This window comes from Streptomyces sp. NPDC029041, assembly GCF_040637515.1.
GTDB lineage: Bacteria > Actinomycetota > Actinomycetes > Streptomycetales > Streptomycetaceae > Streptomyces.
Map to the genome: position 1 here is coordinate 1 of NZ_JBEZWO010000002.1, position 227782 is coordinate 227782.

Here is a 227782-nt window from a genome sequence, read left to right on the forward strand (position 1 = left end):
AACACTCCGTGACCGTGTGCGGGTTGGCGGTCGGATGCCCGCTGTCGTACCCCTCCGTGTAGACGATGGTGGGGTCACTGGAGAAGCGGTAGACGTCGAACGAGCCTTGCAGTCCCGCGTGCGCACCAGCTGAGAAAGGCAGCACCTGAATGTTGATCCGAGGGTTGCTCTCGAAGGACAACAAGTGCGCGAGTTGCCCCCGCATCACCTCCCGGCCACCGATCTCCAAATGCAACGCGGCCTCGCTGAGGACCGCCCAGAAGACCGGCGGGTCCCCCTTCTTGAAGACGCGCTGCCGAGCGAGGCGAACCGCCGTACGGTCCTCGAGGTCCCTCTTGTGGAGCGCACCGAGCACAGCCCGCGCGTACCCCGGGGTCTGAAGCAGCCCGAGGACCATGTGCGTCTGGAAGGAGCAGACCTCCATGGCCTGCATCTCCAACTCCGCCACCTGCTGGAACCAGGCCGGAAGCCGACTTCGCAGCACCAGTTCCACGAGCCGGGAGAACATGCCGTCCGTCCCCAGCGCCGCATCCGCCCGTTCACTGAACTCCGGCGTCGGAACCTTGCGAGCCGTCTCGATCTGGCCCACCAGGGAGCCGGTGTAGTTGAGGATGTCTCCCAGCTGCCGCTGCGTCAGCCCGGCGGCCTCCCTGTGCCGCCGTAGCTCATAGCCGTAGTAGTCCAGCGGGGACGCACCCGGGTCGAGGGCGTTGATGTTGGTCACGCAGAGCCCCTCTCACGCAACCCCGCCCACCACGGGACGGGTTGTATCCGTTCCGTTGCCGAGAGTAGTCACCACACGTCAGCCTCGTCCCGTGAACGAATACTTTCCCGCCCAGTACTCGATGCGCCTCACCGTCGGTGAACACGCCCCCCGGCACATCCGCCGTATCGTCCGCTCCTTCCTGGACGAGTGGCGCATGCCCGAGCTGTCCGACGCCGTGGAGCTGGGGGTGACCGAGCTGCTCGCCAACGTCGTACGGCACGTCCCGGACCGCCGCTGCGCGCTGCTGTTGCTGCGGCAGCGCACGGGCGTACGGGTGGAGGTCACGGACGGCAGCGATGAACTGCCCCGCAGCCCGGACACGTTGGACGAGGAGTCCGAGAACGGCCGGGGGCTGCTCCTGCTGGACGCGATGGCCGACAAGTGGGGCGTGTCGCTGTGGTCGGGGGGCGGGAAGACCGTGTGGTTCGAATGCGGGCCCCGCTAACAGAAGGGTGCACCCGGCGCGTTGGCCCAGAAGGAGAGGAACGACCAGGTCTGCGCCCCGATGCGACCGTCCACGACGATGCCGGCACACTGCTGGAAGGCCCTGGTCGCGGCTTGCGTGACGCGGCCGAAGTCTCCGTCCTCGTCCAGGCCCGCGCCGATCGCCTGGTTCAGATAGCACTGGGCTTGCTGGACCGCAGCCCCCGACGATCCCAGCCGAAGGCCCGGCCGGCTGTCGGTGAAGTCGCAGATGTCGCGCGGCCCTTGGGTCACGAGGACTGTTGGACGATTCAACTTGTCCGCGTTCTGGGCCTGTTTGACCACGGCCGTCGAGGTTCCCTGTGATGACGCCACAGCCGGTGCTGCCGCGAGGGAAAGGGGAAGGGCCAGCGCCGCCACGGCGGTGAGAACACGTCGCATCCCGATCACCTCCAGAAAGGGTGCTCTTCCCTCTCATCGTGCGCGGCCCTCATCAGGGTTGCATCTTGGGCAGGTTGCACCGTCAACTTGTCATTGCGGTACGGCTGTTCGGGCCGATGTGCGTTCCCGCTCGGCCGCCGCGGCGGTGGCGGCCCGGGGGCCGGACAGCAGATACGTGAGCGCGAACCCCACCGCGACCACCACCGCTCCCCCCGCCGCGTCCAGCACCCAGTGGTTGCCGGTCGCCACGATCGACACCCCGGTGAGCAGCGGATGCAGCGCGCCCAGTGCCTTCACCCACCACCGTGACGACAGGACGGCGATCACGAGGCCGCACCACAGCGACCAGCCGAAGTGCAGGGACGGCATGGCCGCGTACTGGTTGGTCAGGTGGGTGAGCGTGCCGTAGTCGGGCTTCGAGAAGTCCTGGGTGCCGTGCACCGTGTCGATGAAGCCGAGCGTCGGCATCAGACGGGGCGGGGCCAGGGGGTAGAGCCAGAAGCCGACCAGGGCGAGCAGGGTGGCGAAGCCGAGGGCGGAGCGGGCCCAGCGGTAGTCGCCGGGGCGGCGCAGGTAGAGGACCGCGAGGACCGCGAGCGGCACCACGAAGTGGAACGACGTGTAGTACTGGTCGAGGAACTCCCGCAGCCAGCCGATCCCGACGACGGTGTGGTTGACCCAGCGCTCGATGTCCAGCCGCAGCATGCGCTCCAGGTCGTAGATCTGCATGCCGTGCTCCTCGGCCTCGGCGCGCCCCGCCGAGTTGCTGCCGCCGGTGGCGGCGAGGCGGACCTTGGAATAGGCGGCGTAGGTGACGCGCAGGAGGAGCAGTTCGAGCAGGAGGTTGGGCCGGCTGAGGACACGGCGCAGGAACGGCAGCAGCGGCACGTGCCGGAAGCGGGCCGGGGTGGCGGGCGCGTACGCGACCGGCAGCGGTGCCCGGTAGTACGGCGAGGAGCGGGACAGGAACGGCACAGCGGTGGCGGCGGCGAGGGCGGCCAGCAGGACGACGTTGTCCCGCAGCGGCCGCAGGAACGCCATGTCCGGCAGCAGCATCCGGGCCGGCAGGGTCATGACCAGGACGACGGCGACCGGCCACACGTACCGGTCCGACGCGCGCGTGCCGACCCGGCCGACGACCGTGAGCAGCACCCACAGCAGCTGGTGCTGCCAGGCCGTGGGCGAGACGACGATCGCGGCACAGCCGGTGATCGCGACGGCGAGCAGCGCACGGCCGTCGCTGAAGCAGCGCACGGCGCGGCGCAGGGCCAGCACGGTGACGGCCGCGCCGAGCGACAGGAAGAGCGCGATCTCCGCGGGGCCGTCCAGTCCGAGCCGGAGCAGGGCGCCGTGCAGGGACTGGTTGGCGAGGTCGTCGGCCCGGCCGCCGAGGCCGGCGCCCGCGAGGTGGTGGACCCAGTACTGGGAGGAGTCGTGCGGCATCGCCGCCCAGGCGAGGCCGGTGCAGGCGGCGAAGGTGACGCCGGTGGCGAGCGCGGCGCGTCTGCGGCCGGTGCACCACAGCAGGGGTGTGAACAGCAGCAGGGTGGGCTGGAGCGCCGCGGCGACGCCGATGAGCAGGCCGCTGACGGGCTGGCCGCGGACGGTGAAGCAGCCGAGCAGGACGAGCAGGACCGGGATGATGCTGGTCTGGCCGAGCGACAGGGTGTCGCGGACGGGCAGGGACACCATGAGCAGGCTGACGGCGACCGGCGCGGCCAGCAGTGCCGTGCGGCGTCCGACCGGCTGGGGCAGGGCGCGGGCGGCGGTCAGGCCGAGGGCGACGACGAGCAGGAGCGTGCCGAAGGTCCAGCCCCAGCCGAGGGTCTGTTCGGCCGAACGGGTGAGGGGCTTGAGGGCGAGGCCCGAGAAGGGCGTGCCCGTGAAGCGGGTGGAGTCGTACAGCGAGCCGTTCACATGGAGCACACCGTCGGGCCCGACCCAGGTCTCCAGGTCCGTCAGCCGCTCCCCGCGCGGGGTGGCCAGGACGGCGGCCACCTGCCGGGCGGCGAGGACGGCGGCGATCAGCCACAGCACGAGGCGGGTGGCGCGCAGGCGTGTGCGGACCCCGTCGACGGCCGTCGCTCCGAACCCTTCCGCCGGTCGTCCGCCGTGATCCGCCTTCGCCACGTCTCATCGGCCTTCCGCAGCAGTTCGTCCCACATATCCAGAATGCGTGGATTCTTCTGCGAACCCTAGGGGGATCACGCGACCCCGGAAAGGAAGGCGCGGGCCATCACGGACCATTGGCGACTGCACACGCGGAAGCGAGAAGGATCACATGAAGATCGGGTGGGAACCGCCGGGGAGAGGGCAGAAGAACCTGCACAGCGCCGGTTTACGTGCAGTGTGCAACGACTTCCGTACCGCCCGTGAGCGGAGCAAATCCGCCTATCGTCGCTCATTCGGCCCGTACGACAGCGCCGCCGCGCGGGACCGCGTCCTTGTCCCCGTCGAAAGGTAGGCGAGCGAGCCTTGTCGACTGCCTCAGTCGTCACCCCCGCTTCCCTCGTGAAGACCAGCAAAGCGAAGACCCCCGACCCCACCGTCACCGACCCCGCGCTCGTCAAGCGCGCCGTGAAGGCGGCCGCGCTGGGCAACGCGATGGAGTGGTTCGACTTCGGCGTCTACAGCTACATCGCCGTCACGCTGGGCAAGGTCTTCTTCCCCTCGGGCAATCCCACCGCCCAGTTGCTCTCCACGTTCGGCGCCTTCGCCGCGGCCTTCCTGGTCCGCCCCCTCGGCGGCATGGTCTTCGGCCCGCTCGGCGACCGCGTGGGCCGCCAGAAGGTCCTCGCCCTCACCATGATCATGATGGCGGCGGGCACCTTCGCGATCGGTCTGATCCCGTCGTACGCGACGATCGGTGTCGGCGCACCGATCCTGCTCCTGGTCGCCCGGCTCGTGCAGGGCTTCTCCACCGGCGGCGAGTACGCGGGTGCCTCCACGTTCATCGCCGAGTACGCCCCCGACAAGCGGCGCGGCTTCCTCGGCAGCTGGCTGGAGTTCGGCACGCTCGCCGGCTACATCGCCGGCGCCGGCCTGGTCACGATCATGACCGCCCTGCTCTCCGCCGACGACCTGACCTCCTGGGGCTGGCGCATCCCGTTCCTGGTCGCGGGCCCGATGGGCATCATCGGCCTCTACCTCCGGCTGCGCCTGGAGGAGACCCCGGCGTTCGCGGCCGAGGCGGAGAAGGCCGAGAACAACCGGCCGAAGACCCCGCTGCGCGAGATGGTCACCGGCCAGTGGCGCGCGCTGCTGCTCTGCGTCGGCCTGGTGCTGGTCTTCAACGTCACCGACTACATGCTGCTGTCGTACATGCCCAGCTACCTGACCGGTCAGCTCCACTACGACGAGACGCACGGCCTGCTGGTCGTCCTCGGCGTGATGGCCGTGATGATGATCGCCCAGCCGTTCGTCGGCGCGCTGACCGACCGGGTCGGCCGCCGCCCGGTGATCGCCACCGGCTGTGCCGGCTTCCTGCTGCTGTCCGTCCCGGCCCTGCTGCTGATCCGCCAGGGCAGCCTGCTCGCCGTCTCGCTCGGCATGGGCGCCCTCGGCATGCTGCTGGTCTGCTTCACGGCGGCGATGCCCTCCGCGCTGCCGGCGCTGTTCCCGACGAAGGTCCGCTACGGCTCGCTGTCGATCGGCTTCAACGTCTCGGTGTCCCTGTTCGGCGGGACCACCCCGCTCGTGGTCACGGCCCTGATCGGTGCGACCGGGAACATGATGATGCCCGCGTACTACATGATGGCCGCTGCCGTGATCGGTGGTTTCGCGGTGTGGCGCATGGCGGAGTCGGCGGGGCGTCCCCTGCCGGGTTCGGCGCCCTCGGTGGCGGGCCGACACGCCGAGTGAGATCCCGCTGACAGCGACCCGCGCACCAACTATCTTCGTCAGCGCCAGTAGTTAGGGATGCTAACTATGCTGACGAAAGGTTGAGGCGCATGAGCGAGTCGCACGTCTGGGACGAGGTCGACGCCTACTTCACCGCCCACCTCGCCCCGGACGACGAAGCCCTGGCGGCCGCCCTGCGCGACAGCGACGCCGCCGGGCTTCCGCACATCAACGTCGCCGGGAACCAGGGCAAGCTCCTCCAGCTCCTCGCCCAGATCCAGGGCGCCCGCCACATCCTGGAGATCGGCACGCTCGGCGGCTACAGCACCATCTGGCTGGGCCGCGCCCTGCCCTCCGACGGACGGCTGGTCTCGCTGGAGTACGACCCCCGGCACGCCGAGGTCGCCGTCCGCAACATCGCCCGCGCCGGTCTGGACAAGCTGGTCGAGGTGCGGGTGGGCCCGGCCCTGGAGTCGCTGCCCAAGCTGGCCGACGAGAACCCGCCCCCGTTCGACCTGGTCTTCATCGACGCCGACAAGGTCAACACCCCGCACTACGTGGAGTGGGCCATCAGGCTCACCAGTACGGGCAGCCTGATCGTCCTCGACAACGTCGTACGGGGCGGCCGGGTCGTCGACGCGGACAGCACCGCCCCGGACGTGACGGGCACCCGCAGCGCGATCGAGCTGATCGCCGCCCACCCGAGGCTGAGCGGCACGGCGATCCAGACGGTGGGGATGAAGGGCTACGACGGGTTCGCGCTGGCCCGTGTACTGGCGTGAGGCGCCGCCGTCACACCTCGTGGTAGAAGCCCACGTTGACGCTGCGCGGGGCGGTGCGGTCCTGGACGATGATCTCGCCGCTGCCGCCTCTGGGCAGCGGGACGGTCCCGCCGTACGTCAGGGGCTGGGCGTACGCCCCCGTCACCAGCCGCACTTCGGAGGACGGGTCGGGCTGGGAGCCGCGCAGCCAGCTGACCTGCCAGGTGCCCTCCGGCCCGCACAGGAACTCCAGGTGGACGCGGGAGACGAACAGCCAGTCGTCCGGCGTGCTCAGCCGGCACACGGACTTGTCGCGGCCCACCCGCAGCACCGCGCCCGGCTCGCTGGGCGCTTCGGCCATGAGCATGCCGGCCGTGGCACCGGCCTCCGCCTCCGCGACGGTGGCCATGGTGAGTTCGAGCACGTGCGCTCCTCCTGAGACGTCCTGGTGGGTCTGCCAGGTTCTTGGCCCGCCGCATGATAAAACGCCCGGCTGCGCGGTGTCCGGCACAATGGCCTCATGACCGAGCGAAAGCCACCGGGCGTCGGCTTCGAGTCCTGGGTCGACCAGCAGATCCGTGACGCGGAGGCACGCGGGGAGTTCGACCGGCTGCCGGGCGCGGGCGCACCGCTCCCCTCAGACGTCGAGAGCACCTACGACGAACTGTGGTGGGTCAAACGGAAGATGGCCCGCGAGGGCTTCTCCGTCCTCCCGCCGGCGCTGGCCCTGCGCAAGGAGGCGGAGGACGCGCTCCAGGCCGCGCTCGCGGCCCCCTCGGAGCGGATCGTCCGGAAGATCATCGACGAGGTCAACGTCAAGATCCGCGAGATGATGTTCAAGCCGCCGCCCGGCCCCCCGCTGGGAAAGAAGCCGTACGACGTCGAGGACGTCGTACGGCAGTGGCGGGAGCGCCGGGCGGATCGCTGACCGGGGGATCTCCCCCGGCTCACACGTGCAGCAGCCGTTCGGCCAGCTCGCGGTAGTCCTTCAGGGCCAGACGGAGCTGCTCGGTGTCGGCCGACGACACGGACCTGCTCTCGCCGCCCTCCACGGACTGCCAGGAGTGGCGCAGGGTGCGGCGGCGCTGCGTCACGGCCTCGGTGAAGCGGGCCGCGATCTCCTCCAGCACGTGGTCGGCCTCCTCGACGGCGGCCCGGGGCCCGTCGACGAACCCGGCGACGGCGTGCTGCAGCTGCGCGCCGAGCTTGTCGCACTCCTCGTGGGCGAGGAGGTGGGCCCGGTTCTTGGCGGAGCCGGCCTTGTCGTGGCCGGTGCCGTGGCCGGTGCCGTGGTCGCCGCGGAGCGCTCCGGACCCCAGCCGGTCCGCGTCACCCCGGTCCTCGTCACGCCGGCCCACGCCGGGCCGGTCCGCGCGCCGGTCCGTGCCGGGCACATCGGTGCCGTGCGTCGCGGCGCGGTCCGCGTCGGTGCCGTGCGTCGCGGCGCGGTCCGCGTCGGTGCCGTGCGAAACGCCGCGGTCGGTGTCGGGCCCGGGGGTGGCGCCGCGGTCGGTTCCGAGGCCGTGGCCGGTGCCGCGGGGCTGTTCCGGGCTCAGGGCACTCTCGTGACGGCCGCCCGTGTCCGGTGCGGTCGTGCGGCGGCCGGTGCCCAGCGCGCTCTCGCCGCGGGCGTCCGGGGCATCCGGCGTCTGGTCGCCGGGCGGTCGGGTCATGTCGGCCATTGCGCTCAACTCTCCTTCGCCTGACGTCGGTTCATCGCCCACGGCAGATGTCCGCCGCGGGCCGGGGCCTTGCGGCCGCCGTTCACAGCGGCGCGCTCACGGCCGCTGTCGTGCCGTCCGCCGGTGTGGCCGCCGCCGTCGTGGCGGGCCGGCTTCACCAGCTCCTCGAACAGGGCGCGGGCCGCGACAAAGGCCTCACGCATGTCTTCCGTGCCCTGGCCGCCGTCACGGGCGTCCTCCGCGCGCAGGTGCGCCGCGCGGTGCACGCGCCGGTAACCGTCGACGTGGTGGGCGTGGTGCACCGACAGCGCGGCCAGCTGTTCCTCGTACTGCCCGCCGCCCGGGAAGCCCCGGGCACCGGCGAGCTCGGCGAGCAGCCGGTCCGCCTCGGCGACGGCCTCGCGCGGCGAGTCGACGAACCGCTCCTGGGCGGCCGTCCAGCGCGCCTCGAACTGCTCGCGCTGCGCCGGCTCCAGCGACCGCTCACGCAGACCGCCGTGGCGCTCCACGCGCTCGGTCAGTTCACGCTCGGCCGCTTTGGCGTCGCCGTCGTGCCGGGCGACGGCCCGGTCGTACTCGGGTCCGAAGCGCCGCTTCAGGCTCGGGCCCCGCCGAGGCCCTCGGGCGCGCAGAGTCATGACGGCCGCGATGATGACGACCGCCGCGATCACGATCAGAGCAATGATCAGGCCAGTGGACATGAATGCCTTCCGGGTTCTCGGCCCAACCGGCTCTCCTCGCGAGCCGGTTCGCCCGTCGGGTGTCCCGAAAGCCCGTGTCCAAACGGCCCCCGGGCGCACGCGGGGCCCAACACGTGGCCGAAATTATTCGGTTGCGTGTCCGATGGGGTGGCTGCGGAGAATGCGGTCCGTGATGTGGACCGTGACGCCGGAACCGTACGACTCCCCGGTCGCCGCCGCCCTGTGGCGGGCGTACTACACCGAGGTCAGTGACCGCTGGTATCTGCTGCACGAGGGGCGGCGGACCGATCCGGCCGAGCTGGAACGGGAGATCGCCGCCCAGCCGGGTGCCGATCTCGCGCCGCCCGACGGCCGGTTGCTCGTCGCCCGGTACGGCGGTGAGCCGGCCGGCAGCGCGGGCGTACGGCTGTTGGACGGCGCGACCGCCGAACTCACGCGGGTGTTCCTGTACGAGGCGATGCGCGGCCGGGGCGGCGCCGCGCTCCTGGTCCGGGCCGCCGAGGACGCCGCACGCGCGCTCGGCGCCACCCGGATGATCCTCGACACCCGCGGCGACCTCGTCGAGGCCCGCGGCCTCTACGCCCGCCTCGGCTACACGGAGACCGGCCCGCACAACGACGACCGGTACGCGGAGCACTGGTTCAGAAAGGAACTGACCCGGACTCAGACCGGCTCCTGCGAGGGGCCCACCCGGTAGGGGCGCTCGCGACGCGATCCGCACAGTTCGCTGTTGAGCTCCCGCACGAGCTGTTCCAGGTCGGCCGGCCGGTCCGGCCCCCACCAGTCGCCGAGCAGCTCGGCGAGGGACTCCTCGCGGGCCTCGGCCAGCCGGCCGGCGACCTCGCGTCCCTTGGCGGTCAGAGTCATGTCGACGCCCCGGCGCACGGCGAGGCGGCGTTCCTCGGCCTGCCGGGCCGCCTCCATGATCACGGTCAGGGGCACGGGCATGGTGTCGGCCAGCACGCCCGGCTCCACGGAGCCGTACCGCCGCATCCGCAGCAGCAGCCAGCTCGTCGCGGGCAGCAGGTCGTAGCCCGCCCGGGCGGTGATCCGCCGGTAGATCTCGCGCCGCCCCGCGCGGGTGCCGAGCACCGACAGCGCCCGGCACACCTCGTCGTACGAGGACCGCTCGACGGGGTTGCTGGCCAGGGTCTCGCTGGCGTCGGGTGCGGTCACCGAGCCGCGCAGCCGGTCCTCCTTCAGGAACCAGGCCAGCACGAAGCCGAGGAGCGCGACGGGGGCGGCGTACAGGAAGACGTCCGTGATGGAGACGGCGTAGGCGTGCAGGGCCGGCGGGCGCAGGCCGGACGGCAGGGCCGCGATGCCGCGCGGGTCGGCCTCCAGCGTGTCGACGGAGGTGCCGGGCGGCAGCCGGGCGCCCCGGAAGGCGTCGGTGAGCTGCTCGCCGAGCCGGCCCGCGAAGACGGTGCCGAAGACGGCGACGCCGAAGGAGGCGCCGATGGAGCGGAAGAAGGTCGCGCCGGAGGTGGCCACGCCCAGGTCCGCGTAGGGGACGGCGTTCTGCACGATGAGCACGAGGACCTGCATCACCAGGCCGAGTCCGAGCCCGAAGACGAAGAAGTAACCGCTCAGCTCGGCGGTGGAGCTGTGCTCGTCGAGCTGGTGGAGCAGGAGCAGCCCGAGCGTGGTGATGCCGGTGCCGGCGATCGGGAACACCTTCCAGCGGCCGGTCCGGCTGACGATCTGCCCGGAGGCGGTCGAGGCCAGCAGCAGGCCCAGCACCATCGGCAGCATGTGCACGCCCGACATGGTCGGGCTGATGCCCTGCACGACCTGGAGGAAGGTCGGCAGATAGGTCATGGCGCCGAACATGGCGAACCCGACGACGAAGCTGATCACGGCGGCGAGCGTGAAGGTGCGCACGCGGAACAGCTTGAGCGGCAGGACGGGTTCGGCGGCCCGCCGCTCGACCGCCACGAAGGCGACGGCGAGGACGGCGCCCAGCACGGCGAGGCCGACGATCTGCCAGGAGCCCCATGCCCAGGTCGTCCCGCCGAGTGAGGCGACCAGCACCAGGCAGGTGGCGACGGCGGCGATGAGGAAGGTGCCGAGGTAGTCGATGACGTGCCGCTGCGCCCGGCGCGGGATGTGCAGGACGGCCGCGATCACGGCGAGCGCCACGACGCCGACGGGCAGATTGACGTAGAACACCCAGCGCCAGCTCAGATGCTGGGTGAACAGGCCGCCGAGCAGCGGTCCGAGCACGCTGGTCGCGCCGAAGACGGCACCGAACAGCCCCTGGTAGCGGCCGCGTTCCCGAGGGGGCACCAGGTCGCCGACGATCGCCATCGACAGCACGATCAGCCCGCCGCCGCCCAGCCCCTGCAGGGCGCGGAACGCGATCAGCTGGCCCATGTCCTGCGCGGCCCCGCACAGCGCGGATCCGACGAGGAAGATCACGATCGCCGTCTGGAAGAGCCTCTTGCGCCCGTACTGGTCGCCGAGCTTGCCCCACAGGGGGGTGGCGGCGGTCGCGGCCAGCAGATACGCGGTGACCACCCAGGACAGGTGGTCCAGCCCGCCGAGATCGCTGACGATCGTGGGCAGCGCGGTCGCCACGATGGTCTGGTCGAGGGCGGCGAGCAGCAGGCCGAGGAGCAGGGCGCCGATGGAGACCAGGACGTTCCCGGGCACCTGCTCCCGCAGGGCCGTGCCCGGGGGCGTCAGCGTGGTGGCGTTCCCGTCCTCGGCCATCCGTCCTCCCGCGTCTCCCGTGATGTTCTCCATCGTGACCGCTGTGGCCCGTTATGGCCTGCCGGGCCCTTTCGGAAGCCGTGCTTCCGGGGGCTGCTGGGCCGCGCTGTGGAGAAGTTCTGGATAATCTCTGGAGTTCGCGAGGGGAGGGAGGAACGCGTGGAACCGCCGAACGGCCACCCGTGCCCGGAGTGCGGCGCACCCAGACAGCGGGACAACACCCCCGCCTGCGCCTGCACCCACCGAGCCGCCGAGGCCCTGCGCGACGCCCGCACGGCCGAGGCTGCGGCAGCGGAGGACTTCGACCCGCTGCGGATCCGCCCGTACGTGGAGATCGACTCCACGACCCCGACGCCGCCCGCGGTCTCCCCGGGCGACGCGGGCGCGGACACCCCGGACTCCACCGACGCGCACGGCACCGCGACGCCCGCCGGTGGTGCCGCTCCGCCGCCCTCCCCCACCGACGCCACGATGCCCATGCGTCCGGAAACCCCGGACTCCACCGACGCGCACGGCACCGCGACGCCCGCCGGTGGTGCCGCTCCGCCGCCCTCCCCCACCGACGCCACGATGCCCATGCGCCCGGTCGCCCCGGACGCGACCGCCGTGCTTCCGGCCGCCACCGTCTCGATGGGCCCGACGCCCCCGGCTCCCGCCGCGGCCGAGCCGAGCGTCACCGACCTGCGCCTGTTCGAGGGAACCGCGCGGGCGGACAGCGGTGCGCGGAGGCCGGGGCGGCGGCGCACCCTGCTGCTCGCCGCCGCCGGTGCCTGTGTCGCCGTCGTCGCGGCGGCCGGGTACGCCAGTGGGCTGTTCTCGTACGAGAGCCCGTCCCGGGACACCGCATTGCCGGACGGCATCCGCGCGAGCGTGCCGGACGCCCCGTCGAGCAGTGCGGCGTCCGCACCCCCGGCGGGCGACGCCCCGGCGGCTCCCCCGGCCCCGGCGGCGCCGCGGCCGTCGCCGGCCCGGAGCGGGAGCCCGTCCGCCTCGCCGTCGCCGTCCGCGCCGAGCGCCTCGGCGAGCCCGTCGCAGTCGCCCTCCCCGTCGGCCTCACAGCCGTCCGCGGCGGCGACCGGCGCCGAGCAGGCATCCCCGGACAACGCCCGCCAGCAGGCCGGCCCCACCGTCCTGCGCCTCGGCGACCGCGGCCCGGAGGTCACCGAACTACAGCTCCGCCTGCGCCAGTTGTACCTCTACGACGACGACTCCGACGGCACCTTCGACGACCGCCTCCAGGAAGCGGTCCGCACCTACCAGTGGTCACGCGGCATCCAGAGCGACGACCTCGGCGTCTACGACCGGGAGACCCGGGCCAAGCTGGAGTCGGAAACTCGCGAGCCGTGACCGGCCCGGGCGTCCTACCGTGACGCCGTGACTACTCAGGTGATCGTTCTCAACGGCGGTTCGAGCTCGGGCAAGTCCGGAATCGTCCGGTGCCTGCAACAGGTCCTGCCCGATCCGTGGCTGGCCTTCGGTGTCGACTCGTTCGTCGACGCGCTGCCCGCGAGGCTGCGGGGCTCGGACGGCGGGATCACGTTCACGGCGGACGGCGGCGTCAGCGTGGGCGCGGAGTTCCGGGCTCTGGACGCGGCCTGGACCGAGGGCATCGCCGCCATGGCCCGCGCCGGCGCCGGGATCATCGTCGACGACGTCTTCCTCGGTGGCCCGGCGTCCCGGCAGCGCTGGGAGAGGGCCCTGACCGGTCTGACCGTGCTGTGGGTGGGTGTCCGGTGCGACAGCACGGTCGCCGCGGGGCGCGAGATCGCCCGGGGTGACCGGGTGCGGGGCATGGCCGCGTCACAGGCCCGTGTGGTGCACGAGGGCATGAGCTACGACCTGGAGGTGGACACGACACACACCGAGTCCCTGGAGTGTGCCCGCGTGATCGCGGCCCATGTGACGCGCTCGCCCTCTCCCTCCGGGTGAGCCGGGCGGTGACACGGGCAGCCGGGGCTCAGCCGATATGCAGGCGGATCGTCCCGTCGCCCACGGCCTCCACCCGCACCCGCGTGAGGTCCTCGGTCACGACGTCCGGCTCGTGGGCCGCGGCCCGGGGACCGATGCCCACCACCGTCATCCCGGCGGCGCGACCGGCCGCTATCCCGGCTCCGGAGTCCTCGAACACCACACAGTCGGCGGGGGCGATCCCCAGCTCGGCGGCGCCCTTCAGGAAGCCTTCCGGGTCGGGCTTGCTCGCCCCTACGGACTCCGCCGTCACCCGGACATCGGGCAGGTCCAGACCGGCCGCGGCCATCCGCGCCGTCGAGAGCGGCACGTCGGCGGAGGTCACCAGGGCGTGCGGCAGCCCCCGCAGCGAGGCCAGGAACTCCGGCGCCCCGGGGATCGCGACGACACCGTCGGTGTCGGCCGTCTCCTCGGCGAGCATGCGTGCGTTGTCGGCGTGGTTCTGCTCCATCGGCCGCTCGGGCAGCAGCAGCGCCATGGAGGCGTAGCCCTGCCGGCCGTGCACGACCTTCATGACCTCGTCCCCGTCCAGCCCGTGGCGTCCGGCCCAGCGCCGCCAGACGCGCTCGACCGAGGCGTCGGAGTTGACGAGGGTGCCGTCCATGTCCAGCAGGAGGGCGCGGGCGGTGAGCACGGCGGTGGCCGTCATCGGCAGCTCCAGGGCTCGGGGCGCGTTCCAGCGCGGGAGAGGGGCTGACGGCGGATCGCGACCGGCACCGCCCCGGGGGACAAGGCGGCCCCGCCCGCCGGTCAGGGAAAACGGGCGGAGGCCACTTTGTTCCTCCACGGTACAAAACAAGCCCGGCTTGCGCCAGGGGCCCCCACCGGACGTTCACGCCCTGTTCGGCCCGCCCGGGTCATCCGGTCACGGCCTCCCACAGGCTCCACAGCCCGAGCGCCAGCATCACCAGCGCCGCGATCTGCGTGATCAGCCGCAGCGGCACCTTCTTCATCAGGGCCTTTCCGCCGACGATGCCGATCCCGGCCACCGCCCACAGCGCCAGCACCGCGCCCAGGCCGACGGAGAGCGGGTCGTCGTAGCGGGCGGCCAGGTTCGCCGTCATGATCTGCGTGAGATCACCGAACTCGGCGACCAGGATGAGCATGAACCCGGCACCCGAGACCTTCCAGAAGGACTGGTTCTCCGGCTTGCGGACCTCTTCCTCCTCCTCGCCCTTCTTCAGCAGCAGCACCGCGGCCCCGCCCAGGAAGAGCACGCCCGTGAGGGCCTGCACGATCTGCTGCGGCAGCAGGGTCAGCACACTGCCGGCCGCGACGGCGAGCGCGACGTGCAGCGCGAAGGCGGCGGCCACACCGGCGAAGACGTAGGAGGCGCGGTAGCGGGTGCCGAGGACGAGGCCGGCGAGGGCGGTCTTGTCCGGCAGTTCTGCGAGGAAGACGACGCCGAAGACGACGGCCGTCACGGTCAGGCTGATCAAGGGTTCCTCAATCGGTCGGGGCCGCCCCACCGAGAGTGCTGGATCTTCGCACGCGGCACCTCGGCACGGCAGCACATCGGTACCCGCGCCGGGGGACGGCACGGGCGTGCACTGCTTTGCCGAAGGTCTCGCTGGCAGGTCCGGGAAAGGACCGGCCTCCGGGCGCCGGCTCAGGCGGGCTGAGCAGTATGTCGACGGTCCGGCGAAGAGCTACTCCCCTTCTGCGCCGCCCATGGTACGGGACGCGTTCGGAGTGGAAAGTTCCGCCTTGAATCTTGTCATGTCATGGCCGCGTCACTAACTTCTCACCGGACGCACATCTGCGCGTCACACGGCAGCGCGAGCATTCCCTCGCTCGCAAGCCAGCACCCCCTTCTCCCCAGGGAGTTCGCATGCCCAGGTTCTACGCGCGTCGACGGCTGAGCGTCGCCGCGGCGGCCACCGCGCTCATATCCTCCGTGGCCCTCTTCAACGCCCCCACGGCCTCCGCCGCCCTCCCCACCCCGGTCAGCGGCGCCACGGCCCGCTCCTACCTCGCCACCCTCACCGTGGCCGCCGAGAACCGCACCGGCTACAACCGCGATCTCTTCCCGCACTGGATCACCCAGTCCGGCACCTGCAACACCCGCGAGGTCGTCCTCCAGCGTGACGGCACCAACGTCCAGCAGGACTCCTCCTGCGCCGCCACCAGCGGCAGCTGGTACTCCCCCTACGACGGCGCCACCTGGACCGCCGCCTCCGACGTCGACATCGACCACCTGGTCCCGCTGGCCGAGGCCTGGGACTCGGGCGCCGGCTCCTGGACGACGTCCCGCCGCCAGGCGTTCGCCAACGACCTCACCCGCCCGCAGCTCATCGCGGTCACCGACAACGTCAACCAGGCCAAGGGCGACCAGGACCCGGCCACCTGGATGCCCTCCCGGACGGACTACCGCTGCACCTACGTGCGCGCCTGGGTGCAGGTGAAGTACTACTACGGCCTCTCCGTCGACTCGGCCGAGAAGTCCGCGCTGCAGAACCACCTCGCGAGCTGCTGACACGCTGACGTAGTGCCGGGACCTCCCCTCCGGCCTCCGTCGCTGCGTACCGTACGGGTCGACGGAAAGGGGAACGACATGAGCGCACTGCGCCTCGGACCGCTGCTGAGGTACACCGACGGCTCGTCCGCCACCGTGTGGGTCGAGACGAGCCGTCCGTGCACCGCCGAGGTGCGCTGCGCCGACGGCGCCGGCGGCACGGCCCGCAGCTTCCAGATCGCGGGCCACCACTACGCGCTGGTCCCGGTCACGGGCCTCACGGCCGGTACGACCACGACCTACGAGGTACTCCTCGACGGCACCCGGGTGTGGCCGCTGCCCGGCTCACCCTTCCCGCCCTCGGCGATCCACGCGCCCGGCCCGGAGGGCGGCCTCGACGTGGCCTTCGGCTCGTGCCGCTGGGCCTCCCCGCCGGCGGGCGGCGACGACCCCGTCGGCCCGGACGCCCTGGACGCCCTCGCCACCCGCCTGGCGGCCGACCCCGACGGCGAGCGGCCGCACGTCCTGCTGCTGCTCGGCGACCAGGTGTACGCCGACGAGACCTCCGACTCCACGCAGCGCTGGCTGGCGGGCCGCCGCGACGTGAAGGAGGGGCCGGGCAGCGGGGTCGCGGACTACGAGGAGTACACCCACCTCTATTACGAGTCGTGGCTCGATCCGCGCATCCGCTGGCTGCTGTCCACCGTGCCCAGTTTCATGATCTTCGACGACCACGACGTGATCGACGACTGGAACACCTCCGCCGCCTGGCTCGCCGACATGCGCTCCACCGGCTGGTGGCAGGAGCGGCTGCTGAGCGGCCTGATGTCGTACTGGGTCCACCAGCACCTCGGCAACCTCTCCCTGGAGGAGCTGGCGGCCGACCCGGTGTACGAGGCGGTGTGCAAGGCCCCCGACGGCACCGACGTGCTGCGCGCCTTCGCCTCCCGGGCCGACGCCGACGCGGCCACGGTCCGCTGGAGCTACCGGCGCGACTTCGGGCGGGTACGCCTGGTGATGGTGGACAGCCGGGCCGCCCGGGTCCTGGCCGAGGACGAGCGCGCGATGCTCGACCCGGGCGAGGAGGCCTGGCTGCGCGAGCAGGTACGGGACACCGAGGCCTACGACCACCTCCTGATCGGCACCTCGCTGCCCTGGCTGCTGCCGCACCTGGTGCACGACGCCGAGGGGTGGAACGCGGCGCTGTGCGGCGGCGAACGCGGCGAGCGCTGGGCGCGGTTCGGCGAGAAGGTGCGACGCGCCGCGGACCTGGAGCACTGGTCGGCGTTCCCCGAGTCCTTCGCGGGACTGGCGGAGCTGATCGCCGAGACGGGCTCGGGGCCGGACGCGCCGGCGACGGTGTGCGTGCTGTCCGGGGACGTGCACCACGCCTACATCGCCGAGCCCTCGTGGCCCGGCCGGGATCCGGACGCCCGGATCGTGCAGCTCGTCTGCTCCCCCGTCCACAACTCGGTGCCGCTGTCGATGCGGCTGGCCTTCCGCATCGGCTGGAGCGCGATGGCGCGGGGCCTCGGCCGCGTCCTGGCCCGGCACGGCCGGCTCCCGAGCCCGCCGGTCGGCTGGCGCAAGACGGGCGGCCCCTGGTTCGGGAACCAGCTCATGACCCTCACCCTGCGCGGCCGCTCGGCCCGGCTGCGACTGGAACATGCCAAGGCCCGCGAGGGGGCGGGGCCCCGCCTGACGACGCTGCTGGATTCGGAGCTCGCCCCGTAACCGCACCGTTCCACCTGTTTGTCGCGCTGCGCTGGGGATGTCCCTGATGTTCGTGAGGCATCCCACAACAACCGTCAATCCTTTCCCACGAAGCCCGGTGCCCCTCCCCGGCGACGGCATGATGAGGCGGACCGTCCGCTTCCTGCCCGGCGGACCGCCGAACGCGCCCCCCACGCCCGGGAGTCCCACCGTTGTCTGCGTCGCACGAGGAAACCCGAGAAACCGCGGAAGCCCAGGCACCCGAGGAGCCCGTACGGGCCGGGCGCCCCGGCCCGGCCACGAGACCCGAGGATGTCTCCGTCGCCCTGGTCGGCGCCGGGCCACGCGGCACCAGCGTCCTGGAACGCCTGTGCGCCTCCGCTCCGGAACTCCTGCCGCCCGATGTCCGGCTGACGGTCCATGTGATCGACCCGGACCCGCCGGGCCCCGGCCGTGTCTGGCGCACCGCCCAGTCGCCCGAGCTGCTGATGAACACCGTGGCCTGTCAGGTGACCCTGTTCACCGACGACAGCGTGGACTGCTCGGGTCCGATCCGCCCGGGCCCGAGCCTGCACGAGTGGGCGGGCGGCCGGCTGGGCCCGGACGAGTACCCGGCCCGGGCCGACTACGGCCGCTACCTGGAGTGGGTGTTCTCCGAGGTGGTACGGCAAGCGCCGCCTTCCGTACGGGTGGAGACCCACCGGGCCCGGGCGCTGCGGCTCGACGACACCCCCGGTGACCGCCAGGCCCTCGCCCTCGACGACGGCCGCACCCTGACCGGCCTGTCCGCGGTGGTGCTGGCCCAGGGGCATCTGCCGAGCACCCCCGGCCCGGATCTGCTGCGGCACACGGCCCACGCCGCGCGGCACGGCCTGCGTCACGTCCCGCCGGGCAACCCGGCCGATGTCGACCTGTCCTGCGTCCCCCCGGGCGAGCCCGTGCTGCTGCGCGGCCTCGGCCTCAACTTCTTCGACCACACGGCCCTGCTGACGACCGGCCGGGGCGGCCGTTTCGTACGGGTAGCCGAGGGCCTGCGGTATCTGCCCTCCGGCCGTGAGCCGCGGCTCTTCGCCGGTTCCCGGCGCGGCGTCCCGTACCAGGCACGCGGCGACAACGCGAAGGGGCCGTACGGCCGGCACGTCCCGCTCGCCCTGACGCCGGAGGTGATCGCCGGGTTCCGCAAGCGCGCGGACTCCGGGGAGGCGCCCGATTTCCTGGCGGAGATATGGCCGTTGGTGGCCAAGGAGGTGGAGACGGTCTACTACGGCGCGCTGCTTCGGCGGGCCGCGGCGGGTGCGGGGCTCGAGCGGGAGTTCGCCGACCGCTTCCTCGCCGTCCCGCACGGCGACCCCCGGGAGGCGCCGCTGCTGGCGGAGTTCGGGGTGCCGGACGCCGAGCGGTGGTGCTGGGAGCGGATCGCCCGCCCGTACGCCGGGCGGGACTTCGGGCATCCCGGCGCGTGGGACGACTGGCTGCTGTCGTATCTGCGTGAGGACGCCGCGCAGGCCGCCCTGGGCAATGTGCACGGCCCGCTGAAGGCGGCGCTGGACGTGCTGCGCGACCTGCGCAACGAACTGCGGCTGGTCGTCGACCACGCCGGTCTGGCCGGCGCCTCCCGCCGCGACCATCTGGACCGCTGGTACACACCGCTCAACGCGTTCCTGTCCATCGGCCCGCCGCGCCGCCGCATCGAGGAACTCGCGGCGCTGGTGGAGGCGGGGGTGGTGCGGGTGCTCGGGCCGCGGATGCGGGTGACGGAGGAGGACGGGGGCTGGGTGGCGCACTCCCCCGACGTACCGGGGTCGGCCGTCTCTGTGAGAACCCTCATAGAGGCCCGCCTGCCGGAACCGGACCTGCGGCACACCGCCGACGTCCTTCTGGCCGGCCTGTTGCGCAGCGGGCAGTGCCGACCGCACTCCATCGACGGTTATGAGACAGGGGGGTTGGACGTCACTCCGCGCCCCTATCGCCTGATGGATCGTCAAGGTATTGCACACACAAGGCGGTTCGCGTTGGGTGTGCCGACAGAAGGCGTGCACTGGGTGACCGCCGCGGGAGCCCGGCCAGGAGTGGATTCGGTCACTCTTTCGGACGCGGATGCGGTGGCGAGAGCCGTTCTACGTGCGGCTGGGGCCGGGATCAGGCCTCAATCGGAGGTAAAGCAGTGGCCAAATGTTGAACTTGCAAGCATCAATTAGGCGCACCTAACGTGGGCTACTCCGCGGTATCCGTCCCCGACCGGCCTCCCCAGGGCCGGCCAACCGAAGGAGTGACCCCCCACATGACCGCTCGCCTCAACGGCGCCCAGCCGTATGCGCTCGGACTGTTCCGGATCGTCATCGGCCTGCTGTTCGCCTGCCACGGCGCCGTCGCGCTCTTCGGCGTCCTCGGCGGCGTGGACGGCAAGGGCGGCACCGCCGCGACCGGCGCCTGGCCCAACTGGTACGCGGCCGTGATCGAACTCGTCGGCGGCATCCTGGTCCTGCTGGGCCTCGGCACCCGCATCGCGGCGTTCATCTCGTCCGGCGCGATGGCGTACGCGTACTTCAAGGTCCACCAGCCCCAGGGCCTGTGGCCGATCGAGAACAGCGGCGAGGGCGCGGCCATGTACTGCTGGGCCATGTTCCTGCTGATCTTCACCGGCTCCGGCGCGTTCGGCGTGGACCGGCTGCTGGCCAAGCGCACCTCGACGCAGCAGCAGCGCTCCGCGGACCAGACCCCGGTGGTCGCCTGAGCCGCCCGGCCCGTCGGACACGACAGCGGCGCCTTCCCCGAGGGGGAGGCGCCGTTCCGTCTGCGGCGACCCGCTGCCCGGGCAAGGCGGGCCGCATGCACACATGTGCTGACAACTCTGGACAAGCCACGGCGAGGTGAACAGTCCGCACCGAACGTATGAGCCCCCCGTGAACCGCCCGTCACCCCCCGGCGTACGCTCTATGGCTGTCATGGCCACTCCTGCCGCTCCCCCCGCGCCATCGCGGCACGGTCTGGCCCACGGGGGAGTCACGGGGAGTCGCGGTGCTGGAGCAAGTGGGGTTGCCGATCGGCAGCCCGTGGATCTACGCGGTGGTGGCCTTGTCCGTCCTGCTCGACGTGTTCCTGCCGGTGCTGCCCAGCGGTGTCCTGGTGATCACGGCGGCCACGGCGGCGGCAGCGGGCACCGCGAACGACGTGCCCGACATCCTCGCCCTGACCCTCTGCGCGGCCACCGCCTCCGTGCTGGGTGACCTGGCCGCCTACCGCCTCGCCTGGCGGGGCGGGGCCCGCCTGGACCGGGCGATCTCCCGCTCCCGGCGGCTGAGCACCGCCCAGGAACGTCTCGGCGCGGCCCTCGCCCGGGGCGGCGGCGCCCTCGTCGTCGTCGCCCGTTTCGCTCCCGCGGGCCGCTCGGTGGTCTCCCTCGGCGCGGGCGCCGCCCACCGCCGCGCCCGCGACTTCCTGCCCTGGTCGGCCCTGGCCGGCTTCACCTGGGCCGTGTACAGCGTCGCCCTCGGCTACTTCGGCGCCCACTGGCTGGGGGCGACCTGGCTGGCGACGGCGGTGTCGGTGGGGGCGCTGTTCGGCGCCGGGGCAGGAGCGGCCTATCTGATGCGGCGGGAGCCCCGGACGTCGTAGTCCGGACTCCGGCTCACCCCACCCCGACCACCACGACCTGGAAGCGGCTGAGACATTGACGACGACGGCGTCGCGGGAAGCCTCCCGAACGGAACGGATCACTTCCGCCGCCAGGCGGCATCCACGCGCGATGCTGTGGGCCGCGGCCGGCGTGATCACTCTCGGGTTCCTCGTCGCCCTCCAGATCACCGCGTACCGCCTCGGCATACCGGGGCCGATCACCACGCAGGCGCGCGAGGTGGTCCACGCCCCCAAGTCCGGGTTCCTGCTGTACGCCAGCCTCGCACTGACGATGGTGGTGCTCACCTGGCGGCAACGGCTCGTCGCCCTCGGCACCGCGATCGGCATCGACCTCGTGTTCCTGCTGGTCCGCTGGGCGACCGGCACCTATCCCGACGAGGGCCACCCGTTCGGCAACGGCGCGCTGTGGGTGATCCTGGGCGTCGGGGTCATCGCCCTCGCCCGCCGCACCGGAGCGGAGCGCGTCCTGCTGCTGAAGGGCGTGGGGCTCGGCCTGCTGCTGGTGACCGGCCGCAAGACCGGCGACACCTGGCTGCTGATCACGTCCAAGACGCGCCCGCTCGTACTCGACCCGTACATCGCCATGGCCGACCACGCGCTGGGCAACCCCTCGTGGCTGGCGGGCCGGCTCCTCAGGGCGAGCGGCCCGGTCGGCGAGCACGCCCTCGACTACGTCTACGCCCAGCTCGCGGTGGCCGCGGTGTGCGTGGCGCTGTACCAGCTGCGCAACGTGGTGGCCGAGCAGCGCTTCCCACGCCACCACCTGGTGCGCACGTTCCTGCTGATCGGCGTGCTCGGACCGGCCGTCTACATGATCTACCCCGTCGTCGGGCCGATGTTCGCCTACGGGCCCGAGGGCGGGCACTGGGCGGTGGCCGACCTGTGGCCCGACACGCTGCCGCCGGTCACCACCCCGTACGCCGTGCCGTTCGACGGGATCACCCCGCGCAACTGCATGCCCAGCCTGCACACGGCGTGGGCCACCACGATCTTCATCCACTCCCGCCGGGGGCCGCGCGCCCTGCGGCTCGCCGGCACGTTCTGGCTGATCGCCACCCTCGCCGCGACGCTGGGATTCGGCTGGCACTACGGCGTGGACCTCATCGCCGGCGTGGTGTTCGCGTACACGGTGGAGACGGCGCTGCGCACGTACGATCGCGGCTGGGACCGGGCGGGTCTCCGGCTGGTCGGTTACGGGACGGTCGTCTTCGCGGCGCTGCTCGCGTCCTACCGCTTCCTGCCGCTGGAGATGGCCGCGTACCCGTGGCTCTTCGCGCCCCTGCTCCTGCTGGCGATGGCCTCGGTGGTCCACGGCTACCGCCGGACCACCAGGCTGTGGGAGGCACCGTCCATCCCGGCACCGCGCCCGGAACCACAGCCCGAACCAGCGGTCTGAGCCGCCGGGCACGGGCCCGGCCACGTCCCGCCCCGCGCCCCGGGCCCGGCCGACCCGCCTGCCGCGCCCGGCCTCCGGCCTGCTCGCCCCAGCACGCCGAATCCGGCCGACTCGCCGCGCCCGGCCTCCGACCGGCTCACCCTCCCCCGCCCCGACTCCGGCCAGCTCGCCCCAGCACGCCGAATCCAGCCGACCCGCCGCGCCCGGCCGCCGACCGGCTCACCCTCCCGCGCCCCGACTCCGGCCTGCTCGCCCCAGCACGCCGAATCCGGCCGACCCGCCCGCGCCCGACCTCCGACCGGCTCACCTCCCGCGCCCCCGCTACGGCCAACTCGCCCCAGCACGCCGAATCCAGCCGACCCGCCCGCGCCCGACCTCCGACCCGCTCACCCTCCCCCGCCCCGACTCCGACCGGCTCACCTCCCGCGCCCCCGCTACGGCCAACTCGCCCCAGCACGCCGAATCCAGCCCACTCGCCGCACCCGGCCTCCGACCCGCTCACCCTCCCCCGCCCCGACTCCGGCCGGCTCACCCCAGCACGCCGGGTCCAGCCCACTCGCCGCACCCGCACCCGCTCCGGCTCCGGCTCCGGCTCCGGCTCCGGCTCCGGCTCCGGCTCCGGCTCCGGCTCCGGCTAGGCAGTTTCTCTCGGATCATCGCGCTGACCAGATGAGGATGGCTGCGACGTGGAGCCCGGCCAGGTAGACGATGGCGGTCTTCTCGTAGCGGGTGGCAATCCCTCGCCACTGTTTGAGGCGGTTGATGCACCGCTCGACGGTGTTGCGCTGCTTGTATGCCTCGCGGTCGAAGGCGGGCGGCCGGCCGCCGTGGCTGCCCCGACGGAGTCGGTGGCCCTGCTGGTCGGCTGGGACCGGGATGACCGTCCGAATCCCTCGCCGTCGCAGGTGTTCGCGGATGGCCCGGGAGGAGTACGCCTTGTCGGCCAGAACCATGTCAGGCCGAGTCCGGGCACGCCCGACACGGCGGGGGACGCGCAGTCGTGCCATCACTTCGGTGAAGGCGGGCGCGTCGCCGGCCTGTCCGGCCGTAACCACGAAAGCCAGCGGCCGGCAGTTGCCGTCGGCGGCGAGGTGGATCTTCGTGGTCAACCCGCCTCGGGAGCGGCCGATGGCGTGGTCCGCTGGCTCGTCGGCTGGAGCCCCCTTTTGCGGGCTCCAGCCGCATGCTGATGTGCCCGAACGACCGTGGAGTCGACGGATACCACCCAGCTCAGGTCCTCATCGGCGTCCGCCTGGGCCAGCAGGGTGGTGAACACTCGCTCCCAGGTCCCGTCGATCGCCCAGTTCCGCAGACGGCTGTAGGCGCCTTTCCACGAGCCGAACTCCGCAGGCAGATCCATCCACGGCGATCCCGTCCGGTACTTCCAGGCGACTCGCGTCGATCACCTGCCGGTGATCACGCCATCTTCCCCCTCGGCGGGGAGTCCGGTCCGGCAACAGGGGCTCGATCCTGGTCCACTGGGCGTCGGTCAACACGCTCAATACAACGAGGGGCCGACTGTGCCGCAACGCCTCAGAACCCAGCCATGGACTTGTCGAACATTCCGCCCAGCGCACCGTAGACGCTACAGCGAACCGAGTGCTTCGCCCTGCGACGCAGCGCGAACCCCACGATGAACGACGACGCGAAGAGACCGCCGAGGACCGTCGCTACGAGCGGGTTGTAGACCAAGTACACGAAGCACGCGACTCCGGCCCAGACCAGGATCGGCAGGAGTGAGCCGCGCAGCACCGTCCCGAACCTGATCCGGTCCGGCCCCGACGGCAGCACGCGTTCTTCCCACACCTCGATGTGGTTCCTGGTCACACAGTGCTCAGGTCGCATGAAGCCATCACACCACCAACAGCTCGGGTCTCGTTCAGTGATCCGTAAGAAACTGCCTAGCTCGCCTTCCGTGTCCCGGCCCCGCGGACCTCGAGGCCGTCCAGCAGCTCGGCCGTGGCCTGGGCGATCGCCTCCACGGCGCGGTCGAACACCTCCTGGTTGTGAGCGGCGGGGGCGCGGAATCCCGAAACCTTCCGCACGTACTGCAGGGCGGCAGCGCGCACATCCGCCTCGGTGGCCTCTTCGGGCATCGCGGGCGGGCGCAGCGTCTTGATACTCCGGCACATGCCCCCAGTCTCACCCTTCCGGCCCCCGTACGACAGCGACGCCTGCCATGATCGCTCCGAGGCGGCCACCGTCCCGGGGCCGACCGACGAGAGGAACCGTTCATGGCGAACGAACTCACCGTGGCCGTCCTGGGCCCCGGCGGCGTGGGCGGTCTGCTCGCCGCCCTGCTCTCCCGCACCGGCCACCGTGTGATCTGCCTGTCCGGCGAGAAGACCGCCGAGATCCTGCGCACGGACGGCATCCGGGTGCGCAGCGACCGCTTCGGCGACTTCACGGCCCGCGTCGAGGCCGACACCGAGCTGCGCGAGCCGGTCGACGCGTGCCTGGTCACCGTCAAGCACACGGCCCTCGACGCCGCCCTGGACCGGGTCCCCGCGCCGGTGCTGTCCGACGGACTCCTCGTGCCGTTCCTGAACGGCGTCGAACACCCGGCGGCCCTGCGCGCCCGCCACCGGCCCGACCGGGTGGCCCCCGCCGTGATCCGCGTCGAGTCGACCCGCGTCGCTCCGGGCGTCGTCGAACACGGCAGCCCCTTCGCGGAGATCGACCTGACCGGCACGGGCGTACCCCGGCCCCGCCTCGACGCCCTGGCCGAAGTCTTCACCGCGGCCGGTCCGGCCACCCGCGTCCTGGAGGACGAGACGGCGGCCCTGTGGGCGAAGATGTCGTTCCTGGCGCCGTTCGCCCTGCTCACCACGCGCTACGGCCTCCCCCTCGGCGAGGTCCGCACCCGCCACCGCGACGAGCTGACCGCCCTGGTGGAGGAGACGGCCGCGATCAGCCGCGCGTGCGGCGGCCCGGCGGACCCGGCCCAGGCGCTCGCCCGGTACGACGGCTTCCCGCCGTCCATGAAGTCCTCGATGCAGCGCGACGCCGAGGCCGGCCGGCCCCTCGAACTGGACGCCATCGGCGGCGCGTTGCTGCGCGCGGCCGAGCGGCACGGGATTCCGGCTCCGGTGGCGGCCCGGGTGGTGGGCGAGCTGCACACGTTCGCATGAACCACAGGAAGGAACTCGCCTGCTAAATTCGAACAGACGTATCATTGGGTCGTGGCTACGACCTATGACTTTCCGAGTGACCTCCTGGCCGGCCAGGAGGAACTCCATCAGGTCAGGGCCGAGCTGTCGGCCCTGCTGAAGCGGCTCCCGTGGTCGGTGGAGCCACTGGACGGCTTCAGCGACGACAACGGCTGGCGCAAGGTGGAACGGCCCGCCTCCCCCGGCTGGAGCGCGGACGAGCAGGCCGAGGTGGAGAAGCTCCGGCAGCGGGAGCACGAACTCGCGGTGTTCGTCAGCACCCACCGCTACTGGTCCGAACTCACGGGCTCCGAGCGGGTGGCGGCCCGCTCGGAGCTGAAGCACGCGCGCGAGGCTCCGCCGGAGGAGACCGGCGGAGCCTCGTGACGGGCCCCGGCCGTCGGATCAGCCCTGGCTCTGACTCCTGCCCGCGTTCTTGCCGAGGAGCTTGTTCATCTCGACGATCTCGGCGTTCTGGGCGGTGACGATGTCCTCGGCCATGCTCTTGGCCCGGCCGTAGCGGCCCTTGCTCTGCTCGGTCCGGGCCATCTCCACGGCCCCTTCGTGGTGCTCGACCATCAGGGTCAGGAACTGCACGTCGAAGGCCTTGCCCGTCAGCTTCTCCAGCCCGGCCATGTCCTCGGCGCCCATCATGCCGGGCATGCCGGAGTGGCCCGACCCGGAGTGGTCCATGCCGCCGCCGGAGGCCCCGGGGACGTCCTCGCCCCAGGTCTTCAGCCAGCCGGTCATGGTCCGGATCTCCGGATCCTGCGCCTTCTCGATCCGCCCCGCGAGGTCCTTGACCGCGTCCGAGGAGGCCCGGTCACCGGCCAGCCGCGCCATCTCCAGCGCCTGCCGGTGATGCGGGATCATGCCCTGCGCGAAGGCGACGTCCTGGGCGTTGTGGGACCCGTCGGACGACGGGGCCCCGGTGGGGCTGTGGCTTCCGGCATCGCCGTGACCGGCACCGCCGGCGGAACGGTCGGCACCGTCACCGCCACAGGCGGCGAGGACGACCGTCGCGGCACCCGTCGCCACCACGAGGGCGGCGCGGCGCGCCAGGGTACGAATGCTGTTGCTCATGCGTGAACTCCTGCTTCTGCGAGGAACTGGGGATCGCGGACGCCACGGGGGCATCACGCCGTCACCGGCCGGTGCCGGCGGGCGTGACGCGTGGTGTCTAGATCCGCAGAAGCTGGAGTTCGGCCAGGGAAGGCGGGCCGCGGGCACCATCCGTATCCGCGACCGCGTGCGCTCGTACGGCGCCCTCCCCCACGACCGCGGGAACCGGGTCGGGGACGAGCGGAGGCAGCACGGGGCCACCGCCCACGGCACCCGAGGCGCAGGTCGCGTCGGCGTGCTGGAGGTGCCCGCCGGCGCAGTGCGCGTAGGGCTTGGACTCCGCTCGGGGCATGGGGGCGCCGGGCGGGTGGGTCTGCGGCATGTGGGACCGGAGCGCAGCCGCCTGCGGCGCATGCGCCGGGCCGGGCAGACCGCCCCCGGGTGCCAGCCCGTGCATCCCCAGCAACCCCGTCAACAGCCCCAGCACGCACAGCAGCTGCCACCGCCTCAGCGGGGGGCGCGGCGTAGACCGGCGGGGGCTGTTCACGTGCTCATCGTAGAGAACGGTCCGGAGCCGTCATCGACCCGGGGTGGACGCGCGTGCGGGCCACCTGCGGTTGTGCGACCGCCCCTCCCTCCATCAGGTGAACCCGTTCAGCCTTCTACAACCGCGCGGCGCTCCCGGTGGGTCGTACCCACGACACGAATGATCCCGAGGGGGACCCATGAGCCAGCAGTACCCGCAGCAGCCCACCCAGCCCCACCCGCAGCAGCCCTTCTACGGCGCCCCGGCGCCCCAGCCGCCGAAGAAGCGCGGCGTGGGCAAGATCGCGGGCCTCGGCTGCGCGGGCATCCTCGCCCTCTTCCTCATCGCCGCCGTCGCCACGGGTGGCGGGGGCGAAGAAAGCGGCGACACCTCGACCAAGGACAAGGCCGTCACCGCGGACGGCAAGCCGGGGAAGGACAGGCCCGGGAAGGCCGGGCCGGCCGATGAGAAGTCCCAGGCCGAGCAGTTCCGCGACTGCGTCGCCGAGAACGGCACGGACACGGAGAAGGCCGCGGTCGAGCACGTCACGAAGGTGACCGGCGCGGACAAGCGCAACGACATCCTGGACGCGGCGGAGGTGTTCACCGACTTCAGCGGCGGCCTGATGGGCCCCCACCAGGGCGAGGGCAAACTCATCGCCTCCGCGTTCACCTCCTGCTACGAGTCCGAGAACGGCCTCGTCACCGTGTACGACAAGGACGGCGAACTCCTCGCCAACGCGAACTACTGACCCCCGCCGGGGACGGCAACGGGAAAGGCCCCCAGGGACATCCCTGGAGGGCCTCCGCCGCGGAAATCGGCGCTGTGGGCGCGGACGGTTTCGAACCGCCGACATCCTGCTTGTAAGGCAGGCGCTCTACCCCTGAGCTACGCACCCGGATCCCGGGCCACGCCCAGGACGAGTCGACAGCCTACATTGCCCGGGGCGCGGTCCCGCAAACCCGTATCGCGGGGCCGGGGCGGGTCCCGCGCCGGGGGTTAACCCCACCCCCGATCCGGGAGTGGCCCGGATCCCTCCGCGGGCCCCCGGTCCATACGGTCGTGGAGCGCCCCGAGGCGCCCGTCGTCCGTCCAGGGGGAGACCGTCATGACCACACGCACCGCCGCCGCCCGCGCCACCGCCCTCGCCGGTGCCGTCGTCGTGCTCGTCGCCGGGCTCAGCGCCTGCGGGGCGTCCGCCGGGGACGACCCGGACCCCGACCACCGCTCCTTCGGCCTCCAGGGCCGCACCCTCACCGTCGACTCCGACGACTCGGCCCTGGAGATCGTCGCCGCCGACGAGCGCCCGGCGGGCAAGATCGAGGTCACCCGCTGGTTCGAGGGCTCGGTCGCCATCGGCAAGGCCCCCAGGGCCACCTGGTCCCTGCGGGACGACCGGCTGGTCCTGCGGCTGAAGTGCTCCGGCATCGTCGTCGACTGCTCGGCCAGGCACCGCATCGAGGTGCCCCGCAGGATCACCGTCAAGGTCGAGGTCGGCGACGGCAGCGTGCGAGCCCGCGGCTTCCGCGATCCGCTGCACATCCGTACCGGTGACGGCTCCGTGCGGGTCCAGGACACCACCGGCCCCGTCCGGCTGCGCACCGACGACGGGTCGATCCGGGTCAGCGAGAGCACCGGCCCCCTGCGGATGCGCACCGGCGACGGTTCCATCCGGGCGGACGTCTCCTCCCGTGACGTGCGCACCCACACCGGTGACGGCTCCGTCCGCCTCGAACTCGGCGTCGTATCGGACCGTGTGGAGTCCCGCAGCGGCGACGGCTCCGTGACCATCGCGGTGCCCCGGGCCGGCTACCGCGTGACCACCGAGACCGGCGACGGCGGCGTGGAGGTGTCGGTGCCCCGCGACGAGAGGAGCGCCCATGTGCTGTCCGCCCGGACCGGCGACGGCAAAGTGACGGTGCGAACGGCGAACTGACCGGCCCGTGTGTTCGTCCTTCACCGGTGGGAGAATGACACCGGGCAGGGTGGACCACAGCACGGGAGAGGGATGTGACGGCGACACCAGGACAGCCGGACTCGCCGTCGGTGCCGCGCGCACACCGCCCGCGTCGCCCCGACCCCCGCAGGCCGGGCCGCCCGCTCCGGGACGCGCTCACCCTGATGGCGTTGCCGCTCGTGGCCGCGCTGGCGCTGCCCGCCGCCTACGCGGGCGGGGGCACCCGGCGCTGGTTCGGCGGCCGGGCCGAGAACCAGCGGGCCGAGGCACAGGCGGCGAAGGACGCCGCCGCCGCCGCGTTCTACGAGCTCGACACCGCCCAGCGCGACCTGCGCATCTCGATCGAGACGATCACCGCCGTCGACGACTCGCCCGCCGCCCGCCGCGCCGTGGCCGACTTCGACGCCCTCGGCCGCCGCATCGACGAGGTCAGCCACCGCTACATCGACGCGGTCGACGCCCACGACCTCGACCGCGACGACCTGGAGGCCTCCGCCGCCTCCCGCGCCCGGGCCGAGCTGACCGCCGCCAAGGAGGAACTCGGCCGGGTGAAACAGGAGCTGGACCGCTTCACCGACGGCCTCGGGCCCCTCCTCGGCAAGGCCGAGACCCAGCTGGCCCGTCTCGCCCCGGCGGTCGAACGTGCCCGCCAGGCCCTGCTCGGCGCCTCCGACGCCCTCGACTCCGTACGCGCCGCCGGGCTCAGGGCGGACGATCTCGCCGCCCGGCTCGCCGCCCTCTCGCCCGAGCTGACCAAGCTGAACCAGGGCGCCGGACAGCACGGCGTCCCGCAGACCCTGGAGCGGGCCGCCCGGGTCACACGCGAGGCCGAGGCGGTCCGTGTGGAGGCCGAACGGCTGCCGGACCGGGCTGCCGAGATCGACCACCGCCTCGTCTCCCTGCGCACCCGCGCCCAGGCCCTCACCACCCGCTCCGAGCAGGTCGAGCCGACCCTGAGCGAACTGCGCCGCCGCTTCACCGCGGCCTGCTGGCAGGATCTGCAGCACGTCCCCGGCACCGCCGCCGAGAACGTCCGCCGGGCCGAGACCAAACTGGCCGAGGCACGCACCGCCCGGGACGAGCAGCGCTGGGCCGACGCGACGGCCCTGCTGTCGACCGTGCGGGCGCTGCTGAACAGCACCGACGAGGCCGTCTCCGCCGCCGGCGACCGGCTGCACCGCCTGAATGCCGTGCAGAAGGACCCCGAGCAGGAGATCGACCGCACCCGCTTCGCCATCCGCGACGCCCAGCGCCTCGCCATGGCCGGCCGCAACACCCCCGACCCGCGCCACGCCCGCCCGCTGGACGACGCCGTGTCCCGCCTGGACCGTGCCGTCGCCGGTCTCGAGGGCCGCCACCCCGACTACTGGCACTTCCTGACCGAGACGGAAGCGGTACGGCAGACGGTGGCCCGGGTGGTGTCCCAGATCCGCGAGGAGCGAGGGGCCGGGCACTGAGAGGCTCAGCCCGTCCGCGCAGCGGAACGGGGTGAACGCACGAACGCAACCGGCCTCCTTTCGCCTCCGACGGTTTCCCACCGTCCCCTCACATCCTGGGCGTACGGCGGGGTGTTGTCCGCCGCGGCGTACCGACTCGGCGTTCCGGCACGGAAATTGGTGGTTACCGGTTCCGCTTTGCGGGCGTGAGCGTGTCACTCACCCGGAGGTCTGGAGTGGGTGCGAGGCGCTCTTCGCCGCCGCAACCTTCGGAATACTCCATTCCACTCATGGTGGCCTTGCGAACGTGATCTGGGCCGCTCTACCGTGTGCATCGATCAAGCGGACCCGTCCATACGGGAGCCTGTCCCCTCAGTGCTCCCGGTCGCCGCTGCGGTCGGCTCATCGCTGTTGCTGCGCGCACAGTCCTCGCCGCCGCTTTCCCCTACGGCCTTCTGACGGATCACGCCCTCTGCCGGAGTGCTCCACTCACATCCCCGCATGCTCAGTCATGCCTGCCGACTTCGAGAGCGACATGAAGAGACGGATATGGACGACGGTCGTCACCACGATGATGACCGTGACCCTCGGTGCGATACCCGCCCACGCTGTGGCTTCGCAGACCACCACCGCGACCACCACGACGAACGACACGGCGACCACGACGGAGGACGACCCGATCGCCTCCCCGCTCTATGACGCGACCGCCGGCGGCGAGACCGTCCGCGTCATCGTCGTCACGGAGAACCGCGACGACCTCTCCAGCGCCGCCGCCGTGGGTGAGACGCTCCAGTCCTACGAGACCCTGCCGATGGTCACCCTCCGGGTGGACCGGGCCGGACTCGATGAACTCGCCGCCCAGGACGGCGTGGTCAGCGTCACCGAGGACACCCTCTCGGAGCCCACGCTCGACGAGAGCCTCCCGGTCATCGGTGCCGACACCGCCCACAAGGCCGGCAAGACCGGCAAAGGCAGTGCCGTCGCCGTCATCGACACCGGCGTCGCCACCAACCACCCCTTCTTCAAGGGACGGGTCGTAGCCGAGGCCTGCTTCTCCCCCATCGACACCAACTACGGCGCCACCAGCCTCTGCGGCAACGGGACCGCCGCCCAGGAAGGCACCGGCGCCGCCAACGCCGCGGCCGGCCCCTGCGCCACCCTCGAAGGCTGCGACCACGGCACCCACGTGGCGGGCATCGCCGCCGGTGACGGCACGGGCATCAGCGGCGCGCCCGCCGCCGGTGTCGCCCCGGGCGCCGACATCGTCGCCATGCAGGTCTTCAGCAAGTTCGACTCCGCCAAGTACTGCGGGGCCGCCGCCACCACCCCCTGCGTTCGCAGCTTCACCAGCGCCCAGGTCGCCGCCCTCGAGAAGGTCTGGCAGCTCCGGCAGGCCGGCACCCCGATCGTGGCCGCCAACCTCAGCCTGGGCTCGGCCAGTTACACCAGCGCCTGCACCAAGGACGCCCGCAGGACGGTCATCGACAAGCTCTACGAGGCGGGCGTCGCCACCGTCGTCGCCGCCGGCAACAACGGCCTCTCGACCGCCGTCAACGCCCCTGCCTGCGTTCCCAACGCCGTCTCCGTCGGCGCCACCACCGACGAGGACGAAGTCGCCTCGTTCAGCAATCACGGCCCCCTGCTCGACGTCTTCGCCCCCGGCAACGGCATCATCTCCTCCATGCCGGGCGGCGGGTACGACTCCAAGAGCGGCACCTCCATGGCCGCCCCCCATGTCGCCGGAGCCCTCGCCGTCCTGCGGCAGACGTACCCCACCGAGGGCCTCGCCAGCCTGGTCTCGCTGCTCGCCACGACCGGCAAACCGGTCACCGACGACGCGGGGGTGACCGTCCCCCGGATCGACGTCGCCAAGGCCGTCGCCGCGGTCGAGCCGAAGCCGGAGGCGGACAAGAAGCCCCGCGCCTTCCAGGTCGACAACGACAAGGACATCGCCATCCCCGATGCCCCGGCAGGCTCCGTCACCTCGCCGATCACCGTCGCCGAATACCCGGGCAACGCGCCGAAGAACCTCAAGGCGTACGTCAACATCACCCACCCCTTCCGGGGTGACGTCAAGCTGGAGCTGCTCTCGCCCAGCGGCTCCGTCCACCCGCTGAAGAGCGCGAGCGTCTCCGACGGCGCGGACAACATCGTCGAGACGTACACCGTCGACGCCTCCGCCTCACCCGCCAACGGCGAGTGGAAGCTGCGGATGACCGACACCGACGACGGCGACGCCGGCACGCTCACCACCTGGTCACTGATCTTCCCGACCCCGTTCGAGCAGACCACCGGCCAGGCCGTCCCGGACACCGGCACCGTCTCCTCCACCCTCGCCGTCTCCAGCATCGACGGCAGGGCCGCCGGCCCGCTCCAGGTGTACACGAACATCACCCACACCCGGATCGGTGACCTGCGGCTCGTCCTCACGAGCCCGGACGGCAAGTCCTACACGCTCAAGCCGTACGGCTCCGAGGCCGGCGGCACCCTCCAGACCACCTACGGCGTGGACGCCACCGACGCGGTCGCCAACGGCACCTGGACGCTGAAGGTCACCGACTCCGCGAGCGGGTCCACCGGTACCCTCAAGGGCTGGTCGCTCGGCTTCCCGTCGTACGAGAACCAGACGGTCAAGGCCATCCCGGACAAGAACTACACGGAGATCTGGACCAAGACCGACGGCCTGTCCGGCGTGGGCTCCGCCAAGCTGCAGGTGTACGTGCACGTCGAGCACGAGTACCTCGGCGACCTCAAGATCGACCTGATCGCCCCGGACGGCTCCATGCACGCCCTCAAGGACAACGGCGAGGAGCCGGGCGGCGTCCTCAAGAAGGTCTACACGGTCGACGCCACCGACCTGCCGGTCAACGGCTGGTGGAAGCTGCGCGTCGACGACGTGGGCACCGGCGACACCGGCACGGTCAACAACTTCGTCGTCAGGTTCTGACCCGGCGACAGCCGAACGGCCCACGCGCCCCCGCACCCCTCCTGGTGCGGGGGCGCTGCACGTGCAGGGGGTTGCTCCTTATCGTTTTTCGATAGTATCGTTTATCGATAACATCGAAAAACGATAAGCGAGGCGGCCCGGCATGTCCGAAGACCGGAAGATGCTCGAACCCATGGCCACAGTGGTGTCCGTAGTCCTGCGCATCCTGCTGGCCCTCGCGGCGGCAGGGCTCGTCTTCAGGACCGTCCACGGCGGCTGGGCGGGCACCGTCGTCTGCGTCACCGACTCCTCGACCATCAGCTCGCACGACGCCGCCGGCGCCCTGCCTCCCGAGAAGGGAGCCCAGGTCGACTGGATCCCCCGCTACTGCGCCGACGCACCCGACGCGCACCTGCGCCTGCTGAGTACGCTCGGCGAACTGCCGTCGGCACTGCTGCTGATCATCGGCCTCTTCCTGCTGCACCGACTCCTCAAGGGGGCCGCGCGGAAAGGCATCCACACGCCGCGTACGGCATCCGGGCTCCGCCTGCTCGGCTGGTGGCTGCTCCTCGGAAGCCCGGTCGCCGCCATCATCGAGGCCAACGCCGAAGCAGCCCTGCTCGCCCGGCTTTCCACGACCCAGGACTTCACGGCCGGAGCCTGGCTCACCCTGTGGTCGCCCCCCTACCTGGCCGTGCTGACCGGCCTGGGCCTGCTCACCTTCGCCCGGATCACCCGCGCGGGCGCGGCCATGCGTGAGGACCTCGAAGGAGTCGTCTGATGACCGCCGACGATCACGAGGGCCACGACATCGAGGTGCACCTCGACAGACTCCTCAGCGAGCGCGGCATGACCGTCACCGAACTCGCCCATCGCGTCGGCGTGACCAACGTCAACCTCTCCGTGCTCAAGAACGGACGCGCCAAGGCGATCCGGTTCACCACCCTCACCCGGATCTGCGAAGTACTGCAGTGCCAGCCGGGAGACCTGCTCAGCCACCGTCCCGGGACGACGCCGGGAAGCCCTCGGAAGTCCTGATCCACGGCACCCACCGGCACGTTCCCCTCGGACCTCTCAAGAAGGAGACCCCCATGTTCGGCGTCATGGACACAGGCATGAAGATCGCGCTCGTGATCACAGCGGCGGCCCTGATCACGTCGGCGATCCTGCTGGGACGGTGGCTCACACGCCGCTGAGGCTCGTGCGCGCCACCGCCCTCGGCGGGATCTCCGCCGCGAATTCAGTCCGCCCTCCAACGCCCCTTTCGGACATCTCGGCGAGCGAAGCTCAACCGAAGCTCAAATAAGACGAGAAAACATTCCACGCCGTCAGATCCTGTGGAAGGATCATGCTTGCGCGGGAACGCCGAAGGGGAAAGGCAAAACCGCGCGTAGGGGGGCGCAGGCATCGCTGAAAGCAATGCCTTCACTTGTACACCACGCGCTTTCCCTGCTGCTTTATTCGCTTCGTGTTTCTCATCCACGTGACGGAGGCAGTAGATATGCGTAAGACCGTGAAGATGACCCGTAAGAGACTCGTCGGAATGGCCGCTGTCACGGCGGCGGCGATCACTATGGCCGCAATGCCGACCGCGGCGTCCGCAGACGACACCGGCACCACTCCCGAGGCCTACGAGTCGTACCTCGTCGAGCAGGTGGAGCTGGGCGACTCGGGCGCCCAGGAGACGCTGGACCAGTACCAGGCCCTGTCCGACGGCGACAAGGAGGAATTCGTCACCCTCCTGAACGATCCTCAGCGCGGGCAGGAGATAGCCGACCTCATCTCGGACGTCTCCGACATCGACAACATCGACGAGGAGAACTACGAAACCGACCTGCGGAAGGAGACCGAGGGCGGCAAGGTCGTTCTGGAGGCGACGCTCGGCGTGGAGGAGACCGAGACGCCCCCGTCCACCGAGGAGGAGCTCTCCGACCCGAGCGCCCGGTACTACGACCGGAGCGCCTGGTACAGCGTCTCCGACACCATTTTCGGTGTGAAGGTCACGACCGTGAAGATCGGCATCAACTACCGTACGACCAAGACCCGGGTCGTCAAGGTGTACAGCGGCTGGGCCTCGCACCGGAACTACGTGCCGTTCGCCGACTTCTCCCACGGCCCGGTCAAGGAGTGGATCTCCGCCGACCCGGCGAACAACGCGACCGCCGAGACGGTCTGGCAGGGCGAGTGGGCCGGCGTCGACTGGGACGCCCGCGAGCGCATCTGGGCCGACCAGAGCGGCTTCAAGGGCGGCTACCTGAAGTAAGCACGGACTCCGGCCGGCCGCACCGAGTGGAAACACACAGTGCGGCCGGCACGGTCGGTTCCCAGGAATTCCTGCCACTCGTCGGCAAGCCATTCTTTTCATTATCCGTTTCCCACACCAATAGATCCGCGATCCGCCCGTCTTTTTCTCGTCGCCACATCCTCGGCCGGGAATCGCGACTCGGCGACCGCTCTTTTGTCACCGCTTCGCCGGGGCCGGGGGGATGCCGTTCCCGCCCACTCATGGAATGGTGGCCGCCTGCGAGGTCACGCCGGTTAACCTGGTGGCATGCCTCGCTACGAGTACCGCTGCCGGACCTGCGGCGACACGTTCGAACTCAGCCGTCCCATGGCCGAGTCCTCCGACCCCGCGGCCTGCCCTTCCGGTCATGACGACACGGTGAAGCTCCTCTCCACGGTCGCGGTCGGCGGCTCCGCCTCCTCCCCGGCACCGGCGCCCCGCTCGGGCGGTGGCGGTGGGGGCGGCTGCTGCGGAGGCGGCTGCTGCGGCTGACGCGCGCAGCCCGGGTTTCCTCAGCAGTCCTTCAGCTTCGGTTTCCTAGCGTGGTGGCATGACAGCCATCGCAGCGGACGCCGGGCCGCAGTGGGTCAACGACCTGATGGACGCGCTGGGCGCGCCGGGTGCCGGTCTCGCCATCGCCCTGGAGAACCTGTTCCCGCCGCTGCCCAGCGAAGTGATCCTGCCGCTGGCCGGGTTCGCCGCGAGCAGCGGCCGGATGAGTCTGCTCGCCGTCCTGCTGTGGACGACGGCCGGCTCGGTGCTCGGTGCGCTCGCGCTGTACGGGGTCGGCGCGCTGCTCGGCCGTGACCGGACGGTGGCGATCGCGGCCCGGCTGCCGCTCGTGAAGGTCGCGGACATCGAGAAGACCGAGGCGTGGTTCCTCAAGCACGGCACCAAGGCCGTGTTCTTCGGCCGGATGATCCCGATCTTCCGGAGCCTGATCTCCGTGCCGGCGGGTGTCGAGCGCATGCGCCTGCCGGTGTTCCTGGGCCTGACCACCCTGGGCAGCGCCCTCTGGAACACGGCGTTCGTGCTCGCGGGCTACTTCCTCGGCGCGAACTGGCACCAGGTCTCGGACATCGTCTCCGCCTACTCGAAGGTGGTGCTCGCGGTGGCGGTGGTAGCGGTCCTGGTGTTCATCGCCCTCAGGCTGCTGCGACGCCCCGGGGAGACGCGCCCTCAAGGGGCGCGGGGAACCGCGCGAACGGCCACGACGGCGCCGCACCCGCACGACGATCAGGACACCCGAGTCCTCAGGCGCCCCGTACTGCCCCCAGAAGCTCCCGCAGGATCCGCTCCCCGGCGAGGACACCCCGGTCGGGAAGCACCCTGATCGAGGGAGCCGTGAAGCCGGTGTCGGCCAGCTCCCCGTGACCGGGCCGCCAGCCCTGGTCCGCCGCGAGGAGCAGGTCGGTATCGAGCAGGGAGTCACCCGCGGCGAGCGTGAGATCGGCCCCGGTCCGCCGGGCGACCTCGCGCATCGCCGCGCTCTTGGTGAGCGGCTTGGGAACGGCGTAGATCTTGCGGCCCTGGAGGGACACGGTCCAGCCGCGGTTCTCCGCCCACACCGCGAGTTCCTTCACCCAGTCCTCGTCGAGCAGCTCGCGCTCGACGACCAGGTAGGCGAAGAGGTCGTCGGCGACGCGGTGCTTGCGCACCCAGACCGGGTCGGCCGCCCTCAGCAGGTGCTCCTGCACCTCGGCGAGGGGAGCGCACTGGTCGGCCAGCCGTGCGGTCACCCGCGCGTGCCAGTCGGGGTCGGACACACCGTCCACCAGCAGGTGGCCGCCGTTCGCGCAGATCGCGTACGTGGGCGTGGGACCCGGCAGGTTGATGCGCAGGTACTGCTTGCGCGTCCGCGTGGTCGTGGGCACGAACACCGCCGCGTCGCCCAGGTCGGTGAGCAGCCGGGCAGCCGTCTCCGTCATGTACGACAGCGGCTTGCTCTCGTGCACCTCCACGCACAGCAGCCGGGGCGCCCGGGCGTCCGGCATGGTCAGGGCCAGGGCCGCGGCGGAGTAGATCAGGGTGCGGTCGAGGTCGCTGGCGACGAGTGCGGGCATCAGAGGGCCACCGCCTTGCCGTCGGCGCCGGTGGCGCCCCGGGTGTACTTGGGGTGGATCAGGCCGACGCAGGTGTAGGGCAGTCCGTCGACCTCCTCGACGGGCACGCCGCGCTGCTCGGCGAGCAGACGCACGTGGTCGAGGTCGCTGCCCGCCCCGGCGCGTGCCAGGACCTTCCAGGGCACGCGGCGCAGCAGCACCCGGGTGGTCTCGCCGACGCCGGGCTTGACGAGGTTCACGTCGTGGATGCCGTACTCCTCGCTGATGCGCTCGACGGCGGCCCAGCCCTCCCACGTGGGCGAGCGGTCGGCCGCGAGCAGTTCCTTGACCTGGGCTCCGGCCGCGTCGGCGACCTCGGGGAAGCGTGCGGAAACAGCGTCGAGGAAGGCCACCGAGACGTCGGTGGCGGCGAGTTCGCGGTAGAACTTCGCGCCGTGGAAGTCGTGCGGGCCGACCAGGTCGGCGCGGAGCACGGTCCGTGAGATCAGGCCGGAGACGGTGGAGTTGAGGCAGGCCGAGGGGATGAGGAAGTCCTCGCGGGTGCCGTAGGTCCGCACGCAGGACCCCGGGTCGGCCAGGACCGCGATCTCGGGGCTGAAGCCGGTGACGCCGTCGGACTTCTCGAACTCCTCCAGGGCCTGGGCGAGTTCGCGGGTGATGGCGCCCTTGCCGGTCCAGCCGTCGACGAAGACGACGTCCCGGGGGTCGTGGTGCTCGGCGAGCCAGCGCAGGGCGTTGGCGTCGATGCCCCGGCCGCGGACGATCGACACGGCGTAGTGCGGCAGGTCGAGGCCGTGCCGGTGCTGGGCCCAGCGGCGCATGAGGATGCCGACGGGGGTGCCGGCGCGGGCCAGGGAGACCAGCACGGGGCGCGGGGACCGCTCGGCGAGGACCGTCTCGGTGACGACGCCGACCGCCTGGGCGATCCGGGCCGCCGAGTCCTTCAGCGCGGCGTGGAACAGTTCCTGGTACTGCTCGCTCGGCTGGTACTCCACGGGCAGCGACTCGGCGTAGTGGGCGCCGCCGCTCTGGATCGCCTCCTCGCGTTCCTCGGTCGGCGCCTCCAGCGTCACGTCCGAGAGGTCCTGGAGCAGCCAGCCGACCTCCTCGGGCGCGTACGAGGAGAAGTCGGGGCCGCGGAGGGGCTCGGGCAGCATGCGGGGCCTTTCAGGGGCGTACGACGGTACGACGGCGAGGAGGACCTCGGGGGTGTGCGCGGCGAGCCGGGCCAGCAGGCCGCCGGGCGCGTGCAGCGCGGGGGTGTCCGCGGCCGAGTCGACCACCACGACCACGGCGTCGAATCCGGCGCCCGCGACGTTGTAGGCGTACCGCTCGCCGGGGCCGTCGGCGGGGTCGTCGTGGGCGGGGAAGGCGAGGCGGGTGCGTATCGCGTAGCCGGGGTCGTCGACGGCGAGGACGGGTGAGCGGGTGGTGGTCGAGTAACGGACCTCGAGGTCGGTGTCGCGCTCCAGCTCGCGGGCGAGCCGGAGGGGGGCGTACATCAGCTCCTCGAAGCCGAGGATGTGCACGCGGCGGGCCTGGTCGGGCAGGGCGTGCGCCAGACGGCGGGCCATCGCCGGGAGCGCGGCCTCCAGGCCTTCCCGATGGGCGGGGGTGAAACCGTGTCGTCCGCCGTCCGGCAGGCCGGCGGGCCAGCGCAGGTCTATGCGCTTGTATTCCGGCCGCGCTCCGGTGGGGGCTGTGCGCGCAGTTCCCCGCGCCCCTGAAAGGGACGCCTCGGCCACGCCCTCAAGGGGCGCGGGGAACTGCGCGAACGGCCCCGACGCAGCCGCAGACGACGAATCACCGGTCGCGGCACTCTCTGCCTCGTACCGCGCCACCAGCTCCCGCCCCTTCTCCAGGACCCCCTCGGGCAGCCGCACAGTCCCAGAAGCCGCCGTGACCAGGTCGACCCGGGCCCCGATCTCCTCGGCGAATTCCGCGAGGCGCCCCGCATCCGCAGCGGACCGCATGTCCACCAGCGCCACGACGACATACCGCCGCCGCGGATACCGCGCGTGAAGATCACGGACAGTGTTCAGCACCGTGTTGCCCGTGGAGAACTCGTCGTCGACCAGGACCAGCGGCCCGTCGCCCGCGAGCAGCGCGGGATCCTCCGGCAGCAGCAGGTGCGAGGTCGCATGCGAGTGGGACTCCTCGAAGCCGCCGGCCGGGTCGAGACCGGCGACCGGGCGGCGGGTGGAGTGCAGGTAGGGGGCGAGACCCAGCCCGTCGGCGACACAGTGGCCGAGGCCGGTCGCGGTCTCCGCGTAGCCGAGGACGACGGCCCTGCGGGCCTCCTCGTCGCCCAGCAGCTCACGCACCCGGCGGCCGAGCTCCCAGCCGTAGCCGTACACGACGGACGGCGACTGCGGCACGTGCTTGCCCAGCACGTTCGACACGAGCAGATGGGCCCGCTTGGGGTTGCGGCGCAGCGCCAGCCCCAGCAGGCCGGTCAGCCCCTCGTCGCCGACGAGCTCGACGCCGAGCCGCTCGGCGACCCAGTCGCCGGACCAGACGCCGACGTCCGCGTCGCGCACCTCAGGGTGCTCCCCCTGGTTCACTGCCTTCCCCGCCTTCTCCGCCTTCTCCATGAACCCTTCGACATCCTCGGAAGCCTACGGTCGGCCGGGCAGGCCCGCGGCGAGCAGTTCCACGAAGCCGATGTCCTGGTTCGCCACGCCGAACACCTCGGCACGCAGCAGGGTCCGCTCGGCCCAGGCCCGGTGCGGCTTCACCTCGTTCATCTTGTTCGTGTACGCCGATCTCAGCACACCCCCGCCGCCGCGCTCGGGGCGCAGGATGTCCTGGGCGTCCGAGAACTCCTCGTGGCTGACGACCGACAGGGCGTGCACCGGCAGCACGTGCGAGGGGTGGATGCAGGTCTTGCCCAGCAGCCCGTTGGCGTGGTCCAGGGAGATCTCCCTCAGCAGGCCGTCCATGGCGTGCTCGATCAGCTTCTCGCGCAGTTCGGCGGCCTGCACCTCCAGGAAGGGGCTCTGCCGCAGCAGCGGCTTGAACATGCGCTCCTGGACCCGGAAGTACTCCCACACCGGCCCGGTGACGGTGAAGCCGGTGCCGTCGGCGCGGCCCAGCATGTTCACCACGTCGGAGATGACGGAGGCGACGATCTGCACGTCGTAGGCCGTCATGTCGGGGCCCCTGCGCAGCCCGTAGGAGGAGCAGAAATCGGTCACGCCGAGGCGCAGGGCCAGGACGCGGTCGCGGTACTTGTCGACCGCGCGGGAGATGCCCTCGAGGGTCTCCATACGCGACTCCCGGTAGAGCAGCTCCGGGGACTCCAGCACGGGCATGGCGAAAAGGCGACGGCCGCTTTCGGCCTCGGCGGTGGCGAGGGCCTCCAGGAAGGGGATGCCGCGTTCCTCGGTGAACTTGGGCAGGACGAAACCGGACAGCCGGCGGACGGCGGGTCCGAGGCGTCGCACCAGGTCGGGTATCTGCTCGGGGACGCGGACGCGGATGAACAGCAGGGGCAGATCGGCGTCCGCGCGGTCGTCGAGGGCCGTGAACTGGCGGACCAGGTTCTCCTCGCCGGGGCCGACGTCCGCGTCGTCGATCGAGTCCTCCAGGCACAGCACCATCGAAACCACACCGCGCGCGGCCTGCTTGAGGACGTCGTCGGCCAGGCGCGGCCGGGTGGCGGGGCTGTACAGCGTGGCGCCCAGGGCGACCGAGAGCAGCCGGGCCGGGGAGTCCGGGGTGAAGGCGCTCGGCTGGCGGAAGAAGAGACGCTTCCGGACCTCAGGGGCGACGTGCCCGAAATGACGCATAAAACTCCCCCGTGGTGATGATGCGGCCTGCGAATCGACGAAAGGTGGCCGGTAATAGTACGTAGATGTCCATGTCACAGGTTCCCATGAGGCATGAATTTCAGGTAACACGGGCAATCACAGCCAGTACCCGGCCATGACGACGGTAGTCCGCCACGGTCGTCGGCGCCGCTCGTGACCGCGGCCCCCCGCGTTGTCGTGAGCAGGACCGAGAAGGCAGGATGACCGCATGACGCACGCGATGCTGAAGGGGTCGAACGTCCCTCTGGAAGCCACCACGGTGCGGGCCGTGCTGCGCTGGACACCCGGGCAGGGGGTTCCGGACGTCGATGCCTCCGCGCTGCTCCTCGGCCCCGACGGTCGTGTGCGCTCCGACGAGGACTTCGTCTTCTACAACCAGCCCCGGCACCCGGCCGGGAAGGTGTGGCGGCTCGGCAAGAAGCGGGTCGCCGAGGGCCTCACCGACACGATCCAGACAGACCTCACCGGTGTCGAGTCGGAGGTCAGCCGGATTCTGCTGGTCGCATCGGCGGACGGCGTGACGTTCGACCGCGTACAGGCGCTGCGCATTCTGCTGTACGACGCGGCGGGCACCGGCGCCGAGGCACTGGCGTACTTCGACGTCAAGCCGGAGACGGGCGAGGAGACCGCGCTGATCTGCGGCGAGCTGTACCGGCGCGGGGAGGGCTGGAAGTTCCGGGCGCTGGGCGAGGGCTACTCGAACGGGCTGAAGGGGCTCGCGACCGACTTCGGCATCTCGGTGGACGAGTCGGAGGCCCTGGAGGAGCCGACCACGACGGTCCCCGCGCCTCCCACCACGAACACGCCCGCGCAGCCGACGACCGGCGGCCCCGCGCAGACGCCCGAGGTCTCCGTGCCGCTGCCCCCGGAGCAGCCGAACGCGGTCCCCACGCAGCCCGGCTACGGGTATCCGCAGCAGCCGCCGGCCACGCAGCCCGCCTACGGCTACCCGCAGCCCACGAGCCGTCCCGCCTACGGCTACCCGCAGGCGCCGGCCACAACGGGCGCGGCGGCGGCACAGACCGGCTACGGCTACCCGCCGGCGGCCACCACGGCCCCCGACCCGGACTTCCGCCTGCCCCCGCAGGGCCCGCAGTTCATCGGCCGCTAGGTCGTGGCCGCCCCGGCGTTCTCCGGGGCTCACCGGTCAGCGGTCGACCTTCGTCTTGTAGCCCCGCCCCCACTGCAGTCCCCACCCGTACAGCCGGTCCAGCTCGGCCTGGAAGCCGTAGACGAACTTCGCCTCGCGGCGCACCACGATCTCGTCCTTCACCTTCTCGATCATGACGACGGCGCAGGAGCGGGCCTGCGGCTGGCGTTCGTCGAGGTGGATCTCGATCCGCGGGCCGCTGCTCGGATAGAGCGTGACGCTCGCGTGCGTACGGTCGAAGGCGGGTGTCTGGTCGTAGATGTAGACGAAGACCAGCAGCCGCTTGATGCTGTCGCGGTGGTCGAGGTTGATGTACATCGTCTCGCCCGATCCGGAGCCGAACCGGTCGTCGCCGCTGAGCTTGACGTACGGCGGGGCGTTGACGTCGCCGTAGTAGCCGCCGAGGGGCTGCACGACGCCCTTGCTGCCGTCCTGGAGTTCGTAGAGGCAGCCGAGGTCGAGGTCGACGTTGACCATGCTCTGGCTGTGGCCGACGACCTCGGGGGGCTTGAGGGCCCGGAAGGGATGGCGCAGCAGGCTCTCGCGCTGGTTGCCGCCGATGTCGGACGTGCGCATCCGCCAGCTGAGATTGACGCGCAGATGGCCGTTCGCGGCGTCCTGCTTGGTGAGCGATATCTGCGCGCGCCGCTTGGTCAGCTCGATCGCGTTGGTCGCCGCGTGGCCGGTGTCGAACTGCACATCGCCACGCCGGAGTCCGTCGAACAGGCCCATTCCGCCCCCACGTTCACTCGGGAGACCGCAGGTCACCGCCGTACCCACGGTCCATGAAGACCGGCGGGGCGGTCACCGAGGAGTCCTCGGTGACCGCCCCGCACAGAGCGTTCCTCGCGCGCAGGGGTGTCACACCCCGGACGAGACCTCAGTCTTCTCGCCCGAGCCGGCATTTCCCTCGGCCGCCGCGAGCGCCTTGTTGCGGCGGACGGAGGACCAGAAGGAGGCGGCGATCAGGACGACGCCGATGAGGCCGGTGATGATCTCGTTGATCTCGTACCGGATGGTGACGAGCAGGATCGCGGCGAGCGCGCCGATGGCGTAGTGCGCGCCGTGCTCCAGGTAGACGTAGTCGTCGAGGGTGCCCTGACGGACCAGGTAGACGGTCAGCGACCGGACGTACATGGCGCCGATGCCGAGGCCGAGGGCCATCAGGACGATGTCGTTGGTGATGGCGAAGGCGCCGATCACGCCGTCGAAGGAGAAGGACGCGTCCAGGACCTCGAGGTAGAGGAACATGAAGAACGCGGCCTTGCCGGCCACGACCACCGCGGACTTGGGCTTGCCCTCGCGAGCGGCCTTCTCCTCGGCCTCGTGCTCGCGCTCCTCCTCCTCTTCGAGCTTGTCCTCGAAGTAGCCGGAGAGGCCGCCGACGATCATGTAGGTGATCAGACCGCCGATGCCGGAGAGCAGAACGGTCTCCGCCTTGTCGACGTGGGTGCCGCCGTGCTGGTGGGCGTGGGTCGCGAAGGTCATCGCCGAGATCAGCAGGACGATCAGCGCGATGCAGACCGACAGCATGTCGACCTTGCCGAGCTTGGCCAGCGGGCGCTCCAGCCAGCCGAGCCACTTGATGTCCCGGTCCTCGAAGATGAAGTCGAGGAAGATCATCAGCAGGAACATGCCACCGAACGCGGCGATCGCCGGGTGCGCGTCGGTGACCAGCTGCTGGTACTGGTCCTTGTCGGTGAGCGCGAGATCGACGGCCTCGATCGGCCCGAGCTGTGCGCTGATCGCGACGATCACGACCGGGAAGATCAGCCGCATGCCGAAGACGGCGATCAGAATGCCGATCGTGAGGAAGATCTTCTGCCAGAAGGCACTCATCTTCTTCAGGATTCCGGCGTTGACCACCGCATTGTCGAAGGACAGCGAGATCTCGAGGACGGACAGGATCGCAACGACGCCGAACGCGGTCCACCCTCCGTAGAAGACCGCTGCGACCAGGCCGAGCGCGGTGACCGCGAACGACCACCCGAAGGTTTTCAGAACCACTGGCTACCCAATCGTGTGTGTACGGGGCTCCCCCGCGCCGTACCCGGCTTTACGAAACTTTGAAGCCGAAGTCTAGTCGTCCCCCCTCAGCACCCCAGTGGGCCCCGGTTTTTGCTCATAACGCGTTATGAGACGTTGACCCCGAAGTCCAGCGCGATGCCGCGCAGGCCCGACGCGTACCCCTGCCCGACGGCCCTGAACTTCCATTCGCCCTGATAGCGATAGAGCTCCCCGAAGATCATCGCGGTCTCCGTGGAGGCGTCCTCGCTCAGGTCGTAGCGGGCGAGCTCCTGGCCGTCGGCCTGGTTGGCCACCCGGATGAAGGCGTTGCTGACCTGGCCGAAGGTCTGGCCACGCTCGTCGGCCATGTGGATCGAGACGGGGAACACGATCTTGTCGCACTGCGGCGGCACCTTGGAGAGGTCGATCAGGAGCGACTCGTCGTCGCCGTCGCCCTCGCCGGTGAGGTTGTCACCGGTGTGCTCGACCGAGCCGTCCGGGCTCTTGAGCTGGTTGTAGAAGACGAACCACTCGTCCCCGAGCACGCGCCCGTTGCTGCACATCAGGGCGCTGGCGTCGAGGTCGAAGGGCGCTCCGGTGGTGGAGCGCGCGTCCCAGCCGAGCCCGACCAGCACCTGAGTGAGGTTGGGTGCGGCCTTGGACAGGGAGACATTGCCCCCCTTGGCGAGCGTGACGCCCATGTTGCTGTCCCTCCCCTTGGGGCCACAGGCCCGGTGGTGTCACTGAGGTGGTCCTGCACGTCCGGCGCCGCACGTAAACCGTGCGGCGCCGGACAAGAAGACCTCAGGGCCCTGTCGTCAGGGCCCTTCGGTGGTGGTTCAGACGTTCACGCCGAAGTCCTGCGCGATGCCGCGCAGGCCCGAGGCGTAGCCCTGGCCGATGGCGCGGAACTTCCACTCCGCGCCGTGCCGGTAGAGCTCTCCGAAGACCATGGCGGTCTCGGTGGAGGCGTCCTCACTCAGGTCGTACCGGGCGATCTCGGCGCCGCCCGCCTGGTTCACGACGCGGATGAACGCGTTGCGCACCTGGCCGAAGGACTGCTGACGGGTCTCGGCGTCGTAGATCGAGACCGGGAAGACGATCTTTTCCACGTCGGCCGGGACGGTGGCGAGGTCCACCTTGATCTGTTCGTCGTCGCCCTCGCCCTCACCGGTGAGGTTGTCACCGGTGTGCTCCACGGAGCCGTCCGGGGTCTTGAGGTTGTTGAAGAAGATGAAGTGCTGGTCGTTGCCGACCTTGCCGGAGTTGTTCAGCAGCAGCGCGCTGGCGTCCAGGTCGAAGTCCGTGCCGGTCGTGGTGCGGACGTCCCACCCCAGACCGATGATGACCGCGGTCAGGCCCGGCGCCTCCTTGGTCAGCGATACGTTGCCGCCCTTGCTGAGGCTGACTCCCACGAGTCCTCCATTGGTGTCCAGGGGCGGGATGCCCCATTGTGCTCGGATGTCGGATCAACGAGTCGATCCTAGTGACGGGTTCCCGCCGCTCGCAGGCCCTGAAGCCGAGAAATCGGCGGGTGTCGGGCGTGTGCCGCCCGACCGGCGTCACAGGGAGTCGAGCGCCTTCACGTAGTCGTTGAGGTCGCGCGCGTCGGGCAGGCCGTTGACGACGGTCCACCGCACGACGCCCTCCTTGTCGATGACGAAGGTGCCGCGCACCGCGCAGCCCTTGTCCTCGTCGAAGACGCCGTAGGCGCGCGAGACGTTGCCGTGCGGCCAGAAGTCCGACAGCAGCGGATACTCCAGGTTCTCCTGCTCGGCGAAGACGCGCAGGGTGTGGATGGAGTCGTTGGAGACGGCGAGCACCTGGGTGTCGCGGTCGGAGAACTGCGGCAGGTGGTCGCGCAGCTCGCACAGCTCGCCGGTGCACACGCCGGTGAAGGCGAACGGGTAGAAGAGCAGCACCACGTTCTTGCGGCCCCGGAAGTCCGACAGCCGCACGGCCGCGCCGTGGTTGTCCTTGAGCTCGAAGTCGGGGGCCTTCTCGCCGGCCTGGATCGCCATCGCTGTGGGTGTCCCTTCGTGGGGCTTTTCGGGTGACACCACCCTACGCAGACACCGGCACAGGCCGAGGGGCGGGCCGACCGACGCCGACCCGCCCCGCCGTACGACTAACGCTTGGACTTCGCGGCCTTGGGCGTCGCCAGCCGGCTGCCGCTCCAGTCCTTGCCGACACTGACGCTCTTGGACGCCGTCAGACCCGCCGTGGTGGCGGCTTCCGAGATGTCGCTCGGCTCCACGTACCCCGAACGGCCGGTCTTCGGCGTCAGGAGCAGGATCGCGCCGCCCTCTTCGATGTACGTGGTGGCATCCACCAGCGCATCCGTCAGGTCGCCGTCGTCGTCACGGAACCACAGCACAACGGCATCGGCCACGTCGTCGTAGTCCTCGTCCACCAGGTCGGCCTCGATGATGCCCTCGATGGCCTTGCGGAGCTCCTGGTCCACGTCGTCGTCGTAGCCGATCTCCTGGACCACCTGCCCGGGCTGGAACCCCAGCCTGGCGGCAGGGTTCGTCCGCTCCTCCGCGTGGTCCGCGGTCGCGCTCACGGGTTGCCTCCTGATCATGTCTTGGGAATAACTCAGCCACGCGCGTGCGCGAAGCATTGGCCGTAGTCCACACGGGCGGGGCGGATCGCGCAAGTACCCGGCCGTTCAGACCGCCGAAACGGTGACGATCCTGGCGGTGTCACCGCAACTCCAGGCACACCATCATGGTCCCAGGTGACACACACCACACCTTTCTGCCCCGTTTGGGCGTTTGGGAATCGTCTGTGGGTACGAGACTCGAAGGTATTCGCCCCATACGTCACGGAGTCGATCTCACGTCTGGGTTACCGCTCGGTAGAGATGACGTTTCCCGGCCCTGAGGTGGACCATGGACAGCGGCGCGCCCCCCAGCGACGACGCCCCGGCGACGACAGCGAAACAGCGGCCCTCGCAGGCCCTCTGACAGGTAAGGAACAGCGTGGCTTCCGCATCCGATCGCAACCCGATCATCATTGGCGGCCTTCCGAGTCAGGTTCCTGACTTCGATCCCGAAGAGACCCAGGAATGGCTCGACTCCCTCGACGCCGCCGTCGACGAACGCGGCCGGGAGCGGGCCCGCTACCTGATGCTGCGGCTGATCGAGCGGGCCCGCGAGAAGCGCGTGGCCGTGCCCGAGATGCGCAGCACGGACTACGTGAACACCATCCCGACCAAGAGCGAGCCGTTCTTCCCGGGCAACGAGGACATCGAGCGCAAGGTCCTCAACGCCACCCGGTGGAACGCCGCGGTGATGGTCTCCCGGGCCCAGCGCCCGGGCATCGGCGTCGGCGGCCACATCGCCACGTTCGCGTCCTCCGCGTCCCTCTACGACGTCGGCTTCAACCACTTCTTCCGCGGCAAGGACGACGGCCTCGGCGGCGACCAGGTCTTCTTCCAGGGGCACGCCTCGCCGGGCATCTACGCCCGCGCGTTCCTGCTGGACCGGCTCAGCGAGCAGCACCTGGACGGCTTCCGCCAGGAGAAGTCCAAGGCCCCGCACGCGCTGTCGTCGTACCCGCACCCGCGGTCGATGCCGGACTTCTGGGAGTTCCCGACGGTGTCGATGGGCCTCGGCCCGATCGGCGCGATCTACCAGGCGCGGATGAACCGCTACATGGAGGCGCGCGGGATCGCCGACACCTCCAAGTCACACGTGTGGGCGTTCCTCGGCGACGGCGAGATGGACGAACCGGAGTCGCTGGGCCAGCTGTCCATCGCCGCCCGCGAGGGCCTGGACAACCTCACGTTCGTCGTCAACTGCAACCTGCAGCGCCTCGACGGCCCGGTGCGCGGCAACGGCAAGATCATCCAGGAGCTGGAGTCGATCTTCCGCGGCGCCGGCTGGAACGTGATCAAGCTGGTCTGGGACCGCAGCTGGGACCCGCTGCTCGCCCAGGACCGCGACGGCGTGCTGGTCAACCGGATGAACACCACGCCGGACGGACAGTTCCAGACGTACGCCACGGAGACCGGTGCGTACATCCGCGACCACTTCTTCGGTGACGACCACCGGCTGCGGGCGATGGTCGAGGGCATGACCGACGACCAGATCCTGCACCTGGGCCGTGGCGGCCACGACCACCGGAAGATCTTCGCGGCGTACAAGGCGGCCGTGGAGCACAAGGGCCAGCCGACGGTGATCCTCGCCAAGACGATCAAGGGCTGGACGCTGGGCCCGAACTTCGAGGGCCGCAACGCCACGCACCAGATGAAGAAGCTGACGGTCGACGACCTCAAGCGCTTCCGCGACCGTCTGCACCTGCCGATCCCGGACAAGGAGCTGGAGTCCGGCGTGCCGCCGTACTACCACCCGGGCCGGGACTCGGAGGAGATCCAGTACATGCACGACCGCCGCAAGAGTCTCGGCGGGTACGTCCCCACGCGCGTGGTGCGCTCCAAGCCGCTGGCGCTGCCCGAGGACAAGACGTACGCGACCGTGAAGAAGGGCTCGGGCCAGCAGTCCATCGCGACGACCATGGCCTTCGTCCGACTCCTGAAGGACCTCATGCGGGACAAGGAGATCGGCAAGCGGTTCGTACTGATCGCGCCGGACGAGTACCGCACGTTCGGCATGGACTCGTTCTTCCCGAGTGCGAAGATCTACAACCCGCTCGGCCAGCAGTACGAGTCGGTCGACCGCGACCTCCTGCTCGCCTACAAGGAGTCGCCGAACGGCCAGATGCTCCACGACGGCATCTCGGAGGCGGGCTGCACGGCGTCGCTGATCGCCGCCGGCTCGGCCTACGCCACGCACGGCGAGCCGCTCATCCCGGTCTACGTCTTCTACTCGATGTTCGGTTTCCAGCGCACCGGCGACCAGTTCTGGCAGATGTCCGACCAGCTGTCGCGCGGTTTCGTCCTGGGAGCGACCGCCGGCCGGACGACCCTGACCGGTGAGGGCCTCCAGCACGCGGACGGCCACTCCCAGCTGCTGGCGTCCACGAACCCGGGGTGTGTGGCGTACGACCCGGCGTTCGGCTTCGAGATCGCCCACATCGTCAAGGACGGCCTGCGCCGGATGTACGGCGGCTCCGAGGAGCACCCGCACGGCGAGGACGTCTTCTACTACCTGACCGTCTACAACGAGCCGATCCAGCACCCCGCCGAGCCCGAGAACGTGGACGTCGACGGCATCCTCAAGGGCCTCTACCGGTTCAGTGAGGGCACGGCCGGATCGATCCCGGCGCAGATCCTGGCGTCCGGTGTCGCGCTCCCCTGGGCGATCGAGGCGCAGAAGGTCCTGGCCGAGGACTGGAACGTCAAGGCGGACGTCTGGTCGGCGACCTCCTGGAACGAGCTGCGGCGCGAGGCCGTGGCCTGTGAGGAGCACAACCTGCTGCACCCCGAGGAGGAGCAGCGGGTGCCGTACGTGACGCGCAAGCTCGCGGACGCCCAGGGGCCGGTCGTGGCCGTGTCCGACTGGATGCGGGCGGTCCCGGACCAGATCGCGCGCTGGGTGCCGCAGACGTACCAGTCGCTCGGCGCCGACGGCTTCGGCTTCGCCGACACGCGGGGCGCCGCCCGGCGGTTCTTCCACATCGACGCGCAGTCGATCGTGGTGGGAGTGCTGACCGAGCTGGCCCGTGAGGGCAAGGTCGACCGCTCCGTGCTGAAGCAGGCCATCGACCGCTACCAGCTGCTCGACGTGACGGCCGCCGACCCGGGGGCCGCGGGCGGCGACGCGTAACGGGACGCGGGCGGTTTCCGTGGGGCGGCACTCTCATGGGTGCCGCCCCACGCATTCCCTACCATGCCTCCATGACGCTCCCGGTGACCGCCCCGACCACTCTGGCCCGATGGGAACGGCGCACCCAGGGCCCGCTGCTGGCGCTGGCCGTGCTCTTCGCGATCGCCTACGCCATACCGATCGTGGCCCCCAGGGCTCCGCAGGAGCTGCTCACCGCATGCCATGTCACCAACTGGGTGGTGTGGGCCGCTTTCGCCGCGGACTACCTGGTCCGCCTGTGGCTGGCCGAGGACCGGCTGCGGTTCGTGCGCGGCAATCCGCTGGCGCTGCTGGCCGTGGTGCTGCCCCTGGCGCAGCCGCTGCGGCTGCTGAAGCTGGTGTCGATGCTGTTCCTCGCCGGGCAGCGGGCGCGGATGGCGTCGCAGGTGAGGGTCACCACGTACGTCGCGGGGTCGTGCCTGGGGCTGCTCGTCTTCGGCGCGCTGGCCGTGCTCGAGGTGGAACGGGACGAGCCCGGTGCCTCCATCCACACCCTGGGGGACGCGGTCTGGTGGGCGTTCACCACGATGACCACCGTGGGGTACGGGGACATGGCGCCGACCACCGGCCTGGGCCGGATGCTGGCGGTCGGGCTGATGCTGTCCGGGATCGCGCTGCTCGGTGTGGTGACGGCGAACATCGCCGCCTGGTTCATCGCCCGGTTCGAGAAGGACGACGTCGAGGAGCGGCGGCAGACCGAGGCGATTCGGGAGCTGACGGAGGAGGTGCGGGCGCTGCGGGGGGAGTTGGCAAAGCTCAAGGGGGCCGGGGCGGAGCGATGAGAGGGCCCCCGGCCGGGTGGCCGGGGGCTCTTCCCACACTCTTCACCCGGGTCAGAACATGCCGATGCCCGGCGTGGCCGCTCCCGACAGCCAGATGATGGCCAGGAGCGTGTCGATGGCGCCCAGAACCAGGGCGATCACGGCCGCGGTGGGGCGGGACCCCGACCAGGTGCGGCCCATGGCGAGCCAGCCGCAGACCATCGCGGCGGGACCGAGGACGATCCCCAGCACGAAGAAGCCCGCGACGGCACAGATGACTCCGATGAGTCCGAGCGTCGCGCGATCCGTCCCGGCCCGTGACCACGTCCGGCCACGTGAGCGGGGGTGCCTGCGCGTACCGTGTCCGAAGCTCGCCATCATCGACTCCCGTGAACCCTCGATCGGTTGGGGTTTTCTTCGGGTATGACATGGCGGGTACCCCGTCGGTGCGCGTTAATCCCGCTGCCTGCGCGCCACCCCCCTCCGGCAGCGCGCCGCAGCGTCCATCCTCCATGCCCTGCGGAGGACTTGACCCACTGTGACCTGTGGCACGTGCCGGAGGGGAGGGTTCGGCGGCCCTGTTCACTCTGATGAGGGAACGGACCGCCGGGGACCGTCAGATGTGCGCCGCGCCCGCGCCGGCTTCCGCGTTCTCACCGCGCTTGGTGAGGAAGGCGACCAGCACCGCCACCACGGCGACCCCGGCCGCGACGAGCGAGGCCGCGCTCATGCCCGAGATGAACGTGTCGTGGGCGACGCCCGTGATCTTCGCGGCGATCGCGTCCGGCGTGCCCGGCGCCACCGGCGGGACACCCACCTGGACCGCCTCGGAGGCCTGGTGCTCCTGCTCCGGCGTGAGCGGCGGGAGGCCCGCCTTCTGCCAGTTGCCGGCCAGGTCGCTGTTGACCTTGGACGCCATGACGGCGCCCAGCACGGCCGTACCGAGGCTGCCGCCGATCTGCATGGCGGCCTGCTGCAGGCCGCCCGCGACGCCCGAGAGCTCCATCGGAGCGTTGCCGACGATGACTTCGGTGGCGCCGACCATGACCGGCGCGAGGCCGAGGCCCAGCAGGGCGAACCAGAGCGACATGATGGCGCTGCCGGTGTCCGTCTCCAGGGTCGACATCCCGTACATGGCGATCGCGGTGAGCGCCATGCCGCCCGCGAGCGGGACCCGGGGGCCGAGCTTGGTGATCATCGCGCCGGCCAGCGGCGAGCCGACGATCATCATGCCGGTGAGCGGCAGCAGGTGCAGGCCGGCGTCGATCGGGCTCATGCCGTGCACGTTCTGGAGGTAGAACGTCACGAAGAACAGACCGCCCATGAACGCGATGGCCATCAGCACCATCAGCACCACACCGGCGGACAGCGCCACGGAGCGGAACAGCGCGAGCGGGATCAGCGGCTCCTTCACCTTCGTCTCCCAGAAGGCGAAGACCGCGAAGCACAGCACCGAAGCCCCGAGGAACGACAGCGTCTTGACGTCGCCCCAGCCCCACTCGGACGGCGGGGCCTTGATGAGCGCCCACACCAGGCAGAACACGGCGGTCGACAGCAGGGCGATGCCCAGGAGGTCGAAGGAGCGCGGGGCGTTCTCGGCGCGGTGGTCGAGCAGGATCAGCACGCCGAGGACGACGGCGAGGACACCGACCGGCACGTTGATGAAGAACACCGACTGCCAGTTGACGTGCTCGACGAGCACACCGCCGAGGATCGGGCCGCCCGCGGTGGACGCGCCGATGACCATGCCCCAGATGCCGATGGCCATGTTGAGCTTCTCGGCCGGGAACGTCGCCCGCAGCAGGCCGAGCGCGGCCGGCATCAGCAGCGCGCCGAACAGGCCCTGCAGGACGCGGAAGACGACGACGAACGCGATGCTGTCGGACAGGCCGATCGCGCCCGAGGCGGCGGCGAAGCCGACGACGCCGATGAGGAAGGTCTGCCGGTGACCGAAGCGGTCGCCGAGCTTGCCCGCCGTGATCAGGGAGACCGCGAGGGCGAGGAAGTATCCGTTGGTGATCCACTGGACCTCGGCGAAGGTCGCCCCGAGGTCCTTCTGGATGGCCGGGTTGGCTATGGCCACGATGGTGCCGTCGAGGGCCACCATCATGACCCCCACAGCGACGGTGATGAGGGTGAGCCAGGGGTGTCCGCGAAGCCCCTTGCCCGGCGTCGCGTCGGACGGCCCCGCCGGCGCCTTGCCCCCCGACCCCGTCGTGTCGATGGTGGTCTGACTAGTCATACCGGGAGGCTAGTGTCAGCGACTGACAGTTGACAAACAGATTCACCGGCCGGCCTCCGACACGGCATCCCCCGTATAGCCTGAACTGCGCAAACACTTCGGACGGGAGGCCTGACTTGAACCTGCGCGAACGCAAGAAACGGCGCACCCGGGACGCACTGCTGCGGGCCGCGCTGGAACTGTTCGCCACGCGCGGGTACGAGGAGACGACCGTCGACGACATCGCCGCCGCCGTGGACGTCTCGCAGCGCACCTTCTTCCGCTACTTCGCCGGCAAGGAGGAGACGGCCTTCTTCGTGCCGCGCCTCGCGGAGACGCTCGTCGTCGAGGCCCTGCGCACCCGCCCGCCGGACGAGGTGCCGCTGGAGGCGCTGCGCCGGTCCGTGCTGGAGAGCTGGGACGCCATCAACGAGGCCGTCGTGGAACTCGTGCCGCTCGAGCTCCACGTGCGCGTCTACCGGGTGATCGAGTCGACGCCCGCGCTGCTCGCCGCCCACCTGCGGCGGTCGGCGGAGCTGGAGGAGCAGCTCGCGTGCATCATCGCCGAGCGCGAGGGGCTCGACATGAACCTGGACCCCCGGCCGAGGATCGTCGTCGCGCTCTTCAGCGGGGTGATTCGTGTCACCGAACGCTTGTGGTCCGCGGGGGACGACGTCACCCTCGACGGAATGCGCGAACTCACCACGACATACCTGGATCAGGTGGGTCCCGCGCTGGCCGGGAACTGGCGTGCGGAGCGGTCCCCTTAACAGATCCACCGAAACGTGATCCCGGTCACTTGGTTAACGCGAGACCCTCTCGTTCTCCTAGTGTGTCCTTTCAGTGACTTCCTTCGACACCTCCCCGCAGCAACTGAACGTCTGGCGCGCACTGCTCGCGCTGGCCGTCGTGTTCGTGATGCTGGCGACCACCGGCTGGACCGCCCTGCGCAACCAGCGGGGCGCCACGCCGCTCCAAGCCTCGCTCTCCGCCTGGGAGCAGGGCCGGATCGGCGGGCACCGGCTGCCGGACCCGCAGTCCGAGCCGACGAAGCTGGCCCGCTTCTTCTCCACGCTCACCGAGCGGGACCGTTCGACCCTGGTCCGCACGTACCCGCTCGCGGTGGGCAACATGAACGGCGCGCCGGTCGAGCTGCGCTATCGCGCCAACCACCTCGCGCTCGCCAAGGCACGCAAGGTCGAGCGGGAACGCATGCACGACAAGCGCCTCACCGCGGCCGGGCAGCACGAGGCGGGCCGCAGGATGCACCGCTTCGAGGACCTCATGGAGCCGGGCCGGCACATCCTGGCCTTCGACCCGGAGGGTTCGGGCCGGGTGGCGGAGGTCTTCGGTGATCTGCGCACGGCGGAGCGGGTCTCGGTCGTCGTCCCCGGCGTCGACACCAACCTGCTGACCTTCCAGCGCACCCAGCGCAAGTACTCCGCCCCCGTCGGCATGGCCACGTCCCTGTACGCGGCCGAGCGGCAGGTGAGCCCGTCGACCCGGACGGCCGTGATCGCCTGGGCCGACTACACGGCGCCGAGCGGACTCGGTATCGACTCGGCGACGGCGATGCGCGCCGAGGAGGGCGCGGTACGGCTCAACGCGCTGGTGCGGGCGCTGCCGGGCGGTTCGCCGGTCTCCCTGTTCTGCCACAGCTACGGCTCCGTGGTGTGCGGCGTCGCCGCGCACTCCCTGCCGGGCCGGGTGTCCGACATCGCGGTGGCCGGCAGCCCCGGCATGCGCGTGGAGAAGGCAGCCCAGCTGCACACCACGGCCCGGGTGTGGGCGATGCGGGACTCCGACGACTGGATCCAGGACGTGCCCTACCTGGAGGTCGGCGGGCTGGGCCACGGAGCCGATCCGGTGTCCGCGGGGTTCGGCGCGCGGGTGCTGTCGGCGGCGGGCGCGAAGGGTCACGCGGGCTACTTCGAGCCCGGAACGGCAAGTCTGTTCAATTTCGCAGAGATCGGCGTCGGCGCATACCGCTCGGTGCACTGCGCGCACGAAGACGGCGTCTGCCGTACCGGTATGTCCGGCACGGCGGCGGCCTGACGCGCGTAGAGGCGAAGAAGTTGCGGTTTGCTCGGGAGGGGGACGGAGGAGCGCGTGCCGCATACGATGAGCCGCATGGGTGACGTACTGGCCGGATTGCATGCCGCCTGGGAGTTCGAGTCCGACTCCGTGCTCATCCGCTACGAACGGGGGATTCGAACACCGAAGCTCTTCCAGGCCCTCGGGGAACGGCGTGTGCCCCTGGAGGCGATCGCAGGGGTGACCCTGACCCGCGGGAAGCGCGGCACGGTCGTGCTGCGCGTCGAGCCGCGCCCGGGGGCGGACCCGTTGCTGGAGGCGGCCGCCGGGCAGCTGAAGGAGAACGTCGACCCCTACCGGCTGGTGCTGCCCGCCGAGCGCGAGGTCCTCGCGGAGTACTACGCCGACGAACTGCGGGGCCTGCTGACGGAGTCCGGGCCCGCCGACCGGTTCCTCGTGAAGCCGCCCGAGGGGCCGCTGTCGTTCAAGGCGTACGACGGGAAGGCGACCTTCGACGGACGGACCGTGAACTTCCGGTGGTTCTGGACGGGGGCGTCGTCGGCGAAGTGGAAGGCCGGCGACCAGACTTTCCCCGTAGGAGAGCTGAACGGGGTGGAGTGGCGGTCGCCGGAGGTGTTCGAGGGGCATTTGCGGCTTTTGCGCCGGGATGCGGCGGTGCCGGCGCCGACCCAGGCCGATCTGGATCCTGCCGCGGTGGTGTTCGGGCTGGGGTACGGCCCCGTGCACGAGTCGCTGCCGTTCGCTGCCGCGGTGCTGGCCGCTGTGCGGACGTCCAGTCCGGTGCCGGCCGTGCCGGCGGGCGGGCCGCGTCGTGATCCCGCGGACATCGCCGAGCGGATTCGCCACCTGGGTGAGTTGCATCAGGCCGGGTTGGTGACGGATGAGGAGTTTTCGGTCAAAAAGGCCGAGTTGTTGGCGGAGCTTTAGCGTCTGCCAGAACCTCGCCGTGAGCGGGCGCGGGTGCGTGCGTGGTTGATCGCGCAGTTCCCCGCGCCCCCGAGGACGCGCCCCTGAGGGCGCTGCGCTACTCGCGGCCCGCCGAAGTGAACGTCATGTCCGCGTACCGGGTGCCCGCCACCTGGGCCGCTATGCCGTCCAGCAGGTCCAGTTGCTCGTCGGTGAGGACGATCCTGGTCGCCGCCGTGTTCTCCTCCAGCCTGCCGGGCTTGCGGGTGCCCGGGATCGGGACGACCGGGAGGTCGTGGATCGTCGCCTGCTGCTGGACCCAGGCCAGGGCGATCTGACCCAGGGTCGCGTCATGGGCCTTCGCCACCGACCGGATCAGCTCCAGCAGCGTCGCGTTCGCCGTGGCGTTGTCGCCCGTGAAGCGGGGCTGCTGACGGCGGAAGTCACCGGCGGTCAGGTCCTGGTCGGCATCGGTGAAGGAGCCGGTGAGAAAGCCCCGGCCGAGCGGTGAGTACGCGACGAGGGCCACGCCCAGTTCACGGGCCGCGGGGACGACGTGCGTCTCGATGTCACGGCTGAACAGCGACCACTCCGACTGCACGGCGGCGATGGGGTGGACGGCGTGGGCGGCCCGCAGTTCACCGGCCGTGACCTCGCTCAGGCCCAGATGCTTGACCTTGCCCTCGCGGACCAGGTCGGCCATGGTGCCGACGCTCTCCTCGATCGGCACGTTCACATCGCGCCGGTGCATGTAGTAGAGGTCGATGGCCTCGACGTCCAGGCGCTTCAGACTCGCCTCGACGGCCTGGCGGATGTAGGGCGGGTCGTTGCGGATGACGCGGCGCGTGGGGTCGTCCGGAGGGATCGACAGGGCGAACTTCGTGGCGATCACGACCTCGTCGCGGTGGGCCTTGAAGAACGGCGCGAGGAACCGCTCGTTCTCACCGGCGCCGTAGGCGTCGGCCGTGTCGTAGAGGGTGACGCCCAGTTCGAGCGCGCGCTCGAGCGTGGCCCGGGACGCGTCCGCGTCCGCGGGGCCGTAACCGAAGCTCATGCCCATGCAGCCCAGGCCCTGGACGCTCACCTCGGGACCGTGGTCGCCGAGCTTCGCCGTCGTGATCCTGCCGTCCGTCATCGGGACCTCTCCGACGCCAGGGCACGCCCGGCGTCCGCGTAGAAACTGATCTTCCGGTCGAGCACGGCGAGTGTGCCCCGGAGTTCGTCGATCCTGGCCAGGACGTCCTCACGGGTCGTCTTCAGCAGCTCGAAGCGCTCGGCGTAGGTGTGGTCGCCCTCGCGCACCAGTTCCGCGTACCGCACCATGTCCGCGACCGGCATGCCCGTCAGGCGGAGCTTGCCGACCAGGTCGAGCCAGTCGAGGTCACGGTTGGTGTAGCGGCGCTGGCCGGTGTGGGACCGGTCGATGTGCGGCATCAGGCCGATGCGCTCGTACCAGCGCAAGGTGTGTGCCGTCAGGCCGGTGAAGGCGACGACCTCGCTGATCGTGTAGTGGTCGTCGCCGTCCGGGCGCCGGTTCTGCTGCGGCGGGCCGGCGCAGGTGTCGGTCCTGGTCCCCGTGGTCTCCATCACCGTCATGGCCCCCACGCTAAAACCCTGGAGTGCACTCCAAGCAAGCGCCGAGGGTAAGAAATCGGCAGGACCTTTCCGGATCCGGCTGGTTAGCGTACGGACTCATGAGTGCTGTACGTCGCGCCGTTCCCGAAGACGCCGAAGAAGTCCTGCGGCTGCGCCAAGTCATGATCGACTCGGTGTTCGCCTCCGATCCCTCCATCGCCTGGCACGGGGAGTCCCTCCCCACGCTGAGGGCCCAACTGGGGGATTCGGACGGAGACTTCACGGCGTTCGTCGTGGACCACCCGGAGCGGCCGGGGTCGCTGGCCTGCCTGGTGGCCGGGACGATCGACTACCGCATCGGCAAGGCGGGCGACCCGCAGGGCATGGTGGGCTTCGTGTTCAGCGTCGCCACCGACCCGGGCGCCCGGCGCCGCGGCTACGCGCGGGCGTGCACGTCGGCGCTGCTGGAGTGGTTCCGCGAACGCGGTGTCCGGCGCGTGCAGCTCACCGCCTCCCCGGAGGCCGAGCCGCTGTACATCTCCCTCGGGTTCCGGCCCAGGCCCAACCCCTTGCTGGAACTCACGCTCTGAGCGCATAGGCTCGCACGCATGTCGCTGAAGAGCCTCGCCTTGATCGAGAACTGGCCGGTTCCCACCGCCGCGGCGGGTGCCGTACGAGCGGACGGCACCGTCCTCGGCACCCACGGACCGGCCGGGCAGCGGTTCCCGCTCGCGTCGGTGACCAAGCCGCTGGCCGCCTACGCGGTGCTCGTCGCGTACGAGGAGGGCGCCATCGAGTTCGACGAGCCCGCCGGCCCCGCCGGGTCGACGGTCCGGCACCTGCTCGCGCACACCTCGGGCCTCGCCTTCGACGAGCACAGGGTCACGGCCGCGCCCGGAGAGCGGCGCCTGTACTCCAACGCCGGCTTCGAGCAGTTGGGCGACCACATTACGAAGGCCACCGACATCCCGTTCGGGGAGTACCTCCGGCAGGCCGTGCTGGAGCCGCTGGGCATGACCTCGACGACCCTGGAGGGCTCTCCGGCCAAGGACGGCGTGTCGACGGTGGAGGACCTGCTGCGGTTCGCGGCCGAGGTGCAGGCGCCGCGGCTGCTGGACCCGCGTACGGTCGCCGAGGCGATGAGCGTGCAGTACCCGGGCTCCAAGGGCGTCCTGCCGGGGTACGGCCACCAGAACCCCAACGACTGGGGGCTCGGCTTCGAGATCCGCGACTCCAAGTCGCCGCACTGGACGGGCTCCTCGTCCTCGCCGCGCACCTTCGGGCATTTCGGGCAGTCGGGTACGTTCCTGTGGGTCGACCCGGACGCGGGAGCGGCCTGCGTGGCGCTGACGGACCGGGCGTTCGGACCGTGGGCGACCGAGGCGTGGCCGGCGTTCACCGACGCGGTGCTGGCCGAGCTCTAGAACGGGCCCGGCCCCTAAGCCATCTCCCAGATCAGCAGCTCCGCATCGCTCACGCCCTCGGCCTCCAGCCCCTTGGCGTCCGTGATCCGGGCCGCGTCACCGGCGCCCAGTTCCTCGCCGTCCAGGCGGACGTCGCCGCGCACGACGTGGACGTACGCGTACGCCCCGTCCGGCACCGCCGTCCGCTCGCCGGGCCCCAGGCGCCGCACGTGGAGCATCGCGCCGGCGCCGGGGACGGCGTAGGGCGTGGAGTCGGCGATGCCGTGGACGACCTCGTAGGACGGGTCGCCGCCGGGGCTGAGGGGGGCCAGCCACATCTGGATGAAGGTCAGGGGCTCGGGCCCGTCGTTGCGCTCCACGTGCCGCACGCCGCCGGCCGAGCTGAGCCGCTGCACGTCGCCGTGGCGGACGAGCGACTCGTGCCCGGTGGAGTCCCGGTGGGTCAGCTCGCCCTCCACCACCCAGGTCACGATCTCGGTGTGGCTGTGCGGATGCTCGTCGAAGCCCGCTCCGGGCGCCAGCCGCTCCTCGTTGCACGCGAGCACCGCGCCGAAACGGAGGTTGTCCGGGTCGTAGTGGGGCCCGAAGGAGAAGGCGTGCCACGTCTCGATCCCTGCGGTCGCGTCCCCTCCGGGGTAGCGCTCGTGCGCGCGCCTGACGTCCATCACGCAGTCCACGGTAGGCCCTGCGGCCCACCTTCCCGTCCGGATAAGGCAGTCTTGTCCCCGTGCCCGAACCCGAAACCAGCAAGAACGAAGCCGCAGCCCGCGACGTCCATCCGCATGCCGCGACGCTGAAGCGGCTGGAGAAGTCGTCCGGTTCGCTCGCCGCGCAGGCCATCGCGCGGATGGACGAGACGCTGCCGTGGTACCGGGCCATGCCCCCGGAGAACCGTTCCTGGATCGGTCTGGTCGCGCAGGCGGGCATCGCCGCGTTCACCGAGTGGTTCCGGCATCCGGACGCCCCGCAGGCCATCTCCACCGACGTGTTCGGCACCGCGCCGCGCGAGCTGACCCGGGCGATCACCCTGCGCCAGACCGTGGAGATGGTGCGCACCACCATCGAGGTCATGGAGAGTGCGATCGACGAGGTCGCCGCCCCCGGCGACGAGCGGGTGCTGCGCGAGGCGCTGCTGGTCTACGCCCGGGAGATCGCCTTCGCCACGGCCCAGGTGTACGCCCAGGCCGCCGAGGCACGCGGTGCCTGGGATGCCCGGCTGGAGTCCCTGGTCGTGAACGCCGTGCTCAGCGGCGAGGCCGACGAGGGAGCCGTGTCCCGGGCCGCCGCGCTCGGGTGGAACTCACCCGAACACGTGTGTGTGGTGCTCGGCACGGCTCCCGACGGCGACTCCGAACTGACGGTCGAGGCGATCCGGCGGGCCGCCCGGCACGCCAAGCTCCAGGTGCTCACCGGGGTGCTCGGCGACCGGCTGGTCGTCATCGCCGGCGGCAGCGACAACCCGCTGGCCGTCGCCAAGTCGCTCATCGGCCCGTTCGCGGCCGGGCCGGTCGTGGCGGGCCCCGTGGTGCCGGACCTGCTGGCCGCGACCCGGTCCGCGCAGGCCGCCGCGGCCGGTCTGAAGGCGTGTTCCGCCTGGCAGGACGCGCCGCGGCCGGTCCTTGCGGACGATCTGCTCCCGGAGCGGGCGATGGCCGGTGACCCCTCGGCCCGCGAGCAGTTGGTGGAGGAGATCTACAGACCGTTGGAGGAGGCCGGCGCCGCCCTCCTGGAGACCCTCAGCGTCTATCTCGAACAGGCGAGCAGTCTGGAGGGCGCCGCCCGGATGCTGTTCGTCCATCCCAACACCGTCCGCTACCGGCTCCGACGTGTGACAGACGTCACCGGCTGGTCACCCTCCGATGTACGCTCAGCCTTCACCCTGCGGATCGCGCTGATCCTGGGGCGTCTGGTCGATGGAGATCCTCAGCCCTAAGGTTTTGTGGGGGCTCGACAAAACCCCCTCGTGTTCTTCGTCCCTGTCCCCACGGGCGGTTGTGCCCGTCCTCAAGAGAGAGTGTGAGAGTGCTCGTACTCGTCGCTCCCGGCCAGGGCGCTCAGACGCCCGGCTTCCTGACCGAATGGCTCGACCTCCCCGGTGTCCGCGGTGCCCTGGAGGCATGGTCCGACGCCGCGGGGATCGACCTGATCCGTTACGGCACCGAGGCCGACGCGGAGGAGATCCGCGACACCGCGGTGGCGCAGCCGCTGCTGGTCGCGGCCGGACTCGCCTCGGCGAACGTGCTGTTCGACGACCCGGCGGAACTGGCGCAGAAGGTCGGCGCGATCGCCGGTCACAGCGTCGGCGAGATCACCGCGGCGTCGCTCGCCGGTGTGCTCCCGCACGAGGAGGCGCTGCGCCTGGTCCGCACCCGCGGGCTCGGCATGGCCGAGGCGGCGGCCGTCACGGAGACGGGCATGGCGGCACTGCTGGGCGGTGACCCTGCCCTGACGGTTCCGCACCTGGAGAAGCTGGGCCTGACCCCGGCGAACATCAACGGCGCGGGCCAGATCGTCGCGGCCGGCACCAAGGAGCAGCTCGCCGCGCTGGAGGCGGACAAGCCCGAGGGCGTGCGCAAGGTCGTCGCGCTGAAGGTCGCCGGCGCGTTCCACACGCACCACATGGCCCCGGCGGTCGACACGCTGGCCAAGGCCGCCGAGGCCCTGGCGCCCGGCGACCCGAAGGTCACCTACGTCTCCAACAAGGACGGCCGGACCGTCGCCGGCGGCGCCGAGGTGCTGGAGCGCCTGGTCGGCCAGGTCGCCAACCCGGTCCGCTGGGACCTGTGCATGGAGACCTTCAAGGAGCTCGGCGTCACGGCTCTGGTCGAGCTGTGCCCCGGCGGCACCCTCACCGGACTCGCCAAGCGGGCCCTGCCCGGGGTGAAGACGCTGGCCCTGAAGTCCCCCGCCGACCTCGACGCGGCTCGCGAGCTCATCGCCGAGCACGCCTGACCGCCGCCCCCAAGGAGCCGACCGCATGGCGAAGATCAAGCCCAGCAAGGGCGCCCCGTACGCGCGCATCCTCGGCGTCGGCGGCTACCGCCCGACCCGGGTCGTGCCGAACGAGGTGATCCTCGAGACGATCGACTCGTCCGACGAGTGGATCCGCTCGCGCTCCGGCATCGAGACCCGGCACTGGGCGAACGACGAGGAGACGGTCGCCGCGATGTCGATCGAGGCGTCCGGCAAGGCGATCGCCGACGCCGGGATCTCCGCCGAGCAGATCGGCGGCGTGATCGTCTCGACCGTCTCGCACTTCAAGCAGACCCCGGCCGTCGCCACCGAGATCGCCGACAAGCTCGGAACCGCGAAGGCCGCCGCCTTCGACATCTCGGCCGGCTGCGCGGGCTTCGGCTACGGCCTCACCCTCGCCAAGGGCATGATCGTCGAGGGCTCGGCCGAGTACGTCCTGGTGATCGGCGTGGAGCGGCTCAGCGACCTGACCGACCTGGAGGACCGGGCGACGGCCTTCCTGTTCGGCGACGGCGCGGGCGCGGTCGTCGTGGGCCCGGCCAAGGAGCCCGCCATCGGCCCGACCGTCTGGGGCTCCGAGGGCGACAAGTCCGAGACGATCAAGCAGACCGTGCCGTGGACGGACTACCGTTCCGGCGAGGTCGCCAAGTTCCCCGCCATCACGCAGGAGGGCCAGGCGGTGTTCCGCTGGGCCGTGTTCGAGATGGCGAAGGTCGCCAAGGAGGCGCTGGACGTCGCCGGCGTCTCCCCGGAGGACCTGGACGTCTTCATTCCCCACCAGGCCAACGAGCGGATCATCGACTCGATGGTGAAGACTCTCAAGCTGCCGGAGACGGTCACGGTCGCCCGTGACGTACGCACCACCGGCAACACCTCGGCCGCCTCGATCCCGCTCGCGATGGAGCGGCTCCTGGCGACCGGCGAGGCGAAGAGCGGCGACACCGCGCTCGTCATCGGCTTCGGGGCGGGTCTCGTCTACGCCGCGACTGTCGTTACCCTCCCCTAGGCACTCCGTGCCGGATCATGCGATCCGGCACGGGAGGAAACACCTGCCACACCCTCTGGATATCTACGAAGGAGCGCCAACATGGCCGCCACTCAGGAAGAGATCGTCGCCGGTCTCGCCGAGATCGTGAACGAGATCGCCGGCATCCCGGTTGAGGACGTCCAGCTGGACAAGTCCTTCACCGACGACCTGGACGTCGACTCGCTGTCCATGGTCGAGGTCGTCGTCGCCGCCGAAGAGCGCTTCGACGTCAAGATCCCCGACGAGGACGTCAAGAACCTCAAGACCGTCGGCGACGCGACCGACTACATCCTCAAGCACCAGGGCTGATCCTCCGATCCACCCTGGGGCTGCCTGCCCCGCCACCCGGCGGTGGCGCCGCTGAATCCTCGTATCCGTTGGAGAAAGAATTCCCGTGAGCTCGACCAATCGCACCGTGGTCGTCACCGGTATCGGCGCAACCACACCGCTGGGTGGCGACGCAGCCTCTACCTGGGAGGGCCTGATCGCCGGCAAGTCCGGTGTCAAGCCCCTGGAGCAGGACTGGGCGGCCGACCAGGCCGTCAGGATCGCGGCCCCGGTGGCCGTGGAGCCGACCGAGGTCATCCCGCGGCCGCAGGCCCGCCGACTGGACCGCTCGGCGCAGTTCGCGCTGGTCGCGGCCAAGGAGGCCTGGGCCGACGCCGGTTTCGAGGCGAAGGCCGGCGAGGACCCCGACATCGACCCCGACCGGCTCGGCGCGGTCATCGCCTCCGGCATCGGCGGCGTGACCACCCTGCTCGACCAGTACGACGTGCTGAAGGAGAAGGGCGTCCGCCGCGTCTCCCCGCACACCGTGCCCATGCTGATGCCCAACAGCCCGTCGGCCAACGTGGGTCTGGCCGTGGGCGCCCGGGCGGGCGTGCACACCCCGGTCTCCGCCTGCGCCTCCGGCGCCGAGGCCATCGGCTACGCCATCGAGATGATCCGCACCGGCCGCGCCGACGTCGTCGTCGCGGGTGGCACGGAGGCGGCGATCCACCCGCTGCCCATCGCCGCGTTCGGCAACATGATGGCGATGTCCAAGAACAACGACGACCCGCAGGGCGCGTCGCGTCCCTACGACACGGCCCGCGACGGCTTCGTGCTCGGTGAGGGCGCCGGTGTCGTCGTCCTGGAGTCCGCCGAGCACGCCGCGAAGCGCGGTGCCCGGGTGTACGCCGAGGCGGTCGGGCAGGGCATCTCCGCCGACGCGCACGACATCGTGCAGCCGGAGCCGGAGGGGCGGGGCATCTCGCACGCCCTGCAGAACCTGCTGGACCGCAACGACCTGGACCCGGCGGAGATCGTGCACGTCAACGCGCACGCGACGTCCACGCCGGCCGGTGACATCGCCGAGCTGAAGGCGCTGCGGAAGGTGTTCGGGGACGACGCCGACCACTTCGCGGTGTCCGCGACGAAGTCGATGACCGGGCACCTGCTGGGTGGTGCGGGTGGCGTGGAGACGGTGGCGACCGTGCTCGCGCTGTACCACCGGCTGGCGCCGCCGACGATCAACGTGGAGAACCTGGACCCCGAGGCCGAGGCGAACGCCGACGTCGTGCGGGGTGAGGCCCGGAAGCTGCCCGTGGAGGGCCGTATCGCCGCGCTGAACGACTCGTTCGGCTTCGGTGGGCACAACGTGGTGCTGGCGTTCCGGACCGTTTGATCCCGAGCGTTGTTCGGCCCGAACTCCCTGAGGGGGTTCGGGCCATCGCCGTTTCTGTGAGGTGGTGTGCCGGGTGCGGGTCCGTGGGGGTTGTCGGCGCAGTTCCCCGCGCCCCTGAACGAAGGGCGTTGCCGCCCTGGTTTCTCTAGACCACCTGGTGGAGCCAGCGGACCGGGGCGCCTTCTCCGGCGTATCTGAACGGTTCGAGTTCGTCGTCCCAGGGCTTGCCCAGGAGTTTGCCGATCTCGGCTTCCAGGTCGGTCTCGCCCAGCCGGCTGCGGTGCAGTGCCGCGCGCAGGCGGTCCTCGGGGATGAGGATGTCGCCGTGGATGCCGGTGACGGCGTGGTAGATGCCCAGGTCGGGGGTGCAGCTGTAGCGCTCGCCCTCGGCGGTGGGGCAGGGCTCCGCGGTGACCTCGAAGCGCAGCAGGTGCCAGCCGCGCAGCGCCGAGGCCAGCTTGGACGCCGTACCCGCCTGGCCCTGCCAGGAGAACTCCGAGCGCCAGGTGCCGGGGGCGGCCGGCTGGCGGATCCAGTCCAGGCTGACGCGTGTGCCGAGCACCCCGGCGATGGCCCACTCGACGTGCGGGCACAGCGCGCGCGGCGCGGAGTGCACGTACAGAACTCCACGTGTCGTCACCGGAACCTCCGGGCAGAGCGGGACATGGTGCAAACGGGCGGAACGGCTGTGACCGGGCGGGTCACGTTGATGGCGAGGCTACCGTGCGGGGGCGCAAGGAGTGTGACGTACCGTCGGTCCAGGTGCCGGGAAACGCCTGCCATTCACCCATGGGGACGCTTGTACGGGTGTGAGCCGTTGCACCTGATCGGTCGGGAACCGTCTTGCGTTGGTATGGGTGGGAGAGACAGGCACGGCGTGGCGAGGGGATGGAGCAGGCATGCGGAAGCGGGGCCGTCGCACACGGGGCGTTCTGGCCGTGGTCGCAGCGGCCGTGCTGGGGGTCGCCGGGTGTGATGCCGTGGGGGGTGATTCCGCCGCCCCGTCCGCGTCCGCCGAGCCGTCGCCCAAGCCCACGCCCCTGTGGGACCGCAGCCCGGGTTCCGTCGCCGCCGTCGGGGACTCCATCACGCGCGGGTTCGACGCGTGTGACGTGCTGTCGGACTGTCCGGAGGCATCCTGGGCGACCGGCGCCAGCCCCGAGGTCGACTCGCTCGCGGTGCGGCTGCTGGGCAGGGCCGGGGCCGCCCGGCGGAGCTGGAACTACGCCGTGACCGGGGCGCGGATGGCCGATCTGCCCGGGCAGATCGCACAGGCGGTGCGGCGCGAACCGCAGCTCGTGACGGTGATGGTGGGGGCGAACGACGCCTGCCGGTCCACGCCCTCGGCGATGACTCCGGTCTCCGCCTTCCGTGCCGACTTCGAGGACTCGCTGCGCTCCCTGCGCAAGGCGCTGCCCAAGGCGCAGGTGTTCGTGGCGAGTGTGCCGAACCTGAAGCGGCTGTGGTCCGAGGGCCGTACCAGCCCGATGGGCAAGGAGGTGTGGAAGCTGGGCATCTGCCCGTCGATGCTGGGCGACGCGGACGCCCTGGACCCGGCGGCGACCCTGCGGCGGGACACGGTGCAGAAGCGGGTGGAGGACTACAACAAGGTCCTGGAGGAGGTCTGTGCCGAGGACAAGCGGTGCCGCTACGACGGGGGCGCGGTGTACGACTACCGCTTCGGCACGGCCCAGTTGAGCCGCTGGGACTACTTCCACCCCAGTGTGAACGGACAGGCCCGGTTGGCGGAGATCGCGTACCGCACCGTCACCGCGAAGAAGCCCTGACCCGAACCCTGACTTAGAGTTCCGCACATGAACGAACTCTTCGGAACACTTTCCGACGGGACCCCGGTGCACCGCTGGACCCTGGAGCGGGCGGGCGTACGGGTGCGGGTCCTGTCGTACGGCGGGATCGTGCAGTCCGTGGAGGTGCCGGACCGGGAGGGCCGGGCCGGGGACGTGGTCCTGGGGTTCCCGGATCTCGACGGGTATCTCGCCCATCCGGAGCCGTACCTCGGCGCCCTGGTCGGCAGGTACGCCAACCGGATCGCCGGCGGCCGGTTCACCCTGGACGGCCGGACGTACGCACTGGAACCGAACAACGGGCCGAACTCGCTGCACGGTGGAGCGCGCGGCTTCGACAAGCGGGTGTGGGAGGCGGAGCCGGTCGCGCACGGGGTGCGGCTGACGCGGATCAGCCCGCACGGCGAGGAGGGCTTCCCGGGGCGGCTGGAGGTCTGGGCGACGTACACGCTCGACGAGAGCGGCGCGCTGCGGATCGCGTACGAGGCCGTGACGGACGCGCCGACCGTGGTGAACCTGACGAACCACAGCTACTTCAACCTGGCCGGTTCCGGCGAGGCGGGCGGCCACGAGCTGCGGCTGGCCGCCTCCCGGTACACGCCGGTCGACGCGGATCTGATCCCCACGGGCGGCCCCGAGGACGTGACCGGGACGCGGTTCGACTTCCGCGAGTCCCGCAAGACCGGCTCCGGCTACGACCACAACTTCGTGCTCGACAAGGGCGTGACGGACGACCCGGTGGAGGTGGCCGAGCTGCACGACCCGGCGTCCGGGCGAGTGCTGACGGTGGCGACCACCGAGCCGGGCCTCCAGCTGTACACGGCCGACCATCTGGGCGAGCCCTTCGCGCCCGGCGACGGCATCGCGCTGGAGACCCAGCACTTCCCCGACTCGCCGAACCGGCCGCGGTTCCCGACGACCGTGCTGCGGCCGGGCGAGGTGTTCCGCTCGGAGACGGTGTACGGGTTCGGCACCCGCTGAGGGGGCCCATGACAGGCCAAGAGCCCCGGTCCGGAGGTCAGGTCCCGGACCGGGGCCGCTCGGCGGGGAACGTGTCCCGTACCCGACGTTAATCGCGGCAGTGATCCCGCGGTCCGTGATCGAGCGTCCGGCCCGGATCTCGTACGAACCCTTCACAAGCGGGGTACGGCCGCAAGATTCTGAGACAGCCGCCTTGTCAGGACGGCTGTCGGTTTCCCATTCCTGCCGCTCGGGCAGGCCGCCTGCGGTCGTCCGCATCCGTGAGGACGCCTCGGTGCGCTGCCACCACACTGCGCCGCGTGTGCGGCGTGTGGGTGACGCCCTGTCAACGGGTTCGAGTCGCGCTGTCTGTCCGTTCGATCACTCCCAGACAGCCCCTCACCTCGTGAAACGACCGGTTCGCCATGCTGAGGAACAACAGCCGGTTGGTTACGCTGAGTTTCAGGGGCGCCCTCTCCTGCAGGACTTCGAGGCTGAGGAGCACTGACATGACCGACCTTGTACTGCTCGCCGGCGGATCGGTGACGATGACCCACCACGTCACCGGCACCTACTTCATGTGCAACGACTGGCACGACGGTGTCGGCAACCACACCCAGACCTGGGCACAGGACCCGTTCGCCAAGGACAACAACTCGCACCGGTGGTTCCTGCGGCAGAACAGCGACGGCACCGTGCGCATCGAGTCGTACGCCAACCACCGTTGCCTCACGGCAGGGGCCAACCCGCCCGACGTGGTGACCCTGCGGGAGCGCACGGACAGCCTCAACCAGCACTGGCGGCTGGTCTCTCACGCGGAACGAGGCAACGACTACTACATGGTCTCGGTCGTGCACCCGCGTTACGCCCTGGCCATCGCCGACCACCTTCAGGGCAACGACCGGCTGGTGGGACTCACCCGCATGTGGGGCGGACCGAACCTCTCCCAGCTGTGGCGGATCTACCCCTCGTCGGAGGACCAGGGCTGACCCCGTCACGGGGCGCGCCACACGACAGCGACAGGGATGTGGCCTGACAAGGGATTAGGCCTGACAGTTGGTACCGGTCGGTCGAGAGGCGACGGCGAGGGTCCCCGCCTGAGCCCCACCCATGGCGTGGACCCCGCGCGTCACGCGATACTGCGGCCGTCCGGCACCGACCCCCCACCGCGACGGAAGGCCTGAACACCCTTGATATCCCCAAGCGTTCGCCTCGGCCTGCTCGGTCTCGCCCTGCTGACCGGCTTCGCCACCCCGACGGCCGCGAGCGCCGCCCCGGCGGCCCCCTCTCCCACCGTCGAGGAGCGGCGGCTGGACCGGGCCGCCCCTCAGGAGATCCTGCGCCGCTCCGGCTTCGACGCCCTGGCCCCCCGGCTGGCCAGGGCCCTCGACTCGGCCCGCTCCTACGGGCAGGCCCGGCGGGCGGTGACGCGCGAGGGCTCGCGGCTGTGGCAGCATGCCGTCGACCGGGCGCAGGGGCGCGGTCCGGCCGTCGGGACCCTCAGCCGGGACGACGACCGGCCGCTGTACTGGGCGCGGCTCGGCATGACGCGTGAAGTACGCACCTGGCAGCCCGCGTTCGGCCTGGCGGACGGCCAGCGGGCCGGGCTGCTGGACGAGCTGGAGCGCACCTCGCGGGGCCAGAGCGCCATCCGGTATCCGCACGGCGAGGGTCTGAAGCGGATCCTGCTCACCGGTTTCGACCCGTTCACGCTCGACCGGGACATCCGGATCTCCAACCCGTCCGGCGCCACCGCACTGGCCCTCGACGGCACGGTGATCGAGACGGCGCACGGTCCGGCCCGGATCGAGACGGCCGTGTTCCCGGTGCGCTGGCAGGACTTCACCGAGGGCACGGTGGAGCGGGCCCTGCGGCCGTACCTGCCGAAGGCCGACCTGTTCACGACGGTCAGCCAGGGCCGCATCGGGCGGTTCGACATCGAGCGGACCAACGGGGCCTGGCGGGGCGGCTTCGCGGACAACGACACCATCGGCCGCACCGGGACCGTGCCGGTCGCCGACCCGGCCTCGCAGCCGCAGTGGACGACGACCACGCTGCCCCACGCGGCGATCGTCGCCGCGAGCACCGGCCGCTTCCCGGTGTACGACAACACGAGCGTCACCGAGATCCCGGCCGGCGCCTCCCAGCCCGTCGTACGCCCCGACGGGCCCACGCCCGGCTCCACCGCTCGCGCGGGCGGCGGCGGGGACTACCTCTCCAACGAGATCGCCTACCGGGCCACCCTGCTGCGCGACCGGCTCGGGCTGCACGACACGCTGCCGGGCGGGCATGTGCACACGCCGGTGCTGCAGTTCGGCGCCGGGAACACCACCGAGATCACCGATCCGGAGTTCGTGCGCAACCGGCTGGACATCATCGCCCAGGTGAGGGCCATCCTGAAGGTGGCTGCGGAAGCGTCTTAGCTGCCCCGTCGCCCTCGTCGTCTTCTTCGCCGCCCTCGCGGATGTCCTCGCCCAGCAGGTCGCGTGCCATGAGGGTGGCGCCGGCCACCGCGCCCGGCATCAGGAACACCGCGACGAACGGCACCAGGAACGCCACGGCGAGCGGCGTGCCGAAGCCCCAGACCAGGGTCTTGCGGGAGCGCAGCATCGTGAGGCGGGTGCGCAGTTCGACGCTGCGGCGCTGGAGGGCGACGGCGGTCAGTTCCTCGGTGAGGAAGAACCCGGTGACGAAGAAGCCGATCACGGGGACGACCGTCTGCCCGGCCACGGGGATGAAGCCGCACGCGAACAGCAGCACACCCCACAGGGCGGCCCGCACCACGATCCGGAGGCTGTCCCGGGCGGAGATCCACAGTTCCCGCCACAACGGCAGCCCCGACTCGGGGGCGTGCCCGTCCGGGGACACGTCCCGGTCGACCTTCTCGGAGAGGTTCTCGTAGAAGGGCTGCCCGATCAGCAGGGTCACCGCGGTGAAGGTCACGACGGACAGAAGCAGGCCGAGGGCGAACAGCACGACGGTCAGAAAGCCGCGGAAGAGTCCGAGCCACGGGCTGGACCAGTCGTCCGCGAACGGCGTCGCCCAGCCCACGAGGTCCTCGCCCCACAGGGCCAGCGAGACGAGCGCCGCCGCGTAGAGGACGAGCGTGATCAGCCCCGGGAGCAGCCCGAAGCCGTACTGCCTGCCGTGCCGGGCCACCCATCGCTGGCCCTTCAGGAGGTACCGGAAACCCGTCCCTAGATCGCGCATGGGAAGACCCTATCCGGGCCCGTGTCGCGCTCTTGACGCGCTCCGGTCACACCGCTGTCACGGGTCGCCCAGGTCAGGCCGGACACGCCGGTGAGAGCCATCCGGGTCACGGGTGAGACCAACGCGCTCTTGTTGCCGTTGAGTCGAACCGGTACACCTCGCCGTACCGATCTCAGGAAACCCCAGGAGGAGGTACGCGTGCGCACCGAGAGAAGCGTTCCTGCGAGACCTGCACTGATCGCCGCCCTGGCCCTCGCCGCGGCGGGTTCGCTCCTGCTCGCCCCCGGCCCCGCCGGCGCCGATCCGTTACCCGTCACCCGCGAGGGCTCCGCCGTGGACGACCGGGCGGCACGGGCTCCCGCGAGCGCGGCGCGACGCGCGTTGACCGCGGACGCCCCCACCACCGCCGCCACCCGCTCCTACCCCCGCCGCCTGGCCCTCTCCCCCGACCCGGAGAACCCCGGCGACAAGTCCCTGAAGCTGGGGCTCACGCCGTACCACGCGATCGCGCCGAAGCTGAACGCCCTGCAGCGGCTCGGCGACCGGGTGAGCGTGGAGGTGACGGGCCGCTCGGCCGGCGGCCACCGCCTCTACCTCGTCACCGTCACCGCCCCGGAGACCGCCCGGCAGGCCCGCGCCCAGGAGCGGATGCGCGAGCTGATCGAGAACGCTCCCGCCACCGCGGCGAAGTCCCGTGAGATCACCCGCGATTACAAGACGCCGGTCTTCGTCAACAGCAACATCCACGGCAACGAGTGGGAGGGCACGGACGCGTCCCTGAAGGTCATCGAGCAGCTCGCCACGGCGAAGGACGCCAGGACCAGGGACCTCCTCGCGCACAGCCGCCTGTACTTCAACGTCACGGCCAACCCGGACGGCCGTATCGCCGGCACCCGCGCGAACGCGAACGGCTTCGACCTCAACCGGGACTTCGTCACCGCCTCCCAGCCCGAGACCCGGGCGATGCGGCAGATCGAACTCGGCACGCAGCCCGCCGTCTTGCTCGACCTGCACGGTTACGTCAACGGCACCCTCATCGAGCCCACCACTCCCCCGCACGGCGAGAACTACGAGTACGACCTCTTCCTGAAGAACAGCTACGCCAACGCCCTCGGCATGGAGTCCGCGGTCAACGCCCTCGGCTACACGCCCGCCAAGGACGGCGTGGAGGCGGCCCAGATCCCCTTCCGCGACCAGGAGGAGGGCTGGGACGACTGGCCGCCGATCTTCACCCCGCAGTACGCGGCCTTCCACGGCACGGTGGCCGCCCACACGGTGGAGATCCCGCTGGCGGTCAACAACGAGGAGTACGAGGAGCTGCCCGTCCCCGAGCTGCGCCGCCGCTCGGCGGTCAACACGGCCGTGGCGGGCGCGGCGATCCGCGCGACGCTGAACCATGTGCGCGAGCACCGCGGCACCCTGATCACCGACCAGATCGAGATGTTCCGGCGCGGCGCGGCGGGTGCCGCGCAGGTGCCGGTGTCCCCGGAGACGGTGCCGGGCGTTCCCGGCATCGGCCCGGAGGACGTCTACACGACGACGTTCCCGCGCGCCTATGTGATCCCGCCGGGTGACGCCCGCAGCCGTCGTCCGGGACCTGCCGCCGCCCGCCTGGTCGATCACCTCCTGGCCAACGACGTCCGCGTCACCCGCGCCACCCGCGCCTTCCGGCTGGCCGGCCGGACGTACCCCCGGGGCTCGCACGTCGTCGACCTGCACCAGCCCAAGCGCGGCATGGCGAACGCGCTGCTGGCCGACGGCCGGGACATCAGCGGCAAGGTCTCGGTGATGTACGACATCTCCGGCTGGAGCCTGGGCAGTCTGTGGGGCGCCACGGTCGAGCGGGTGCCGTCGGGCAGCCTGCGGGGCGCGCCCCTGCGCCCGGTCGGCGAGGCGGCACCGGTCGCGCACGTGCCCGCGCACGGCGGCCTGCGGCTGCGGCTGACCGATCCGCGCGAGATCGCCGCCCTCAACTCCCTTCTCCGGCAGGGCGTCGCGGTCCGGCGGGCGGCGGACGGCAGCGCGATCGTCCCGGCGTCGGCCCGCCGCGAGGCGCGCACGGCCGCCCGCACGCACGACGTCTCCTTCACGGCCACGCGGCAGTCCGGCACGGCACCGCTGCACCGCCTGCGCGTCGCCGCGGCCGTCACCCCGGGTGAGCTGTTCGCCCTGCGGGAGATGGGCTTCGACGTCACGCCGGTCTCGACGGCCGTCCTGAACGCGGGCTTCGACTGGTCGGGCGCGGACGTGCTGTTCGTGTCCGCCGGCCTGGACCGCGCGGATCTCACCGAACCCGCCCGGGAGGCCCTGGACGCCTTCCTGGACGGGCACGGCCTGGTCGGTCGGGGCGTCGCGGGAGCGGCCCTGAACGCGGCGGCGGGGCGGCTGGCGGTCAAGCCGGTGGAGGGCAACGCGGACGCGAACGGCGTGGTGCGGGTGCGCAATTCCGGCGGCATCACGCGGGACGCACCGGACCGCGGCTTCGTCTACGCCCCGCTCTGGTTCACCGAACCGGGCCCCGGGGTCCGCGTGGAGCAGTCGTACGCGACCGGCAACCCACTGGTCTCGGGGCACTGGCGGCCGCTGCGGGACGGCTCCGGCGGTCCCGCCGCGGCCGCCGGGCAGGCCTCGGTCGTCAGCGGGGACCACACGGTCCTGTTCGGCACCGAACCACTTTTCCGGGACCACCCCAAGGGGGAATTCTCGCAGGTGGCAAGGGCTTTGATCACAGTGGCACACAGCGCTTCAGTCAAGGAGAGCGGATGACGCGGGAGATCCACGGCAGCGTGGCGGACGGCTTCGAGGCGGTGCGCGAGGAGTTCACCGCGTTCGTCGCCGGGGAGCGGACCGACTACGAGGGGCAGCTGTGCGCCTACGTCCGCGGCCGGAAGGTCGTCGACCTGTGGGCGGGGACCGACGCCGACGCCCTCTACGGTGTGTTCTCGTCCACCAAGGGCGCCGCGTACCTGGTCGTGGCCCTGCTCGTGCAGGACGGCACGCTCGAACTGGACCGCAAGGTGACGTACTACTGGCCGGAGTTCGCGGCCGAGGGCAAGGGCGCCCTGACGCTGCGGGACCTGCTGGCGCACCGGGCGGGCGTGGTCGGTACGGACACCGGCTTCACGCTCGCGGAGCTGGCCGACGACCGCCAGCTCGCCGAACGCCTCGCCGACCAGAGGCCGTTCTGGCGCCCCGGCACGGCGTTCGGCTATCACGCGCTGGTCGCCGGCGCCCTGGCCGGGGAAGTCGTGCGCCGGGCGACCGGCCGCGCCCTCCAGGAGGTCTACCGCGAACGGATCAGGGTCCCGTACGGGCTGGATCTCCACCTGGGCCTGCCCGCCCCCGGGGAACCGCGCTTCCGCACCACCCAGCCGATGGACCCGACCCCCGAGCAGCAGGCCGTGCTCGACGCCACGCCGACGGGCCCGCATGCGCTGGCCTCGATCGCGTTCAACGGCAACGCGGCCGAGCCGACCGACCTCGTCTCCCTTCCGAACATGCCGCTGATCCGGGCGAAGGGCCCGGCGTCGGTGGGCGGGGTCGCGTCCGCGCGGGGCCTGGCGGGGATGTACGCGGCGGCGATCAGCGGGGTGGGCGAACAGCCGGCGCTGCTGAAGCCGGACACGGTGGCGGAGTTCGGTCAGGTCCACTCGACCGGCTACGACCTGGTGGCCCGGACCCACAAGTCGTTCGGGCTGGGCTTCCAGATGACCGCTGACACGTGGCACCCGTTCCTGGGTGCCGGGACGATCGGGCACAGCGGCGCGGGCGGCTCCCAGGCCTTCGCCGACCCGTGGAGCGGCCTCGCCTACGGCTACACGCGCCGCCGGTTCGCCTTCCCCGGCGGGGCGGCCCCGGAGAACGGCCGGCTGGCGCGGGCGGTCCACACGGCGGCGCTCGCCCTCTGAGGCGCCCTGGGCCCGGGCACGGACGGAGGCCGCACCCCACGTCCAAGGGTGCGGCCTCCGCGTACGCAACGAGCGTGGTCAGACCAGCGTCACGGTGATGTCGCCGCGGGTCGCCTTCGAGTACGGGCAGACCTGGTGGGCCTTCTCGATCAGTGACCGGGCGGTCCCCCGGTCCACCTTCGGGATGTCGGCCGAGATCTCGACGATGATCCCGAAGCCGTCCCCGTTCTTGCCGAGGCCGACCTTCGCGGTCACCGTCGAACCGGAGAGGTCGGCCCCCTCCTGACGGGCGACGACACCGAGTGCGCCCTGGAAGCAGGCGCTGTACCCGGCGGCGAACAGCTGCTCCGGGTTGGTGCCGGCGCCGCTCCCGCCCATCTCCTTCGGCGGGTTGACGACGACGTCGAGCCTGCCGTCGTCGGTGGCGACCCGGCCGTCGCGCCCGTTCTCGGCGGTGGCGACGGCGGTGTACAGGACGTCGGACTGCTGGATCGGCATGCGGTTGTGTTCCTCAGGTCGTCCGCCGCGGCTCGCGCCCGGGCCGGAACGGATTCGGAAAGAAACTACCGCATGCCGGAATCCTGAGGGAAGGCGTCAGAGCTTGACGATCATCTTCCCGGTGTTGTCGCCGCGCAGAACACCCAGGAAGGCCTCCAGGTTGTTCTCGATGCCCTCGACGACGGTCTCGCGGTACTTGAGCTCACCGGAGGCGACCCAGGGTGCGACCTCCTGCACGAACTGCGGCTGCAGGTCGTAGTGGTCCCCGACCAGGAAGCCCTCGATACGGCCGCGCGTGGCGATCAGGCGGGCGAGGTTCTTCGGGCCCGGGGCGGGCTCGGTGTTGTTGTAGACGGAGATCATGCCGCAGACGGCGATCCGGCCGCCCTGGTTGAGGGAGCCGATGGCCGCCTCCAGGTGGTCACCGCCGACGTTGTCGAAGTAGACGTCGATCCCGTCCGGGGCGGCGGCGCGCAGCTGCTCGGCCACGGGCCCGTCCTTGTAGTTGAAGGCGGCGTCGAAGCCGTACTCCTCCGTGAGGAGCTTGACCTTCTCGTCGGACCCGGCGGAGCCGATGACCCGCGAGGCGCCCTTCAGCCGGGCGATCTGGCCGACCTGGCCGCCCACGGCACCGGCGGCACCGGACACGAAGACGGCGTCACCCTCCTTGAACGCGGCGGTGCGCAGCAGGCCCGCGTAGGCGGTGAGACCGGTCATGCCCAGCACACCGAGGTACGTCGACAGCGGCGCGGCCTGCGGGTCCACCTTCACGGCGTTCTTCGCGTCGACGACCGCGTACTCGCGCCAGCCGAAGAAGTGCAGCACGTGGTCCCCGGCGGACAGGCCCTCGGCGTTCGACGCCACGACCTCGCCGACGGCACCGCCCTGCATGACCTTGCCCAGCTCGAAGGGGGCGACGTAGGACTTCGCGTCGCTCATGCGGCCACGCATGTACGGGTCCACGGAGAGGTACTTGTTCCGGACGAGGACCTGGCCCTCACCGGGCTGCGGTACGTCCACCTCGACGAAGGCGAAGTCCTCGGGCTTCGGCCAGCCGACGGGACGGCTCGCCAGGTGCCACTCGCGGCTGACGGCGGGGAGGGCGGGGGTGTCGGTCATGATGCGCCTTACCTCACTGACTCGATGTTTCAGTACCTGAAACAACCATGCTCCTGAAAATTTCATGTTGTCAAATAACCGGGTACCCTCGACGGCATGGCATCCACCACACCGACGCCCGGCATGACGGGCACCCGCCCGGATCAGCTGACTCTCGACGTCGTCGAGCTGATCGGGGAGGTCGTGGCGCGGTTCCACGAGGACTACGAGTCCGCGGCGGCGGAACACGCCCTCACGGGCGCGCAGGCACGGCTGCTCAGCCTGCTGTGTCTCGAGCCGCTGCCGATGCGGAGGCTGGCCCAGCAGCTGAAGTGCGAGCCGTCGAACGTCACGGGGATCGTGGACCGGCTGGAGGCGCGGGGCCTGGTCGAGAGGCAGCCGAACCCGGCCGACCGCCGGGTGAAGGTGGCGGCGGCGACGGCGGAGGGGCGGCAGGTGGCCCGGAGCCTACGGGAGTCACTGCGGTTCGCCCGGGAACCCCTGGCCGGGCTCTCCGAGGAGGAGCGCGTGGCGCTGCGGGACACGCTGCGGCGCATGCTGGACTGAGGCCGGGCCCGGCTGTCAGAGGGTCTCGCGGCCCGGGACCGGGTGCGGCGGGGGCCTGTTCGAGACGCGACGGAACGCGGCCGGCGCCGTCAGGGGACCTGGTGCCCCGCGACCGGGCACGACGACCCTGCCGCACTCGCCACCGATGCACTCGTTTCGTGCCGCCTGGGCGAAACCGGCCGAGCGGACGCCATGTGCACCACCAGACGCTACCGGAATTCATTCGCAGTGCTCCGGCTTTCAGGCCGGGGGTGAAGCGAATCTGTGGTGGCGACGCGGAGCGTCGCGGTGTCGTCCCGGCGGAGCTGGGCAGTGCACGCCACGGTGACATCTCGCGCAAACGTTCTCGACGACAGTGAGTGTTCGGGCTTCTAAGGTGATCGTCATGCAACTTCGGTACGCCTTCAGGTTGTACCCCGACACCGTCCAGCAAGCCGCGTTGGCGAAGGCGTTCGGGTGTGCCCGTGTCGTGTTCAACGACGCTGTGCGTGCCCGCGAGGACGCCCGCAAGGCCGGGGAGCCGGTCCCGGCGGCCGGTGAGCTGTCGAGGAAGCTGATCACCGAGGCGAAGCGGACAGCCGGGCGGTCCTGGCTGGGGGAGGTCTCCGCGGTGGTGCTCCAGCAGTCCCTGCGGGACGCCGAGGCCGCCTACCGCAACTTCTTCGCCTCGCTCAAGGGCGCCCGCAAGGGGCCGAGACGGGGAGCGCCCCGCTTCAAGTCCCGCAAGGACAGCCGGCAGTCGATCCGGTTCACCGCCAACGCCCGCTGGAACATCACGGGCAGCATCGGCCAGGAGCGTCTGAACCTGCCGAAGATCGGGGCGGTGAAGGTGAAGTGGTCCCGCCCGCTGCCCGCCACGCCGTCATCGGTCACCGTCATCAAGGACGCGGCGGGCAGATTCTTCGCCTCCTTCGTCATCGACACCGACCCCGCCGCCGATAAGGCCCGCATGCCGCAGACCGACCGCACCATCGGCATCGATCTCGGCCTCACACACTTCGCCGTCCTGTCCGACGGCACGAAGATCGACTCCCCGCGCTTTTTGCGGCGCGCGGAGAAGAAGCTGAAGAAGGCACAGAGGGAGCTGTCGCGCAAGCAGAAGGGATCGAAGAACCGGGCCAGGGCCCGTCGGAAGGTCGCCCGCGCCCACGCCAAGGTTGCCGACGCTCGCTGTGAGTTCCACCACCAGCTCTCCACCAGGCTGATCTCCGAGAACCAAGGGATCGCCGTGGAGGACCTGTCGGTGGCGGGACTGGGGCGTACCAGGCTGGCCAAGTCCGTGCACGACGCCGGATGGTCCTCGTTCATCGGCATGCTGACGTACAAGGCGGAACGGTACGGGCGCACTCTGGTGAAGATCGGCCGGTTCGAACCGACCTCCCGGACCTGCCACGCCTGCGGCGTCGTGGACGGGCCCAAACCCCTGAACGTGCGGGAATGGACCTGCAGCGCCTGCGGCACGGTCCACGACCGGGACCACAACGCCGCGATCAATGTGAAGACGGCCGCCGGACTGGCGGTATCGGCCTGCGGAGCGCCGGTAAGACCGGGAGCGATTCCGGCACAGCGTGAAGAAACAGGAAGCCACGGATTCCCGACCGGGAACCATGCCGCGTAGCGGCCACGGCAACCGGTAGAGAAGGCCAGAATCCTCGTCCCTTCAGGGCGAGGAGCATGTCAAGTGCACCACCAGAGGAACCGTTTGCACGGCTCGGAGGCGGACGGCTCCGGCTCCGGGGGTTGGGTGGTCGGGTCCGCGGTCGGGCCGGGGCCCTGGCCCGAGGTGGGCGGGGCGGCCGTGGGGGCGGGCGCCGGGCCGCTGGGGGCGTCTCCCGCCGCCGACTCGGGGTCCTTCGACGGTTCGCCGCCCTTCGGGGACTCCGAGCTCTCGTCCTTCGGGGATGCGGAAGCGGACGGGGTGTCAGATGCCGTCGGTGAAGCGGAGCCTGACGAGCCGTCGGCCCCGCCCCTTTTACCGCCCGAACCGTTGCCCGGCTTCCCCGCTTCGGGCGAGGCGTCCCCGTCGGCCGACTCGCCCCCGGCCGCGGCCGGTTTCGGTTTCGAGCCGGGGGCGTCCATGCCGAGTTCCGCGAGGCTCAGGCCGCCGGCCGCCAGTACGAACCCGGCGGCCACGAACAGGGTGCGGCGGCGCCGGCGGCGGTGTGCCGCTGCCTTGCGGTCCCGTCGACTCGACCCTCCCGGGCCGTCGGGGGCGGGGCCACGCCCATGCCCGCGCCGTCGGGCCGCGCGCCCCACGTGCTCGCCGTCGTCATCGCCGTACGCGTCGTCGTAGGCGTCGTCGCGTCCGTCGCCGTAGGCGTCGTCACGCCCGTCGCCGTACGCGTCGTCACGCCCCTCGCCGTACGTGGCGTCGTACCCGTCGCCGTACGGGTCGTCGCGCCCGTCGCCGTACGCGTCGTCGTGTCGGTCGCCGGGGGCGTGCGACTCGTGCGCTCCGGACGGACTCCCGGGCCCGTCGCCGGCGCGCCCTGACGCGGTGACGTCGTACCCGCCGTACACCGGGTCGCTCCGGCGCAGCCTGTCGGCCGAGGTGCCGCACCCCGGGCAGGCGAGGGCGCCGTTGAGGTGCCGTCGGCACGGGTCGCAGTAGTCCATGACGCGGGAAGATTAAGTTCCGCGCCGGTCACGTTCCTAGATCCACCTGTGAAGGTTCTGCAGAGACACGGTCGGCGCCGGGTTTCGAAACTGTCGAAACCGTTATGTGCGCGACCCATTGACACTCCTGCCGCCCCCTCCTTACTGTCACGCCAGCATTTCGAACGTGTGCCGAAATCTCGAACAAGTCGAGGCGCCGGAACGCGAACGGGACGCAGACGGAACAAACTGACAGAACGAGCCGACGAACCTGCGAGGGACAACCGCCGTGCGCATCACCGGAATCAGCACACACGTGGTCGGGACGCCGTGGCGCAACCTGACCTACGTCCAGGTGCACACCGACGAGGGGATCACCGGAGTCGGCGAGACCCGGATGCTGGGACACACCGACGCCCTTATCGGTTACCTGCGGGAAGCCGAGACCAACCACATCCTCGGCTCCGACCCCTTCGCCGTCGAGGACCTCGTCAAGCGCATGAAGTACGGCGACTACGGCCGCGCCGGCGAGATCGTCATGTCCGGCATCGCCGTGATCGAGATGGCCTGCTGGGACATCAAGGGCAAGGCCCTCGGCGTCCCCGTCTGGCAGCTGCTGGGCGGCAAGGTCACCGACAAGGTCAAGGCCTACGCCAACGGCTGGTACACCACCGAGCGCACCCCGGAGGCCTACCACAAGGCCGCCCAGGGCGTGATGGAGCGCGGCTACCGGGCGCTGAAGATCGACCCCTTCGGCACCGGACACTACGAGCTGGACCACCAGGAGACCCTGTACGCGGTCTCGCTGATCGAGGCCGTCCGCGACGCGATCGGCCCCGAGGCCGAGCTGATGCTGGAGATGCACGGCCGCTTCTCCCCCGCCACGGCCGTGCGCCTGGCCAAGGAGCTGGCGCCGTTCAAGCCGGCGTGGCTGGAGGAGCCGGTCCCGCCGGAGAACCTCAAGGCGCTGGAGAAGGTCGCCGCCAAGGTCGACATGCCGGTCGCCACCGGTGAGCGCATCCACGACCGGATCGAGTTCCGGGAGCTGTTCGAGTCCCAGGCCGTCGACATCATCCAGCCGGACGTCGGCCACATCGGCGGCATCTGGGAGACCCGGAAGCTCGCGGCGACCGCCGAGACGCACTACATGCTGGTCGCCCCGCACAACGTGGGCGGCTCCGTGCTGACCGCCGCGTCCCTCCAGGTCGGCTTCACCTCCCCGAACTTCAAGATTCTCGAGCACTTCAACGACTTCGCCGACGCGGAGATCAAGAAGGTGGTCAAGGGCGCCCCGCAGGTGAACCCGGAGGACGGCTGCTTCCACGTCTCCGACGCCCCGGGCCTCGGTGTGGAGCTGGACGTCGACGCCGCCGCCGAATTCCCGCAGCAGCAGGCCCGCTTCGACCTCTGGGCGGAGGGCTGGGAACAGCGCAAGCCGAAGGGCTCGCAGTGAGCACCGCGGTCGTCGTCGACGCCCCGGGCGAGCACCGTCTCGTCCCGCACGAGCCGCGGCGGCCCGAGGCCGGCGAGGCCCTGGTGCGGGTGCACGCCGCCGGGATCTGCGGCAGCGACCGCGAGGTCTACCAGGGCAATCGCCCCGAGGGCTATGTGCGCTATCCGCTGACCCCGGGCCACGAGTGGTCCGGGACGGTGGAGGCCGTGGGCGCCGGTGTCCCGGCCTCCCTCGTGGGCCGCAAGGTCGTCGGTGAGGGCTTTCGAAACTGTCAGGTCTGCGACCGCTGCCACGCGGGCGACACGACCCTGTGCACCGCCGGGTACGAGGAGACCGGGTTCACCCAGCCGGGCGCGATGGCGGCCACGCTGACCCTCCCGGCCCGTCTCCTGCACGCCCTCCCGGACGACTGCGACCTCACGGCCGCGGCCCTCCTGGAACCCGCCGCCTGCATCGCGGCCGCCGCGCTGAAGGGCAACGCCCAGCCCGGTGAGCGCGTCGCCGTGGTCGGCACCGGCACCCTCGGCATGTTCGCCGTGCAGTTCCTGAAGGCCAACTCGCCGGCGGAGCTGCTGGTCGTCGGCACCCGCCGGGACCGTGAGGCACTGTCGCGCCAGTACGGCGCGACGGACTTCCGCACCAAGGACCAGGCACTCCCCGACGACATCGACGTGGTGATCGAGACGGCCGGGTCCGCGGACGCCGCCCGGATCTCCGCCGGCCTGCTCCGGCGCGGCGGGCGGCTGGTCCTGACCGGCATCCCGGCGCCGGGCGCCGAGGGCCTCGACCCGACCGACCTCGTCGTGAAGCAGCTGGAGGTGCACAGCGTCTTCGGTGCTCCGCCGGACGCCTGGGCGCACACCGTGCGGGTGTTCGCCGCCGGTCTGCTCGATCCGCTGCCGCTGGTGACGCACGAGCTGCCGCTCACCGAGTTCTCGCAGGCCATCGAGCTGGTCGGGGCCGGCGACCCGAAGGTGGGCAAGGTCCTGCTCCGCCCCTAGACGTACGCCGGCACGGGAACAACCTGACGGCTCCCGTACCGGCGTACACCCAGCCCCGCCGCATCCCGAGCCGCGCCGTCCCCAGAGCCGCGAACCTCGTCCGACATATCGAACCGAAGGACATTCCTGTGACCGACGCTTCCGCCACGGCCGCCCGCAGGCCCGGTGAGCCGGCCCTCACCGCGCTGGGTCTGAGCGCGCCCGCTCCCGACCCCGCCGACACGTCCGCACACTCCTTCCCCGGCGGCGGCCGCTGGCGCACCGAGATCCCCTCCTGCGAGGGCCCCGAGGCGCTGGCGGTGGTCCTGAAGGAGGCCTCGCGGCTCGACGTGCCGATCCACCGGATCAGCCAGGGCAGCGGCGTGTGGATGCTGACCGACGCCGAGATCACCGAGATGGTCGAGTCGACCGGTGAACGCGACATCGAGCTCTGCCTGTTCACCGGCCCGCGCGGCACCTGGGACATCGGCGGGTCCACGCGCACCGACTCACGCGGGGCCGGACTGCGTGCCCGCGGCCACGACGCCGTCGCCGGTTGCGTCGAAGACGCCGTCAGGGCCACCGAGTTGGGCGTCAAGTGCCTGCTCGTCGCCGACGAGGGCGTGCTGTGGACGCTGCACCGGGCCCGGGCTGCGGGGATCATCCCGGCCGACACGACCCTCAAGGTCTCCGCGCTCATCGGACCGGTCAACCCGGCGGCTTACGCGGTGTACGAGCGCCTGGGCGCCGACTCGGTCAACGTGCCCAGCGACCTGACGCTCGATCACCTCACCGAGATCCGCCGGGTGTCGGGCGCGCCGATGGACATGTACATCGAGGCCCCCGACGACCTCGGCGGCTACGTCCGCATGTACGAGGTGGCCGAACTCATCAGACGCGGGGCCCCGTTGTACCTGAAGTTCGGCCTCTCCAAGGCCCCCGGGATCTATCCGTACGGACACCACATGCGGGAGCTGACCCTGGCCACGGCCAAGGAGCGGGTGCGTCGCGGACGGCTCGCCCTGGACCTCCTGGCGCGCCACGGAGCGGACGGCGACATGGCGCCGCTGGGATCCCGGCTGCCGGGCGATCTGCAACGTTTCGAAACCTCGTCATAACGTTCCGGCTACTCGACTTACAAAAGAAGACACAGCCGACCACAATCCACCACATCTCTTCTCGGTCTTTCCGGCACGACCACCCGGATCGACTTCGCGCCTGAGACCGAGCCCTGCCACAGATCAAGGATGATGATCATGCGTAACCGCAGAGCCGCTCTCACCGCCATAGCCGGAGCCGCGTCCCTCGCCCTGACCCTGTCCGCCTGCGGCCAGAGCGGCGAGGGCGGCAGCAAGGAGAGCGGGGGCGACACCAAGGGCGCCACCATCGGCATCGCGATGCCGACCAAGTCCTCCGAGCGCTGGATCGCCGACGGCAAGAACGTCGTCGCCGACCTCGAGTCCAAGGGCTACAAGACCAAGCTGGTCTACGGCGAGGACGACCCCGACCAGCAGGTCTCGCAGGTCGAGAACCTGATCACGCAGGGCGTCAAGGCGCTGATCATCGCCGCGATCGACAACAAGTCGATGAACAACGTGCTCCAGCAGGCCAAGGACGCGAACATCCCGGTCATCTCCTACGACCGTCTGATCCTCGGCACGCAGAACGTCGACTACTACGCCTCCTTCGACAACGAGAAGGTCGGCGAACTGCAGGGCACCTACATCGTCGAGAAGCTCGGCCTGAAGGACGGCTCCAAGAAGGGCCCCTTCAACATCGAGCTGTTCGCCGGCTCCAACGACGACAACAACACCCGCTACTTCTTCCAGGGCGCGATGAACGTCCTGCAGCCCTACATCGACAAGAAGCAGCTCGTCGTCCGCTCCGGCCAGACCAAGCTCAACCAGGTCACCACCCTGCGCTGGGACGGCGGCACCGCCCAGAAGCGCATGGACGACATCCTGACCTCGGCCTACAAGAGCCAGCGGGTCGACGCCGTCCTCTCCCCCTACGACGGCATCTCCATCGGCATCCTCTCGGCGCTGAAGTCCGACGACTACGGCTCCAAGAACAAGCCTCTGCCGGTCGTCACGGGCCAGGACGCCGAGGTCGCCTCGGTGAAGTCGATCATCGCCGGCCAGCAGTCGATGACCGTCTACAAGGACACCCGTCAGCTTGCCAAGGTGTCCTCGAACATGGTCGACGCGCTGCTCAACAAGAAGAAGCCCGAGGTCAACGACACCAAGACCTACGACAACGGCTCGAAGGTCGTCCCCGCCTACCTGCTGGAGCCGGTCGCGGTCGACAAGTCGAACTACCAGAAGGAGGTCGTCGACTCCGGCTACATCAAGGAGAGCGACCTCAAGTAGTCCCCGCCACCGACCGACGTTCCACCACTGATTGGAAGGCACGACCATGGCGGGACCCGTCCTGGAAATGCGCTCGATCGTCAAGACCTTTCCCGGCGTCAAGGCGCTGTCGGACGTCACACTGACCGTCCGCCAGGGCGAGGTCCACGCCATCTGCGGGGAGAACGGCGCCGGCAAGTCGACCTTGATGAAGGTCCTCTCCGGCGTCCACCCGCACGGCACGTACGAGGGCGACATCCTCTTCGAGGGAGAGGTCTGCCAGTTCAAGGACATCCGGGCCAGCGAAGAACGCGGCATCGTGATCATCCACCAGGAACTGGCCCTGGTGCCCTATCTCTCCCTCGCGGAGAACATCTTCCTCGGCAACGAGCACGCCACCCGGGGGATCATCAGCTGGACCGAGACCCTGCGGCACGCCACCGAGCTGCTCCGCCGGGTCGGTCTGGCCGACCACCCGGACACCCGCGTCGCCGACATCGGCGTGGGCAAGCAGCAGCTCGTGGAGATCGCGAAGGCCCTGTCGAAGAAGGTCAAGCTGCTCATCCTGGATGAGCCGACCGCCGCGCTGAACGACGAGGACAGCGGCAAACTCCTGGACCTCATCCTGGAGTTGAAGAAGCAGGGCATCACCTCGATCATCATCTCCCACAAGCTCAACGAGATCCGCAAGGTCGCCGACTCGGTGACGATCCTCCGCGACGGCCAGACCATCGAGACCCTCGATGTGAAGGCCGAGGAGACCACCGAGGACCGGATCATCAGCGGCATGGTCGGCCGCGACCTGGAGCACCGCTTCCCGGAGCGGTCGCCGCACGAGCCGGAGGAGGGCGCCGCCCCGGCCCTGGAGATCCGGGGCTGGACCGTGCACCACCCCATCGACCAGCAGCGCAAGGTCGTCGACGACGTGTCGCTCCACGTGCGGCGCGGGGAGATCGTCGGCATCGCGGGCCTGATGGGCGCCGGCCGCACCGAACTCGCGATGAGCGTCTTCGGGCGGACCTACGGCCGGTACGCGGACGGCACGGTCCTCAAGGACGGCAAGGAGATCCGCACCAAGACCGTCCCGGAGGCGGTCAGGCACGGCATCGCCTACGTGACCGAGGACCGCAAGCACTACGGCCTCAACCTCATCGACACCATCAACCGGAACATCTCGCTGAGCGCCCTGGGCAAGGTCGCCAAGCGCGGTGTGGTCGACGAGCACGAGGAGCGGCAGGTCGCCGAGGGCTTCCGCAAGTCCATGAACATCAAGGCGCCGACGGTGTTCGAGCCGGTCGGCAAGCTGTCCGGCGGCAACCAGCAGAAGGTCGTCCTCAGCAAGTGGATCTTCTCGGGTCCGGACGTGCTGATCCTGGACGAGCCGACGCGCGGTATCGACGTCGGTGCCAAGTACGAGATCTACACGGTCATCGACCAGCTGGCCGCCCAGGGCAAGGCGGTCGTCTTCATCTCCTCCGAGCTGCCCGAGCTGCTCGGCATGTGCGACCGCATCTACACGATGGCCGCGGGACGGCTGACGGGTGAGTTCTCGCGGGCCGAGGCCTCCCAGGAATCGCTGATGCGTCAGATGACGAAGGACAAAGAGGTAACCCGATGAGCACGGACGTGACCGCCAAGAGCCCGGCCCCCGCGCCGCCGGGCAGGAGCGGCGGGGCCGGGGGCGACGGCCTGCTGCAGCTGGTGATGGACGGCATGCGCCGCAACATGCGGCAGTACGGCATGCTGATCGCCCTGGGCCTGATCGTGGTCCTGTTCGCCGTCTGGACCGACGGCGACCTGCTGCTCCCGCGCAACGTCTCCAACCTGGTGCTGCAGAACAGCTACATCCTGATCCTCGCGATCGGCATGATGCTGGTCATCATCGCCGGCCACATCGACCTGTCGGTCGGATCGCTGACGGCGTTCGTCGGGTCCATGGCCGCGGTGTTCATGGTCAAACAGGATCTGCCCTGGCCCCTCGCCGTCGTGCTGTGCCTGGCCGTGGGCGCGGTCGCGGGTGCCGTACAAGGGTTCTTCATCGCGTACGGCGGCATACCGTCGTTCATCGTGACCCTGGCGGGCATGCTGATCTTCCGCGGTCTGACGGAGATCTTCCTGGAGGGCCAGACCCTCGGCCCGTTCCCCGACGGGCTGCAGAAGGTCGCCAACGGGTTCCTGCCCGAGGTCGGCCCGAACACGAACTACCACAACCTCACCCTGCTGCTGGGCTTCGCGATGATCGCCTTCGTGATCTTCCAGGAAGTCCGTGACCGCAAGCGGCAGCAGGAGTTCAACCTGGACGTCCCGCCCACGAAGCTGTTCCTGCTGAAGCTGGTCGCGATCGGCGCCGCGGTGCTGACGCTCACCATGCTGCTGGCCAGCTACAAGGGCGCCCCGATCGTGCTGCTCATCCTGGGCGTGCTGCTCGTCGGCTTCGGCTACGTCATGCGCAACGCGATCATCGGCCGCCACATCTACGCCATCGGCGGCAACCTCCCGGCGGCCAAGCTGTCGGGTGTGAAGGACAAGAAGGTCACCTTCCTGGTCTTCCTGAACATGGGCATGCTCGCGGCCCTGGCGGGTCTGGTCTTCGCCGCCCGCTTCAACGCGGCCTCTCCCAAGGCCGGCCTCAACTTCGAGCTGGAGGCGATCGCGGCCTCGTTCATCGGCGGGGCGTCGATGAGCGGCGGTGTCGGCACCGTCCTCGGCGCGATCATCGGTGGCCTGGTCCTGGGCGTGCTGAACAACGGTATGAACCTCGTCGGCATCGGCACCGACTGGCAGCAGGTCATCAAGGGCATGGTGCTGCTGGCGGCGGTCGGGTTCGACGTGTGGAACAAGCGCAAGGTCGGTTCGTAAGTCAGCTCTGGGCCCCGCCGGGAGGCGGGGCCCTTCCTCATTCGGGAGCCGCACGCATGGAACTGAACAGACGCACGGTCATCGCCGGAGCAGCCGCGGCGGGCGTCGCCGCCACCACGCTCGGCGGCACGGCGCACGCCACGGGAGGCAGGAAGCCGGTGAAGACGCTCTTCGGCAAGCTCGCCGACGGCACGAAGGTCTACAGCTGGTCGCTGGAGAACGGCGGCACCCGCCTGAAGGTCCTGTCCTGGGGCGGTGTCGTGCAGTCCCTGGAGATACCCGACCGCCGCGGCCGGTACGCCAACGTCTCCGCCGGCTTCGACAACCTCGAGGACTACGTCGCGAAGACCCCGTACTTCGGCGCGTTGATCGGCCGTTACGGCAACCGTATCGGCAAGGGCAAGTTCACCCTGGACGGCAAGGACTACCAGCTGTCCGTCAACGACGGTGAGCAGAGCCTGCACGGCGGCACCCAGGGCTTCGACAAGCGCGTGTGGGACGTCGAGCCGTTCGTGAAGGGCTCCGACGTCGGCCTGCACCTGTACTACACCAGCGTCGACGGCGAGATGGGCTACCCGGGCACGCTCAAGACGAAGGTGACGTACACGCTCACCCGGCGCGGCGAGTGGCGCATCGACTACGAGGCCACCACCAGCAAGGCCACCGTCGTCAACCTCACCAGCCACGTCTACTTCAACCTGGCCGGCGAGGGCAGCGGCACGATCGAGGACCACGAGCTCCAGATCGCGGCCTCCCGCTACACGCCCACCGACGCGGGCCTGATCCCCACGGGCGAGCTGGCCAAGGTCGCGGGCACCCCCTTCGACTTCCGCAAGGCCAAGCCGATCGGCCGGGACATCCGCGTCTCCCACCCGCAGCTGGTGACCGCCAAGGGCTTCGACCACAACTGGGTCCTCGACAAGGGCATCACCGCCCGCCCCGAGCACGTCGCCACCCTGCGTGACCCGGCCTCCGGCCGCACGATGAAGATCGCCACGAACGAGCCGGGCCTGCAGTTCTACTCCGGCAACTTCCTCGACGGCACGCTGACCGGCCCGTCCGGCCGCACCTACCGGCAGGGCGACGCGCTGTGCCTGGAGACGCAGCACTTCCCGGACTCGCCGAACAAGCCCAAGTTCCCGTCGACGGTCCTGCGACCGGGGCAGACGTACCGGACGACGACCATCCACACGTTCGGCTGCTGAGGCCCCTGACAGGTCTTCACGACAAGGCCACACGTTCCGACCGTTCTACCGACGGTTGAACGGTGTCACCGTGGCCTCCGTATCAAAGGGCGGCCCGCGCTCCCCCGCGCGGGCCGCCCTTAAACGTCGGGTCCGTCCGTCCCCAGCGGGCCCGCCTCATACGGAGGTTCCATGGCCGACAACGTCACGTCGCTGTTCCGCAGTACCGCGGCACACAGCCCGTCGATGGCGGCTCTGACACGGGAGGGCGGCGAAGGAGCCGGCCCCGTGGACTTCTGTATCCCCTGCAACCCCTACTTCCCGACCCCGGCCATGTTCGAGGACATGGCGAGCCGGCTGCGCGACATCATCACGTACTACCCGAGCAGCGCCGACACCATCACGGCCGAGCTGTGCAGCCTGCTCCAGTTGCCTCCGCAGTGCGTGGCCATGGGCAACGGCTCGACCGAGCTCATCACCTGGATCGACCACCTGCTGGTCCGCGAGTCCCTCGCCGTGCCCGTCCCCACCTTCGGCCGCTGGACCGACCAGCCCATGGAGACCGGCAAGCGGGTCGACATGTTCCCGCTCCAGGAGTCCAGCGGCTTCGCCCTCGACCTCGCGCAGTACGCCGAGTTCATCCGGGCCCGCGGCACCCGCGTCGCCGTGATCTGCAACCCCAACAACCCCGACGGCGGCTTCCTCCACAAGCACGCCATCGTGCAGTTCATGGACGCCATGGCCGACCTCGACCTGGTCGTCATCGACGAGTCGTTCCTGGAGTTCGCGGACGCCGAGGCCGAACCGTCCGTCGTCCAGGAGGCGATGCTGCGGCCCAACGTGGTCGTCCTGCGCAGCCTCGGCAAGAACTTCGGCCTGCACGGCATCCGCTTCGGCTACCTCGTCGCCAACCCCGCGCTCGCGGGCCGGATCCGCTCGATGCTGCCGAAGTGGAACCTCAACTCCTTCGCCGAGCACGTCGTCTTCATGCTGAAGGAGCACGGCGCCGAGTACGCGCAGAGCCTCCAGCAGGTGCGCCGCGACCGACTCGACATGGCCGGCCAGCTGTCCTCCCTGCCCGGGCTGACGGTCTACCCGTCGCAGGGCAACTTCCTCTTCGTGCGCCTCCCCGTGGGCGCCGAGGGCACGGTGGTCCGGGACCGGATGCTCACCGAGCACCGGATCCTGGTCCGCGAGTGCGGCAACAAGATCGGTTCGTCCAGCCGCTTCCTGCGTCTCGTGGTGCGCCCCCAGGTGGACGTGCGTCGCCTGGTGTCCGGCCTGGAACAGGTGCTCTACGGGACGTCCAGGAGGGGAGCCGCCGTACCCGAGCTGAGCAATGGGACCAGCTACAGCTCGGGTACGGCGGCCGTGGACCGGCTGGTGAGCGAGACGAACGGGTCGGGTATGCGGGGGCTGGCCGCGCAGGCCATGGGAGCGGCCCCGGCAGCGGTACCGGCCCCGGTGCCGGCCGCCGCGGCGGGGGCCGGGGGGCCGGGGCTCGTCGCGGCCCCGGCTGCCGCGAGCACGGGGACGGCGGGCCAGGGGTTCTCCGCCGCTCCGGCGCCCGCGCCCATGCCCGCCGTCGCCGCCGCGAGTACCGGAGCCGTCGGTGGACCGGGTCTGATTCCCGCACCGGCCCCCACTCCAGCCACCGGCATCGGCATGCCGCTCCCCGCCGCCGCGTCCGTCGCACCGGCGGGCACGGGCGGCGGGATGCCGATGCCGGCTGCGGCGCAGATGCCGCAGCCGCAGATCCCCCAGCCGATGGCGCAGCCCGCTCCCCAGCCGATGGCCGCCCCGGCACCACCCCTGGCCCCCGCGGCCCAAGCCCCGGCGCCGGTCCCTGCTCCGGCTCCGGCCCCCGTCCCCACACCGTCACCCATGGCCGCCCCGTTCACCGGCCCCACCCCGCCCGGCGTCCCGGCCCGCGGCGGCCTGACGGCAGCGCAGGTACGGGGCACGAACGGACTGACCCCGGCCCCGGCCACAGGCTGGCCCGCGGCCCAGAACTGGCCCAATGCGGCGGGGATGGGGCAGGCGGGGTAACACCCTCCGTCGCGCCGTCCGAGCACCCGTGCCGGGGCACTCGGACGGCGACGGCGCCCGTTCATGCGCTCAGCGCGCCGCAGCCCTATCCCTCGATGTCGAGCACGGTCCCGTACAGCCGGTCCACCTTCAGCCTGATGACGAGGCGCTGTTCGTCGACCAGTTGCCGGAAGAAGGTGCCCTCGTCCTCCGGTTCGGCGCCCGCCGGGATCATCGCGAGCAGCTCCCGGCCGACCGAGTCGCCGGGGACCGCCGTGACCTCGGAGACCTCGGCCTCGCCCTCGGCGACGGCGAACGACCAGACGTCCGCGCCCTGCACATGCAGTGCCGCACGCGGTTCGCGGCGCAGGTGCTTGACCTTGACGCGGTCGGCCGTCGTCGAGAACCGCACCGTGCGGGAAGCGGCGTCCCAGCTGTACACCATGGTGGTCAGGTGGGGGTGACCGCTGCGCTTGACGGTGGCGAGCGTGCCGAACTGCTGCGCACCGAGCAGGTCGGAGAGGGCTGCGTCGGACAGGAGGCGGGGCACCGGTCTCTGGGTCATGCCATCGCCAACTCCGTTGCGGGCACGATTATTTCGAAGCCACGGGGAAACCCGGCCTCGGCGCGTACCGTCTTGCCGGGCGCCGGCTTCCGCTCCAGAACCTCCCACCGGTCGGCGAGTGCGGCGACCCGGACCAGCCCCCGGCCGTGTTCCTCCAGCGAGCCCGGCGGCTCGACCTCGTCCTGCCCCGGCAGGCCAGGCGGCCCACCGTGTGTGTCGGTCCGCTCGCCCCGGACGCTGCCACGATCAGGGCGACGGCGTCGGAGGCGTCCGTGCCGTGGGGAACACCAGTGCCGCCACGGCCTGCCTCAAGCGCCTTCGCGTCGCCTCCGGCGATCGGCCTGCGGCCGACCCTCGACCCCACGCCGCGCGTCCCGTCCGCACGCCGGGTGGACTCATCGCCCGCGTCCGCGCTCACACCGAGCCCGCGCCCCTACGAGCGATAATTCGAAGCGCTTCGACGATCAGGTCCGAAAGTGAAAGAAATGTGTCTTCCTGCGCAGAGTATTGCTGATCAATTGCCCTGTAATTACTGTCCACACAGGCGCAAGCGCTTCGACACCTCCCATCTCCGAGCGCGCCACCTCGACGACACGAGCCACCACCATCGCGAGCAGCACCGCCTGCGGACCGAGCGAAGGTGTCACCACGTCAGCCGATCGATCCCCTCGGCCGCCTCGCTTTCGCGCCGTCCCGAGCCCGGACTCGCCGGCGAGCCACACATCACCGCGCCGAAGTCCGCCACCAGACCGGGGGTTTGTAACGACCCGTCACCGTCCTTGGAGGGACACATGAGAGGGCAAGCCCGTAAATCCAGCAGCAAGTCGGCCCGGTTCGGCCGCCTGGCCCTGATCATCGCCGTGATCGCCGGGTTCCTGAGCCTCGCGTCTCCGGCGCAGGCCGCGGTGTACTCCACCTGCGACCGATGGGGTCAGTACACCCAGGGCACCTGGACGATCTACAACAACATCTGGGGCGACAACGCCGGCAGGCAGTGCCTGACCGTCAACAGCATCAAGTCCTGGTACGTCGACGCCAGCCACTCCGGCGGCGGGATCAAGTCCTACCCGAACACCTCGGTCCGGCCCCAGACGCCGCTGTCGCAGTTGAACTCGGCGGGCTTCTGGTACAACACGTCGTCGGCTCCCGTCGCCGGCAGCGACCACTGGAACTGGACGAGCGACCTCTGGTCGACCGGCAACCAGGACGAGATCATGGTCTTCACCAGCTGGGCCGGAGGGACGGCAGGCGGCTGGGGAAGGCAGATCGCGTCCAACGTGACCATCGGCGGCGTCCTGTACGCGTCGGTCTGGCAGGCCGATCCCGGCTGGAACGTCCTGCAGCTCATCCCCGCCCAGAAGACCGACACCGGCACCGTCGACGCCTCGGCGGTGTGGCGATGGGCCGCGTCGCGGAACCTCCTGCGCAACACCACCTTCGACACGATGCAGTTCGGCCTTGAGATCACCTCGACCAGCGGTGTGCAGAAGCGGTACTCGCTGAACTCCTACAGCGCCTGGTGGAACAACACCTCCGGCGGCGGATCGAGCATTTAGCCGCACTACGCGCGACGGGGCGGTGCGCTCCGTCCGGAACAGCGCTGACGCCGGTCACACCCGGCACGTTGCGCGGGGGCCTCTCGCACGGGCGAGCGGCCCCATCCCTTCACCCCCGGCCCGCTCCACGCCTCACCGGCGTCCGCCGAACTCCCAGTCGTGCACCTCGACGTCGGCGTACCTCTCAAGGGTCAGCACGGCACGCGCCGCCTCCGCGTCCGGCGCCCGCACCAGCGCCGCCGTGCCCAGCCACACGGCACCGTCGTCGGACAGCAGCGGCCCGTACGCGATCAGTTCGTCGCGGCCGTGCGGTACGCCGAGGTCGGCGGCCGGACCGTCGCCGAGGCCGAGCACGAGGAAGCGGTGGCCGCCCGTCCGGCCGCCGGGGTACTCCCACATGGTGCGGCCCAGCAGGTTGCGCCACCGCCGCAGCAGCACGTCCCGGTACACGCCGGCCTGGTAGTTGGGCTCGTCGAAGGCGAACGCGCGGGCGGCTGCGGGGTCCTGCAGGCCGACGATGTGAACGCTGCCGCTCGGCGTCTCCCCGTCGGCTGCGAAGGTCGGTCCGCGGGCGATCAACTCCGTCTCGTACCGGTCCATGTAGGCCCAGTGCGCCTCCCCCAGTTCCTCGCGCAGCGGCAGGGAGCCGGGCCGGTCGCGGTGATAGCAGAAGAACTCCACGCCGCAGACTACTGTTGACCGTCCACCGACACCGATGTCACACGCGGGGGATACCGGCCGTGCGCAGCGCCACCGTAACGCCCGAGGGCGATCGCATCCGCTGGGTCGAACTGCCGGGGCGAGAACCCGCGCGCGTCTACGTGCACGGGCTGGGCGCCACCTCGCCCGCCTACTTCACCGAAGTCGCGGTCGATCCGCGCCTGGCCGGACGCCGTTCGCTGCTGGTCGACCTGCTGGGCCACGGCATCAGCGACCGCCCGGCACACTTCGACTACAGGCTGGAATCCCATGCCGACGCGCTCGCCGGCGCCCTGACGGCAGCGGGCGTCTCGGCCGCCGAAGTGATCGCCCACAGCATGGGCGGCTCGGTGGCGATCGTCCTGGCGGCCCGCCATCCCCACCTGGTCTCCCGTCTGGTCCTCATCGACGCGAACCTCGACCCGGTCCCGCGAGCGCCCGGCTCCCAGGGCAGCAGCGGCATCGCCGCGTACTGCGAGGAGGAGTTCGTGACGGGCGGCGGCTGGGAGGAGGTCCGCGACCGGGTCGGCCCGCACTGGTGGTCCACGATGCGCCTGGCCGGCCGCGAGGCCCTGCACCGCAGCGCATTCCATCTCACCCGCGGCACCACCCCGACGATGCGCGAACTCCTCCTGGGCCTGAAGATCCCCAGCACCTTCCTGCTCCCGGAGTCCGACGGCCCGCTCCCGGGCGTCGAAGCCCTCACGGAGGCCGGGGTGTCCGTCGTCGCGGTCCCCGGCTGCGGCCACAACATCATGCTGGACAACCCGGAGGCCTTCGTGAAGGCCACAGCGGCGGCCCTCGCACCCGGGGAATGACCGGCCCTCACGGAAGGACGAGGATGCCCGCCATGCGGTACGCGCGGTTCGCCAAAGGCGCTGTCACGGTCGCCCTGGCCACCGCGGCCTGCCACTCCCTCATGTACGCCGGTTTCGCGGGGGCACGCGAGAGTGCGGCCGCGAACGAGGACGACATGTGGGCCGGAGCGTTCGAGTTCCTGCTCACGACGGCCGCTTCGTGGATTCTCATGCCCTTCCTGCTGTGGGCCGGCATGGGGATACTGCGGGAGAGCGGCAACACGGTGCTCGTCCTCGTCGGCGGAACGGTGTGGGCGGTGCTCTCCGGTTACTTCACCGACGACATCGACCGGGCGGGCGGGCACATGCCGGTCCTCGCCCTCGTCGCATACCTTCTGCTCGGTACGGCGCTGGCCGGGGCCGGTCCCGGCAACCGGCCGGATCACGCCCGGGACCCCGAAGGGCGGCCCCCCGGACCGCCGGCCCGGTGAACCGCCCCCCGTTTCACAGCGTCACGACTTCTTCGGGCACTGCTTCCACGCCAGGTGGTACACCGTGCTGATGTCCCCGTCCGTGGAGTCCATGGTCATGAAGCTGACCTTGTCGGCCGACTGGGTGCCGGCGTTGACGCGGATCTCGGTGTTGATGTTGAAGTTGCGCTGCACTCCGCAGGGCGCGTAGACCAGCTGGGCCCAGTCGGTCTCGTCCGTGGCCTGCCAGTTGTCGTTGAGCGGGCCGCTGAAGGGGTGGTTCTTGTACACCGTGCTGGGCGAGCCCTGGAAGTAGTACGAGGCCCGCTGGCTGGCGCTCGCGCCCCGCTGGAGGGAGGCGAATCCCCGGTAGTCCGCGCTCGCGATGGCGTAGGTGAAGCCGCCGGGCACGTGGACCTTCAGGTTCAGCTGGCAGTTCCTGCGGAACGCGGTCGGGTCGGAGTTCCCGCCGGCCTGGGCGAGGTAGTCGCTGTAGGTCACCGTGAAGGCGGTGTTGTCCTCGGAGACGGCGACCGCTGCCGTGCCCTGGGGGCAGCCGGAGCCGTTCACGGTGGCGACCTGGATGATGATCTTGTCCGGGGGCGGGTCGTCGAACCCGGAGGACGGGGTTTGTGCGGGGAGTGCGCTGGTGAGGAGCGCGGCTACCGCACCGCTCAGGAGCAGGCCACCGGCCATGGTTCTCCCATCCGTTCGTGGGGGGTGGATCGTGACAGTGATTGAACATGCACATGTCAAGCAGACAGGTGCATGCACCCCCGGCCTGTGACCATTCCATGAAGGGGATGTGAAGAGCGGGAGCGGTCGCATCGTACGCAGGGCGGCAGGGGCGGGCCAGGTAGCTCTCCGGCCATTCACAATGGCGGGAATTCACCCGGGATGCCGGTGGGCGCATAGGGTGCGTTGCACCAGAGCGTCAGAGCGTCAGAGCGAGGACATCCCGAGGACGGAATGAGGATCACGCACAGAGCCGCGCCCGGCCGCCGCCCCTCAGGGGTTCTCCCAGGCCGCCGGTTCCGCCGCCAGCCGCTCCACCGGCTCGGGCAGCGCCCCGGCCGCGAGGTCGGCGACCGTCACGCCCTCCAGGATCCTGCGTACGTTGGCCCGCAGGGCGATCCACAGCGGCAGCAGCGGCTCGGCGGTGCCGGAGTAGGCGAGGCCGGTCGGCCGCTCGCCGCGCACCGAGACGATCGGCCCGTCCACGGCGCGGATCACGTCCGCGACCGTGATCTGCGCGGCCTCCCGGGCCAGCCGGTAGCCACCGCCCCCGCCGCGCCGGCTGTCGACGACACCGCCCCGGCGCAGATCGCCGAGAATCCCCTCCAGGAACTTGTGGGGGATGTCCTGCGCGGTGGCGACGGCCTCCGCCTTGACCGACCCCTCCCCCTGCCGGACGGCCAGTTCCACGACCGCTCGTACCGCGTAGTCCGCACGTGCCGAGATCCTCATAGGACCATTGTCGCCGTGACGCTGTAGACATTGAGCACGCGCACCGTGCACCACGGCGAGCACACCCACCCCGCACGACCGGCACACGCACCTCGCACCACGTATCGCAAGGCACAACAGGAGGCGCTCCCTTGGAGCTCAGCAGGCGGACCTTCCACGCTCTGGCCGGCACGGCGGCGCTCGGCTTCGCGCTGACCGGCAGCGGGTCGCCGACCTCCGCCCACCCCGCACGGCCCGCGCCCACCGGCCCGCCGCCCCCGGTGCCCCGTGCGGACGGCCGGCCGCACGAGATCGGCTTCGACCACTACTCGCTGATCGTCGACGGCCGTCGCCTGGTGCTGTGGTCGGGTGAGATGCACCCCTTCCGGCTGCCGAGCCCCTCGCTGTGGCGGGACGTGCTGGAGAAGATGCGTGCGCACGGCTACAACGCCGTCAGCGTGTACGTCGCCTGGAATTACCACTCCCCCGCACCCGGCCGGTACGACTTCACCGGCGTGCGGGACCTGGACCTGTTCCTGCGGACGGCCGCCGAGACCGGGATGTACGTCATCCTGCGGCCCGGGCCGTACATCAACGCGGAGGTCGACGCCGGCGGCTTCCCCGGCTGGCTGACCGCCACCGAGGGCCGGGCCCGGACCTCCGACCCCACCTATCTGCGCTATGTCGACGAGTGGCTGACCGCGGTGAACGCCATCGTGGCCAAGCGCCTGTTCACCCGGGGCACGGGCACGGTCCTGCTCTACCAGATCGAGAACGAGTACGACGCGCACGTCGACGAGCCGGCCGGGCGCGCTTACATGTCGTACCTGTACGAGAAGGTCCGCGCCGACGGCATCGACGTGCCGCTGTTCCACAACGACAAGGGACGCGACGGCGCCTGGACACCGGGTTCGTTCGGCACCGGCGGTGAGAAGGGGCGCTGGCTGTACGGCTTCGACGGCTACCCGGAGCCGGATGGGGTGCCGCCGGACTGGGGGGCGTTCGGGCCCGGCGGCAGGAAGGGCGGGGCGACGGCCAGTCCCCGCACGCCCGGGTTCGTGCCCGAGTTCGGCGGCGGCTGGTTCGACCCGTGGGGCGGGTCCACGTTCGACGGCAAGGGGTACGCCGAGGCGCGCCGGACCCGGGACGCGGCGTACGAGCGGCGTTTCTACCTCACCAACCTCGCCAACGGCATCACGCTGCACAACGTCTACATGACGTACGGCGGCACCTCGTGGGGCTGGCTGCCCGCGCCGGCGGTCTACACCTCGTACGACTACGGCGCCGCGATCGACGAGGCCCGCAACGCCACCCCGAAGCTCGGCCCGATGCACCAGATCGGGCAGTTGCTGCGGTCCGTGCCCGACCTCGCCAAGCTGCGCCGGGCGAAGACGGTGCGGGCGGCCGACGAGCGGATGAAGGTCTACCACCTGACCAACCCCGACACCGGGGCCCACTTCTACGTCCTGCGCAACGACACGGGTGAGGCACTGTCCTCGCCGCTGCCGGACGCCGGGATCGACGAGCCGGTCACGGTCCCGGCCCGGGACGCCAAGCTGATCGCCGCGCATCTGAAGCTCGGGAAGCGGACGCTGGTGCACTCCACCGTGCAGCCCATGATGAGCCTGACCGTCGGGCGGCAGGACATCGCCTTGTTCGTGGGCCGCCGGGGCGAGATGGCCCAGGTCGTGCTGGAGTGCGCGGACGAGCCGACGCCCATGCGGCTGGACCCGGAACCCGCCTGGGCCTACAACCTGGGCAAGCTGTTCATCACGGCCCCGCTCGGCGCCGGCGGACTCAGCCGGGTGCGGGTCGAGGGCGACGGTGTGGACACGCCGATGCTGGTGCTGTTCGCCGACGACGCCACCGCCCTGCGGCTGTGGCAGTACGAGACCCCCTCCGGCTCGCTCCTCGTCTACGGCCCCGCCCTGGTGCGGTCGGCCGAGCTGCGCGACTCGACGGTCCACCTCACCGGCGACACCATCGGAGAGACCGGCCTGGAGGTGTGGGGGCCGCGCGGGATCACCCATGTCACCTGGAACGGCCGCCCGGTCGCCACCCGGATCAGCGCGTCCGGCGGCCTGCTGGCGCTGCGGCTGCTGCCGGGGGTGGTCCGGCCGGCCCTGCCCGCGCTGGAGGGCTGGCGGCGCCGGGCCGGGAACCCGGAGTCCGAGCCGGACTTCGACGACTCGGACTGGGCGACGGCCGACAAGGAGACGACCTTCAGCAGCACGCCCGTGCCCGACGGGCAGCCCGTCCTGTTCGCCGACGACTACGGCTTCCACTACGGCGACGTCTGGTACCGCGGCGAGTGGAGCGGGGACGGCGACATCGCGTCCGTGTCCCTCGCCTACAGCACGGGCACGCAGGGGCTGCTGATGGCCTGGCTGGACGGTGAGCCGCTGGGCACGCACCGGATGCCGGTGCCGGACGAGGACCGGGCCCGGCAGGGGACGTGGACCGCGAAGGCCCGCTTCGACCTGCCGAAGAGGCTGCGGGAGAAGTTCCGTGAGGAGAGCCGGGAGGGAAGCCAGGAGGAGGGCCGTGAGGAGAGAGGGAAGCAGCGGCACGTGCTGTCGGTGCTCGTGCGGCGGATGCAGCACGACATGGACGGCGAGGCGCTCGACACGCACAAGGCCGCGCGCGGTCTGACCGCCGTCACCTTCGAGGGCGACTCCCCCGAGGTGAAGTGGCGCATCCAGGGCGCAGCCGCACCGGATCCCGTGCGCGGTCCGATGAACAACGGCGGGCTGAACGGGGAGCGCGAGGGCTGGCATCTGCCCGAGTACGACGACGGGGACTGGAAGGACGCCGGGCTTCCCCGGTCCGAGCGGCGGCAGGGCGTCACCTGGTACCGGACGGACTTCCGGCTGGACGTCGACCCCGGCGTCGACGCCTCGGTCGGGCTCGTCCTCGAGGACGATCCGGACCGGGCCTACCGCGTCCAGATCTTCCTCAACGGCTGGAACATGGGCCAGTACATCAACGACGTAGGCCCGCAGCACACCTTCGTGCTGCCGAACGGGATCCTGCGCACCCGTGGTGCCAACACACTGGCGCTGGCGGTGTTGTCCGACGGGACCACACCGTCCGGGCCGGGGGACGTACGGCTGACACTGCTGGGCGCGGCGGCCGGAGGGGTGCCCGTCGAACCGGTGTGACCGGATCGAGCCGTTCTCGTGCATTGCCTTCTGCGGCGGGCTGGTTCACCGTGTTGACCCTTCAGCGCTGCCGACAGGGAGGGGACCCTGGTGCGGAGACGGCGGTTCATCACCGGATCAGTCGGGGCGGGTCTGGGACTCGTCGCCGCGACTGGCGGGCCGGCCGCGGCGGCGGCCGTCGGGGAGACCGGGCAGACCCGTGCGTGGCAGGCCCGTGCGTGGCAGGCCGTGCCGGCACCGGACGGCACACCGGCCGCCCAGTTGCGCGACGTCGCCGCGGCCGGTGACGGCCTGGCGTGGGCCGTGGGCGAGGAGGGCCGCAGCGGGAGCACCCTCGGCTCGCCCCTGGCTCTGGTGTGGGACGGCACAGCATGGGCGCGGACCGGCCTCACCCACCTGGGTTTTCGCGGCTACCTGCACTCGGTCGCCGGGACGTGCGCCCGCTCGGCGTGGGCGATCGGCACCGACACGGCCGGCATCACACACCTGCTCGCGTGGGACGGTGGAACCTGGCGGGAGGCCGACTTCCCCGGCCGGGGCCGGTCCGGCACCTCCCTCACCGGCGTCGCGGTCGACCCGGGCGGCGGAGCATGGTTCTCCGGGCGCACGTCCGACGGCCGGCTGCTCCTGCACCACGACAGTGGCGCCTGGACCTGGCTTCCCGCACCGCCCGGCGCGCCCACGGCCACGCCCTCGGGTGTCCAGCTCACCCCGCGCGGCGACGTCTGGCTGTACGGCGTCGGCGTCGTGGCCCGCTGGAACGGCTCCGCCTGGACCGAGCTGCCCGCCTACCAGGGCCTGCGCGCGACCCTCACGGGGCTTCTGCCGGTCGCCGACGACGACCTGTGGCTGGTCGGCTACGACTACGGAGTGGGCGGCCCGGTCGGCAAACCCCCCGGCGTGCTGCTTCTGCACGGCGACGGCAGCACCTGGCAGGGCGTCACCGAACCGTTCCGCGTCGGCATGCTGAACGGGATCGTCGCCGACGCCGAGGGCCGTCCCGACCGGATCGCCGGGTGGGACTTCTGGGACCAGACCCGGGCCCATTACCTGCGCTGGGACGGCACGGCCTGGGTGAGCGAGCGGGGGCCGGTGGCGACGACCCCCGTCGTCATGAACGCCTTGGCGAAGGTGCCGGGTTCGGACGGCTACTGGGCGGTCGGGACGACCTCGGCCTCGGCGTCCTCGGCCGCCCTGCCGCGCATCGAACGCTGACCGGGGCCTGGTCCTCACCCCAGCCGGATCACGTTCCAGGACAGCGGCTCCAGGACGGCGGTGAGCGTGCCGTTTCGGAGGGCCGTGCCGTCGACCGGGTGGGGGGCGACCCGCTCGGGGTCGTCGAGGGTGTTGCGGGCGTCGGGGTCGGCGTCCGCGAGGGCGCTGTGCTCGACGACCCGCGTCAGGTCGAGGCCGCTCAGGGCGACTTCGAGGGGCAGGGCGTCGGTACGGCTGCGGTTGACGGCGAAGACGGTGACGGTGCCGTCCCCGGCGCGCACGGCGGTGGCGTGCAGGAGGTCGGTCTCGCCGTACTTCTTCGTCTCGTACGTCGGGGAGTCCACGCGGACGTCCAGGACCTGGCCGCGGCCGTGGCGCGCGGCCTGCGCGAACGGGAAGAACGTGGTCTGCCGCCAGGCCGGGCCGCCGGGTTCGGTCATGATCGGCGCGATGACGTTGACGAGCTGGGCGAGGCAGGCGACGGTGACGCGGTCGGCGTGCCGCAGCAGGGCGATGAGGAGCGAGCCGAAGACGACCGCGTCCATGACGCTGTAGTTGTCCTCCAGCAGGCGCGGGGCCTCGGCCCAGTCCCGCGCGCCGGAGTTCTCGATCTCGTGCCACTCCGAGATGTACCAGACGTTCCACTCGTCGAAGGAGAGGTTGATCCGCTTCTTCGACTTGAGCCGGGCGCCGACGTGGTCGGCCGTCGCGACGACGTTGTCGATGAAGGACTCCATGTCGACGGCGGAGGCGAGGAAGGAGTCGATGTCGCCGTTCTCGGGCCAGTAGTAGGCGTGCAGCGAGATGTAGTCGACGAGGTCGTACGTCTCCTTGAGGACCGTCGCCTCCCACTCGGCGAAGGTCGGCATGGACTGGCTGGAGGAGCCGCAGGCGACGAGTTCGACGCCGGGGTCCATCTGGCGCATGGCCCGGGCCGTCTCGGCGGCGAGGCGGCCGTACTCCTCGGCCGTCTTGTGGCCGGTCTGCCAGGGGCCGTCCATCTCGTTGCCGAGGCACCAGAGGCTGATGCCGAAGGGGTCCTTGTCGCCGTGCGCGGCACGGAGGTCGGACAGGGCGGTGCCGGCGGGGTGGTTGGCGTACTCCTGGAGTTCGAGGGCCTCGGCGACACCCCGGGTGCCGAGGTTGAGGGCCATCATGGGTTCGGCCTGGGGGCCGATCTTCTTCAGGAAGGCGATGTACTCGGAGAGGCCGAAGCGGTTGGTCTCGGTGGAGCGCCAGGCGAGGTCCAGGCGGCGGGGGCGGTCCTCGACCGGGCCGACCGAGTCCTCCCACTTGTAGCCGGAGACGAAGTTGCCGCCGGGGTAGCGGACGGCGGTGACGCCGAGTTCACGGACGAGGTCCAGGACGTCCTCGCGGAGGCCTGCCGCGTCCGCGGTGGGGTGGCCGGGTTCGAAGATGCCGGTGTAGACGCAACGACCGAGGTGTTCCACGAAGCTGCCGAAGAGGCGAGGGCTGACCTCGCCGACCGTGAATGCGGGGTCCAGGGTGAAGCGGGCGGTGTGCATGGGCGCCTTTCGGGGTGGGTGGTTCGGTCGTGTCGGGCTGCGGGTTGTCAGTGGCTTGTCGCGCCCACGCGGCGGAGCCGCATCTCGAGCACAGCCCCGCGCCCCTTCGGGCGCCGCAGTGCCGTTCGGTATCTCGGATCCAGCTCGTTACCTCGAACGGGACCGTAAATACGAAGCATCGACGCGTCAATGGTCAGGTCCGGCCGCGGTCGGGACATTACGGGCAGGAACGGTCGTTCCCCGGTGTACTTCGGACGCCGGATCGCATGACGCGCGCACTTTCGGGCGCGTAGTCTCGGACGCGCCGGCAGGCCTCGGCCGGCGCCGAGGAGGGGGAGCGATGGACATCGCGGGCGCGCGTGTCAGGGCCGCCCGAGTCACCGCCGCGCTCAGGCGCTCACGCAGTGGCTCAGCCATGCGCGGCCTGGCCGCCGAGCTCGCCACCGCGGTCCGGAAGAGACCCCGGCGTCCCACCGACGTACGGTCGCTGTGCCGGGCGCTGTGCGAGGAGATGAGCGCGCGGCGCGGCGGACGGCCCGTGCAGCTGCGGTTCGAGCGGTTCCCCGACGAGATAGAAGTGACCGGCCTGTGGGTCGAGTTCCAGGACTTCGACCTCGTCATCGTGGAGGAGCGGGCCGAGGCCGTGCAGCAGCTGGTCATCCTCGGGCACGAGCTGTGGCATCTGCACGCGGGGCACGGGCATCACCACGGGGCGGGTGCGGCGGCGGCCCACGCGTTCGCCGACCGGCCGGGATGGGAGGACGTCGCGCTGGGGGTGGCCGCCCGCCACGGCTCCCGGGAGCGGGACGAGGCCGAGGCCGACGCCTTCGGACACCGGCTGGCGGCGGGGTGCCGGGCGCTGCTGTCCGCAGGAGCCGGGCCCGACGTGCCCCTCGAACCCGTGCAGCGGTCGCTGTACTACCGGGGGCCGCGGGGAGGTGCGGCACCGTGACGACCGTGGCGCTGACCCCGGCCGAGTTCGTCAACCAGTTCTATCCGAACTTCTGGTGGGTTCCCGCGGGGGTCCTGGCCGCCGCCCTGGCCATCAAGCTGCCGAGCATCATCCGGTTGTGGAAGGATCCGATGCTGCGCGCGGTCGGCGGGCTGCTGCTGCTCGCCTGCGCGGTGTTCGTCTTCGTGGCGCCGTCGACGATCGCCCGGGTCAACCGGCTCACCGGGGTGGCGAACTTCTCCGGCCCCTGGGTCTACTCGCTGCTCACCGCGTTCTGCGCCTTCTGTCTGCTGCTGATCATCTCCTGGCGCAACGGCCTGTCCGACCGTTCGGAGCGCACCCGGCGCGCGATGCGCGGGGTCGTGGCGGTGTACTCGGGTGTGATCGTCGCGATGTGGGTGCTGTTCGCTCTCGCGGACGTGCCCGTGGAGCGGCTGCGGGACCTCGACACGTACTACGCGAACACGCCGTACATGCGCGAGATGATCGTGCTGTACCTGCTCGCGCACACGGTGGCCGCGCTGGTCACCAACGGGCTGATCTGGAACTGGGTCCGCACGGACGGACTCGACTCGCTGCTGCGCTGGGGACTGAAGTTCCTCGGCGTGGGCTACGCGGCGCAGTTGCTCTTCGACGCGGCCAAGATCAGCGCCGTGGTGGCCCGTTGGACCGGGCGGGACGTGGACTGGCTGAGCACGGCCGTCGCCCCGCCGCTCGCCTGTCTGTCCGCCGTGCTCATCGCGGTCGGCTTCATCCTCCCGCACGCCGGGCAGTACCTGCACGGCCGCTGGCACGTCCGGCTCGCCCTCCACGAACTGCGGCCGCTGTACCTGCTGATGAGGACCGTCAACGGCGGTGAAGGAGTCCCGTTCCTGCTGCGCGCGACGCCCGAGCTGCGACTGGTCCGCAGGGAGACGTTCATCCGCGACGTGCTGCTGCCGCTCGCCCGGCACATCGACGAGGACCGGCGCGAGCGGTTCCACGACGCCGCCCTCGCCCTCGGCCACCCGCCCGACCTGGCGAAGGCCCTGGCAGCCACCGCGGCGATCCTGGACGCGGCCGACACCAGGAGCCGGTCACGGGAGGACGGCACCGGTGCGCGTGACACCACGGACCTGCTGCGGGAGATCGGCGCCGTGTCCCGGGCCCTGCGGCGCACGGAGGACCTCCGGGCGATCCGCGCCCTGGCGCGTGACCACACGGACGGCAGGTCGCTCACCGGCTGACCTCGGTGGGGACGGGACCCCGCACGAAAGGTCACGGGCACGGAACGTGAAGGTACGGTGAGAGCCGTCCGGATCGAGGCCCGCATGGCTCGAAACCGCCGTCGGCGTGCGGGTGTTGTGCGCCGCACGGCTCTGGCCGGACGTCGGGGAATGCCCGCAGGGCAAAGGAGCCTTCATGGCTGAGTGCGAGGAGTCGCATGTCGCGTAGAGCTGTCGTCATCGGTGCGGGTCTGGCCGGCATGCTGGCCGCGGCGGCCCTGTCCGCCGTCGCGGACGAGGTGGTCGTGCTCGACCGCGACGATCTGCCCGAGGGGCCGGAGCACCGCAAGGGCCTGCCGCAGGGACGTCACGCGCATCTCCTCATGGCCGGCGGGCTGGCTTCCATGGAGGACCTGGTGCCGGGTGTGGACATGCGCAAGCACCTGCTCGCCGCCGGTGCGCACGAGATTCCGCTCGGCTCGGGCATGGTCGCCCTCACACCCGAGGGCTGGCTGCGGCGCTGGCGTCATCCCGGACCGCACATGCTGACGTGCACCCGGGCGCTGCTCGACTGGGCGGTGCGGGGCGCCGTGCTGGACAGCACCGGGGTGGTCGTCCGCAAGGCGCGGGTGCTGGAGCTGACGGGGTCACGGCAGTGTGTGACCGGGGTTCGCCTCTCGACCGCCGCCGGGGAGGAGGAACTCGCCGCGGACTTCGTGGTGGACGCGAGCGGGCGCGGCTCGCGGATCGTGACCTGGCTGGCGGGGCTGGGCGTCGACGACGTGCGCGAGAAGACGGTGGACGCCGGCCTGGTGAACGCCACCCGTCTCTACCGCACCCCCGAGGGGGCCGGGCGTTTCCCGCTGACCATGGTGCAGGCCGATCCGTACCGGGGGCGGCCCGGTCGCAGCGGCATGGTGCTGCCGATCGAGGGCGACCGCTGGATGGTCAGCCTCGCCGGCACGCGGGGCGGCGGCGAACCGCCGTCCGGCCCGGACGCGTTCCTGCGGTACACCCTGGACCTGCCCGACCCCATCGTGGGACGGCTGATCTCCGGCGCGGAACCGCTCACCGACGTCCATGTCAGCCGCAGCACCAGCAACCACCGCCGGTACCTGGAGAAAGTCCGCTTCTGGCCCGACCGCCTCGTCGTCCTCGGCGACGCGCTGGCCACGTTCAACCCGGCCTACGGGCAGGGCATGTCGGTGGCCGCACTGGGCGCCCGGGAGCTGGCCCGGGAGCTGCGGCGCTCCGGCTCCGGCCTGGGCGAACCCGGGCTCGCCCGGCGGGTGCAGCGGCGGGCGGCCAGGCCGGTGGAGGCCGCCTGGACGATGGCGGTGAGCCAGGACGTCTGGTACCCCGGGACGCGCGGGGGCTCGCCCGGCCTCGCCGACCGTCTGGTCACCGCCTACACCCGCCGCATGATCCGCACGGCGACCGGTTCGTACACGGCGGCCTCGGCGCTCTGGGACGTGATGAGCATGACGACGGGGCCGACGCGGCTGCTCCGGCCCTCGACGGTCCTGGCGACGCTGAGCGGGCCGCCGTTGCCGGCGGCGGTGGGGGCACCGCTGACGGAGGACGAGCGGGCGGTCCTGCGGAGGCTGGACCGGACGGGAGGCTGAGGCACCGGACCGGGGGCACCGGACCGGACGGGACGCGGGGGCACGGGCGTGCCGGTCCCCTGCCCCTGTCTCCCGTCAGCCGGCGAACGCGGGCTGTGCCAGTCCCTTGCCCGCCCCGGGCACCACGAACAGGGATCCCGCCAGTGCGGGCGGCTCGGTCAGCCCCACCCGGGCCGTCGTCACGTACAGGTCGGTCAGCCCGTCCCCGCCGAACGCACACGCCGTCACCAGCGGCACCGGCAGCTCGATCACCCGGTCCAGCTCACCGTCGGGGGTGTAGCGCCGTACCGCCGACCCCTCCCACAGGGCGACCCACACGCATCCCTCGGCGTCCACGGCCAGCCCGTCGGGGAAGCCCGCGCTCTCCTCGATCTCGGCGAGGGTCCGCCGCCCGGAGATCCGCCCGTCCGCGTAGTCGAAGACGTCGAGGCGCCGGGTCGGGGAGTCGACGTAGTACATGAGCCGCCCGTCGGGGCTCCACCCCGTGCCGTTGCTGACGGCCACGTCGCCGAGCACGACCTCGGCCGTGCCGTCGCCGGTGACGCGGGACAGCGTGCCGCCTCCCGGCGCCTCGTCGTAGCGCATCGTGCCCGCCCACAGGGCGCCGTCGGGCGCGACGGCGGCGTCGTTGGCGCGGCGGCCGGGGACCGGCTCGTGGTGCAGCCAGCGAAAGGTGCCGTCGGGGTCGAGGAGGCCGACCCCGTCACGCAGGTTCAGCACCAGTCCGCCGCCGGTGCGGGGCTTGACGGCGCCGATGTGCTGCTGCGTGCGGCGCAGGGTGCGGCGCCCGGTGGCCGGGTCGTAGGTGTGCAGGCGGGAGCCGAGGATGTCGATCCACAGCAGCCGGCCGGTCGCCGCGTCCCAGGTGGGGCCCTCCCCCAGCTCGGCCTCCGCACGCACCGCGACCTCGTACGGCGTCGTCATGCCACGCCCCGGTGACCGAGGTGCTCGGACAGCTCGGCGGCGCCCTTGACGGCGAGCTGCTCCAGCTCGGCCCGGCGCTCCTCGCTCCAGCGGATCATGGGCACGGAGATCGACAGGGCGGCGACGACCTGCCCCGTGCGGTCGCGGACCGGCGCGGCCACGCAGGACACGTCCGGGTTGGACTCGCGGTTCTCCACGGCCAGGCCCCGCTCACGGATCTCGGCCAGGGCCTCGCGCAGGGCGGCCGGGTCGGTGATGCTGTTGGGGGTCATCGCGACCAGCTCGGCGCTGTCGGGGATGCGCGCGGCGAGCTCCGGCTCCGGAAGGGAGGCCAGCAGCATCTTGCCGACGGAGGTGCAGTGGGCGGGCAGCCTGCGCCCGGCCGCCGACACCATCCGCACGGCGTGCGTGGAGTCGACCTTGGCGATGTAGATGACGTCCGTGTCCTCGAGGATCGCCACGTGCACGGTCTCGTCGCAGGTCTCGGCGACGGACCGGGCGACCTGCTGCCCCTCGGCCGCGAGGTCGAGCTGCTCGGAGTAGCGGGCACCGAGCTGGTACGGGCGCACGCCGAGCCGGTAGCGTCCGGGCTGGCCGGGCACCGGAACGATGTACTTCCGGGCGGCGAGCGTGGTCACCAGTTCGTGCACGGTGGTGCGCGGCAGCTGGAGCCTGCGCACGATGTCGGGGGCGGAGAGCGTCCCGTCCCCGTCGAGAAAGAGCTCGAGAATGTCGAGAGCCCGGGTCACGGCTGGTACGAGGCGTCCCACGACCGGCCCCCTCCCTTATACGTCTCAGGCGCCTGTGTTCCGGATCCCGGTGTTCGAGATATCAACAGGCGATCGGCATGACGAACACAGGCTAGCCATGAAGGTATGCCCGGGCAATGGGCGGAGCCCCGGTGCACGGAAACCCACGAGCACCCCCCATGCACGTGGTGCGCACATTAAAGTTCCGGTGTGCGACACGTCACACGTGTCGCAGAGGTGGGGGGATTTCCGTGCGTGACATGACCATGGGCTCGAACGTGTCCTTAACGGACCTGAGCGAGAACGTCGGCTCCGCGATCGTGAGTCTGGGCTGGACCAGCCCGACCGGGGAGGGCGACGCCGACGTGTCCGTCCTGTGCCTGAACGGCGACGGCAAGGTACGCAGCGACGCCGACTTCTACTTCTACAACAACCCCGTGGCCGCCGACGGCAGCGTGCAGTTGCTCGGCAAAGAGCCGACGGGGGACGGCAGCGAGGACCGCATCAGCTTCGACCTCACCGCGGTCCCGGCCGAGGTGGAGCGGGTCGTCGTCGCCGCGAGCCGCTACGAGGGGGCGCGCTTCGGTGAACTGGACGACCTGAAGGTGACGCTGGCCGACGCGGGCGGAGAGAACCTCCTCCGGTTCGTCATCGAGGACGCCGGCCAGGTGAGCGCGATCATCTTCGGTGAGCTGTACCGGCGGGGCACGGAGTGGAAATTCCGGGCCGTCGGTCAGGGCTACGAGAGCGGGTTGGCGGGGCTGGCGACGGACTTCGGCGTCGACATCGAGGACGACGAGACGGAACCCGCGACGGAGGCGGCCGAGGAGCCCGCCGCCGGCACCGCCGACGCTCCGCCGCCGACGACACTGGAGGCGGTTCCGGCACCGCGTCCACCGGCCGAGGAGGTGGCCGCGCCGAAGAAGCGGACAGCCCGGCCCCGGACGGCCAAGAAGAAGGTCGCACCACCCAGGCCGCCCGCCAGGAGCCTCGCGGAGAACGAGACCTGGAGGCAGGCTCGCCTCTTTCCGGTGTCAGCGCTCAAGAACGACCGGGACCGGGAGACGCGGGCCACGTCGGTGCTGCTGTCGGTGATGGCCCAGGTGCCCCGGTTCGGCAGACGCATCACCGCTCCCTTCGGCGCTCCGTCCGGCCGGATGGAGACGTTCACCGAAGTCTCCCTGCCGCACGGCGACACACCCCGGCGCCCGGACGGGGTGATCCGCGTCGAGCGCGCCGGCAAGCTGTGGACGGCACTCGTCGAGACCAAGACCAACGGCAACCCCCTCAAGTCCGACCAGGTGCAGGCCTACATGGACATCGCGGCCCGGCGTGGCTACGAGGCCGTGATCACCCTGTCGAACGATGTGGCGCTGGAGGGCAGCCCCCTGGTCGACGTGAAAATCGACCGGCGGCGCAAGCACCAGGTGGCGCTCTGGCACCTGTCGTGGGCCGAAGTGGCCCATCAGGCCCAGATGCTCATCCGGCACGAGGGCGTCGGCAACGCGGCGCGCACCTGGCTGCTCCAGGATCTGCTGCACTACCTCCAGCACGACAACTCCGGCTGTCACGGCTTCCAGAACATGGGCGCGGCCTGGGTGCCCGTACGCAGCGGGATCGGTGACGAGACCCTCTGCCAAGGCGACCCGCGCGCCCTGGAGGTCGTGGAGAGCTGGGAACGGCTCATCCGGCAGGTGTGCCTGCGGCTCGGGGGCGAGCTCGGGCAGAAGGTGCTGCCCGCCCAGCGCACCCGGCGTGGTACCGACCCTGGGGCCCGCCGCGCCCGCCTGGCCGACCAACTGTGCGTGGAAGGCCGGCTCCAGGCGGAGTTGCGTGTCGAGGGCGCGCCCGGTCTGCTCACCATCAGCGCCGATCTGCGGACCGCCAAGCTGCGCACGTCGGTGGAGATCCCCGCACCCGAGCAGGGCTATCCCCTGACCTGGGCCAAACGCCTGGTCCGCCGCCTCGCCGAGGCACCGGCGGACTTGCACGTGGAGACGCTGGTGGAGGGCGAGACGGGCGGCCCGCGGGGCACTCTGGAGCGGCTGCGTCCCGAACCCGCGGACCTGCTCCCGAAGGACGGCTCGACCCGCATCACCGGATTCCGGCTGTCTCTCTTCAAGGGCATGGGGAGCGGCCGCGGCAGCGCCGAGTCCGGCTTCATCCGCAGCGTCGACGACGCCGTGCACCGCTTCTACACCTCCGTGGTGGTGCACCTGGACGCCCCGGCTTCCGGGCGCTCCGCGGGGAAGGAGCGGGCCACGGTGTGACCCGCCGGGGCGGCGCTGCTCACCGGGCACGCCGCCCCCGTGTCACCCCCAGCTCCCCCCGCAGCCGCTGTGCCCGCAGCACCAGTTCCAGTTCGAAGCGGCGGTCGGGGTCGTCCATCTCGTCGCCCCACAGTTCGCGGATCTGGCGCAGGCGGTAGCGGACGGTCTGGGGGTGGACGCCGAGGCGGGTGGCGACCTCCGGGGCGCCGCCGCGGGTTTCCAGCCAGGCCAGGAGGGTCTCGGCGAGGCGGCGGCCGTGGGTGGGGCCGCAGTGGGTGAGGGGGGCCAGGCATCGCAGGGCCAGGTCGTCGATGAGTTCCTCGGGCTGGAGGAGGACCAGGGCCTCGGTGTGTTCGGTGCAGTAGAGGACCTCTCCGGAGGGGAGCAGGTCCCGTTCCATCAGGCGGACCGCGGCCTCCGCCCAGCGCAGCGACTTCGCCGCGTCGGTGAGCGGGACCGGTGGGCCGATCGCACCGGACCAGCCGGCCAGAGCCCGGTGCATGAGCTCGGGGCGGCCCGCCGCGTCCGGCTCGGGCACGACCATGCGGGGCTGCTCGTACTCCATGTCGAGCAGGACGCCCTGGCCGACCGCGGGGGCCATCGCCTCGCGGGCCGGGCGGAGCAGCACGCCCACCGCGACCTTGGCCGGTAAGGGCCAGCCGATGCGGGCGGCGCGTTCGGTCAGGGCCTCGGCCGGGTCGCCGCGGTGGTGCTCGGCGAGGAGCAGCTCCATGAGGCGGCGCTGCAGGCGCAGGCGTTCCCCGGCCTGGCGGGCGGCGGCCTCGGCGTAGCCGCGTACGGACTGGTCGACCAGGCCGTCCAGGTACTCGTAGCCCGCGTCGACGAGTTCGTACATCGCCGGAGGCGGGATCTCCACGCGCTGGCCGATGTCGGCGAAGCGGCGCCAGGCCAGGCGTACGCCCATGCGGTAGATGGCCTGGAGGGAGTCGAGGGAGCGGCCGTTGAGGCCCTCGCCGCGGCCGAAGTCCTGGAAGACCCCGGGCGGGACGGTCGGCCGTCCCTCCGAGTGCTCCAGGTGCTGCACGAACACCTCGATGGCGCGGCGGATACCGACCAGGGCCATCGGCTCGCCGGAGTCGTCGAGGACGACGGGCAGGTGCGGGTACTCGCGCTGGATCTCGCGGAGGATCTCCTCGGCGAGTGCGGGCGCCTCGGCCATGGCGATCGCGGCGAACCGGCGCACCTGGTAGCGCGGTACGTCGTGCCAGGCCGAGCGCGTGGGGAGGGCGGCTGCGGTGCGGGCGGCCGTCACGGTCAACTCCCCTGCCCTGTCTGCTCGTACGTGATCAGGGGGGTGTTCGGCTGGTCGGGTGTGGCTTCGAGCAGCGCGACCACGCCCAGCGCGGCGCCCACGGCGAGGGCGGCGGCGAGCGCGACGGTCAGCGCGGCAGCGAGCAGTCTCGACATCGCAGGGTCAGCCTCTCTGTCCGGATTCGCCCGGAGATCGTCCGGAGGTTGCCCCACCCCGGCACCCCGTCCCTGCCTGTCGCGCCCCAGTCTCGACAAGCATTGACACCCCGTCAAGAGCCGCCTACGGTTCCCGGCCCAGCCGCACGTGCGCATCCCGCCGCCGTGCCGGCCCTCTCGTACGTCGAGCCGCCCCAAGCCACTGGAGTGCCCGGATGCGCCGTACAACCTCTCCCTTTTCCCTGGTCCTGCTGGGTCTCGGCACGTTCCTGCTGGTGCTGGCGCCGCTGCTCGCCTGGTACGTGGAACCGCGTGCCGCGGTCAACCCGATCGACATCGACACGACCGCCGTCTACACCGGCCGGGGCAGCGTCTTCGACACCGACCGGATCGAGACGGTGCCCGACCGGAAGATCACCGTGACCCAGCGGGTGCGGGGCAACGTCGAGGACAGCGAACGCAGCGGCAACGCCGTCTGGGACGTGACGACCACGGTCGACACCGACAAGTCCCTGCCGGCCGCCGATCCGCACGACGCACTGGACTTCGTGCCGCACCGCTGGGTGATGGACCGGACGACCACGCGGCCGGTGCACTGCTGCGGGGAGAAGCCCTACATCGAGGGCGAGGCGTATCTGAAGTTCCCCTTCGACGTGCAGAAACGCTCCTACCAGTGGTGGGACAACACCCTCGGCGACACGGTCGTGCTGCGCTACCGGGGCACCGCGAAGATCCAGGGTTACTCCGGTTACAGGTTCACCGGGTCCGTGCCGCCGACGAGGACCGGCACGCGCATGGTGCCCGGCAGCCTCGTCGACCAGCCGAACCGGCCGCAGGTGCTGGCCGAGGAGTGGTACTCCAACCACGGCTTCGAGCTGGTCGTGGACCAGGCGACGGGCCGCGTGATCTACGCGCAGACCGGCCCGCGGCGGACCCTGCGGGCGCCGGGCGCGAAGAAGGACGCGGCGGTGCTGCTGGACAGCCGGAAGGTTTCGTTCACCACCGCGACGCAGAAGGAAGCGGTACGGCAGGCGAAGCGGGACAGCGGGCAGCTGCGGCTGGTGGGCACGACGCTGCCGATCGGGGCCGCGGCGGCCGGCTTCGTGCTCGCCGTGGTGGGTGGCGTTCTCGTGGCGCGTGGGCGGAAGGAGCCGGAGAGCCCCGTTGCGACCGAAAGGCCCGATACACCCCAGCCCACCCTCACGAAGTGATGTGCCGTCAGCTCGAACAAAGCCCGAAATTGTCACGTCGGTGAGTAGCCGTGACGAACGTCCGGGCGAAAACTGTCCAACCCCACCCGAGCACATCCCGTCCACACTCCCCTCCCCGGAAGAGCTCAGGCTCCCCACGGGCCGACCCCTCCGTGACGACCACACCCCCACGTTTTCCCCACCCTGAGTTCCGCACCCCGAGACGAGTTGGAGCACCCATGCCCCAGCACGTACCGTCCCCTCCCCCACTCTCGGCTTCGCTCGAGCGGGGGGACCCCCAGCGCGCCGCGTCCCCCAGCGCGCAGCACCCCCCGGCGCTCCCCCCACATCCGCGCCGGATCGTCTTCCTCGCCCATCGTGATCTGGACAACCCGTCCGCCGGCGGCTCCGAGCTGCTGGTCGACCGGCTCGCCGACGGCCTGACCCGCCTGGGTCACCAGGTGACCCTGCTGTGCGGGGGGCCCGCCGCCCGGCGTGACTACCGGGTCGTGTCCGCGGGCGGCCCGTACGGGCACTACCTGCGCGCGAGATCGGCCTTCACCCGCCGGGTCGGCGACTGCGACCTGCTGGTGGAGGTGTGCAACGGCATGCCGTACCTGGCGCCGCTGTGGCACCGGGGGCCCACCCTGTGTCTGGTCAACCACGTCCACACGGACCTGTGGAAGATGCGCTTCGGCGGGCCGCTGGCACCTGCGGCGCGGATCGGCCGAAGACTCGAACACTGGGCCCTGACGGGGGCGCAGCAGCGGAACCTGCTCGTCGCCGTGTCCTCCTCGACCGCCCACGCGCTGCGGGCGATCGGCGTCGAGCGGGACCGCATCAGGGTCGTGCACAACGGGGTCGAGGAGCCGGGCCCGAGGGCCGAGCGCTCCGCCGAGCCGTTGTTCGTGGCCGTCGGGCGTCTGGTCGAGTACAAGCGGGTCGATCTGCTGCTGCGCCTCTGGGAGCGGGTGCGGCCGGTGACCGGCGGCCGGCTGGTGATCGTCGGTGACGGGCCCGAGCGGGAGCGGCTGGAGCGGCTCGCCGGTCCGGGTGTGGAGTTCACCGGGTACGTGACGGAGGCCGAGAAGCACCGGCTGCTGTGCGCCGCCTGGCTGTTGCTGCACCCCTCGGCGGTGGAGGGGTGGGGTCTCGTCGTCACGGAGGCCGCGGCCCGGCAGACGCCGAGTGTGGCCTTCGACGTGCCGGGGCTCAAGGACTCCGTGGTGGACGGGGAGACCGGCGTCCTCGCACGCGGTGAGTCCTCGTTCGCCGCGGCCTGGTGTGCGCTGACCCTGTCGGGGCGGGAGCGGGAGCTGATGGGCAAGGCGGCGCGCGAGCGGGCGGCACAGTTCCGGTGGGACCGGACGGTGCGGCAGTTCCGGGTGGTGGCCGCGGAGGCGGTGAGGAGCTGGGGGTCGTGAGGCGGCCGCGCCCACGCGGCGGAGCCGCACATGTCGCAGCCCAGCGCCCCCTGACCACGGTGAAGGACCCCTCGTTCCGGCGATCCCTCGCCCTGTTCCGTGCCTTTCTCCACGAGCAGGACGATCCCGAGAGCTGTTACGCGCTGCTCGCCCGCGACGCCGCCGATCAGGTCGAGGCCTACGACGGTCCCGTCGCCGGGCGCACCGTCCTCGATGTCGGCGGCGGCAGCGGGTACTTCACCGAGGAGTTCCGGCGGCGCGGGGCGCACGCGTTCCTCTTCGAGCCCGACTTGACCGAGCTCGGTGAGAAGCCCCCCGACTCGGCCGTCGTCGCCGACGGGTACCTGCTGCCGTTGAGGGACGGCGTCGCGGACGTCACCTTCTCCTCCAACGTGCTGGAGCACGTGGCCGATCCGGAGACGTTCCTCAGCGAGCTGGCCCGGGTGACCCGCCCGGGCGGGTTGATCTACGTGTCGTTCACCAACTGGCTGTCGCCGTGGGGCGGGCACGAGTGGGCCCCGTGGCACTGGTTCGGCGCCGAGCGGGCCCGGGCCCGCTACGTGCGGCGGACCGGCAAGCCGGCCAAGCACACCCTCGGCGAGAACCTTTTCGCGGTGCACATCGGCCCCACCCTGCGGCGGGTGCGCGCCCGCGACGACGTCACCATCGTCTCGGCGCGTTCCCGCTACTGGCCCTTCCTCGCGGAGACCGTCGTCAAGGCGCCCGGCATCCGCGAGTTCGCCACCTGGAACCTCCTTCTCATTCTGCGGCGGTGTCCTACATGACAACCACGGTCCAGGCTCCTCCCCCGGCGGCCGTCCCCACCACCGCGACCACCGCGGGCCCGCCCGACGGCCCGCGGTCGCGGCGCTGGCTGCTGGGTTTCTGGGCCGTGGTGTTCGTGTTGTTCCTCGCGGTGCAGCCGGGACGGCAGACCTTCGACACCAAGCTCGGGGTCACGGTCGATCCGGGGCAGTTCCTCGCCGATCTGGGCCAGTTGTGGCACGACCGGGCCGGGTTCGGCGGGATCCAGGACCAGTACGTCGGCTATCTGTGGCCGATGCTGCCGTTCTACTGGCTGTGCGACCTTCTGCGGCTGCCGGTGTGGCTGGCGGAGCGGCTGTGGCTGTCGCTGATCGTGTCCGTGGCCTTCTGGGGGGCGCTGCGGCTGGCGGAGCGGCTGCGCGTGGGCAGTGGGGCATCCCGGCTGCTGGGCGCGGTGGCCTATGCGCTGTGGCCGGTGTTCACCACCGTCATCGGGTCGACGTCGGCCGCGGCACTGCCCGGCGCCTTCCTGCCGTGGGTGCTGCTGCCGCTGACGAACGAGCGGTACGCCGCCCGGGTCGCGGCCCTGCGGTCGGCGCTGCTCGTGCCGTTCATGGGCGGGGTGAACGCGTCGGCGACGCTGGCCTCCCTGCTGCCGGTCGGGTTGTATCTGCTGTCCCGGCCGCCCGGCCCGCGGCAGCGCAAGCTGATCGCCTGGTGGACTCCGGCCGTGCTCGTGGTGACCGCCTGGTGGTGGGTGCCGCTGCTGCTGCTCGGGGTCTACGGCGAGAACTTCCTCCCCTATATCGAGACCGCGCGGACGACCACGGACACCATGTCGGCGACCGAGGCGCTGCGCGGCGCCGGGAACTGGGTCGCCTATCTGCACCTGGGTGAGGCGTGGCTGCCGGCCGGCTGGGCCGTGGCGTCCGCCGTCGTCGTGATCGTGTGCTCGGCGCTCGCGGCCGGGCTCGGCCTCGCCGGACTGGCCCGGCGGGACATGCCCGAGCGGCGGTGGCTGGTGCTGACGGTGCTGGTGGCTGCGCTGGTGCTGCTCGCCGGGTACGGCGGGGCGTTCGGGGCGCCGTTCCACGGGGTCGTGCAGGGCTGGCTGGACGGGTGGCTGTCGCCGTTCCGGAACATCTACAAGTTCCAGGCCGGTGTGGCGCTGGCGCTCGTGCTGGGCCTGGCGCACCTGGTGGGGGTGGCCGCCGAGCCGCGCGGGGCCCGGCAGGTGCGCGGGCGGCGCTTCGCCCCACTGGTCGCGGCCGTGCTGATCCTGCCCGGGCTGCTGTGGCCGTACCTCAACGGCTCGATCCTCAACCCGGGTTCGTTCCGGAAGCTGCCCACGTACTGGCAGGCCACGGCCGACTGGCTGGAGACGTACTCGCCCGACTCGCGTGCCCTGGTCGTCCCGGCGACCGCGCACGGCCTGTACACCTGGGGCGCCCCCGTGGACCAGCCGCTCGACGTGCTCGCCGAGTCGCGGTGGGCGCAGCGCGACTACGTGCCGTTCGGCACGCCCGGCAACCGGCGCGCGATGGACGCCGTCGAGCAGGCCCTGATGTCCGGGTCCGAAGTGCCGGGCCTGGCCGACTACTTGAGCCGGGCCGGGCTGTACTACGTCGTCGTGCGCAACGACCTCGACCCCGACCAGATCGGCTACGTACCCACCACGACCGTCAAGCGCACCCTGGAGCAGTCGGGGTACGAGCGGGTGACGGGCCTCGGGCCGGTGATGACCGGTGGCCGGATCGCGCAGGACGCGCCGCTCCAGGTCGAGGGACTGTACCCGCGCCGGCGGGCCGTGGAGATCTACCGGCCGGCCGGTGCGGACGTGGTCCGGCCGGGGCAGGCGGGACTCGCCCCGGTCGCCGACACGGCCGTGGTGTCCGGCGGGCCCGAGGCGCTGCTGCCGCTGGCGGAGCGGCTGCGCGGCCGGGCGACCGTCCTCACCGGTGACAACCACCCGGGACTCGGCACCCCCGCCGTGCAGGTGCTGGGCGACGGGCTGCGGCGGGCGGACACCCGGTTCGGGCTGGTCAACGCCGGTACGTCGTACACGTACACGCGCGACGAGCGCAACGCGCCGGACGCCCTCCAGGACCCGGGCGAGAAGCCGCGCCAGATCCTGCCCGCCGAGGGCGCCGATCACCAGACGGTGGCCGAACTGCGCGGCGCCCGCTCGGTGTCGGCGTCCTCGTACGGCAACTGGCTGTTCCACCTGCCGCAGTACGACCCGGTGAACGCCTTCGACGGCAACCCGGACACCGCCTGGGCGGAGGGCGCGCCGGACACGCCGGACGGGCAGTGGCTGCGCATCGGCTTCACCGGCCGCTACGACATGCCGTCCTCCTTCAAGGTGACTCCGCTGCCGCAGCAGAGCGTGCGGGCGGCGGCGACGAAGGTGCGGGTGGAGACCGAGAAGGGCGAGCGGACGAGCTTCCTGCAGCCCAACGGCACGACCCAGCGGATCAAGGCGCCCGAGGGGGCGACGCGGTGGATGAAGCTGACGATCGTCGACTCCGTGGAGCGCAGGTCCGGGCTGACCGGCGCGGGTTTCTCCGAGATCGGCCTGCCGGACGTGCAGGTGACACGGCTGCTGCGGCTCCCGGCGGACGCCGAGGACTCCACCGCGGCCGCGACCGTCGTCTCCCTGCACCGCGCGTCCGACCCCACGGGCCTGTCCGCGACGGGCACCGAGGCCGGACTGCACCGCCGCTTCACGACCCCGGCCGCCGGGACGTACGAGGTGAAGGCGAGCGCGGTGCCCGTGCCGGGCGCGGAACTCGACGAGCTGCTCTACGAGGTGGCGCCCGAGCAGCAGTCCCGGATCGTCGCCACCGCCGACTCCACGGCGAGCCTCGGCGCGGGCCTCGCGGCACGCAACCTCACCGACGGCGACCTGACGACGGCGTGGATCGCGGGCGACCGGCCGACGATCCACCTGCGCTGGGAGGGCAAGCAGCCGGTCGGCGAACTGGTCCTGGCTCCCGCGGGCGGTCTGTCCGCCCGCGCGTCCGAGGTGCACATCAGCTCCCCGGACGGCGCGGCCATCGCCGGCGCCGACAAGAACGGCTGGGTCCGCTTCCCGCCGATCACCACCGACCGGCTCGACATCACCGTCACCGGGACGGCCCCGCTGACCCTGCACAACCCGGTCGCCGACGAGGACCTGCGCCTCCCGGTCGGCCTCACGGAGGCCTACATCCCCTCCCTCGACCAGTACCGCACCCCGCAGCCGGACGGCACCCGGACGTTCTCCCTGCCCTGCGGCAAGGGTCCGGTGGTGGCACTGGACGGCGAGCTGTACCGCACGGGCGCGAAGGGGACCGTACGGGACCTGGTCGAGCGGCGGGGCGTGGAGGTGACGCTCTGCCAGGAGGGCCGCGTCGACACCGAGGTGCGTCTCGACGCGGGTGAACACCGCCTGGAGGGCGGAGACGCGGGCCCGCTCGCGCTGACGGACGTGACGCTGACCCGCGGCACGATCCCCGAGGCCGCGGCGGCCGGGCGTGACCTGCGGATCCGGGACTGGCTGGGCGACCGGCGCGAGGTGACGGTCGGCTCGGGCGCGGCCTCGTACCTGACGACGTACGAGAACTTCAACGACGGCTGGCGGGCCACGCTGAACGGCAAGGAGCTGACCCCGGTGCGACTGGACGGCTGGCAGCAGGGCTGGCGGGTCCCGGCCGGAGCGGGCGGCGCGGTGAAGCTGTCCTACGAGCCGGCCGTGACGTACGACGCCGCCCTGATCGGCAGCGGCGCCGGCATCGCGGTCCTGCTGGGTCTGGCGCTGTGGCGGCGCCGCGCGCCCAACCCCGACGCGCCCCAGCCGGCTCCGCCGCTGCCCGGGCTGTGGCTGGGCACGGTGGCGCTGACGCTGGTCGGGGTGGTGATCGCGGGCTGGTTCGCGCTGCTGGTCCCGGCGCTGGCGCTGCTCGCCGCGCGACGGCACACCCTGCTGGTGCCGATCGCGTTCGCCGCCCTGGCCGGAGCCGGGATCGCCGCGGCCTTCGGCGCCGGGGAGCCGGTGGGCGCGGGCGAGGGCGCGTTCGGGCACCTGGCCCAACTGCTGGCATTGACCGGCCTGTTCGCGGGGCTGGTGAGCCTGCGCGAGGGGCCGCCGCCCGCGGAGGCACCGACGCGGCGGTTGCCGAGGACGGACACCGGGGAGGGCAAGACCGTATGACGGCACCGGTGCGCATCCCGTTCCCGGTGGTGGACGAGGTGTCCCGGCACTGCCTCCAGGAGGCGGAACCGGAGACCGTCCACATCGAGGTCCACCTCCCCGGCCCTCTCGACCAGGGGCGGCTGCGCAAGGCGTTCCTGGAAGCGCTGCACCGGCATCCGCGGATCCTGATGCGGGAGGCGCCAGGGCCCTGGTACCGGCGGCAGTACGAGTGGGAGCTGACGCCGGAACCCGATGTGGAGGTGGTGACCTTCGTCCCGCCGGGCCCGCGAGCCCTGCGGGACGCCAGGGCCCGGGCCCTCACCCACGCCCCTCCCCTGTCGAAGTCCCCGCCGATCCGGCTGGAGGTGGTGGACTCGGTCCTCCTCCTCACCATCAACCACACGGCCCTGGACGGCCCGGCCTGCCTGCGCATCCTGGCCACGGCGGCCGAGCTGTACGGCGGCCGGGACAACGCCCCGGCGGCGCCCCCGACCCGCCCCGCCGAACCCCGGCAGGACCCCCCGGACACCCCGGCCGGCTGGTCGCCCCCGGCGCGGGTGGCGCACGGCACGCCCGACCCCTCCCCGGGCAACGGCATGCTCGTCGCCGAGCTGCCCCTCCCACACCGCCCCAAGGGTTCCCCGTACACCGTCAACGACCAGCTCATGGTGGCCACGGCCCTGACCATCGCCCACTGGAACCGGGAGCACGGCGCCCGCCCCCGCCCCCTGCGCATCACGATGCCGGTGGACGACCGCCCCCGCGACACGACGATGCCCATCGGCAACGGCACCCGCCTGGTGGAAGTCCCTTTCGCGCCGGGGGAACTGGACGTCACCGACATGCCGGCCCTGCTGCGGCGCACCGCGGAGCGGACCCGCGCGCTCAAGTCCCTGCCCCGTCCCCAGCTCGGCCACGGCGCCGCCCTGCTGACCGCCCCCTGGGCGCCCGTCGCGGCCCGCGCGGCCCTCACCCGGACCCTGCGCCGGGCCGCCGCGCCCTGGACGTCGACGACCCTGCTCAGCAACATCGGCCGTATCCCCTACCCGCTGGACTTCGGGGAGGAGGCGGGCCGGGCGCACGCGGTCTGGTTCTCCGCCCCGGCCCGGATGCCGCGGGGCCTGACGGTGACCACCGCCTCCACGGCCGGCCGCCTCCACCTGGCCCTGCGCTGGTCGAAAGCCCTGCTCAGCAGCGGCGACGGCGACCGCCTCCGCGACCTCTTCGAGCACTACCTGCACACCACGGAGGTGACCCCGTGACAGCACCGGCCACAACCGGCGGCCCGCCCCGCGACCTGCGCGACTTCTACGAGAATCCCGCCGTGCCCGTCGCCTCCGGCACCCCGCGCAGCCTCCGCCAGGCCCGCATGCTCGCGCGGGCCCTGAGCGGCCCGGCGACCGCGAGCCCGCAGACGATCCTCGACATCGGCTGCGGGGACGGTACCGCCGCCGCCACCGCCGCCCCGCTCCTGCCCGGCCACCGCGTCATCGGCGTCGACTGGTCCCAGGACGCCCTGCGCCGCGCCCGCACCCGCATCCCGTACGCGGTGCGCGGCGAACTGACCGGCGGGGGGCTGCCGTTCGCGTCCGGTTCGGCGGACGCCGTGCTGTTCAGCGAGGTCATCGAGCACCTCGTCGATCCGGACGCGGCCCTCGACGAGATCCGGCGGATCCTGCGCCCCGGCGGTCATCTGATGCTGTCCACACCCAACCTGGCCGCCTGGTACAACCGCGGCCTGCTGCTGGCCGGGGTGCAGCCGGTGTTCTCGGAGGTCAGCCTGCGCGGCATCCACGGCCGCCCGGGCGAGGAGGTCGTGGGGCACCTGCGGCTCTACACCGCCCGGGCTCTCAGGGAGTTCGTCGCCGCGTCCGGCTTCACCGTCGTACGGCTCGAAGGAGCCCCCTTCCACGGCGTGCCGCGCCCGCTGCGGCCGCTGGACCGGCTGGCCTGTGCCCGGCCGCAGCTCGCCTCGATCCTGCTGCTGCACGCCAGGAGGACGTAGCCCATGTGGTGGGGAGTGGCCGCGGCCCTGCTGGCGAACACCCTGTACAGCCTGGGCTTCGTGCTGGAGAAGCGGGCGCTCACCGCCCTGCCCGAGGTGACGATCCGCCGGCCGGCCCGGCTGCTGCGCCTCGTCCTCGGCAGCCCCCTGTGGATCGGCGGGTCCCTCGCCCTGGCCGCCGGTTTCGCCGCGCAGCTCGTCGTCTACCGCACCCTGCCGATCGCCGCCGCGCAGGGCATCTTCGTCTCCGGGCTGGTGCTGCTCGTGCTGCTGTCCGCGCGGCTGCTCGGCGAGGAGACCTCCGGCCGGGAGCGGTACGCGCTGGGCGCGATCCTGCTGGCCCTGCTGATGGTGGTGCTGTCGCTGCGCGAGGGCGCGGACACCGTCAGCCAGGACGCGCCCTACCAGCTGATCCTGCTGGTGTGCGTGCCGTCGCTGGCGGCCGGGGTGTGGCTGTACGGCTCCGCCGAGCGGCGAGCCCGCAACCGGCACCGGCGCCCGACGACCGGCGTCGAGTACGGCGTCGCGGTGGGCCTGCTGTACGGGGTCAGCTCGCTGGCCATCAAGGGGGTCTCCAGTCGTCTGACGACCGACGGGGTCGGCGGCGCGGTGCTGGGCCTGCTGGCCTCCCCCTATCCGTATCTCCTGCTGTTCACCGGTGCGTTCGGCCTGGTGATGTCGCAGGCGGCGCTGCAGCGCTGCCGGGCCTCGCTGATCGTGCCGGTGTGCACGACCGTGACGAGCCTGTTCACGGCGGTGCTCGGCACGCTGTCGTTCGGCGAGGCCCTGCCGGACGAGCCGCTGCGGCTCGCGCTGCGGGTGGCGGGCACGGCCCTGGCGGTGGCCGTGCTGCTGACCATGCCCAAGCACGACGCTTCTCCCCAACCCTCCCCACCCGCCAAGGAGCTGACCTCACCGTGAAGCCCGACGACCCGCTGCTGAAGATCCTCGCGTGCCCGATCGACAAGGGTCCGCTGCACCTGCTGGCCGAGGAGGCCGGGCGGGAGGAGGCGCTGTACAACCCGCGCCTGCACCGGCGTTACCCGGTCACCGACGGCATTCCGCAGCTGCTGCCGTCGTCGGGCGAACAGGTGCCGGACGACGAGCACGAGGAACTCCTCAAGAGGATGGCACCGTGACCGGCCTGGCGGCCCGCGTCGCGCCCCTGCTGCCCACCCGCCTGGTGGCCGCGACGGCCCGGGCGCTCTACCCCCGGTTCGAACCGGAGCTGGCCCGGCTCGCCGAGCTCTGCCCGCCGGGCTGCCGTACGGCGGTGGACGTGGGCGGCTGGTACGGGCCCTGGACGCACCGCCTGTCCGGCCTCGCCGAGCAGGTCGTGACCATCGAGCCGGTGCCCCATCTGGCCCGGCTGCTGGCAGCCGCCGCCCCGCCGAACGTCCGGGTGGTCCGCGCGGCCGCCTCGGACCGGCCGGGCATCGCCCGGCTGTGGCTGCCGCCGGACGACGCGGGCGACCGGGGCGTGTCCTCGCTGGTGCGGCGCGACATCCACGGCCGCGCGCTGGACGTGCACTGCGTCACGCTGGACGAACTCGGTCTGCGCGACGTCGGCTTCATCAAGATCGACGTGGACGGCAACGAGCCCGCGGTGCTGCGCGGAGCCACGGGTCTGCTGGCCCGTGACCGCCCGGCCCTCTTCGTGGAGCTGGAGTCCCGCATCCAGCCGATCGCGCCGGTGGTGACCTACCTGTCCCTGCTCGGCTACGACGGCTGGGTCCTGCCCGGCGACACGTGGGTGCCGCTGGCGAAGTTCCCGCTGGAGCAGCACCAGGCCCGCGCCTCCTACGTCGTCTCCCACGGCCTGCTCCGCCGCGTCCTGCCCTCCCCGCTCCTGCGGGGCCCGCGCTACGTCAACTCCGTGCTGTTCCTGCCCGACGGCCGCCGCCCCGGCAGGGCCCCGGTGGGCGACGATGGGTCCCATGCCCTCCGGAAAGCCCCCGGCTAGCCCCTTCACCCCGCTCGACTTCCAGCTGGTGCTGCTGCGCCGCATGGCCGACCACAACCCCGGGCTGGTGGAGGACGCCCGCCATGAGCTGGGGGTGTCCATCGCGGACATGCGCGAGGCGAACAAGCGCTGGCAGGCGATGGTCCGCTCCCCGCGCTCCCGGGCACCCCTTTCCCGGTACCGGTCGGTGCTGGGCGAGCCGGAGTCCCGTACGCCGCGCCGGATCGGTGATCTCGACTGCGAGGCGTGGCTGTGGCCCGTGCCCCTCTGGCCGGATCTGCGCTTCGAGGTGCTGGCCGCCCCGAACCGTGCCGTGTGGAACGAGTGGCTGGTCCGCGCCCCGGGCGCGACGGGGCCGGAGCTGCGCACCCTGGACGACCTCACCCCCTGGTCCTGCACGGTCGACGAGGCGGCCCGTGCCTTCGCCCCGGCCCGTCCCCTGGAGGGCACGGCACCGACCCGGTGGGGACTGGCGTTCACCGCGCCGGACGCGCACGGGAGGTTGCGGGAGGCCGTCGCGGAGTTCACCTGGGGGCTGGTGCAGCGGGTGTCCGTCAGCGGGCCTCGGAGCTGAGGGACACCGGCCGCTGCTTCACCGGCACGCACCTCCATGCCAGGGCCGCCGCCGTCACATAGGCGAGCGCCCCGATGCCCATGCTCGTCCGGATCCCCGCCCCGTAACTCGCGGCCGAGGCGAGCAGGCTGCCGCCGAGGGCGACGCCGGTGGCGCTGCCGACCTGGCGGGTGGTGTTGAACAGGGCGGAGGCGGCTCCGGAGTAGGCCGGGGGCGCGGCGCCCATGACGGTGGCGGTCGAGCCGGTGAGGGCGAAGGACGTGCCGAAACCGGCCGCCATCATCGGCAGCACCAGGAGCCCGTAGGCGGGGTCGGTGCCGGCCGCGGCCCAGCCGGCCAGCCCCAGTGCGGCCAGGAGCATGCCCGAGACGACCAGGGGCCGGTCGCCGGTGCGGCGGGACAGCCGCCCGGACAGGACCGAGGCGAACATGGTCATGGCCACCGCGGGGAACAGGGCGAGACCGGTGCCGAGGGCGCTGTATCCGCGCTGGTGCTGGAACTCCAGGCTGGCGGTGAACACCATGCCGTAGAAGCCGAAGTTGAACAGCAGGCCGATGAGGGCCCCGCCGCTCAGGGTGCGGGAGCGCAGCAGGCCCAGCGGCAGGGCCGGGGACCGGGCCAGCCGCTCGCGCAGGGCGAAGGCCGCGGCGGCCAGGACGGCCAGACCGAGCCCGGCGAGGACGGCCGGGTCGGACCAGCCGCGCCGCCCGGCCTCGTTGAGGGCCGCGGTCAGCAGGGCCACCGCGGCGAGGACCGCCACCTGTGCGGGCAGGTCCAGGGCCCGGGCGGCACGCCGGGGTGAGCGGGCCACGTGCCGCAGGGTCAGCGCCAGGCAGGCCGCGCCGACGGGCAGGTTGATGAGGAACACCCAGCGCCACCCGACCGTGGAGACGAGCAGTCCGCCCAGCAGCGGCCCGGCGGAGGCCGCGATGCCCGCCATCGAGCCCCACAGCCCGAAGGCCCGCGAGCGGGCCTCCGGCCGCGGGTAGGACTGCTGGAGCAGGGCCAGCGACCCCGGCACGATCAGCGCCGCACCGAGCCCCTCCACCAGCCTGGCCACCACCAGGAAGGACGCGCCGGGCGCGAGCGCGCAGGCCGCCGAGGACGCGGTGAACACCACCACGCCCCAGCAGAAGACCCGCCGGTTGCCCAGCCGGTCCCCCAGCGCCCCGCCCGTCAGCAGGAACCCGGCGAAGACCAGCGTGTACCCGTCGGTGATCCACTGGATGCCGGTGAGCGAGGCCGACAGCTCCCGCCCGATCACCGGCACGGCGACGTTGATGACCGTCACGTCCAGGATCACCATGAAGTACCCGGCGCACACCGCCAGCAGCGGCGCCCAGGACTGTCGCTCGGAGGGCATGGCCCTACCACTACACCAAAAGCCGCATCACGGGACGTCAGCGGGCGTATGCCCCGCGTGCCGTGCTCAGCCGGCGGCGGCCAGCACCGCCCGCACGACCCTCGGCAGCGAGTCCGGGTGCAGCCCCAGGAACAGGTTCGGCTCGATCAGCTCCAGCTCCATCACGCACGGCTCACCGTCCGGCCCGGTGACGAGGTCCACGCGCGCGTACAGCAGTTCGGCTTCCCCGGGGACGGCGGCCAGCGCCCGCTCGGCGACGGCCCGTTCGGCCGCGGTCGGCTCCCAGGGGCGGAGGTCGGGATGGGCGACCTTGTCGGCGTCGTACGGCGTACCCGGCGCGAGCACGGCGCCCTTGACGCTGGCGTGCAGCAGACGCCCGCCGAAGAACTGCAGGGCGCGCTCGCCGTGCGTGTCGATGCCGCTCAGGTAGGGCTGCACCATGACGGTGAACCCCTCGGCGTGCATGCGCTCGACCTGCCGTGCGGCGGCGTCCCGCTCCCCGGCCGGGTAGCGGGCGGCGTACCGGGCACCGGCTCCGGAAGCCGGCTTGACGACGTACTCGCGGTCGGCGGGCAGGGCGACGGGGTCGCCGGGAGCGAAGTACCGGGTGGGCACGGCGGGCACTCCGGCCTCGGCGAGCTGCCCGAGGTAGCGCTTGTCGGCGTTCCACCGCACGACGCCGACCGGGTTGGCGAGCCGGGTCGCCTCGGCGCACCGCTCGGCCCACGCCGTGAACTCCGCGGCGCGCCAGCTGTAGTCCCACGTGGAGCGAAGGAGGGCGAGATCGAACCCGGACCAGTCCGTGCCCGGGTCGTCCCAGGCGACGGCCACGGCATCGGCCCCGGCTTCCCGCAGCGCGTCCACCAGCACCGGAAGGTCCCGGTCCTTGTGCTGCTCGCCGCGGGGGTCGTAGGTGACGACGGCGATGCGCGGGGTGCCGGCCACGGCGACTCCCTCCTCGTACGGACGATCGGGTCGATGTCCGTCGCAGGCTAGCAATCCCGTCCGGAACCGGGACACCCCGTTTGACCTTCACCTTCGGTGAAGCCCCAGCATCGGTGGCGGAACGGACGAGCGCGCGGGGCGCGGGAACGGTGGGACGGATGGCCATGCTCACGATCGGCGCGTTCGCGAAGGCGTGCCGGCTCTCGCCGAAGGCGCTGCGCCTGTACGACGAACTGGACCTGCTGCGGCCCGCCCGCGTGGACCCGGACACCGGATACCGGTACTACGCGGCAGCGCAGCTGGAGCAGGCCCGGCTGGTGGCGTGGCTGCGGCGGCTGGGCATGCCGCTGGCCGAGATCCGCCGGGTGTGCCTCCTGCGCGACCGCGACGCGTCGACCGCCGCCCGTGAGATCCGCGCCTACTGGGCGCGCGTCGAGGCGGAGACGGCGGTCCGGCGCGACCTCGCCGCGTTCCTGGTCGATCACCTGACGACGGGCCCGGACGGGCCCGGGAAGGACACCGCCATGCTGGAACTGCGCTACTCCGCCCATTCGGACACCGGCCGCGTGCGCCCCGCCAACCAGGACACCGCCTACGCGGGCGCCCGGCTGCTCGCCGTCGCCGACGGCTTCGGACCGGCGGGCGCACCCGCGAGCAGTGCCGCTGTGGAAGCGCTCCGCTTCCTGGACACCGACGAGGTCCCCGCCGGTGGTGTCCTCGACCTCCTGGAGGACGCGGTACGGGGCGCCGAACAGGCCGTACGGGACGTCGCCGACGGCTCCGACGACATCGGCACGACCCTGACGGCCCTGCTGTGGACGGGGTCGCGGCCGGCACTGGTGCACATCGGCGACTCCCGCGCCTATCTGCTGCGCGACGGTGAACTGTTCCGCATCACGCACGACCACACCATGGTCCAGTCGATGGTCGACGAGGGCCGGCTGACGCCGGAGGAGGCGGCTTCCCACCCCGAGCGGGCCCTGCTCCTGAAAGCCCTGACCGGAGGCGGGTCCGGCGCGGCCCCGGACCTCCGCCTGCTGCACGAGACCCGGCCCGACGACCGCTATTTGCTCTGCTCCGACGGCCTGTCGGGCGTCGTCCCCGACGCCCGCGTCCTGGAGCTCCTCGCCTCGCCCGCCTCCCCCGACGAGACGGTGCGGGCCCTGGTCGAGGCGGCGAACGCGGCGGGCGGTCCGGACAACGTCAGTTGTGTGGTGGCGGACGTCGTGGAGACGACGGTTCACGCGGGCCTCTAGGACCCGGGTGCGCGGACCGCCCCCGGGGCGCACGTTTCTTCCGGCGGCCGATGGTGTACGGAGGAATCGTGGTCGCGGTCGTCCCGGCGGCGGCCTGGCTGGTGAAGGCCGTGCCCGGCTGGGGACAGCCGGGCCGGCGCCCGTGAACAGGCGAACAGCTGAGGAGATGTGACGCGTGACCTCCCTTTTCCCCGCCCTGACCGGCGGCGCTGCCGACAGGCCCGCCCTGCGGTTCGGCGAGCGCTCCCTGACCTACGGCGAGCTCGCCGCCGCGGCCGGTGCGACGGCGGAACGTGTCGGGGACGCCCGCCGGGTCGCCATCTGGGCGACGCCCACCATGGAGACCGCCGTCGCCGTCGTCGCCGCGTTGCTGGCGGGGATCGCCGCCGTGCCGCTCAACCCCAGGTCCGGCGAGAAGGAGCTCGGGCACATCCTGTCCGACAGCGCCCCCGACCTGGTGCTCACGGCGCCCGACGACCAACTCCCGGCTCCCGTACGGGACCTGCCCCGCCTGGACGTCGACGTCCACGGCTCCGGCCCCGTCCCCGAGGAGCACGCCGACGAGAACGCCCCGGCCCTGATCGTCTACACCTCCGGCACCACCGGCCCGCCCAAGGGCGCCGTCCTGCCGCGCCGGGCCGTCGCGACCACCCTGGACGCCCTGGCCGACGCCTGGCAGTGGACCGGCGACGACGTGCTCGTCCACGGACTGCCCCTGTTCCACGTGCACGGCCTGGTCCTGGGCACCCTCGGCCCGCTGCGGCGCGGTGGCTCGGTGCGCCACCTGGGCCGCTTCACCACCCAGGGCGTCGCCCGCGAGCTGAACGCCGGAGCGACCATGCTGTTCGGTGTGCCGACGATGTACCACCGCATCGCGGAGGCGGTGACGAGCGACCCGGACCTGGTGAAGGCACTGACCGGGGCACGGCTGCTGGTCTCCGGCTCCGCCGCGCTGCCGGTGCACGACCACGGCCGGATCGCGACCGCGACCGGGCGGCGGGTGATCGAGCGCTACGGCATGACGGAGACGCTGATGAACACCAGCGTCCGCGCCGACGGCGAGGCCCGCCCGGGCACGGTCGGCGTGCCCCTGCCCGGGGTGGAGCTGCGGCTGGTCGAGGAGGACGGCTCGGAGGTCACCGCGTACGACGGGGAGACGGTGGGCGAGATCCAGGTGCGCGGGCCCAACCTGTTCACCGAGTACCTCAACCGTCCCGACGCCACCGCCGCGGCCTTCACCGCGGACGGCTTCTTCCGCACCGGCGACATGGCGGTGCGCGACCCCGACGGCTACGTCCGGATCGTCGGCCGCAAGGCCACCGACCTGATCAAGAGCGGTGGTTACAAGATCGGGGCCGGTGAGATCGAGAACGCGCTGCTGGAACACCCCGGGGTGCGGGAGGCGGCCGTCACCGGGGAGCCGGACGCCGACCTGGGCGAGCGGATCGTGGCGTGGATCGTGCCGGCGGACCCCCAAGCGCCCCCCGGCCTCGAGGAGTTGGCGGACCATGTGGCGCGGCGGCTCGCGCCGCACAAGCGGCCGCGGGTCGTGCACCACCTCGACGCCCTGCCCCGCAACGACATGGGGAAGATCATGAAGCGGGCGCTGGCCCATGACTGACCTCCGCTCCGCCCGAGCGGTCGTCACCGCCCTGGCCGACGACGCCACCTTCGCGGAACTCCCCGCCCCGCCGGGGCACTCCAGGCCCGACGGCCCGCTCGCCTGGCCGGGTTACGACGCCTCCCTCGCCCGCGCCGCCGAACGCACCGGCGAGCAGGAGTCCGTGGTCTGCGGCACCGCCCGCGTGGGCGGCACCCGGGCCGTGCTGATCGCCTTCGAGTTCGGCTTCCTCGGCGGCTCCCTGGGCGAGCGCACCGGCGACCGGCTGGAGGCGGCGTACGCGTACGCCCGCGAACGCCGCTTCCCGGTGGTGCCGCTGGTGGCGACGGGCGGCAGCCGCATGCAGGAGGGCATGCTGGCGCTGACCCAACTCCAGCGGGTGGCCCGCCAGTCGGCGCTCACGCGGGAGGCCTCCCTGGCCCAGGTCGCGATCCTGCGCGACCCGACGACCGGGGGCGGCTGGGCCACCCTGGGCGCGGGCGCCGACGTGACGCTCGCGCTGCCCGGCGCCCAGGTGGGATTCGCCGGCTCCCGGGTGCGCCCGGCGGACGCGGACCCGGCGGCGTACACGGCTGAGGCCCAGGTGGCGACGGGCGCGGCGGACGCGGTCGTCCGACCGGAAGAACTGCGCGAGACGCTGGGGCGGTGGCTGCGGCTGCTGACGTGCCCGTCCACCACGCCCGCCCCGCCGCCCGAACCGCTCGGCGGGTCCACGGTCCTGCCCGCCACGGGCTGGGACGCCGTCCGCCGCGCCCGTTCGCCCCTGCGGCCGCGGGCCGCCGCCTACCTCGACGCGTACTTCACCGACCGGGTCGCGATCAGCGGCGACCGCTGCGGCGGCACGGACCCGGACGGCATGCTGTGCGGCTTCGGCACGCACGAGGGCCGTACGGTCGCGTACGCCGCGCAGACCGGGACGGCGACCCGTCCCGCCGGTTATCGCACCGCCGCCCGGCTGATCCGCCTCGCCGACCGGCTCGGCATCCCGGTGCTGACGCTGGTGGACACCCCGGGCGCGGCCAACGACGCGGAGGCGGAGCGGCAGGGCGTGGGCGCGGCGATCGCCGACCTGTTCGGGGTGGTCGCGGGTGCCCGCACCCCGGTGACGACACTGGTGATCGGCGAGGGCGGCTCCGGCGGCGCCCTGGCCCTGGCGGCCCCCGGCAACACCTGGGCCACCCCCGACAGCTACTTCTCCGTGATCGCGCCGGAACTCGCGGCGGCCATCCTCAAACGGCCCCCGCGTGAGGTGGAGTCGACGGCGGACCAGCTGCGCATCCGGCCCCAGGACCTGGTGGAACTGGGGGTGATCCGGGGGACGGTCGGCGGGTGAGGCCGTGAACACCCCCGTTCCGGGAAGGGGCCCCGGCCTCCCGGCGCCCACCCGGCCGGCGGCTGCGCGGGGGCCGGACACGAGGCGAAGGCGGCGTCCCGCGCCCCTCGAACCCCCCGTTCGGCGGTGCCCCGCCCGGCCCCCCAGGAAAGGCGGCCCGGGCCCCTCCCGCGCACGATGCGAAGGAGGCCCGCCATCCGGCGGACCCACGCCTGCGAGGCCCGCCACCTGGCGGCCCCCCACGGTCTGTGCTCTCGGGAGGACCTGCCATGACCGCCAGTCTGGAGCAGTTGCGCCGCTGCCACTTCGCCGTCGACCTGGGGGCGGCCCGCACACGCGTCTACGTCAAGGGCGCCGGGCTCGTCGTCGACCAGCCGTCCGCCGCCGCCGTGAACACCCGCACCGGCGCGCTGATCGCGGTCGGCGAGCTCGCCGAGAAGATGACGGGCCGCACCCCGCACTACATCCGGGTGGTCCGGCCGGTCTCCGGCGGCACCGTCGTCGACATCGAGATGGCGCAGCGCATGCTGCGGCATCTGCTCGGCGACAAGATGCGCCGCGCGCTGCGCCGCAAGCCGATCCTGCGGGCCGCGGCCTGCACCCCGCACGACGCCGACCCGCTGGCCCAGCGCGCCGCGATCGAGACGCTCGTGGGGCTGGGGGCGCGCCGGGTGGAACTGGTCGACACGCTCATCGCCGCGGCCGTCGGCTGCGGGCTGCCCGTGGAGCAGCCCGAGGCCACGATGATCATGGTGTGCGGGGCGGCGGCCACGCAGGTGGCCGTGCTGTCCCTCGGCTCGATCGTGACCGCCGAGCGGATCCCGGTGGGCGGCGAGGCCGTCGACCACGCGATCGTGCAGCACCTGCGTCACAAGCACGAGCTGATGCTGCCGAGCCAGTCGGTACGGCCGTTGCAGCTGGCCCTGTCCGGCAACGGCCTCACCGCGCAGGGCCCGGCCTCCACGGAGATCCACGGCCGGGACGTCGCCACGGGCCTGGCGCGTTCCGTCCAGGTCGACACGGCGGCCGTCCGGGAGGCCATCCAGACGCCGCTCACCGCGATCCTCGACGGCATCGGCAAGGTGCTGCGGGACTGCCCGCCCGACCTGGTCGCCGACCTGGCCGACCGGGGGATCATGATGGTCGGCGGCAGCGCCCTGCTGCCCGGCCTGGACCAGATGCTGCGGCAGGCCACCGGCATGCCGGTGCACATCGCCGAGCGGCCGGACGTGTGCGCCGTGCAGGGGCTCGGAGCCATGCTGGAGGGCAGGATCGCGCCACTGGCCCTGGACCCGCTGGGTTCCTGAGCACCGGCCGCCGACACCGAGCGCCTCACCCCCGCCGACAGACGCCGGGCGCCCTCACACCGGCCCCAGACTCCGGATGCCTTCACACCCGCCCCAGACTCCGGGCGCCCTCACACCGGCCCCAGACTCCGGATGCCTTCACACCGACCCCAGACTCCGGATGCCTTGACGCCGACCCCAGACTCCGGGCGCCTTCACACCGGCCCCAGACTCCGGATGCCAGAGCCCGGCCGTGGACGCCGAGAGCCCGAGCCCCGGTCGCGGACGCCACGAGCCTGAGCGCCGGTCGCGGACGCCACGAGCCCGACCCCCGGTCCCAGACGCCACGAGCCCAACCCCCGGTCCCAGACGCCACGAGCCCAACCCCCGGTCCCAGACGCCACGAGCCCAACCCCCGGTCGCGGACGCCACGAGCCCGAGCGCCGGTCGCGGACGCCGGATGCGCGAGCGCAGGGCCGTCGAGTGTCTGGCCCCAGGCTGTCGACGCCGAGAGCCTGAGCGCTTCGTCACGGGCCGGGCGCCGACCGGGCGGGCGGGTCAGCGGGCGAACCAGCAGCGCACGGTCGTCCCGCTGTCGCCGCGGTGCACCCGCACCAGGTCGGCGATCAGGTTGACCAGCAGGATCCCGCGCCCGCCGCGCTGATCGCGGGGCACGGGCCGGCGTCCGGCCAGGACGTCCGTGATGTGCCCGTCGTCGTGGACCTCGCACACCACGTACCCGTCCTCGGGCCACACCCGGAGCACACCCGAACCACCGCCGTGCACCACGCTGTTGGTGGTGAGCTCGGCCGTGGCGAGGGCCAGGTCGTCGAGCTTCACGCCGACGAGGCCGAGCCGCGCGCCCTCCCCGACGGCCACGTACCGGGCATGGGAGAGGGAGTCGGAGTCGAAGGCGAACTTCAGCGCCTCGGGCACGGGCGGCAACGCCTGGTTGTAGCGGACGACCACGTCCTCGGGGGCGTACGCCGTGCTGTCCTGCTCCGTCCGGGACCCGGGGTGGATGACGGTGGGATGGGTGACGTACGCGTCGCTGACCATGTGCTCGGGCAGCCGCGCCACGTCGTACGGGCACATGATCGTCGCGGTCCGGCCCTGGAAGGCGGCGTTGATGAGCGCCTCGTGCTGGGCGCAGGCCGGGTACTCGGTGGCGGACCGGCCCGCCCAGACGGGCTCGCCGATGATCCGTACCCGGCGGCCGGGCGGCTGGGCGTCGGCGAAGGCACGCAGCACGCCCGGGATGATGCGCCCGGGATTGCGTCCGGCCTCGCGCATGTCCAGCAGCCGCACGGCGTCGGCGGCATCCCCCAGCGCGTCCCTGATCAGGGCGAGGTTCTTGCCGGGCACGGCGACGGCGACCGGCTCGCCGGCGTCCAGGCCGTCACGCACGAAGGGCAGGGTGCCGTCGAGGTACTCCTGCTCGTCCCGGTAGAAGAGGGCGGGGTGGGCGAAGGGGTCCAGGGGCCCGAAGGGCTCGGTGACAGCGGTGGTCATGACGTCGACACCTCGATCCCCGTCTGCCCGGGCCAGAGCAGGTCCAGCGTCCGCCGCAGGGCCGCCGGCGGGCGGCGCACCACGAACCTCCGGCCGTCCGGGAGCTGCCCGGCCGCGGCCGCGAGGGCACCGGCGCCCGCGACGTCGACGAACGTCACGTCGGACAGCTCAAGGTAGTACACGTCCTCACCCTCGCGAACAGCCTCTTCCAGCACGCCTTCCCAGATCGCACGCGTCGTCAGACCGACCTCCCCCGCCGCCCGGACGCCCCGCCGCCCGGCGAGCGGGAACACCGCCAGGCCCGGCACGGGGCCGGCCGCCGGAAGCTGATGCCGAGTCTTCACGGCCCTCTCCCCCGTTTCCGGCTCCCCCGTTTCCGGACCACAGCCCTCGTACCCGTACGGCAGAAGCTCATTCCCCGGAAGGGAGTGTAGTAAGCCGTACGGCGGGCAGGCGCAGCTCACACAGGACGTCCACGGGGGCGAGAGACGTCGTGCAGTCCGGCGAGACGCACACGACCGACGAGGACCGACAAGGCGGTGACATGACCTCAGCGGCATCACCACATCTCACGGGAGGGCTGGACACCCTGGTCATCCGTGGCCGCGTCGACGCGGACCGCGCCGAGCTCACCCCGCGGGGTGAGCTCGTCCACGGTTGCGCGGACACCCTGGCGCGAACCCTGGCCGGCCTGCCGGCCACCGTCACGCGGGTGGACCTGGACATGGGGGGCGTGCACTTCATGGACACGGCGGGGCTGCAGTTCCTGGACGTGCTGGCCGACCACGGCCGGCGGCGTGCGCTGACGGTGAGGGCGACGAACTGGAACGGCCAGCCGCGCCGGATCCTGGAGCTGGCGGGCCTGGACACGACCGATCCGCTGACCGGCCCGGAGAGCACGGGCCCCGCTCCCGCCGCGCCACCGGCCGTCCGCACCGTCTCCGCGGTCGCCCTGGAGCGCGCGGAGTGCCTGCACGTCCTCCAGGAGGAGGTCGAGCAGCTGCGCCAGGCGATCGCCTCCCGCCCCGTCATCGACCAGGCGCGGGGCATCCTCATGGCCACGCACGGCTGCGCGTCCGACGAGGCGTGGCACATCCTGCGGGAGACGTCCCAGCTGTCGAACACGAAGCTGAGGGACGTCGCGGCGGCGGTGACGGCGAGCGCGGAGGCGGACGGCCCGGCCCCGTCGGCCGAGCTGCGCACGGCGCTGCACCGGGCCGTGGCCAGGCGCCGGCGGGGCTGAGGGGTGAGGGACCGGGGTCCGGGGGCGGTGTTCCCCGGACCACCGGGGTACCCGGCAGCCGACTGCTGCGCGAGGAGGTACACGATGAGTGACCACACCCCGTCCCAGGCCGAGGGCGACCGCGACGACGAGCAGGACACGACCCCGCGTCCCACCCCGTCCCAGGCGGAGGGCGACCGCGACGACGAGAACACCCCGGGCGGGGACGACCCGCGTCAGGACACCCCGACGGAGGAGTCCCCATGACGGAGGAGTCCCGGTGATGGAGGGGACCCGGTGACGGCGGAGTCCCTCTGACGGAGGAGCCCCGGAAACGGAGGAGATTCGGAAACGGAGGAGGGCACATACGGGCGGCTCGGCGGGGAACCCGTATCTCCCCTACCAGTCAGAGGAGTTACCCGTGGTCGTCGCCTTCGTCATCGCCGGGTGCGTGCTGCTGGCCGTGCTCGCCTTCCTCGTCCCCCGCCTCTCCCGCCACCCGGAGCGCGGCACTCAGCGTTCGCTCGGCGCGGGCGCCCGGGCCGGCGGCAAGGCACCCGGTGTCCTGGGCAGGCTCTTCGCCAAGCCCTTCCACACGAGCTCCCGCGCGGTGAGCCGCAGCGGCTCGGCCGGCCGCCGCACCCGCGGCCGCATGCCCTTCTGACCCACCGCGCGGCCGCGTCGCCCGGCATGCTGGTCCGGTACGCAGGGCAGGCAGAAGGAGACCTTTCTCGATGGGCACCGCAGTGCACGTCCCGCAGACACGGGACATGATCGGGGAGGAGCTCTCCGGGGACGAGGCGTTCACCGCCCTGCGGCGCTACGGAGGCCGCCGGCTGCTCGTCGACGCGTTCACCCGCTTCCGCTACGCCGACGGCTTCAGCAACTCCCGCTCCCTCGCCTTCCAGGTGGTCCTGGGCATGGTGCCGATCACCATCGCCCTGGTCGGCGTGGCCACCACCGTGCACACGGAGAGCGTGGGGCGGATCATCGAACTCACCCTCGGCCGGATCGTGCCCGGCGCCAGCACGCGTCTGGTCGAGGACGCCCTGCACGGCACCGAACGCAGTGCCGGTTCCGGCGTCTGGGGCGCCGTCGCCATGTGGCTGGGCCTGGCGTTCGCCGTGCTCAACCTGGCCTCGGCGATGGCCCAGGTCGAACGCGGCGCCAACCGCATCTACGGCATCGAGCGCGACCGGCCCTTCCTGGCCAAGTACGGCCGCTCCCTGTTGCTCGCCGTCGCCGCGGGCATGCCTATGGTGCTGGGCTTCCTCGTCCTCGTGGCCGGTGACGCCGTCGGCGGTGCGGTGGTGCAGGCCCTCGGCTGGTCCGGTGCGTGGCTCGACTGGTGGGAGGCTCTGGACCTGCCGCTGGGTGTGCTGCTCGCGTGGGTGGCCTCCTCGGCGATCTTCCGCTGGGCGCCCCGCCGTGACCAACCGGGCTACACCTGGCTCGCGTTCGGCTCCGCGGTCCACCTGGTGCTGTGGATCACGGCCACCTGGCTGCTGGCGCTCTACGTCGCGAAGAGCGGCTCCTTCGGCGCCGTCTACGGGCCGCTGACGGCCTTCGTCGCCCTGCTTCTGTGGGCGAACCTGACCGGTGTGGTGCTGTTCCTCGGCATCGCGTTCGCCGCCCAGCTCGAAGCGGCCCGGGCCGGGATCACCGAGGCCGTGCGGCCGGATCCGGGACCGGGGCCGTGAGGTGCTTCCCTGACGCGCGCCCGGCCCCTGTGATCCACCGGCTGAACCAGGACGTATCGTCCTGGGTGTGAGCGATGTGCCCCCCGCGACCACAGCACCGGCGGACCGAGAAGCGACCTCCGAACCCTCGGAGCGGGCCGACCGCCAGGTGACCGGCGACGACCCGGCCCTGCGGGCGGCCTACCGGCTGTGCCGGCGCCGGACGAGAGCCCAGGACCCGGCGGAGTACGCGCTGATCCAGCTGGTTCCGGCGGCCCTGCGCCCGGCTCTGCACGCCCTGTGGGCGGCCGCCAACGCCCTCGACGACCTGGGCGACGACAGCACGGTGCCCGCCGCCGAGCGGGCGGCCCGGGTCGAGGCCTGGATCAGCGCCCTGCACCGCGAACTGCCCGGCGGCACCAGCCCGGACCCGGTCCGCCACGCCCTGGTGGACACCGCGAACCGCTGGCGCCTGGACCTGTCCGAGCTGCGGGACGCCATGGCCCAGGTCCGGGACGACACCCGCGGCAGGCAGTTCGCCGACTGGGCGCAGTGGCGCGCCTGGGGCCGGGACAATCTGCTGCCCTGGTTCGGTCTGGTCCGCACGGTCTTCGACCGGGCCGGGGTTCCCGTCGCCCTGCGCATGGACACCCGGGAGACCTACGAGGAGTTCCTCGACGGCGTCCGGCTCACCGACATCCTCACCGACCTGTCCGCCGACCTCGCCCAGGGTGATCTGCTCCTGCCCGCCGAGGCCCTCGACCTGCACCCCGGGTCCGCGGCCGACCTGGCGCAGCGACGCTGGAGCCCCGCCGTCGCCGCCCTGGTCACGCGGCTGACCGGTCTGGCCCGCCGGTGGGTGAGCCAGGAGTCCCTCACCCGGGGCATGCACCCCGGGCCCGCCACGGTCCTGCACACGATGGCCGCCCTGCTGTGCGCCCAGCTCGACGCCGTCGACGCGGCCGGCCCGGACCTGCTGCGCTCCGCGCCCCGGCCCGCACTGCGCACCCGGGCCCGCATCCTCGCCCCCGCCCGGGCCCGCGCGGCCCTGGCCTGGAGCCTGACGCCGCTCACGGCGCCGCCGCACCGTCCCGGCGCGAGCCGGGCATCGGCACCCGCCGGGCCGGCACCCACCGGTGCCTTCCGGCTGCCGCCGCCCCATCCGAGCGGCGAGCGGCCGCCCGAGATCCCGCCCGGCCTGATGCCCGCCCATGTCGCCGTGATCATGGACGGCAACGGCCGCTGGGCCCAGCAGCGCGGCCTGCCCCGGCACGCGGGTCACCGCGCCGGCGCCTCGACCGTCCGCGAGGTGGTCCACGGCGCGCTGGACATCGGTCTGCGCCACCTGACGCTCTACACCTTCTCCACCGAGAACTGGCACCGCGAGCCGGAGGAGGTCGACGCGATCCTCGGCCTGCTCCGCGACGAACTGGCCGAGAACCCCTTCCGCGACCTGGACGTCCGGCTGCGCTGGCACGGCCGCGCCGGCCGCCTGCCTCCCGACCTTGTCGACCTCCTCCACCTGCGGGAGCGCACGACCCGGGCCCGCACCGGCCTGACGCTGACGATGTGCATCGACTACGGCGGCCGGGACGAACTCACCCGCACGGCCGCCGCCCTGGCCCAGCGGGCCCGGGCGGGCCGTCTGGAGCCCGGCCTGATCGCCGAGGACGACTTCGCGGAGCACCTGCCGCACCCGGACATGCCCGACGTGGACCTGCTCTGGCGCACGGGCGGCGAACAGCGCGTCTCCAACTTCCTGCCCTGGCACACGGCCTACGCCGAGCTGTACTTCACCCCCGGCCTGTGGCCCGACGCCGACCGCCGCGACCTCTGGCAGGCGGTCAGCGCCTACACCCTCCGCCAGCGCCACCACGGCGCGACTCCGGCCACGACGGGCGAGCTCGCTGCTGCCGACGGGCCGTCAGCGGGCCGCTGTGTGACGGCCCCTGGCACGGGATCGGGCGGGTGATCCTGGGGGGCCGCTTTGGACACCCGGCGTGGACTCGTTGAGCGCGCAACTGGCTCCCGGGCCACGGCGCTCGGCTCGCGATGAGTGCACCGGCGTGAACCGGGAGCTGAAGCTTCAACAAGCGGGCGTGCCGGGCAACCGTACGGTCAGGGCCGGGCGTTCATCCTGATGCAGGAGCACCCAAGTGGCCGTACCGTAATGAAGAGAGACATAAGGGGTCGCGGCGCGGTGTCGGCTCCGCTGCGGGAAACGCTCGTGAGAGTTCCCGACCGCACGATGCCGTCGAGGCGCAAGCCGAAGTCCCTTCGGGAGCACACGGCCCGCCCGCTGGAGGCACAGGCGGGCACGCCCGCCGCTGACCGTCATCGTGAGACGTGATCGCCCCTTGGTCAGCACATGGCGCCTGATCCACCTCTGCCAGGTGGATCACGATGCCGGTGATCGATCGGTTCAACGCCGAGACGTCAGCGCTCCCGAGGGACCTGACGACGACGTGACCCCACTGGCACCCGCGGAAGGGAACAGTCATGGCACTCACGCACGACGAGGCACCCACAAGAGAAGAAGAGGCGACAGCGCTCTTCTGCGCACAACCCCCGGTGACCGAACCGATTCTCCGTCCGGACCTCAGCCCCGACCGGCTCAGTGCCATACTCGTGGGCCGTGCCAAGTGGGTCAACGGCACGGTACTGCGCTACTGCTTCCTCAACGAGGCGGACGGCGCCTCCGGTGAGCAGCTGGACGAGGTCCGCCGGGCTGTCCGGGACTGGAAGGACATCGGCATCGGGCTGGAGTTCCGCGAGGTGGATCACCCTTCCGAGGCCGAAATCCGCATCGGCTTCCGCCGGGGCGACGGCTCCTGGTCGTACGTGGGCCGGGATGCGCTGGGCATCAGCTCGCGCGAGCGCACGATGAACTTCGGCTGGGACCTGACCAGCCCTCACGGCAAGGCCACCGCCAGACACGAGTTCGGGCATGCGCTCGGCTTCGCCCACGAACACCAGAACCCGTTCGCAGGCATCGAGTGGGACGAGGAGAGGGTCTACGCCACACTCGCCGGTCCTCCGAACAACTGGCCACGGGAGCAGACCTTCCACAACATCCTGCGCAAGCTTTCCACCAGCGAGGTGGAAGGTTCCGAGTGGGATCCGGAATCGATCATGGAGTACCCCTTCCCCCCCGGCCTGATCCTCCGGCCGGAGAAGTACCACCGGGACGGCATACCGGACCCCCTGGCCATCTCCCAGAAGGACAAGAAGTACGTCAAACGCTGGTACCCGCCCATGGAGGACACGCTGCCCGAGATCCGCCCCTTCCAGTCGGTCGAGCTGGACCTCGCCGCCGGTGAGCAGTCGGACTTCGTCGTCGTCCCGCCGGAAACGCGGATGTACGAGATCGGCACCCTCGGGGACAGCGACGTCGTCATGGTGCTCTTCGAGGAGGTCGACGGTGACCTGCGCTACTTCACCGCTGAGGACGACGGCGGCATGGACCGCAACGCCCGCCTGAAGGTCCGGCTCTTCGAAGGGCGTCGCTACGTGCTCCGCACCCGTCTCTACTCGGCCTGGGGCCCCGGGAAGGCCGCGCTGATGCTCTGGTGATCCGGGCCGGGGAACTACCCGCGACCCTGATCACCGGGCTCGCCGAGGCGTTGTTCAGGGCCACCGGTGATACGTTTCGGCAGGTCAGGGCATGTTACTGGTGGGGCGGGTGGGACTCGAACCCACGGCCGACGGATTATGAGTCCGCTGCTCTAACCGGCTGAGCTACCGCCCCATAGCGGCGTGTCGCGTACATGTGTGCGCGCCGTCTGCCGCAGCATAGCCGCTCATACGATCTCCTGCTTCGGCTGGGCGGCTTCGCACGGCCTGCGTGACCTTGAGGACTGCGCCGGGGGCCACGCGGTTCCCGGGACAGGGGTACGGACATGAAAAAGGACCCCTGCGAGGGGTCCTTTTTCCGACCTGCTCCCCCGACTGGACTCGAACCAGTAACCTGCCGGTTAACAGCCGGCTGCTCTGCCAATTGAGCTACGGAGGACCGAGCTCCCCGGACTGGACTCGAACCAGTAACCTGCCGGTTAACAGCCGGCTGCTCTGCCAATTGAGCTACCGAGGAAGGTCTCGTTTGCATCGAACGCACCTACCTGGGTATCCGCCAGGGGGCGCGCGTTCGCTGCGACACATACATTAGCGCAAGCAGGGGGGTGCTTCGCCAATCGGTACTCCCCGGCGCCGACGCCGCACAGGAGACCTACGCAAGGGAAGGGTGGCCGCGATGCGTTACCGGCTCACGTTCGTCGCCGGAGTCGTCCTGGGTTACGTGCTGGGCACGAGGGCCGGACGCGAGCGCTACGAGCAGTTGAAGAAATCAGCCCGGCAGTTCGCGCAGAACCCCGCCGTACGCAACACCGCGGAGACGGCGGCCCACCAGGGCCGTGAGTTCGCGGGCAAGGCGTACCACGTGGTGAGCGACAAGGTCGGCGACCGGGTCCCCGAGTCGGTGGCGGAGCGCGTCCGCCACCTGCGCGACCGCGCCACCCACAACGGCGGCGAGGACGACTGGGGCACGAGCAACACGTGATCAACGGATGCCGAGCAGGGTCACGCTCCTGAAAGGGGCGCGGGGAACTGCGCGAGCAGCCATGACGAGCCCGCACTCGCAACCCGGCGACACCCCCCACGGCGCCCACGGCCCGACCTCGGCGGAGCGTGCGGCAGAATTTTGGCCATGGGGATAGTCGCCGGGTTGGACAGTTCACCCGATTTCACTCGTATCGTCGTCTGTGACACGGACTCCGGAGCCGTGCTCAGGCAGGGATATGCGCCGCATCCGGTGGAGAGCCCCGACGGCGGCGGCCGGCCGTCCGACGTCGACCCGCAGGCCTGGCTGCTCTCCCTGGGCGAGGCCGCGGGCGGCGGGCTGCTGGAGGGCGTGCAGGCGATCGGCGTCTCGGCGCAGCAGAACGCCGTCGTGCCGCTGGACGCTCAGGGCAACACCGTGCGGCCGGCGATGGTCGGCGGCGACAAGCGGACCCAGGTCGCCGCGGCCGATCTGATCGACGCGCTCGGCGGGCGTGAGGCGTGGGCGCAGGCGGTGGGCTGTGTGCCGCAGGCCGCGCAGCCGATCACGAAGCTGCGCTGGCTGGCCCGGACCGAGCCGGAGAACGCGCAGCGCACCGCGATCCTGCTCCAGGCGCACGACTGGCTGGTGTGGCAGCTGCTGGGCCGGCCGGTCAGGAGGACCACCGACCGGGGCGGCGCGTCCGGCACCGGCTACTGGTCCGCGGCGACCGGTGGTTACCGGCCCGACCTCGTGGAGCTCGCGCTGGGCCACCAGGTGATGCTGCCGGAGGTGATCGGCCCTGCCGACGCGGCCGGTACGACACCGGAGGGGCTGCTGATCTCCGTGGGGACCGGCGAGACCATGGCGGCGGCGTTCGGCCTCGGCATCGGCCTCGGCGACGCGGTGGTGTCGCTGGGCGCGTCCGGGTCCGTGATGGCCGTGCACCCCGAGGCGCTGGTCGACGGGTCCGGGATGATCACCGCGCTCGCGGACGCGACCGGCATGCACCTGCCCGTCGTCACCACCCTGAACGCCGTACGGACGCTGCGCGGGGCGGCCGAACTGCTGGGGCTGCCGGATCTTGAGAGCCTGTCCGACCTGGCGATGAAGTCGACGCCCGGGTCGCACGGGCTGGTGCTGCTGCCCTATCTGGAGGGCGAGCGGACTCCGAACCTGCCGCACACCGCCGGGACGCTCGCCGGGCTCCGGCGCGAGTCGATGAAGGCGGAGCACCTGGCGCGGGCCGCGTTCGAGGGGATGCTGTGCGGGCTCGCGGACGCGCTGGACGTGCTGCGCGGGCGGGGCGTGGAGGTGCGGAGGGTGTTCCTGCTCGGGCCGGCCGCGGAACTGCCCGCCGTGCAGGCCGCGGCGCCCATGCTGTTCGGGACGCAGGTCGTGGTGCCGCAGCCCGCGGACTACGCGGCGATCGGCGCCGCCCGCCAGGCGGCCTGGGCGCTGGGCGCCTCGCAGGGCACGCTCGACGTGCGCAACCCGCCGGCGTGGCAGGGCGCGGTGGCGCAGGTGCTGGAGCCCGGGGACGAGCTGGCCGTGGGGCAGGCGGTGCGGCAGCAGTTCGTGGCGGTACGGGAGCAGACGCACCCCGGAGCCCTCTGAAGGGTTTGACCGCCTGTTGGGTTAATTCGGTTGAGGTAACGCGGGTGGAGTGTTCGACGATAGGGGCCAGGGGCAACCACTCGGCCCCGTCATCCACTCCGAGAGAAGCAGCGTGCTCATACGACTTCTGCGGACCTATCTCAGGCCCTACAAGAGACCCATCGCCCTGCTGGTGCTGCTGCAGTTCCTGCAGACCTGCGCCACCCTCTACCTGCCCACGCTGAACGCGGACATCATCGACCAGGGTGTCGTGAACGGCGACACCGGCTACATCCTGGGCTACGGCGGCCTGATGATCGGCATCTCGCTGGTCCAGGTCGTCTGCAACATCGGCGCCGTGTACTACGGGGCCCGTACGGCGTCGGCACTGGGGCGGGACCTGCGGGCGTCCGTGTTCGACCGGGTCCAGTCGTTCTCCGCACGTGAGGTCGGTCACTTCGGGGCGCCGTCGCTGATCACCCGGACGACGAACGACGTCCAGCAGGTGCAGATGCTGGCGCTGATGACGTTCACGCTGCTGGTGTCGGCGCCGATCATGTGCGTGGGCGGCATCGTGCTGGCGCTCGGTCTCGATGTGCCGTTGTCCGGGGTGCTGGTCGCGGTCGTGCCGGTGCTGGGCATCTGCGTGACGCTGATCGTGCGGCGGCTGCGGCCGCTGTTCCGGGCGATGCAGGAGCGGCTGGACTCGGTCAACCAGGTGCTGCGCGAGCAGATCACCGGCAACCGCGTGATCCGGGCCTTCGTCCGGGACGAGTACGAGCAGCAGCGCTTCCGGAAGGCCAACACCGACCTCACGGACTTCGCGCTGGGCACCGGCAACCTGCTCGCGCTGATGTTCCCGATCGTCATGACGGTGGTGAATCTGTCGTCGATCGCCGTGGTGTGGTTCGGGGCGCACCGGATCGACAGCGGCGGGATGCAGATCGGCGACCTGACGGCGTTCCTCGCCTATCTGATGCAGATCGTCATGGCCGTGATGATGGCCACGTTCATGTTCATGATGGTGCCGCGCGCGGAGGTGTGCGCCGAGCGCATCAGCGAAGTGCTGGACACCTCCTCCAGCGTGGTGCCGCCGTCGGCGCCGGTGCGGGAGCTGCGCCGGCACGGGCACCTGGAGATCCGCGGGGCGGGCTTCCGCTATCCGGGTGCCGAGGAGCCGGTGCTGCGCGCGGTGGACCTCGTGGCCCGGCCGGGTGAGACGACCGCCGTCATCGGCTCGACCGGCAGCGGCAAGTCCACCCTGCTCGGGCTGGTGCCGCGGCTGTTCGACGCGACCGAGGGGCAGGTGCTCGTCGACGGGGTCGAGGTGGCGGAGATCGACCCGCGGCTGCTCGCGAAGACCGTCGGGATGGTGCCGCAGAAGCCGTACCTGTTCGCGGGGACGGTGGCGACCAACCTGCGCTACGGCAAGCCGGACGCCACCGACGAGGAGTTGTGGCACGCGCTGGAGGTGGCGCAGGCCAAGGACTTCGTGGAGCGGCTGGAGGGTGGTCTCGACTCGCCGATCTCGCAGGGCGGGACGAACGTCTCCGGCGGTCAGCGCCAGCGGCTCGCGATCGCCCGGACACTGGTGCAGCGGCCCGAGATCTACCTCTTCGACGACTCCTTCTCCGCGCTCGACTACGCCACGGACGCCGCGCTGCGGGCCGCGCTCACCGAGGAGACCTCCGAGGCGACCGTGGTGATCGTCGCGCAGCGGGTGGCGACCATCCGGGACGCCGACCGGATCGTCGTCCTCGACGAGGGCCGGGTCGTCGGCACCGGCCGGCACCACGAGCTGATGGCCGACAACGAGACCTACCGGGAGATCGTGCTCTCCCAGCTCACGGAAGCGGAGGCTGCCTGATGGCGGGGCCCATGGGGCGGATGATGGCCGGGGGCGGCCCCGACCAGCGCTCGCTCGACTTCAAGGGGTCGGGCAAACGGCTCGTCGCGCAGTTCCGGCCGGAGCGGGTCACCCTCTACGTGCTGCTGCTGTGCGTGGTGCTCAGCGTCGGTCTCAACGTCGTCGGGCCGAAGATCCTCGGCAAGGCGACCGACCTGGTCTTCGCGGGCATCGTCGGGCGGGGCATGCCGGAGGGGGCGAGCAAGGAGCAGGTCCTCGACTCCATGCGGCAGCGCGGGGACGGAGACGTCGCCGACATGCTGCGCAGCACCGACTTCACCCCGGGGAAGGGCATCGACTTCACGGCCGTCGGGCATGTGCTGCTGCTCGCGCTGGGCGTGTTCACGGTGGCCGGGCTGCTGATGGCGGTGGCGACGCGGCTGGTGAACCGGGCCGTGAACCGGACCATGTTCCGGATGCGGGAGGACGTGCAGACGAAGCTGTCGCGGCTGCCGCTGTCGTACTTCGACCGGCGCCAGCGCGGTGAGGTGCTGTCCCGGGCGACCAACGACATCGACAACATCGGGCAGACCCTGCAGCAGTCGATGGGGCAGCTCATCAACTCGGTGCTGACCATCATCGGCGTGCTCGCGATGATGTTCTACGTCTCCTGGATCCTGGCGCTGGTCGCGCTGGTGACCGTGCCGCTGTCGTTCGTCGTGGCCACACGGGTGGGCAAGCGGTCGCAGCCGCACTTCGTGCAGCAGTGGCGCTCGACGGGCAAGCTGAACGCCCACATCGAGGAGATGTACACCGGGCACGCCCTGGTGAAGGTGTTCGGGCGGCAGGAGGAGTCGGCGCGGCAGTTCGCCGAGCAGAACGACGCGCTGTACGAGGCGGGGTTCAAGGCGCAGTTCAACAGCGGGGTCATGCAGCCGCTGATGATGTTCGTGTCGAATCTGAACTACGTGCTGGTGGCGGTGGTCGGCGGACTGCGGGTCGCCTCGGGCTCGCTGTCGATCGGTGATGTGCAGGCCTTCATCCAGTACTCGCGGCAGTTCTCCATGCCGCTGACGCAGGTCGCGTCCATGGCGAATCTGGTGCAGTCGGGTGTGGCCTCGGCGGAGCGGGTCTTCGAACTGCTGGACGCGGAGGAGCAGGAGGCGGACCCGGTGCCGGGCGTGCGCCCCGAGGAGCTGCGCGGGCAGGTGGCGCTGGAGCACGTGTCGTTCCGCTACGACCCCGACAAGCCGCTCATCGAGGACCTGTCGCTGAAGGTCGAGCCCGGGCACACGGTCGCCATCGTCGGCCCGACCGGCGCCGGCAAGACGACGCTGGTGAATCTGCTGATGCGGTTCTACGACGTCACCGGCGGGCGCATCACCCTCGACGGCGTCGACATCGCGCGGATGTCCCGGGACGAACTGCGGGCCGGGATCGGCATGGTGCTGCAGGACACCTGGCTGTTCGGCGGCACGATCGCGGAGAACATCGCGTACGGCGCCTCCCGTGAGGTCACCCGCGGGGAGATCGAGGAGGCGGCCCGGGCGGCGCACGCGGACCGGTTCGTCCGGACGCTGCCGGACGGGTACGACACCGTGATCGACGACGAGGGCACCGGGGTCAGTGCCGGTGAGAAGCAGCTGATCACCATCGCCCGGGCGTTTCTGTCCGACCCGGTGATCCTGGTGCTGGACGAGGCGACGAGCTCGGTCGACACGCGTACCGAGGTGCTGATCCAGAAGGCCATGGCGAAACTCGCCCATGGCCGCACGTCGTTCGTCATCGCGCACCGGCTGTCGACGATCCGGGACGCGGACACGATCCTGGTGATGGAGAACGGGTCCATCGTCGAGCAGGGCGCGCACGATGAGCTGCTCGCGGCGGGCGGTGCCTACGCGCGGCTGTACAAGGCGCAGTTCGCGCAGGCGGTGGCCGAGGTGGACTGAGTCGCGTCCGGGGGCGCCGAGTGGGGTCGTGGGGCGGCTGCGGGCCGGTTGGGGGCCGAGCAACCCCCACCGGACCCGCGCTCGGCATCAGTCCAGATAACCCCTCAGCTGGTCCGCAAAAGCGTGATCCCGCAGCTTGTTGAGGGTCTTGGACTCGATCTGCCGTATCCGTTCCCGCGTCACGCCGAAGATGCGGCCGATCTCCTCCAGCGTGCGCGGGCGGCCGTCCGCCAGCCCGTAGCGGAGCTGGACGACCTTCCGCTCCCGCTCCCCCAGCGTCGACAGGACCGCCTCCAGGTGTTCCCTGAGCAGCAGGAACGCCGCCGACTCCACCGGTGAGGCCGCGTCGCCGTCCTCGATGAGGTCGCCGAGGGCGACGTCGTCCTCCTCACCCACGGGCGCGTGCAACGACACCGGCTCCTGGGCGAGGCGCAAAACCTCGCTCACCCGCTCCGGCTGCAGGTCCAGGTGGGCCGCGACCTCCTCGGGCGTCGGTTCGTAGCCCCGCTCCTGGAGCATGCGGCGCTGGACGCGGACGACCCGGTTGATGAGCTCCACGACGTGGACCGGGACCCGTATCGTGCGGGCCTGGTCGGCCAGGGCGCGGGACATGGCCTGGCGGATCCACCAGGTGGCGTACGTGGAGAACTTGTAGCCGCGGGCGTAGTCGAACTTCTCCACGGCCCTGATGAGGCCGAGGTTGCCCTCCTGGACGAGGTCGAGCATGGTCAGGCCGCGGCCGACATAGCGCTTGGCCACCGAGACGACCAGGCGCAGGTTCGCCTCGATGAGGCGGCGCTTGGCCATGCGGCCCATCACGACGAGCCGGTCCAGGTCGAGGGCGAGCTGGCTGTCCAGGTCGGGGGTGAGCCGCAGCTTCTCCTCGGCGAACAGGCCGGCCTCGACGCGGCGGGCGAGTTCGACCTCCTCGGCGGCGGTGAGCAGGGGGATGCGGCCGATCTCCCGCAGGTACTGGCGGAACAGGTCCGAGGAGGGGCTGCCGGACTCGGTGCGGACCGGCGGGGGTTCGACCGCTTCGGGAGGTTCCGCCGCCTCGATGGCCTCGGCGGGCGGCTCCTCCGGCTCCGGCTCCGACTCGGGGTGGTGCGCGGCGCGGCTCTGCGCCGGGACCCCTGACAGGGCGTCGGCCTCCGCGTCCGGCGCGGCGCCGTCGGCGCCGGGGGCGGCACCGGCGTCGGTCTGGGTGAGGGTCTGGGTCTGCACGGGGGCGACCTCCAGGATGATCGCTGCCAAGGAGTACGGCAGCGGTACTTCGGGGGCGGAGTCGGCCTCGCCGCTTCCCGTCCCGTACGCGATGAGCGGAACCGCGGGGGTCTGGGACCCGTGGGTGACGGATCGGCCGCGCTCCGAGGACTCAGGCACCGCAACCCAGTGTGGGGTAAGACACATCGTCGCCACGAGGGGCGTGCGATGACTTTTTGCTTCCGGTCCGTGACCGGGTGGTGACCTCAGAGCGCGGCGGCGCCGTGCTCCCGGAGGGTCTGGTCGTACTGCTGGAGGACCCACAGTTCGTTCTGCACGGCGGCGAGTTCGGCGGGGTCGCCGTGGGTTCCGAGGCGGGTGAGCCGGCTCGTGATGTCGCGGATGCGGCGCTCCACGGCCCGGCGGCGGACCGTCACCAGCTGGGCGCCCGCATACACCTCGTCGGCGCCCTTCACGCCCTTGTGCAGCAGGATCGCCTCGACGGCGAGCTCCGTCACCGTCGCGCGGACCGTGTCGTCCGGGGCGGCCTCGCGGACCCGGACCAGGTAGTCCTGGGGGTCGGCGACGCCCTGTTCGGCGCCGCCCGCGTCCTGGATGGCCTGGCGGACGGCGGCGTAGGGCGGGGCGGTGAACTCGTCGATCCCGTACGCGTCGAAGGCCGGGGAGACCAACTCGGGGCGCTGGAGGGCGAGTTTGAGGAGTTCCCGTTCGGTGGCGAAGACGGGGTTGCGGAGGTTCAGGGCCGGGCCGCGGGGGGCGGCGGGACCGGGCGGGCCGGCGTACTGCTGTCCCTGGGGGTGCCGCTCCGGGGCGGGGCCCTTGCCGCCGCGGTCGCGGGCCCAGCGGGCCAGCTGGGCCACGCGCTTGACCACGAACTGGGTGTCGAGGATGCCGAGCATGCCGGCGAGCTGGACGGCGACCTCGTGCTGGGCGCCGCTGTTCTTGATGCGGGCGACGATCGGGGCGGCCTCGTCCAGGGCGGCGGCGCGGCCCGCCGGGGTGTCGAGGTCGTAGCGGCTCACGATCTGGCGCAGCGCGAACTCGAACAGGGGGGTGCGGGGCTCGACCAGGTCGGCGACGGCCTCGTCGCCCTTGACCAGGCGCAGGTCACAGGGGTCCATGCCGTCCGGGGCGATGGCGATGTACGTCTCCGCGGCGAACTTCTGGTCGTCCTCGAAGGCGCGCAGGGCGGCCTTCTGGCCGGCGGCGTCGCCGTCGAAGGTGAAGATGACGCGGGCCGAGCCGTTGTCCATGAGCAGGCGGCGGAGGATCTTGATGTGGTCGCCGCCGAAGGCGGTGCCGCAGGTGGCGATGGCGGTCGTCACACCGGCGAGGTGGCAGGCCATGACGTCCGTGTAGCCCTCGACGACGACCGCGCGGGACGCCTTGGCGATGTCCTTCTTCGCCAGGTCGATGCCGTAGAGGACCTGGGACTTCTTGTAGATCGCCGTCTCGGGCGTGTTGAGGTACTTGGGGCCGTTGTCCGCCTCGTAGAGCTTGCGGGCGCCGAAGCCGACGACGTCCCCGCCGATGTCGCGGATGGGCCACATCAGACGGCCGCGGAAGCGGTCGATGGGGCCGCGGCGGCCTTCCTGGGAGAGGCCGGAGAGGAGCAGCTCCTTGTCGGTGAAGCCCTTGCCGCGCAGGAAGCGCGTGAGGTGGTCCCAGCCCTGGGGGCTGTAGCCGACGGAGAAGTGCTGGGCGGCGGCCTGGTCGAAGCCGCGGTCGGCGAGGAACCGACGGCCGGTGTCGGCCTCCGGGCTGGTGGCGAGCTGTTCCACGTACCAGTCGGCGGCGATCTTGTGGGCCTCGACCAGGCGGATCCGCTCACCGCGCTGGTGGGAGGGGTTGTATCCGCCCTCCTCGTAGCGCAGGGTGATGCCCGCCTGGGCGGCCAGGCGCTCGACCGCCTCCGAGAAGGAGAGGTGGTCGATCTTCATCACGAACGTGATGGTGTCGCCGCCCTCCTGGCAGCCGAAGCAGTGGAAGAACCCCTTGCTCGGGCTGACCTGGAAGGACGGTGACTTCTCGTCGTGGAACGGGCAGAGACCCTTGAGGTTCCCGCCGCCCGCGTTGCGCAGCTGGAGGTACTCGGACACCACGGCGTCGATCGGGACCGCGTCCCGTACCGCCTTCACGTCCTCGTCGTTGATCCGTCCTGCCACGCGTGAAGTCTACGGTGGCGGACCGACACTCCTGACAGCCCCGGCGGCTATGAGGCCAGGCTCTCCAGCGGCACGTGCGGGTCCGCCAGGGACTCCGGGTTCACCCTCACCTGGGAGCGGATCAGGCGCTGGATCTTGTCCGTGACGTCCCACACGTTCACGTTCATCCCGGCCAGCACCCTGCCGTCCTTCACCCAGAACGCGATGAACTCGCGCTTCCCGGCGTCCCCGCGGATCACCACCTGGTCGTAGGTGCCCGCGGGCGCCCAGCCGGAGTACTCCATCCCCAGGTCGTACTGGTCGGAGAAGAAGTAGGGCACCCGGTCGTACGTCACCTCCCGGCCCAGCATGGAGCGCGCGGCCGCCGGGCCGCCGTTCAGGGCGTTGGCCCAGTGCTCCACCCGCAGGCTCGTGGCGAACAGGGCGTGGCGGAAGGAGGCCGCGTCGCCGGCCGCGTAGATGTCGGGGTCGGAGGTGCGCAGCCGCTCGTCGACCACGATGCCACCGCCCTGCGCCCGGTCGGCGATCTCCAGCCCGGCCGCCTCCGCGAGGGCGATCCGCGGAGCCGCGCCGATCGCCGCCAGCACGTCGTGCGCCGGGTGCTCCTCGCCGTCGTCGGTGCGGGCCGCGAGGACCATGCCGTCCTGGCCGACGATCTCCGTCAGCCGCCTGCCGAAGTGGAACCGCACCCCGTGCTCGCGGTGCAGCTCGGCGAAGAGCCCGCCGAGCTCCGGGCCCAGCACGCCGTGCAGCGGGGTCGGCCCGTGCTCGACGACCGTGACCTCGGCGCCGTACTCGCGGGCCGCCGCCGCGACCTCCAGGCCGATCCAGCCGGCACCGGCGATGACGAGGTGGCCGTTGTCCCGGCCGAGGTTGGTCAGGACGTGTTTGAGGCGCTCGGCGTGCGCGAGGCGGCGCAGATGGTGCACGCCGGCCAGGTCCGTGCCCGGCACGTCCAGGCGGCGGGGCTCGGCGCCGGTGGCCAGGAGCAGCTTGTCATAGCGGACGACGGTGCCGTCCTCGCCGAAGCGGACCGTCTTGGCCGCGCGGTCGACGGCGTCGACGGTCTGGCCGAGGTGGAGCTCGATGTCGTGGGCCGCGTACCAGGCCGGTTCGTGCACGAAGACGCTGTCGCGTTGTTCCTTGCCGAGGAGGTAGCCCTTGGACAGGGGCGGACGCTCGTAGGGGTGGTCGCGTTCGTCGCAGATCAGTATCACGCGGCCGGTGAAGCCCTCCGCCCGGAGCGTCTCGGCCGCCTTGGCGCCGGCCAGTCCGCCTCCGACGATGACGAATGTCTGATCCGCGTCGACCACTTGGTGCCTCCTCGTCAGGGTGTCGCCACTTGCGAGCGTCCCGCACGGAGCGTGATGCGGGAAGAGGGAGTGACCCGATCAGGCCACGGAGGGTCACATTCGGGGGTGCTCGCGTCCCGCCCGTCGCGTCAGTCTCACCCCTGCCCCGTCAGACGGGCGTGAAGCGAACGGGCGGAGGTGTCGGTCAGGGAGGCGATCTGGTCGACGATCACCCGCTTGCGCGCCCTGTCGTCCGCCGCATGGTCGAACAGGGCGCGGAACTGCGGGTCCAGGCCGTCCGGGGCGCGGGCGGTGAGGGCCTCGGCGAGTTCGGCGACGACGATCCGCTGGTCGGCGCGCAGCCGCTCCTGCTCGGCGCGCTGCATGACGTAGAGGTCGGCGACGGCCTTGAGGACGGCGCACTCCATCCGGGTCTCGCGCGGGACGACGAGTTCGGCGGCGTACCGGGTGAGCCGTCCGGCCCCGTACGCGGTGCGGGTCGCGGTCTCGGCGGCCAGGCAGAAGCGGCCGATGAGCTGGCTGGTGGCGTCCTTCAGGCGGGCCTGGGCGACGGCGGTGCCGTCGTAGCCGTGCGGCCACCACTCCTGGGCGAGCAGCCGGTCCAGGGCCTCGGCGAGCTCGGCCGGGTCGGTGCCGGCGGGGACGTACCGGCCCAGGGCGACCTGGAAGACGTCCCGGCGTTCGGGGTCGGCGTGCAGACAGTTCGGGTCGATGTGACCGGCGTGCAGGCCGTCCTCCACGTCGTGCACCGAGTAGGCCACGTCGTCGGACCAGTCCATGACCTGCGCCTCGAAGCAGGTGCGGATGCCGGGGGCGTCCTTGCGGAGCCAGTCGAAGACGGGGCGGTCGTCCTCGTAGACGCCGAACTTGTTCGAGGCCGGGTCGGTCGGGTGGGCGCCGCGGGGCCAGGGGTACTTGGTGGCGGCGTCGAGGGCGGCGCGGGTGAGGTTGAGGCCGACGGAGCGCTCCGAGGTGAACCGTTTGGGCTCGATCCGGGTGAGGAGTCTCAGGGACTGGGCGTTGCCCTCGAAGCCGCCGCAGTCGGACGCGAACTCGTTGAGGGCCTGTTCGCCGTTGTGGCCGAAGGGCGGGTGGCCCAGGTCGTGGGAGAGGCAGGCGGCTTCCACGAGGTCGGGGTCGCAGCCGAGGGCCGCGCCTAGTTCGCGGCCGACCTGGGCGCATTCGAGGGAGTGGGTGAGGCGGGTGCGGGGGCTGGCGTCCCAGGCGGGGCCCAGGGTGCCGGGCGTCACCACTTGGGTTTTGCCGGCGAGTCTTCTCAGGGCGGCGCTGTGCAGGACCCGGGCGCGGTCGCGTTGGAAGGCGGTGCGGCCGGGGCGTTTGTCTGGTTCGGGGGCCCAGCGGTCGACTGACGTCGGGTCGTAGGCCGTGGGGTCTTGTGCGGTGCCGTCCATGTGACGACAGTAAGCGCGTCTGCGTGTGCCGGGCTCTGATCTCGGGCGGGCGCGGGTTGTTCTGGGCTAAGCGCGTCTGCGTGTGCCGGGCTCTGATCTCGGGCGGGCGCGGGTTGTTCTGGGCTGGTCGCGCAGTTCCCCGCGCCCCTCAGGGGCATGCTCCCACCGGCGATCTCAGGCCGAGGCCGCTGCCGGTTCGGCCGCTGTCCTCCGGTGTGGCGTGTGCGGGTCCGTCGTGCCCTGTCGCGCCCCTGCGGCGGAGCCGCACACGGATACAGCCCCGGGCCCCGTTTCAGGCCGAGGCCAGTACCGGTACGGCCGCCGCCCTCAGTGTCTCCTCGTAGCGGTGGAGGACGAGGTCGGCCATCGACGGGTGCGTGCCCAGGGGGGCTGCCGCTATCCATGGGGCCGCCTGGGCGCACTCCGTGGCGAAGCGGCCCGGGGCCGTGAAGTAGGACGCGAGGGCGATGTGGCGGCGGCCCCTGGCCAGGAGGGTGCGGACCGCGGTCTGGACGGTGGGGGTCGCTGCCGAGGCGTAGGCCGGGATGACCGGGACGCCGAGGCGGGCCGCCAGGAGGTGGGCCGTGCGGCCCGTGTCCGTCTTGGCGTCCGGGTCACGGGAGCCCGCGGCGGCGAGGACGACCGCGCTGGTGCGGTGGGGTGTCCCGCCCCAGCCGGCTTCCGTGAGGCGGGCCTGCAGGGCGTCGACGAGGAGCGGGTGGGGGCCCAGGGGGGCGGCCAGGTGGGTGCGGGCCCGGGAGGCCGCCGCCATCTCGGGGATGTCCTGCTTGACGTGGTAGCCGCGGCTCAGCAGGAGGGGGACGAGGACCGCCTCGGAGTCCCCGAGGGCCGCGAGGGTGTCGGGGAGCAGGGGTGCGTTGAGTTCGATGTGGCCCAGGTGCACGGGCACGTCGGGGCGCTGGGCCCGGACCCGGTCGAGGAGCGCCCTCACGGTGCTCAGCGCACGGGGGTCGCGGCTGCCGTGGGCCACGACCACGAGGGCGGGCGGGGCCGGGCGGCGCGTGGCGGGCGGCGGGACGAGGCTGAGCTGACTGGGCATGCTCCGATGGTGGCGGCGGTGCGTTGCCTGCCCGTTGCCTGGGCGTCACGAGTGTTTTCCAGCGGTTCACGACGCGGGACGCGGCTGTGTGAGGCGCCTTGACCTGCGGTTTCCACGAATCGAGTGAAGCTGCTCACGCGGCTGCGGATGAACCGGGCGGCCCGGGAGGGCGTCCCTGACTGTCGAGGGGCCGACCTGGGAGGGACCGTCCGATGCGTCGTGTGACGTTGCGAAGACCGCGGCTGCCGCGCACCCGGCGGGGGCAGCGGCGGCTGGTGCAGGCCGTGATGGCCGGGTGCGTGCTGGCGCTGCTTCCGGCGACGTGGATGTACGCCGTCGCGGGTGACCGGCTGCGTACGGTGGCGGATGTGCCGCGTACCGATGTGGCGGTGGTGTTCGGTGCCGGGCTGTGGGAGGGCGAGCCCTCGCCGTATCTCGCGCACCGGCTCGACGCCGCCGCGAAGCTGTACCGGCAGGGGCGGGTCGAGGTGGTGCTCGTCACCGGGGACAACAGCCGCGAGGACTACGACGAGCCGGACGCGATGCGTGCGTATCTGACGCGGCACGGGGTGCCCGACGGGCGGATCGTCAGCGACTACGCGGGGTTCGACACCTGGGACTCCTGCGTGCGCGCGAAGAGGATCTTCGGGGTGGACCATGCCGTGCTGATCAGTCAGGGCTTCCACATCCGGCGGGCGGTGGCGCTGTGCGAGGCGGCGGGGGTCTCCTCGTACGGGGTCGGCGTCGACGCCGTGCACGACGCCACCTGGTACTACGGGGGCACCCGGGAGATCTTCGCCGCCGGCAAGGCCGCGCTGGACGCGGTGTTCCGTCCGGATCCGCGGTTCCTCGGGCCGCGGGAGCCGGGTGTGGAGCGGGCGCTGGCGACGGCCGGAGACCCTCACGGGTGACGCGGCCGGGGGCGGGCGCCCCCGGCCGGTCGGTGCGTACCGGGGGACCGTGTCAGTGTCCGTGGAAGCGCGGCGGGCGCTTCTCCAGGAACGCCGTCATGCCCTCCTTCTGGTCGTCGGTGGCGAACAGCGCGTGGAAGACGCGGCGTTCGAAGCGGATCCCGTCGCGCAGACCGGTCTCCAGGGCCCGGTCGACGCACTCGCGGGCCGCCCTGACCGCGGCGCCGCCGTAGGAGGCGATCGCCGCCGCCGCTTCGAGGGCCTCGGGCAGGACACGGTCGTCCGGGACCACACGGGAGACGAGACCGCAGCGTCCAGCCTCCTGTGCGTCCATGGTGCGGCCGGTGAGGACGAGGTCCATCGCCTTCGCCCGGCCGACGAGCCGGGTCAGCCGCTGGGTTCCGCCGATGCCGGGGATCACGCCGAGCTTGATCTCGGGCTGGCCGAAGACCGTCGACTCCCCCGCGACGACCAGGTCGCACATCATCGCGAGCTCGCAACCACCGCCCAGGGCATGTCCGTTGACGGCGGCGATCTTCGGGGTGCGGAGGCCGGCGAAGTCCTCCCAGCCGGCGAAGTAGTCCTCGGCCATCATGTCGACGGCCGACTTCCCCGCCATCTCCTTGATGTCGGCGCCCGCGGCGAAGACCGTGTCCGAGCCGGTGACGACGAAGCATCCGACCTGGGGGTCCGCGTCCAACGGGCGGAGTACGTCGAGGAGTTCGGCCAGCAGCGCCGAGTCGAGCGCGTTGCGTACGTGCGGGCGGTGCAGACGTACGGTCACGACCCGGCCGTCCCGCTCCAGCTTCAGGTTGTTCATCGGCATTCCCTTCTACGAATCCCAGATCGCGCCGTACGCCGGGATGCCCCGCCGTTCCAGGCCGTGGACGACCTGCCAGGTCAGCTTCTTGTTGGAGATGCAGATGACCGCCTCGGCGCCGAAGTCCCGGTGGGCCTCGTGGGCGAGGCGCACCATGTCGGGCTTGCCGTGCCGGGAGGTGTCCCAGATCCGGGCGTCCGGCTGGACGGCGAGGATCTCGTCGACCAGGGCGTCGCCGTAGGTCGCGCGGGGGTCACGGGTCGCCCAGACCAGCCGGGAGGGCACCTGGGCGGCGAGCAGGTGGGGCAGGCAGGGGCCGATGCCGCTGCCGGTGGCGACGTAGACGACCTTGGTGAACAGGACCTCGATGTTGGCGACGCCGGCCGTGGTGATGCCCTTGACCCACACCTGCCCGGGCAGGTCGTCGATGAAGGAGCCGGTCCAGTCTCCGGCCCGGGAGATCGTGAGCCGGAAGCCGGACTCGCCGGGGGCGGGGACGTTGGCGAAGGAGTGCCACTCCTTCAGCGGGCTGCGGCTGATCGCGGTGGAGGAGCCCGCGAAGGGGGTCTCGCCGTGGTCGAAGCGGGCCAGGACGACGTGCGAGGAGGGGCGTTCGAGGCGGACGTCCACCTTGCGCAGCCGCAGCCAGGGCAGGGCGACGCTGAAGGTGACCACGGCGAGGACACCGACCTCGACGGGGCCTGGTGACGACAGGAGCGTGTGCGTCCAGAACAGGGCCAGGGCGGCCCAGCCGCCGAAGCGGTGGATCTTCTCGAAGTGGTCGTGCCGGCGGGAACGGAAGGGGGGCAGGGCGGTGGCGACGATGAGCGCGAGGAGACCCAGCAGGGCCCAGCCGACGGCCGTGGCGGGGCTGTTCGGTGCCGTGACCGTCAGCGCCAGGAACCATGCCGTTCCCGCCAGTGCCCCGCCCACGTGCAGCCCGCCGAAGTGGTACACCTTGCCGAGCGTCCAGCGGATCTTCAGCGGCCAGCTGGTCGGGGCCGACGTCGCCAGCCGGAAGAGGAAGTTGATGACGTACTGCTGGCGCACGAGGACGGCGAGGGCGAGGTTGGCGAGGGCGGCGTGCCCGAGGGTGTGCGTGGCCACGGGCCAGGCGGCCCACAGGTAGGCCGCGTTGGCCAGGAGCACCAGGGCGGCGAGGCGGTTGTAGTGCATCAGGCGGGGGTGTTTGGGCAGGCGGCGCAGGGCGGAAAGGAGCGGCGGGAGTTCGCCGGAGTCCTGGTGCGCCCGGGGCGGGGACGTGGTCATCGGGCCACCGCCACGCGCTGCTCCAGCATCCGCAGCAGCGCCCGTTTGTCGACCTTGCCGCGGTCGGTCTCGGGCAGCAGGGCGAGCGGCAGGACCTGCTCCGGGACGCAGTAGTACGGCAGGGCGTCCGCGACCGCGCGGCGGGCCGCGTCCGGGTCGACGTCCGCCGGGCAGACGAAGGACACCAGGGTGCGGGCGTCGCGCTTGAGGGTGACGGCGCGGGTGCAGCCGGCGGCCGATTCCAGGATCGAGGAGACGGCGTCCAGTTCGACGCGGAAGCCGCGCACCTTGACCTGGTCGTCGGTACGGCCGAGGTGCTCCAGTTCGCCGTCGGGGGTCCAGCGGCCGAGGTCCCGGGTGCGGAACATGCGGCGGTCACCACCGAGGAACGGGTCGGGCGCGTAGCGCTCGGCGTTGAGGGCGTCGTCGCCGAGGTAGCCCGCGGAGACGCAGTCGCCGCCGGCCCACATCTCGCCGGTGTCGCCGATGGGCACCGGGCGGCGGTCGGCGTCGAGGACGTAGACGGTGTTGTTGGGGGTGGGGCGGCCGATGGTGAGCAGCGGGGCCGACGGGTCGTGACGGCTCATCGTGTTGACGATCGTCGTCTCCGTGGGGCCGCAGCCGTTGAAGAAGGCGGCCTGCCGGGCCCAGCGGTCGGCCAGCGGGCGCGGGCAGGGCTCCCCCGCGACGGCGACCGTGCGCACCCGTGGGCAAGCGGTGGGGTCGAGGCCGGACAGCACGGTCGGGGTGGCGATCAGCACGTCGGCGGTGCGGGCCGCCGCCGCGAGGTCCTTGCCGCGGATGACCAGGGTGCCGCCGTGGGTGAGGCAGCCGAGGATCTCCCAGGCGGCCATGTCGAAGGCGATGCTGAGGAGCTGGGCGACACGGTCGCCGGGGCGGATGCCGAGGCCGCCCGGCTCGGTGAGCAGGAGGTTGGCGACGTTGCGGTGGGTGACCCGCACGCCGTTGGGGCGGCCGGTGGTGCCGGAGGTGAACAGGACGTAGGCGCCGTGGTCGCCGGTGACCCGCGGGCGCGGGGCCGGGGCGTACGGCTGGGGCTCGTCGAGCCGGATCAGCAGGTGGCCGTCCGGGAGCGGGACGCGGTGGGCGTGTTCGGCGGTCGTGAGGACGATCCGGGTCCGGGCGGTGCGGATGACGTGGGTGAGCTGGGCCGGGGGCGCCAGGCCGATGTCCTGCGGGACGTAGGCGGCGCCGGCCTTCAGGATGCCGAGCAGGCCGACCAGCATCGGGATCGAACGGCGGACGAACAGGCCGACGTGGTCGCCGGGCCGTACGCCCTCGCGGACCAGGCGGGCGGCGAGGGCGTCGGCGTACCGGTCGAGCTCGGCGTAGGTGATGCGGGCGCCCTGGTGTTCGGCGGCCACGGCGTGCGGGGCGGCCGTGGCGTGCCGGGTGACGGCGTGGTGCAGGAGCGGGTCGGGGACGGGGACGGTGGGGCCCCGGCCGTACTGCCGGAAGAGGTGCTGGTCGTGGGGGGTCAAGTGGCGCAGAGGCATGGTCGGGTGGCCTCCTGGCTGTTTCGAGGGTCGGATTGCCACCGCGGTGGAGCCGCGGTGGATGCAGCCGTGAGCGGCGGGCATGCCCGGGTGTCGAACGCCGTGCGGAGTCGTGCGTGCGCTGCGCGTAGCGAGAGCGTAGTGCTACTGCTTCAACACTCAACGAGGTCGGATCGGCCAAGAAAGGAACGCAATGAGCCACATGTGGCGTTTCTCGTCCCAAGGGCAACGTCCGTGGCGGTCGGCGACGACCTGAAGGAGGGCGGGCCTGTGCCTGACCAGGCCACGGGCTCCTGCCTCACGCCCGCGGGGCCCCGGTGGGGAGATTGCCGTCCCGGCCGCGTAACAGGGAACCGTCCCGGGTGTAACACGGCCGACGCACGCTGAACGGTATGCAGAAGACCGCCACGCCCACGCACTGCCCCTACTGCGCCCTGCAGTGCGGGATGAACCTCACGCCCGCCCCGGACGGGACCGTCGAGGTCGGCGAGCGCGCGGACTTCCCGGTGAACCGGGGCGCACTGTGCGGCAAGGGGCGCACGGCCGCCTCGGTGCTCGCCCCGAACGTGCGTCTGACCTCCCCGTTGGTGCGCGACGAGGGCGGCACGCTGGTGCCCGCCTCCTGGGACGAGGCGCTGGAGAGGATCGCCGCGGGGCTGGGCCGCACGCGGGCGGAGCACGGTCCGGACGCGGTCGGGGTGTTCGGCGGGGGCGGGCTGACGAACGAGAAGGCGTACACGCTCGGCAAGTTCGCGCGGGTCGTGCTCGGCACCTCCCAGATCGACTACAACGGGCGTTTTTGCATGTCGTCGGCGGCGGCCGCCGGCATCAAGGCGTTCGGCCTCGACCGCGGGCTGCCGTTCCCGCTGGAGGACATCCCGAAGTCCGGCTGCGTGATCCTCGTCGGGTCGAACCTCGCGGAGACCATGCCGCCCTCACTGCGGTTCTTCACCGAGCTGAAGGAGAACGGCGGCACGCTGATCGTCATCGACCCGCGCCGCACGAAGACCGCCGAGCAGGCCGACCTGCACCTGGCACCCCGGCCCGGCACGGACCTGGCCCTCGCCCTGGGCCTGCTGCACCTCGTGATCGCCGAGGGCCGGGTGGACGAGGAGTACGTCAAGGACCGCACGTCCGGCTGGGAGGACGCCCGGGCCGCCGCGATGGCGCACTGGCCGGAGTACGTGGAGCGGATCACGGGGGTGTCCGTTCCCCAGCTCCGCGAGGTCGTGCGGCTGTTCTGCGAGCCGGAGTCGGCGATGGTGCTCACCGCCCGGGGACCCGAGCAGCAGTCCAAGGGCACCGACACGGTGGGCGCGTGGATCAACCTGTGCCTGGCGACCGGCCGGGCGGGCCGCCCGCGCTCCGGGTACGGCTGCCTGACCGGCCAGGGCAACGGGCAGGGCGGACGCGAACACGGCCAGAAGGCCGACCAGTTGCCGGGCTACCGCAAGCTCGACGACCCGGCGGCCCGGGCGCATGTCGCCGAGGTGTGGGGCGTCGACCCGGACAGCCTGCCCGGGCCGGGGCGCAGCGCGTACGAGCTGCTGGACGCGCTGGGCACCGACATCAGGTCGCTGCTGCTGATGGCGTCCAACCCGGTGGTGTCGGCGCCGCGTGCCGCGCACATCGAGGAGCGCATCAGGTCGCTGGACTTCCTGGCGGTGTGCGACGTGGTGCTGTCGGAGACGGCGGAGCTCGCGGACGTGGTCCTGCCGGTCACCCAGTGGGCCGAGGAGACGGGCACGACGACGAACCTGGAGGGCAGGGTGCTGCTGCGGCGCCGGGCGATCACCCCGCCCGACGGCATCCGCAGCGACCTGGAGGTGCTGCACGAACTGGCCGCCCGCCTGGGCGTGGAGAAGGGTTTCCCGACCGACCCGGAGGAGGTCTTCGAGGAACTGCGCCGGGCGTCCGCGGGCGGGGCGGCGGACTACTCGGGGATCACCTACCGGAGGCTGGCGGAGGAGAACGGGGTGTTCTGGCCCTGTCCGGCGTCGGTGGAGCCGGCCGGCGACCCGGCCGGGGAGGCACATGCCGCGCACCCGGGCACACCCCGCCTGTTCCTGGACCGTTTCGCCACCCCCGACGGCCGGGCCCGGTTCGTCCCCGTCTCGCACCGGGCGACCGCCGAGGAACCGGACGACGAGTACCCCGTGCTGCTGACCACCGGACGGGTCGTGGCGCAATACCAGTCCGGGGCGCAGACCCGGCGGGTGGCGGAGCTGAACGCCGCCGCGCCCGGGCCGTTCGTGGAGCTGCACCCGCGGCTGGCGGCCCGGCTCGGAGCGGCCGAGGGCGACCCCGTGGCCGTCGTGTCGCGGCGGGGCCGGGCCGTGGCGCCCGCGCGGATCACGCACGCCATCCGGCCCGACACCGTCTTCATGCCCTTCCACTGGCCGGGCGAGGGACGCGCCAACACCCTCACCAACCCCGCGCTCGACCCGACCTCCCGGATGCCGGAGTTCAAGACGTGCGCGGTGCGGCTGGAGGCCGTCGACACCCCGTAGAGGGTCAGCTCACCGCGACGGCCTTCCAGGCCGCGGCGACCGCCTTCTGCTCGGTGCTGTCGGCGCCGTAGAGGTCCTTGGCCGCGCTCAGGGTCGCCGTGCGGGCGTCCGCGTAGGTGGTCGAGGACGTCATGTAGACCGTCAGTGCGCGGTACCAGATCTTGCCCAGGGCGGCCCGGCCGATGCCGTCGACCGTGGAGCCGTCGCAGGTCGGGGAGTTGTGGGCGACACCGTTCAGGGTCTTGGCGCCGCTGCCCTCCGCGAGCAGGTAGGCGAAGTGGTTGCCGACGCCCGAGGAGTAGTGCACGTCGAGGTCGCCGAGCTTCGCGTCCCAGCAGTCGGCCGACTTGCCGTCCTTGGACGGCTTGTCCATGTAGCGCAGGGCCTCGCGGCCGAGTCCGGAGCGGACGACCTTCTCACCGATGAGCCAGTCGCCGCGGTCCTCGGCGTTGGCCGCGTGGAACTCCACCAGCGTGCCGAAGATGTCCGACGTGGCCTCGTTCAGGCCGCCGGACTCGCCCGAGTACCTCAGCGCCGCCGTCTTGGACGTCACGCCGTGGGACATCTCGTGCCCGGCGACGTCCAGCGACACCAGCGGCCCCATGAGCTTGCCGTCGCCGTCGCCGTACGTCATGCAGAAGCAGTTGTCGTCCCAGAAGGCGTTGTTGTAGTCCTTGCCGTAGTGGACGCGGTTGAAGGAACCCTTGCCGTCGCCCGCGATGCCGGCGCGGCCGTGGACCTTCTTGTAGTAGTCCCAGGTGACGTCCGTGCCGTACTGGGCGTCCACCGCGACCGTGGAGCGGTCGGAGGTCGCGCCCGTCCCCCACTGGTTATCGGCGTCCGTGAAGAGCGTCGCGGGGGCGCGGGTCAGACAGACGGTCAGCAGGCACTGGTCCGTCTTGTTCCCGGCGTCGCCGGTGTAGGTGCCGCCGCGCGTGGCGTCCTTCAGCTGGTACGACGAGCCGGAGGCGGTCGTCTCCAGCGGTACCGTGCCGCCGTAGAGGGACGCGCCGTCGCCCGACGCCGACTCCATCGAGTCCCAGGCGTCGATCCGGTCGCCGGTCGTCGCGTCGGTCAGCACCGTGCGCCCGACCGGGTTGCCGAGGTCGTCGTGCGCCACGGCGTCCGTCTGCCAGGCCAGCTTCGGAGCGCCGTGCAGGGCGTCGACGACCAGCCGGGGCTTGGCGGTGAGCTTCTTCAGGGTCTCGCCGAGGTGGGCCGCGCGCAGCAGGTTCGCCGCGAGGTCGGCGGCCTTGGGGGCGGACACCTTCGGGGTGACGCTCGTCAGGGAGAGCGCGGACCTCGTCGCGCGGGTCGTGCCGCGGTAGGTGCCGTCCGGGTTCATGTGGAGCACGAAGTCGCCGCCGAGCACCGGGAGCCGGTGGTAGGTGCGGTCGTAGCGCACGTGCCGGGTGCCGTCCTGGTCGACGACGACGTCCCGGACCTTCGTCTCCTGGTCCGGGGTGAGGCCCAGGGCTCCGGCCCGGTCCGCGAGCACCGCCTCCGCGTCCTCGATCGCGCCCGGCCTGGTCGGCCGGTCGGCCGCGCCGGCGACCGGGGAGAGAACGGCGGCCAGCAGGGCGGTGGTGCCGGTGACGGCCACACCGGCGAGGGCGAGACGGGAACCGCGGACATGACGTATCCGACTCATCGGTCTCCTCATACGGGCGCACCCGGTCGCGTGGGGTCGACCGGGGGCGGCGTTGATGTTGACCGCGAGTAAATTCGGCGCGGACCTGGCATGTCCATAGCCCCGCTGTGGAGGTGTGTGAGGGTGCAGAATCGTTCCTGTGACCCTGCCTTTCTTCGTCTACGGCACCCTCCGTCCGGGGGAGGTCAACCACGGCCTCTTCCTGCGCGGCCGCACCCGCTGCGAGGAGCCGGGCCGGCTCGCGGACGCGGTGCTCTACGAGGGGCCGGGCTACCCGTACGCGGTCGAGGAGCCGGGCGGCGGCACGGTGAGCGGGGAACTGGTCACCGCGCTGCCCGCGGCGTACCCGGGCCTGCTCGCGGAGCTGGACCGGCTGGAGGAGTACGTGCCCGGGGATCCGCGCAGTCTGTACGAGCGCGTCGAGCGGAAGGTTCTGCGGGAGGCCGACGGGGCGGCCGTCCGGGCCTGGGTGTACGTGGCCGCGCCCGCCGTCGCCGCGCGGCTGCGCACCCGGGGACGGGCGATCGCGGGCGGGGACTGGCGGGCGCGGGTGTGAGAGGCGAGGTGTGAGGAGTGTGCCGGAGCGGGCTCAGCCCCCGTACGGCCACCTCCCCCGGGCCTCCCGCAACGCCCGCCCCCACCACACCAGTTGCTCCAGCATGGTCTTGGCCGCCGCGTCCGGGCCGGACGGGTCGCGCAGAACGCCGCGGTCGTCGAAGGCGGCGCCGGCGTTGTGGAAGGAGACGGTGTCGCGGACCGTCACGGCGTGCAGCTCCGCGAAGACCTGACGCAGATGCTCCACGGCGCGCAGCCCGCCGGACATGCCGCCGTAGGAGACGAGGCCGACGGGCTTGGCCTGCCATTCGGTGAAGTGCCAGTCCACGAGGTTCTTCAGGCCCGCCGGGAAGGAGTGGTTGTACTCGGGCGTGAGGACCACGAAGGCGTCCGCGCGGGTTAGCTTCGGGGTGACGCCGGACAGCGCGGCGGTCGCCTCCGGGGTCGGTTCGAGGGACATGGGCAGCGCGGCCTCGGCGACGTCCACGACCTCGGCGACCAGGTCCTCCCGGTCCCGGATGCGGGCCAGGAGCCAGTCGGCGACGACGGGGCCGAAGCGGCCGTGGCGGTTGCTGCCCACGACCAGGGTCAGACGGAGCGGGTCGGTCGCGGCAGCGGCCGCGTCAGTGGTGGTGGGATTCATGCGCCCCAGCCTCGTACCTCAACCATCCTTGAGGTCAAGCGCCGGCGCGTACACCCGGGTCACCCGTTCACACGCGCACCCCGGTCATTTCCGCACCCCGTCCGCCGAACGCCCGTGACCTGGCGAAACAGCCACGCGAAGCGGCCGGTTCAGCGCCCCCTGACACCCATTCAGCCCAATTCTGACGCTCCCTCAGCAAGCGCGGTCGTCCCCCTGCCCGTTACCTCGAAGGGCAGGCGCACGACCGAACCGCTCGAGGGAGCACCGATGCGACGTACCGCCCGGCCGCTGACCGCCACCGCGCTCGCCGTCGCCACCGCGGCCCTCGCCTCCGCCCCCGCCCACGGCGCGTCCGCCGGCGGTCTGGAGGTGTCCCCGGCGTCGGTCGTGCCCGGGGGGCAGGTCACGGTGCGCACGGCGGCCTGCGGCAAGGGCGGCTCGGCGACGGGTGACGCCGGCGCCGTCGGGGCGGGTTCCCTCGGCCTGGTGCCGGACGCGCACGGGCAGGCCGCGACCGGGCGGTTCAGGGTGCCGCCGAGCGCGCAGCCGGGCACGTACGAGATCACCGCGACCTGCGGCGGCAGCGGCCGGCGGATCACCGGGGACGTGGTGGTCACGCTGACGCCGGTGCGCGGGCAGGTGCATCCCCGGGGGAGTGTGAAGACGGGGGTCGGCGGCGCCCTGGGCCCCGATCCCGTGCAGACCGCGGCCGGTGTGGCGGCTCTCGCCGTCGCCGCCGCGGGCGGTACCTGGCTCCTGCATCGCCGGGCGAGAGGCGACGGGATCTGACGGACACCCTCCGCTGTCCGTCGCCGGTACCGCATGTCCCCTCCCCCTCCGGGTCCGACGCCCCTCGCGGCCCGGAGGGGGGTACGGGGCCGGAGCTCGAAAGGGGTGGGTATGCGCGGGGTCCCCGGGTTCGGCGGCGGCGTCCGCAGTCCCGCCGGCGCGGCCATGGCGGCCGTCACGGTGTTCGCCCTGTGCTCCGGGGTGTGGCTGCTGCGCGACGCCGCCGGGACACAGGCCCCGCCGCAGCCGTCCGCCGCGCAGGCCCGGGCCGGGCTGGCAGGCCTGGCCGGTGAGCGGCCGGCCGTGCCCGCGCTGCCGCCCTCGCCGCCCGACCGGATCCGCGTCCCCGCGATCGGGGTCGACGCGCCGCTGACCGGACTCGGCCTCACGTCGACCGGCAGCCTCGACGTGCCGCCCGCAGCCGACGAGAACCTCGCCGGCTGGTACGAGGCCGGCACCACCCCCGGTGAGCGGGGCACGGCGATCGTCGCCGGACACGTCGACAACGCCGACGGCCCTGCCGTCTTCTACGACCTCGGCGCCCTGGCCAGGGGCAGCACGATCGAGGTGGACCGGCGGGACGGCGGCGTCGCGGTGTTCACCGTGGACGCCGTCGAGGTGTACGCCGCGCGAAACTTCCCCGACGAGAAGGTCTACGGCGCCGCCCGCCGCCCCGAACTGCGGGTCATCACCTGCGGCGGCACCTGGTCACGCGGCACCGGGTACCAGGGGAACGTCGTCGTCTTCGCACACCTGACCGGCAGCCGGTGACCCTCCCAGGACGTTGGCCCTCCCCCAGTCCCCCAGCGGTTCCAGTGCCTCGTTCAGGGACACGCCCCGGGCCGTCAGCGAGTACTCCACCCGCGGCGGCACCTCGTCGTACGCCTCGCGGTGCACCAGCCCGTCGGCCTCCATCTCCCGCAGGTGCGAGGCGAGCACCTTCTCGGTGACGCCGGGCAGTTCGCGGCGCAGCTGCCCGAAGCGGCACGGCCGCTCGTTCAGCGCCCAGAGGATCAGCACCTTCCACTTGCCGCCGATCACATCCATCGCCGCGTCGATCCCGCAGATGTACGCACCCGGCCGCCGTCCCGTCGTCCCCATGCCCGGTCTCCTCCCCCTTCGCCGCCTGGACTCTTCCCCCGGGGTAACCACCCACTTCGAAGTACGTACTTGAGCAGGCACGTTCCCTACGACGAGCCTAACCGCCATGACCGACACCGCAGTTGCTTCCCGTACTCCTCTCACTCTTCTCGGCACCGGCGCCATGGGCACCGCCCTCGCCAGGGCCTGGCTGGCCGCCGGGCACGAGGTGACCGTCTGGAACCGCACCGCCGCCCGTGCGGAGGCCCTCGCCGCCGAGGGCGCCACCGTCGCCCGGAGCGCCGCCGAGGCCGTGGCCGCCAACCGCCTGGTGATCGTCTGTCTGCTGGACGACGCCTCTGTGGGTGAGGCCCTCGACGACACCGACCTCACCGGGCGGGACCTGGTGAACCTGACGACCGGCACCCCGGGGGACGGCCGGACGCGCGCCGCCTGGGCCGAGGCACGCGGCGCCCGGTTCCTGGACGCCGGGATCATGGCCGTCCCGCCGATGATCGGTGCCCCGGGCTCCGGCGGCTACGTCCTCTACAGCGGCTCCCCCGAGCTGTTCGAGGAGCACCGCGACACCCTCGCCGTCCCGGCCGGCACCCGCTACGTCGGAGCCGACCCGGGCTTCGCCGCGCTGTACGACGTGGCGCTGCTGAGCGCGATGAGCGGCATGTTCGCGGGCATCGCCCACGCCTTCGCGCTGATCCGCCCGGAGGACATCGCGCCGAAGGAGTTCGCACCGCTGCTCGTGGACTGGCTGACCGCGATGGCCCCGGCCGCGCACCAGAGCGCCGAGCGGCTTCAGAGCGGCGACTACACCGGGGGCGTCGTCTCCAACCTCGCGATGCAGGTGGCGGGCAACGCCACCCTGCTGCGCACGGCCGGGGAACAGCGGGTCGGCCCGGAGCTGCTGACGCCGTACATGGAGCTCATGGAGCGCAGGCTCGCGCAGGGGCACGGGGAGGAGGACGGGACGGGGATCGTCGAGTTGCTGGACCTGCGAGCCCGCTAGGCGACCCACTGCTCGTGCGCCAGGTTCCCCACCAGGGCGAAGACGACCGTCAGCAGCACGATGCGGACGAAGCCGCTGCCCTGCTTCAGGGCGGTGTGCGCGCCGAGGGTGCCGCCCGCGAGGTTGAAGAGGGCCATCAGGGCGGCCAGCTGCCACAGGACGGCGCCCTGCCAGGCGAAGGTGGCCAGGGCGCCCGCGATGGGGGTCCCCCCTGGTCGAGCGAAGCCGAGAGCTTGGGGGAGCAGCAGTTGACGATCTTCGCGGTGGCGGAGGCCGTGACGAGGTCGAGGTGGAGGATCGCGGTGAGCGCGAGGACCAGGAACGTGCCGGTGCCGGGGCCGATCAGACCGTCGTAGAAGCCGATGCCGAGGCCCGCGAGGCCGATCGCGGCGAGGATGCGGCGGCGGCCGGCCGGACCGGTCGCGGGGGCCGTGCCGAAGGCGGGCCGCAGGATCACGAAGGCGGCGACCCCGAGCAGCACGACCATGATCACCGGCTTGAGGACGTCGGTGCTCATCCCCGCCGCGAAGAAGGCTCCGGCGGAGGACCCGGCGAGGGCGGCCAGTCCGATGCGGACGGCGGTACGGACGTCCACCGGGGCCTTGCGGGCATAGGTCACGGCCGCGCCCGTGGTGCCGACGATGGCGACGGCCTTGTTGGTGCCCAGGGCGTGCGCGGCGGGTGTGTGCGCGGGCAGTCCGAGCAGCAGCACCGGCAGCAGCAGGAGGCCGCCCCCGCCGACCACGGCGTCGATCCACCCGGCGGCGAGGGCCGCGAGGCAGAGCAGGACGATCACGGTCAGCGATATGTCGGGCATGATCGCGAGCCTATGCGAGGGCCGTGCGACGCCGGCGCGACGGCCCTCACAGTCGGCCGTCGTCGCAGTTCAGGAACCCTCACACCCACCGGCGCCGCCCGCTGAGGGCAGCGTTCCCCGCGGGAAACAGAGGTGATGCTGCCGGGTAACACCGGCACCGCACGCTCGAGTGCATGACCTCGAATGAGCGTGTGGTGGTGATCGGCACCGGCCTCGCGGGCGTACGGCTCGCCCGGCGGCTCGGTGAGCTCGGCACGCCCGCGCTGCTGATCGGCGAGGAGGAGCACCGGCCCTACAACCGGGTCCTGCTCGCCGAGGTGCTGGCCGGACGGTACAGCCCCGAGGTGATCGCCCTGCCGGCGCCGGCGCGGATCGTCCGCGGCCGGGTCGTCGGCGTCGACCGCGCGCGGCGGACCGTCGCCTGCGCGGACGGGCCGGTGATCGCATACGACCGGCTCGTTCTCGCGACCGGTTCCAACCCCGTACTGCCGCCGCTGCGGGGGCTGTTCACCGAGAACCACGAACTGCCCGAGGGTGTGCACGCCTTCCGGACCATGGACGACTGCCTGGGGCTGTCGAAAGCGGTCCGGCCGGGCGCGCGGGCCGTCGTCGTCGGCGGCGGTCTCCTCGGCGTGTCGGCGGCCCGGGCCCTCGCCCTGCGCGGCGCCCAGGTCGTCCTCGCCCAGCAGTCCGAGCGGCTGATGGAGCGCCAGCTCGACCCGGCCGCCTCGAAGCTCGTCAAGCGGCACCTGACCGACCTGGGCGTCGAGGTGCACACCGAGTGCCGCGTGCGCGACGTGCGCTGCGTCGGCGGCGCGGTCCGCTCGGTGGAGATGGCCGACGGATACGCGCTCGACGCGGACCTGGTGGTCGTCGCCTGCGGTGTCCACCCCCGGGTCGGCCTCGCGCAGGCCGCCGGACTCGACGTCCGCAAGGGCGTCGTCGTCGACGACGAGCTGCGCACCTCCGACCCGTACATCCACGCCATCGGCGACTGCGCCCAGCACGCCGACGTGCTCTACGGGCTCGCCACTCCCGCGCTGGAACAGGCCGACGCCCTGGCCGAGTTGCTGGCCGGGGACCCGAACGCCCGGTACACCGGAACGCGCTCGCTGACCCGGCTCACCCTCACGGGGCACGACAGCCCCTTCGACCTCGCCGCGTTCGGCGAGACCGAGGCCCTTCCCGGCGACGACGTCGTGCAGCTCACCGACGCCACCCGGGGCACCTACCGCAAGGTCGTCGTCCGCGACGACCGCCTGGTCGGCGGGGTCCTCGTCGGCGAACTCGGCACCGTCGGCGCGCTGGCCCGTGCCTGGGAGGGAGCAGAGCCGCTCCCCTCCGACGGCGGCCCCCTGCTCCACCTGCTCACCAACGATGGAGGCTCCTGATGACGGCCACCCCGGGGACGACCCCCACGATCGTGCTCGTCGGCCACGGCATGGTCGGCCAGCGCTTCCTCGAAGCGCTCGCCGAGCGCGGCCTGACCGCCACGCACCGCGTGGTCGTACTCTGCGAGGAGCCGCGTCCGGCCTACGACCGCGTCGCCCTCACCTCGTACTTCTCGGGGAAGACGCCCGAGGACCTCTCCATGACCGACATGGAGTTCATCACCACGCACGGCATCGAGCTGTACGTCGGCGACCCGGCCGAGACCGTCGACCGTGAGGCGAAGAAGGTCACCGCCCGCTCGGGCCAGGTCTTCGACTACGACACCCTCGTCCTCGCCACCGGCTCCTTCCCCTTCGTCCCGCCGGTCCCGAACAAGGACGCCGAGGGCTGTTTCGTCTACCGCACGATCGAGGACCTGCTCGCGATCGAGGAGTACGCCAAGTCGAAGGCGACGGTCGGCGCGGTGGTCGGCGGCGGCCTGCTCGGGCTGGAGGCGGCCGGCGCGCTGAAGGGCCTCGGCCTCACCTCCCACATCGTGGAGTTCGCGCCCCGGCTGATGCCCGTCCAGGTGGACGACGGCGGCGGCGCCGCGCTGCTGCGCACCATCGAGGAGATGGGCCTGACCGTCCACACGGGCGTGGGTACGCAGGAGATCCTGGTCGACGCCGAGGGCGCCGTCACGGGCATGAAGCTCTCCGACGGCTCCGAACTGGCCACCGACATGGTGGTCTTCTCCGCCGGTGTGCGCCCCCGCGACCAGCTGGCCCGCGACTGCGGACTGACGGTCGGCGAGCGCGGCGGCATCACGGTCGACGAGCAGTGCCGTACGGTCGCCGACCCGCACGTCTTCGCCATCGGCGAGTGCGCGCTGGCCTCCGACGGCCGGGTGTACGGCCTGGTGGCCCCGGGTTACGAGCAGGCCGAGACGGCGGCGGCCACGATCGCCTCGGACGAGGCGTCCTTCACCGGCGCCGACCTGTCCACCAAGCTGAAGCTGCTCGGCGTGGACGTGGCGTCCTTCGGTGACGCGCACGGCACCGCCGAGGACTGCCTGGACGTCGTCTACTCCGACTCCCGCGCGGGCCTGTACAAGAAGCTCGTCATCGGCCGCGACGGCACGCTGCTCGGCGGCATCCTGGTCGGCGACGCGGAGGCCTACGGCACGCTGAAGGCGTTCACCGGTTCGGTCCCGCCGGTCTCGCCCGAGTCGCTCGTGCTCCCTGCCGGTGCCGGGGAGTCCGTGCAGCTCGGCCCGTCGGCTCTGCCGGACGACGCGATCGTCTGCTCCTGCCACAACGTCTCCAAGGGCACGATCCGCGGCGCGGTCACCGACCACCAGTGCACGACCGTGCCCGAGGTGAAGAAGTGCACCAAGGCGGGCACCGGCTGCGGCTCCTGCGTGAAGGTCCTCGGCCAGCTCGTCAACGCCGAGCTGGAGGCGAGCGGCGTCGAGGTGGACAAGGGCCTGTGCGGCTGCTTCGCGCAGACCCGTGAGGAGCTCTACGAGATCGTCCTCGCCCTGCGCATCAACAGCTACCAGGACCTGCTGGACCGGCACGGCCGCGAGGAGGCCCGGGGCGGTGACGGCTGCGAGGTGTGCAAGCCGGCCGTCGGTTCGATCATCGCCTCCCTCGCCCCGACGATCGGCGCGAGCGGCTACGTCCTGGACGGCGAGCAGGCGGCCCTGCAGGACACCAACGACCACTTCCTGGCCAACCTGCAGAAGAACGGCTCGTACTCGGTCGTGCCGCGCATCCCCGGCGGCGAGATCGCCCCGGAGAAGCTGATCGTGATCGGCGAGATCGCCCGCGACTTCGGCCTCTACACGAAGATCACCGGTGGCCAGCGGATCGACATGTTCGGCGCCCGCGTCGAGCAACTGCCGCTGATCTGGGCCCGGCTGGTGGACGCCGGCTTCGAGTCCGGCCACGCCTACGGCAAGTCGCTGCGCACGGTGAAGTCCTGTGTCGGCCAGACCTGGTGCCGCTACGGCGTGCAGGACTCCGTGAAGATGGCGATCGACCTGGAGCTGCGCTACCGGGGGCTCCGCTCGCCGCACAAGCTCAAGTCGGCGGTCTCGGGCTGCCAGCGCGAGTGCGCGGAGGCCCAGTCGAAGGACTTCGGCGTGATCGCCACCGCCAACGGCTGGAACCTGTACGTCGGCGGCAACGGCGGCGCCACGCCCCGCCACGCGGACCTGCTCGCGCAGGACCTGTCGGACGCCGAACTGGTCCGGCTGATCGACCGGTTCCTGATGTTCTACATCCGTACGGCCGACCGCCTGGAGCGCACGTCGACCTGGCTGGAGCGGATCCCCGGCGGCCTCGACCACGTGCGGGACGTCGTCGTCCACGACTCGCTCGGCATCTGCGACGAGCTGGAGCAGCTGATGCGGGCGCATGTCGCGCACTACCGCGACGAGTGGGCCGAGACCATCAACGACCCCGAGAAGCTCGCCCGGTTCGTGTCCTTCGTGAACGCGCCGGACACCCCGGACCCCGTCGTCGCCTTCGTGCCCGAGCGCGACCAGATGAAGCCCGACCTGCCGCTGCTGTCCATCGGCATGCGACCCGCCGCCGACGTACTGGAAGGAAGCGCCCAGCGATGACCCTGGCTCCCGAGACCACCGACCTCACGATCGAGATCGCCCTGGACGACGACTGGTTCACGGTCTGCGACCTGCGGGCGCTGCTCCCGGGCCGCGGGGTGGCCGCACTGCTGCCGGACGGCCGGCAGGCCGCGGTCTTCCGCGACCGCTCCGGTGAGCTGTTCGCCATCGACAACCGCGACCCCTTCACCGGCGCGGCCGTCCTCTCCCGGGGCCTCACCGGCACCCACCAGGGCCGCCCCTTCGTCGCCTCGCCCCTGCTGAAGCAGCGCTTCGACCTGACGTCCGGCCAGTGCCTGGACGACGACACGGTCCGGGTGACGGCCTACAAGGTGCGGATCTCGTAGAACCTTTCTTGACCGAGCATTCTCGATAGTCCTAGGCTGCGGTACGTGGCCAGGACCAAGGAGTTCGATCCGGACGCCGCGCTCCAGGCAGCTCTCGAGCTGTTCTGGCGGCGCGGCTACGAGGCGACGTCGATGTCCGACCTCGTCGCCCACCTCGGCGTGGGGCGCGCCAGCATCTACGCGACCTTCGGCAGCAAGCACGAGCTGTACCTGAAGGCGCTGGACCGCTACCAGCAGTCCTGTGACCCGAAGCTGCTGGGCGAGCTGTCGCTGCCGGGGCCGGCGCTGCCCGCCGTACGCGCGGTGGTGCGCCGCTTCGCCGCCGAGTCCACGGCCGACGACCGCCGGCTGACCGGCTGCTTCGTCGTCAACACGGCCACCGAACTGGCCCCGCACGACAGCGCCGCGTGCCGCCGCGTGGAGCACAGCTGGGACCAGCTGGAGACCTTGCTGCGGTCGGCCCTGGTGCGCGCGCAGGCCCAGGGCGAACTGGGAGAGGACCGCGATCCGCGCACCCTCGCCCGCATGCTGCTGGTCCTGATGCAGGGACTGCGGGTCGTCGGCAAGGCGTCGGCGGACCCGGGCCGGGTGCGGGACGCCGCGGAACAGGCCCTGGCCCTGCTCGACTGACACGGGCACCCCGGAGGGGTGCCCCTTTTCATGGCCAAATACTGAACCGATCAGTCAAGAAACCCATCGGGAGAGTTCATGACGAACCGTTTCACCGGCAGGACCGCCCTCGTCACCGGCGCGGGCTCCGGCATCGGGCGGGCCACCGCCCTGGCGTTCGCGGCGGAGGGCGCGCACGTCGTCGTCGCGGGACGGCGCCCGGAGCCGCTGGACGAGACCGTGACGCTGATCGAGGAGGCGGGCGGCAAGGCCCTCGCCGTCACCGCCGACGTCACCCGGGCTGCCGACCTGCGGGATCTGGTCGATGCCGCCGTGGAGCACTTCGGCTCGCTCGACGTCGCGGTGAACAACGCGGGAGTCCTGGAGGCCGGAGGGCAGCCCACCGCGGACGTCCCCGAGGACGCCTGGCGCCGGATGCTCGACATCAACGTCACCGGCGTCCTGCTCGCCCTCCAGGCCGAGGTGCGCCGGATGCGCACCCAGCCGGCCGGCGGCGCCATCGTCAACATCGCCTCCCAGATCGGCTTCCACGGCCGCATCCCCGGCCTGACCGCCTACGGCGCCACCAAGGCGGCCGTGTCCGTCCTCACGCGCGGCGCCGCCCTGGACCACATCGCCGACGGCGTCCGCATCAACGCCGTCTCGCCCGGCGCCAGCGCCACCCCCATGTCCTTCGAGCCGGGCGAGACGGAGGCCGGCCGCGCGGAGCGCATGCGGAGCGCGGTACCGGTCGGCCGGGTCTCGGCGGTCGAGGAGATCGCGGCCGCCGTGCTGTACCTGGCCTCGGACGACGCGGCCTCGGTCGTGGGCACCGACCTGGTGGTGGACGGCGGTTCCACGGCCTGAGCCGGTTCAGCGCGGTGGCCCTGCCGTCGTGGACGAGTGCCGGGGAGCCGGGGAGCGGGGGGCGTCGGCGGCGCGTTCGCAGTGGGGCCAGTCGCCGAAGTCGTGGTCCCGGCTCCACAGTTTCCGGGCCGCCTGGATGTTCCACTCCGGGTCCAGGGCCTCGCGCGGCGTGCCGCCCAGCTCGCGCAGGCGGGCGTCGGAGATCTGGAACAGGCCCCAGTTCCGGGTGCCGTTGGTGTTGGGCAGGATGTGCAGCGGGTCGAGGAAGGACTGGCAGTCGGCGATGGCCACCGCCTTGTCGGGCACCTCGGGGAACACTTCACGGACCCGTTCGCGCACCTTTTCCGGGGGCCAGACGCTCATCCGCACGTCAGAGGTGTAGAGCGCCTTCTTGGTGGGTTCCGCGACGACTCCGTTGGGCTGCAGTCCGGCGAGCACCTGGAACGCCGTGACCCGGCGCAGGGTCTGCGGCCCGAAGTCCCCGTCCACGCCGATGTCCGCGCCCTTGGCGTGCAGCAGACGCTGCACCTCCCGCACGCACTCGTCGTGCTCGCCCATCGCGATCACCGGCGGGCAGCCGGCCGAGAACAACGGCCGGTCCTCGCCGGTGTCGCGTCCGCCGCCGGAGGGGGACCGGCCGTTCGTCAGGACCCAGGCGGAGACGCTGACGGCGGCGACGATCACGGCGGCGACGACGGAGGTGCGCAGCCGGCGGCGGCGTGACCGTCCGGCGGGCCCCGGGCCCGGCCCGGTGTCCGGCTGACCGGCCCGGCCGGGGGCCGGGGGCGGGACGTCGGCCCGGTGGAGAGCGGGGTCCGGGGTGTCGGGTTGGTCCGGGGCCGGGGCTTCGGGCCGGTCGGGGGCCGAGGGCGGGGCGTCGGGCAGGTCGGGGGCCGATGCCGAGGCGTCCGCGACGGCCCGCGCCGCGTCCGCCAGGGCCCACAGGCGGTGCAGGGTGCGCAGTTCGTCCGGGGTCGCGCCGCACACCGTGGCCAGTCGGTGGACGCTTCCGTAGTCCTGCGGCACCGAGGTGCCCCGGCAGTACCGGTGCAACGACGAACCGGACAGCCCCGACTTCCTTGCGAGGGCCTCGTAACTCAGCCCGGACCGGCTCTTGAGCGAACGCAGCAGCGCGGCGAACCGCTCCGTTTCAGGGCATGCGGACAATGCCTCTCCCCCCTCGGAATCCCCGACGGACGCTGGTCGGGCGTCTCGTGCCGACACTGTGCCACCAAAGGCGTCCCATGGCCGTCCCAACGGTTCCGGAACGCGCCAGGCAGGCCGTGGGACGCCGTCCCGGCATCCCAGCCGGCCCCGTCGTCCTTGCCCGGCCCGGTCCCGCCTTGCCAGCGTCGGGCCGTCCGCAGCACCGTCCCCCGACTCCGAGGAGACCAGGCTCATGCGCCTTTCCGCACTCCGGCACACCCGTAGGAACCCGCTGCTCGCGGTTCTCGCCGTCAGCGCCGCGGCCGTCACCGCCCTGGCCGTGCCGAACTCCGCGTCGGCGGCCCCGGCCGCGCCCGCCGCAGTGGACTGCGCGTCCGGCCACGTCTGTTTCTGGACCGGCGCCAACTTCACCGGCAGCAAGTGCTCGTGGGACGTGGCCGACCCCGACTGGCAGAGCGGTTCCATCCGCTGCTCCTGGGCCGCCACGACCAATGTGAAGTCCGTGTGGAACGCCGGCACCAGCAGCTCCAGCGGTGTCGCGTACTACCGGGGCGCCGACTACTCCGACCGCGTCGGCTGCACCCGCCAGCAGCACGGCGGCAACCTGGCCGGTACGTACAAGGTCCGCTCCCACCGGTGGATCTCGGGCAGCTGCGGCTGAACCGGCCCCACGCACCAACGCGGTGGCGTGCACGCCCACTCGGGTGTGCACGCCACCGCGGCATGTCGCGCGGCGGCTGCGTCAGCCCACGAAGGGCGAGCGCGCCTGCTCCTCCGGCAGGGGCCGGGTGTCGAGATAGAACCACTCGGCGTCGGCGGTGGGCCAGGGCGACGGCTCGGCCGCCCCCTCCTGCACGCTGGTCCACGGCGCCGGTTCGACCCCCTCCTCCTGCACGCTGGTCCACGGCGCCGGTTCGGCCCGCTCCTCCTGCACGCTGGTCCACGGCGCCGGTTCGGCCCCCTCCTCCTGCACGCTGGGGACCGGGCGCCTGGGCAGCGGCGCCGTCGCCGGAGCCTCGAAGACGGGCGTCTCGGAACCGGCCCGCTTCGCCTCCCCCGGCATCAGCAGCTCCACCCGCAGACCGAGCCCCCGCTGCTGGGCGGTGAACTCCTCGACCTGGTTGCGGCAGGCGTGGTCCAGGTGGGTCACACCGGTCAGGTCGAGACGAATCCGAGGCTTCCCGGCCGCGGCAGCCGCCTCCAGCGCGTCGATCACCTTCGGCAACCGCAGGAACGTGGCGTTGCCCGCCATGACGACCTTCGCCGTGTCCTGCTCCACATGCTGGCGGACCACCGTCTGCGACATGCGCAGCGCGGCCAGCACGATCCCCGCGGCGAGACCGAACAGCACGCCCTCCAGCAGCGCCGTCGCCACGATGACCAGCGTGGTCAGCGTCATCACGGCGAACTCGCCCCGGTCCTGCCGCCACATCTTCGGGAACTCGGCGGGCCCGAACAGTTTCCAGCCGCTGTGCACCAGGACGCCGGACAGCACGGAGATCGGGATCAGCGCGAGCACCTGCGGCAGCAGCAGGGCGAACGCGAGCAGCCACAGTCCGTGCAGGGTGCGGGAGAGCCGGGTCTTGGCTCCGGCCTGGACGTTGGCCGAACTGCGCGCCACCACCGCGGTGACGGGGAGCGCGCCGAGGATTCCCGCGACGGTGTTGCCGGCGCCCTGCGCGATCAGCTCGGTGTTGTAGCGGGTGCGCGGACCGCTGTGCATCCGGTCCACGGCGGCGGCGGTGAACAGGCTCTCCGCGGACGCGATCACCGTGAAGGTGAGGATGGCGGTGATGATCGTGCCGTCGGCGAGTCCCGCGAACTGCTCGGCGCCCGGCACCTGCACCGAGTCGAGGAGGTTGCCGACCTGGAGCGTCTTCACGTCCACGCCGGGCAGCGCGGCGACGACCATGCCGATGCCCACCGCGACCAGGGCGGCGGGTACCTTCCCGGCCGGCCCCGGCACCTTCTTCCACACGAAGCTGAGCACGATCGTGGCGACACCGAGCAGGGTGGCGATCATCGCCTGAGGGTTCGTCAGGATGCCGGCCAGCAGCCCCGGGATCCCGGCCATGTTCTCGATCGGTGTGCCGGGGGCCTTGGTGTCGGCCATCGGGTAGGCCTGGCTGAACATCAGCGGTACGCCGATGCCGGCGAGCATGCCCTGGACGACGGCGACGGAGATGGCCTGGAACATCCGGCCGAGGCGCACCAGTCCCAGGACGATCTGGAGGATGCCGGCGAACAGCACGATCACGCCGAGCATGGCCACGCCGACCTCGGCGACGGTCTCCGCGACCAGCGCGGCGAGCCCCGCGGCCGGGCCGCTGACCTGGAGCGTGCTGCCCTTGACCGCGCCCACGACCAGGCCGCCGATCACCCCGGAGATGATCCCGAGTTCGGCGGGCACGCCGGAGGCGACGGCGACACCGATGCACAACGGCAGGGCGACGAGGAAGACGACGAGGGAGGCGGTGATGTCGGTGACGAGGTCCCCCTTCGCCCGCCCCCTGCCGCCACCGCCCTTGCCGCCACTCACCAGACCACGGATCAGCCCACCGAGCGCAGCGACGCCCGCGGCGCCCGGCCCGCCGGGGGTCTTCGGGCGCCCCACGGCATCCGGGCGGCCCGGACGACCTCCGCCCGCCCCGCGGCCCGAGTGTCCCCCCGGCCCGCTCCCGGACGGGTCGCCCGTCCAGCTCGCGTCCCCCACCGGGCCCCCACCCGGCCGGGCCACCGCCTCCCCCACCGGGCCTGCGTCCGGCCAACCCCGCGATTCACCGGCCGGACCCCCATCCGGCCAGCCCCCGGCGTCCCCCGTCGGACCCACGTCCGACCAGCCCCCCACGCCCCCGGCCAGGCCCCCCGTGTCCCCTACGGAACCGGTCCCCCACGCGGCATCACCCCCCGGCGGCCCGCCCCCCTGCCGGCCGCCGTCGCCGCCCGGCGACCCCCCGAACCGTCCGCCGCCGGGGCCTCCCCATGTCCGCCCCCGCGCATGCGCCCCGCTCACGCGGCGTGCACCCGGAAGTCGCCGTCGTCGCCGAGTTCGTACACGAACCCGGTGTCGACCTCGTAGTACCAGCCGTGCAGCCGCAGCCGCCCCGAGTCGAGGCGCTGTCGCACCGCGGGGTAGGTCCGCAGTGCCGCCAGCTGGTTGACGACATTGCCCTGGGCGACCTCCGGCAGGGAGGGGTCGTCCGGCGCGCTCTGCAGTACGGAGGTCAGTTCGGGGCGGGCGATGCGCAGCCAGGCGTCCACGCCGGGCAGTGCCGACAGGTCGTCGCCGGACTTCAGCGCACCCATCGCACCGCAATGTGAGTGACCGCACACCACGATGTCCTGAACCCCGAGCACCTCCAGTGCGTACTCGATGGTGGCCGCCTCGCCACTGGCCCCGGGCCGTCCGCAGGGCGGCACGATATTACCCGCGTTCCGAAGCTCGAATATGTCCCCGGGCCGTGCGCCCGTGATCAGCGCGGGGATGACCCGCGAGTCCGAGCAGGTGATGAACAATGCCTCCGGATATTGCCCTTCAGCCAGTTTCCTGAATTCGCCGCTGTCGAAATCGGCACGCGTCCTGAACGCACGGGCACGGTCCAGCAAAGCTTTCAACGCACACTCCTGAACTGGTAGTTCATCCGATGCGCCCCACCGTAGACCGCCGACCTACAGAGGAAGGTTAAGCAAAGTACAGAGCTCGGACAGCAATTGAACATTCTTTGCCCTCATTCCCAGATGGAGTGTCCTCTTGTAGCGTGTGAACTCCGCGGCAGAGAATGCGAATTGATGCTGCCCGGATTCATGCCGGTTTCACGGAGAGACAGGACGTATGGGCCTACGAGTGCTGCTCATCGAAGACGACGAGACGATCGCCGAGCCGCTCACCGAAGGGCTCGGCCACTTCGGGCTGACGGTCGACCACGTCGCCACCGGGACGGACGGCCTGAGAGGCCCGTACAACGACGTCGTCCTGCTCGACCTGGGGCTGCCGGACATGGACGGCATCGACGTCTGCCGCGGCATCCGGCAGGTCTCGGACGTCCCCATCGTCATCCTCAGCGCACGCGGCGAGGAGGCCGACCGTGTCCTGGGTCTGGAGCTGGGCGCCGACGACTACCTGGCAAAACCTTTCAGCGTGCGCGAACTGGTCGCCCGGGTCCGTGCGGTGACCCGCCGCACGCAACGCACCCACCAGGGGTTCCCTGAGGCCACCGGCCTTGCTCCGGGCACGCGGGGCACCCCCGAGCCGCCGCCGTACGAGCCGGGCCCGGCGCCCGCCCACGAGCCGGCCCCGGCGCTGTCCTACGAACCCCACGCGACCCCGTCGCACGATCCCGCCCCCGACCCGCCGCACGACCCGGGCCCGCTCGTCGTGGACCGCCGTACCCGCCAGGTCTGGGTCGGTGACGCCCCCGTCCTGCTCACGCCCAAGGAGTTCGACCTGCTGGCGCTGCTCAGCGAGGACCCGGGCGCGGTCTACTCACGGCAGCAGATCCTCGACCGCGTCTGGGACCCGCACTACGACGGCCCGACCAAGACGCTGGACGTCCATGTGGCCGCGCTGCGCCGCAAGCTGGGGCACCCGGCGTGGATCAGGACGCTGCGGGGTGTCGGCTTCCGGCTGTCGGTGCACACGGGGCCGACCGCGCAGGTGGCCTCTCCGTGACCCGCCGGCTGCTGCTCAGCTACCTCAGCCTCGCCGCGCTGGTGCTGCTCTGCCTGGAGATCCCGCTGGGCTTCGTCTACTCACGCGGTGAGCGGGAGCGGGTCGTCAACGCGGCGAAGGACGAGGCCGAGTCGGTCTCGGCGTACGCCGCGCTGTCCCTGGCGGCGGGGCGGGCCGAGCGGGACCTGCCCACACGGGTGGCGCACTGCGCGGAGCGCATCGGCGGGAAGGTGGTGATCGTCGACGCCTCGGGCGCGCCGCTCGCCACCTCACACCCGGTGGACGCCGGGGCCACCGGCGACCTGGCCGCGCGGCCGGGCATCGCGGCCGCGCTGCGGGGCACGTCGACGGTGGACGTCCGTACCTCCACGATCGGCGGGGTCGAGTATCTCTCCGTGGCCGCGCCGGTCGGCCGGGAGGCGCGGCCGGCGGGGGCGGTGTGGCTGACGGTGCCCACCCGGACGGTGCACGAGCGCGTCCACCATGTGTGGTTGCTGCTGGTGCTGGGCGGACTGGCCGTGCTGACGGCGGTCGCCGTGGTCGGCTTCGCCTTCGCCCGCTGGGCGGGCCGCCCGATCCGCGAACTGGAGCAGGCCACGCACGACTTGGCCGACGGCGGCCGGTTCGCGCCGGTGACGATCACGAAGGGCCCGCCGGAAGTCCGCAGCCTGGCCGCGGCGTTCAACCACACCGCCGCCCGGTTCGCCCATCTGCTGGCGTCCCAGCGGGCGTTCGCCGGCGAGGCCTCGCACCAGCTGAAGACGCCCCTGGCGGCGCTGCGGCTGCGCCTGGAGAACCTGGAGCCGCACATCGCCGCCCGGGGCCGGGGCAGCCTCACCGCCGCCGTCACGGAGACGGACCGGCTGGCCCGGATGGTCGAGCACCTGCTCGCCATGGCCCGGCTGGAGGAGCACGCCGTCATTCCCGCCACGGTCGACCTGGGCACGGTCTGCGCGGAGCGGCACCGGACGTGGCAGCCCCTGTTCGCCCGGGAGGGCGTCTCCCTCGTGCTCTTCGCGGGGAGCGTGGGACCGGTGCTCGCGGTGCCGGGGGCCGTCGAACAGATCATGGACAACCTGCTGTCCAACGCCCTGCGGGCGTCCCCGGCGGGCAGCACCGTCACGATCGAGCTGCGGCTGCAGGCCCCGCAGCGGCGGGCGTTGCGCGACAGCAGGCCCCGCTGGGTCGACCTGCACGTCACCGACGAGGGCCCGGGCATGACGGAGGAGCAGCGGACCCGCGCCTTCGACCGTTTCTGGCGCGCCCCGGGCGCCCCCAAGGGCGGTACGGGCCTGGGCCTCGCCCTGGTGCAGCGCCTCGCCCATGCCAGCGGCGGCGAGGCGGTCCTGCGCGCGGCGGCGACCGGCGGCCTGGACGTGGTGATCCGGCTGCCGTCCGCACGACCGCAGGGCGAGACCGGTCCCGGTCCGGGCGGCGACCGTCCGAGAAGGCCGAAGAAGGAGGCACCGGCACTGCCGGCGTAGGCGTAGGCGTAAGCAGATCGGATCTTGCCCAGAGCAGGAACGATGCGACGGTGACCACTGCTTCGCAGGAAGGGCCGCCGATCGACCATGCGCGGCCTTCCGACCCGCCTTCCGTACGGCCTGGATCGGCATGATCAGTGCCCACTGCTCGTCGGGCCGGTCAGCCCTGTGAGGTTCGTGCTCGATCGCCCGAGGGGCGGCGCGGTGGTCAGCGCAGCGACGGGGGGTGGTGTGGCGACGGCGGGTCGGGGTCGATGGCACGCAGGATTCGGGTGCCGATGTGGGTGAGCTGTTTGACCTGTGCCTTGGTCAACGGATCGAACACCAGTCGGCGCACTTCCGCGACGTGGCCCGGAGCTGCGCTGACGATCTTCTCGTACCCTTCGTCGGTCAGGGTAGCCAGCGTGTAGCGGCCGTCGTCCGGATCGGGGCGCCGGTGCACGTATCCCTTGCGTTCGAGACGGGTCACGACCTGGGAGAGGCGCGACAGAGAGCCTTCGACAAACGCGGCGAGCGCGCTCATGCGCAGTTCCCGCTCCGGGGTCTCCGACAATACCGCCATCACGCCGTACTCGAAGTGTGTCAGCCCTTCGTGGCGCAGGTGCGTGTCGAGTGCCAGTTCCAGATGTCGCATGATGCCCACCAGGGCGAGCCAGGCCCGGCGCTCCTCCTCATCGAGCCAGCGGGGTGCCTCGTCAGCAGGGGTGTTCGTCATGGCCTCCAATGTACCGACGATTAACGCTTGAAGTGTTTCTGACCTCACCTTTACTTGAAGCTTTAAGTTGTACCTGCTACGTTTCAGTTAAAGGTTGAAGTGACTGCCCCGGATGGCGGAGCGGCATCGCATCCTGCAGGAGCCCCCATGAAGCTGCTCGTACGCGGTGCCACCAGCCACCGGAGCGTCGTCGTCGGCCAAGCCCTGATCGCGGGCCACGCCGTGCGCGCCCTCGGGCGCTCACCCGGTTCGTGGAGATGTCCTCATTCGCCGCGCTGCGCGTAGGCGACCTCGACCGCACCCCCGCCCCTCGCCAAAGCGCCGCGCAAGTCGGCCACGCCGCGCTTGGGGGGCACCGTCACCCAAGGGGGCGTCGCCGCCTGGACGGTACCTACCGTCGCCGACTCGACCGCCGGCCACCCTTCGGTCGTCCCCGCGGGCTGACCCGGCACCTCCCCACCCGTCAAACAATCGGAGAAAACACCATGAGCCACCAGCTCGCCGCCCGTCCGGCCCGCCCCAGTGCGCTTGTCGTCACCGGCGGTCTGATCGGCACCGCGGCCGTCGCCATCGCCCTCAACGCCGTCGTCGCCGTGATAGCTCACGCCGCCGGCGCGTCGCACGATTTCCAACCGCTCCAGGTGACCGCCTACGCGCCGCTCACTCTCTTCGGTGTCCTGATCGCCGCTGCCGCCTGGGCGGTCATCCGCGCCCGGTCGACCCGCCCCGCCCGCCTGCTGCGCACCCTGGTGCCCGTCGTCGTGATCCTCAGCCTGATCCCGGACATCCAGGTCGGCCTCTCCGGAAGCCAGGCAGGCACCAGTTGGGGTGCCGTAGCCGCCCTGATGGTGATGCACGTCGTCGTGGCCGCAGTCGCCGTCCCGGCCTTCCGGCGAGCCCTTCCACTTCCCGCAGACCAGGGCTGAGTGCGGCCGGCGTTGCCGACAGGAGCTGACCGATTCGCCGTCGGGGTGCGTCTTGCCGCACCCCGGCGCAGCGGTGTGCAGTGACCGCAGGCTCAGCCCTCAGCCGGCCGGCCAGTCGATGTCGCCGGCCGCGTCTGCACGGGCCTGGATCTGCTGCAGGGCCCGGGTGAACACGCCGTCCAGGGCATACCGGCGGAAGCGGGTGCAGACGGTCCGCCATGGGCCGCAGCGTTCCGGCAGTCACGCCGGCAGATCCCGGTCCGGATCTTGTGAACCATCCCGTTCCAGTGCAGGCAGCACGCCAGGCGCGGCAGCACGGGTGGCGCACGCACGCCGCCCCACGGTCACGAGTTGTCCATGCTCCGTCAATCCGGCTCCCTTAGCGTCCTTCCCGCCTCCCCCCACGCACGACCCTGCCGTCGACCGGCGGCGGGGCGGTACGGCACCTCTTGGAGTGAGAGTGGAACGTCGTAACCTCCTGCGTGCGGCCGTCCTCGGCGGCACGTCGGCCGCTCTGGGCGGAACGCTGTGGCGCGGCGCCGCCTACGCGGCCCCGGCCCAGCCCGGCACCGGCCCCTACGGCCCGCTGGGCTCCCCGGACGCCAACGGCATCAGGCTCCCCGCCGGCTTCACGAGCCGGGTGATCGCCCGGTCGGGCCAGCGGGTCGGGAGCACGTCGTACACCTGGCACAACGCCCCGGACGGCGGCGCCTGTTACGCCGACGGCACGGGGTGGATCTACGTCTCCAACTCCGAGATCAACCCCTCGGGCGGCGCGAGCGCGGTGAGATTCTCGTCGGCCGGGGCGATCACGGGCGCGTACCGCATCCTGTCGAACACCCGGCAGAACTGCGCGGGCGGCAAGACGCCGTGGAACACGTGGCTGTCCTGCGAGGAGGTGTCCCTCGGCTACGTCTACGAGACCGACCCGTGGGGCACGAACGCGGCGGTGCAGCGCGCGGCGATGGGCCGCTTCAAGCACGAGGCGGCGGCCGCCGACCCGGTGCGCAAGGTGGTCTACCTGACCGAGGACGAGACGGACGGCCGGTTCTACCGCTTCGTCCCGGCCACCTGGGGCAACCTGTCGTCCGGGAAGCTTCAGGTGATGGTCGCGGGCAGCGGCACGAGCGGCTCCTTCACCTGGGCCGATGTCCCCGACCCCGACGGTTCCCCCACGGCCACCCGCTCCCAGGTCTCCGGTTCGAAGTCCTTCAACGGCGGCGAGGGCTGCCACTACGCGAACGACACCGTCTGGTTCACGACCAAGGGCGACAACCGCGTCTGGCAGCTCAATCTGCAGAACAACACGTACGAGCTGGCCTACGACGACTCCCTCGTCAACGGCACGGCCCCCCTCACCGGCGTCGACAACATCACCGGCGCCTCCTCCGGTGACCTCTTCGTGGCAGAGGACGGCGGCACCATGGAGATCTGCGTCATCACCCCGGACGATATCGTCGCCTCGTTCCTGCGCGTCGACGGCCAGTCCGCCTCGGAGATCACCGGCCCGGCCTTCTCCCCTGACGGCACCCGCCTGTACTTCTCCAGTCAGCGCGGCACCAGCGGCAGTTCCTCGGGCGGCATCACGTACGAGGTGACGGGCCCGTTCCGCTCATAGCCACACGCCCCGACTTCACGTGACCATCACAAATTGGTCACCCCTCCCTCACGCCCGGCCGTCCGGTCCTACGGTCATCCCCTCACGAACGAGCCCTGGGGGGATGACCATGACCAACCCGTACACCGACCCGCACCACCACCCCTACCCCGCGCCGCCCGTGCCGCAGCCCGGCAGGCCGGCGCCCCGCTGGGCCCGTAAGCGCTACGTGCTGCCCGCCCTCGGTCTGGCCCTGTTGCTCGGTATCGGGATGGGAGCCGGCGGCGAGGAGAACCCCGGCGACACCGAACGCGCGGCCGCCGAGCCCCGGCCGACCGTCACGGTCACCACCACGGCCACCACCACCGCGACGCCACTCGCGAAGGAGCCGGACCCCGCTCCCACCGTCACCGCGACCAAGACCGTCAAGGTCACCACCACGGTCACGGCACAGCCGGCGGCGGGCGGCGGGGGAGATGACGGCGGCTCAGGAGACGGCGCGGACGTGTACTACGCCAACTGCAGCGAGGTCCGTGCCGCCGGCGCCGCCCCCATCCGCCGGGGTGAACCCGGCTACGCCTCCCACCTGGACCGGGACAACGACGGCGTCGCGTGCGACACCTGACCACGGTATGCCGGTGACCATCGGCGGTTCCGGCCGTTCCACCGGTTGGGCAGTTCGCAGCGGGCTGTCCAGCCGACGGAAGGAACACCACCGTGGACACGACCGTGCCCGTCCCGAACGCGCCGGGTGTGCTGCCCCGAGCGGAGTGGGTCAAGACACTGCCGCAGACCATCGTCGCGTCCTGCGTCCTGCTCCTCGACGCCGAGGACCGGATCCTGCTGCTGCGCTACGCCGCGGGCCTGCCCGCCGCGGGGCTCTGGGGGCTGCCGGGCGGCATGCTCGACCACGGTGAGGATCCCGTCGGGGCCGCGCGCCGGGAGCTGCACGAGGAGACCGGGATCGCCCTGGCGGAGGACCTGCGCTTCCTCGGGTACGACCACCGGGCCGATGTGCTGGAGACGGGGCCGGTGATCGACTTCTACTTCCACGGTGGCCGGCTCCCGGCCGGGCAGCCCGTCCGGCGCAGCTCGGAGCACGACCAGCACGGCTTCTTCGCCCTCGCCGACCTGGAGTCCACCCCGCTGGCGACCGGCCTGCCCACCCTCACCGCGCTGCTGGACGCGGCCCGCACGGGCAGCGTCGTGTGCCTGCGGGAGGGGCTCGCCGGTTAAGCCGGAACACCGAAGGGGCGTCACCTCCGCACAGGTGCCGCCCCTTCGTCTCGTGCTCCGGAGCCGCCGCGATCGGTGAGGGTCGGGGACCGCCGACGGCTCCGGGTTCCTGCGTGGCCGCACGGGCCACTGGTCTAGCGGTGGTCGCTGCCCTGCGACTGGACCGCCGCCCGGCCCGCTTCCAGGCGGGCCACCGGGATGCGGAACGGGGAGCAGGAGACGTAGTCGAGTCCGACCTCGTGGAAGAAGTGGACCGACTCCGGGTCGCCGCCGTGCTCGCCGCAGACGCCGAGCTTGAGGTCGGGGCGGGTCTCGCGGCCGGCCTTGGCGGCCAGCTTCACCAGCGAGCCGACACCGTCCTTGTCGATCGTCTCGAACGGGGAGACGCCGAAGATGCCCTTCTCCAGGTACGCCGTGAAGAACGAGGCCTCCACGTCGTCCCGGGAGAAGCCCCACACCGTCTGGGTGAGGTCGTTCGTGCCGAAGGAGAAGAACTGCGCGGCCTCGGCGATCTGACCGGCGGTCAGCGCGGCGCGCGGCAGCTCGATCATCGTGCCGATGGACAGCTTCAGCTGCGCACCCGAGGCCGCCTCGACCTCGGCGATGACCTGGTCGGCCTCCTCACGCACGATCTCCAGCTCCTGGACCGTGCCCACGAGCGGGATCATGATCTCGGCGCGCGGGTCGCCCTTGGCGGCCTTGCGCTCGGCCGCGGCCTCGGCGATCGCCCGGACCTGCATGGTGAACAGGCCGGGGATGACCAGGCCGAGGCGGACACCGCGCAGCCCCAGCATCGGGTTCTGCTCGTGCAGCCGGTGCACCGCCTGGAGCAGGCGCAGCTCGTTCTCGTGCGGCTCCTGGCGGGACTCGGCCAGCGCCACACGCACGGACAGCTCGGTGATGTCCGGGAGGAACTCGTGCAGCGGCGGGTCGAGGAGGCGGATGGTGACCGGCAGGCCGTCCATCGACTCGAAGAGCTGCACGAAGTCCTGCTTCTGCAGCGGCAGCAGCTGCTTGAGGGACTCCTCGCGCTCGGCGTCCGTGTCGGCCAGGATCAGCCGCTCCACCAGCTCGCGCCGGTCGCCGAGGAACATGTGCTCGGTGCGGCACAGGCCGATGCCCTGGGCGCCGAAGCGGCGGGCGCGCAGCGCGTCCTCGGCGTTGTCGGCGTTGGCGCGCACCCGCAGGCGGCGCTTGCGGTCGGCGAAGGCCATCATGCGGTGGACGGCCTCGACCAGCTCGTCGGCGTCGTCGGCGCCCGGGTGCATCCGGCCCTCGAAGTACTCCACGACCGGGGACGGGACGACCGGTACCTCACCGAGGTAGACCTTGCCGGAGGAGCCGTCGATGGAGACGACGTCGCCCTCCTCGACGACGTGCCCGCCGGGCACGGTCATCCGGCGGCGCTTGGTGTCGACCTCCAGCTCCTCGGCGCCGCAGACACAGGTCTTGCCCATGCCGCGCGCGACCACGGCCGCGTGGGAGGTCTTGCCGCCGCGCGAGGTCAGGATGCCCTCGGCGGCGATCATGCCGTCCAGGTCGTCGGGGTTGGTCTCGCGGCGGATCAGGATGACCTTCTCGCCGGAGCGGGACCACTTGACGGCCGTGTAGGAGTCGAAGACGGCCTTGCCGACGGCCGCGCCCGGGGAGGCGGCGATGCCTCGGCCGACCTGCGCGACCTTCGCGTCCTCGTCGAAGCGCGGGAACATCAGCTGCGCGAGCTGGGCGCCGTTGACGCGGGTGAGCGCCTCGGCCTCGTCGATCAGGCCCTGGTCGACCAGCTGGGTCGCGATGCGGAAGGCCGCGCCCGCGGTGCGCTTGCCGACGCGGGTCTGGAGCATCCACAGCACACCGCGCTCGATGGTGAACTCGATGTCGCAGAGATCCTTGTAGTGGTTCTCCAGCGTCTCCATGATCTGCATCAGCTGGTCGTACGACTTCTTGTCGATCTGCTCCAGCTCGGCGAGCGGCACGGTGTTGCGGATGCCCGCGACGACGTCCTCGCCCTGCGCGTTCTGCAGGTAGTCGCCGTAGACGCCCTGGTGGCCGGAGGCGGGGTCGCGGGTGAAGGCGACGCCGGTGCCGGAGTCGGGGCCGAGGTTGCCGAAGACCATGGAGCAGACGTTGACCGCGGTGCCGAGGTCGCCGGGGATGCGCTCCTGGCGGCGGTAGAGCTTGGCCCGGTCGGTGTTCCAGGAGTCGAAGACCGCGTGGATGGCGAGGTCCATCTGCTCGCGCGGGCTCTGCGGGAAGTCCCGGCCGGCCTCGGTCTTGACGATCTTCTTGAACTTGGTGACGAGCCTCTTGAGGTCGGCCGCCTCCAGCTCGGTGTCGACGGTGACCTTCTTGGCCGCCTTCGCCGCCTCCAGCGCGTCCTCGAACAGCTCGCCGTCGACGCCCAGGACGGTCTTGCCGAACATCTGGATGAGGCGGCGGTAGGAGTCCCAGGCGAACCGGTCGTCGCCGGCCTGCTTGGCGAGGCCCTGGACCGACTTGTCGGAGAGGCCGATGTTGAGGACGGTGTCCATCATGCCGGGCATGGAGAACTTCGCGCCCGAGCGCACCGACACCAGCAGCGGGTCGTCGGCCTGGCCGAGCTTCTTGCCCATGCGGGCCTCGAGCGCGTCGAGGTGGGCGCTCACCTCGTCACGCAGTGCCGCCGGTTCCTCGCCGCTGTCGAGGTAGGTCTTGCAGGCCTCGGTGGTGATCGTGAAGCCGGGCGGGACCGGCAGACCGAGGTTCGTCATCTCGGCGAGGTTCGCGCCCTTGCCACCGAGGAGGTCCTTGAGGTCCTTGTTGCCCTCGGTGAAGTCGTAGACGAACTTCACGCCCTCAACGCTCGCGGCCTGCTCGGCTACCGGGAGATCTTTGTTTTCCGACACGGGTCTCGACTCCTCGAGGACGCGGTGGCTGCCCTGACGGGCAGGAACATACCCAGATCAAAGGCGTCTGGGTACGTCCACTTGTGCGTCATGCGCCTGTAACCACTCGTCCGCCAGCGGATCGAAAGTCAAAGCTGAGCAAGCGATCGCAGCCGCATGTTTTCACTTCTTGAACGCAAGGGCCTTCCTGACCCCCCTCAAGCGCTCATGTGAGCAGAGTTTCCGCACATGTGAGTTCGCTCGATGAACGATCAAACGGTGGCACTCAGTGCCACCCCTTGGAGAAGTGCAGCCGCTCATGATCCGCTCATCTGAGCGCAACCCTTATCAGGGGTGGCGAGAATCACGCTGCCACACGCGCCGGGATTTCACCATGCGGACGTGTCCAGGGCCCGTAACGCGGCCGTCACACCCCGAGCGCGCGCAGCCGCTCCTCGGCCCGCTCGGGCGCGTAGAGGTGCTCCACGACCATCGCACCGGCTCCGACCAGCGCGGCCCGCTCGCCCAGCCGTGCGGTCACGACCTCCAGGTGTGCGGTGGAGCGGGGCAATGCCCGCTGGTACAGCAGTTCGCGCACGCCTGTCAGGAAGGCGGTTCCGGCCAGATCCCCGGCGATCATCAGGACACCGGGGTTGAGCAGCGTCACCACGGTCGCGAGGACGTCCCCGACCCGGCGCCCGGCCTCCCTGGCGAGCCCGACCGCCTCGGGGTGCCCGGCCGCCAGCAGCTCCCGGACGTCCGAGCCGGAGGCCGCCGGTGCCCCGGCCTCCGCCAGCCGCCGGGCCACGGCGCCACCGCTCGCGACGGCGGCCAGACAGCCGTAGGAACCGCACCGGCACAGCGCTCCGGCGCCCTCCGGTACCCGGATGTGCCCGATGTCGCCGGCGCCGCCGTCGATGCCGCGGAACACCGAACCGTCCACCACGACCCCGGCGCCGATGCCCGTGGAGACCTTGACCAGCACGAAGGCGGAGCAGTCGGGGTAGGCGGTGCGCTGTTCGCCGTACGCCATGAGGTTGGCGTCGTTGTCCACCAGCACCGGCACCCCGGCGGTGCCCGCGTGCTCGCCGAGCGCCCGGGACAGCCGGCTCCTTATGTCGTAGCCGTCCCAGCCGGGCATGATCGGCGGCTGGACGACGCGGCCGGTCTCGGTGTCGACCGGGCCGGGCACCGCCAGCCCGACCCCGCAGACCGCCTCCGCGTCGTGCCCGGTCTTCTCCAGCAGCCCGGCGAACCAGCGGCCGAGTTCGCCGAGGACGGTGTCCGGCCCGTCCTCGACGACGAGGGTGCCGGAGTGCTCGGCGAGGATCTCACCGCTCAGCGACAGCACCGCCGCCCGGGCGTGCCGGGTGTCGAGGTCGGCGGCCAGGACCACCGCGTGCTCGTCGTCGAACTCCAGGGTGATGGAGGGCCGCCCGCCGAGCGGCGAGTCCACCGGCCCCCCGGCGCCCTCGCGCAGCCAGCCCGCGCGGAAGAGCCGGTCCAGCCGCTGCCCGACGGTGGCCCGGGACAGTCCGGTCGCCTGCTGCAGCGCACCCCGGGTCACGGCGCGGCGACTGCGCACCAGTTCGAGCAGATCGCCGGCGCTCGCCTGGCCCGCGCCCCGTCCGGTTCTCCCGGGCCGTCCGGTCATGCACACCCCCTTGTGTTTCCCAACCCTGCATTACATATTGGGTTTTGCGTGTTAAATAGACGTAACCCTACGGTAGCTCCTGCCGATCCCGGCCAGGAGTACGTCTTTGGGAGAGCCCCGAGTGGATCGCATCGCCCAGCTCACCACGCGTCCCACGGGGCGCCCGATCGCATACGACCCGGCCGCCGCGCCGCCTTCCCTGCACGTCAGAGCCGCACAGGTGCTGGAGGGCAACTGGACGGGCAGGTCCACCGTGCCCTCGCGCGGCCTGTATCCGCACCAGTGGTCGTGGGACTCGGCGTTCATCGCGATCGGCCTGAGGCACCTCTCGCCGTTAAGGGCCCAGACGGAACTGGAGACGCTGCTGGCGGCCCAGTGGGCGGACGGGCGCATCCCGCACATCGTCTTCAACCCCTCCGTCCCCCTCGACGCGTACTTCCCGAGCCCCGATTTCTGGCGTTCGTCGACCGCCGGGCGCGCCGCCGGCGCCCCACGCACCGTACAGACCTCCGGGATCGTGCAGCCGCCGGTCCACGCCCTGGCCGCGTGGCTGGTGCACCTCGCCGACCCGGGCCTGTCCAGGGCGCGCGGCTTCCTCACCCGGGCGTACCCCCGGCTGGCCGCCTGGCACGACTATCTCCCGCACCGTCGCGACCTCGGCGAGGGCGGGCTGGTGTCCGTCGTGCACCCCTGGGAACAGGGTATGGACAACAGCCCCTGCTGGGACCGCCCGTTGTCCCGCGTCACCCCCGCTCCGGCCGGCTCCTTCCGCCGCGCCGACCTCGACCACGGCACCCCCGAGGACCGGCCGACGGATCTGGACTACGGACGGTACGTGCGGCTGGCCGCCGACTACCGGGACCGCGGGTACGCCGACGGCCGCGGCGACTTCGCCGTGGAGGACCCGGCGTTCAACGCACTGCTCGCCGCCTCCGAGTACGCCCTGGCCGACATCGCGGACGAGCTGGGCGTGACCGGCTCGGCCCGGCGCACCCGAGCGGAGCGCCTGACGACGGCCCTGGCGGAACGGCTGTGGGAACCGGCGGCGGGCATGTTCCTGTGCCGGGACGTGCGCGAAGGGGAGCTGATCCCCGAGCGCGGTGTCTCCGGACTCGTCCCCCTGTTGCTCCCCGCCCTGCCGCGCGAGCTCGCGGCCACCCTGGCCCGCACGGCCTGCGGCCCGCACTTCGGCCTGGGCGGCACGACCCGCATGGTCCCGAGCTACGACCTGCTCGGCGAGGCCTTCGACCCGCACCGCTACTGGCGCGGCCCGGCCTGGTTCAACACCAACTGGCTGCTGGAGCGGGGCTTGCGGCTGCACGGTGAGCGCGGCCGGGCCGATGCCCTGCGCAAGGGCATGCTGCACACCGCCGGAGCCTCCGGCTTCGCGGAGTACGTCGACCCCTACACGGCACAGGCCTGCGGCGTCACCGGATTCGGCTGGACCGCCGCGCTCACGCTCGACCTGCTGCACGACCGGCCCGCACGGGGCAGGAACGGCCTCACGGCGATCAAGGGAGGGGACCGGGGATGACGGACCGGCATCATCTGCTCGTGCACGGCCGGACGTTCGCCGCCGTCGGCGATCGCGGCGACATCAGCGGCTACCGGGGCGGCAGCGCCCCGGACGGCCTGTTCGTACGGGACGCCCGGCATCTGAGCCGGTGGCAGCTCACCGTCGACGGGGCGGTGCCGGACACGCTGACCCCGGTGGCCGACGGGGACACCGCGCGCTGCGTGCTCGTCCCACGCGGCGGCCGTGACGAACCGCCCGCCTGCACGCTCTTCCGCGAACAGGCCGTCGGGGACTCCTCGTTCGTGGAGTCGCTGCGCGTCACCAGCAACCGTCCGGTGCCCACGACGGTCCGCCTCGCGGTCACCGCCGACGCCGACTTCACCGACCAGTTCGAGCTGCGCTCCGACCACCGCACCTACACCAAGCCCGGCGCCGTCCGCTCCCGCCAGGTGCTCACACACGGCGTGGAGTTCGTCTACCGGCGCGGCGAGTGGCGTTCCGTCACGACCGTGACGGCCGACCCGCGGCCGGACGCCGTGGAGGAGACCGGCACCGGCGCGCGTCGTCTGGTGTGGACCCTGGACCTCGAACCGCACGGCACGGCCGAGGTGACCCTGCGGGTCATGGCCCGCCCGCACGGCGACCGGCGCGCCCTGCGCGTACCCCGCTCCCCCGCCGCCGCCCACGAGCAACTGCGCGCCCGAGAGGAGGAGTTCGTGCGGGACCTGGTCTTCCCGGCCGGCTGGCCCGAGCTGGCCGCCGCGTGCACCCGGGGGCTCGCCGACCTCGCCGCCCTCCAGGTCCCGGCCACCGGCCCGGACGGCGAGGACGTGCGCGTCCCGGCCGCCGGCGCCCCTTGGTTCCTGACGCTGCTGGGCCGGGACGCCCTGCTGACCTCGCTGTTCGCCCTGCCCTACCGGCCGCGTCTGGCCGCCGCCACCCTGCCCGCGCTGGCCGCGACCCAGGCCACCGGAACCGGCGCCGACGAGATCGCCCAGCCCGGCAAGATCGTGCACGAGGTGCGGCACGGCGAACTGGCCCACTTCGGCCAGGTCCCCTACGGCCGCTACTACGGCTCGGTCGACGCCACCCCGCTCTTCCTCGTCCTGCTCGGCGCGTACACCGAGCACACCGGCGACACCGGCCCGGCCCGCCGCCTCGAACCCCACGCCCGGGCCGCGATCACCTGGATGCTCGACCACGGCGGCCTGACCTCGCGCGGCTACCTCGTCTACCGCGCCGATCAGGGCGGCCTCGCCAACCAGAACTGGAAGGACTCCCCCGGCGCCATCTGCTCCGCCGAAGGCACCCGCCCGCACGGGCCGGTGACGGCGGCGGGCGCCCAGGGCTACGCCTACGACGCCCTGCGCCGCACGGCGGGTCTCGCCCGCACGGTGTGGCAGGACACCACGTACGCGCATCTGCTGGAGCAGGCGGCCGGTGACCTGCGGGACCGTTTCCAGCGGGACTTCTGGATGCCGGAGCACTCCTTCCCGGCCCTCGCGCTCGACGGCCGGGGCAAGCAGGTCGACGCGCTGGCCTCCGACGCCGGGCACCTGCTGTGGTCGGGCCTGCTGGACAAGGAGTACGGCGAACTGGTCGGCCGGCGGCTCCTCGAACCGGACTTCTTCTCCGGCTGGGGCGTGCGCACCCTGGCCGCCGGGCAGCCGGCGTACCACCCGCTCTCCTACCACCGCGGCTCGGTCTGGCCGCACGACAACGCGCTGATCGCCCTGGGCCTGGCCCGCTACGGGCTGCACGACGAGGCCCGCGCGATCGCCCGGGGCCTGGTCGACGCGGCGGGCGCGACCGGCCACCGCCTCCCGGAGGTTCTCGCGGGCTACGGCCGCGACACGCACCCGGAGCCGGTGCCGTACCCGCACGCGTGCGTGCGTGAATCCCGTTCGGCGTCGGCCCCGTTGGCGCTGCTCACGGCGGTCGGGGTGGTCTAGGGGCCGGTTGGCCCGCCGTTTGCCGGGTGTTTGCCGAGCGCTGGCCCGGCGGGCTGAACACACCTGGTGGACGCACCGTACGCAACGGTGGCGGACCCGTACCCCCACCCGGGTCCGCCACCACGCCGGTTCCGTACGGGAAGGACCTCCGGGTGCCTGTCTTCACACGCTTCAGCGAGTCGCCGCAGCCGGGTGACGGCGTTTCCGAGGCCGAGGTCGGCAAGACGGAGGCTGAGGACGGCGGAGAGGACGAGAGAGCGCAGGCGGCAACGCCCGATCCCGCCCCGGCCGCCTCACGCTTCACCCACCTGCGTACCTGGCGCACTCACCACCCCCGGGCCGCCCGCGCCCTCCACCTGACCACCACCGCCCTCGCCGGCGTCCTGGTCGTGGGCGCCCTGCTGCTGCCCAACACGCTCCCCGCGCTGAAGGCGGCCGGCTTCGCGCGGATCCCTGCGGAGGCGGTCCTCGGGGCCGTCGTCGTCCTGGCTCTGCCGCGGCGGCCCCGGCTGGTGGCTGCGGTGCTGTACGGGCTCGGTCTCACCGCCCTCACCACGGTGAACCTGCTGGACATGGGGTTCAACGAGTACCTGGGGCGGGGCTTCAACGCCGCGCTCGACTGGGACCTGCTGCCCGACGCGCAGGCGTACGTCGAGGACACGCTGGGCGGGGGTGTCGCGACCGCCGCCGCCGCCGGCGCGGTGGTGCTCGTGCTGCTCGTGGCGGCCGTCATGGTCGCGGCGTCGGTCCGGCTCGCCGACGTGCTCGCGCGCCACCGGATGCGGGCGTCCAAGGGCGCCCTGGTCGCCGGCACCGCCTGGGTCGCCTGTTCCGCCCTGGGTCTGACCCTGTTCGGCGGGCCGATCGCCTCCGAGCGCGGTGCCGGTGCCCTCAAGGCGCACGCGCAGCGGACGGTGGAGTCCCTGCGGGACGAGGCGGCGTTCGTGGAGGAGTCGAAGGCGGACACCTTCGGCAACACCCCGCCCGGCGAGCTGCTGCCCGACCTGCGCGGCAAGGACGTGATCTTCACGTTCATCGAGAGCTACGGCCGCAGCGCGATCGAGGATCCGATCATGGCCCCCGGCGTCGACCGCACGCTGGACTCCGGCACCGAGGCCCTGAAGAAGGCCGGCTTCGACGCCCGCAGCGGCTGGCTGACCTCGGCGACGTACGGCGGCAGCAGCTGGCTCGGCCACTCCACGACCATGTCCGGCCTGTGGATCGACAACCAGCGGCGCTACCGCACGGTCAGTGCCGGCGACCACCTCACCCTCACCAAGGCGTTCCGGAAGACCGGAGCCTGGGACACCGTCGGCGTGATGCCCGGCGTGCAGAAGGGCTGGCCGGAGGAGAAGTGGTACGGCCTCGACAAGGTCTACGACGCCTTCGACCTGGGCTACAAGGGGCCGAAGTTCAGCTGGTCGACCATGCCCGACCAGTACGCGCTGGAGGCGTTCCAGCGGCAGGTGCACGGGAAGAAGCGGGACAAGCCGCTGATGTCGTTCGTCATCCTGACCTCCAGCCACCAGCCCTGGGCACCCGTCCCGAAGACGGTCGGCTGGGACGAACTCGGTGACGGCTCGGTCTTCGACGCGATCCAGAAGGCCGGCAACAAGGCCTCGGACGTCATCACCGACACCACCAAGTCCCGCGAGGAGTACGGCAAGTCCATCCAGTACTCGGTCACCAGCCTCACCCAGTGGCTGGAGCGCTACGGCACCGACGACACCGTCCTGGTGTTCCTCGGCGACCACCAGCCCATCGCCCGGGTCAGCGGGAACCACGCCTCCCGGGACGTGCCGGTGTCGATCGTCGCGAAGGACCCGAAGGTCCTGGACAAGGTCGCCGACTGGAAGTGGACGCAGGGGCTGAGGCCGGACCACGACGCGCCCGTGTGGAGGATGAGCTCCTTCCGGGACCGCTTCCTGAAGGCGTTCGGCTCCACCCCGCGCCCCTCGAAGGGCTGATCAGCCGCCGGAGGTGTCGAGCTCGGCGTCCTCGCCGACCCCGGCGCAGTCGTAGGGGTCCTTCAGCCAGCCGTCCGGCAGCACCACCCGGTTGTTGCCGGACGTGCGGCCCCGGGGCCCGTCGGCGCCGGCGGGCCAGGGCTGGTCGAGGTCCAGCTCGTCCAGCCCGGCGCGCAGCTCCTGGAGGGACGAGGTGACGGCGAGGCGCTTGCGCATCTCGGAGCCGACCGCGAAGCCCTTGAGGTACCAGGCGACGTGCTTGCGGAAGTCGACGACGCCCTTGGTCTCGTCGCCGATCCACTCGCCGAGCAGCGTGGCGTGCCGGACCATGACGTCGGCGACCTCGCGCAGTGCGGGGCGGGCGATGTCCTCGGTGCGGCCCTCGAAGGCGGCGACCAGGTCCGCGAACAGCCACGGCCGGCCGAGGCAGCCGCGGCCGACGACCACGCCGTCGCAGCCGGTCTCGCGCACCATCCGCAGGGCGTCCCCGGCGGACCAGATGTCGCCGTTGCCCAGCACCGGGATCTCCGGCACGTGCTCCTTCAGCCGGGCGATGGCCTCCCAGTCGGCGGTGCCGCCGTAGTGCTGGGCGGCGGTGCGTCCGTGCAGGGCGATGGCGGTGACGCCCTCCTCGACGGCGATCCGGCCGGCGTCGAGGAAGGTGATGTGATCGTCGTCGATGCCCTTGCGCATCTTCATCGTCACGGGCAGGTCGCCGGCGCCGCTGACGGCTTCGCGCAGGATGGCCCGCAGCAGGTTCCGCTTGTAGGGCAGCGCGGAGCCGCCGCCCTTGCGCGTGACCTTCGGCACGGGGCAGCCGAAGTTCAGGTCGATGTGGTCGGCGAGGTCCTCCTCCGCGATCATGCGGACGGCCTTGCCGACGGTCGCGGGGTCCACGCCGTACAGCTGGATCGAGCGCGGCGTCTCCGTCGCGTCGAAGTGGATCAGCTGCATGGTCTTCTCGTTGCGTTCGACCAGCGCCCGGGTGGTGATCATCTCGCTGACGAACAGGCCCTTGCCGCCGCTGAACTCTCTGCACAGGGTGCGGAAGGGCGCGTTGGTGATCCCGGCCATGGGGGCCAGGACGACGGGCGGCTGGACGGTGTGCGGGCCGATCTGGAGGGGCGTGGACATGCCTCCATTGTGCCGTGCAATGAGAAGGCAAAGTTCGTTAGTTAGCCACACTATCGAAATCGGCGTACGATGGGCCGCATGCCCGAGCTCAGCCCCCGCCGCCGCATGCTGGTGCTCGCGATCTGCTGCATGAGCCTGCTGATCGTGAGCCTGGACAACACGGTTCTGAACGTGGCCCTGCCGTCCATGCAGCAGGACCTGCACGCGAGCACGTCGGGCCTGCAGTGGACGATCGACGCGTACACGCTCGTCCTGGCCTCGCTGCTGATGCTCGCGGGCTCCACGGCCGACCGGATCGGCCGCAAGCGGGTCTTCATGGCGGGTCTGGTCGTCTTCACGATCGGCTCGGTGCTGTGTTCCCTCGCGCCGGATCTGGAGGCGCTGGTGGCGTTCCGGACGGTGCAGGCGGTGGGCGGCTCGATGCTGAACCCGGTCGCCATGTCGATCATCACCAACACCTTCACCGAACCGCGCGAGCGGGCCCGGGCGATCGGCGTCTGGGGCGCGGTCGTCGGCATCTCGATGGCCGCCGGCCCACTGGTCGGGGGCCTTCTCGTCGACTCCGTCGGCTGGCGCTCCATCTTCTGGATCAACCTGCCCGTGGGCCTGGCGGCCCTGCTTCTCACCCTGCGCTTCGTCCCCGAGTCCCGCGCCCCTCGCGCCCGCCGCCCCGATCCCGTCGGGCAGGTGCTGGTGATCGCGCTGTTCGGCTCGCTGACGTACACGATCATCGAGGCGCCCAGCACGCCGTTCCGCTCCCTCGTGCCGCCGGCCGCCGTCGCCCTGGCCGCGCTCGCCGGGCTGCTCCTGTACGAGCCGCGCCGCAGGGAACCGCTGATCGACCTGCGCTTCTTCCGCTCGGCGCCGTTCAGCGGGGCGACGGTCATCGCGATCAGCGCGTTCGCCGCGCTCGGCGGCTTCCTGTTCCTGTCCACGCTGTACCTGCAGAACGTACGGGGGCTGACCGCCCTGGAGGCAGGTCTGTGGATGCTGCCGATGGCCGTCCCGACGTTCCTGTGCGCGCCGCTGTCGGGCCGCCTGGTGGGCACGCGCGGCCCCCGCCTGCCCCTGCTGATCGCGGGCCTCGCGATGACGACGAGCGGTGTCCTGTTCGCCGCGTTCGAGGCGGAGACCTCGAACGTCACGCTCCTCGCCGGCTACGTCCTCTTCGGCATCGGCTTCGGGTTCGTCAACGCGCCCATCACCAACACGGCCGTCTCCGGCATGCCCCGCGCCCAGGCGGGTGTCGCGGCGGCGGTCGCCTCCACGAGCCGCCAGCTCGGGCAGACGCTGGGGGTGGCCGTCGTGGGCGCGGTGCTCGCCTCGGGTGTCGGCGCGTCCCCGTACCGGGAGACGTTCGTGTCCGCGGCGCGGCCCGGGTGGTGGATCCTCGCGGTGTGCGGCTTCGCGGTGCTGGCACTGGGCGCGGTGACGAACGGACGGTGGGCCCGGGGCACGGCCGAACGGGCCGCAGCGAGGCTGGAGTCGGCGCAGGTGCGCGACGCCGCCGGGCTCCGAGTCTGAGCCGACGGCGGCCCTGACCGGTCGCCGCGGGCCCGGCACTCCCGCCGCCGGCGGTGGTGTTCTTCGTGTTCTCGCTGCTGGGCCCGCGCCTGGTCGCCCGGTACGGCACGCGCGTGGTGACGGCCGGTGCCGTCCTCCAGGGGATCCGCCTGACCCTGATGGCGCTGGCCGCCTGGTGGTTCTGGCCGCACGTCGGCTTCGTCGAACTGCTTCCGGGCGGGGTGGCCGCCGGTGCCGGACAGGCGCTGCAACTCCCCGTCATCCACCGGGTGATCCTCTCCGAGGTGCCGCCCGCCCGCGCCGGTGTCGGCAGCGGGGTGATGATCACCACTCAGCAGTCGGCGCCGGCCCTCGGTGTGGCGACCCTGGGCGCGCTGTTCCTGTCCCTGGTCCCGGGGATGGGCATGCGGGACGCCCTGGTCGCGACTTTGCTGGTGCAGGTCTGCGGAGTCGCGCTGACCGGCCTTTTGAGCCTGCGGCTGCCCCGCACGGTCGACCGAGCTCTCTCACGGCCTGATAACGGGCTTCCGGGGAAACCCTGTTGGTGTCGGTCGTGCTGCACACTCCTTGCTGCGAGCAGGCCGGGACGGCGGATTTCTCGACGCGGGAGGCGTCATGACACAGATCGACACGAGCAAGGTCAGCCGGTGGGACCAGCACGGCCGGGAGCACGTGGTGCGGGTGCTCCGGACGGGTGTGCAGCGCACGATCAGATGCGACACCTGCGGCTGGCGCAGAGGCGCCCAGTTCCTGCCCTGGCTGAAGGCGGAGGAGCATCTGCTGGAGGCCCACCAGGCCACCGTGGATCCGACGGCGGCTTAGGGCCTGTCGTTTGGATCACGCCGCAGACGCGGGGCCGCTTCGGGCCGTTGCCGTGCCGGGGACTACGGCGCTCGCCGCAGCCCCTGCACGAGCAGGTCGACGACCGCCGCGAAGTCGGCCTCGGTGCCCGGCTCCTCCCACTCCCTCGCGTAACAGGGGTCGTGGAAGCGGCCCGTGGCCTGGAAGACCGCTCGGGCCGAGGCCTCCGGGTCGGCGGCGGCGAAGTCGCCGGACTCGACACCGGCCTGGATGATGCGGGTCAGCTGCGTCTCCAGGTCGGTGATGTGCTCGCCCACCGCCGAGCCGTTCTCGTCGGTGAGGACCATGTACGTGGCGAACAGCTCCGGGTCCTCGCCCGCCTTGCGTCGCTTGGCGGCGAACAGCGCGGCGAGCCAGTCCCGCAGCCGGTCCTCGGGGACACGGTCGGCGGCGACGATCCCCGACAGCTGCCCGGAGGTGCGGTCCAGCCAGCGCTTGGTGACCGCCTCGCGCAGGGCCGCCTTCGTCCTGAAGTGGCGGTAGACGCTGCCATGGCTGACACCGAGTGCACGCGCCACGTCCACCACGGTGGCCTTGGCCGGGCCGTGACGGCGCAGCACCTCCTCGGTCGCCTCGAGGATGCGCTCGGCGGTCAGAGTCTCGCTGGTCGGTGCCATGCCCTGACCGTACCCGCAGCCGGGTTCAGCTCTCGAGGTGCGCCATCTGGGCCGCCGGATAGCGGTCGCCCGCGGCGGCTCCGGCCGGCACGGCCTCCTCGATCGCGGCCAGGTCGGCTGGCTCCAGCGTCACCTCCAGCGCGCCCAGCGCCTCCGTGAGCCGGTCGCGGCGGCGGGCGCCGACCAGGGGCACGATGTCCTCACCTCGGGAGAGCACCCAGGCGATCGCGATCTGCGCGACGCTGACGCCCTTCTGCTCGGCTGTCTTCCGCAGGGCCTCGACGAGATCCAGGTTGTGCCGGAGGTTGTCGCCCTGGAAGCGCGGCGACATCGCCCGGAAGTCGCCCGCGCCGAGCTGCCGGTCCGCGGTGAAGTGGCCGGAGATCAGGCCGCGGGAGAGCACGCCGTACGCCGTGATGCCGATGCCCAGCTCGCGGACGGTGGGCAGGACCTCGTCCTCGATGCCGCGGGATATGAGGGAGTACTCGATCTGGAGGTCGGACACGGGGGCGGTGGCCGCTGCCCGGCGTATCGTCGCGGCGCCGACCTCGCTGAGGCCGATGTGCCGCACATAGCCCTTCTCGACGAGTTCCGCTATGGCGCCGACCGTCTCCTCGATTGGCACGTCAGGGTCGAGGCGCGCGATGCGGTAGACGTCGATGTGGTCGACGCCGAGCCGCTGGAGGGAGTAGGCGGCGAAGCTCTTCACTGCGGCGGGACGGCCGTCGTATCCGAGCCAGCTGCCGTCCGGGCCGCGCAGGGCGCCGAACTTGACGCTGACGAGGGCCTGTTCGCGCCGGGCGGCGGGGGCGGCGCGCAGGGCCTCGCCGATCAGCATCTCGTTGTGACCCATGGCGTAGAAGTCGCCGGTGTCGAGCAGGGTGACGCCCGCTTCGAGCGCCGCGTGGATCGTCGCGATGGACTCCGTCCGGTCCGCCTCGCCGTACAGGGCGGACATGCCCATGCAGCCGAGGCCGAGGGCGGAGACCTGGGGGCCTGTGGTTCCGAGGGGTCGGGTTCGCATCGTCATGCTCTCCACGATGCCATGACAGCTGACAGATTTCAATATCTGTCAGTCGATACTTGTCAGCGGCGTGGTCCGGGCCGGACTGCGGTGGGCCGTGCCCAGGGGCCCCAGCGGCCCCACCGTTCGACACGGTTCACATGGGCTCCGACAATGGAAGTGCCGGTGAGCGGTCTCCCCGGCGGCGCCCGCGCACCGGTCGCGCGGAACTCCTGCGCCGCCCGAGGGAGTGCGCCATGACGATCCGCATCGCCACCTTCAACACGGAGAACCTCTTCCGCCGCCCGAAGGTCTTCCGCCTGCCGGACGACAAGCAGCGCCGCGAGATCCTCGACGACTACGCCGAGCTGGTGTCCCTGCTGGAGAAGAAGACCTACGACGACGTCACCAAGGTCCGCATCGCCGAACTGCTGAAGAAGCACCGCGTGCACGACTCCCGCAAGGACAGGCCGTTCTTCATCAACGAGACGCGCGGCAAGGACACGCTGTTCGACACGACGGGCAGCGGCGACAACATCAAGTTCACGATCGTCGCCAAGGGCCGCCGCGCATGGACCGGCTGGGTGGAACTGGTCCGTGACGACCTGGACTGGGAGGTCGTGTACAACACCGGCCGGGTGATCGCCGAGATCGACGCCGACATCCTGCTCACGGTGGAGGTGGAGGACCGCACGACCCTGCGCCGGTTCAACGAGCAGGTGCTGGGCGCCGACCTGAACAGGACGCCGTACCCCTACGACATGGTGATCGACGGCAACGACCCGCGCGGCATCGACGTCGGGATCCTCAGCCGCCACCCGATCACGTCCATGAGGTCCCACGTCTTCGACGCCGACCCCGACCGCCCGGGCAAGCACCTCTTCAGCCGGGACTGCCCCGAGTACGAGATCCAGATCGGCGGGCCGCCGCTGTGGCTGCTCGGCAACCACCTCAAGAGCCAGAGCGACGACAACCCGGAGCTGCGCATCGCGCAGGCCCGGCGGGTGGCGTCGATCTACCAGTCCGCTCTGGAACGCTCCCCGCACGTCATCGTGGCCGGCGACCTCAACGACGAACCGTCCAGCGAGGCGATCCGTGCCCTGCTGGGCACGGGTCTGCGGGACGTGATGAGCCACCCGGGGTACCGGGGCACCCCGGGCACCTACGGGACGGGCAAGAGCGAGAGCCAGAAGCTGGACTATCTGATGCTGCCGCCACCGCTGTGGGACCAGGTGCAGCACGTGGAGGTCGAGCGGCGCGGCGTCTGGGCACCCTCGACGATCAAGTCCTTCGACTCGGTCACCTCGAAGTGGAACCGCGCCTCGGACCACGCTGCCGTCTACGTGGACCTGGATCTGTGAAGCCGCCGGAACGCACCGGTGCCGGGCCCCTCCGAGGAGGAACCCGGCACCGCTGTGCGAGAAGGGGCGATCAGCAGCCGATCAGACGGGCCGCCAGGTAGCCCTCGATCTGGTCGAGGGAGACGCGCTCCTGCTTCATCGAGTCGCGCTCGCGGACGGTGACGGCGTTGTCCTCGAGCGTGTCGAAGTCGACGGTCACGCAGAACGGCGTACCGATCTCGTCCTGACGGCGGTAGCGGCGGCCGATGGCGCCGGCGTCGTCGAACTCGATGTTCCAGTTCTGCCGGAGCGCCTGGGCGAGGCCCTTGGCCTTCGGGGACAGCTCCGGGTTGCGCGACAGCGGCAGCACCGCGACCTTCACCGGGGCCAGACGCGGGTCGAGGCGCAGCACGGTGCGCTTCTCCATCTTGCCCTTGGCGTTGGGCGCCTCGTCCTCGATGTAGGCGTCCAGGAGGAACGCCAGCATCGCGCGGCCGACACCGGCCGCGGGCTCGATGACGTAGGGAGTCCAGCGCTCGCCGGCCTCCTGGTCGAAGTAGGTGAGGTCCTGGCCGGAGGCCTTGGAGTGGGCGCCGAGGTCGTAGTCGGTGCGGTTGGCGACGCCTTCGAGCTCGCCCCACTCACTGCCGCCGAAGGAGAACCGGTACTCGATGTCGGCGGTGCGCTTGGAGTAGTGGGAGAGCTTCTCCTTCGGGTGCTCGTACCACCGCATGTTCTCCTCGCGCAGGCCGAGACCGGTGTACCAGTTCCAGCGCTGCTCCATCCAGTACTCCTGCCACTTCTCGTCCTCGCCCGGCTTGACGAAGAACTCCATCTCCATCTGCTCGAACTCGCGGGTGCGGAAGATGAAGTTGCCGGGCGTGATCTCGTTGCGGAAGGACTTGCCCATCTGGGCGATGCCGAACGGCGGCTTGCGGCGCGAGGTGGTCTGCACCTGCGAGAAGTTGGTGAAGATGCCCTGTGCGGTCTCGGGACGCAGGTAGGCGACGGAGCCGGAGTCCTGCGTCGGGCCGAGGTGGGTGGACAGCAGGCCCGAGAACTGCTTGGGCTCGGTGAACTGGCCCTTGTTGCCGCAGTTGGGGCAGTTGACGTCGAGGAGGCCGTTCTCCGGGGCGCGGCCCTTCTTCTCCTCGTAGGCCTCCTCCAGGTGGTCCGCGCGGAACCGCTTGTGGCAGGAGGTGCATTCGGTCAGCGGGTCCGTGAAGGTGGCGACGTGACCGGATGCGACCCAGACCTCGGGGGCCAGGATCACGGACGAGTCGATGCCCACGACGTCCTCGCGCGACGTCACCATGTAGCGCCACCACTGGCGCTTGAGGTTCTCCTTGAGCTCGACACCCAGGGGGCCGTAGTCCCAGGCGGCGCGCTGACCGCCGTAGATCTCACTGCAGGGGAATACGAAGCCACGGCGCTTGCTCAGGCTGACGATGGTGTCGATCTTGTCGGCGGCCACGGTGCTCTCTTCATTACGACGACGAAAACTGATGGGGGCGGCGCGGAAGCGCCTCGATGAGGGGTGGTGGTCGGGAGACGGGCGGGCGGAGCGAGTTGCTTCCAGCGAATGTCTCAGGTTACCGGCGGGGACGCCCCCTCAATCAAATCGCTCCCCCTCCGGGGACCTCAAGGCCCTGCTCGGGCGGTTTGTTGACAACGGTTTCCATATTTGTTGAAAATGAGTGTCATGAACGTACGACGACGCCTCATACCCGCCGCCGCGGCCGCCTCTCTCGGCCTCGGCGCCCTGACCGCCTGCTCCAGCGACAGCGCGGCCTCGGGCAACACGGACAAGTTCGACGTCGTCGCGTCGTTCTATCCCATGGCGTTCCTCGCCCAGCAGATCGGCGGCGACCACGCGAACGTCACCAGTCTCACCGAGCCCGGCCAGGAGCCGCACGACCTGGAGATCAGCACCAAGCAGCGCGCGCAGCTGGAGGAGGCCGACGCGGCGCTCTATCTCAAGGGCCTCCAGCCCGCCGTCGACGAGGCCGTCGGCCAGACCGGCATCAAGACCAAGATCGACGCGGCCACGCTGACCCACCTCGAGGACCACGGCACCGGCGGCCACAGCCACGAGGGCGAGGAAGGCCACTCCGAGGAAGGCCACTCCGAGGAGGAGGAGCACGCCCGCGACCCGCACGTCTGGCTCGACCCGGTGAAGTACGCCGAGATCGCCCAGGGCGTCGGCAAGGCCTTCGAGAAGGCCGACCCGGACCACGCGGCCGACTACAAGAAGAACACCGCGTCCCTGGTCACGAAGCTGAACGGGCTGAACAGCGACTTCGAGAACGGCCTGAAGGACACGAAGACCAAGGTCTTCTTCACCAACCACGCCGCCTTCGGCTACCTCGCCGAGCGCTACGGCCTCACCCAGGAGGCCATCTCCGGCATCGACCCGGAGAGCGAGCCCAGCGGCGCCCGGGTCCGGGAGCTCCAGCAGGAGGCGAAGGCCGACGGCGTCACCACCGTCTTCTACGAGACACTGGTCTCCGACAAGACCGCCAAGACCCTCGCCCGCGACGCGAACCTGAAGACCGACGTCCTCGACCCGCTCGAGGGCATCACGGACACGTCCCGCGGCGACGACTACTTCCAGGTCATGGAATCCAACCTCAAGGCCCTGCAAAAGGCCCTGGGAGCCAAGTGATCGACCCATCGGAGGACGGCATGACCGAGCCCGTCGTATCCCTGCGCGGTGTCCGCGCGGACCTGGGCTCGCGCCCCGTGCTGCGCGGCATCGACCTCACCGTGCACCGCGGCGAGGTCGTCGCGCTGCTCGGCGCGAACGGCTCGGGCAAGTCGACGGCCGTGCGCAGTGTCATCGGGCAGGTGCAGACCGGTGCCGGTGAGATCGAGCTGTTCGGCACGGACCGCAGGCGGTTCCGCGACTGGCACCGCGTGGGTTACGTCCCGCAGCGCACCACGGCCGCCGGCGGCGTGCCCGCCACGGTGACCGAGGTGGTCTCCTCGGGCCGCCTGTCCCGGGCCCGCTTCGGCGTACTGCGCAAGGCCGACCACGCGGCCGTACGACGGGCCCTGGACCTCGTCGGCATGGCCGACCGAGCCAAGGACTCGGTCGACGCCCTCTCCGGCGGCCAGCACCAGCGCGTGCTGATCGCCCGCGCGCTCGCCTCCGAACCCGAACTGCTGATCATGGACGAGCCGATGGCCGGCGTCGACCTGGCCAGCCAGGAGGTCCTCGCGCACACCCTCACCGAGCAGGTGTCCCAGGGCGCGACCGTGCTGCTCGTGCTGCACGAACTGGGCCCCCTGGAGCCCCTGATCGACCGGGCGGTCGTGCTGCGCGACGGCTGCGTCGTCCATGACGGGCCGCCCCCGAAGGCCGTCGGCCAGCACGCCCTGCCCGGCCACGACCACGTACACCCGCACGCACCCGCGGGCGCCGAACCGATCCGCACGGGACTGCTGAGCTGATGGACTTCCTCGACTACGCCTTCATGCAGCGGGCCCTGCTCGCCGCCGTCCTGGTCGGCATCACCGCCCCCGCGGTCGGCATCTACCTGGTCCAGCGCCGCCAGGCCCTGATGGGCGACGGCATCGGCCACGTGGCGATGACCGGCGTCGGCCTCGGCTTCCTTCTGACCTGGTCCCCGGTGTGGATGGCCACCCTGGTCTCCGTCCTCGGCGCGGTCCTCATGGAGCTGATCCGCTGGTACGGAAAGACCCGCGGCGACATCGCCCTCGCGATGCTGTTCTACGGCGGCATGGCCGGCGGTGTGATGTTCATCAACCTCGCGCCGACGGGCTCCAACGCCAACCTGACGTCGTACCTGTTCGGCTCCCTGTCGACGGTGTCCCAGTCGGACGTCACGGCGATCTGCGTCCTGGCCGCGTTCGTCGTCCTGGTCACCCTCGGCCTGCGGCGGCAGCTGTTCGCGGTCAGCCAGGACGAGGAGTTCGCCCGGGTGACCGGGCTGCCGGTGCGCGTGCTGAACCTGCTGACGGCGGTCACCGCGGCCGTCACCGTGACGGTGGCGATGCGGGTGGTCGGGCTGCTCCTGGTCAGTGCGCTGATGGTGGTGCCCGTCGCGGCCGCCCAGCAGATCACCCGCAGCTTCGCCGCGACCTTCGTGATCGCCGTGGCCATCGGCGTGAGCGTGACCATCGGCGGCACCGTCACCTCGTACTACCAGGACGTGCCGCCCGGCGCGACGATCGTGCTGCTGACCATCGGCGCGTTCATCGCCCTGACGGCGCTCGCGGCCCCGCTGGCCCGCCGCCGCGCCCGGGCCCGGGCGGCCGCGGACGGCTCGGCCGATCCCGGGGACTGCACGATCCCGGGCAGCCGCCAGGCGGCCGACGAGGTCGGCGTCTGACCGCCCCCACCCCGGACTGGCACAATGGCCCGGGCAAGGCAGACGTGAGGAGGCAACGGTGACGACCGCTGGACCGTCCGTGAAGGGCCGCGCCACCAAGCAGCGGGCCGCTGTGGCGGCGGCCCTGCAGGAGGTCGACGAGTTCCGCAGCGCGCAGGAACTGCACGACATGCTCAAGCACAAGGGCGACTCGGTCGGGCTCACCACGGTCTACCGCACCCTGCAGTCCCTCGCCGACGCCGGTGAGGTCGACGTCTTGCGTACGGCCGACGGCGAGTCGGTGTACCGGCGTTGCTCCACCGACGACCATCACCACCACCTCGTGTGCCGTGGCTGCGGCAAGGCCGTCGAGGTGGAGGGGCCGGCGGTGGAGAAGTGGGCCGAGTCCATCGCCGCGGAGCACGGGTATGTGAACGTGGCTCATACGGTGGAGATTTTCGGGACCTGTGCGGAGTGCGCGGCTGCCTCCGGCGGTTGAGCGGTATCGCCGTGGGGTGACGCGGTCATCCGGCTGCGGCCTGGTTCGAGGCCGATCGCGCAGTTCCCCGCGCCCCTGAGTCGGCGCGGTCCGACGGCCGCGGGAAGGGCCGCCGGACCCGTGCGCCGCTACGGCTGCTCGCCCTCCATGGCCAGCAACTCCTCGTTCGGGATCGCCCCGCCGAAGCGGCGGTCCCGGGAGGCGAACTCCAGGCAGGCCCGCCACAGGTCACGCCGGTCGAAGTCCGGCCACAGGACGTCCTGGAAGACCATCTCTGCGTAGGCGCTCTGCCAGATCAGGTAGTTGGAGGTGCGCTGCTCGCCGCTGGGCCGCAGGAACAGGTCCACGTCCGGCATGTCCGGGTAGTACATGTACTTCGCGAAGGTCTTCTCGTTGACCTTGGACGGGTCGAGCTTGCCGCTCTTCACGTCCTCCGCCAGTGCCTGCGCCGCGTCGGCGATCTCGGCCCGTCCGCCGTAGTTCATGCAGAAGTACAGCGTGAGCTTGTCGTTGTCCTTGGTCTGCTCCTGGGCGACCTGGAGCTCCTTGGCGACGGACCGCCACAGCTTCGGCATCCGTCCGACCCAGCGCACGCGGATGCCCAGCTCGTCGAGCTGGTCCCGGGTCTTGCGGATGAAGTCCCGGTTGAAGTTCATCAGGAAGCGCACCTCGTCCGGCGAGCGCTTCCAGTTCTCGGTGGAGAAGGCGTAGAGCGAGATGGCGCCCACGCCCATCTCGATGGCGCCCTGGAGCACGTCCAGCACGCGCTCGGCGCCGACCTTGTGACCCTCGGTCCGGGGCAGCCCCCGGTCCTTGGCCCAGCGGCCGTTGCCGTCCATGACGATCGCCACATGCTGCGGTACGAACTCCCCGGGGATCTTCGGGGGCCGCGCGCCGGACGGGTGCGGCTCCGGCGTCCTGTACTCCCGGCGCTGACGCCCCAGGATCCCGCGTACGGCCATGTGTTTCTCGTCTCCTCGTGCTCGCTTGCTTGTGTGCTGCTCGGTGGTGCGGCTGCTCGGTGGTGCGCTGCTCGCGCTACTTCTCGACGTAGCGCAGGGAGCGCAGCCCGCGCTCCATGTGCCAGTGCAGGTAGGCGGACACCAGCCCGCTGCCCTCGCGGACGTAGCGGGCCTCGCACGCGTCCGCGGTCTCCCAGTCTCCCGTCAGCAGGGCGCCGAGGAGTTCCAGGGCCTGGGGCGAGGGTACGACGCTGCCGGGGACACGGCAGTCCACGCAGACGGAACCGCCCGAGGCGACCGAGAAGAACCGGTTGGGTCCGGGCATCCCGCACTTGGCGCAGTCGGTGAAGCTCGGGGCGTACCCGTTGACGGCGAGGGAGCGGAGCAGGAAGGCGTCGAGCACGAGATGGGGTGCGTGCTCTCCCCGGGCGAGGGTCCGCAGCCCGCCGACCAGCAGCAGGTACTGCTGCACGGCCGGTTCTCCCTCGTGGTCGGTGAACCGCTCGGCGGTCTCCAGCATGACCGTTCCGGCCGTGTACCGGGCGTAGTCGCTGACGATGCCGCCGCCGTACGGCGCGATGGTCTCGCTCTGGGTGCACAGGGGCAGCCCGCGTCCGACCAGCTCGCTCCCCTTGGCGAAGAACTGCACGTCGACGTGGGAGAACGGTTCGAGACGCGCACCGAACTTCGACTTCGTCCGGCGCACGCCCCGGGCCACCGCGCGTACCCGTCCGTGACCGCGCGTGAGCAGCGTGATGATCCGGTCCGCCTCACCCAGCTTCTGGGTGCGCAGCACGATGCCGTCGTCGCGGAACAGACTCATGGAGCCATTCTGGCAGGGCCGTCACGTCAAGGGACCTCGCCCCTGCTGCGGGCGTTGGCGTACGCGGTCGCCGCGCGCAGCCGCTCGGCCGGGGTGGCGTGCCGGACGGCTCCGGGGTCGGCGTCCCACTCCCTGCCGCCTCCGTACGGCCTCAGCTGCACGTAGGGCCCCTCATGCCCCATCACGATGCCGATGCGGCCGCTGCGGGTGTCCACGACATACGCGCCGACGGGGGGCTTCATCGCCGCACCGCCGCGAGCCGCAGGGCGCCGTCCGGGGACGTCCGGCCCGGTACGGCGAGCGGGCAGGGCGCTTTGCGCGCGAGACCCGCCGGGTCAAGTCCCAGTGAGGGCCGGATAATTCCGGCCTTGGCGAGTTCTGCCCGCAATTCTTTCACCGCGTCCTCCGCTTCTTCGGCGCAGAGCGCCGAGTGTCGTGCCTCCACCGTGCTCCCCTCCCCTGCGGGTTTTCACTCTTCGCGTCTTTCAGGTGACGCTCGGCGACTACACTCCGGAGGGGTCTGTGTTCTACAACTGCCGTTCAACGCAGAGGGGTTCGGCACAAGGCGCTGCAAAACGGGGGTCTTTTCGAAAGAATCCAGTCATGAGAACGACGGAAGGACACCCGGAGCCGGAGTGGAGCATGCGCCCCGCGCGGCCGGCGGACGTCGAGGCGATAGCGGAACTACGGGCCGTGGTGATGCGCCCGGACCTGGAGCGGTTGGGCCGCTACGACGAACACCGGGTCAGGCAGCGCCTGCGGGACGGCTTCTCCCCCCGGCACACGTGGGTCATCACGTCGGCGGGCGCCTTCGCGGGCAGCGTCTGCCTGCGTCCGTCCGAGAACGGCCACTGGCTGGAGCACTTCTATCTCATCCCGGCGCTCCAGGGCCGGGGCCTGGGCTCAGCGGTCCTGCGCACCCTGCTGAGCACCACGGACGTCTCCGGCGACCTCGTCCGCCTGAACGTCCTCCAGGGCAGCCCGGCCCGCCACCTCTACGAACGCCACGGCTTCACGGTGGAGACCCAGAACCCGATCGACGTCTTCATGCTGCGACACCCTGCGACTCAGCTCACAGACCCGGGCTCGGCGCAGGCCGCGGCGATGACCGAGGAGTCCCAGTAGAACGGGCGGACCTCGGTGATCCGCCCGTCCTTGACCGTGATCGTCTGCAGGACGGGAAAGAAGATGGGGGCGAGCAGCCCGAAAGAGGCCTCGCCCGGGCCCCCGGCGGCGAAGTACTGCGCTTCTGCGGCGTACATGCCGGCGAGGAGGCGTGCGGAGTCCGCTGGAACCGGTGTCGTCATGCTTTCAGCGTGATCACCACGACGGGGCGGCGCTGGCGAGAATCAGACCTCGTGCTGCGCTGCGCGGTGTCCACAGCACACCCCAGGCCGTGTTCTTCGCGGACACGACGCAGGTCCATGGCCCCGATGCATCTCCCCGGGCGGCACCCGCGCTCACCGGAAGGGCGACCGAGGTATGAGGTGCCGGGCCGGAGGAAGGCTCACCCCGTGCCGAAGCCGCGCACGTACCGTCGCTGCCAGGGCGTCTCCACGGCATGCCGGTCGTAGTGCCGCCGGACGTATTCCACCGCCTCCTCCCCCGGCACCCCGTCCAGCACGGCCAGGCAGGCCAGGGCCGTGCCGGTGCGGCCGCGGCCGCCTCCGCAGGCGAGCTCCACCCGCTCCCCGGCGGCCCGTTCCCACACCTCGGCCAGTACCGCTCGGGCTGCCGCCCGGTCCACGGGGAGACGGAAGTCGGGCCAGCGGATCCAGTCCGACTCCCAGGAGACCTCGGGCGGCCGCCGGCCGAGCAGGTACACACCGTAGGCGGGAAGGGGCTCGCCGGGATCCAGGGGGTGGCGAAGGCCCCGGCCCCGCACCAGCCGGCCCGACGGCAGCCTCAGGACACCGGCGTCACTCTCGCTCCACAGCTCGGTCATGACCCCATCATGGTCCGCTCCCGCCCTGGACGGGTCGTTCCTGAGCCGGGTCCTCGGCCTACTGCTCGGCCTCACGGAACGCCCGGCCCCGGCCCCGGTGTTCGTCCCGCACGGCATGCTCCTCCCGATCGGCCCGGTCCCGCGGTTCGGGCCGGTGCCGTCGGCGACCCGCCCGCCGAGCGGCCGCCCGCTCCGCACGCGCTGCCGGAGGACGGACGGGGCCCGCGCGGAGCAGAGGCCGGGCCTCTCGGCCGCGTCGGCGCCCGCGCACCGCTTCCGCTGCCACCATCCTGTCCGGGAGGACGAGCCGACCCGCGGCCTCGTCCAGGCGCACCCCGATGGAGACTCCATGGCCCTCGCCCCGCTGACCGGTGTCATCCCGCCCGTCTGCACGCCGCTGACACCTGACGGCGAGGTGGACGTCCCCTCGCTGCTCTCGCTCGTCGACCATCTGGTGGCGGGCGGGGTGCACGGACTGTTCGTACTCGGCTCGACCTCGGAGGCGGCGTTCCTTCCCGACCGGCAGCGCAGGCTGGTCGTCGAGTCGGTCGCCGGTCATGTGGGCGGGCAACTCCCGGTGCTGACCGGGGCGATCGACATGACGACGCCCCGGGTCCTGGACCACGTCGCGTCGGTGACGGCGGCGGGCGCGGACGGGGTCGTCGTCACCGCCCCGTTCTACACCCGCACCCACCCCGCGGAGATCGCCCGCCACTTCCGGGCGGTCGCCGCCGCGAGCCCGGTGCCGGTCATCGCCTACGACCTTCCCGTCGCCGTCCACACGAAGCTGCCGGCCGACGTGGTGCTGGAACTCGCCGCCGACGGGGTGGTGGCGGGGCTCAAGGACTCCAGCGGTGACCTGGCCGCCTTCCGCCAGGTGGTGACCGGCGCCCGGGAACGCGGGGCCATCACCGGCTTCAGCGTGCTGACGGGGTCCGAGCTGATCGTCGACGCGGCGCTCGCGATCGGCGCGGACGGCACGGTGCCGGGCCTCGGCAACGTCGACCCGCAGGGCTACGTCCGCCTGGACGGCCTGTGCCGCGCCGGTGACTGGGACGGGGCCCGTGCCGAACAGGAGCGTTTGTGCGCGCTGTTCGGCATGGTGGGCGTCGGCGACCCGGCCCGGATGGGCCCCAACTCCTCGGCGATCGGCGCCTTCAAGGCGGCGCTGCACCTGCGCGGGGTCATCGCCTGCCCGGCGACGGCACAGCCGCAGATCCCGCTGTCCCCGGACGAGGTGGAGCAGGTCGGCACATACCTGGCGGCGGCGGGGCTGCTGTAGCGCTCCGCCGCCCGTCAGACGCTGCCCGGTGTCACCATGCCCGACTCGTAGGCGACGATGACCAGTTGGGCCCGGTCCCGCGCCGCCAGCTTGCCCATGATGCGGCTGACATGGGTCTTCGCGGTGAGCGGGCTCAAACCCAGCGCGTCGCCGATCTCCGTGTTGTTCAGGCCGCGGGCGACCAGCGCGAGCACCTCCCGCTCCCGGCCGGACAGGCACTCGGGCCCTCCGGTCGCCGGTGCGGACGGGCTGCGCAGGAACCGCTCGATCAGCCGTGCCGTCGGTCCGGGCGACAGCAGGGCCTCGCCGGCGGCGACCGTGCGGACGGCGTCCAGGAGTTCGGCCGGCCTGGTGTCCTTGACCAGGAACCCCGAGGCACCGGCCCGCAGCGCCTCGACGATGTTCTCGTCGGTGTCGTACGTGGTGAGGACGAGCACCCGTACGTCCGCGAGGTCCTCGTCGGCCGCGATGAGCCGGGTCGCCTCGATGCCGTCCAGGTCGGGCATCCGGATGTCCATCACCACGAGGTCGGGGCGTGCGCCGCGGGCCAGTTCGACGGCCTGCCGGCCGGTGGCGGCCCGGCCGACGACCTCCATGTCCCGCGCCGACTCCACGAGCATCGCGAACGCCTCCCGCACCAGGGTCTGGTCGTCCGCGAGCAGCACCCGTATGGTCATCCGGCTCTCTCCCCCGTCGTGGTCAGCGGCAGGACCGCCCGCACCTCGAATCCGCCCCCGGTGCCCGGTCCGGCGTCGAGTGTGCCACCGACGCTGCGGGCCCGCTCCCGCATGCCGACGAGGCCGAAGCCCGGGGTGCCGCCGGGGGACGGTCCGGTGCCGTCGTCGCGGACCGACAGGTGCAGGGCGCCCTGCCGTTCGTCCAGTTCGACGTGGACGGCCGGTTCGGGTCCCGCGTGCCGTACGGCGTTGGTGAGTGCCTCCTGCACGATGCGGTAGGCGGCGGCGCCCACGGCGGGCGGTGCCCGCCGAACGCGTACGGTCTGCTCGACGCGGGCTCCGGCCAGCCGCGCCGCCTCCGCCAGGTCGGGCAGACCGTCGAGGCCGGGCAGCGGGCCTCGGGCGTCCTGGGGGCCGTGCTCGCGCAGCACCTCCAGGGTCGTACGGAGTTCGCCGCGGGCACTGCGGCAGGTCTCGGCGATGTCGTCGAGGGCCTTGGCCACCGTCTCCCGGTCGAGCCGCTCCGGGTCGGCGGACAGCACGTGGGCGGCGACGGAGGTCTGCACGCCGATCAGGGTGATGCTGTGGGCGAGCAGGTCGTGCAGGTCCCGGGCGATGCGCAGCCGCTCCTCGGCGACCCGCCGCCGGGCCTCCTCCTCGCGGGTGCGTTCGGCGCGTTCGGCGCGTTCCACGATGGAGGCGACGTACTGGCGGTAGAAACGCACGTCGACTCCGCAGAACAGCACGGCGACGACCCAGCCGGACGCCTTCAGCAATCCCAGTGCCTCGTGGGCGCTGATGGTGAGCATCACGCTCACCGACAAGGCGATGACACCGATGCCGACCAGGACGGTGCGCAGCGGACGGCCGGTGACGGCGACGGTGTAGAGGGCGACGTAGGCGCTCTGGGTGGCCGCCGTGTGCGTGTACTCGAGGAAGTGGTAGGGGCAGACACAGGCGATCACGCCGAGCAGGACGAGCACCGGACGGCGGCGGCGCCACACCAGCGGTACGTGGGAGACGAGCAGCAGGGTCCAGCCGAGCGCGTCGGGGCTGCGGCCGTCGTCGACCGTGAGCGCGAGGACGGCGGAGAAGCCGGCGACGAGGATGGCGAGGACCGCGTCGTTGCGGAGGGCGTTCGGGGCGGTCAGCGGATCGCGGTTGATCGCGACCATGATCCGCTCCGCGGGACGCGACCAGGCCGCCGTCGTGGTGGTGGGTGCCTGCACAGGGGTCATCCTCGGCGAGGAAGGCGTCCCTCCGGGAGGGGAGGGACGCCTTCGGTCGGTCAGGGGGCGTTCGCGGCCACGGGCTCGCGCTCCGGCGGCTCTCCCGTCCGCTCCGGCGCACGGGAGAGCCTGCCCGGCCACCACATCCGCCGCTTGAGCAGCACACTCGCCGTGGTCACCAGGTACGTACGCACCAGGAACGTGTCGAGCAGAACCCCCACCGCGATGACGAACCCGAGCTCCACCAGCCCGACCATCGGCAGCGTCGTCAGCACGGCGAACGTCGCCGCCAGCACCACCCCCGCCGAAGCGATCACCCCACCGGTCGTCCGCAGCGCGGTGAGCGCCGCCGCCTCCGGCTCGGCCCCCCGCACGGACTCCTCCCGCATCCGGTGCATCAGGAAGATGCCGTAGTCGACGCCGAGGGCGACCAGGAACACGAAGGACAGCAGCCCGAGCCCCGGATCGGTCCCGGCGAACCCGAACACCGGCTCGAACACCAGCCCGCCGATGCCGAGCGCGGCGCCCCAGACCGCGACCACCGCCGCCAGCAGCAACAGGGGCGCGACGAGGCTGCGCAACAGCCCCACCAGGATGACGAACACGGCGGCCAGCACCAGCGGCACGATCACCTTCCGGTCCCGCGACTCGCTGTCGGCCAGGTCGATCTGCTGGGCGCTGGGCCCGCCGACGTAGGCGCCCATCGGGTCGAGCCCGGCCCGCAGCGCCTCGATGGTCCGGGTCTCGGCCGGGGTTTCGGGGGCGGCGGTGGTGAAGACGGCGATCTCGGTCCACCCCGAGCCGCTGCGGCCGGGAGCCACCTCGGCGACGCCCTCGGTCGTGCGGGCCCGGTCCGCGGCCGCCCCGGCCCGCTCCTCCGGTGCGATGACCGTCACGGGCCGGCTGCTGCGCTCGGGATACTCCTGCGCGAGGGTCCGCATCGCCGTGATGGACTCGGGCCGTTCGGTGAAGGAGTCCTCCTGCCTGAGGCCGCCGGACAGGTTGAGGGTGCCGAGCGCGAGCGCGCCGAGCAGCACGGCCCCGCCGACGAGCACGGTGGCGGGGCGCCGTGTCGCCGAGGAGCCCATCGCGGCGAACAGCGACCGCCGGGCTTTCGGCTCGCTGCCGAACGCGGGGACCAGCGGCCAGAAGACGCGCCGTCCCAGCAGCACCAGGACGGCAGGCAGCAGGGTCGTCATGGCGACCAGCGCGGCGAGCACCCCGATCATGCCGACCGGCCCCATGCCGCGGCTGCTGTTGAGGTCGGCGGCGAGCAGGCACAGCAGCCCGGCCGCGACGGTCCCCGAGGAGGCCAGCACGGCCGGTCCGCAGCCGCGCAGGGCGCTGCGCATGGCGTCGTACGGCCGCTCGTGGCGCCGCAGTTCCTCGCGGTAGCGGGAGACGATCAGCAGCGCGTAGTCGGTGCCGGCGCCGAGGACCAGCACGGTCATCACGCCGCCGCTCTGGCCGGTGACGGTGACGTCGAACAGTTCGTGCAGTCCGTACCCGGCGGCCATCGCCGCCGCGGCGGCGACCCCGGCCACGGCGAGCGGCACCAGCCACAGGAACGGGCTGCGGTAGATGAGGACGAGCAGCACGGTGACGACGCCGAGCGTGGCGAGCAGCAGCGTGGCGTCGAGCGTGCCGAACACCTCGTTCATGTCGGTGTTCAGCGCGCCGGGCCCGCCGACCTCGACGCTCAGTCCGCCGCCGCCCTCGGCGATGTCCCGCACCCCGCCGACGAAGGCGTCCCGGGCCTCTTCGTCCTGGCCGGGCTGGGTGCTGGAGACCGGGTACATCAGGGTGGAGCCGTCCTTCGACCCCATGCCCTTCGGTTCCGCCGCCAGGTCGTAGGCGCCGCTCACCTCGGTGATCTGCTCGTCGGCGGTGCGCCGGTCGGCGTCGGTCAGTCCGCCGTCCCGGTGGTAGACGAGCACCAGGTCGGTCGCCTCACCGCCCGGCAGCTCGTCCTGGATTCTCGCCACCTGGGTCGAGTCGGCGCTGTCGGGCAGGTAGTCGACCGCGCGGTTCTGCTGGATGTCGGAGAACTTGCCCGCGAGCGGCCCTACCAGTACGAGCGCGGCGAGCCACAGCCCCACCACCAGCCAGGGGACGGCCCGTTTCCGCCCGCTGCGCGTCCTTACGGCCCCCATGGGTCCGGCTCCCTCCGGTCGGGTGTCTGGATCGGTTTCCAGACTCCCGCCGGGCGGGGGCCGGTTCGTCGGGCGTGGGGGCGAGTTGGGACGTACTGCCGGGGGCGGTCCCGGCGGGGCGTTACTCCCCGGGGAGTAACGGGAGGTGTGCTCTAGGAAGGCGTGCGCGCCGCCGCGAGGAGGCGGGTCACGTCGTCGGAGCAGATGGTGAGCGCCGCCCCCACCGTCGCCAGCACGTCCCGTTCGGCCGTGGTGTACGGGCCGTCCGCCAGGGCGATGCGGGCGCCCTGCAGCAGGATCGATTCGCGGCCGACGGCGGCGAGGTGCGGAGTGAGCGGGTCCAGCGCCTCGTGGAGCTCTATGGCCAGCCCGGCGCCGCAGGGCTCGCCGGCGATGCGGCCGGTGTCGGCCTCCAGCGCCTCGACGAGGGCGGCCAGCTGTTCCTCCGTGCAGTCGTCGAAACCGGCGGCGCGCACGGCGAGGACGGCGGCCTCCAGTGCCGTACGCGACCCGGCGCCGCCCGCGGCCAGCACCGCGAGGGCGACGGTGTGCACGGCGTCGCGGAGCATCGCGGAGAAGCGGGTGGTGGTCGGATGGTCGAGGACGTCGGTGCCGAAGTGGCGGCGGCAGGCCGCGCACTCGACGACGGGGCCGGTCTCGCCGCGCGGCAGCACGGGCAGACCGAGCAGGGTGAAGCGGCGTTGTCCGGTCAGCCGCTGGTAGTTGCGGTCGCCGCCGCATCCGGGGCAGAAGAACTCTCCGTCACCGGCGGCCGTCCACGCGGTCCGGGTGCCCAGGATGCGCGAAAGCCTGGCGGCATGGCCGTTTCGTCCCCGTCCTGGCAGCACGTCGCACCTCCGTCACGCCGCACGGCAACGTCGCCGCGCTTGCGTGATGTTAGCCACATCAGAGACGAGGAGTCAGCACCCCGGAGGAGACCTTTCCGTGACCTCCACAGCAATTGGCCGGTATGCGACGGGGCCCCGCCCGCCGGGTGTCGGCGGACGGGGCCCCTGCGGTCTCCTGAGCGGCCTGGTGCCGCAGACCCGTACGGCTGGTCAGCGAGCCGCGCGGTTGACGGCCGAGACGACGGCCTTCAGCGAGGCCCGCGTCGTGTTGGCGTCGATCCCGATGCCCCACAGGACCTTGCCGTCGATCGCGCACTCGATGTAGGAGGCGGCCTGCGCGGAGGCACCCTCGCTCATCGTGTGCTCCTGGTAGTCCAGCAGGCGTACGTCGATGCCGACGGACTGCAGGGCGTCGAAGAAGGCCGAGATCGGACCGTTGCCCGTACCGGTCAGGACGGTGTCCTGGCCGTCGACCGTGGCCTCCACCGTCAGCGTGTCCACGCCGTCGGTGTCGGTCGTCGACTGGTTGTTCTTGACCTGGATGCGGCCCCAGGGGTTCTCGGGGTTGGGCAGGTACTCGTCCTGGAAGACCGCCCAGATGTCCTTCGGCGTGACCTCGCCGCCCTCGGCGTCCGTCTTGGCCTGGATGACCTTGGAGAACTCGACCTGCATGCGGCGCGGCAGGTCCAGGCTGTGGTCGTTCTTCAGGACGTAGGCGATACCGCCCTTGCCGGACTGCGAGTTGACGCGGATGACCGCCTCGTAGGAGCGGCCGACGTCCTTGGGGTCGATCGGCAGGTAGGGGACGGCCCACTCGATGTCGTCGACCGTGACGCCCTTGGCGGCCGCGTCGGCCTCCATGGCGTCGAAGCCCTTCTTGATGGCGTCCTGGTGGGAGCCGGAGAAGGACGTGTAGACCAGGTCGCCCACGTACGGGTGGCGCGGGTGGACCTCCATCTGGTTGCAGTACTCCCACGTGCGACGGATCTCGTCGATGTCGGAGAAGTCGATCTGCGGGTCGACGCCCTGCGAGAACAGGTTCATGCCGAGGGTGACCAGGTCGACGTTGCCGGTGCGCTCGCCCTGGCCGAACAGGCAGCCCTCGACGCGGTCGGCGCCGGCCATCAGGGCCAGCTCGGCGGCGGCGACGGCGGTGCCGCGGTCGTTGTGGGGGTGGATCGACAGGCAGACGTGCTCGCGGCGGGAGAGGTTGCGGCCCATCCACTCGAAGCGGTCGGCGTGCGTGGAGGGAGTGGAGCGCTCCACGGTGGCGGGCAGGTTCAGGATGATCTCGCGGCCCGGGCCGGGCTGCCAGACGTCCATGACCGCCTCGCAGACCTCCAGCGCGAAGTCCAGCTCGGTGTCGGTGAAGATCTCGGGGCTGTACTGGTAGCCGAACTCGGTCTCCGGGCCCAGCAGCTTCTCGGCGTACTCCATGACCAGGCGGGTGCCGTCGACGGCGATCTGCTTGATGTCGTCCTTGGAGCCGCGGAAGACCACGCGGCGGAAGACCGGGGCGGTGGCGTTGTACAGGTGGACGGTGGCGCGCTTGGCGCCCTTCAGGGACTCCACCGTGCGCTCGATCAGGTCCTCGCGGGCCTGGGTCAGTACGGAGATGGTGACGTCGTCGGGGATGGCCCCGGGCTCCTCGACGATGGAGCGCACGAAGTCGAAGTCGGTCTGGCCGGAGGCCGGGAAGCCGACCTCGATCTCCTTGTAGCCCATCTTGACCAGCAGGTCGAACATGGCGCGCTTGCGGGCGGGCGACATGGGGTCGATCAGGGCCTGGTTGCCGTCACGCAGGTCGGTGGAGAGCCAGCGGGGGGCGGTGGTGATGCGCGCTTCCGGCCAGGTGCGGTCCGGGATGTCGACCTGCTCGTAGCGGCCGTACTTGTGGATCGGCATGGAACTGGGCTGCTGGCGGTTCGCCATGATGCGGGGGCTCCTCAGGAGGTGTCCGGAAAGGACGGCCGACGACGCAGCACCAAGCTCCGCGGGGAGGGAGTCGGCCTCGACTACAGGCCCTCGCCGCGGCAGCTAAGGAGAAGCAGCCCGAAACGCATGATGCGCAGCATGCTAGCCGAGCCGCTCCCCGGCGCGTGGGGTCGTATCAGTATGCGGGACCGGACACCCAAACGGGACAAAAAGTGCGCCATGCCACTTCTCCATAGCATCAATCACGGAGCGTGATGGCCGTTGTCCCGGTATTTCACCAATCATGGTGGCGACCAGTGACAGTCTCGTCACTCAGTGCAAGGGTGCCGAGCATGACGACTCACGGGGGCTTCGAGCCCGTCTTCTGCACCATCGTTCCGCCCCATGTCCTCGACCGGCTCGCCCAGGCCGAGGACCCCGCGCTCGCCGGACCCGCCCGCCGCACCCTGCAGCGCGACGCCTTCGAGCGCACCCAGCGCCGCCTCACCACGGTCATCGGCGCGAGCGCCGTCGCCGCGGTCGCCGACGGCACCCCGCAGCGCACGATCCACGACGCCCGGCACGGCACCGGCCTGCCCGGCCACAAGGTCCGCGGCGAGGGCGACAAGCCCGGCAAGGACGCCACCGTCAACCGCGCCTACGCCGGTCTCGGCGCCACCTTCGAACTGTTCCTCCAGGCCTACCGGCGCGACTCGATCGACGGCAACGGCCTCCCGCTGAACGCGACGGTGCACTACGACCGCGACTACAACAACGCGTTCTGGAACGGCGAGCAGATGGTCTTCGGCGACGGGGACGGCGAGATCTTCCTCGACTTCACCATCCCGGTCGACGTCATCGGCCACGAACTCGCGCACGGCGTCACGCAGTACACGGCCAACCTCACCTACTTCGGCCAGCCCGGCGCGCTCAACGAGTCCCTGTCGGACGTCTTCGGCGCCCTGATCAAGCAGTACACGCTCGGCCAGACCGCCGCCGAGGCCGACTGGCTGATCGGCGCGGGCCTGCTCGCCCCGCGGGTGACGGGCACGGCGCTGCGCTCCATGAAGGCGCCGGGCACGGCGTACGACGACGACGTCCTCGGCAAGGACCCGCAGCCTGCGACGATGGACGACTTCGTGCGCACCGGCCGGGACAATGGCGGTGTCCACATCAACTCGGGCATCCCGAACCACGCCTTCTACCTCGCGGCCACTGCCCTCGGCGGGCACGCCTGGGAGCAGGCCGGGCAGGTCTGGTACGACGTGCTCACGGGCGGCGAACTGCGGCAGGACGCGATGTTCACCGACTTCGCGACGCTCACCGTCAAGGCCGCACGGGAGCGCTTCGGTGACGGGGAGGAACTGGACGCCGTCGCGAAGGGCTGGGAGCAGGTCGGGGTGCGGACCCTGTAGTTCCGTACTAGACAGGTCCCATGCGGATTCAGGTGAGGCGTACGGGCGGGTTCGCGGGCATCGAGCGGTACGCCGAGGTGGACACCTCGGACCGGCCCGATGCCCCGGACTGGCACACCCTGGCCGATCAGGCCCTGGCCGCCGGCCGGAGCACACCGCCGGTCGGGGTCCCGGACGGGTTCGTCTACCAGCTCACGGTGGACGGGAAGACCGTGTACTGCGCGGACCCCCGGCTGACGGACGAGCAGCGCACGCTGATCTCACGGGTGCTGAAGGAGGGGGCGTGACGAGGGGCGCGACGGGGGGCGTGACAGCAGGGGCGTAACAGCTCCTTCGCGCCCGGGCGTTGACTTCCGTTACCGCCGGTACGGATGATCCAGCGCATGGCGACTGACGCAGGCAACCCGATCCCCCGCTTCCCGGACGGTTTCCTCTGGGGTGTGTCCACCTCCGCGCACCAGATCGAGGGCGGCGCGGACGAGCGTGAGCCGTCCGTGTGGGACGCTTTCACGGCCGGGCCGGGACGGGTGAAGGACGGCTCGACTGCGGCGGTGGCCTGCGACCACGTCCACCGCCACGCCGAGGACGTGGCCCTCCTGGCCGAGCTGGGCGTGAACGCCTACCGCTTCTCTATCTCGTGGCCGCGGGTGCGCTCCGAGAAGGGCCTGGACTTCTACGACCGGCTGGTCGACGACCTGTGCGCGGCCGGCGTCCGCCCGGTGCCGACGCTGTTCCACTGGGACCTGCCGGCGGACCTGGACTGGCTGGAACGGGACACGGCCGAGCGCTTCGCCGAGTACGTGGCGCAGGTCGCGGGCCGTCTCGGCGACCGCGTGACGAAGTGGATCACCCTGAACGAGCCCGCCGAGCACACCCTGTTGGGCCACGCCCTGGGCGTGCACGCGCCGGGGAAGCAGTTGTTGTTCGACGCGCTGCCGGCCGCCCACCACCAGCTGCTCGGCCACGGCCTGGCCGTACGGGCCCTGCGCGCCTCGGGTGCCACCGACATCGGCGTCGCCAACTCGCACGGCCCGACCTGGGCGGCGTCGACCGAAGCGGCGGACGTGGAGGCCGCGGACTTCTACGACCTGCTGCTGAACCGCCTGTTCGCGGACCCGCTGCTGCTCGGCCGCTACCCGGACGGCATCGGCGACCTGATGCCGGGTGACGTGGAGGCGGACCTGAAGGTGATCGCCGAGCCGCTCGACTGGTACGGGATCAACTACTACGCACCGACGCGGGTCGGTGCCCCGCAGGGCGCGGAGATCGAGTTCGGCGGCATCACCATGCCCGCCGAACTGCCCTTCTCCGTCCGGGAGATCGAGGGGTACCCGGTCACCGACTTCGGCTGGCCGGTCGCCCCCGAGGCGCTCACCGAAGTCCTCACCACCTTCCGCGACCGCTACGGCGACCGGCTTCCGCCCGTCGTCATCACCGAGAACGGCTGCTCGTACCCGGGCGTCGACGACCAGGACCGCATCGCCTACCTGGACGGCCATGTCCGCGCCCTGCACCGGGCGGTGGAGGCGGGCGTCGACGTGCGCGGCTACTTCGTGTGGTCCCTGCTCGACAACTTCGAGTGGGCGGAGGGCTACGCACGCCGCTTCGGCCTGGTCCACGTCGACTTCGACACCCTGGAGCGGACCCCGAAGGCCTCGTACGCCTGGTACCGGGAGCTGCTGCGGTCACAGCGGCCCACGGTGTGATGACGACGCAGATGGTTGCAGTGTGAACTGCTTCACGCGCATAGTTACTTCTGTGACCAGGGTTCCGGAAGCAGCAACTCCCCCAGCCGGACGGTCCGTTGTCCGCTCGCCCCTTCCTTGACTGCGCCCACCCCCCACGGAAGGCGATCGCCGTGTCCCCCCACACGACATCCACTCCCCGGTTCCTGGACGCAGTGCGCCCGGACCGCACCGACTGGCTGGAGCTGCCCCCGCAGCGGACCAGCGTCAGAGCCGCCCGCCACGCCCTGCGCGCACGGCTGGCCGCGTGGCAGGTGCCCGACGAGGTATGCGCGAACGCCGTGCTGCTCGTGTCCGAGCTGGTGACCAACGCCGTACTGCACACGCTCAGCGAGCGGATCCTGTGCGGCGTCCAGATGATGAGGGACGCGCGCTTCCGGCTGGAGGTCCACGACGGCGACCTCACGGGCCGCGGCCTCCCCGACCGCTGCCCCGGCCCCGACGACGAGGGCGGCCGCGGCCTGCTGCTCGTACGCGAGATGGCCGACAGCTGGGGCATCACCTGCTCGGCCCTCACCGGCGGCAACGCGGTGTGGGCGAGCCTGGCGACAGGGCAATGCCCCTGATAATTCCTAAAGGTTGAATCGGTAACACAATGGGCGCTTCGGGCATACCTGGCCCCTTGGTAAAAAGCACCCATTGGTGTCTATGGTGGAAGAGATAACCGATAGCGACGCGCGCAGTTCAGGAGGTGCAACGCCATGCGCACCTACGAGCGTCCGACGCTGACTGCGGTCGGCTCCTTCCGCAAGACCGGTCTGGGCTTCAGGGCAGGACCGGAGAGGTTCTGGTTCTTCCGGAGGAGGTTCTTCTGATCCGCCGGGCAGGTAGCCGGCGCAGGATCTCCGAGGGGCGGTGGGACGTCGGTCCTGCCGCCCGCATCTCTTGATCACCTCAGGGCTCGGCGTACAGGGAGGGACCGCATGGTTTTTCCTGGATCCGGCGAAGGGGCGGGCTGGTTCGTCGTCCTTCCGGACTGCGCTTCGGCGGCCCCGGTGTCCGCCGCGCTCCGCACCCCCGACGTGCAGGAGGTCAGCCACCCGTCGGGACGGCCGTGGCTGCTCGGCCACTGGTCTCCCGATGCTCTGACCATCGGTGAGGCGGGCCGGACGAAGATCGCTGTTGTCGGTGAACACGCCGTCACCGCCGACCGGCTCACCGCGGCGGCCGCCCGCATCGGGACGATCGCCGGCCTGGACGGGCCGGCCCGGGGCATGGCCGGGAGTTCGCATCTGCTCGCCTCGGTCGCCGGACGGGTGCGTGTCCAAGGAAGCGTCACCGGCTTTCGGCGGGTGTTCCACGCCAGGATCGGGGACGCCGCCGTGGCCGCTGACCGGGCCGACGTGCTGGCCGCCCTGCTCGACGCGGAGGTCGACGCCCAGCGGCTGGCGACCCGCCTGCTGAATCCGTGCGCGCCCCACCCGCTGGGCGCGGAACCGGTCTGGCGAGGCGTGGGCGCCCTGGGAATCGGCCACTATCTCGCCCTCGACGCCGACGGCCGGGGGCACCCCGTCGGGTGGTGGGCTCCCCCGGAGCCCGTGGTGCCGATGGCGGAGGGCGCGCCGGCGTTGCGGGAGGCACTGTCGGCGGCGGTGGACGTCCGGGTCCGGGGCCGGAACGTGGTGAGCTGTGATCTGGGCGGCCTGGACTCGACGTCGGTGTGCGCTCTGGCCGCCCGCGGCACGGCGAAGGTCGTCGCCTACACCGCCGACGGTCTCGATCCGCTGTGCGACGACGTGACCTGGGCTCGCCGCACGGTCGCGGGACTGGGCGACGTCGGTCACCACGTCATCGCCGGAGACCGGTTGCCCATGGTGTACGAGGGCCTCCGGGACGTGGACGAGCACTTCGACGAACCGTGCCCGGCGATGATGCATCCCAGCCGCTGTCTGCTCATCCCACGGCTGGCCGCGGCGCAGGGCTCCCGCACGCACCTGACGGGCTTCGGCGGGGACGAGTTGCTCTCCGGGTCGCCGGCGCATCTGCACACGCTGGCCCGGACCCACCCCGGGACGGCGCTGCAGCGCCTGCGCGGCTTCGCCGCCCAGGGACCGTGGCCGTACCGGGAAACGCTGCGGCAGTTGTGGGACAACAGCTCCTACCGGACGTGGCTCGCCCGGGCCGGCGACCTGCTCACCGCGGCACCGCTCCCCCTGGAGACTCCGGCGCTGGACTGGGGGACACCACCGAGGCTGCCCCAGTGGGCGACACCGGACGCCGTCGCGGCCGTACGCGGGCTGATCCGCAGCGCTGCGCGTACCGCAGAACCCCTGGCGGAAGGGCGCGGCCGGCACGTCGAGCTGGACGCCCTGGGGAACAACTCCCGCATGGTCCGGCAGGTGAGCCGGCTGGCCGGCCGCACCGGGATCACCCTCACCGCCCCCTACTACGACGACCGCGTGGTCGAAGCGGCCCTGGCCGTGCGACCGCAGGACCGGGTCACCCCCTGGCGGTACAAGCCGCTCATCGTGGAGGCGATGCGCGGCATCGTCCCCGAGGAGAGCCTGACCCGGCACACCAAGGACGAGGGTTCCTACGAGGCGGAGGCAGGGATGCGGGAGCACCGGGCCGAGTTGCTGGCCCTGTGCGAGGACTCCCGTTTGGCCCGGCTGGGTCTGATCGACGCGGAGGTGCTGCGCGAGACGTGTGGCGGGCCCCTGCCCCCGGCCCTGCCGTTCGACGCGCTGTACCAGACCGTGGTGTGCGAGATGTGGCTGCGCTCGCTGGAAGCCGCCACCACCGCTGTTCCGGGCTGAATGGAGACGGCCGATGGCGTTCAAGCTGCGTGAGGGTGTGTTCACGGCCGAGACCGACTACGGGATCGCGATCCTCGACGAGGACCACGACCAGTACTGGACGCTCAATCCCAGCGCCGCGATCGCCTTGCGCACGTTGCTGGAGGGCGGCACCGAAGCCGACGCCGCGCAGGCGCTCAGCGAGGAGTACACGGTGGACCTCGGCACCGCGCGACGGGACGTCCGGGATCTGGTCGGTGGACTGCGCTCGGCGGGCCTGGGAGCGGAGGGGACCGGCGGGCCGCAAGAGCGGACCGGAGCGTCGACGCCCCCCTCGGGAGGGCCCGCGCGGCCCGGGACGCACGGCCGTTGGCCGCATCTGCGCGGCCGTCGTGCGGGGAGGAAGCGGCCATGACCTCACCGGAGGTGATCTTCCACGACCCGCGCTCGGTGCCCCTGCGGCGCCGGATCCCGGTCCGGCTCGCCGTGGGCGCGGCACGGCTCCTGGCCCGTCGGCGCCCCCGGCGCATTCGGACAGCACTGGAGTGGCTGCGCCGGGGCGCCCGTCCGGCCACCCTCGAGCAGACCCGGGCCGCCCGGGACTCCGTGGTCACGGTCAGTCTGGCGTGCGGGGGACGGGAAGGGTGCCTGCCCCGGTCCCTCGCCACGGTCCTGCTGTGCCGCCTGCACGGCCAGTGGCCCACCTGGTGCGTCGGCGCGCGGCGCCTGCCGCCCTTCGGTGCGCACGCGTGGGTGGAGGCGGAGGGGGTGCCGGTGGGAGAGAACCACCCGCCGGACTACTTCCGCCCTCTGTTCACCGTGCCCTGCGCTCCTGGTTCCGTCAGCCGTGAGGCCGTGATCCATGAAGCCCGACGCGACAAATGAGACCGGCGAGCGCAGCCGGACGGGCCTACGGAACTTCCTGCGCCTGCTGTACGGCCACCGGCGCTGGGTCGCCCTCGCCGTCCTGCTGACGCTGGGCGCCTCGGCTCTGAGCCTGGCCCAGCCGCTGCTGGTCAAGCAGGTGATCGAGTCGACCGCGTCCGGCACGTCGATCGGGCCCGTACTCGCGCTGCTCGTTGTCCTCTTCCTCGCCCAGGCCCTGGTGCAGGGCCTCGCCCAGTTCGTCCTGGCCCGGACCGGCGAGGGGATCGTCCTGGGGATCCGGCTCGGTCTGATCAAGCACGTGCTGCGGCTTCCCATGGCCGTCTACGACCGCCACCGCATAGGCGATCTCATCTCGCGGACCAGTACCGACAGCACGACGTTGCGGCTGCTCGTGGCGGAAGGCTTCACCGAAGCGGTGACCGGCGCCATCGGGCTGATCGGCATCGTGGTGCTGATGGTCTGGCTCGACTGGCTGATGTTCCTCGTCGTGCTGGGCATGGTGGCGATCGCCACCGTGATCGTCGTCTCGGTGCTGCACGGCATCGAGGTGGCGTCACTGACCACACAGCGGGCGACGGGGGCGATGACCGCTGATCTGGAGCGCGCGCTCGGTGCCATCCGCACGGTCCGGGCCAGCCGCGCCGAGCAGCGCGAGACCGACCGCATCGCGGGGGGCGCCAGATCGGCCTATGCGGGAAGCGTGCGGATGGCGAAGCTCGACGCCGTGGTGGCACCGGCGATCCAGCTGGCCGTCAAGGGGTCCTTCGTCGTCGTGCTGCTCATCGGCGGCATGCGGGTCGCCGACCGGCAGGGGTCGGTCGCCGATCTCGCCGCCTTCCTGCTGTACATGATCTATCTGGTGGAGCCGATCGGCATGCTGTTCCAGTCCCTGAGCACCATGGAGCAGGGCGTGGGCGCGTACCGCAGGGTCACGGAGGTGCTGGAGCTGCCCACGGAGCAGGACGCCGTGCCCGGGGCCGGAGCCCGGGCGCCCGGCCCCGCGAGGGTCGGCGCCGGCCCGTCGAGGGCACCCGTTCTGGAGTTCCGCGACGTCTGGTTCGGCTACGAACCGCGACGCCCCGTCCTTCGCGGCGTGACCTTCGAGGCGCCGGAGCGGTCCCATGTCGCCCTGATCGGCAGCTCGGGAGTCGGCAAGTCCACCGTCTTCGCGCTGATCGAGCGGTTCTACGACCCCGATGACGGCCACATCCTCTTCGACGGCCGTGACATAGGAGTGACCGGCAGGGTCGAACACCGGGCCCGGGTCGGCCTGGTGGAACAGCACGCCCCGGTGCTGTACGGCACGCTGCGGGAGAACCTGACCTACGCCGTCCCCGACGCGGGGCAGGAGGAACTGGACCGGGTGGTCGAGCTGGCGCACCTCACGGACCTGATCGACCGCCTGCCGCGGGGCCTCGACAGTGACGCCGGGGAGCACGGCATGGCTCTCTCCGGTGGCGAGCGCCAGCGGATCGCGATCGCCCGTGCGCTGCTGGCCCGGCCGCGTCTGCTCCTGCTGGACGAGCCGACCGCCCATCTCGACGCGGTCAGCGAAGCGGCGCTGCGCCGGTCGATGCGGGAAACCGCGCAGGAGTGCACGCTCGTCGTGATCGCGCACCGCATGTCGACCATTCGCGCCGCGGACCTGATCGTGGTCCTGGACGCCGGCCGGGTCGTGGCCACCGGCACCCACCGGGACCTCGTCGACAGCAGCGAGCACTACCGCTCGCTCATCCTCGCCCAGCAGCCGGGCGACCTCCGCGTGCCGCGCACGGCTTGAAGGCCTGATGAGCGCCTCAGAACCCCAGCTTGCGCAGCTGCCGCGGATCCCGCTGCCAGTCCTTCGCGACCTTCACATGGAGGTCCAGGAAGACCGGTGTGCCGAGCAGGGCCTCGATCTGTTTGCGGGACTTGATGCCGACCTCCTTCAGGCGCTTGCCCTTGGGGCCGATGATGATGCCCTTCTGGCTGGGGCGCTCGATGTAGACGAAGGCGTGGATGTCGAGGAGGGGCTTGTCGGCGGGGCGGTCCTCGCGGGGGAGCATCTCCTCGACGACGACGGCGATGGAGTGCGGCAGCTCGTCGCGGACGCCCTCCAGCGCGGCCTCGCGGATCAGCTCCGCGATCATGACCTGCTCGGGCTCGTCGGTGAGCTCCCCGTCGGGGTAGAGCGCCGGACCCTCCGGCAGCAACGGGACGATCAGGTCGGCCAGCAGGCCCACCTGCTTGTCCCCGACCGCCGACACGGGCACGATCTCCGCCCACTCGAAGCCCAGTTCCTTGCCGAGCTGGTCGATCGCGATGAGCTGCTCGGCGAGCGTCTTGCCGTCCACCAGGTCGGTCTTCGTGACGATCGCGATCTTCGGCGTCTTCTTGATGGACGCCAGTTCCTTCGCGATGAAACGGTCACCCGGGCCGAGCTTCTCGTTCGCCGGCAGGCAGAAGCCGATCACGTCGACCTCGGCCCACGTCGTGCGCACCACGTCGTTGAGCCGCTCCCCCAGCAGCGTGCGCGGCTTGTGCAGCCCGGGGGTGTCGACCAGGATCAGCTGGGCGTCCGGGCGGTGCACGATGCCCCGCACCGTGTGCCGGGTCGTCTGCGGCTGGTTCGCCGTGATCGCCACCTTCTGGCCGACCAGAGCGTTCGTGAGGGTGGACTTGCCCGCGTTGGGGCGGCCCACGAAGCAGGCGAAGCCGGCGCGGTGGACGGTCTCGCCCGACTCTTCGGATGACTGCATGCGAACGCTCATGCCGCCCATTCTCCCTGATCCAGGAAGCCCCTTCGCACAGCGGTCCGCGCATCCCCGGCACGGTGAGCTTCCCGAAACCCTCACGCAATGAAACACCGTGGAAACACACCCGTGCACAACCCGAAACGCACGGCGTCGACTCTCTGACGAGCCCCCGGAGCCCCCACCCCGTTGGAGACACCGTGCCTCTGGCCGCCGCAAGCGCCGACACCGGCGACACCGCCTGGCTGCTCGCCGCCACCGCCCTCGTCCTGCTGATGACCCCGGGTCTGGCCCTCTTCTACGGCGGCATGGTCCGCACCAAGAGCGTGCTCAACATGCTGATGATGAGCTTCGTGTCGATCGCCCTGGTGACGGTGGTGTGGCTGGCGGCCGGCTACTCCCTCGCCTTCGGCGAGGACGCCGCCGGCGGTCTGATCGGCGGGCTGGAGCACGCCGGTATGAGCGGCCTGGGCCCGGACAGCGTCCAGGGCACGGTCCCCACCCTCCTGTTCGCCACGTTCCAGCTCACCTTCGCGATCATCACGGCCGCGCTGGTCAGCGGTGCCGTGGCCGACCGCGCGAAGTTCGGCGCGTGGCTGGTCTTCGTGCCCGTGTGGGCGCTGCTCGTATACGTTCCGGTCGCGCACTGGGTGTGGGGCCCGGGCGGCTGGATCCTGGAGAGGCTCGGCGCCCTGGACTTCGCGGGCGGCCTGCCCGTGGAGATCGTCTCCGGTGCCTCGGGGCTGGCGCTGTGCCTGGTGCTGGGTCCGCGCATGGGGTTCAAGAAGGAGGCCATGCGCCCGCACAACCTGCCCATGGTGGTGCTGGGTGCCGGTCTGCTGTGGTTCGGCTGGTTCGGCTTCAACGCCGGTTCCGCGCTCGGCGCCAACGGGCTCGCGGCCGCCGTGTTCCTCAACACCCTCGCCGCGGGCTGCACCGGCCTGCTCGGCTGGCTCTTCGTGGAGCAGAAGCGCGACGGCCGTCCCACGACCCTGGGCGCGGCCTCCGGCGCGGTCGCGGGCCTGGTCGCCATCACGCCGTCCTGCGGGTCCGTCTCGCTGCTCGGCGCGCTGGTCGTGGGCCTCGCGGCCGGTGTCGTCTGCTCGTACGCCGTGAGCTGGAAGTTCAAGCTGAACTACGACGACTCCCTGGACGTCGTCGGTGTCCACCTGGTCGGCGGTGTCATCGGCACGCTCCTGATCGGCGTCTTCGCCGCGGAGTCGATGACCGGC

General features: G+C 71.7%; 203 protein-coding genes, 4 tRNA genes and 3 pseudogenes (1 of these 210 cut by a window edge). 127 read left to right on the forward strand and 83 right to left on the reverse strand.

Annotated features, from left to right (window positions below; all coding sequences use genetic code 11):
• Positions 1-724 (reverse strand): helix-turn-helix transcriptional regulator (locus AB0F04_RS03570; RefSeq protein WP_362037364.1); only part of this gene is annotated, 724 nt, incomplete at its 3' end.
• A 91-nt stretch (positions 725-815) separates the two neighbouring features.
• Here AB0F04_RS03570 and AB0F04_RS03575 point away from each other — a divergent pair.
• Positions 816-1211, forward strand: coding sequence for an ATP-binding protein (locus AB0F04_RS03575; protein WP_362037365.1), 396 nt, complete (start codon positions 816-818; stop codon positions 1209-1211).
• On the opposite strand, the gene AB0F04_RS03580 is transcribed toward AB0F04_RS03575, so the two are convergent.
• Together AB0F04_RS03580 and AB0F04_RS03585 are read right to left on the reverse strand one after the other, a co-directional pair.
• Complete coding sequence (locus AB0F04_RS03580; protein WP_362037367.1) at positions 1208-1630, reverse strand: peptidoglycan-binding domain-containing protein; 423 nt, start codon at positions 1628-1630, stop codon at positions 1208-1210. The genes AB0F04_RS03575 and AB0F04_RS03580 overlap by 4 nt on opposite strands.
• Positions 1631-1720: 90 nt before the next feature.
• Positions 1721-3760, reverse strand: a complete 2040-nt coding sequence (locus tag AB0F04_RS03585; protein WP_362037369.1) for a phosphatase PAP2 family protein — start codon at positions 3758-3760, stop codon at positions 1721-1723.
• Positions 3761-4141: 381 nt separating this feature from the next.
• On the opposite strand from AB0F04_RS03585, the gene proP reads away from it, so the two are divergent.
• The gene (proP, locus tag AB0F04_RS03590; protein ID WP_362037371.1) at positions 4142-5491 is read left to right on the forward strand and encodes a glycine betaine/L-proline transporter ProP; all 1350 of its coding nucleotides are present in this window, start codon (positions 4142-4144) and stop codon (positions 5489-5491) included.
• A gap of 89 nt (positions 5492-5580) precedes the next feature.
• A complete protein-coding gene (locus tag AB0F04_RS03595; protein WP_362037373.1) occupies positions 5581-6252 on the forward strand; it encodes an O-methyltransferase in 672 nt (223 codons plus the stop codon).
• Between the two features lie 10 nt (positions 6253-6262).
• On the opposite strand, the gene AB0F04_RS03600 is transcribed toward AB0F04_RS03595, so the two are convergent.
• Positions 6263-6655, reverse strand: a complete 393-nt coding sequence (locus AB0F04_RS03600; RefSeq protein WP_362037375.1) for a hypothetical protein — start codon at positions 6653-6655, stop codon at positions 6263-6265.
• A gap of 96 nt (positions 6656-6751) precedes the next feature.
• On the opposite strand from AB0F04_RS03600, the gene AB0F04_RS03605 reads away from it, so the two are divergent.
• Complete coding sequence (locus tag AB0F04_RS03605) at positions 6752-7159, forward strand: DUF1992 domain-containing protein (RefSeq protein ID WP_362037378.1); 408 nt, start codon at positions 6752-6754, stop codon at positions 7157-7159.
• A gap of 19 nt (positions 7160-7178) precedes the next feature.
• On the opposite strand, the gene AB0F04_RS03610 is transcribed toward AB0F04_RS03605, so the two are convergent.
• Both AB0F04_RS03610 and AB0F04_RS03615 read right to left on the reverse strand, forming a co-directional pair.
• Positions 7179-7787, reverse strand: a complete 609-nt coding sequence (locus tag AB0F04_RS03610; protein WP_362038635.1) for a hypothetical protein — start codon at positions 7785-7787, stop codon at positions 7179-7181.
• A gap of 131 nt (positions 7788-7918) precedes the next feature.
• The gene (locus AB0F04_RS03615; RefSeq protein ID WP_362037380.1) at positions 7919-8614 is read right to left on the reverse strand and encodes a hypothetical protein; all 696 of its coding nucleotides are present in this window, start codon (positions 8612-8614) and stop codon (positions 7919-7921) included.
• 160 nt (positions 8615-8774) lie between these two features.
• Here AB0F04_RS03615 and AB0F04_RS03620 point away from each other — a divergent pair, with 160 nt between their 5' ends.
• Positions 8775-9311, forward strand: coding sequence for a GNAT family N-acetyltransferase (locus AB0F04_RS03620; protein ID WP_362037383.1), 537 nt, complete (start codon positions 8775-8777; stop codon positions 9309-9311).
• Here AB0F04_RS03620 and AB0F04_RS03625 read toward each other — a convergent pair.
• The gene (locus AB0F04_RS03625) at positions 9278-11329 is read right to left on the reverse strand and encodes an MFS transporter (RefSeq protein ID WP_362038637.1); all 2052 of its coding nucleotides are present in this window, start codon (positions 11327-11329) and stop codon (positions 9278-9280) included. The genes AB0F04_RS03620 and AB0F04_RS03625 overlap by 34 nt on opposite strands.
• A gap of 159 nt (positions 11330-11488) precedes the next feature.
• Here AB0F04_RS03625 and AB0F04_RS03630 point away from each other — a divergent pair, with 159 nt between their 5' ends.
• Together AB0F04_RS03630 and cpt are read left to right on the forward strand one after the other, a co-directional pair.
• Entirely contained in the window at positions 11489-12676 is a 1188-nt protein-coding gene (locus AB0F04_RS03630; RefSeq protein ID WP_362037385.1) for a peptidoglycan-binding protein, read from the forward strand.
• A gap of 27 nt (positions 12677-12703) precedes the next feature.
• On the forward strand, positions 12704-13258 hold the full coding sequence (gene cpt, locus AB0F04_RS03635; RefSeq protein WP_362037387.1) for a chloramphenicol phosphotransferase CPT: 555 nt from the start codon (positions 12704-12706) through the stop codon (positions 13256-13258).
• A 28-nt stretch (positions 13259-13286) separates the two neighbouring features.
• Here cpt and AB0F04_RS03640 read toward each other — a convergent pair whose 3' ends face one another.
• A complete protein-coding gene (locus AB0F04_RS03640) occupies positions 13287-13946 on the reverse strand; it encodes an HAD-IA family hydrolase (protein ID WP_362037389.1) in 660 nt (219 codons plus the stop codon).
• Positions 13947-14154: 208 nt separating this feature from the next.
• The gene (locus tag AB0F04_RS03645; RefSeq protein ID WP_362037392.1) at positions 14155-14736 is read right to left on the reverse strand and encodes a TMEM165/GDT1 family protein; all 582 of its coding nucleotides are present in this window, start codon (positions 14734-14736) and stop codon (positions 14155-14157) included.
• Between the two features lie 392 nt (positions 14737-15128).
• On the opposite strand from AB0F04_RS03645, the gene AB0F04_RS03650 reads away from it, so the two are divergent.
• The 6 genes from AB0F04_RS03650 to AB0F04_RS03675 all read left to right on the forward strand — a co-directional run bounded on the left by AB0F04_RS03650 (position 15129) and on the right by AB0F04_RS03675 (position 22497).
• The gene (locus AB0F04_RS03650; protein ID WP_362037393.1) at positions 15129-15773 is read left to right on the forward strand and encodes an HNH endonuclease family protein; all 645 of its coding nucleotides are present in this window, start codon (positions 15129-15131) and stop codon (positions 15771-15773) included.
• A 78-nt stretch (positions 15774-15851) separates the two neighbouring features.
• Positions 15852-17486, forward strand: coding sequence for an alkaline phosphatase D family protein (locus tag AB0F04_RS03655; protein ID WP_362037395.1), 1635 nt, complete (start codon positions 15852-15854; stop codon positions 17484-17486).
• Positions 17487-17791: 305 nt separating this feature from the next.
• Positions 17792-19663 carry an FAD/NAD(P)-binding protein gene (locus tag AB0F04_RS03660; protein WP_362038639.1) on the forward strand — a complete coding sequence of 624 codons (1872 nt, stop codon included), beginning with the start codon at positions 17792-17794 and terminating at the stop codon, positions 19661-19663.
• A gap of 83 nt (positions 19664-19746) precedes the next feature.
• A complete protein-coding gene (locus tag AB0F04_RS03665; RefSeq protein ID WP_362037397.1) occupies positions 19747-20199 on the forward strand; it encodes a DoxX family protein in 453 nt (150 codons plus the stop codon).
• Positions 20200-20483: 284 nt separating this feature from the next.
• Positions 20484-21080: a VTT domain-containing protein gene (locus AB0F04_RS03670; RefSeq protein ID WP_362037399.1), complete on the forward strand. Its 597-nt coding sequence runs from the start codon at positions 20484-20486 to the stop codon at positions 21078-21080.
• Positions 21081-21210: 130 nt separating this feature from the next.
• Positions 21211-22497 carry a phosphatase PAP2 family protein gene (locus tag AB0F04_RS03675; RefSeq protein ID WP_362037401.1) on the forward strand — a complete coding sequence of 429 codons (1287 nt, stop codon included), beginning with the start codon at positions 21211-21213 and terminating at the stop codon, positions 22495-22497.
• A 653-nt stretch (positions 22498-23150) separates the two neighbouring features.
• Here the strand turns inward: AB0F04_RS03675 and AB0F04_RS03680 are convergent.
• From AB0F04_RS03680 to AB0F04_RS03690, 3 genes and pseudogenes are all read right to left on the reverse strand, one after another.
• A pseudogene (locus AB0F04_RS03680) lies at positions 23151-23999 on the reverse strand (IS5 family transposase).
• A 31-nt stretch (positions 24000-24030) separates the two neighbouring features.
• Positions 24031-24342, reverse strand: a complete 312-nt coding sequence (locus AB0F04_RS03685; RefSeq protein WP_362037403.1) for a hypothetical protein — start codon at positions 24340-24342, stop codon at positions 24031-24033.
• 56 nt (positions 24343-24398) lie between these two features.
• Positions 24399-24629 carry a DUF2277 domain-containing protein gene (locus AB0F04_RS03690; RefSeq protein ID WP_362037405.1) on the reverse strand — a complete coding sequence of 77 codons (231 nt, stop codon included), beginning with the start codon at positions 24627-24629 and terminating at the stop codon, positions 24399-24401.
• 102 nt (positions 24630-24731) lie between these two features.
• On the opposite strand from AB0F04_RS03690, the gene AB0F04_RS03695 reads away from it, so the two are divergent.
• The gene (locus AB0F04_RS03695) at positions 24732-25628 is read left to right on the forward strand and encodes a 2-dehydropantoate 2-reductase (RefSeq protein WP_362037408.1); all 897 of its coding nucleotides are present in this window, start codon (positions 24732-24734) and stop codon (positions 25626-25628) included.
• A gap of 51 nt (positions 25629-25679) precedes the next feature.
• The gene (locus AB0F04_RS03700) at positions 25680-26033 is read left to right on the forward strand and encodes a hypothetical protein (RefSeq protein ID WP_362037410.1); all 354 of its coding nucleotides are present in this window, start codon (positions 25680-25682) and stop codon (positions 26031-26033) included.
• An 18-nt stretch (positions 26034-26051) separates the two neighbouring features.
• Here AB0F04_RS03700 and AB0F04_RS03705 read toward each other — a convergent pair whose 3' ends face one another.
• Positions 26052-26729 carry a DUF305 domain-containing protein gene (locus AB0F04_RS03705; RefSeq protein ID WP_362037412.1) on the reverse strand — a complete coding sequence of 226 codons (678 nt, stop codon included), beginning with the start codon at positions 26727-26729 and terminating at the stop codon, positions 26052-26054.
• A gap of 97 nt (positions 26730-26826) precedes the next feature.
• Positions 26827-27255 carry a DUF6153 family protein gene (locus AB0F04_RS03710; protein ID WP_362037414.1) on the reverse strand — a complete coding sequence of 143 codons (429 nt, stop codon included), beginning with the start codon at positions 27253-27255 and terminating at the stop codon, positions 26827-26829.
• Positions 27256-27433: 178 nt separating this feature from the next.
• Between AB0F04_RS03710 and AB0F04_RS03715 the strand changes: the two genes are divergently transcribed.
• Entirely contained in the window at positions 27434-27985 is a 552-nt protein-coding gene (locus AB0F04_RS03715) for a hypothetical protein (RefSeq protein WP_362037415.1), read from the forward strand.
• Positions 27986-28060: 75 nt separating this feature from the next.
• Here the strand turns inward: AB0F04_RS03715 and AB0F04_RS03720 are convergent.
• Positions 28061-28132: transfer RNA gene (locus AB0F04_RS03720), tRNA-Val, on the reverse strand.
• Between the two features lie 210 nt (positions 28133-28342).
• On the opposite strand from AB0F04_RS03720, the gene AB0F04_RS03725 reads away from it, so the two are divergent.
• From AB0F04_RS03725 to AB0F04_RS03760, 8 genes are all read left to right on the forward strand, one after another.
• Entirely contained in the window at positions 28343-29170 is an 828-nt protein-coding gene (locus AB0F04_RS03725) for a DUF4097 family beta strand repeat-containing protein (protein WP_362037417.1), read from the forward strand.
• A gap of 74 nt (positions 29171-29244) precedes the next feature.
• A complete protein-coding gene (locus AB0F04_RS03730) occupies positions 29245-30648 on the forward strand; it encodes a hypothetical protein (RefSeq protein ID WP_362037420.1) in 1404 nt (467 codons plus the stop codon).
• Positions 30649-31162: 514 nt separating this feature from the next.
• On the forward strand, positions 31163-33574 hold the full coding sequence (locus AB0F04_RS03735) for a proprotein convertase P-domain-containing protein (protein WP_362037421.1): 2412 nt from the start codon (positions 31163-31165) through the stop codon (positions 33572-33574).
• A 142-nt stretch (positions 33575-33716) separates the two neighbouring features.
• The gene (locus AB0F04_RS03740) at positions 33717-34334 is read left to right on the forward strand and encodes a hypothetical protein (protein WP_362037423.1); all 618 of its coding nucleotides are present in this window, start codon (positions 33717-33719) and stop codon (positions 34332-34334) included.
• Positions 34334-34591: a helix-turn-helix transcriptional regulator gene (locus AB0F04_RS03745; protein ID WP_362037425.1), complete on the forward strand. Its 258-nt coding sequence runs from the start codon at positions 34334-34336 to the stop codon at positions 34589-34591. The genes AB0F04_RS03740 and AB0F04_RS03745 overlap by 1 nt, the downstream gene beginning before the upstream one ends.
• A 544-nt stretch (positions 34592-35135) precedes the next feature.
• Entirely contained in the window at positions 35136-35816 is a 681-nt protein-coding gene (locus AB0F04_RS03750) for a hypothetical protein (RefSeq protein WP_362037427.1), read from the forward strand.
• Positions 35817-36104: 288 nt separating this feature from the next.
• Positions 36105-36329: a zinc ribbon domain-containing protein gene (locus tag AB0F04_RS03755; RefSeq protein WP_362037429.1), complete on the forward strand. Its 225-nt coding sequence runs from the start codon at positions 36105-36107 to the stop codon at positions 36327-36329.
• A gap of 58 nt (positions 36330-36387) precedes the next feature.
• Positions 36388-37170: a DedA family protein gene (locus AB0F04_RS03760; RefSeq protein ID WP_362037431.1), complete on the forward strand. Its 783-nt coding sequence runs from the start codon at positions 36388-36390 to the stop codon at positions 37168-37170.
• Here the strand turns inward: AB0F04_RS03760 and AB0F04_RS03765 are convergent.
• The 3 genes from AB0F04_RS03765 to AB0F04_RS03775 are packed head-to-tail and all read right to left on the reverse strand — an operon-like array spanning position 37091 to position 41691.
• A complete protein-coding gene (locus tag AB0F04_RS03765) occupies positions 37091-37900 on the reverse strand; it encodes an HAD family hydrolase (protein ID WP_362037434.1) in 810 nt (269 codons plus the stop codon). The two genes, AB0F04_RS03760 and AB0F04_RS03765, sit on opposite strands and share 80 nt — an antisense overlap.
• Positions 37900-40494: a phosphoribosyltransferase gene (locus AB0F04_RS03770; RefSeq protein ID WP_362037436.1), complete on the reverse strand. Its 2595-nt coding sequence runs from the start codon at positions 40492-40494 to the stop codon at positions 37900-37902. Before AB0F04_RS03770 ends, AB0F04_RS03765 begins: the two co-directional genes overlap by 1 nt.
• A 24-nt stretch (positions 40495-40518) precedes the next feature.
• The gene (locus AB0F04_RS03775) at positions 40519-41691 is read right to left on the reverse strand and encodes an HpcH/HpaI aldolase/citrate lyase family protein (protein WP_362037439.1); all 1173 of its coding nucleotides are present in this window, start codon (positions 41689-41691) and stop codon (positions 40519-40521) included.
• Positions 41692-41920: 229 nt separating this feature from the next.
• Between AB0F04_RS03775 and AB0F04_RS03780 the strand changes: the two genes are divergently transcribed.
• Positions 41921-42823 carry a TerD family protein gene (locus AB0F04_RS03780; RefSeq protein WP_362037441.1) on the forward strand — a complete coding sequence of 301 codons (903 nt, stop codon included), beginning with the start codon at positions 41921-41923 and terminating at the stop codon, positions 42821-42823.
• A gap of 36 nt (positions 42824-42859) precedes the next feature.
• Here AB0F04_RS03780 and AB0F04_RS03785 read toward each other — a convergent pair whose 3' ends face one another.
• The 6 genes from AB0F04_RS03785 to AB0F04_RS03810 form a co-directional block, all read right to left on the reverse strand.
• A complete protein-coding gene (locus AB0F04_RS03785; protein ID WP_053672143.1) occupies positions 42860-43594 on the reverse strand; it encodes a Tellurium resistance in 735 nt (244 codons plus the stop codon).
• 129 nt (positions 43595-43723) lie between these two features.
• Positions 43724-44869: a DUF475 domain-containing protein gene (locus AB0F04_RS03790; protein ID WP_362037443.1), complete on the reverse strand. Its 1146-nt coding sequence runs from the start codon at positions 44867-44869 to the stop codon at positions 43724-43726.
• A 125-nt stretch (positions 44870-44994) separates the two neighbouring features.
• Complete coding sequence (locus tag AB0F04_RS03795) at positions 44995-45570, reverse strand: TerD family protein (RefSeq protein ID WP_362037445.1); 576 nt, start codon at positions 45568-45570, stop codon at positions 44995-44997.
• A 138-nt stretch (positions 45571-45708) separates the two neighbouring features.
• A complete protein-coding gene (locus AB0F04_RS03800) occupies positions 45709-46284 on the reverse strand; it encodes a TerD family protein (RefSeq protein WP_362037448.1) in 576 nt (191 codons plus the stop codon).
• 147 nt (positions 46285-46431) lie between these two features.
• Positions 46432-46890 carry a peroxiredoxin gene (locus AB0F04_RS03805; RefSeq protein ID WP_362037450.1) on the reverse strand — a complete coding sequence of 153 codons (459 nt, stop codon included), beginning with the start codon at positions 46888-46890 and terminating at the stop codon, positions 46432-46434.
• Between the two features lie 107 nt (positions 46891-46997).
• Positions 46998-47435 (reverse strand): DUF3052 domain-containing protein, encoded by a 438-nt coding sequence (locus tag AB0F04_RS03810; RefSeq protein ID WP_062926619.1) that lies wholly within the window; start codon positions 47433-47435, stop codon positions 46998-47000.
• 418 nt (positions 47436-47853) lie between these two features.
• On the opposite strand from AB0F04_RS03810, the gene aceE reads away from it, so the two are divergent.
• Together aceE and AB0F04_RS03820 are read left to right on the forward strand one after the other, a co-directional pair.
• A complete protein-coding gene (gene aceE / locus AB0F04_RS03815; protein WP_362037453.1) occupies positions 47854-50601 on the forward strand; it encodes a pyruvate dehydrogenase (acetyl-transferring), homodimeric type in 2748 nt (915 codons plus the stop codon).
• A gap of 71 nt (positions 50602-50672) precedes the next feature.
• Positions 50673-51422 (forward strand): potassium channel family protein, encoded by a 750-nt coding sequence (locus tag AB0F04_RS03820; protein WP_362037455.1) that lies wholly within the window; start codon positions 50673-50675, stop codon positions 51420-51422.
• Positions 51423-51473: 51 nt separating this feature from the next.
• On the opposite strand, the gene AB0F04_RS03825 is transcribed toward AB0F04_RS03820, so the two are convergent.
• Both AB0F04_RS03825 and AB0F04_RS03830 read right to left on the reverse strand, forming a co-directional pair.
• Complete coding sequence (locus tag AB0F04_RS03825; RefSeq protein WP_362037457.1) at positions 51474-51782, reverse strand: small hydrophobic protein; 309 nt, start codon at positions 51780-51782, stop codon at positions 51474-51476.
• Positions 51783-52017: 235 nt separating this feature from the next.
• Complete coding sequence (locus tag AB0F04_RS03830; protein WP_362037459.1) at positions 52018-53643, reverse strand: MFS transporter; 1626 nt, start codon at positions 53641-53643, stop codon at positions 52018-52020.
• A 116-nt stretch (positions 53644-53759) separates the two neighbouring features.
• On the opposite strand from AB0F04_RS03830, the gene AB0F04_RS03835 reads away from it, so the two are divergent.
• The 3 genes from AB0F04_RS03835 to AB0F04_RS03845 all read left to right on the forward strand — a co-directional run bounded on the left by AB0F04_RS03835 (position 53760) and on the right by AB0F04_RS03845 (position 56604).
• On the forward strand, positions 53760-54392 hold the full coding sequence (locus tag AB0F04_RS03835) for a TetR family transcriptional regulator (protein WP_362037461.1): 633 nt from the start codon (positions 53760-53762) through the stop codon (positions 54390-54392).
• A 73-nt stretch (positions 54393-54465) separates the two neighbouring features.
• The gene (locus AB0F04_RS03840; protein ID WP_362037463.1) at positions 54466-55677 is read left to right on the forward strand and encodes an alpha/beta hydrolase; all 1212 of its coding nucleotides are present in this window, start codon (positions 54466-54468) and stop codon (positions 55675-55677) included.
• Positions 55678-55743: 66 nt separating this feature from the next.
• Entirely contained in the window at positions 55744-56604 is an 861-nt protein-coding gene (locus AB0F04_RS03845; protein WP_362038642.1) for a DUF4429 domain-containing protein, read from the forward strand.
• 97 nt (positions 56605-56701) lie between these two features.
• Here AB0F04_RS03845 and AB0F04_RS03850 read toward each other — a convergent pair whose 3' ends face one another.
• Both AB0F04_RS03850 and AB0F04_RS03855 read right to left on the reverse strand, forming a co-directional pair.
• The gene (locus AB0F04_RS03850) at positions 56702-57718 is read right to left on the reverse strand and encodes an aldo/keto reductase (RefSeq protein ID WP_362037465.1); all 1017 of its coding nucleotides are present in this window, start codon (positions 57716-57718) and stop codon (positions 56702-56704) included.
• The gene (locus AB0F04_RS03855) at positions 57715-58179 is read right to left on the reverse strand and encodes a MerR family transcriptional regulator (protein WP_362037467.1); all 465 of its coding nucleotides are present in this window, start codon (positions 58177-58179) and stop codon (positions 57715-57717) included. Before AB0F04_RS03855 ends, AB0F04_RS03850 begins: the two co-directional genes overlap by 4 nt.
• A 98-nt stretch (positions 58180-58277) precedes the next feature.
• Between AB0F04_RS03855 and AB0F04_RS03860 the strand changes: the two genes are divergently transcribed.
• Positions 58278-58748: a GNAT family N-acetyltransferase gene (locus tag AB0F04_RS03860; protein WP_362037468.1), complete on the forward strand. Its 471-nt coding sequence runs from the start codon at positions 58278-58280 to the stop codon at positions 58746-58748.
• 18 nt (positions 58749-58766) lie between these two features.
• A complete protein-coding gene (locus AB0F04_RS03865) occupies positions 58767-59582 on the forward strand; it encodes a serine hydrolase domain-containing protein (RefSeq protein WP_362037470.1) in 816 nt (271 codons plus the stop codon).
• 14 nt (positions 59583-59596) lie between these two features.
• Here the strand turns inward: AB0F04_RS03865 and AB0F04_RS03870 are convergent, their stop codons facing one another.
• On the reverse strand, positions 59597-60250 hold the full coding sequence (locus AB0F04_RS03870) for a pirin family protein (RefSeq protein WP_362037471.1): 654 nt from the start codon (positions 60248-60250) through the stop codon (positions 59597-59599).
• Positions 60251-60309: 59 nt separating this feature from the next.
• Between AB0F04_RS03870 and fasR the strand changes: the two genes are divergently transcribed.
• The 5 genes from fasR (at position 60310) to fabF (ending at position 65248) form a co-directional block, all read left to right on the forward strand.
• Positions 60310-61515, forward strand: coding sequence for a fatty acid biosynthesis transcriptional regulator FasR (fasR, locus tag AB0F04_RS03875; RefSeq protein WP_362037474.1), 1206 nt, complete (start codon positions 60310-60312; stop codon positions 61513-61515).
• Positions 61516-61604: 89 nt separating this feature from the next.
• Positions 61605-62534, forward strand: coding sequence for an ACP S-malonyltransferase (locus AB0F04_RS03880; protein ID WP_362037476.1), 930 nt, complete (start codon positions 61605-61607; stop codon positions 62532-62534).
• A gap of 25 nt (positions 62535-62559) precedes the next feature.
• Positions 62560-63561, forward strand: a complete 1002-nt coding sequence (locus tag AB0F04_RS03885) for a ketoacyl-ACP synthase III (RefSeq protein WP_362037478.1) — start codon at positions 62560-62562, stop codon at positions 63559-63561.
• Between the two features lie 81 nt (positions 63562-63642).
• Positions 63643-63891, forward strand: coding sequence for an acyl carrier protein (locus AB0F04_RS03890; RefSeq protein WP_003989952.1), 249 nt, complete (start codon positions 63643-63645; stop codon positions 63889-63891).
• Between the two features lie 85 nt (positions 63892-63976).
• Positions 63977-65248 (forward strand): beta-ketoacyl-ACP synthase II, encoded by a 1272-nt coding sequence (fabF, locus tag AB0F04_RS03895; protein ID WP_362037480.1) that lies wholly within the window; start codon positions 63977-63979, stop codon positions 65246-65248.
• Positions 65249-65393: 145 nt separating this feature from the next.
• On the opposite strand, the gene AB0F04_RS03900 is transcribed toward fabF, so the two are convergent.
• Positions 65394-65888 carry a DUF3145 domain-containing protein gene (locus AB0F04_RS03900; protein WP_362037481.1) on the reverse strand — a complete coding sequence of 165 codons (495 nt, stop codon included), beginning with the start codon at positions 65886-65888 and terminating at the stop codon, positions 65394-65396.
• A gap of 259 nt (positions 65889-66147) precedes the next feature.
• On the opposite strand from AB0F04_RS03900, the gene AB0F04_RS03905 reads away from it, so the two are divergent.
• From AB0F04_RS03905 to AB0F04_RS03920, 4 genes are all read left to right on the forward strand, one after another.
• Complete coding sequence (locus tag AB0F04_RS03905; RefSeq protein WP_362037483.1) at positions 66148-67035, forward strand: SGNH/GDSL hydrolase family protein; 888 nt, start codon at positions 66148-66150, stop codon at positions 67033-67035.
• Positions 67036-67062: 27 nt separating this feature from the next.
• A complete protein-coding gene (locus tag AB0F04_RS03910; protein ID WP_362037486.1) occupies positions 67063-68034 on the forward strand; it encodes an aldose epimerase family protein in 972 nt (323 codons plus the stop codon).
• Positions 68035-68522: 488 nt separating this feature from the next.
• The gene (locus AB0F04_RS03915; protein ID WP_362037488.1) at positions 68523-69002 is read left to right on the forward strand and encodes a hypothetical protein; all 480 of its coding nucleotides are present in this window, start codon (positions 68523-68525) and stop codon (positions 69000-69002) included.
• Between the two features lie 201 nt (positions 69003-69203).
• Positions 69204-70436, forward strand: coding sequence for a pyroglutamyl peptidase (locus tag AB0F04_RS03920; RefSeq protein ID WP_362037491.1), 1233 nt, complete (start codon positions 69204-69206; stop codon positions 70434-70436).
• On the opposite strand, the gene AB0F04_RS03925 is transcribed toward AB0F04_RS03920, so the two are convergent.
• Entirely contained in the window at positions 70387-71223 is an 837-nt protein-coding gene (locus AB0F04_RS03925; protein ID WP_362037493.1) for an EI24 domain-containing protein, read from the reverse strand. The genes AB0F04_RS03920 and AB0F04_RS03925 overlap by 50 nt on opposite strands.
• A gap of 198 nt (positions 71224-71421) precedes the next feature.
• Between AB0F04_RS03925 and AB0F04_RS03930 the strand changes: the two genes are divergently transcribed.
• Both AB0F04_RS03930 and AB0F04_RS03935 read left to right on the forward strand, forming a co-directional pair.
• Positions 71422-73989, forward strand: coding sequence for a M14 family zinc carboxypeptidase (locus tag AB0F04_RS03930; protein WP_362037494.1), 2568 nt, complete (start codon positions 71422-71424; stop codon positions 73987-73989).
• Positions 73986-75131, forward strand: coding sequence for a serine hydrolase domain-containing protein (locus AB0F04_RS03935; RefSeq protein WP_362037496.1), 1146 nt, complete (start codon positions 73986-73988; stop codon positions 75129-75131). Before AB0F04_RS03930 ends, AB0F04_RS03935 begins: the two co-directional genes overlap by 4 nt.
• Positions 75132-75209: 78 nt before the next feature.
• On the opposite strand, the gene AB0F04_RS03940 is transcribed toward AB0F04_RS03935, so the two are convergent.
• Positions 75210-75629 (reverse strand): organic hydroperoxide resistance protein, encoded by a 420-nt coding sequence (locus AB0F04_RS03940; RefSeq protein ID WP_362037498.1) that lies wholly within the window; start codon positions 75627-75629, stop codon positions 75210-75212.
• 96 nt (positions 75630-75725) lie between these two features.
• Positions 75726-76748 (reverse strand): NADP-dependent oxidoreductase, encoded by a 1023-nt coding sequence (locus AB0F04_RS03945; protein ID WP_362037501.1) that lies wholly within the window; start codon positions 76746-76748, stop codon positions 75726-75728.
• 96 nt (positions 76749-76844) lie between these two features.
• On the opposite strand from AB0F04_RS03945, the gene AB0F04_RS03950 reads away from it, so the two are divergent.
• Together AB0F04_RS03950 and AB0F04_RS03955 are read left to right on the forward strand one after the other, a co-directional pair.
• Positions 76845-77294 carry a MarR family transcriptional regulator gene (locus AB0F04_RS03950; RefSeq protein WP_362037503.1) on the forward strand — a complete coding sequence of 150 codons (450 nt, stop codon included), beginning with the start codon at positions 76845-76847 and terminating at the stop codon, positions 77292-77294.
• Positions 77295-77679: 385 nt separating this feature from the next.
• Positions 77680-78912 carry an RNA-guided endonuclease TnpB family protein gene (locus AB0F04_RS03955; RefSeq protein ID WP_362037506.1) on the forward strand — a complete coding sequence of 411 codons (1233 nt, stop codon included), beginning with the start codon at positions 77680-77682 and terminating at the stop codon, positions 78910-78912.
• Positions 78913-78971: 59 nt separating this feature from the next.
• Here AB0F04_RS03955 and AB0F04_RS03960 read toward each other — a convergent pair whose 3' ends face one another.
• On the reverse strand, positions 78972-79910 hold the full coding sequence (locus AB0F04_RS03960; RefSeq protein ID WP_362037508.1) for a hypothetical protein: 939 nt from the start codon (positions 79908-79910) through the stop codon (positions 78972-78974).
• A gap of 268 nt (positions 79911-80178) precedes the next feature.
• On the opposite strand from AB0F04_RS03960, the gene AB0F04_RS03965 reads away from it, so the two are divergent.
• The 8 genes from AB0F04_RS03965 to AB0F04_RS04000 all read left to right on the forward strand — a co-directional run bounded on the left by AB0F04_RS03965 (position 80179) and on the right by AB0F04_RS04000 (position 90762).
• Positions 80179-81342, forward strand: a complete 1164-nt coding sequence (locus AB0F04_RS03965; protein ID WP_362037511.1) for a mandelate racemase/muconate lactonizing enzyme family protein — start codon at positions 80179-80181, stop codon at positions 81340-81342.
• Complete coding sequence (locus AB0F04_RS03970) at positions 81339-82343, forward strand: alcohol dehydrogenase catalytic domain-containing protein (protein WP_362037514.1); 1005 nt, start codon at positions 81339-81341, stop codon at positions 82341-82343. Before AB0F04_RS03965 ends, AB0F04_RS03970 begins: the two co-directional genes overlap by 4 nt.
• A 128-nt stretch (positions 82344-82471) precedes the next feature.
• A complete protein-coding gene (locus AB0F04_RS03975) occupies positions 82472-83440 on the forward strand; it encodes a hypothetical protein (protein ID WP_053672176.1) in 969 nt (322 codons plus the stop codon).
• Between the two features lie 138 nt (positions 83441-83578).
• The gene (gene chvE, locus AB0F04_RS03980) at positions 83579-84691 is read left to right on the forward strand and encodes a multiple monosaccharide ABC transporter substrate-binding protein (protein ID WP_362037516.1); all 1113 of its coding nucleotides are present in this window, start codon (positions 83579-83581) and stop codon (positions 84689-84691) included.
• Positions 84692-84737: 46 nt separating this feature from the next.
• On the forward strand, positions 84738-86288 hold the full coding sequence (gene mmsA, locus AB0F04_RS03985) for a multiple monosaccharide ABC transporter ATP-binding protein (protein WP_362037519.1): 1551 nt from the start codon (positions 84738-84740) through the stop codon (positions 86286-86288).
• Complete coding sequence (gene mmsB / locus AB0F04_RS03990) at positions 86285-87529, forward strand: multiple monosaccharide ABC transporter permease (protein ID WP_362037521.1); 1245 nt, start codon at positions 86285-86287, stop codon at positions 87527-87529. Before mmsA ends, mmsB begins: the two co-directional genes overlap by 4 nt.
• Positions 87530-87585: 56 nt before the next feature.
• Positions 87586-88734: an aldose epimerase family protein gene (locus tag AB0F04_RS03995; protein ID WP_362037524.1), complete on the forward strand. Its 1149-nt coding sequence runs from the start codon at positions 87586-87588 to the stop codon at positions 88732-88734.
• Positions 88735-88905: 171 nt separating this feature from the next.
• Positions 88906-90762 carry a histidinol-phosphate transaminase gene (locus AB0F04_RS04000; RefSeq protein ID WP_362037526.1) on the forward strand — a complete coding sequence of 619 codons (1857 nt, stop codon included), beginning with the start codon at positions 88906-88908 and terminating at the stop codon, positions 90760-90762.
• An 85-nt stretch (positions 90763-90847) separates the two neighbouring features.
• On the opposite strand, the gene AB0F04_RS04005 is transcribed toward AB0F04_RS04000, so the two are convergent.
• Positions 90848-91306 (reverse strand): TIGR03618 family F420-dependent PPOX class oxidoreductase, encoded by a 459-nt coding sequence (locus AB0F04_RS04005; protein ID WP_362037528.1) that lies wholly within the window; start codon positions 91304-91306, stop codon positions 90848-90850.
• Positions 91307-92097: 791 nt separating this feature from the next.
• Between AB0F04_RS04005 and AB0F04_RS04010 the strand changes: the two genes are divergently transcribed.
• Positions 92098-92862: a hypothetical protein gene (locus AB0F04_RS04010; RefSeq protein ID WP_362037529.1), complete on the forward strand. Its 765-nt coding sequence runs from the start codon at positions 92098-92100 to the stop codon at positions 92860-92862.
• A gap of 132 nt (positions 92863-92994) precedes the next feature.
• Here the strand turns inward: AB0F04_RS04010 and AB0F04_RS04015 are convergent, their stop codons facing one another.
• Positions 92995-93543 (reverse strand): YciI family protein, encoded by a 549-nt coding sequence (locus AB0F04_RS04015; RefSeq protein WP_362037531.1) that lies wholly within the window; start codon positions 93541-93543, stop codon positions 92995-92997.
• Positions 93544-93602: 59 nt separating this feature from the next.
• Here AB0F04_RS04015 and AB0F04_RS04020 point away from each other — a divergent pair, with 59 nt between their 5' ends.
• Positions 93603-94379: an alpha/beta hydrolase gene (locus AB0F04_RS04020; RefSeq protein ID WP_362037533.1), complete on the forward strand. Its 777-nt coding sequence runs from the start codon at positions 93603-93605 to the stop codon at positions 94377-94379.
• A 23-nt stretch (positions 94380-94402) separates the two neighbouring features.
• Entirely contained in the window at positions 94403-94849 is a 447-nt protein-coding gene (locus AB0F04_RS04025) for a hypothetical protein (RefSeq protein WP_362037534.1), read from the forward strand.
• A 21-nt stretch (positions 94850-94870) separates the two neighbouring features.
• Here AB0F04_RS04025 and AB0F04_RS04030 read toward each other — a convergent pair whose 3' ends face one another.
• Entirely contained in the window at positions 94871-95524 is a 654-nt protein-coding gene (locus AB0F04_RS04030; RefSeq protein ID WP_362037536.1) for a DUF4360 domain-containing protein, read from the reverse strand.
• 312 nt (positions 95525-95836) lie between these two features.
• The gene (locus AB0F04_RS04035) at positions 95837-96295 is read right to left on the reverse strand and encodes an Rrf2 family transcriptional regulator (protein ID WP_362037538.1); all 459 of its coding nucleotides are present in this window, start codon (positions 96293-96295) and stop codon (positions 95837-95839) included.
• A 131-nt stretch (positions 96296-96426) separates the two neighbouring features.
• On the opposite strand from AB0F04_RS04035, the gene AB0F04_RS04040 reads away from it, so the two are divergent.
• Positions 96427-99435 carry a beta-galactosidase gene (locus tag AB0F04_RS04040; RefSeq protein WP_362037540.1) on the forward strand — a complete coding sequence of 1003 codons (3009 nt, stop codon included), beginning with the start codon at positions 96427-96429 and terminating at the stop codon, positions 99433-99435.
• A 90-nt stretch (positions 99436-99525) separates the two neighbouring features.
• Positions 99526-100650, forward strand: a complete 1125-nt coding sequence (locus AB0F04_RS04045) for a hypothetical protein (RefSeq protein ID WP_362037542.1) — start codon at positions 99526-99528, stop codon at positions 100648-100650.
• Between the two features lie 14 nt (positions 100651-100664).
• Here the strand turns inward: AB0F04_RS04045 and AB0F04_RS04050 are convergent, their stop codons facing one another.
• On the reverse strand, positions 100665-102176 hold the full coding sequence (locus AB0F04_RS04050; protein ID WP_362037543.1) for an alpha-N-arabinofuranosidase: 1512 nt from the start codon (positions 102174-102176) through the stop codon (positions 100665-100667).
• 340 nt (positions 102177-102516) lie between these two features.
• On the opposite strand from AB0F04_RS04050, the gene AB0F04_RS04055 reads away from it, so the two are divergent.
• The 3 genes from AB0F04_RS04055 to AB0F04_RS04065 all read left to right on the forward strand — a co-directional run bounded on the left by AB0F04_RS04055 (position 102517) and on the right by AB0F04_RS04065 (position 105958).
• Positions 102517-103128: a toxin-antitoxin system, toxin component family protein gene (locus AB0F04_RS04055; protein WP_362037545.1), complete on the forward strand. Its 612-nt coding sequence runs from the start codon at positions 102517-102519 to the stop codon at positions 103126-103128.
• On the forward strand, positions 103125-104354 hold the full coding sequence (locus tag AB0F04_RS04060; protein WP_362037547.1) for a DUF6545 domain-containing protein: 1230 nt from the start codon (positions 103125-103127) through the stop codon (positions 104352-104354). Before AB0F04_RS04055 ends, AB0F04_RS04060 begins: the two co-directional genes overlap by 4 nt.
• Positions 104355-104551: 197 nt before the next feature.
• Complete coding sequence (locus AB0F04_RS04065) at positions 104552-105958, forward strand: FAD-dependent monooxygenase (RefSeq protein WP_362037549.1); 1407 nt, start codon at positions 104552-104554, stop codon at positions 105956-105958.
• Between the two features lie 75 nt (positions 105959-106033).
• Here the strand turns inward: AB0F04_RS04065 and AB0F04_RS04070 are convergent, their stop codons facing one another.
• Together AB0F04_RS04070 and AB0F04_RS04075 are read right to left on the reverse strand one after the other, a co-directional pair.
• Positions 106034-106882 (reverse strand): SMP-30/gluconolactonase/LRE family protein, encoded by an 849-nt coding sequence (locus tag AB0F04_RS04070; RefSeq protein ID WP_362037551.1) that lies wholly within the window; start codon positions 106880-106882, stop codon positions 106034-106036.
• Positions 106879-107652: an IclR family transcriptional regulator gene (locus tag AB0F04_RS04075; RefSeq protein ID WP_362037552.1), complete on the reverse strand. Its 774-nt coding sequence runs from the start codon at positions 107650-107652 to the stop codon at positions 106879-106881. The genes AB0F04_RS04070 and AB0F04_RS04075 overlap by 4 nt, the downstream gene beginning before the upstream one ends.
• A gap of 239 nt (positions 107653-107891) precedes the next feature.
• On the opposite strand from AB0F04_RS04075, the gene AB0F04_RS04080 reads away from it, so the two are divergent.
• On the forward strand, positions 107892-109901 hold the full coding sequence (locus tag AB0F04_RS04080) for a TerD family protein (RefSeq protein WP_362038644.1): 2010 nt from the start codon (positions 107892-107894) through the stop codon (positions 109899-109901).
• A 19-nt stretch (positions 109902-109920) separates the two neighbouring features.
• On the opposite strand, the gene AB0F04_RS04085 is transcribed toward AB0F04_RS04080, so the two are convergent.
• Positions 109921-111174 (reverse strand): helix-turn-helix domain-containing protein, encoded by a 1254-nt coding sequence (locus tag AB0F04_RS04085; protein ID WP_362037554.1) that lies wholly within the window; start codon positions 111172-111174, stop codon positions 109921-109923.
• 2 nt (positions 111175-111176) lie between these two features.
• On the reverse strand, positions 111177-111329 hold the full coding sequence (locus AB0F04_RS04090) for a hypothetical protein (RefSeq protein WP_167533774.1): 153 nt from the start codon (positions 111327-111329) through the stop codon (positions 111177-111179).
• Between the two features lie 215 nt (positions 111330-111544).
• Between AB0F04_RS04090 and AB0F04_RS04095 the strand changes: the two genes are divergently transcribed.
• The 10 genes from AB0F04_RS04095 (at position 111545) to AB0F04_RS04140 (ending at position 123424) form a co-directional block, all read left to right on the forward strand.
• Positions 111545-112540: a DUF3068 domain-containing protein gene (locus AB0F04_RS04095; protein ID WP_362037557.1), complete on the forward strand. Its 996-nt coding sequence runs from the start codon at positions 111545-111547 to the stop codon at positions 112538-112540.
• A 218-nt stretch (positions 112541-112758) separates the two neighbouring features.
• Entirely contained in the window at positions 112759-113943 is a 1185-nt protein-coding gene (locus AB0F04_RS04100) for a glycosyltransferase family 4 protein (protein WP_362037559.1), read from the forward strand.
• A 59-nt stretch (positions 113944-114002) separates the two neighbouring features.
• A complete protein-coding gene (locus tag AB0F04_RS04105; protein WP_362038647.1) occupies positions 114003-114728 on the forward strand; it encodes a class I SAM-dependent methyltransferase in 726 nt (241 codons plus the stop codon).
• Positions 114725-118900 (forward strand): alpha-(1->3)-arabinofuranosyltransferase, encoded by a 4176-nt coding sequence (locus AB0F04_RS04110; protein WP_362037561.1) that lies wholly within the window; start codon positions 114725-114727, stop codon positions 118898-118900. Before AB0F04_RS04105 ends, AB0F04_RS04110 begins: the two co-directional genes overlap by 4 nt.
• Positions 118897-120144 (forward strand): condensation protein, encoded by a 1248-nt coding sequence (locus AB0F04_RS04115; protein ID WP_362037562.1) that lies wholly within the window; start codon positions 118897-118899, stop codon positions 120142-120144. The genes AB0F04_RS04110 and AB0F04_RS04115 overlap by 4 nt, the downstream gene beginning before the upstream one ends.
• Complete coding sequence (locus tag AB0F04_RS04120) at positions 120141-120887, forward strand: class I SAM-dependent methyltransferase (RefSeq protein ID WP_362037563.1); 747 nt, start codon at positions 120141-120143, stop codon at positions 120885-120887. The genes AB0F04_RS04115 and AB0F04_RS04120 overlap by 4 nt, the downstream gene beginning before the upstream one ends.
• Before the next feature lie 15 nt (positions 120888-120902).
• The gene (locus tag AB0F04_RS04125) at positions 120903-121808 is read left to right on the forward strand and encodes a hypothetical protein (protein ID WP_362038649.1); all 906 of its coding nucleotides are present in this window, start codon (positions 120903-120905) and stop codon (positions 121806-121808) included.
• Positions 121805-122026 carry a Trm112 family protein gene (locus tag AB0F04_RS04130; RefSeq protein ID WP_362037565.1) on the forward strand — a complete coding sequence of 74 codons (222 nt, stop codon included), beginning with the start codon at positions 121805-121807 and terminating at the stop codon, positions 122024-122026. Before AB0F04_RS04125 ends, AB0F04_RS04130 begins: the two co-directional genes overlap by 4 nt.
• Positions 122023-122850 (forward strand): FkbM family methyltransferase, encoded by an 828-nt coding sequence (locus tag AB0F04_RS04135; protein ID WP_362037567.1) that lies wholly within the window; start codon positions 122023-122025, stop codon positions 122848-122850. Before AB0F04_RS04130 ends, AB0F04_RS04135 begins: the two co-directional genes overlap by 4 nt.
• On the forward strand, positions 122816-123424 hold the full coding sequence (locus AB0F04_RS04140; RefSeq protein ID WP_362037569.1) for a hypothetical protein: 609 nt from the start codon (positions 122816-122818) through the stop codon (positions 123422-123424). Before AB0F04_RS04135 ends, AB0F04_RS04140 begins: the two co-directional genes overlap by 35 nt.
• On the opposite strand, the gene AB0F04_RS04145 is transcribed toward AB0F04_RS04140, so the two are convergent.
• The gene (locus AB0F04_RS04145) at positions 123405-124787 is read right to left on the reverse strand and encodes an MFS transporter (RefSeq protein ID WP_362037571.1); all 1383 of its coding nucleotides are present in this window, start codon (positions 124785-124787) and stop codon (positions 123405-123407) included. The genes AB0F04_RS04140 and AB0F04_RS04145 overlap by 20 nt on opposite strands.
• Before the next feature lie 66 nt (positions 124788-124853).
• Positions 124854-125732 (reverse strand): hypothetical protein, encoded by an 879-nt coding sequence (locus AB0F04_RS04150; protein ID WP_362037573.1) that lies wholly within the window; start codon positions 125730-125732, stop codon positions 124854-124856.
• Between the two features lie 158 nt (positions 125733-125890).
• Between AB0F04_RS04150 and AB0F04_RS04155 the strand changes: the two genes are divergently transcribed.
• From AB0F04_RS04155 to AB0F04_RS04170, 4 genes are all read left to right on the forward strand, one after another.
• Positions 125891-126988, forward strand: coding sequence for a MerR family transcriptional regulator (locus tag AB0F04_RS04155; RefSeq protein WP_362037575.1), 1098 nt, complete (start codon positions 125891-125893; stop codon positions 126986-126988).
• A 175-nt stretch (positions 126989-127163) separates the two neighbouring features.
• Positions 127164-128609, forward strand: coding sequence for an acyl-CoA synthetase (locus AB0F04_RS04160; RefSeq protein WP_362037578.1), 1446 nt, complete (start codon positions 127164-127166; stop codon positions 128607-128609).
• Positions 128602-129942, forward strand: a complete 1341-nt coding sequence (locus AB0F04_RS04165) for a carboxyl transferase domain-containing protein (RefSeq protein WP_362037581.1) — start codon at positions 128602-128604, stop codon at positions 129940-129942. Before AB0F04_RS04160 ends, AB0F04_RS04165 begins: the two co-directional genes overlap by 8 nt.
• A 269-nt stretch (positions 129943-130211) precedes the next feature.
• Positions 130212-131249 (forward strand): rod shape-determining protein, encoded by a 1038-nt coding sequence (locus tag AB0F04_RS04170; RefSeq protein ID WP_362037584.1) that lies wholly within the window; start codon positions 130212-130214, stop codon positions 131247-131249.
• 537 nt (positions 131250-131786) lie between these two features.
• Here the strand turns inward: AB0F04_RS04170 and AB0F04_RS04175 are convergent.
• Both AB0F04_RS04175 and AB0F04_RS04180 read right to left on the reverse strand, forming a co-directional pair.
• Entirely contained in the window at positions 131787-132740 is a 954-nt protein-coding gene (locus AB0F04_RS04175) for an anti-sigma factor RsbA family regulatory protein (RefSeq protein WP_362037587.1), read from the reverse strand.
• On the reverse strand, positions 132737-133084 hold the full coding sequence (locus AB0F04_RS04180; RefSeq protein ID WP_362037589.1) for an STAS domain-containing protein: 348 nt from the start codon (positions 133082-133084) through the stop codon (positions 132737-132739). The genes AB0F04_RS04175 and AB0F04_RS04180 overlap by 4 nt, the downstream gene beginning before the upstream one ends.
• Before the next feature lie 200 nt (positions 133085-133284).
• On the opposite strand from AB0F04_RS04180, the gene AB0F04_RS04185 reads away from it, so the two are divergent.
• The 6 genes from AB0F04_RS04185 (at position 133285) to AB0F04_RS04210 (ending at position 139214) form a co-directional block, all read left to right on the forward strand.
• Entirely contained in the window at positions 133285-133983 is a 699-nt protein-coding gene (locus AB0F04_RS04185) for an ANTAR domain-containing protein (protein WP_362037592.1), read from the forward strand.
• A gap of 84 nt (positions 133984-134067) precedes the next feature.
• On the forward strand, positions 134068-134229 hold the full coding sequence (locus AB0F04_RS04190) for a hypothetical protein (RefSeq protein ID WP_362037595.1): 162 nt from the start codon (positions 134068-134070) through the stop codon (positions 134227-134229).
• Positions 134230-134383: 154 nt separating this feature from the next.
• Positions 134384-134626, forward strand: coding sequence for a DUF6411 family protein (locus AB0F04_RS04195; RefSeq protein ID WP_362037597.1), 243 nt, complete (start codon positions 134384-134386; stop codon positions 134624-134626).
• Positions 134627-134696: 70 nt separating this feature from the next.
• A complete protein-coding gene (locus AB0F04_RS04200; protein WP_362037600.1) occupies positions 134697-135662 on the forward strand; it encodes a YihY/virulence factor BrkB family protein in 966 nt (321 codons plus the stop codon).
• A 67-nt stretch (positions 135663-135729) separates the two neighbouring features.
• Entirely contained in the window at positions 135730-137613 is a 1884-nt protein-coding gene (uppS, locus tag AB0F04_RS04205) for a polyprenyl diphosphate synthase (RefSeq protein WP_362037603.1), read from the forward strand.
• A 527-nt stretch (positions 137614-138140) separates the two neighbouring features.
• Positions 138141-139214, forward strand: coding sequence for a M12 family metallopeptidase (locus AB0F04_RS04210; protein ID WP_362037604.1), 1074 nt, complete (start codon positions 138141-138143; stop codon positions 139212-139214).
• Positions 139215-139312: 98 nt separating this feature from the next.
• Here the strand turns inward: AB0F04_RS04210 and AB0F04_RS04215 are convergent.
• The 3 genes from AB0F04_RS04215 to AB0F04_RS04225 all read right to left on the reverse strand — a co-directional run bounded on the left by AB0F04_RS04215 (position 139313) and on the right by AB0F04_RS04225 (position 139731).
• Positions 139313-139389, reverse strand: a tRNA-Ile gene (locus AB0F04_RS04215).
• Positions 139390-139580: 191 nt separating this feature from the next.
• Positions 139581-139653: transfer RNA gene (locus AB0F04_RS04220), tRNA-Asn, on the reverse strand.
• A 5-nt stretch (positions 139654-139658) separates the two neighbouring features.
• A tRNA-Asn gene (locus AB0F04_RS04225) sits at positions 139659-139731 on the reverse strand.
• 159 nt (positions 139732-139890) lie between these two features.
• Here AB0F04_RS04225 and AB0F04_RS04230 point away from each other — a divergent pair.
• The 4 genes from AB0F04_RS04230 (at position 139891) to AB0F04_RS04245 (ending at position 145566) form a co-directional block, all read left to right on the forward strand.
• A complete protein-coding gene (locus AB0F04_RS04230; protein ID WP_221758190.1) occupies positions 139891-140196 on the forward strand; it encodes a YtxH domain-containing protein in 306 nt (101 codons plus the stop codon).
• Between the two features lie 147 nt (positions 140197-140343).
• A complete protein-coding gene (locus AB0F04_RS04235) occupies positions 140344-141792 on the forward strand; it encodes an FGGY family carbohydrate kinase (RefSeq protein ID WP_362037607.1) in 1449 nt (482 codons plus the stop codon).
• A gap of 112 nt (positions 141793-141904) precedes the next feature.
• Positions 141905-143638, forward strand: a complete 1734-nt coding sequence (locus AB0F04_RS04240; RefSeq protein WP_362037610.1) for an ABC transporter ATP-binding protein — start codon at positions 141905-141907, stop codon at positions 143636-143638.
• Positions 143638-145566 carry an ABC transporter ATP-binding protein gene (locus AB0F04_RS04245; protein WP_362037613.1) on the forward strand — a complete coding sequence of 643 codons (1929 nt, stop codon included), beginning with the start codon at positions 143638-143640 and terminating at the stop codon, positions 145564-145566. The genes AB0F04_RS04240 and AB0F04_RS04245 overlap by 1 nt, the downstream gene beginning before the upstream one ends.
• 87 nt (positions 145567-145653) lie before the next feature.
• On the opposite strand, the gene AB0F04_RS04250 is transcribed toward AB0F04_RS04245, so the two are convergent.
• From AB0F04_RS04250 to AB0F04_RS04270, 5 genes are all read right to left on the reverse strand, one after another.
• Positions 145654-146949: an RNA polymerase sigma factor gene (locus AB0F04_RS04250; RefSeq protein ID WP_362037614.1), complete on the reverse strand. Its 1296-nt coding sequence runs from the start codon at positions 146947-146949 to the stop codon at positions 145654-145656.
• An 86-nt stretch (positions 146950-147035) separates the two neighbouring features.
• On the reverse strand, positions 147036-148955 hold the full coding sequence (gene dnaG / locus AB0F04_RS04255; RefSeq protein ID WP_362037616.1) for a DNA primase: 1920 nt from the start codon (positions 148953-148955) through the stop codon (positions 147036-147038).
• A gap of 47 nt (positions 148956-149002) precedes the next feature.
• Positions 149003-150268: an FAD-dependent oxidoreductase gene (locus AB0F04_RS04260; protein WP_362037618.1), complete on the reverse strand. Its 1266-nt coding sequence runs from the start codon at positions 150266-150268 to the stop codon at positions 149003-149005.
• A 134-nt stretch (positions 150269-150402) separates the two neighbouring features.
• Positions 150403-151680, reverse strand: coding sequence for a deoxyguanosinetriphosphate triphosphohydrolase (locus AB0F04_RS04265; RefSeq protein WP_362037620.1), 1278 nt, complete (start codon positions 151678-151680; stop codon positions 150403-150405).
• Between the two features lie 292 nt (positions 151681-151972).
• Entirely contained in the window at positions 151973-152740 is a 768-nt protein-coding gene (locus AB0F04_RS04270; RefSeq protein WP_362037623.1) for a sirohydrochlorin chelatase, read from the reverse strand.
• Between the two features lie 212 nt (positions 152741-152952).
• Here AB0F04_RS04270 and AB0F04_RS04275 point away from each other — a divergent pair, with 212 nt between their 5' ends.
• Complete coding sequence (locus AB0F04_RS04275) at positions 152953-153651, forward strand: ElyC/SanA/YdcF family protein (protein ID WP_362037624.1); 699 nt, start codon at positions 152953-152955, stop codon at positions 153649-153651.
• Between the two features lie 52 nt (positions 153652-153703).
• On the opposite strand, the gene AB0F04_RS04280 is transcribed toward AB0F04_RS04275, so the two are convergent.
• Genes AB0F04_RS04280 through AB0F04_RS04290 form a run of 3 tightly spaced genes read right to left on the reverse strand, consistent with a single transcriptional unit; the run spans position 153704 to position 157257 of the window.
• Positions 153704-154471, reverse strand: coding sequence for an enoyl-CoA hydratase-related protein (locus tag AB0F04_RS04280; RefSeq protein ID WP_362037626.1), 768 nt, complete (start codon positions 154469-154471; stop codon positions 153704-153706).
• A 12-nt stretch (positions 154472-154483) separates the two neighbouring features.
• The gene (locus tag AB0F04_RS04285; protein ID WP_362037627.1) at positions 154484-155740 is read right to left on the reverse strand and encodes a hypothetical protein; all 1257 of its coding nucleotides are present in this window, start codon (positions 155738-155740) and stop codon (positions 154484-154486) included.
• On the reverse strand, positions 155737-157257 hold the full coding sequence (locus tag AB0F04_RS04290; RefSeq protein ID WP_362037629.1) for an amino acid adenylation domain-containing protein: 1521 nt from the start codon (positions 157255-157257) through the stop codon (positions 155737-155739). Before AB0F04_RS04290 ends, AB0F04_RS04285 begins: the two co-directional genes overlap by 4 nt.
• A gap of 392 nt (positions 157258-157649) precedes the next feature.
• Here AB0F04_RS04290 and AB0F04_RS04295 point away from each other — a divergent pair, with 392 nt between their 5' ends.
• Positions 157650-159767, forward strand: coding sequence for a molybdopterin oxidoreductase family protein (locus AB0F04_RS04295; RefSeq protein ID WP_362037631.1), 2118 nt, complete (start codon positions 157650-157652; stop codon positions 159765-159767).
• Positions 159768-159771: 4 nt separating this feature from the next.
• On the opposite strand, the gene AB0F04_RS04300 is transcribed toward AB0F04_RS04295, so the two are convergent.
• Positions 159772-161418: a M4 family metallopeptidase gene (locus tag AB0F04_RS04300; RefSeq protein WP_362037633.1), complete on the reverse strand. Its 1647-nt coding sequence runs from the start codon at positions 161416-161418 to the stop codon at positions 159772-159774.
• Positions 161419-161557: 139 nt separating this feature from the next.
• On the opposite strand from AB0F04_RS04300, the gene AB0F04_RS04305 reads away from it, so the two are divergent.
• The gene (locus tag AB0F04_RS04305) at positions 161558-161974 is read left to right on the forward strand and encodes a gamma-glutamylcyclotransferase family protein (RefSeq protein ID WP_362037635.1); all 417 of its coding nucleotides are present in this window, start codon (positions 161558-161560) and stop codon (positions 161972-161974) included.
• Between the two features lie 33 nt (positions 161975-162007).
• Here the strand turns inward: AB0F04_RS04305 and AB0F04_RS04310 are convergent, their stop codons facing one another.
• Positions 162008-162616 carry an NAD(P)H-dependent oxidoreductase gene (locus AB0F04_RS04310; RefSeq protein ID WP_362037636.1) on the reverse strand — a complete coding sequence of 203 codons (609 nt, stop codon included), beginning with the start codon at positions 162614-162616 and terminating at the stop codon, positions 162008-162010.
• Between the two features lie 267 nt (positions 162617-162883).
• Here AB0F04_RS04310 and AB0F04_RS04315 point away from each other — a divergent pair, with 267 nt between their 5' ends.
• Together AB0F04_RS04315 and AB0F04_RS04320 are read left to right on the forward strand one after the other, a co-directional pair.
• Positions 162884-163405, forward strand: coding sequence for a hypothetical protein (locus AB0F04_RS04315; RefSeq protein WP_362037638.1), 522 nt, complete (start codon positions 162884-162886; stop codon positions 163403-163405).
• A gap of 111 nt (positions 163406-163516) precedes the next feature.
• Positions 163517-164176 carry a class F sortase gene (locus AB0F04_RS04320; protein ID WP_362037639.1) on the forward strand — a complete coding sequence of 220 codons (660 nt, stop codon included), beginning with the start codon at positions 163517-163519 and terminating at the stop codon, positions 164174-164176.
• On the opposite strand, the gene AB0F04_RS04325 is transcribed toward AB0F04_RS04320, so the two are convergent.
• Positions 164114-164506: a helix-turn-helix domain-containing protein gene (locus AB0F04_RS04325; protein WP_362037641.1), complete on the reverse strand. Its 393-nt coding sequence runs from the start codon at positions 164504-164506 to the stop codon at positions 164114-164116. The two genes, AB0F04_RS04320 and AB0F04_RS04325, sit on opposite strands and share 63 nt — an antisense overlap.
• A 106-nt stretch (positions 164507-164612) precedes the next feature.
• Here AB0F04_RS04325 and AB0F04_RS04330 point away from each other — a divergent pair, with 106 nt between their 5' ends.
• Positions 164613-165506, forward strand: a complete 894-nt coding sequence (locus tag AB0F04_RS04330) for an NAD(P)-binding domain-containing protein (protein WP_362037643.1) — start codon at positions 164613-164615, stop codon at positions 165504-165506.
• Here AB0F04_RS04330 and AB0F04_RS04335 read toward each other — a convergent pair.
• Positions 165503-166323 (reverse strand): annotated as a pseudogene (locus AB0F04_RS04335) (sulfite exporter TauE/SafE family protein). The gene AB0F04_RS04330 and the pseudogene AB0F04_RS04335 overlap by 4 nt on opposite strands.
• Before the next feature lie 173 nt (positions 166324-166496).
• Here AB0F04_RS04335 and AB0F04_RS04340 point away from each other — a divergent pair.
• The 5 genes from AB0F04_RS04340 to AB0F04_RS04360 all read left to right on the forward strand — a co-directional run bounded on the left by AB0F04_RS04340 (position 166497) and on the right by AB0F04_RS04360 (position 172146).
• Positions 166497-167714, forward strand: a complete 1218-nt coding sequence (locus AB0F04_RS04340; RefSeq protein WP_362037645.1) for an FAD-dependent oxidoreductase — start codon at positions 166497-166499, stop codon at positions 167712-167714.
• Complete coding sequence (gene nirB, locus AB0F04_RS04345; protein ID WP_362037647.1) at positions 167714-170323, forward strand: nitrite reductase large subunit NirB; 2610 nt, start codon at positions 167714-167716, stop codon at positions 170321-170323. Before AB0F04_RS04340 ends, nirB begins: the two co-directional genes overlap by 1 nt.
• Entirely contained in the window at positions 170320-170670 is a 351-nt protein-coding gene (gene nirD, locus AB0F04_RS04350; protein ID WP_362037649.1) for a nitrite reductase small subunit NirD, read from the forward strand. The genes nirB and nirD overlap by 4 nt, the downstream gene beginning before the upstream one ends.
• A gap of 45 nt (positions 170671-170715) precedes the next feature.
• On the forward strand, positions 170716-171300 hold the full coding sequence (locus AB0F04_RS04355; protein WP_362037651.1) for a helix-turn-helix domain-containing protein: 585 nt from the start codon (positions 170716-170718) through the stop codon (positions 171298-171300).
• 78 nt (positions 171301-171378) lie between these two features.
• The gene (locus AB0F04_RS04360) at positions 171379-172146 is read left to right on the forward strand and encodes an SDR family oxidoreductase (RefSeq protein WP_362037653.1); all 768 of its coding nucleotides are present in this window, start codon (positions 171379-171381) and stop codon (positions 172144-172146) included.
• 6 nt (positions 172147-172152) lie between these two features.
• Here AB0F04_RS04360 and AB0F04_RS04365 read toward each other — a convergent pair whose 3' ends face one another.
• Complete coding sequence (locus tag AB0F04_RS04365) at positions 172153-173313, reverse strand: helix-turn-helix domain-containing protein (protein ID WP_362037655.1); 1161 nt, start codon at positions 173311-173313, stop codon at positions 172153-172155.
• A 232-nt stretch (positions 173314-173545) separates the two neighbouring features.
• Between AB0F04_RS04365 and AB0F04_RS04370 the strand changes: the two genes are divergently transcribed.
• Entirely contained in the window at positions 173546-173974 is a 429-nt protein-coding gene (locus tag AB0F04_RS04370; RefSeq protein WP_362037656.1) for a peptidase inhibitor family I36 protein, read from the forward strand.
• Positions 173975-174055: 81 nt separating this feature from the next.
• On the opposite strand, the gene AB0F04_RS04375 is transcribed toward AB0F04_RS04370, so the two are convergent.
• Both AB0F04_RS04375 and AB0F04_RS04380 read right to left on the reverse strand, forming a co-directional pair.
• Complete coding sequence (locus AB0F04_RS04375; protein WP_362038651.1) at positions 174056-175867, reverse strand: SulP family inorganic anion transporter; 1812 nt, start codon at positions 175865-175867, stop codon at positions 174056-174058.
• A 455-nt stretch (positions 175868-176322) separates the two neighbouring features.
• A complete protein-coding gene (locus AB0F04_RS04380; protein WP_362037658.1) occupies positions 176323-176928 on the reverse strand; it encodes a carbonic anhydrase in 606 nt (201 codons plus the stop codon).
• Between the two features lie 217 nt (positions 176929-177145).
• Here AB0F04_RS04380 and AB0F04_RS04385 point away from each other — a divergent pair, with 217 nt between their 5' ends.
• Positions 177146-177982: a response regulator transcription factor gene (locus tag AB0F04_RS04385; protein ID WP_362037660.1), complete on the forward strand. Its 837-nt coding sequence runs from the start codon at positions 177146-177148 to the stop codon at positions 177980-177982.
• On the forward strand, positions 177979-179466 hold the full coding sequence (locus AB0F04_RS04390) for a HAMP domain-containing sensor histidine kinase (RefSeq protein WP_362037662.1): 1488 nt from the start codon (positions 177979-177981) through the stop codon (positions 179464-179466). The genes AB0F04_RS04385 and AB0F04_RS04390 overlap by 4 nt, the downstream gene beginning before the upstream one ends.
• Before the next feature lie 208 nt (positions 179467-179674).
• On the opposite strand, the gene AB0F04_RS04395 is transcribed toward AB0F04_RS04390, so the two are convergent.
• The gene (locus AB0F04_RS04395) at positions 179675-180181 is read right to left on the reverse strand and encodes a MarR family transcriptional regulator (RefSeq protein ID WP_362037664.1); all 507 of its coding nucleotides are present in this window, start codon (positions 180179-180181) and stop codon (positions 179675-179677) included.
• 485 nt (positions 180182-180666) lie between these two features.
• On the opposite strand from AB0F04_RS04395, the gene AB0F04_RS04400 reads away from it, so the two are divergent.
• The 4 genes from AB0F04_RS04400 (at position 180667) to AB0F04_RS04415 (ending at position 183940) form a co-directional block, all read left to right on the forward strand.
• Positions 180667-181107 (forward strand): DUF6069 family protein, encoded by a 441-nt coding sequence (locus AB0F04_RS04400; protein WP_362037667.1) that lies wholly within the window; start codon positions 180667-180669, stop codon positions 181105-181107.
• A 460-nt stretch (positions 181108-181567) separates the two neighbouring features.
• Entirely contained in the window at positions 181568-182725 is a 1158-nt protein-coding gene (locus tag AB0F04_RS04405) for an alkaline phosphatase PhoX (RefSeq protein WP_362037668.1), read from the forward strand.
• Positions 182726-182834: 109 nt separating this feature from the next.
• Positions 182835-183329 (forward strand): excalibur calcium-binding domain-containing protein, encoded by a 495-nt coding sequence (locus tag AB0F04_RS04410; RefSeq protein ID WP_362038653.1) that lies wholly within the window; start codon positions 182835-182837, stop codon positions 183327-183329.
• A 92-nt stretch (positions 183330-183421) separates the two neighbouring features.
• The gene (locus AB0F04_RS04415; protein WP_362037670.1) at positions 183422-183940 is read left to right on the forward strand and encodes an NUDIX hydrolase; all 519 of its coding nucleotides are present in this window, start codon (positions 183422-183424) and stop codon (positions 183938-183940) included.
• Positions 183941-184074: 134 nt separating this feature from the next.
• On the opposite strand, the gene ppdK is transcribed toward AB0F04_RS04415, so the two are convergent.
• Both ppdK and AB0F04_RS04425 read right to left on the reverse strand, forming a co-directional pair.
• On the reverse strand, positions 184075-186768 hold the full coding sequence (gene ppdK, locus AB0F04_RS04420) for a pyruvate, phosphate dikinase (RefSeq protein ID WP_362038655.1): 2694 nt from the start codon (positions 186766-186768) through the stop codon (positions 184075-184077).
• Between the two features lie 460 nt (positions 186769-187228).
• Positions 187229-188455: an ROK family protein gene (locus tag AB0F04_RS04425; RefSeq protein WP_362037672.1), complete on the reverse strand. Its 1227-nt coding sequence runs from the start codon at positions 188453-188455 to the stop codon at positions 187229-187231.
• A 121-nt stretch (positions 188456-188576) separates the two neighbouring features.
• Here AB0F04_RS04425 and AB0F04_RS04430 point away from each other — a divergent pair, with 121 nt between their 5' ends.
• From AB0F04_RS04430 to AB0F04_RS04440, 3 genes are all read left to right on the forward strand, one after another.
• A complete protein-coding gene (locus AB0F04_RS04430) occupies positions 188577-189989 on the forward strand; it encodes a hypothetical protein (RefSeq protein WP_362037674.1) in 1413 nt (470 codons plus the stop codon).
• Positions 189986-191923, forward strand: coding sequence for a glycogen debranching N-terminal domain-containing protein (locus AB0F04_RS04435; RefSeq protein WP_362037676.1), 1938 nt, complete (start codon positions 189986-189988; stop codon positions 191921-191923). The genes AB0F04_RS04430 and AB0F04_RS04435 overlap by 4 nt, the downstream gene beginning before the upstream one ends.
• A 308-nt stretch (positions 191924-192231) precedes the next feature.
• Complete coding sequence (locus tag AB0F04_RS04440; protein ID WP_362038658.1) at positions 192232-193890, forward strand: sulfatase-like hydrolase/transferase; 1659 nt, start codon at positions 192232-192234, stop codon at positions 193888-193890.
• Here AB0F04_RS04440 and dusB read toward each other — a convergent pair whose 3' ends face one another.
• Positions 193891-195024, reverse strand: coding sequence for a tRNA dihydrouridine synthase DusB (gene dusB, locus AB0F04_RS04445; RefSeq protein WP_362037677.1), 1134 nt, complete (start codon positions 195022-195024; stop codon positions 193891-193893).
• A 78-nt stretch (positions 195025-195102) separates the two neighbouring features.
• Between dusB and AB0F04_RS04450 the strand changes: the two genes are divergently transcribed.
• The 3 genes and pseudogenes from AB0F04_RS04450 (at position 195103) to AB0F04_RS04460 (ending at position 197370) form a co-directional block, all read left to right on the forward strand.
• The gene (locus AB0F04_RS04450) at positions 195103-196548 is read left to right on the forward strand and encodes an MFS transporter (RefSeq protein ID WP_362037680.1); all 1446 of its coding nucleotides are present in this window, start codon (positions 195103-195105) and stop codon (positions 196546-196548) included.
• A gap of 17 nt (positions 196549-196565) precedes the next feature.
• Positions 196566-197042, forward strand: a pseudogene (locus AB0F04_RS04455) (MFS transporter); the annotation flags it as partial.
• A gap of 121 nt (positions 197043-197163) precedes the next feature.
• Entirely contained in the window at positions 197164-197370 is a 207-nt protein-coding gene (locus AB0F04_RS04460) for a hypothetical protein (protein ID WP_362037682.1), read from the forward strand.
• 62 nt (positions 197371-197432) lie between these two features.
• Here AB0F04_RS04460 and AB0F04_RS04465 read toward each other — a convergent pair whose 3' ends face one another.
• Positions 197433-198026 (reverse strand): TetR family transcriptional regulator, encoded by a 594-nt coding sequence (locus AB0F04_RS04465; protein ID WP_362037683.1) that lies wholly within the window; start codon positions 198024-198026, stop codon positions 197433-197435.
• Positions 198027-198051: 25 nt separating this feature from the next.
• On the reverse strand, positions 198052-199056 hold the full coding sequence (locus AB0F04_RS04470; RefSeq protein WP_362037684.1) for an aldo/keto reductase: 1005 nt from the start codon (positions 199054-199056) through the stop codon (positions 198052-198054).
• Between the two features lie 230 nt (positions 199057-199286).
• On the opposite strand from AB0F04_RS04470, the gene AB0F04_RS04475 reads away from it, so the two are divergent.
• The gene (locus AB0F04_RS04475) at positions 199287-200390 is read left to right on the forward strand and encodes an endonuclease/exonuclease/phosphatase family protein (protein ID WP_362037687.1); all 1104 of its coding nucleotides are present in this window, start codon (positions 199287-199289) and stop codon (positions 200388-200390) included.
• Between the two features lie 70 nt (positions 200391-200460).
• Here AB0F04_RS04475 and AB0F04_RS04480 read toward each other — a convergent pair whose 3' ends face one another.
• The gene (locus AB0F04_RS04480) at positions 200461-201843 is read right to left on the reverse strand and encodes a glycine--tRNA ligase (RefSeq protein WP_362037689.1); all 1383 of its coding nucleotides are present in this window, start codon (positions 201841-201843) and stop codon (positions 200461-200463) included.
• Between the two features lie 228 nt (positions 201844-202071).
• Between AB0F04_RS04480 and AB0F04_RS04485 the strand changes: the two genes are divergently transcribed.
• The 4 genes from AB0F04_RS04485 to AB0F04_RS04500 are packed head-to-tail and all read left to right on the forward strand — an operon-like array spanning position 202072 to position 205202.
• Positions 202072-203034 (forward strand): zinc ABC transporter substrate-binding protein, encoded by a 963-nt coding sequence (locus tag AB0F04_RS04485; RefSeq protein ID WP_362037692.1) that lies wholly within the window; start codon positions 202072-202074, stop codon positions 203032-203034.
• A gap of 20 nt (positions 203035-203054) precedes the next feature.
• Positions 203055-203822, forward strand: a complete 768-nt coding sequence (locus tag AB0F04_RS04490) for a metal ABC transporter ATP-binding protein (protein ID WP_053669282.1) — start codon at positions 203055-203057, stop codon at positions 203820-203822.
• A complete protein-coding gene (locus AB0F04_RS04495; protein ID WP_362037694.1) occupies positions 203822-204724 on the forward strand; it encodes a metal ABC transporter permease in 903 nt (300 codons plus the stop codon). The genes AB0F04_RS04490 and AB0F04_RS04495 overlap by 1 nt, the downstream gene beginning before the upstream one ends.
• A 58-nt stretch (positions 204725-204782) precedes the next feature.
• Positions 204783-205202 (forward strand): transcriptional repressor, encoded by a 420-nt coding sequence (locus AB0F04_RS04500; protein WP_104780680.1) that lies wholly within the window; start codon positions 204783-204785, stop codon positions 205200-205202.
• A gap of 128 nt (positions 205203-205330) precedes the next feature.
• On the opposite strand, the gene AB0F04_RS04505 is transcribed toward AB0F04_RS04500, so the two are convergent.
• The 3 genes from AB0F04_RS04505 to AB0F04_RS04515 all read right to left on the reverse strand — a co-directional run bounded on the left by AB0F04_RS04505 (position 205331) and on the right by AB0F04_RS04515 (position 207229).
• The gene (locus AB0F04_RS04505; protein ID WP_362037696.1) at positions 205331-206164 is read right to left on the reverse strand and encodes an isoprenyl transferase; all 834 of its coding nucleotides are present in this window, start codon (positions 206162-206164) and stop codon (positions 205331-205333) included.
• Between the two features lie 76 nt (positions 206165-206240).
• Entirely contained in the window at positions 206241-206987 is a 747-nt protein-coding gene (gene recO, locus AB0F04_RS04510) for a DNA repair protein RecO (protein ID WP_003990109.1), read from the reverse strand.
• Between the two features lie 26 nt (positions 206988-207013).
• Positions 207014-207229 carry a hypothetical protein gene (locus tag AB0F04_RS04515; protein ID WP_030836519.1) on the reverse strand — a complete coding sequence of 72 codons (216 nt, stop codon included), beginning with the start codon at positions 207227-207229 and terminating at the stop codon, positions 207014-207016.
• Between the two features lie 361 nt (positions 207230-207590).
• Between AB0F04_RS04515 and AB0F04_RS04520 the strand changes: the two genes are divergently transcribed.
• On the forward strand, positions 207591-208112 hold the full coding sequence (locus AB0F04_RS04520; RefSeq protein WP_362037698.1) for a GNAT family N-acetyltransferase: 522 nt from the start codon (positions 207591-207593) through the stop codon (positions 208110-208112).
• Here the strand turns inward: AB0F04_RS04520 and AB0F04_RS04525 are convergent.
• Both AB0F04_RS04525 and AB0F04_RS04530 read right to left on the reverse strand, forming a co-directional pair.
• Positions 208055-208294 (reverse strand): hypothetical protein, encoded by a 240-nt coding sequence (locus AB0F04_RS04525; protein ID WP_362037700.1) that lies wholly within the window; start codon positions 208292-208294, stop codon positions 208055-208057. The genes AB0F04_RS04520 and AB0F04_RS04525 overlap by 58 nt on opposite strands.
• Before the next feature lie 200 nt (positions 208295-208494).
• The gene (locus AB0F04_RS04530) at positions 208495-208932 is read right to left on the reverse strand and encodes a protein phosphatase (protein ID WP_362037702.1); all 438 of its coding nucleotides are present in this window, start codon (positions 208930-208932) and stop codon (positions 208495-208497) included.
• Positions 208933-209281: 349 nt separating this feature from the next.
• Here AB0F04_RS04530 and AB0F04_RS04535 point away from each other — a divergent pair, with 349 nt between their 5' ends.
• Positions 209282-210214, forward strand: coding sequence for a dihydrodipicolinate synthase family protein (locus tag AB0F04_RS04535; RefSeq protein WP_362038660.1), 933 nt, complete (start codon positions 209282-209284; stop codon positions 210212-210214).
• Positions 210215-210228: 14 nt separating this feature from the next.
• Here AB0F04_RS04535 and AB0F04_RS04540 read toward each other — a convergent pair whose 3' ends face one another.
• From AB0F04_RS04540 to leuA, 5 genes are all read right to left on the reverse strand, one after another.
• The gene (locus tag AB0F04_RS04540; RefSeq protein WP_362037705.1) at positions 210229-210891 is read right to left on the reverse strand and encodes a response regulator transcription factor; all 663 of its coding nucleotides are present in this window, start codon (positions 210889-210891) and stop codon (positions 210229-210231) included.
• The gene (locus tag AB0F04_RS04545; protein ID WP_362037707.1) at positions 210888-212129 is read right to left on the reverse strand and encodes a sensor histidine kinase; all 1242 of its coding nucleotides are present in this window, start codon (positions 212127-212129) and stop codon (positions 210888-210890) included. The genes AB0F04_RS04540 and AB0F04_RS04545 overlap by 4 nt, the downstream gene beginning before the upstream one ends.
• 50 nt (positions 212130-212179) lie before the next feature.
• Positions 212180-214273 carry an MMPL family transporter gene (locus AB0F04_RS04550; RefSeq protein ID WP_362037709.1) on the reverse strand — a complete coding sequence of 698 codons (2094 nt, stop codon included), beginning with the start codon at positions 214271-214273 and terminating at the stop codon, positions 212180-212182.
• Positions 214274-214425: 152 nt separating this feature from the next.
• A complete protein-coding gene (locus AB0F04_RS04555) occupies positions 214426-215121 on the reverse strand; it encodes a TerB family tellurite resistance protein (RefSeq protein WP_362037711.1) in 696 nt (231 codons plus the stop codon).
• Between the two features lie 210 nt (positions 215122-215331).
• Positions 215332-217053, reverse strand: a complete 1722-nt coding sequence (gene leuA / locus AB0F04_RS04560; protein ID WP_362037714.1) for a 2-isopropylmalate synthase — start codon at positions 217051-217053, stop codon at positions 215332-215334.
• Between the two features lie 335 nt (positions 217054-217388).
• Here leuA and AB0F04_RS04565 point away from each other — a divergent pair, with 335 nt between their 5' ends.
• The 9 genes from AB0F04_RS04565 to AB0F04_RS04605 all read left to right on the forward strand — a co-directional run bounded on the left by AB0F04_RS04565 (position 217389) and on the right by AB0F04_RS04605 (position 225598).
• Positions 217389-218450 (forward strand): M4 family metallopeptidase, encoded by a 1062-nt coding sequence (locus tag AB0F04_RS04565; RefSeq protein WP_362037716.1) that lies wholly within the window; start codon positions 217389-217391, stop codon positions 218448-218450.
• Between the two features lie 20 nt (positions 218451-218470).
• Positions 218471-218737 carry a protealysin inhibitor emfourin gene (locus tag AB0F04_RS04570; RefSeq protein WP_362037718.1) on the forward strand — a complete coding sequence of 89 codons (267 nt, stop codon included), beginning with the start codon at positions 218471-218473 and terminating at the stop codon, positions 218735-218737.
• Positions 218738-218833: 96 nt separating this feature from the next.
• The gene (locus tag AB0F04_RS04575; RefSeq protein ID WP_362037720.1) at positions 218834-220156 is read left to right on the forward strand and encodes a GH1 family beta-glucosidase; all 1323 of its coding nucleotides are present in this window, start codon (positions 218834-218836) and stop codon (positions 220154-220156) included.
• A 152-nt stretch (positions 220157-220308) separates the two neighbouring features.
• Positions 220309-220761 (forward strand): ATP-binding protein, encoded by a 453-nt coding sequence (locus tag AB0F04_RS04580; RefSeq protein WP_362037723.1) that lies wholly within the window; start codon positions 220309-220311, stop codon positions 220759-220761.
• 135 nt (positions 220762-220896) lie between these two features.
• Positions 220897-221010, forward strand: a complete 114-nt coding sequence (locus tag AB0F04_RS04585; RefSeq protein WP_107092234.1) for a keywimysin-related RiPP — start codon at positions 220897-220899, stop codon at positions 221008-221010.
• A gap of 108 nt (positions 221011-221118) precedes the next feature.
• Positions 221119-222951, forward strand: coding sequence for a lasso peptide isopeptide bond-forming cyclase (locus AB0F04_RS04590; protein ID WP_362037725.1), 1833 nt, complete (start codon positions 221119-221121; stop codon positions 222949-222951).
• A gap of 13 nt (positions 222952-222964) precedes the next feature.
• Entirely contained in the window at positions 222965-223345 is a 381-nt protein-coding gene (locus AB0F04_RS04595) for a lasso peptide biosynthesis PqqD family chaperone (protein ID WP_362037727.1), read from the forward strand.
• Entirely contained in the window at positions 223342-223815 is a 474-nt protein-coding gene (locus AB0F04_RS04600; protein ID WP_362037729.1) for a lasso peptide biosynthesis B2 protein, read from the forward strand. Before AB0F04_RS04595 ends, AB0F04_RS04600 begins: the two co-directional genes overlap by 4 nt.
• The gene (locus tag AB0F04_RS04605) at positions 223793-225598 is read left to right on the forward strand and encodes an ABC transporter ATP-binding protein (RefSeq protein ID WP_362037731.1); all 1806 of its coding nucleotides are present in this window, start codon (positions 223793-223795) and stop codon (positions 225596-225598) included. The genes AB0F04_RS04600 and AB0F04_RS04605 overlap by 23 nt, the downstream gene beginning before the upstream one ends.
• A 16-nt stretch (positions 225599-225614) precedes the next feature.
• Here the strand turns inward: AB0F04_RS04605 and era are convergent, their stop codons facing one another.
• Positions 225615-226577, reverse strand: coding sequence for a GTPase Era (gene era / locus AB0F04_RS04610; RefSeq protein WP_362037733.1), 963 nt, complete (start codon positions 226575-226577; stop codon positions 225615-225617).
• A gap of 173 nt (positions 226578-226750) precedes the next feature.
• On the opposite strand from era, the gene AB0F04_RS04615 reads away from it, so the two are divergent.
• A protein-coding gene (locus tag AB0F04_RS04615) for an ammonium transporter (RefSeq protein ID WP_362037735.1) crosses the window boundary here: on the forward strand, positions 226751-227782 show its 5' portion. 279 nt of this gene lie beyond the right edge of the window; 1032 of the gene's 1311 nt are visible here — the first part of the coding sequence; its start codon is at positions 226751-226753; its stop codon lies off the right edge, out of view.

Bases quoted from the DNA above. Each gene is read 5' to 3' on its own strand.
- AB0F04_RS04200 (WP_362037600.1), top strand. From the start codon at position 134,697: ATGGGCACCGCAGTGCACGTCCCGCAGACACGGGACATGATCGGGGAG.
- nirD (WP_362037649.1), top strand. From the start codon at position 170,320: ATGACCCTGGCTCCCGAGACCACCGACCTCACGATCGAGATCGCCCTG.
- AB0F04_RS04080 (WP_362038644.1), top strand. From the start codon at position 107,892: ATGACCATGGGCTCGAACGTGTCCTTAACGGACCTGAGCGAGAACGTC.
- AB0F04_RS04280 (WP_362037626.1), bottom strand. From the start codon at position 154,471: ATGAACAACCTGAAGCTGGAGCGGGACGGCCGGGTCGTGACCGTACGT.
- AB0F04_RS04315 (WP_362037638.1), top strand. From the start codon at position 162,884: ATGCGACGTACCGCCCGGCCGCTGACCGCCACCGCGCTCGCCGTCGCC.
- AB0F04_RS03995 (WP_362037524.1), top strand. From the start codon at position 87,586: ATGGAACTGAACAGACGCACGGTCATCGCCGGAGCAGCCGCGGCGGGC.
- AB0F04_RS04590 (WP_362037725.1), top strand. From the start codon at position 221,119: ATGGTTTTTCCTGGATCCGGCGAAGGGGCGGGCTGGTTCGTCGTCCTT.
- AB0F04_RS03935 (WP_362037496.1), top strand. From the start codon at position 73,986: ATGACGCGGGAGATCCACGGCAGCGTGGCGGACGGCTTCGAGGCGGTG.
- AB0F04_RS03855 (WP_362037467.1), bottom strand. From the start codon at position 58,179: ATGACGGTGATGGAGACCACGGGGACCAGGACCGACACCTGCGCCGGC.
- AB0F04_RS03620 (WP_362037383.1), top strand. From the start codon at position 8,775: ATGCGGTCCGTGATGTGGACCGTGACGCCGGAACCGTACGACTCCCCG.
- AB0F04_RS04575 (WP_362037720.1), top strand. From the start codon at position 218,834: ATGGCGACTGACGCAGGCAACCCGATCCCCCGCTTCCCGGACGGTTTC.
- dusB (WP_362037677.1), bottom strand. From the start codon at position 195,024: ATGTCCACGCCCCTCCAGATCGGCCCGCACACCGTCCAGCCGCCCGTC.
- AB0F04_RS04530 (WP_362037702.1), bottom strand. From the start codon at position 208,932: ATGACCGAGCTGTGGAGCGAGAGTGACGCCGGTGTCCTGAGGCTGCCG.
- AB0F04_RS04235 (WP_362037607.1), top strand. From the start codon at position 140,344: ATGGGGATAGTCGCCGGGTTGGACAGTTCACCCGATTTCACTCGTATC.
- AB0F04_RS03605 (WP_362037378.1), top strand. From the start codon at position 6,752: ATGACCGAGCGAAAGCCACCGGGCGTCGGCTTCGAGTCCTGGGTCGAC.
- AB0F04_RS04600 (WP_362037729.1), top strand. From the start codon at position 223,342: ATGACCTCACCGGAGGTGATCTTCCACGACCCGCGCTCGGTGCCCCTG.
- AB0F04_RS04100 (WP_362037559.1), top strand. From the start codon at position 112,759: ATGCCCCAGCACGTACCGTCCCCTCCCCCACTCTCGGCTTCGCTCGAG.
- AB0F04_RS03755 (WP_362037429.1), top strand. From the start codon at position 36,105: ATGCCTCGCTACGAGTACCGCTGCCGGACCTGCGGCGACACGTTCGAA.
- mmsB (WP_362037521.1), top strand. From the start codon at position 86,285: ATGAGCACGGACGTGACCGCCAAGAGCCCGGCCCCCGCGCCGCCGGGC.
- AB0F04_RS03955 (WP_362037506.1), top strand. From the start codon at position 77,680: ATGCAACTTCGGTACGCCTTCAGGTTGTACCCCGACACCGTCCAGCAA.
- AB0F04_RS03640 (WP_362037389.1), bottom strand. From the start codon at position 13,946: ATGACGGCCACCGCCGTGCTCACCGCCCGCGCCCTCCTGCTGGACATG.
- AB0F04_RS03795 (WP_362037445.1), bottom strand. From the start codon at position 45,570: ATGGGCGTCACGCTCGCCAAGGGGGGCAATGTCTCCCTGTCCAAGGCC.
- AB0F04_RS04465 (WP_362037683.1), bottom strand. From the start codon at position 198,026: ATGGCACCGACCAGCGAGACTCTGACCGCCGAGCGCATCCTCGAGGCG.
- AB0F04_RS03910 (WP_362037486.1), top strand. From the start codon at position 67,063: ATGAACGAACTCTTCGGAACACTTTCCGACGGGACCCCGGTGCACCGC.
- nirB (WP_362037647.1), top strand. From the start codon at position 167,714: ATGACGGCCACCCCGGGGACGACCCCCACGATCGTGCTCGTCGGCCAC.
- AB0F04_RS04505 (WP_362037696.1), bottom strand. From the start codon at position 206,164: ATGGCCGTACGCGGGATCCTGGGGCGTCAGCGCCGGGAGTACAGGACG.
- AB0F04_RS04165 (WP_362037581.1), top strand. From the start codon at position 128,602: ATGACTGACCTCCGCTCCGCCCGAGCGGTCGTCACCGCCCTGGCCGAC.
- AB0F04_RS04585 (WP_107092234.1), top strand. From the start codon at position 220,897: ATGCGCACCTACGAGCGTCCGACGCTGACTGCGGTCGGCTCCTTCCGC.
- AB0F04_RS04360 (WP_362037653.1), top strand. From the start codon at position 171,379: ATGACGAACCGTTTCACCGGCAGGACCGCCCTCGTCACCGGCGCGGGC.
- AB0F04_RS04595 (WP_362037727.1), top strand. From the start codon at position 222,965: ATGGCGTTCAAGCTGCGTGAGGGTGTGTTCACGGCCGAGACCGACTAC.
- AB0F04_RS04570 (WP_362037718.1), top strand. From the start codon at position 218,471: ATGCGGATTCAGGTGAGGCGTACGGGCGGGTTCGCGGGCATCGAGCGG.
- AB0F04_RS04485 (WP_362037692.1), top strand. From the start codon at position 202,072: ATGAACGTACGACGACGCCTCATACCCGCCGCCGCGGCCGCCTCTCTC.
- AB0F04_RS03805 (WP_362037450.1), bottom strand. From the start codon at position 46,890: ATGGCGATCCAGGCCGGCGAGAAGGCCCCCGACTTCGAGCTCAAGGAC.
- chvE (WP_362037516.1), top strand. From the start codon at position 83,579: ATGCGTAACCGCAGAGCCGCTCTCACCGCCATAGCCGGAGCCGCGTCC.
- AB0F04_RS04385 (WP_362037660.1), top strand. From the start codon at position 177,146: ATGGGCCTACGAGTGCTGCTCATCGAAGACGACGAGACGATCGCCGAG.
- AB0F04_RS04005 (WP_362037528.1), bottom strand. From the start codon at position 91,306: ATGACCCAGAGACCGGTGCCCCGCCTCCTGTCCGACGCAGCCCTCTCC.
- AB0F04_RS03705 (WP_362037412.1), bottom strand. From the start codon at position 26,729: ATGAGCAACAGCATTCGTACCCTGGCGCGCCGCGCCGCCCTCGTGGTG.
- AB0F04_RS03750 (WP_362037427.1), top strand. From the start codon at position 35,136: ATGCCGACCGCGGCGTCCGCAGACGACACCGGCACCACTCCCGAGGCC.
- AB0F04_RS04370 (WP_362037656.1), top strand. From the start codon at position 173,546: ATGCGCCTTTCCGCACTCCGGCACACCCGTAGGAACCCGCTGCTCGCG.
- AB0F04_RS04545 (WP_362037707.1), bottom strand. From the start codon at position 212,129: ATGACCCCTGTGCAGGCACCCACCACCACGACGGCGGCCTGGTCGCGT.
- AB0F04_RS03945 (WP_362037501.1), bottom strand. From the start codon at position 76,748: ATGACCGACACCCCCGCCCTCCCCGCCGTCAGCCGCGAGTGGCACCTG.
- AB0F04_RS03625 (WP_362038637.1), bottom strand. From the start codon at position 11,329: ATGGCCGAGGACGGGAACGCCACCACGCTGACGCCCCCGGGCACGGCC.
- AB0F04_RS03685 (WP_362037403.1), bottom strand. From the start codon at position 24,342: ATGCGACCTGAGCACTGTGTGACCAGGAACCACATCGAGGTGTGGGAA.
- AB0F04_RS04025 (WP_362037534.1), top strand. From the start codon at position 94,403: ATGCCCGCCATGCGGTACGCGCGGTTCGCCAAAGGCGCTGTCACGGTC.
- AB0F04_RS04310 (WP_362037636.1), bottom strand. From the start codon at position 162,616: ATGAATCCCACCACCACTGACGCGGCCGCTGCCGCGACCGACCCGCTC.
- AB0F04_RS04325 (WP_362037641.1), bottom strand. From the start codon at position 164,506: ATGGGGACGACGGGACGGCGGCCGGGTGCGTACATCTGCGGGATCGAC.
- AB0F04_RS04065 (WP_362037549.1), top strand. From the start codon at position 104,552: ATGTCGCGTAGAGCTGTCGTCATCGGTGCGGGTCTGGCCGGCATGCTG.
- AB0F04_RS04285 (WP_362037627.1), bottom strand. From the start codon at position 155,740: ATGACCACGTCCCCGCCCCGGGCGCACCAGGACTCCGGCGAACTCCCG.
- AB0F04_RS03885 (WP_362037478.1), top strand. From the start codon at position 62,560: ATGGCGAAGATCAAGCCCAGCAAGGGCGCCCCGTACGCGCGCATCCTC.
- AB0F04_RS04320 (WP_362037639.1), top strand. From the start codon at position 163,517: ATGCGCGGGGTCCCCGGGTTCGGCGGCGGCGTCCGCAGTCCCGCCGGC.
- AB0F04_RS03960 (WP_362037508.1), bottom strand. From the start codon at position 79,910: ATGGACTACTGCGACCCGTGCCGACGGCACCTCAACGGCGCCCTCGCC.
- AB0F04_RS04175 (WP_362037587.1), bottom strand. From the start codon at position 132,740: ATGACCACCGCTGTCACCGAGCCCTTCGGGCCCCTGGACCCCTTCGCC.
- AB0F04_RS04070 (WP_362037551.1), bottom strand. From the start codon at position 106,882: ATGACGACGCCGTACGAGGTCGCGGTGCGTGCGGAGGCCGAGCTGGGG.
- AB0F04_RS03650 (WP_362037393.1), top strand. From the start codon at position 15,129: ATGCCCAGGTTCTACGCGCGTCGACGGCTGAGCGTCGCCGCGGCGGCC.
- AB0F04_RS03595 (WP_362037373.1), top strand. From the start codon at position 5,581: ATGAGCGAGTCGCACGTCTGGGACGAGGTCGACGCCTACTTCACCGCC.
- AB0F04_RS03940 (WP_362037498.1), bottom strand. From the start codon at position 75,629: ATGCCGATCCAGCAGTCCGACGTCCTGTACACCGCCGTCGCCACCGCC.
- AB0F04_RS04275 (WP_362037624.1), top strand. From the start codon at position 152,953: ATGCGTCGTGTGACGTTGCGAAGACCGCGGCTGCCGCGCACCCGGCGG.
- AB0F04_RS03820 (WP_362037455.1), top strand. From the start codon at position 50,673: ATGACGCTCCCGGTGACCGCCCCGACCACTCTGGCCCGATGGGAACGG.
- AB0F04_RS04300 (WP_362037633.1), bottom strand. From the start codon at position 161,418: ATGAGTCGGATACGTCATGTCCGCGGTTCCCGTCTCGCCCTCGCCGGT.
- AB0F04_RS04515 (WP_030836519.1), bottom strand. From the start codon at position 207,229: ATGAAGCCCCCCGTCGGCGCGTATGTCGTGGACACCCGCAGCGGCCGC.
- AB0F04_RS03655 (WP_362037395.1), top strand. From the start codon at position 15,852: ATGAGCGCACTGCGCCTCGGACCGCTGCTGAGGTACACCGACGGCTCG.
- AB0F04_RS04190 (WP_362037595.1), top strand. From the start codon at position 134,068: ATGAGTGACCACACCCCGTCCCAGGCCGAGGGCGACCGCGACGACGAG.
- AB0F04_RS04425 (WP_362037672.1), bottom strand. From the start codon at position 188,455: ATGACCGGACGGCCCGGGAGAACCGGACGGGGCGCGGGCCAGGCGAGC.
- AB0F04_RS04000 (WP_362037526.1), top strand. From the start codon at position 88,906: ATGGCCGACAACGTCACGTCGCTGTTCCGCAGTACCGCGGCACACAGC.
- AB0F04_RS03860 (WP_362037468.1), top strand. From the start codon at position 58,278: ATGAGTGCTGTACGTCGCGCCGTTCCCGAAGACGCCGAAGAAGTCCTG.
- AB0F04_RS04110 (WP_362037561.1), top strand. From the start codon at position 114,725: ATGACAACCACGGTCCAGGCTCCTCCCCCGGCGGCCGTCCCCACCACC.
- AB0F04_RS04410 (WP_362038653.1), top strand. From the start codon at position 182,835: ATGACCAACCCGTACACCGACCCGCACCACCACCCCTACCCCGCGCCG.
- AB0F04_RS04140 (WP_362037569.1), top strand. From the start codon at position 122,816: ATGGGTCCCATGCCCTCCGGAAAGCCCCCGGCTAGCCCCTTCACCCCG.
- AB0F04_RS04520 (WP_362037698.1), top strand. From the start codon at position 207,591: ATGAGAACGACGGAAGGACACCCGGAGCCGGAGTGGAGCATGCGCCCC.
- AB0F04_RS04145 (WP_362037571.1), bottom strand. From the start codon at position 124,787: ATGCCCTCCGAGCGACAGTCCTGGGCGCCGCTGCTGGCGGTGTGCGCC.
- AB0F04_RS03715 (WP_362037415.1), top strand. From the start codon at position 27,434: ATGAGCCAGCAGTACCCGCAGCAGCCCACCCAGCCCCACCCGCAGCAG.
- AB0F04_RS03890 (WP_003989952.1), top strand. From the start codon at position 63,643: ATGGCCGCCACTCAGGAAGAGATCGTCGCCGGTCTCGCCGAGATCGTG.
- AB0F04_RS04210 (WP_362037604.1), top strand. From the start codon at position 138,141: ATGGCACTCACGCACGACGAGGCACCCACAAGAGAAGAAGAGGCGACA.
- AB0F04_RS03690 (WP_362037405.1), bottom strand. From the start codon at position 24,629: ATGTGCCGGAGTATCAAGACGCTGCGCCCGCCCGCGATGCCCGAAGAG.
- AB0F04_RS04170 (WP_362037584.1), top strand. From the start codon at position 130,212: ATGACCGCCAGTCTGGAGCAGTTGCGCCGCTGCCACTTCGCCGTCGAC.
- AB0F04_RS04395 (WP_362037664.1), bottom strand. From the start codon at position 180,181: ATGACGAACACCCCTGCTGACGAGGCACCCCGCTGGCTCGATGAGGAG.
- AB0F04_RS04055 (WP_362037545.1), top strand. From the start codon at position 102,517: ATGGACATCGCGGGCGCGCGTGTCAGGGCCGCCCGAGTCACCGCCGCG.
- AB0F04_RS04330 (WP_362037643.1), top strand. From the start codon at position 164,613: ATGACCGACACCGCAGTTGCTTCCCGTACTCCTCTCACTCTTCTCGGC.
- AB0F04_RS03950 (WP_362037503.1), top strand. From the start codon at position 76,845: ATGGCATCCACCACACCGACGCCCGGCATGACGGGCACCCGCCCGGAT.
- AB0F04_RS04535 (WP_362038660.1), top strand. From the start codon at position 209,282: ATGGCCCTCGCCCCGCTGACCGGTGTCATCCCGCCCGTCTGCACGCCG.
- AB0F04_RS03745 (WP_362037425.1), top strand. From the start codon at position 34,334: ATGACCGCCGACGATCACGAGGGCCACGACATCGAGGTGCACCTCGAC.
- AB0F04_RS04230 (WP_221758190.1), top strand. From the start codon at position 139,891: ATGCGTTACCGGCTCACGTTCGTCGCCGGAGTCGTCCTGGGTTACGTG.
- AB0F04_RS04550 (WP_362037709.1), bottom strand. From the start codon at position 214,273: ATGGGGGCCGTAAGGACGCGCAGCGGGCGGAAACGGGCCGTCCCCTGG.
- AB0F04_RS04450 (WP_362037680.1), top strand. From the start codon at position 195,103: ATGCCCGAGCTCAGCCCCCGCCGCCGCATGCTGGTGCTCGCGATCTGC.
- AB0F04_RS03865 (WP_362037470.1), top strand. From the start codon at position 58,767: ATGTCGCTGAAGAGCCTCGCCTTGATCGAGAACTGGCCGGTTCCCACC.
- AB0F04_RS04270 (WP_362037623.1), bottom strand. From the start codon at position 152,740: ATGCCCAGTCAGCTCAGCCTCGTCCCGCCGCCCGCCACGCGCCGCCCG.
- AB0F04_RS04010 (WP_362037529.1), top strand. From the start codon at position 92,098: ATGAGAGGGCAAGCCCGTAAATCCAGCAGCAAGTCGGCCCGGTTCGGC.
- AB0F04_RS04435 (WP_362037676.1), top strand. From the start codon at position 189,986: ATGACGGACCGGCATCATCTGCTCGTGCACGGCCGGACGTTCGCCGCC.
- AB0F04_RS04340 (WP_362037645.1), top strand. From the start codon at position 166,497: ATGACCTCGAATGAGCGTGTGGTGGTGATCGGCACCGGCCTCGCGGGC.
- AB0F04_RS03780 (WP_362037441.1), top strand. From the start codon at position 41,921: ATGACGCACGCGATGCTGAAGGGGTCGAACGTCCCTCTGGAAGCCACC.
- AB0F04_RS03770 (WP_362037436.1), bottom strand. From the start codon at position 40,494: ATGGAGAAGGCGGAGAAGGCGGGGAAGGCAGTGAACCAGGGGGAGCAC.
- AB0F04_RS03735 (WP_362037421.1), top strand. From the start codon at position 31,163: ATGAAGAGACGGATATGGACGACGGTCGTCACCACGATGATGACCGTG.
- AB0F04_RS04050 (WP_362037543.1), bottom strand. From the start codon at position 102,176: ATGCACACCGCCCGCTTCACCCTGGACCCCGCATTCACGGTCGGCGAG.
- AB0F04_RS04525 (WP_362037700.1), bottom strand. From the start codon at position 208,294: ATGACGACACCGGTTCCAGCGGACTCCGCACGCCTCCTCGCCGGCATG.
- AB0F04_RS04540 (WP_362037705.1), bottom strand. From the start codon at position 210,891: ATGACCATACGGGTGCTGCTCGCGGACGACCAGACCCTGGTGCGGGAG.
- AB0F04_RS03665 (WP_362037397.1), top strand. From the start codon at position 19,747: ATGACCGCTCGCCTCAACGGCGCCCAGCCGTATGCGCTCGGACTGTTC.
- AB0F04_RS04090 (WP_167533774.1), bottom strand. From the start codon at position 111,329: ATGTCGAGACTGCTCGCTGCCGCGCTGACCGTCGCGCTCGCCGCCGCC.
- AB0F04_RS04470 (WP_362037684.1), bottom strand. From the start codon at position 199,056: ATGACGATGCGAACCCGACCCCTCGGAACCACAGGCCCCCAGGTCTCC.
- AB0F04_RS04400 (WP_362037667.1), top strand. From the start codon at position 180,667: ATGAGCCACCAGCTCGCCGCCCGTCCGGCCCGCCCCAGTGCGCTTGTC.
- AB0F04_RS03850 (WP_362037465.1), bottom strand. From the start codon at position 57,718: ATGACGGACGGCAGGATCACGACGGCGAAGCTCGGCGACCACGGTCCC.
- AB0F04_RS04475 (WP_362037687.1), top strand. From the start codon at position 199,287: ATGACGATCCGCATCGCCACCTTCAACACGGAGAACCTCTTCCGCCGC.
- recO (WP_003990109.1), bottom strand. From the start codon at position 206,987: ATGAGTCTGTTCCGCGACGACGGCATCGTGCTGCGCACCCAGAAGCTG.
- AB0F04_RS04035 (WP_362037538.1), bottom strand. From the start codon at position 96,295: ATGAGGATCTCGGCACGTGCGGACTACGCGGTACGAGCGGTCGTGGAA.
- AB0F04_RS04185 (WP_362037592.1), top strand. From the start codon at position 133,285: ATGACCTCAGCGGCATCACCACATCTCACGGGAGGGCTGGACACCCTG.
- AB0F04_RS04030 (WP_362037536.1), bottom strand. From the start codon at position 95,524: ATGGCCGGTGGCCTGCTCCTGAGCGGTGCGGTAGCCGCGCTCCTCACC.
- AB0F04_RS04495 (WP_362037694.1), top strand. From the start codon at position 203,822: ATGGACTTCCTCGACTACGCCTTCATGCAGCGGGCCCTGCTCGCCGCC.
- AB0F04_RS03740 (WP_362037423.1), top strand. From the start codon at position 33,717: ATGTCCGAAGACCGGAAGATGCTCGAACCCATGGCCACAGTGGTGTCC.
- AB0F04_RS04295 (WP_362037631.1), top strand. From the start codon at position 157,650: ATGCAGAAGACCGCCACGCCCACGCACTGCCCCTACTGCGCCCTGCAG.
- AB0F04_RS03580 (WP_362037367.1), bottom strand. From the start codon at position 1,630: ATGCGACGTGTTCTCACCGCCGTGGCGGCGCTGGCCCTTCCCCTTTCC.
- AB0F04_RS04490 (WP_053669282.1), top strand. From the start codon at position 203,055: ATGACCGAGCCCGTCGTATCCCTGCGCGGTGTCCGCGCGGACCTGGGC.
- AB0F04_RS03695 (WP_362037408.1), top strand. From the start codon at position 24,732: ATGGCGAACGAACTCACCGTGGCCGTCCTGGGCCCCGGCGGCGTGGGC.
- AB0F04_RS03830 (WP_362037459.1), bottom strand. From the start codon at position 53,643: ATGACTAGTCAGACCACCATCGACACGACGGGGTCGGGGGGCAAGGCG.
- AB0F04_RS03905 (WP_362037483.1), top strand. From the start codon at position 66,148: ATGCGGAAGCGGGGCCGTCGCACACGGGGCGTTCTGGCCGTGGTCGCA.
- AB0F04_RS03615 (WP_362037380.1), bottom strand. From the start codon at position 8,614: ATGTCCACTGGCCTGATCATTGCTCTGATCGTGATCGCGGCGGTCGTC.
- AB0F04_RS04460 (WP_362037682.1), top strand. From the start codon at position 197,164: ATGACACAGATCGACACGAGCAAGGTCAGCCGGTGGGACCAGCACGGC.
- AB0F04_RS03825 (WP_362037457.1), bottom strand. From the start codon at position 51,782: ATGATGGCGAGCTTCGGACACGGTACGCGCAGGCACCCCCGCTCACGT.
- AB0F04_RS03760 (WP_362037431.1), top strand. From the start codon at position 36,388: ATGACAGCCATCGCAGCGGACGCCGGGCCGCAGTGGGTCAACGACCTG.
- leuA (WP_362037714.1), bottom strand. From the start codon at position 217,053: ATGGCGAACCGCCAGCAGCCCAGTTCCATGCCGATCCACAAGTACGGC.
- AB0F04_RS04115 (WP_362037562.1), top strand. From the start codon at position 118,897: ATGACGGCACCGGTGCGCATCCCGTTCCCGGTGGTGGACGAGGTGTCC.
- AB0F04_RS03785 (WP_053672143.1), bottom strand. From the start codon at position 43,594: ATGGGCCTGTTCGACGGACTCCGGCGTGGCGATGTGCAGTTCGACACC.
- mmsA (WP_362037519.1), top strand. From the start codon at position 84,738: ATGGCGGGACCCGTCCTGGAAATGCGCTCGATCGTCAAGACCTTTCCC.
- AB0F04_RS03765 (WP_362037434.1), bottom strand. From the start codon at position 37,900: ATGCCCGCACTCGTCGCCAGCGACCTCGACCGCACCCTGATCTACTCC.
- AB0F04_RS03915 (WP_362037488.1), top strand. From the start codon at position 68,523: ATGACCGACCTTGTACTGCTCGCCGGCGGATCGGTGACGATGACCCAC.
- AB0F04_RS04565 (WP_362037716.1), top strand. From the start codon at position 217,389: ATGACGACTCACGGGGGCTTCGAGCCCGTCTTCTGCACCATCGTTCCG.
- AB0F04_RS03775 (WP_362037439.1), bottom strand. From the start codon at position 41,691: ATGCGTCATTTCGGGCACGTCGCCCCTGAGGTCCGGAAGCGTCTCTTC.
- AB0F04_RS03925 (WP_362037493.1), bottom strand. From the start codon at position 71,223: ATGCGCGATCTAGGGACGGGTTTCCGGTACCTCCTGAAGGGCCAGCGA.
- era (WP_362037733.1), bottom strand. From the start codon at position 226,577: ATGGGCGGCATGAGCGTTCGCATGCAGTCATCCGAAGAGTCGGGCGAG.
- AB0F04_RS04245 (WP_362037613.1), top strand. From the start codon at position 143,638: ATGGCGGGGCCCATGGGGCGGATGATGGCCGGGGGCGGCCCCGACCAG.
- AB0F04_RS04290 (WP_362037629.1), bottom strand. From the start codon at position 157,257: ATGCCTCTGCGCCACTTGACCCCCCACGACCAGCACCTCTTCCGGCAG.
- AB0F04_RS04095 (WP_362037557.1), top strand. From the start codon at position 111,545: ATGCGCCGTACAACCTCTCCCTTTTCCCTGGTCCTGCTGGGTCTCGGC.
- AB0F04_RS04155 (WP_362037575.1), top strand. From the start codon at position 125,891: ATGGCCATGCTCACGATCGGCGCGTTCGCGAAGGCGTGCCGGCTCTCG.
- AB0F04_RS04265 (WP_362037620.1), bottom strand. From the start codon at position 151,680: ATGGACGGCACCGCACAAGACCCCACGGCCTACGACCCGACGTCAGTC.
- AB0F04_RS03845 (WP_362038642.1), top strand. From the start codon at position 55,744: ATGAGCCGCATGGGTGACGTACTGGCCGGATTGCATGCCGCCTGGGAG.
- AB0F04_RS03675 (WP_362037401.1), top strand. From the start codon at position 21,211: ATGCTGTGGGCCGCGGCCGGCGTGATCACTCTCGGGTTCCTCGTCGCC.
- AB0F04_RS04605 (WP_362037731.1), top strand. From the start codon at position 223,793: ATGAAGCCCGACGCGACAAATGAGACCGGCGAGCGCAGCCGGACGGGC.
- AB0F04_RS03725 (WP_362037417.1), top strand. From the start codon at position 28,343: ATGACCACACGCACCGCCGCCGCCCGCGCCACCGCCCTCGCCGGTGCC.